The organism is Sphingomonas spermidinifaciens, from assembly GCF_002351485.1.
In the GTDB taxonomy this organism is placed as follows: domain Bacteria; phylum Pseudomonadota; class Alphaproteobacteria; order Sphingomonadales; family Sphingomonadaceae; genus Sphingomonas; species Sphingomonas spermidinifaciens.
The window spans coordinates 164627-390255 of sequence record NZ_NWMW01000002.1; the positions used below are offsets into that span (position 1 = coordinate 164627).

General features: G+C 68.0%; 217 protein-coding genes, 1 tRNA gene and 3 pseudogenes (2 of these 221 running past the window's edge). 122 read left to right on the plus strand and 99 right to left on the minus strand.

Annotation, left to right across the window (positions count from 1 at the left end; genetic code table 11):
* Positions 1-16, plus strand: partial view of a class I SAM-dependent methyltransferase gene (locus tag COC42_RS10900; RefSeq protein ID WP_245844050.1) — the 3' portion only. It extends 638 nt beyond the left edge of the window; the window shows 16 of its 654 coding nt (coding positions 639-654); its start codon lies off the left edge, out of view; the stop codon is at positions 14-16.
* Positions 17-22: 6 nt separating this feature from the next.
* Here the strand turns inward: COC42_RS10900 and COC42_RS10905 are convergent, their stop codons facing one another.
* The 3 genes from COC42_RS10905 to lipB all read right to left on the minus strand — a co-directional run bounded on the left by COC42_RS10905 (position 23) and on the right by lipB (position 2028).
* A complete protein-coding gene (locus COC42_RS10905) occupies positions 23-760 on the minus strand; it encodes a hypothetical protein (RefSeq protein ID WP_096343371.1) in 738 nt (245 codons plus the stop codon).
* Between the two features lie 215 nt (positions 761-975).
* Positions 976-1251, minus strand: coding sequence for a hypothetical protein (locus COC42_RS10910; RefSeq protein ID WP_096343372.1), 276 nt, complete (start codon positions 1249-1251; stop codon positions 976-978).
* A gap of 66 nt (positions 1252-1317) precedes the next feature.
* Positions 1318-2028 (minus strand): lipoyl(octanoyl) transferase LipB, encoded by a 711-nt coding sequence (gene lipB / locus COC42_RS10915; protein WP_096343373.1) that lies wholly within the window; start codon positions 2026-2028, stop codon positions 1318-1320.
* A 63-nt stretch (positions 2029-2091) separates the two neighbouring features.
* Here lipB and COC42_RS10920 point away from each other — a divergent pair, with 63 nt between their 5' ends.
* Positions 2092-2922 carry a hypothetical protein gene (locus tag COC42_RS10920; RefSeq protein WP_096343374.1) on the plus strand — a complete coding sequence of 277 codons (831 nt, stop codon included), beginning with the start codon at positions 2092-2094 and terminating at the stop codon, positions 2920-2922.
* Complete coding sequence (locus COC42_RS10925; protein ID WP_096343375.1) at positions 2919-3638, plus strand: hypothetical protein; 720 nt, start codon at positions 2919-2921, stop codon at positions 3636-3638. Before COC42_RS10920 ends, COC42_RS10925 begins: the two co-directional genes overlap by 4 nt.
* Here the strand turns inward: COC42_RS10925 and COC42_RS10930 are convergent.
* Genes COC42_RS10930 through COC42_RS10945 form a run of 4 tightly spaced genes read right to left on the minus strand, consistent with a single transcriptional unit; the run spans position 3611 to position 6382 of the window.
* On the minus strand, positions 3611-4201 hold the full coding sequence (locus COC42_RS10930; protein ID WP_096343376.1) for a GNAT family N-acetyltransferase: 591 nt from the start codon (positions 4199-4201) through the stop codon (positions 3611-3613). The two genes, COC42_RS10925 and COC42_RS10930, sit on opposite strands and share 28 nt — an antisense overlap.
* A gap of 1 nt (position 4202) precedes the next feature.
* A complete protein-coding gene (gene hemF, locus COC42_RS10935; RefSeq protein WP_096343377.1) occupies positions 4203-5048 on the minus strand; it encodes an oxygen-dependent coproporphyrinogen oxidase in 846 nt (281 codons plus the stop codon).
* A gap of 49 nt (positions 5049-5097) precedes the next feature.
* Positions 5098-5889 (minus strand): hypothetical protein, encoded by a 792-nt coding sequence (locus tag COC42_RS10940; RefSeq protein ID WP_096343378.1) that lies wholly within the window; start codon positions 5887-5889, stop codon positions 5098-5100.
* Between the two features lie 46 nt (positions 5890-5935).
* On the minus strand, positions 5936-6382 hold the full coding sequence (locus COC42_RS10945; RefSeq protein WP_096343379.1) for a tRNA (cytidine(34)-2'-O)-methyltransferase: 447 nt from the start codon (positions 6380-6382) through the stop codon (positions 5936-5938).
* A gap of 193 nt (positions 6383-6575) precedes the next feature.
* Here COC42_RS10945 and petA point away from each other — a divergent pair, with 193 nt between their 5' ends.
* The 5 genes from petA to COC42_RS17695 all read left to right on the plus strand — a co-directional run bounded on the left by petA (position 6576) and on the right by COC42_RS17695 (position 10693).
* Entirely contained in the window at positions 6576-7160 is a 585-nt protein-coding gene (gene petA, locus COC42_RS10950) for a ubiquinol-cytochrome c reductase iron-sulfur subunit (protein ID WP_096343380.1), read from the plus strand.
* An 11-nt stretch (positions 7161-7171) separates the two neighbouring features.
* Positions 7172-8482 carry a cytochrome b gene (locus COC42_RS10955; RefSeq protein ID WP_096343381.1) on the plus strand — a complete coding sequence of 437 codons (1311 nt, stop codon included), beginning with the start codon at positions 7172-7174 and terminating at the stop codon, positions 8480-8482.
* A gap of 15 nt (positions 8483-8497) precedes the next feature.
* Positions 8498-9331 carry a cytochrome c1 gene (locus COC42_RS10960; protein ID WP_096343382.1) on the plus strand — a complete coding sequence of 278 codons (834 nt, stop codon included), beginning with the start codon at positions 8498-8500 and terminating at the stop codon, positions 9329-9331.
* A gap of 75 nt (positions 9332-9406) precedes the next feature.
* Positions 9407-9949, plus strand: coding sequence for an adenine phosphoribosyltransferase (locus tag COC42_RS10965; protein WP_096343383.1), 543 nt, complete (start codon positions 9407-9409; stop codon positions 9947-9949).
* Between the two features lie 120 nt (positions 9950-10069).
* Positions 10070-10693, plus strand: coding sequence for a hypothetical protein (locus tag COC42_RS17695; protein ID WP_176484644.1), 624 nt, complete (start codon positions 10070-10072; stop codon positions 10691-10693).
* A gap of 5 nt (positions 10694-10698) precedes the next feature.
* On the opposite strand, the gene COC42_RS10975 is transcribed toward COC42_RS17695, so the two are convergent.
* The 5 genes from COC42_RS10975 to ychF all read right to left on the minus strand — a co-directional run bounded on the left by COC42_RS10975 (position 10699) and on the right by ychF (position 13966).
* Positions 10699-11169 carry a MaoC family dehydratase gene (locus tag COC42_RS10975; protein ID WP_096343384.1) on the minus strand — a complete coding sequence of 157 codons (471 nt, stop codon included), beginning with the start codon at positions 11167-11169 and terminating at the stop codon, positions 10699-10701.
* Positions 11170-11207: 38 nt separating this feature from the next.
* Positions 11208-12431, minus strand: a complete 1224-nt coding sequence (locus COC42_RS10980; protein WP_096343385.1) for an alkaline phosphatase family protein — start codon at positions 12429-12431, stop codon at positions 11208-11210.
* An 88-nt stretch (positions 12432-12519) separates the two neighbouring features.
* Positions 12520-12648 carry a hypothetical protein gene (locus tag COC42_RS18090; RefSeq protein ID WP_281253096.1) on the minus strand — a complete coding sequence of 43 codons (129 nt, stop codon included), beginning with the start codon at positions 12646-12648 and terminating at the stop codon, positions 12520-12522.
* Between the two features lie 11 nt (positions 12649-12659).
* Entirely contained in the window at positions 12660-12863 is a 204-nt protein-coding gene (locus COC42_RS10985) for a hypothetical protein (RefSeq protein WP_096343386.1), read from the minus strand.
* 2 nt (positions 12864-12865) lie between these two features.
* The gene (ychF, locus tag COC42_RS10990; protein WP_096343387.1) at positions 12866-13966 is read right to left on the minus strand and encodes a redox-regulated ATPase YchF; all 1101 of its coding nucleotides are present in this window, start codon (positions 13964-13966) and stop codon (positions 12866-12868) included.
* 88 nt (positions 13967-14054) lie between these two features.
* Here ychF and COC42_RS10995 point away from each other — a divergent pair, with 88 nt between their 5' ends.
* Complete coding sequence (locus tag COC42_RS10995; RefSeq protein ID WP_096343388.1) at positions 14055-14678, plus strand: phosphatase PAP2 family protein; 624 nt, start codon at positions 14055-14057, stop codon at positions 14676-14678.
* Here the strand turns inward: COC42_RS10995 and COC42_RS11000 are convergent.
* From COC42_RS11000 to COC42_RS11015, 4 genes are all read right to left on the minus strand, one after another.
* Positions 14662-15267 (minus strand): TIGR02466 family protein, encoded by a 606-nt coding sequence (locus tag COC42_RS11000; RefSeq protein ID WP_096343389.1) that lies wholly within the window; start codon positions 15265-15267, stop codon positions 14662-14664. The two genes, COC42_RS10995 and COC42_RS11000, sit on opposite strands and share 17 nt — an antisense overlap.
* A 77-nt stretch (positions 15268-15344) precedes the next feature.
* Complete coding sequence (gene pobA, locus COC42_RS11005) at positions 15345-16514, minus strand: 4-hydroxybenzoate 3-monooxygenase (protein ID WP_096344149.1); 1170 nt, start codon at positions 16512-16514, stop codon at positions 15345-15347.
* 8 nt (positions 16515-16522) lie between these two features.
* A complete protein-coding gene (locus COC42_RS11010) occupies positions 16523-17548 on the minus strand; it encodes an amidohydrolase family protein (protein ID WP_096343390.1) in 1026 nt (341 codons plus the stop codon).
* 75 nt (positions 17549-17623) lie between these two features.
* On the minus strand, positions 17624-18835 hold the full coding sequence (locus tag COC42_RS11015; protein ID WP_096343391.1) for a LysR family transcriptional regulator: 1212 nt from the start codon (positions 18833-18835) through the stop codon (positions 17624-17626).
* A gap of 105 nt (positions 18836-18940) precedes the next feature.
* Between COC42_RS11015 and ligK the strand changes: the two genes are divergently transcribed.
* The 3 genes from ligK to COC42_RS11030 all read left to right on the plus strand — a co-directional run bounded on the left by ligK (position 18941) and on the right by COC42_RS11030 (position 21592).
* Positions 18941-19612, plus strand: a complete 672-nt coding sequence (gene ligK / locus COC42_RS11020; RefSeq protein ID WP_096343392.1) for a 4-carboxy-4-hydroxy-2-oxoadipate aldolase/oxaloacetate decarboxylase — start codon at positions 18941-18943, stop codon at positions 19610-19612.
* Between the two features lie 73 nt (positions 19613-19685).
* Entirely contained in the window at positions 19686-20720 is a 1035-nt protein-coding gene (locus COC42_RS11025; RefSeq protein WP_096343393.1) for a 4-oxalomesaconate tautomerase, read from the plus strand.
* Complete coding sequence (locus COC42_RS11030; RefSeq protein ID WP_176484645.1) at positions 20717-21592, plus strand: amidohydrolase family protein; 876 nt, start codon at positions 20717-20719, stop codon at positions 21590-21592. The genes COC42_RS11025 and COC42_RS11030 overlap by 4 nt, the downstream gene beginning before the upstream one ends.
* A gap of 3 nt (positions 21593-21595) precedes the next feature.
* On the opposite strand, the gene COC42_RS11035 is transcribed toward COC42_RS11030, so the two are convergent.
* Positions 21596-22987 (minus strand): glycoside hydrolase family 27 protein, encoded by a 1392-nt coding sequence (locus COC42_RS11035; RefSeq protein WP_096343395.1) that lies wholly within the window; start codon positions 22985-22987, stop codon positions 21596-21598.
* A 98-nt stretch (positions 22988-23085) separates the two neighbouring features.
* Between COC42_RS11035 and COC42_RS11040 the strand changes: the two genes are divergently transcribed.
* The 8 genes and pseudogenes from COC42_RS11040 to COC42_RS11075 all read left to right on the plus strand — a co-directional run bounded on the left by COC42_RS11040 (position 23086) and on the right by COC42_RS11075 (position 31034).
* Positions 23086-23868 carry an IclR family transcriptional regulator gene (locus COC42_RS11040; RefSeq protein ID WP_245844051.1) on the plus strand — a complete coding sequence of 261 codons (783 nt, stop codon included), beginning with the start codon at positions 23086-23088 and terminating at the stop codon, positions 23866-23868.
* Positions 23869-23952: 84 nt separating this feature from the next.
* On the plus strand, positions 23953-24684 hold the full coding sequence (locus COC42_RS11045; protein ID WP_096343397.1) for an SDR family oxidoreductase: 732 nt from the start codon (positions 23953-23955) through the stop codon (positions 24682-24684).
* 18 nt (positions 24685-24702) lie between these two features.
* Positions 24703-25558 (plus strand): annotated as a pseudogene (locus tag COC42_RS11050) (fumarylacetoacetate hydrolase family protein).
* A gap of 4 nt (positions 25559-25562) precedes the next feature.
* On the plus strand, positions 25563-26447 hold the full coding sequence (locus COC42_RS11055) for an amidohydrolase family protein (protein WP_096344150.1): 885 nt from the start codon (positions 25563-25565) through the stop codon (positions 26445-26447).
* Positions 26444-27475 carry an aldo/keto reductase gene (locus COC42_RS11060; RefSeq protein WP_096343398.1) on the plus strand — a complete coding sequence of 344 codons (1032 nt, stop codon included), beginning with the start codon at positions 26444-26446 and terminating at the stop codon, positions 27473-27475. The genes COC42_RS11055 and COC42_RS11060 overlap by 4 nt, the downstream gene beginning before the upstream one ends.
* On the plus strand, positions 27472-27771 hold the full coding sequence (locus COC42_RS11065; RefSeq protein WP_096343399.1) for a UxaA family hydrolase: 300 nt from the start codon (positions 27472-27474) through the stop codon (positions 27769-27771). Before COC42_RS11060 ends, COC42_RS11065 begins: the two co-directional genes overlap by 4 nt.
* Entirely contained in the window at positions 27768-28970 is a 1203-nt protein-coding gene (locus COC42_RS11070; protein ID WP_096343400.1) for a UxaA family hydrolase, read from the plus strand. Before COC42_RS11065 ends, COC42_RS11070 begins: the two co-directional genes overlap by 4 nt.
* 87 nt (positions 28971-29057) lie before the next feature.
* The gene (locus tag COC42_RS11075) at positions 29058-31034 is read left to right on the plus strand and encodes a S9 family peptidase (RefSeq protein WP_245844052.1); all 1977 of its coding nucleotides are present in this window, start codon (positions 29058-29060) and stop codon (positions 31032-31034) included.
* Positions 31035-31178: 144 nt separating this feature from the next.
* Here COC42_RS11075 and rpsD read toward each other — a convergent pair whose 3' ends face one another.
* The gene (gene rpsD / locus COC42_RS11080; protein ID WP_096343401.1) at positions 31179-31793 is read right to left on the minus strand and encodes a 30S ribosomal protein S4; all 615 of its coding nucleotides are present in this window, start codon (positions 31791-31793) and stop codon (positions 31179-31181) included.
* 214 nt (positions 31794-32007) lie between these two features.
* Here rpsD and COC42_RS11085 point away from each other — a divergent pair, with 214 nt between their 5' ends.
* From COC42_RS11085 to COC42_RS11105, 4 genes are all read left to right on the plus strand, one after another.
* Positions 32008-32316 carry a chorismate mutase gene (locus tag COC42_RS11085; protein ID WP_096343402.1) on the plus strand — a complete coding sequence of 103 codons (309 nt, stop codon included), beginning with the start codon at positions 32008-32010 and terminating at the stop codon, positions 32314-32316.
* Positions 32316-32450, plus strand: a complete 135-nt coding sequence (locus COC42_RS11090; RefSeq protein WP_176484647.1) for a DUF2256 domain-containing protein — start codon at positions 32316-32318, stop codon at positions 32448-32450. The genes COC42_RS11085 and COC42_RS11090 overlap by 1 nt, the downstream gene beginning before the upstream one ends.
* Positions 32451-32675: 225 nt before the next feature.
* Positions 32676-33719 carry an eCIS core domain-containing protein gene (locus COC42_RS18095; RefSeq protein ID WP_141395834.1) on the plus strand — a complete coding sequence of 348 codons (1044 nt, stop codon included), beginning with the start codon at positions 32676-32678 and terminating at the stop codon, positions 33717-33719.
* Positions 33720-33804: 85 nt separating this feature from the next.
* Complete coding sequence (locus COC42_RS11105; RefSeq protein WP_141395835.1) at positions 33805-34089, plus strand: hypothetical protein; 285 nt, start codon at positions 33805-33807, stop codon at positions 34087-34089.
* Here the strand turns inward: COC42_RS11105 and COC42_RS11110 are convergent.
* Positions 34086-35618, minus strand: coding sequence for a TadA family conjugal transfer-associated ATPase (locus tag COC42_RS11110; protein ID WP_176484649.1), 1533 nt, complete (start codon positions 35616-35618; stop codon positions 34086-34088). The genes COC42_RS11105 and COC42_RS11110 overlap by 4 nt on opposite strands.
* Positions 35619-35710: 92 nt before the next feature.
* Here COC42_RS11110 and COC42_RS11115 point away from each other — a divergent pair, with 92 nt between their 5' ends.
* Positions 35711-36616: a DMT family transporter gene (locus COC42_RS11115; protein ID WP_245844054.1), complete on the plus strand. Its 906-nt coding sequence runs from the start codon at positions 35711-35713 to the stop codon at positions 36614-36616.
* Positions 36617-36667: 51 nt separating this feature from the next.
* Here COC42_RS11115 and COC42_RS11120 read toward each other — a convergent pair whose 3' ends face one another.
* From COC42_RS11120 to COC42_RS11145, 6 genes are all read right to left on the minus strand, one after another.
* Complete coding sequence (locus COC42_RS11120; RefSeq protein ID WP_096343408.1) at positions 36668-36922, minus strand: ATP synthase F1 subunit epsilon; 255 nt, start codon at positions 36920-36922, stop codon at positions 36668-36670.
* A 49-nt stretch (positions 36923-36971) separates the two neighbouring features.
* Positions 36972-38444, minus strand: a complete 1473-nt coding sequence (atpD, locus tag COC42_RS11125) for a F0F1 ATP synthase subunit beta (protein ID WP_096343409.1) — start codon at positions 38442-38444, stop codon at positions 36972-36974.
* Complete coding sequence (locus COC42_RS11130) at positions 38428-39033, minus strand: hypothetical protein (RefSeq protein WP_096343410.1); 606 nt, start codon at positions 39031-39033, stop codon at positions 38428-38430. The genes atpD and COC42_RS11130 overlap by 17 nt, the downstream gene beginning before the upstream one ends.
* Positions 39034-39038: 5 nt before the next feature.
* On the minus strand, positions 39039-39920 hold the full coding sequence (locus COC42_RS11135) for a F0F1 ATP synthase subunit gamma (RefSeq protein WP_096343411.1): 882 nt from the start codon (positions 39918-39920) through the stop codon (positions 39039-39041).
* Between the two features lie 96 nt (positions 39921-40016).
* On the minus strand, positions 40017-41546 hold the full coding sequence (atpA, locus tag COC42_RS11140; RefSeq protein WP_096343412.1) for a F0F1 ATP synthase subunit alpha: 1530 nt from the start codon (positions 41544-41546) through the stop codon (positions 40017-40019).
* Positions 41547-41548: 2 nt separating this feature from the next.
* Entirely contained in the window at positions 41549-42103 is a 555-nt protein-coding gene (locus COC42_RS11145; protein ID WP_096343413.1) for a F0F1 ATP synthase subunit delta, read from the minus strand.
* A gap of 195 nt (positions 42104-42298) precedes the next feature.
* Here COC42_RS11145 and COC42_RS11150 point away from each other — a divergent pair, with 195 nt between their 5' ends.
* Positions 42299-43207, plus strand: a complete 909-nt coding sequence (locus COC42_RS11150; protein ID WP_096343414.1) for a hypothetical protein — start codon at positions 42299-42301, stop codon at positions 43205-43207.
* Positions 43208-43252: 45 nt separating this feature from the next.
* On the opposite strand, the gene tldD is transcribed toward COC42_RS11150, so the two are convergent.
* The 6 genes from tldD to COC42_RS11175 all read right to left on the minus strand — a co-directional run bounded on the left by tldD (position 43253) and on the right by COC42_RS11175 (position 49883).
* Complete coding sequence (tldD, locus tag COC42_RS11155) at positions 43253-44683, minus strand: metalloprotease TldD (protein ID WP_096343415.1); 1431 nt, start codon at positions 44681-44683, stop codon at positions 43253-43255.
* Between the two features lie 264 nt (positions 44684-44947).
* Entirely contained in the window at positions 44948-45175 is a 228-nt protein-coding gene (locus COC42_RS11160; protein WP_096343416.1) for a zinc-finger domain-containing protein, read from the minus strand.
* Between the two features lie 191 nt (positions 45176-45366).
* The gene (gene typA, locus COC42_RS11165; protein ID WP_096343417.1) at positions 45367-47184 is read right to left on the minus strand and encodes a translational GTPase TypA; all 1818 of its coding nucleotides are present in this window, start codon (positions 47182-47184) and stop codon (positions 45367-45369) included.
* Between the two features lie 504 nt (positions 47185-47688).
* On the minus strand, positions 47689-47925 hold the full coding sequence (locus COC42_RS17455; protein ID WP_141395836.1) for a hypothetical protein: 237 nt from the start codon (positions 47923-47925) through the stop codon (positions 47689-47691).
* Between the two features lie 2 nt (positions 47926-47927).
* Positions 47928-48929: a hypothetical protein gene (locus COC42_RS11170; protein WP_096343418.1), complete on the minus strand. Its 1002-nt coding sequence runs from the start codon at positions 48927-48929 to the stop codon at positions 47928-47930.
* A 138-nt stretch (positions 48930-49067) separates the two neighbouring features.
* Positions 49068-49883 (minus strand): DUF72 domain-containing protein, encoded by an 816-nt coding sequence (locus COC42_RS11175; RefSeq protein WP_096343419.1) that lies wholly within the window; start codon positions 49881-49883, stop codon positions 49068-49070.
* Between the two features lie 67 nt (positions 49884-49950).
* On the opposite strand from COC42_RS11175, the gene COC42_RS11180 reads away from it, so the two are divergent.
* The 3 genes from COC42_RS11180 to COC42_RS11190 are packed head-to-tail and all read left to right on the plus strand — an operon-like array spanning position 49951 to position 54065.
* Positions 49951-51060: a DUF3616 domain-containing protein gene (locus COC42_RS11180; RefSeq protein WP_176484650.1), complete on the plus strand. Its 1110-nt coding sequence runs from the start codon at positions 49951-49953 to the stop codon at positions 51058-51060.
* Between the two features lie 51 nt (positions 51061-51111).
* Positions 51112-51948 (plus strand): p-hydroxycinnamoyl CoA hydratase/lyase, encoded by an 837-nt coding sequence (locus COC42_RS11185; RefSeq protein WP_096343421.1) that lies wholly within the window; start codon positions 51112-51114, stop codon positions 51946-51948.
* Positions 51949-51956: 8 nt separating this feature from the next.
* Positions 51957-54065, plus strand: a complete 2109-nt coding sequence (locus COC42_RS11190; RefSeq protein WP_096343422.1) for an acetate--CoA ligase family protein — start codon at positions 51957-51959, stop codon at positions 54063-54065.
* Between the two features lie 4 nt (positions 54066-54069).
* On the opposite strand, the gene COC42_RS11195 is transcribed toward COC42_RS11190, so the two are convergent.
* On the minus strand, positions 54070-54372 hold the full coding sequence (locus tag COC42_RS11195; RefSeq protein WP_096343423.1) for a hypothetical protein: 303 nt from the start codon (positions 54370-54372) through the stop codon (positions 54070-54072).
* Between the two features lie 135 nt (positions 54373-54507).
* On the opposite strand from COC42_RS11195, the gene COC42_RS11200 reads away from it, so the two are divergent.
* Positions 54508-55443 carry a 2-hydroxyacid dehydrogenase gene (locus tag COC42_RS11200; protein WP_096343424.1) on the plus strand — a complete coding sequence of 312 codons (936 nt, stop codon included), beginning with the start codon at positions 54508-54510 and terminating at the stop codon, positions 55441-55443.
* Here the strand turns inward: COC42_RS11200 and COC42_RS11205 are convergent.
* Positions 55427-56323: a LysR family transcriptional regulator gene (locus COC42_RS11205; protein WP_096343425.1), complete on the minus strand. Its 897-nt coding sequence runs from the start codon at positions 56321-56323 to the stop codon at positions 55427-55429. The two genes, COC42_RS11200 and COC42_RS11205, sit on opposite strands and share 17 nt — an antisense overlap.
* A gap of 107 nt (positions 56324-56430) precedes the next feature.
* On the opposite strand from COC42_RS11205, the gene COC42_RS11210 reads away from it, so the two are divergent.
* Genes COC42_RS11210 through COC42_RS11225 form a run of 4 tightly spaced genes read left to right on the plus strand, consistent with a single transcriptional unit; the run spans position 56431 to position 60214 of the window.
* Complete coding sequence (locus COC42_RS11210) at positions 56431-57333, plus strand: VOC family protein (protein WP_096343426.1); 903 nt, start codon at positions 56431-56433, stop codon at positions 57331-57333.
* 3 nt (positions 57334-57336) lie between these two features.
* The gene (locus COC42_RS11215; protein ID WP_096343427.1) at positions 57337-58494 is read left to right on the plus strand and encodes an alpha/beta hydrolase family protein; all 1158 of its coding nucleotides are present in this window, start codon (positions 57337-57339) and stop codon (positions 58492-58494) included.
* A complete protein-coding gene (locus COC42_RS11220) occupies positions 58491-59279 on the plus strand; it encodes a cyclase family protein (RefSeq protein ID WP_096343428.1) in 789 nt (262 codons plus the stop codon). Before COC42_RS11215 ends, COC42_RS11220 begins: the two co-directional genes overlap by 4 nt.
* Positions 59276-60214 carry a fumarylacetoacetate hydrolase family protein gene (locus COC42_RS11225; RefSeq protein WP_096343429.1) on the plus strand — a complete coding sequence of 313 codons (939 nt, stop codon included), beginning with the start codon at positions 59276-59278 and terminating at the stop codon, positions 60212-60214. Before COC42_RS11220 ends, COC42_RS11225 begins: the two co-directional genes overlap by 4 nt.
* Before the next feature lie 89 nt (positions 60215-60303).
* On the opposite strand, the gene COC42_RS11230 is transcribed toward COC42_RS11225, so the two are convergent.
* On the minus strand, positions 60304-61200 hold the full coding sequence (locus tag COC42_RS11230) for a LysR family transcriptional regulator (RefSeq protein ID WP_096343430.1): 897 nt from the start codon (positions 61198-61200) through the stop codon (positions 60304-60306).
* A gap of 121 nt (positions 61201-61321) precedes the next feature.
* On the opposite strand from COC42_RS11230, the gene COC42_RS11235 reads away from it, so the two are divergent.
* The 14 genes from COC42_RS11235 (at position 61322) to COC42_RS11300 (ending at position 76053) form a co-directional block, all read left to right on the plus strand.
* On the plus strand, positions 61322-63649 hold the full coding sequence (locus COC42_RS11235) for a TonB-dependent receptor (protein ID WP_096343431.1): 2328 nt from the start codon (positions 61322-61324) through the stop codon (positions 63647-63649).
* Complete coding sequence (locus tag COC42_RS11240; protein WP_096343432.1) at positions 63649-64581, plus strand: MBL fold metallo-hydrolase; 933 nt, start codon at positions 63649-63651, stop codon at positions 64579-64581. Before COC42_RS11235 ends, COC42_RS11240 begins: the two co-directional genes overlap by 1 nt.
* A gap of 9 nt (positions 64582-64590) precedes the next feature.
* Entirely contained in the window at positions 64591-65706 is a 1116-nt protein-coding gene (locus COC42_RS11245) for an FAD-dependent oxidoreductase (RefSeq protein WP_096343433.1), read from the plus strand.
* A complete protein-coding gene (locus COC42_RS11250; RefSeq protein ID WP_096343434.1) occupies positions 65706-66275 on the plus strand; it encodes a cupin domain-containing protein in 570 nt (189 codons plus the stop codon). The genes COC42_RS11245 and COC42_RS11250 overlap by 1 nt, the downstream gene beginning before the upstream one ends.
* Positions 66275-67156 (plus strand): NAD-dependent epimerase/dehydratase family protein, encoded by an 882-nt coding sequence (locus COC42_RS11255; protein WP_096343435.1) that lies wholly within the window; start codon positions 66275-66277, stop codon positions 67154-67156. The genes COC42_RS11250 and COC42_RS11255 overlap by 1 nt, the downstream gene beginning before the upstream one ends.
* Positions 67149-67895 carry an SDR family NAD(P)-dependent oxidoreductase gene (locus COC42_RS11260; protein ID WP_096343436.1) on the plus strand — a complete coding sequence of 249 codons (747 nt, stop codon included), beginning with the start codon at positions 67149-67151 and terminating at the stop codon, positions 67893-67895. The genes COC42_RS11255 and COC42_RS11260 overlap by 8 nt, the downstream gene beginning before the upstream one ends.
* 59 nt (positions 67896-67954) lie before the next feature.
* A complete protein-coding gene (locus COC42_RS11265) occupies positions 67955-70438 on the plus strand; it encodes a circularly permuted type 2 ATP-grasp protein (RefSeq protein WP_096343437.1) in 2484 nt (827 codons plus the stop codon).
* Complete coding sequence (locus tag COC42_RS11270; RefSeq protein WP_096344153.1) at positions 70438-71316, plus strand: transglutaminase family protein; 879 nt, start codon at positions 70438-70440, stop codon at positions 71314-71316. Before COC42_RS11265 ends, COC42_RS11270 begins: the two co-directional genes overlap by 1 nt.
* A gap of 61 nt (positions 71317-71377) precedes the next feature.
* On the plus strand, positions 71378-72307 hold the full coding sequence (locus COC42_RS11275) for a DnaJ C-terminal domain-containing protein (protein WP_176484651.1): 930 nt from the start codon (positions 71378-71380) through the stop codon (positions 72305-72307).
* A 6-nt stretch (positions 72308-72313) separates the two neighbouring features.
* Entirely contained in the window at positions 72314-73264 is a 951-nt protein-coding gene (locus tag COC42_RS11280; protein ID WP_096343438.1) for a YihY/virulence factor BrkB family protein, read from the plus strand.
* A complete protein-coding gene (gene fabI, locus COC42_RS11285) occupies positions 73261-74064 on the plus strand; it encodes an enoyl-ACP reductase FabI (protein ID WP_096343439.1) in 804 nt (267 codons plus the stop codon). Before COC42_RS11280 ends, fabI begins: the two co-directional genes overlap by 4 nt.
* A 13-nt stretch (positions 74065-74077) precedes the next feature.
* A complete protein-coding gene (locus COC42_RS11290; protein ID WP_096343440.1) occupies positions 74078-74587 on the plus strand; it encodes a GNAT family N-acetyltransferase in 510 nt (169 codons plus the stop codon).
* Positions 74584-75651, plus strand: coding sequence for a chorismate synthase (gene aroC / locus COC42_RS11295; protein WP_096343441.1), 1068 nt, complete (start codon positions 74584-74586; stop codon positions 75649-75651). The genes COC42_RS11290 and aroC overlap by 4 nt, the downstream gene beginning before the upstream one ends.
* 111 nt (positions 75652-75762) lie before the next feature.
* The gene (locus tag COC42_RS11300; RefSeq protein WP_096343442.1) at positions 75763-76053 is read left to right on the plus strand and encodes a hypothetical protein; all 291 of its coding nucleotides are present in this window, start codon (positions 75763-75765) and stop codon (positions 76051-76053) included.
* A gap of 173 nt (positions 76054-76226) precedes the next feature.
* Here COC42_RS11300 and COC42_RS11305 read toward each other — a convergent pair whose 3' ends face one another.
* Both COC42_RS11305 and COC42_RS11310 read right to left on the minus strand, forming a co-directional pair.
* Positions 76227-77516, minus strand: coding sequence for an adenylosuccinate synthase (locus COC42_RS11305; RefSeq protein ID WP_096343443.1), 1290 nt, complete (start codon positions 77514-77516; stop codon positions 76227-76229).
* A gap of 204 nt (positions 77517-77720) precedes the next feature.
* A complete protein-coding gene (locus tag COC42_RS11310) occupies positions 77721-81095 on the minus strand; it encodes a PAS domain-containing protein (protein WP_245844056.1) in 3375 nt (1124 codons plus the stop codon).
* A gap of 132 nt (positions 81096-81227) precedes the next feature.
* Here COC42_RS11310 and COC42_RS11315 point away from each other — a divergent pair, with 132 nt between their 5' ends.
* Positions 81228-82235, plus strand: a complete 1008-nt coding sequence (locus COC42_RS11315) for a fumarylacetoacetate hydrolase family protein (RefSeq protein ID WP_096343444.1) — start codon at positions 81228-81230, stop codon at positions 82233-82235.
* A 4-nt stretch (positions 82236-82239) separates the two neighbouring features.
* Here COC42_RS11315 and ygfZ read toward each other — a convergent pair whose 3' ends face one another.
* Positions 82240-82977, minus strand: a complete 738-nt coding sequence (ygfZ, locus tag COC42_RS11320) for a CAF17-like 4Fe-4S cluster assembly/insertion protein YgfZ (RefSeq protein WP_096343445.1) — start codon at positions 82975-82977, stop codon at positions 82240-82242.
* Between the two features lie 44 nt (positions 82978-83021).
* Here ygfZ and COC42_RS11325 point away from each other — a divergent pair, with 44 nt between their 5' ends.
* On the plus strand, positions 83022-84347 hold the full coding sequence (locus COC42_RS11325) for a dihydroorotase (RefSeq protein WP_096343446.1): 1326 nt from the start codon (positions 83022-83024) through the stop codon (positions 84345-84347).
* On the opposite strand, the gene COC42_RS11330 is transcribed toward COC42_RS11325, so the two are convergent.
* Positions 84344-84811: a nuclear transport factor 2 family protein gene (locus COC42_RS11330; RefSeq protein WP_096343447.1), complete on the minus strand. Its 468-nt coding sequence runs from the start codon at positions 84809-84811 to the stop codon at positions 84344-84346. The genes COC42_RS11325 and COC42_RS11330 overlap by 4 nt on opposite strands.
* A gap of 116 nt (positions 84812-84927) precedes the next feature.
* Here COC42_RS11330 and uvrB point away from each other — a divergent pair, with 116 nt between their 5' ends.
* On the plus strand, positions 84928-87114 hold the full coding sequence (gene uvrB / locus COC42_RS11335; RefSeq protein ID WP_096343448.1) for an excinuclease ABC subunit UvrB: 2187 nt from the start codon (positions 84928-84930) through the stop codon (positions 87112-87114).
* Between the two features lie 24 nt (positions 87115-87138).
* Here the strand turns inward: uvrB and COC42_RS17460 are convergent, their stop codons facing one another.
* The 3 genes from COC42_RS17460 to COC42_RS11345 form a co-directional block, all read right to left on the minus strand.
* Positions 87139-87603, minus strand: coding sequence for a hypothetical protein (locus COC42_RS17460; RefSeq protein WP_141395838.1), 465 nt, complete (start codon positions 87601-87603; stop codon positions 87139-87141).
* Positions 87600-88892: a spinster family MFS transporter gene (locus tag COC42_RS11340; RefSeq protein WP_096343449.1), complete on the minus strand. Its 1293-nt coding sequence runs from the start codon at positions 88890-88892 to the stop codon at positions 87600-87602. Before COC42_RS11340 ends, COC42_RS17460 begins: the two co-directional genes overlap by 4 nt.
* Positions 88893-88997: 105 nt before the next feature.
* Complete coding sequence (locus COC42_RS11345; protein ID WP_096343450.1) at positions 88998-91406, minus strand: TonB-dependent receptor; 2409 nt, start codon at positions 91404-91406, stop codon at positions 88998-89000.
* 112 nt (positions 91407-91518) lie between these two features.
* Between COC42_RS11345 and COC42_RS11350 the strand changes: the two genes are divergently transcribed.
* The 3 genes from COC42_RS11350 to COC42_RS11360 all read left to right on the plus strand — a co-directional run bounded on the left by COC42_RS11350 (position 91519) and on the right by COC42_RS11360 (position 94337).
* Complete coding sequence (locus tag COC42_RS11350; RefSeq protein WP_096343451.1) at positions 91519-92121, plus strand: TetR/AcrR family transcriptional regulator; 603 nt, start codon at positions 91519-91521, stop codon at positions 92119-92121.
* Positions 92122-92265: 144 nt separating this feature from the next.
* A complete protein-coding gene (locus tag COC42_RS11355; protein WP_096343452.1) occupies positions 92266-93498 on the plus strand; it encodes a polyhydroxyalkanoate depolymerase in 1233 nt (410 codons plus the stop codon).
* Positions 93495-94337: a formate/nitrite transporter family protein gene (locus COC42_RS11360; RefSeq protein WP_096344156.1), complete on the plus strand. Its 843-nt coding sequence runs from the start codon at positions 93495-93497 to the stop codon at positions 94335-94337. The genes COC42_RS11355 and COC42_RS11360 overlap by 4 nt, the downstream gene beginning before the upstream one ends.
* Positions 94338-94357: 20 nt before the next feature.
* Here the strand turns inward: COC42_RS11360 and COC42_RS11365 are convergent, their stop codons facing one another.
* The 7 genes from COC42_RS11365 to COC42_RS11395 all read right to left on the minus strand — a co-directional run bounded on the left by COC42_RS11365 (position 94358) and on the right by COC42_RS11395 (position 101238).
* Positions 94358-94840, minus strand: a complete 483-nt coding sequence (locus tag COC42_RS11365) for a pyridoxamine 5'-phosphate oxidase family protein (protein WP_096343453.1) — start codon at positions 94838-94840, stop codon at positions 94358-94360.
* A 56-nt stretch (positions 94841-94896) separates the two neighbouring features.
* Positions 94897-96219 (minus strand): MFS transporter, encoded by a 1323-nt coding sequence (locus COC42_RS11370; RefSeq protein ID WP_096343454.1) that lies wholly within the window; start codon positions 96217-96219, stop codon positions 94897-94899.
* 257 nt (positions 96220-96476) lie between these two features.
* Positions 96477-96971, minus strand: a complete 495-nt coding sequence (bfr, locus tag COC42_RS11375) for a bacterioferritin (RefSeq protein ID WP_096343455.1) — start codon at positions 96969-96971, stop codon at positions 96477-96479.
* A 109-nt stretch (positions 96972-97080) separates the two neighbouring features.
* Positions 97081-97251 (minus strand): (2Fe-2S)-binding protein, encoded by a 171-nt coding sequence (locus tag COC42_RS11380; protein ID WP_096343456.1) that lies wholly within the window; start codon positions 97249-97251, stop codon positions 97081-97083.
* A 55-nt stretch (positions 97252-97306) separates the two neighbouring features.
* Positions 97307-98473: a DUF418 domain-containing protein gene (locus tag COC42_RS11385; protein WP_096343457.1), complete on the minus strand. Its 1167-nt coding sequence runs from the start codon at positions 98471-98473 to the stop codon at positions 97307-97309.
* Positions 98474-98535: 62 nt separating this feature from the next.
* Positions 98536-100752 (minus strand): phosphoribosylformylglycinamidine synthase subunit PurL, encoded by a 2217-nt coding sequence (gene purL, locus COC42_RS11390; RefSeq protein WP_096343458.1) that lies wholly within the window; start codon positions 100750-100752, stop codon positions 98536-98538.
* Between the two features lie 33 nt (positions 100753-100785).
* On the minus strand, positions 100786-101238 hold the full coding sequence (locus COC42_RS11395) for a MarR family winged helix-turn-helix transcriptional regulator (protein ID WP_096343459.1): 453 nt from the start codon (positions 101236-101238) through the stop codon (positions 100786-100788).
* Positions 101239-101343: 105 nt separating this feature from the next.
* On the opposite strand from COC42_RS11395, the gene COC42_RS11400 reads away from it, so the two are divergent.
* Positions 101344-101769: an organic hydroperoxide resistance protein gene (locus tag COC42_RS11400; RefSeq protein WP_096343460.1), complete on the plus strand. Its 426-nt coding sequence runs from the start codon at positions 101344-101346 to the stop codon at positions 101767-101769.
* Positions 101770-101781: 12 nt separating this feature from the next.
* Here the strand turns inward: COC42_RS11400 and COC42_RS11405 are convergent, their stop codons facing one another.
* Positions 101782-103800 carry a tetratricopeptide repeat-containing sulfotransferase family protein gene (locus tag COC42_RS11405; RefSeq protein WP_096343461.1) on the minus strand — a complete coding sequence of 673 codons (2019 nt, stop codon included), beginning with the start codon at positions 103798-103800 and terminating at the stop codon, positions 101782-101784.
* 340 nt (positions 103801-104140) lie between these two features.
* On the opposite strand from COC42_RS11405, the gene COC42_RS11410 reads away from it, so the two are divergent.
* The 6 genes from COC42_RS11410 (at position 104141) to COC42_RS11435 (ending at position 110321) form a co-directional block, all read left to right on the plus strand.
* Positions 104141-106927 carry a TonB-dependent receptor gene (locus COC42_RS11410; protein WP_245844058.1) on the plus strand — a complete coding sequence of 929 codons (2787 nt, stop codon included), beginning with the start codon at positions 104141-104143 and terminating at the stop codon, positions 106925-106927.
* 65 nt (positions 106928-106992) lie between these two features.
* Positions 106993-108156 carry an amine dehydrogenase large subunit gene (locus COC42_RS11415; RefSeq protein ID WP_176484652.1) on the plus strand — a complete coding sequence of 388 codons (1164 nt, stop codon included), beginning with the start codon at positions 106993-106995 and terminating at the stop codon, positions 108154-108156.
* Positions 108153-108677, plus strand: coding sequence for a MauE/DoxX family redox-associated membrane protein (locus tag COC42_RS11420; protein WP_096343463.1), 525 nt, complete (start codon positions 108153-108155; stop codon positions 108675-108677). Before COC42_RS11415 ends, COC42_RS11420 begins: the two co-directional genes overlap by 4 nt.
* Positions 108674-109276: a thioredoxin domain-containing protein gene (locus tag COC42_RS11425; RefSeq protein ID WP_096343464.1), complete on the plus strand. Its 603-nt coding sequence runs from the start codon at positions 108674-108676 to the stop codon at positions 109274-109276. Before COC42_RS11420 ends, COC42_RS11425 begins: the two co-directional genes overlap by 4 nt.
* Positions 109277-109293: 17 nt before the next feature.
* Complete coding sequence (locus COC42_RS11430) at positions 109294-109836, plus strand: methylamine dehydrogenase light chain (protein ID WP_096343465.1); 543 nt, start codon at positions 109294-109296, stop codon at positions 109834-109836.
* Positions 109833-110321 (plus strand): cytochrome c family protein, encoded by a 489-nt coding sequence (locus COC42_RS11435; protein ID WP_096343466.1) that lies wholly within the window; start codon positions 109833-109835, stop codon positions 110319-110321. The genes COC42_RS11430 and COC42_RS11435 overlap by 4 nt, the downstream gene beginning before the upstream one ends.
* Before the next feature lie 7 nt (positions 110322-110328).
* Here the strand turns inward: COC42_RS11435 and COC42_RS11440 are convergent, their stop codons facing one another.
* From COC42_RS11440 to COC42_RS11485, 10 genes are all read right to left on the minus strand, one after another.
* Positions 110329-111249 (minus strand): response regulator transcription factor, encoded by a 921-nt coding sequence (locus tag COC42_RS11440; RefSeq protein WP_096343467.1) that lies wholly within the window; start codon positions 111247-111249, stop codon positions 110329-110331.
* Entirely contained in the window at positions 111246-114602 is a 3357-nt protein-coding gene (locus tag COC42_RS11445; protein WP_096343468.1) for a hybrid sensor histidine kinase/response regulator, read from the minus strand. Before COC42_RS11445 ends, COC42_RS11440 begins: the two co-directional genes overlap by 4 nt.
* Positions 114599-115231, minus strand: coding sequence for an urease accessory protein UreG (gene ureG / locus COC42_RS11450; RefSeq protein WP_096343469.1), 633 nt, complete (start codon positions 115229-115231; stop codon positions 114599-114601). The genes COC42_RS11445 and ureG overlap by 4 nt, the downstream gene beginning before the upstream one ends.
* The gene (locus tag COC42_RS11455; protein WP_096344158.1) at positions 115228-115908 is read right to left on the minus strand and encodes an urease accessory protein UreF; all 681 of its coding nucleotides are present in this window, start codon (positions 115906-115908) and stop codon (positions 115228-115230) included. Before COC42_RS11455 ends, ureG begins: the two co-directional genes overlap by 4 nt.
* Positions 115898-116389: an urease accessory protein UreE gene (gene ureE / locus COC42_RS11460; protein ID WP_096343470.1), complete on the minus strand. Its 492-nt coding sequence runs from the start codon at positions 116387-116389 to the stop codon at positions 115898-115900. Before ureE ends, COC42_RS11455 begins: the two co-directional genes overlap by 11 nt.
* An 11-nt stretch (positions 116390-116400) precedes the next feature.
* Complete coding sequence (gene ureC, locus COC42_RS11465) at positions 116401-118110, minus strand: urease subunit alpha (protein WP_096343471.1); 1710 nt, start codon at positions 118108-118110, stop codon at positions 116401-116403.
* A 1-nt stretch (position 118111) separates the two neighbouring features.
* Positions 118112-118417: an urease subunit beta gene (locus COC42_RS11470; protein ID WP_096343472.1), complete on the minus strand. Its 306-nt coding sequence runs from the start codon at positions 118415-118417 to the stop codon at positions 118112-118114.
* A gap of 106 nt (positions 118418-118523) precedes the next feature.
* The gene (locus COC42_RS11475) at positions 118524-118826 is read right to left on the minus strand and encodes an urease subunit gamma (RefSeq protein WP_096343473.1); all 303 of its coding nucleotides are present in this window, start codon (positions 118824-118826) and stop codon (positions 118524-118526) included.
* A gap of 6 nt (positions 118827-118832) precedes the next feature.
* The gene (locus COC42_RS11480; protein ID WP_096343474.1) at positions 118833-119681 is read right to left on the minus strand and encodes an urease accessory protein UreD; all 849 of its coding nucleotides are present in this window, start codon (positions 119679-119681) and stop codon (positions 118833-118835) included.
* A 148-nt stretch (positions 119682-119829) separates the two neighbouring features.
* Complete coding sequence (locus COC42_RS11485; protein WP_245844060.1) at positions 119830-121374, minus strand: agmatinase family protein; 1545 nt, start codon at positions 121372-121374, stop codon at positions 119830-119832.
* 146 nt (positions 121375-121520) lie between these two features.
* Here COC42_RS11485 and COC42_RS11490 point away from each other — a divergent pair, with 146 nt between their 5' ends.
* The 6 genes from COC42_RS11490 (at position 121521) to COC42_RS11515 (ending at position 128145) form a co-directional block, all read left to right on the plus strand.
* Positions 121521-122111 carry a thioredoxin domain-containing protein gene (locus COC42_RS11490; protein WP_096343476.1) on the plus strand — a complete coding sequence of 197 codons (591 nt, stop codon included), beginning with the start codon at positions 121521-121523 and terminating at the stop codon, positions 122109-122111.
* A gap of 24 nt (positions 122112-122135) precedes the next feature.
* Positions 122136-122588 carry a (2Fe-2S)-binding protein gene (locus COC42_RS11495; protein WP_096343477.1) on the plus strand — a complete coding sequence of 151 codons (453 nt, stop codon included), beginning with the start codon at positions 122136-122138 and terminating at the stop codon, positions 122586-122588.
* Positions 122585-124759 carry a xanthine dehydrogenase family protein molybdopterin-binding subunit gene (locus tag COC42_RS11500; RefSeq protein WP_096344159.1) on the plus strand — a complete coding sequence of 725 codons (2175 nt, stop codon included), beginning with the start codon at positions 122585-122587 and terminating at the stop codon, positions 124757-124759. The genes COC42_RS11495 and COC42_RS11500 overlap by 4 nt, the downstream gene beginning before the upstream one ends.
* Before the next feature lie 89 nt (positions 124760-124848).
* Positions 124849-125619, plus strand: a complete 771-nt coding sequence (locus COC42_RS11505; protein WP_245844226.1) for a peptidyl-prolyl cis-trans isomerase — start codon at positions 124849-124851, stop codon at positions 125617-125619.
* Positions 125609-126610: a HupE/UreJ family protein gene (locus tag COC42_RS11510; RefSeq protein ID WP_096343479.1), complete on the plus strand. Its 1002-nt coding sequence runs from the start codon at positions 125609-125611 to the stop codon at positions 126608-126610. Before COC42_RS11505 ends, COC42_RS11510 begins: the two co-directional genes overlap by 11 nt.
* Positions 126607-128145 (plus strand): tetratricopeptide repeat-containing sulfotransferase family protein, encoded by a 1539-nt coding sequence (locus tag COC42_RS11515; RefSeq protein ID WP_096343480.1) that lies wholly within the window; start codon positions 126607-126609, stop codon positions 128143-128145. Before COC42_RS11510 ends, COC42_RS11515 begins: the two co-directional genes overlap by 4 nt.
* A 138-nt stretch (positions 128146-128283) precedes the next feature.
* Here COC42_RS11515 and COC42_RS11520 read toward each other — a convergent pair whose 3' ends face one another.
* Positions 128284-130764 (minus strand): TonB-dependent receptor, encoded by a 2481-nt coding sequence (locus COC42_RS11520; protein ID WP_096343481.1) that lies wholly within the window; start codon positions 130762-130764, stop codon positions 128284-128286.
* Between the two features lie 316 nt (positions 130765-131080).
* On the opposite strand from COC42_RS11520, the gene COC42_RS11525 reads away from it, so the two are divergent.
* From COC42_RS11525 to qhpE, 10 genes are all read left to right on the plus strand, one after another.
* On the plus strand, positions 131081-132559 hold the full coding sequence (locus tag COC42_RS11525; protein WP_245844062.1) for an agmatinase family protein: 1479 nt from the start codon (positions 131081-131083) through the stop codon (positions 132557-132559).
* Positions 132556-133905 carry an agmatinase family protein gene (locus COC42_RS11530; RefSeq protein ID WP_096343483.1) on the plus strand — a complete coding sequence of 450 codons (1350 nt, stop codon included), beginning with the start codon at positions 132556-132558 and terminating at the stop codon, positions 133903-133905. The genes COC42_RS11525 and COC42_RS11530 overlap by 4 nt, the downstream gene beginning before the upstream one ends.
* On the plus strand, positions 133902-135392 hold the full coding sequence (locus tag COC42_RS11535; protein ID WP_176484654.1) for an agmatinase family protein: 1491 nt from the start codon (positions 133902-133904) through the stop codon (positions 135390-135392). Before COC42_RS11530 ends, COC42_RS11535 begins: the two co-directional genes overlap by 4 nt.
* 81 nt (positions 135393-135473) lie before the next feature.
* Positions 135474-137213: a quinohemoprotein amine dehydrogenase subunit alpha gene (peaA, locus tag COC42_RS11540; RefSeq protein ID WP_245844064.1), complete on the plus strand. Its 1740-nt coding sequence runs from the start codon at positions 135474-135476 to the stop codon at positions 137211-137213.
* Positions 137210-138661 carry a quinohemoprotein amine dehydrogenase maturation protein gene (peaB, locus tag COC42_RS11545; RefSeq protein ID WP_096343484.1) on the plus strand — a complete coding sequence of 484 codons (1452 nt, stop codon included), beginning with the start codon at positions 137210-137212 and terminating at the stop codon, positions 138659-138661. The genes peaA and peaB overlap by 4 nt, the downstream gene beginning before the upstream one ends.
* The gene (qhpC, locus tag COC42_RS11550) at positions 138658-138993 is read left to right on the plus strand and encodes a quinohemoprotein amine dehydrogenase subunit gamma (protein ID WP_096343485.1); all 336 of its coding nucleotides are present in this window, start codon (positions 138658-138660) and stop codon (positions 138991-138993) included. Before peaB ends, qhpC begins: the two co-directional genes overlap by 4 nt.
* Positions 138990-140069, plus strand: coding sequence for a YncE family protein (locus tag COC42_RS11555; RefSeq protein WP_096343486.1), 1080 nt, complete (start codon positions 138990-138992; stop codon positions 140067-140069). The genes qhpC and COC42_RS11555 overlap by 4 nt, the downstream gene beginning before the upstream one ends.
* Entirely contained in the window at positions 140066-141157 is a 1092-nt protein-coding gene (locus tag COC42_RS11560; protein ID WP_096343487.1) for a hypothetical protein, read from the plus strand. The genes COC42_RS11555 and COC42_RS11560 overlap by 4 nt, the downstream gene beginning before the upstream one ends.
* Positions 141154-142830: an ABC transporter ATP-binding protein gene (locus COC42_RS11565; RefSeq protein WP_096343488.1), complete on the plus strand. Its 1677-nt coding sequence runs from the start codon at positions 141154-141156 to the stop codon at positions 142828-142830. The genes COC42_RS11560 and COC42_RS11565 overlap by 4 nt, the downstream gene beginning before the upstream one ends.
* Entirely contained in the window at positions 142817-143482 is a 666-nt protein-coding gene (gene qhpE, locus COC42_RS11570) for a subtilisin-like serine protease QhpE (RefSeq protein ID WP_096343489.1), read from the plus strand. The genes COC42_RS11565 and qhpE overlap by 14 nt, the downstream gene beginning before the upstream one ends.
* On the opposite strand, the gene COC42_RS11575 is transcribed toward qhpE, so the two are convergent.
* A complete protein-coding gene (locus COC42_RS11575; RefSeq protein ID WP_245844066.1) occupies positions 143416-144393 on the minus strand; it encodes a HupE/UreJ family protein in 978 nt (325 codons plus the stop codon). The two genes, qhpE and COC42_RS11575, sit on opposite strands and share 67 nt — an antisense overlap.
* A 208-nt stretch (positions 144394-144601) precedes the next feature.
* Entirely contained in the window at positions 144602-145432 is an 831-nt protein-coding gene (locus COC42_RS11580; protein WP_096343491.1) for a peptidyl-prolyl cis-trans isomerase, read from the minus strand.
* Between the two features lie 124 nt (positions 145433-145556).
* Here COC42_RS11580 and urtA point away from each other — a divergent pair, with 124 nt between their 5' ends.
* The 5 genes from urtA to urtE all read left to right on the plus strand — a co-directional run bounded on the left by urtA (position 145557) and on the right by urtE (position 150232).
* On the plus strand, positions 145557-146771 hold the full coding sequence (urtA, locus tag COC42_RS11585) for an urea ABC transporter substrate-binding protein (protein ID WP_096343492.1): 1215 nt from the start codon (positions 145557-145559) through the stop codon (positions 146769-146771).
* Between the two features lie 102 nt (positions 146772-146873).
* Complete coding sequence (gene urtB, locus COC42_RS11590) at positions 146874-147758, plus strand: urea ABC transporter permease subunit UrtB (protein WP_096343493.1); 885 nt, start codon at positions 146874-146876, stop codon at positions 147756-147758.
* A complete protein-coding gene (gene urtC, locus COC42_RS11595) occupies positions 147751-148773 on the plus strand; it encodes an urea ABC transporter permease subunit UrtC (protein WP_176484655.1) in 1023 nt (340 codons plus the stop codon). The genes urtB and urtC overlap by 8 nt, the downstream gene beginning before the upstream one ends.
* Positions 148770-149525, plus strand: coding sequence for an ABC transporter ATP-binding protein (locus COC42_RS11600; RefSeq protein ID WP_096343494.1), 756 nt, complete (start codon positions 148770-148772; stop codon positions 149523-149525). Before urtC ends, COC42_RS11600 begins: the two co-directional genes overlap by 4 nt.
* On the plus strand, positions 149522-150232 hold the full coding sequence (gene urtE, locus COC42_RS11605; RefSeq protein WP_096343495.1) for an urea ABC transporter ATP-binding subunit UrtE: 711 nt from the start codon (positions 149522-149524) through the stop codon (positions 150230-150232). The genes COC42_RS11600 and urtE overlap by 4 nt, the downstream gene beginning before the upstream one ends.
* A 42-nt stretch (positions 150233-150274) precedes the next feature.
* On the opposite strand, the gene COC42_RS11610 is transcribed toward urtE, so the two are convergent.
* Entirely contained in the window at positions 150275-150850 is a 576-nt protein-coding gene (locus tag COC42_RS11610) for a TetR/AcrR family transcriptional regulator (protein WP_096343496.1), read from the minus strand.
* 44 nt (positions 150851-150894) lie between these two features.
* On the opposite strand from COC42_RS11610, the gene COC42_RS11615 reads away from it, so the two are divergent.
* Positions 150895-151737 (plus strand): metal-dependent hydrolase, encoded by an 843-nt coding sequence (locus COC42_RS11615; protein WP_096344163.1) that lies wholly within the window; start codon positions 150895-150897, stop codon positions 151735-151737.
* Positions 151738-151851: 114 nt separating this feature from the next.
* Here COC42_RS11615 and COC42_RS11620 read toward each other — a convergent pair whose 3' ends face one another.
* From COC42_RS11620 to hspQ, 4 genes are all read right to left on the minus strand, one after another.
* Positions 151852-152391 carry a GNAT family N-acetyltransferase gene (locus COC42_RS11620; protein WP_176484656.1) on the minus strand — a complete coding sequence of 180 codons (540 nt, stop codon included), beginning with the start codon at positions 152389-152391 and terminating at the stop codon, positions 151852-151854.
* A gap of 159 nt (positions 152392-152550) precedes the next feature.
* Positions 152551-152820 (minus strand): 50S ribosomal protein L27, encoded by a 270-nt coding sequence (gene rpmA, locus COC42_RS11625; protein WP_096343497.1) that lies wholly within the window; start codon positions 152818-152820, stop codon positions 152551-152553.
* Positions 152821-152844: 24 nt separating this feature from the next.
* Positions 152845-153150, minus strand: a complete 306-nt coding sequence (gene rplU, locus COC42_RS11630) for a 50S ribosomal protein L21 (protein WP_096343498.1) — start codon at positions 153148-153150, stop codon at positions 152845-152847.
* A 127-nt stretch (positions 153151-153277) separates the two neighbouring features.
* Positions 153278-153658: a heat shock protein HspQ gene (gene hspQ, locus COC42_RS11635; RefSeq protein ID WP_096343499.1), complete on the minus strand. Its 381-nt coding sequence runs from the start codon at positions 153656-153658 to the stop codon at positions 153278-153280.
* 121 nt (positions 153659-153779) lie between these two features.
* Between hspQ and COC42_RS11640 the strand changes: the two genes are divergently transcribed.
* Positions 153780-153870: transfer RNA gene (locus COC42_RS11640), tRNA-Ser, on the plus strand.
* A 424-nt stretch (positions 153871-154294) separates the two neighbouring features.
* Here the strand turns inward: COC42_RS11640 and COC42_RS11645 are convergent.
* The gene (locus tag COC42_RS11645) at positions 154295-155029 is read right to left on the minus strand and encodes an SDR family NAD(P)-dependent oxidoreductase (RefSeq protein ID WP_096343500.1); all 735 of its coding nucleotides are present in this window, start codon (positions 155027-155029) and stop codon (positions 154295-154297) included.
* Positions 155030-155159: 130 nt separating this feature from the next.
* Here COC42_RS11645 and COC42_RS11650 point away from each other — a divergent pair, with 130 nt between their 5' ends.
* The gene (locus COC42_RS11650; RefSeq protein WP_096343501.1) at positions 155160-155471 is read left to right on the plus strand and encodes an ArsR/SmtB family transcription factor; all 312 of its coding nucleotides are present in this window, start codon (positions 155160-155162) and stop codon (positions 155469-155471) included.
* A 49-nt stretch (positions 155472-155520) separates the two neighbouring features.
* Here COC42_RS11650 and COC42_RS11655 read toward each other — a convergent pair whose 3' ends face one another.
* A complete protein-coding gene (locus tag COC42_RS11655; RefSeq protein WP_096343502.1) occupies positions 155521-155937 on the minus strand; it encodes a secondary thiamine-phosphate synthase enzyme YjbQ in 417 nt (138 codons plus the stop codon).
* 112 nt (positions 155938-156049) lie between these two features.
* Complete coding sequence (locus tag COC42_RS11660; RefSeq protein ID WP_096343503.1) at positions 156050-156940, minus strand: LysR family transcriptional regulator; 891 nt, start codon at positions 156938-156940, stop codon at positions 156050-156052.
* Positions 156941-157035: 95 nt separating this feature from the next.
* On the opposite strand from COC42_RS11660, the gene COC42_RS11665 reads away from it, so the two are divergent.
* Positions 157036-157371: a nuclear transport factor 2 family protein gene (locus COC42_RS11665; RefSeq protein ID WP_096343504.1), complete on the plus strand. Its 336-nt coding sequence runs from the start codon at positions 157036-157038 to the stop codon at positions 157369-157371.
* Positions 157368-158156, plus strand: coding sequence for an SDR family oxidoreductase (locus COC42_RS11670; protein WP_096343505.1), 789 nt, complete (start codon positions 157368-157370; stop codon positions 158154-158156). The genes COC42_RS11665 and COC42_RS11670 overlap by 4 nt, the downstream gene beginning before the upstream one ends.
* Positions 158157-158378: 222 nt before the next feature.
* Here the strand turns inward: COC42_RS11670 and COC42_RS11675 are convergent, their stop codons facing one another.
* Genes COC42_RS11675 through COC42_RS11695 form a run of 5 tightly spaced genes read right to left on the minus strand, consistent with a single transcriptional unit; the run spans position 158379 to position 164537 of the window.
* A complete protein-coding gene (locus tag COC42_RS11675; RefSeq protein ID WP_096343506.1) occupies positions 158379-160781 on the minus strand; it encodes a TonB-dependent receptor in 2403 nt (800 codons plus the stop codon).
* Between the two features lie 25 nt (positions 160782-160806).
* The gene (locus COC42_RS11680; RefSeq protein ID WP_096343507.1) at positions 160807-161991 is read right to left on the minus strand and encodes an MFS transporter; all 1185 of its coding nucleotides are present in this window, start codon (positions 161989-161991) and stop codon (positions 160807-160809) included.
* The gene (locus tag COC42_RS11685) at positions 161991-162392 is read right to left on the minus strand and encodes a C-glycoside deglycosidase beta subunit domain-containing protein (RefSeq protein WP_096343508.1); all 402 of its coding nucleotides are present in this window, start codon (positions 162390-162392) and stop codon (positions 161991-161993) included. The genes COC42_RS11680 and COC42_RS11685 overlap by 1 nt, the downstream gene beginning before the upstream one ends.
* Positions 162385-163311, minus strand: a complete 927-nt coding sequence (locus tag COC42_RS11690; RefSeq protein WP_096343509.1) for a sugar phosphate isomerase/epimerase family protein — start codon at positions 163309-163311, stop codon at positions 162385-162387. The genes COC42_RS11685 and COC42_RS11690 overlap by 8 nt, the downstream gene beginning before the upstream one ends.
* A complete protein-coding gene (locus COC42_RS11695; protein WP_245844070.1) occupies positions 163308-164537 on the minus strand; it encodes an FAD-dependent oxidoreductase in 1230 nt (409 codons plus the stop codon). Before COC42_RS11695 ends, COC42_RS11690 begins: the two co-directional genes overlap by 4 nt.
* A gap of 122 nt (positions 164538-164659) precedes the next feature.
* Between COC42_RS11695 and COC42_RS11700 the strand changes: the two genes are divergently transcribed.
* The 8 genes from COC42_RS11700 to COC42_RS11735 all read left to right on the plus strand — a co-directional run bounded on the left by COC42_RS11700 (position 164660) and on the right by COC42_RS11735 (position 174062).
* Positions 164660-165271, plus strand: coding sequence for a TetR/AcrR family transcriptional regulator (locus COC42_RS11700; RefSeq protein WP_096343510.1), 612 nt, complete (start codon positions 164660-164662; stop codon positions 165269-165271).
* A gap of 619 nt (positions 165272-165890) precedes the next feature.
* Complete coding sequence (locus tag COC42_RS11705) at positions 165891-166427, plus strand: DUF4142 domain-containing protein (RefSeq protein WP_096343511.1); 537 nt, start codon at positions 165891-165893, stop codon at positions 166425-166427.
* Positions 166428-166440: 13 nt separating this feature from the next.
* Positions 166441-167292: an MBL fold metallo-hydrolase gene (locus COC42_RS11710; RefSeq protein ID WP_096343512.1), complete on the plus strand. Its 852-nt coding sequence runs from the start codon at positions 166441-166443 to the stop codon at positions 167290-167292.
* Positions 167293-167307: 15 nt separating this feature from the next.
* The gene (locus COC42_RS11715) at positions 167308-168798 is read left to right on the plus strand and encodes an MFS transporter (RefSeq protein WP_096343513.1); all 1491 of its coding nucleotides are present in this window, start codon (positions 167308-167310) and stop codon (positions 168796-168798) included.
* Positions 168799-168817: 19 nt separating this feature from the next.
* A complete protein-coding gene (locus COC42_RS11720; protein ID WP_245844072.1) occupies positions 168818-171070 on the plus strand; it encodes a hypothetical protein in 2253 nt (750 codons plus the stop codon).
* Positions 171067-171780 carry an SDR family oxidoreductase gene (locus COC42_RS11725; RefSeq protein WP_096343514.1) on the plus strand — a complete coding sequence of 238 codons (714 nt, stop codon included), beginning with the start codon at positions 171067-171069 and terminating at the stop codon, positions 171778-171780. The genes COC42_RS11720 and COC42_RS11725 overlap by 4 nt, the downstream gene beginning before the upstream one ends.
* Positions 171777-172826, plus strand: a complete 1050-nt coding sequence (locus COC42_RS11730; RefSeq protein WP_096343515.1) for a zinc-dependent alcohol dehydrogenase — start codon at positions 171777-171779, stop codon at positions 172824-172826. The genes COC42_RS11725 and COC42_RS11730 overlap by 4 nt, the downstream gene beginning before the upstream one ends.
* A 204-nt stretch (positions 172827-173030) precedes the next feature.
* Entirely contained in the window at positions 173031-174062 is a 1032-nt protein-coding gene (locus COC42_RS11735; protein WP_425442847.1) for an NAD(P)H-dependent flavin oxidoreductase, read from the plus strand.
* A gap of 49 nt (positions 174063-174111) precedes the next feature.
* Here the strand turns inward: COC42_RS11735 and pth are convergent, their stop codons facing one another.
* From pth to COC42_RS11760, 5 genes are all read right to left on the minus strand, one after another.
* The gene (gene pth / locus COC42_RS11740; RefSeq protein WP_096343516.1) at positions 174112-174681 is read right to left on the minus strand and encodes an aminoacyl-tRNA hydrolase; all 570 of its coding nucleotides are present in this window, start codon (positions 174679-174681) and stop codon (positions 174112-174114) included.
* Positions 174682-174866: 185 nt separating this feature from the next.
* Positions 174867-175577, minus strand: a complete 711-nt coding sequence (locus tag COC42_RS11745; RefSeq protein ID WP_096343517.1) for a 50S ribosomal protein L25/general stress protein Ctc — start codon at positions 175575-175577, stop codon at positions 174867-174869.
* 225 nt (positions 175578-175802) lie between these two features.
* A complete protein-coding gene (locus COC42_RS11750; RefSeq protein WP_096343518.1) occupies positions 175803-176597 on the minus strand; it encodes a DUF2189 domain-containing protein in 795 nt (264 codons plus the stop codon).
* Between the two features lie 136 nt (positions 176598-176733).
* Positions 176734-179073: a penicillin acylase family protein gene (locus COC42_RS11755; protein ID WP_096343519.1), complete on the minus strand. Its 2340-nt coding sequence runs from the start codon at positions 179071-179073 to the stop codon at positions 176734-176736.
* A 264-nt stretch (positions 179074-179337) separates the two neighbouring features.
* A complete protein-coding gene (locus tag COC42_RS11760) occupies positions 179338-179793 on the minus strand; it encodes a MarR family winged helix-turn-helix transcriptional regulator (RefSeq protein ID WP_096343520.1) in 456 nt (151 codons plus the stop codon).
* A gap of 92 nt (positions 179794-179885) precedes the next feature.
* Between COC42_RS11760 and COC42_RS11765 the strand changes: the two genes are divergently transcribed.
* From COC42_RS11765 to COC42_RS11785, 5 genes are all read left to right on the plus strand, one after another.
* Positions 179886-181049, plus strand: a complete 1164-nt coding sequence (locus COC42_RS11765; protein WP_425442848.1) for an HlyD family secretion protein — start codon at positions 179886-179888, stop codon at positions 181047-181049.
* Positions 181046-182605 carry an MDR family MFS transporter gene (locus tag COC42_RS11770; protein WP_096343521.1) on the plus strand — a complete coding sequence of 520 codons (1560 nt, stop codon included), beginning with the start codon at positions 181046-181048 and terminating at the stop codon, positions 182603-182605. Before COC42_RS11765 ends, COC42_RS11770 begins: the two co-directional genes overlap by 4 nt.
* Positions 182606-182612: 7 nt before the next feature.
* Positions 182613-184025, plus strand: a complete 1413-nt coding sequence (locus tag COC42_RS11775) for an efflux transporter outer membrane subunit (protein WP_096343522.1) — start codon at positions 182613-182615, stop codon at positions 184023-184025.
* Positions 184026-184120: 95 nt separating this feature from the next.
* Positions 184121-184690, plus strand: coding sequence for a hypothetical protein (locus COC42_RS11780; protein WP_245844073.1), 570 nt, complete (start codon positions 184121-184123; stop codon positions 184688-184690).
* An 81-nt stretch (positions 184691-184771) separates the two neighbouring features.
* Positions 184772-185602 (plus strand): hypothetical protein, encoded by an 831-nt coding sequence (locus COC42_RS11785; protein ID WP_096343523.1) that lies wholly within the window; start codon positions 184772-184774, stop codon positions 185600-185602.
* A gap of 4 nt (positions 185603-185606) precedes the next feature.
* Here COC42_RS11785 and ruvC read toward each other — a convergent pair whose 3' ends face one another.
* The 3 genes from ruvC to COC42_RS11800 form a co-directional block, all read right to left on the minus strand.
* The gene (gene ruvC / locus COC42_RS11790) at positions 185607-186092 is read right to left on the minus strand and encodes a crossover junction endodeoxyribonuclease RuvC (RefSeq protein ID WP_096343524.1); all 486 of its coding nucleotides are present in this window, start codon (positions 186090-186092) and stop codon (positions 185607-185609) included.
* Between the two features lie 164 nt (positions 186093-186256).
* Positions 186257-187000: a YebC/PmpR family DNA-binding transcriptional regulator gene (locus tag COC42_RS11795; RefSeq protein ID WP_096343525.1), complete on the minus strand. Its 744-nt coding sequence runs from the start codon at positions 186998-187000 to the stop codon at positions 186257-186259.
* 100 nt (positions 187001-187100) lie between these two features.
* On the minus strand, positions 187101-187340 hold the full coding sequence (locus COC42_RS11800) for a DUF2312 domain-containing protein (RefSeq protein ID WP_096343526.1): 240 nt from the start codon (positions 187338-187340) through the stop codon (positions 187101-187103).
* Between the two features lie 1254 nt (positions 187341-188594).
* Between COC42_RS11800 and COC42_RS11805 the strand changes: the two genes are divergently transcribed.
* Together COC42_RS11805 and COC42_RS11810 are read left to right on the plus strand one after the other, a co-directional pair.
* Positions 188595-190157 (plus strand): tyrosine-type recombinase/integrase, encoded by a 1563-nt coding sequence (locus tag COC42_RS11805; RefSeq protein WP_141395839.1) that lies wholly within the window; start codon positions 188595-188597, stop codon positions 190155-190157.
* 251 nt (positions 190158-190408) lie between these two features.
* Complete coding sequence (locus tag COC42_RS11810; RefSeq protein WP_096343528.1) at positions 190409-191212, plus strand: universal stress protein; 804 nt, start codon at positions 190409-190411, stop codon at positions 191210-191212.
* 81 nt (positions 191213-191293) lie between these two features.
* On the opposite strand, the gene COC42_RS18160 is transcribed toward COC42_RS11810, so the two are convergent.
* The gene (locus COC42_RS18160) at positions 191294-191533 is read right to left on the minus strand and encodes a hypothetical protein (protein ID WP_342747309.1); all 240 of its coding nucleotides are present in this window, start codon (positions 191531-191533) and stop codon (positions 191294-191296) included.
* A gap of 7 nt (positions 191534-191540) precedes the next feature.
* Here COC42_RS18160 and COC42_RS18165 point away from each other — a divergent pair, with 7 nt between their 5' ends.
* The 5 genes from COC42_RS18165 (at position 191541) to COC42_RS11835 (ending at position 196045) form a co-directional block, all read left to right on the plus strand.
* Positions 191541-191789, plus strand: coding sequence for a hypothetical protein (locus COC42_RS18165; protein WP_342747310.1), 249 nt, complete (start codon positions 191541-191543; stop codon positions 191787-191789).
* A gap of 80 nt (positions 191790-191869) precedes the next feature.
* Positions 191870-192892, plus strand: a complete 1023-nt coding sequence (gene adhP / locus COC42_RS11820; RefSeq protein ID WP_096343529.1) for an alcohol dehydrogenase AdhP — start codon at positions 191870-191872, stop codon at positions 192890-192892.
* 25 nt (positions 192893-192917) lie between these two features.
* The gene (locus COC42_RS11825; protein WP_245844075.1) at positions 192918-193361 is read left to right on the plus strand and encodes a response regulator; all 444 of its coding nucleotides are present in this window, start codon (positions 192918-192920) and stop codon (positions 193359-193361) included.
* Between the two features lie 192 nt (positions 193362-193553).
* Positions 193554-195425 carry a PAS domain S-box protein gene (locus COC42_RS11830; RefSeq protein WP_096343531.1) on the plus strand — a complete coding sequence of 624 codons (1872 nt, stop codon included), beginning with the start codon at positions 193554-193556 and terminating at the stop codon, positions 195423-195425.
* Positions 195422-196045, plus strand: a complete 624-nt coding sequence (locus COC42_RS11835) for a response regulator transcription factor (RefSeq protein WP_096343532.1) — start codon at positions 195422-195424, stop codon at positions 196043-196045. The genes COC42_RS11830 and COC42_RS11835 overlap by 4 nt, the downstream gene beginning before the upstream one ends.
* 3 nt (positions 196046-196048) lie before the next feature.
* Here the strand turns inward: COC42_RS11835 and COC42_RS11840 are convergent, their stop codons facing one another.
* Both COC42_RS11840 and COC42_RS17955 read right to left on the minus strand, forming a co-directional pair.
* Entirely contained in the window at positions 196049-197926 is a 1878-nt protein-coding gene (locus COC42_RS11840) for a bifunctional acetate--CoA ligase family protein/GNAT family N-acetyltransferase (RefSeq protein ID WP_096343533.1), read from the minus strand.
* Positions 197856-198869, minus strand: a pseudogene (locus tag COC42_RS17955) (CoA-binding protein); the annotation flags it as partial. The gene COC42_RS11840 and the pseudogene COC42_RS17955, both read right to left, overlap by 71 nt.
* Before the next feature lie 23 nt (positions 198870-198892).
* Between COC42_RS17955 and COC42_RS11850 the strand changes: the two are divergent.
* Positions 198893-199552: an NAD(P)H-dependent oxidoreductase gene (locus COC42_RS11850; protein ID WP_245844076.1), complete on the plus strand. Its 660-nt coding sequence runs from the start codon at positions 198893-198895 to the stop codon at positions 199550-199552.
* A gap of 64 nt (positions 199553-199616) precedes the next feature.
* Here the strand turns inward: COC42_RS11850 and COC42_RS11855 are convergent, their stop codons facing one another.
* Positions 199617-200093 (minus strand): ATP-binding protein, encoded by a 477-nt coding sequence (locus COC42_RS11855; protein WP_176484659.1) that lies wholly within the window; start codon positions 200091-200093, stop codon positions 199617-199619.
* A gap of 61 nt (positions 200094-200154) precedes the next feature.
* On the opposite strand from COC42_RS11855, the gene COC42_RS11860 reads away from it, so the two are divergent.
* Positions 200155-200724: a BON domain-containing protein gene (locus COC42_RS11860; RefSeq protein WP_096344171.1), complete on the plus strand. Its 570-nt coding sequence runs from the start codon at positions 200155-200157 to the stop codon at positions 200722-200724.
* A gap of 158 nt (positions 200725-200882) precedes the next feature.
* Here COC42_RS11860 and COC42_RS11865 read toward each other — a convergent pair whose 3' ends face one another.
* Positions 200883-201707, minus strand: coding sequence for a universal stress protein (locus tag COC42_RS11865; RefSeq protein WP_176484660.1), 825 nt, complete (start codon positions 201705-201707; stop codon positions 200883-200885).
* A gap of 187 nt (positions 201708-201894) precedes the next feature.
* Here COC42_RS11865 and COC42_RS11870 point away from each other — a divergent pair, with 187 nt between their 5' ends.
* Together COC42_RS11870 and COC42_RS11875 are read left to right on the plus strand one after the other, a co-directional pair.
* Complete coding sequence (locus tag COC42_RS11870) at positions 201895-202260, plus strand: baeRF12 domain-containing protein (protein ID WP_141395840.1); 366 nt, start codon at positions 201895-201897, stop codon at positions 202258-202260.
* 3 nt (positions 202261-202263) lie between these two features.
* Complete coding sequence (locus COC42_RS11875) at positions 202264-203211, plus strand: L,D-transpeptidase family protein (protein WP_096343538.1); 948 nt, start codon at positions 202264-202266, stop codon at positions 203209-203211.
* A gap of 100 nt (positions 203212-203311) precedes the next feature.
* Here the strand turns inward: COC42_RS11875 and COC42_RS18215 are convergent.
* Positions 203312-203758 (minus strand): annotated as a pseudogene (locus COC42_RS18215) (PfkB family carbohydrate kinase); the annotation flags it as partial.
* A 231-nt stretch (positions 203759-203989) separates the two neighbouring features.
* Here COC42_RS18215 and COC42_RS11885 point away from each other — a divergent pair.
* Positions 203990-205285 (plus strand): glycosyltransferase, encoded by a 1296-nt coding sequence (locus COC42_RS11885; RefSeq protein ID WP_217991285.1) that lies wholly within the window; start codon positions 203990-203992, stop codon positions 205283-205285.
* Positions 205286-205409: 124 nt separating this feature from the next.
* Here the strand turns inward: COC42_RS11885 and COC42_RS11890 are convergent, their stop codons facing one another.
* Together COC42_RS11890 and COC42_RS11895 are read right to left on the minus strand one after the other, a co-directional pair.
* On the minus strand, positions 205410-206969 hold the full coding sequence (locus COC42_RS11890) for an MBL fold metallo-hydrolase (RefSeq protein WP_096343541.1): 1560 nt from the start codon (positions 206967-206969) through the stop codon (positions 205410-205412).
* Positions 206970-207149: 180 nt separating this feature from the next.
* Positions 207150-207608 carry an NUDIX hydrolase gene (locus tag COC42_RS11895; RefSeq protein ID WP_096343542.1) on the minus strand — a complete coding sequence of 153 codons (459 nt, stop codon included), beginning with the start codon at positions 207606-207608 and terminating at the stop codon, positions 207150-207152.
* 455 nt (positions 207609-208063) lie between these two features.
* Between COC42_RS11895 and COC42_RS18100 the strand changes: the two genes are divergently transcribed.
* From COC42_RS18100 to COC42_RS11920, 6 genes are all read left to right on the plus strand, one after another.
* Complete coding sequence (locus COC42_RS18100; protein ID WP_281253097.1) at positions 208064-208192, plus strand: hypothetical protein; 129 nt, start codon at positions 208064-208066, stop codon at positions 208190-208192.
* A complete protein-coding gene (locus COC42_RS11900) occupies positions 208173-209483 on the plus strand; it encodes a glycoside hydrolase family 130 protein (protein WP_096343543.1) in 1311 nt (436 codons plus the stop codon). The genes COC42_RS18100 and COC42_RS11900 overlap by 20 nt, the downstream gene beginning before the upstream one ends.
* 154 nt (positions 209484-209637) lie before the next feature.
* Positions 209638-210201, plus strand: a complete 564-nt coding sequence (locus tag COC42_RS11905; protein ID WP_245844077.1) for a DUF308 domain-containing protein — start codon at positions 209638-209640, stop codon at positions 210199-210201.
* On the plus strand, positions 210201-211409 hold the full coding sequence (locus COC42_RS11910) for an alpha/beta fold hydrolase (RefSeq protein WP_096343544.1): 1209 nt from the start codon (positions 210201-210203) through the stop codon (positions 211407-211409). Before COC42_RS11905 ends, COC42_RS11910 begins: the two co-directional genes overlap by 1 nt.
* On the plus strand, positions 211406-212656 hold the full coding sequence (locus tag COC42_RS11915) for an MgtC/SapB family protein (RefSeq protein WP_096343545.1): 1251 nt from the start codon (positions 211406-211408) through the stop codon (positions 212654-212656). Before COC42_RS11910 ends, COC42_RS11915 begins: the two co-directional genes overlap by 4 nt.
* A gap of 112 nt (positions 212657-212768) precedes the next feature.
* Positions 212769-213389 carry a DDE-type integrase/transposase/recombinase gene (locus COC42_RS11920; RefSeq protein WP_096343546.1) on the plus strand — a complete coding sequence of 207 codons (621 nt, stop codon included), beginning with the start codon at positions 212769-212771 and terminating at the stop codon, positions 213387-213389.
* Positions 213390-213478: 89 nt separating this feature from the next.
* On the opposite strand, the gene COC42_RS11925 is transcribed toward COC42_RS11920, so the two are convergent.
* Both COC42_RS11925 and COC42_RS11930 read right to left on the minus strand, forming a co-directional pair.
* Positions 213479-215767, minus strand: coding sequence for a putative bifunctional diguanylate cyclase/phosphodiesterase (locus COC42_RS11925; protein WP_245844078.1), 2289 nt, complete (start codon positions 215765-215767; stop codon positions 213479-213481).
* 13 nt (positions 215768-215780) lie between these two features.
* A complete protein-coding gene (locus COC42_RS11930; protein ID WP_096343548.1) occupies positions 215781-216383 on the minus strand; it encodes a cupredoxin domain-containing protein in 603 nt (200 codons plus the stop codon).
* 104 nt (positions 216384-216487) lie between these two features.
* Between COC42_RS11930 and COC42_RS11935 the strand changes: the two genes are divergently transcribed.
* Together COC42_RS11935 and COC42_RS11940 are read left to right on the plus strand one after the other, a co-directional pair.
* The gene (locus COC42_RS11935; RefSeq protein ID WP_096343549.1) at positions 216488-217366 is read left to right on the plus strand and encodes a DUF3034 family protein; all 879 of its coding nucleotides are present in this window, start codon (positions 216488-216490) and stop codon (positions 217364-217366) included.
* Positions 217366-217836 (plus strand): group I truncated hemoglobin, encoded by a 471-nt coding sequence (locus COC42_RS11940; RefSeq protein WP_096343550.1) that lies wholly within the window; start codon positions 217366-217368, stop codon positions 217834-217836. The genes COC42_RS11935 and COC42_RS11940 overlap by 1 nt, the downstream gene beginning before the upstream one ends.
* Before the next feature lie 678 nt (positions 217837-218514).
* Here the strand turns inward: COC42_RS11940 and COC42_RS11945 are convergent.
* Entirely contained in the window at positions 218515-219498 is a 984-nt protein-coding gene (locus tag COC42_RS11945) for a response regulator (RefSeq protein WP_096343551.1), read from the minus strand.
* A gap of 46 nt (positions 219499-219544) precedes the next feature.
* The gene (locus COC42_RS11950) at positions 219545-221119 is read right to left on the minus strand and encodes an ATP-binding protein (RefSeq protein WP_096343552.1); all 1575 of its coding nucleotides are present in this window, start codon (positions 221117-221119) and stop codon (positions 219545-219547) included.
* Between the two features lie 129 nt (positions 221120-221248).
* On the opposite strand from COC42_RS11950, the gene COC42_RS11955 reads away from it, so the two are divergent.
* Positions 221249-221863, plus strand: coding sequence for a response regulator transcription factor (locus tag COC42_RS11955; protein WP_281253111.1), 615 nt, complete (start codon positions 221249-221251; stop codon positions 221861-221863).
* A gap of 1017 nt (positions 221864-222880) precedes the next feature.
* Here the strand turns inward: COC42_RS11955 and COC42_RS11965 are convergent.
* The 4 genes from COC42_RS11965 to COC42_RS18220 all read right to left on the minus strand — a co-directional run bounded on the left by COC42_RS11965 (position 222881) and on the right by COC42_RS18220 (position 225192).
* Entirely contained in the window at positions 222881-224197 is a 1317-nt protein-coding gene (locus tag COC42_RS11965) for an MFS transporter (protein ID WP_096343555.1), read from the minus strand.
* A 229-nt stretch (positions 224198-224426) separates the two neighbouring features.
* Positions 224427-224525, minus strand: coding sequence for an AraC family transcriptional regulator (locus COC42_RS18250; RefSeq protein WP_141395842.1), 99 nt, complete (start codon positions 224523-224525; stop codon positions 224427-224429).
* Positions 224526-224723, minus strand: a complete 198-nt coding sequence (locus COC42_RS11970) for a hypothetical protein (RefSeq protein WP_096343556.1) — start codon at positions 224721-224723, stop codon at positions 224526-224528.
* A gap of 61 nt (positions 224724-224784) precedes the next feature.
* On the minus strand, positions 224785-225192 hold the full coding sequence (locus COC42_RS18220; protein WP_096343557.1) for an AraC family transcriptional regulator N-terminal domain-containing protein: 408 nt from the start codon (positions 225190-225192) through the stop codon (positions 224785-224787).
* On the opposite strand from COC42_RS18220, the gene COC42_RS11980 reads away from it, so the two are divergent.
* Positions 225162-225629, plus strand: partial view of an aldo/keto reductase gene (locus COC42_RS11980; RefSeq protein ID WP_245844080.1) — the start only. Its footprint extends 750 nt past the window's final position; 468 of the gene's 1218 nt are visible here — the first part of the coding sequence; it begins with the start codon at positions 225162-225164; the stop codon falls past the right edge of the window. The genes COC42_RS18220 and COC42_RS11980 overlap by 31 nt on opposite strands.

The following is a 225629-nucleotide window of genomic DNA, read 5'->3' on the forward strand; positions in this document are numbered from 1 at the left end:
GCGTCGGCCCGCCTGAGGCCGGTCAGTTGCGCGCGAGCGCGGCGGGATCGGGCGCGCCGGGGGTGCGCAGGATCCCCTCGCCCAGCATGCCGCAGCGGCGCTCCTGCCAGATATCCTTGCGCCAGCATTGCAGGTTGGCAAAGTCCGGCAGCCGCGGCTGGAAGGTGGTCAGCGTATAGCCATATCCGCCATGCGCGAACTGCTGCTCACCCCAGGCGGTCAGCGACCCGCGCAGTTCGCGAAGGCGGGTGGCCGCGACATCGGCCAACTGGCCGCGCGGCGTATGCACCACGTCCTCGCCGACCACGCCCGCGGTCTGGCAGAAGATGCGCTGCGCCGACACCGTCGAGAATCCCGAATAGACCTTGGTCCCGAACTGGTCGAACGCGGTCTGACCTTCCTTGGGCGTCTTGTTGACGCGGCGGAAATATTTGCCGAGCGTGGCAAAGCTGGCAGCCAGCTCCGCCTCGTGGTCCTTGAGCATGCCGTTATAGTTGCGCAGCGTGAGCAGCGTCGGCTCGAACTGGCACTGAAGCGCCGCGACGTTGAGCGCCGCGCGCAGGTTCCAGACCATCGCCGCGTCGAGCTCCTCGCGCGTCGCGCCGGGCATTGCCGCGCCCAGCATCCCCGGCTCCTCGCCGGTGATGCGGCCGGTCGGCAATTCCTTCGGCTTGAAATAGAATTGCGCGGTGGCGGGCGTTGCCGTCACGCTGAACATCGCCGTGGCCACGGCACCCCCGATAACCGCCAACCGCTTCATCTCATCCCCTCGGCACTGCACACGCCCTGACGGGCAAGGTTAAGCGTTAAGACTTTTTTCCGCGGGGAAGAAGGACTTTTTCGGCGCAACGGGCACCATGCTGCGCAGCATCGCGGATCGCCGCGCCGGATGCGAAAAAGGGGCCGCGGCGCGGAGTGCGCAGCGGCCCCTTTCCGATAGTCGCGGCGCGCGCGAATGCGCGGCCGAACGCCGAATTACATCGCGTTCGTGGTCGCCATATCGTTCGACATCATCATGTCGTTCGACATCATGGTGTCGTTCATCATCATCGCGTCGTTGCCCATCGTGCCACCGTCGACGGCCGTCATGTTGTCGGTCATCGTGCCGTCCATCATCGGATCGGTGGTGTTCAGGTCGGTGACGACCGTGTTCTCGGTGGTGTTCTCGGTGTTGCCGCCGCAGGCCGACACGAGAAGCGCCGCGCTGGCGATCATCGAACCGGTAACGACCTTGGAGATGAGTGCACGCATTTAGAGCTCCCTAGATAAAGGATTAGGCTGGCTTTTCGGCCGTTAATACCCAAACCGAGATGGACATTAATCGCTATGCGGACGCCCCTCAAGCCTGCAAATGGGGCCATCTCCGCCAAGCGTCCGCAAGAACGCCGGGAACGATAACGCCAGCGCCGCGTCAAAGGTTGCCGGATTTACCTTCTTTCCAACGAGCTGCGCGCTGGTGACGGGAAATTCGGGCAAGCCGCAGGGCACGATTCCCCCAAAGTGGGCAAGGTCGGGGGCAAGGTTGACCGAGAAGCCGTGGAGCGTCACCCACTGCTTCACCCGCACGCCGATCGCCCCGATCTTGGCCTCCGGTCCGCCATCGCGGGTCCAGATGCCGACGCGGCCATCGACGGCGAAGCCCGTGATCCCCACCTCGCGCAGCGCCGCGATCACCCATTGTTCAAGCGCGTGGACATAGCAGCGCACATCGCGCCCGCGCCGGGTGAGGTCGAGCAGGACATAGCCGATGCGCTGGCCCGGCCCATGATAGGTATAGCGTCCGCCCCGCCCGCTTCTGAACACGGGGAAACGCGGGTCGATCAGCTCGGCGGGATCGGCGCTGGTGCCCGCGGTGTAAAGCGGCGGATGTTCGAGAAGCCAGACGAGCTCGCGCGCGGTGCCCGCGCGGATCGCCGCGGCGCGCGCGTCCATCGCCGCCACGGCCTCCGGATAGGGGACGAGGCCGCGCTCGACGCGCCATTCGATGTCGTCGGGCAGGCCGGCGGGTCGGGATTGTGGTAACGCCATGCGGGTTGGGCTAGGGCTCTTGAGCGGTGCGGGGATCGCATCGTTCAAGTGAGGGGGCGTGGCTTGACGGTCAAGATGACGCGCGTCTGGGACGCGACGAGCGAGTTTCTGAACGAACGCGGCGGCGCGGTGCTCGCGCTCGCGGCGGGGATGATCTTCGCGCCCGAACTGGTGTCAGGCGTTCTCGAACAGCTCGCGGCGCCGCGCACGCCGACTGCGGTGGCCCTCCAGTTCGTGGGCATGATCCTGTCGCTGGTGGGCGCGGCGGGCGGCTTGGCCGTCAGCGCGCTCGCGATCCGGCCGATGGCGGCGAGCGAGGCGGCGCGGCTCGGCCTGCGCCGGCTGCTGCCGCTGGTCGGCGTATCGGTCGTCCTGCTGGTGGCGGCAATGATCGTGGCACTCCCCTTTGTCGGCATCCTGATCGCCAGCGGCGTCGATCTGACGGCCTTTTCGACCGACGGGGGCGCGGTGCCGGACCTGGGCGGCGGGGTAGCGCTCGGACTGGTCGCCTATGGCCTCCTCTACTTCGGCGTCTTCCTCTGGGCCTTTGCGCGGCTGGCAGTGCTGGGGCCGGTGATCGTCGCCGAGCGGCGGGGTTTCAGCGCGATCGGGCGCGCCTGGACCCTCACGCGCGGCCATGCGCTGCGAATCATCGGGGTGTTCATCCTGTTCGGGATCGTCGCGCTGATCCTGATCGGCGGCATCGGTTTCGCCGCGGGGGTGATCGGCGCGATCGGCGGGGCGGGGCAGCCGGGCTTCAGCATCGGCGGGCTGTTCGTCGCGGCCGTGACCGCCGTCGTCGCGACGCTGCTCAGCGTCGTCCAGAGTGCATTCACCGCCAAGCTCTATACCGCGCTGGCACCCGCCACCGACCTTGAGGACATCTTCGCTTGAAACTCAATCTCGGCCGCGTTTTTGCCGCCGCCGGTGCGCTGTGGCGGGCGGAGCGGGGCTTGATCGTGCCGCTCGCCGGCCTCTTCTATTTCGTGCCGACGCTCGCGCTGCTCCTGTTCCTGCCCGCGGCCGAGCCGGTTGCGGGCGGCGGCGACGAGGCAGCGCTCGATGCGCTGCTCGCCTATGCCCGCGACAATGCCGGCGCGATCCTGAGCGTCAATTTCCTCCAGCTCGCGGCGAGCGCGCTTCTCCTGTCGTTGTTCCTCGCACCCGGCCGGCCGACGCTGGCCGAGGCGGCGCGGCTTGCCGCGGGCCGCCTGATCCTGTTCGTCGCCGCGGGCCTGCTGATGTGGGGCGCGCTGATGCTCGGCGCGTTCCTTATCTTGCCAGCGCTCTACCTGATCGGCCGCTTCTTCCTCGTCACCGCGGTCCTTGCCGCCGAGCCGCGGACGGGGCCGGTCCAGGCGATTGCCCGTTCCTTCGCACTCACCGCCGGGCGCGGCTGGTGGTGTTTCGTCGCGACCGCGATCCCCTTTTTCGCCGGTCAGGCCGCGACGACGATCGCCAGCGGCATGGGTCAGGCTATTGGCAGTGCAGGGGGCGTTGCGCTGGCGCTGCCGTTCGACGCGCTCGCCGCGGCGGCGACGACGGCGGGCTGGGTGCTGACGATGCTCGTCAAGATCGTGGTCTATCGCGCACTCACCAAGGGGACGTGAGGCGCGGCATCGGCGGGCAGCGTGCCGGTCAGGCGGGGGTCGGCGAAGGTCTCGACCGATCGCGACACCGCCTCGAACCCCTGCGCGCGGTAGAAGCCGAGGGCGCGCGGATGGTCAAGCGAGCAGGTGTTGACGCGGACGAACTCGACCCCGGGCTTCCAGGCGAGCGCCATCGCCATCGCCATCAGCCAGCGGCCGTGCCCCGCGCCGGTCAGCGCGGGTACCAGCCCGAAATAATCGATCGCGCACCAGTCGGGCTCGGGATGCGTCAACTCGAGCATCCCCACCTCCAGCCCCGCGCGATCGACGACGGCATGGACCTGCGTCTCGGCACGGTGCGTCGCCGCGATCAGCCGCGCGTCGTCCATGACGAGCCGCGAGTACCAGAGCCACGGCCCGCCCACCCGCTCGAACAGCGCGCGGTACTTGTCCGGCTGAGGCTCGGGCCAGCGGACGAGGCGGAGCGGCGAGGGCGGCATCGGGCGCGGCCGTGGCCGCTCGCGCATTTCGAGCGTCGTGACGACCGCCGCGACGTGACCCGGCGGGACCGGGATCAGGCCCATCTCACGACCACGTGGCGAGCGGCGGCAGGCTCATCAGGATCGCGTCAATATTGCCCCCGGTCTTGAGGCCGAACAGCGTGCCGCGGTCGTAGACGAGGTTGAACTCGGCATAGCGCCCCCGCCATTCGAGCTGGCGCGCGCGGTCGGCCTCGTCGAAGGGCATATCCATCCGCCGGCGAACGAGCGAGGGATAGATGTCGAGGAACGCCTCGCCCACGTCGCGGGTCAGCGCGAAGGCGGGCTCGAACTCGCCCTCCAGATGGTCGTAGAAGATGCCGCCCACGCCGCGATGGACCTGGCGGTGGGGCAGCCAGAAATAATCGTCAGCCCATTTCTTGAACCGCGGATAGTCGCCGACGCCGGGATGCGCGTCGCACGCCGCCTTCATCGCCGCGTGGAAGTCGGCGGTGTCCTCGGCATAGGGGATGGGCGGGTTGAGGTCCGCGCCGCCGCCGAACCAGCGCTTCGTCGTGACGAGGAAACGCGTGTTCATATGGACCGCAGGGACGTGCGGGTTCGCCATGTGTGCGACGAGGCTGATGCCGGTTGCGAAAAAGCGCGGATCCTCGCTCGCGCCATTGATCGACTTGGCGAACTCGCCCTCGAAGGTACCGCCGACGGTCGAGACGTTGACGCCGACCTTCTCGAACACGCGGCCCTTCATCACGCCCCGCACGCCGCCGCCGCCCGGCTCGCCCGAGGGATCGGTCCGGTCCCAAGGCGTATAGGCAAACGCGGCATCGGACCCCGCCTCCCGCTCGATCGCCTCGAACGCGGCGCAGATGCGGTCGCGCAGCGATTCGAACCAGTGGCGGGCGGCGGATTGCTGTTCGTCGAGCGGTGGCATGGCGACGGTTTGGCCAAGCCGGGGCGTGCGCGCAAGCGGCTCGACCGCGTCAGTCGGTCCCGGCGGGGGTCAGGCGGATGCGCGGACCGGTGACGGCCCAGATGCGCTTGTCCGGCGCGATCACCAGCACCGGCAGGCGCGCGGCAAGGCTGCTGAACACATGAAGCTCGGTTGGCACCGGATCGAGCAGGTGGCTGACCACGATCGCCGACGGCTTGCCGTTCTTGCCTGGCTGCGGTCGCACCTCAAGACAGGCTTTGGTAAAGGCGCGTGCGGCGGCGATGCTGCCGTCGGCTGCCACATCGACCCGGTAATGGCCGCCCATCGGCACGCTGTCGGCGGCGCTCTGCGGCGTCAGCAGATAGACGCGCACCGGCGCGCCCGCGCTGCGCGGTGCCAGCGCGGCGGCGTTGAAGGACGCGGTGCCGCAGGGGCGCCAGCCGCGTCGCACCGCCTCCGCGCCCGCCGCGTTGATCGCGTCGGCCAGTCGCAACTGCGCGGGCGTAAGGGCGACGCCGGGATCGACGCGGCGTGCCGTCTGCACCCGCCCTTCCGAGACCGTCGCCGTGAAGATCGCCGTGCGCGCCGCGCCGGTGCCCGCGAAGAAGGTGACGACAGACGCCTCGCCCGCGCGCTCGACGACGAAGCCGCCGGTCTTTGGCATCCGATCACGCCCGATCGAGGCGATCGCCGCGTCGCTCGCGACCCAGGCAGCGCGATCGGCGGCATAGAGTTCGGCACCAGCCGCCCCCGCCTCGGCGATGCTGCGCGTTTCCTCCGGCGTCTGCGCAGGGAGCGGTGCCGCCGCTCCGAGCGCAAGAGCGATCCAGACTGACGGCATCGAACCTTCCCTTCTATCTGATATGATGCCTAACCCTTGCAACGGCTTACGGCCAGCCCCGCGTCTGGCGTAATGCCTCGGCCGCGACGATCCCCGCGCTGACCGCGACGTTGAGCGAGCGCATGCCTGCCGTCATCGGGATGCAGACGCGCAGATTTGCGCGGTTGTGGACATGGCCCGGCACCCCTGCGCCCTCGCTGCCGAAGAGGAGCACGTCGCCCGCCTCGAACCGCGCCGCGTCGAGCCGCACGGCGCCTTTCGTCGACGCCAGCACGATCCGGCCCGCCGTCGCCGCCAGGAACGCTTCCCAGTCGGCGTGACGCCGCACCTCGGCCGCCGCGGCATAGTCCATGCCCGACCGTGCCAGCGCCCGCGCGCCAAAGGGAAAGCCCATCGGTTCGATCAGGTCGACGCCGAGCCCCAGGCAGGCGGCGGTGCGCAGGATCGTGCCGACATTGCCGGCGATGTCGGGCTGGTAGAGGGCGATGCGCAAGCGGCGGCCGCTTTCGGGTAAGGGGCTAGGACGAAAAGGGGTGTTGGCAAACCGCGCCTGCCATGTCTATCAGGCCACGGCGCCCGGTTTCGGAGCCGAACCGAGCGTGCGCCTGTTTGCCGTCGGGCTTTCGATGAGCCCCTGATCGTGCGGCAGATGGGACGCGATGACAGACGATTTCAAGGGCTGAGGCATGGCTAGCGCTGAGAACACGGTTTCGCCGGGCGAATCGCCCCGCGTGCATGACGACACGGTCGCCGATCCGCGCCGCCGCGATTATCTGGCGATCGGCGCCGTCGCATGGGCCGGGGTGGGTGCGGGCGTGATCGCGCTGCCGCTCATCAACTCGATGAACCCCTCGGCCGACGTGCTGGCGCTGTCGACGACAGAGGTCGACGTGTCGGCGATCCAGCCGGGCCAGGCGATCAAGGCGAGCTTCCGCAAGCAGCCGCTGTTCGTGCGCAACCTGACGCCCGAGGAGATCAACCAGGCCAATTCGGTCGATGCCGCCAGCCTGCGCGACCCGCAGACGCTCGCCGAGCGGACCAAGGAAGGCAAGACCAACTGGCTGGTGACGCTCGGCGTCTGCACGCACCTCGGCTGCGTGCCGCTGGGCGCTGGAGAGGGTGAGAACAAGGGGCCGTTCGGCGGCTATTTCTGCCCGTGCCACGGCTCGGCCTATGACACCGCGGGGCGGATCCGCTCCGGTCCGGCGCCGACCAATCTGGCGGTGCCCGACTATGAATTCTCCAACGACACCACGATTGTGGTCGGCTGAGGACTGGCAAGATGAGCTTCCCCTGGGCCAAGCAGTATGAGCCGAAGGCGCCGGTCATGAAGTGGCTGGACGACCGCCTGCCGCTCCCGCGCCTCGTCTACAATGCGGTCGGTGCCGGCTATCCGGTGCCGCGCAACCTCAACTATTTCTGGAACTTCGGCGTGCTCGCCGGGGCGGCGCTCGCGATCCAGATCATCACCGGCATCGTGCTGGCGATGCATTATTCGACCGACGCGGCGACCGCGTTCAACTCGGTCGAGGCGATCATGCGCGACGTCAATGCCGGCTGGTTCCTGCGCTATGCGCACGCCAACGGCGCGTCGATGTTCTTCATCGTCGTCTACATCCATATCTGCCGCGGCCTCTATTACGGCTCGTACAAGGCGCCGCGCGAGATGGTGTGGCTGCTGGGCGTCGTCATCTTCCTCCTGATGATGGCGACGGCGTTCATGGGCTATGTGCTCCCCTGGGGGCAGATGAGCTTCTGGGGCGCGCAGGTCATCACCGGCTTCTTCTCGGCCATTCCGCTGGTCGGCGAGACGATCCGCATCTGGCTGCTCGGCGGCTATGCCCCCGATGCCGCGGCGCTCAACCGCTTCTTCTCCCTCCACTATCTGCTGCCGTTCGTGATCGCGGGGGTCATCATCCTCCACATCTGGGCGCTGCACATTCCGGGCTCGTCGAACCCGGCGGGCGTCGAGGTGAAGGGCGAGCAGGACACCGTGCCCTTCCACCCCTATTACACCGCCAAGGACGGCGTGGGCGTGGGTGTGTTCCTGCTGGTGTTCGCGATCTTCCTGTTCTTCCAGCCGAACCTGCTCGGGCACCCGGACAATTACATCCCGGCTAACCCGCTTTCGACGCCGGCGCACATCGTGCCCGAATGGTACTTCCTGCCCTTCTACGCGATCCTGAAGTCGTTCACCGTCGACTTCATCCTGCCGGCGAAGCTGTGGGGCGTGCTGGCGATGTTCGGCTCGATCCTGCTGCTGTTCTTCCTGCCCTGGCTCGACACCAGCCCGGCGCGGACCGCCAATCATCGCCCGCGTTACCGCGCGTTCCTGATGGTTCTGCTCGTCGACGTGCTCGTCCTCGGCTATGTCGGCGGCGCCGAGCCCACCAAGATCAACGTGCTGATCGGCCAGATCACCACCGCCTATTACTTCCTCCACTTCCTCGTCATCCTGCCGATCGTCTCGGCCACCGAGCGGCCGAAGCCCGTCGCCAATTCGATCACCGAGGCGGTGCTGAAGGGCAAGGGCGGCACCGCCCCGGCCAAGAGCGCGATCGAGGGCCAACCCAACCCGATGCCGGCCGAATAAGGACGCGATCACGACATGACCCGCATCATCGCACCGCTTATCGGGCTGGGCTTCGCCTTCGTCCTCGTGCTCGGCCTGTTCGGCACGATCACTACCGCGTCGGAGCCGGCGACCGCCGAGCATGAGTTCCACCTGAAGCCCAAGCCCGTCGCGCTCGCGTCGAACGGCATTTTCGGCAAGTTCGACCGCCAGCAGCTTCAGCGCGGCTTCCAGGTCTACAAGGAGGTCTGCGCCGCCTGTCACTCGATCAGCCTCGTCGCGTTCCGCGACCTCGCAGCGCTCGGCTATTCAGAGGCCGAGGTAAAGGCGATCGCCAACCAGTGGACCACCGAGCAGCCGAGCGTGAACCCCGAGACGGGCGAGGCAGCGACGCGAAAGAACCTGCCCTCCGACAAGTTCCCGCACGTCTATCCCAACGAGGTCGCCGCGCGCGCCGCGAACAACAACGCGATCCCGCCCGACCTGTCGCTGATGACCAAGGCGCGCCCCGACGGCGCCGCCTATGTCCATTCGCTGCTCACCGGCTATCAGCAGCCTTCGGCCGAGCTGATGAAGGAGTTCCCCAACTTCGCAACGCCCGAGGGCCTCTACTTCAACCCCTATTTCCCGACGCTCAACCTTGCCATGCCGCAGCCCTTGGTCAGCGACGGGCAGGTGACCTATGCCGACGGGACCAACGCGACCGTCGATCAGATGGCGAAGGACGTCACCGCGTTCCTCGTCTGGACCGCCGAGCCCAAGCTCGAGGCGCGCCATACCGCGGGTCTCGCCTCGGTCGTGTTCCTGATCATCTTCATCGCCCTGACGATCGGCGCCTATAAGAGCGTCTGGCGCAACGTGAAGCATTGATCGACCATCGCCGTGTCTGATCCGGCCCCGGAGTCGCTTGCCGACTCCGGGGCCTTTTCGTTTGCCGGGGATTCCATGACCGACGACACCGCCGCGCGCCTCGCTGCGCTCATCCGCACTATTCCCGACTTTCCCAAGCCCGGCATCCAGTTCCGCGACATCACGACGCTGCTGCTCGATCCCGACGGGCTGCGCCTCGCTGTCGAGACGATGGCCGCGAAGATCGCCGGGCCGATCGACCTCGTCGCGGGGATCGAGGCGCGGGGCTTCGTCTTCGCGCCGGCGCTGGCGCTGCGACTGGGCGCGGGCGTGCTCCTGATCCGCAAGGACGGCAAGTTGCCCGGCGCGACGATCGCGGAGGATTATGCGCTCGAATACGGCACCGACCGCATCGCGATGCATGCCGATGCTTGCGCGCCGGGCGCCCGCGTGCTGCTGGTCGACGACCTGATCGCCACCGGCGGCACCGCCCGCGCCGCCGTCCGCCTGATCCGCAAGGCCGGCGCAGTGGTCAGCGAGGCCGCGTTCGTCATCGATCTGCCGGACCTGGGCGGCGCGGCGGCGCTAGCGGGCGACGGCATCGCTGTTCATGCGCTCGTGGCGTTCGAGGGGCATTAACTGCCCGCGGAACCAACGCCTCCGCGCCGCGCTTCGAGTCCCGAGAGCGACGGTTCACGCGCCGTTCAAGACGAAACGCGCCTGATGAGTTGTCACTCCTGCGTATCGAGGAGGCTCAGGATGTTTGCAAGGCAAGTGAAGATCGCCGGTATCGCGATCGCGGCAGCGCTCGGACTGTCGGCATGTTCGGATTACGGCTATGGTTATGGCGGGCTCAACGTCGGCTATGGCGCGACTTATTACGACGACCCCTATTTTGCCGGCTACGGCGTCGGAGGGTTCGGCAATCCCTATTGGGGCTGGAACGACGGCTTCTTCTACCCCGGCACCGGCTACTACGTCTATGACCGCTATCGCCGCCCCTTCCGCTGGAACGGTGCGCAGCAGCGTTACTGGGAGGGCCGCCGCTACGCGTGGCGCGGCGGCAATCGCGACGTTCGGCAGAACTGGCGCGACTTCCGGCAGGATCGCCGCGTCGACAACCGCGCCTTTCGCCAGGATCGCCGTGCCGACCGTCGGGCGTTCCGCAACGGTCAGGTGACGCGGCCCGAGTTCCGTGCCGAGCGGCGGGCCGACCGACGCGCCTATCGCCAGGAGTATCGCAGCGACTTGCGCAATGTGCGGCGCGAGAACCGGATCGATCGCGGCAACTTTGGCGGCCGGCGCGAGGGCTTCGGCAACCGCGGCGGTGGCGGGCGTCAGGGCTTCCGCGGCAATCGCGGCGGCTTCAACCGGCCGCGCTGAGCGCGTCAGGCGGCGGGGGCGGTGCCCTCGCCGCTCGCGCGTCGGCGGATCAGTGCGTTGGCGATGAAGCTCATCACCGGTTCGTCGCGCTGGTTGAACATCGTCAGCCGCTGTCGCATGAAACCGACATCGGGCTTCGACGCCGAGGCGCGCTTGTCGATCAGCTCGGTCTGACATCGCAAGGTGTCGCCCGGATGCACGGGCTTTAACCAGCGCAGCTCGTCGACGCCGCCCGCGCCCAGGCTGGCGGTCGGCGTCGCCTTCATCTGTTCGACCAGCATCGCCATCGCCATTGCGCAGCTGTGCCAGCCACTCGCCGCGAGCCGGCCAAAATGCGTCGCGGCCGCACCCTCGTCGGACAAATGAAAGGGCTGGGGGTCGTAGCGGCGTGCGAAGTCGAGCACTTCCTCGCGCGTCACCTCGTACCGCCCGAACGATGCGGTCTCGCCGACCGCCAGATCCTCGAAATAGCGCATGGGATGAGTTTCAATCCGAAACCGGTTGGATGCAAGCGCTATTTGAGGATCCGCTCGAACGGTGCGATCGAACCGTCGATGCCGGGGGCGGGCGGCAGGCCGATCAGGCGGCGGATCAGCGGATAGAGATCGACATTGCGCCCCTCGACGGTGCCGCGACCGAACGCCGGCCCGCTGGCGACGAAGCCCGCACGCATCAGCGGATCGGTATTGTCGTAACCGTGCGCGCCGCCCTTGACCGGCGCCTTGGGCGGCTTGGACAGGATCATCCATCCGCTCTCGGCGATGCAGATGAAGCGCGGCACACGGCGGTTGCGGCCATAGGCGAGGCGTGTGGGCAGGTCGGCCTTGTCGCTGCAGCGCATGTGCGGCGTCGGCCGCGCGATCGCCGCACGTACGGCGGCTTCCTGCCCCGGCATCGCCTCGAACGCGGCATAGGGACCGTCCTCGATCACGCGCGTGCTGCCGGCGGGGAAGACGGCGTTGAAGTCGATCGTGCGGGCGGCATCGACGGGCGCCATCCCATGGTCGGCACCGACGATCAGGTTGACGGGCTGGCCCATCGCGCCGAGCTCGGCCAGCAGGTCGCCGAGCCGCGCATCGACGCCGCGCATCGCCGCACGCACCTCTGGCGAGTCCGGGCCGAACCTGTGCCCGGCGGTATCGACGCTGTCGAAATAGAGCGTCAGCAGCCGGGGGCGCGTCGCCAGCGGGCGGCGCAACCAGTCCACAATCGCCGCGACGCGGTTGCCCTCGGGCAGCGCTTGCGCGAACTGCTGCCAGTCGCTCGGAAAGGTCCCGTGGATGGGCACGTTGGACCCCGGCCAGAACATCGTTGCGGTGCGGATGCCCGCCTTCTCCGCGCTGACCCAGATCGGCTCGGCCTCGTCCCACCAGAAGGCGTCGGTGGTCGCCATCGTGAACAGCTCGCCCGGCCGGCTCGCATCCTCCATCTTGTTGGCGACGATGCCGTTGCGGTCGGGATGCAGGCCGGTGACGATCGCATAATGGTTGGGGAAGGTCTTGGTCGGGAAGGACGGCTGCATCGAGCCGCGTACCCCTTCGGCGGCGAGGCGCGAGAGGACGGGCGTGTCGCCGCGGTCGAGATAATCGGGCCTGAACCCGTCGATCGAGACGAGCAGCGTGATCGGCGCGCGGGCTTCGACGACGGCACGGGTCGCGGGAGCATCGACCGGCGGCGTCATGCATGCCTGGAGCGCGGCGAAGCCGGCGAGCGCAAGGAGGCGGGAAAGGAGCTTCATGGCTGTCGCCTGTGCTGGTTTAGCATGGCCGATTGATGACAGCGGGTCTGCATCCGGGAGCGGGCCATCGCGACAACTCGAACGCGCGTTATCGCGTTTCGCGCCAGAGCATCGGCGCGCTGCCGAGGACGAACCCCAGAAACGCCGCCTGCCAGACGACGTGCGTCGACAGCAAGGACGCGCCCGCGGCCCATGCCGGACGAGTGTTGACCGCCACGTCCGCAATCATCACCGCAGTCGCGGCCAGAATGCCCGCCCGCTGCCGCAGCAGCAACAGGACGACAACCGCCGCATCAGCGCATTCCAGAACGCATTCTGCCAGTCGGTGCCGTGGGTGTACGGCGCACGTCCGGTCACGAAATCGGCGGCGTGGGTGAACGTCCCCCAGCCGAACCCGCCCAGCAGCACGGCAAGCGACAGGCGCGCCGACAATCTCACACGTTGAAGCGGAACAGCATCACGTCGCCGTCCTGGACGACATATTCCTTGCCCTCCTGCCTGAGCTTGCCCGCCTCGCGCGCGCCCGCTTCTCCGTTCAGGCGGACATAGTCGTCATAGGCGATCGTCTCCGCCCGGATGAAGCCGCGCTCGAAATCGGAGTGGATCTCGCCTGCCGCCTGCGGCGCCTTGGCACCCACTTCGACCGTCCAGGCGCGCGCTTCCTTCGGCCCCACCGTGAAGAAGGTCTGGAGCTTGAGGAGCTTGTACCCGGCGCGGATCACGCGGGCGAGGCCGGTTTCGGTGAGACCGAGCTCGGCAAGGAACTCGGCGCGGTCCTCCGCCGGCATCGTCGCGATCTCCGCCTCGATCGCGGCGGAGACGACGACCGCCTCGGCGCCCTCGGCCTTGGCCTTCTCGAACACCCGCGCCGAATAGGCATTGCCCTCGGCCGCATCCTCCTCGTTGACGTTGCAGACGTAGAGGACGGGCTTGCCGGTCAGAAGTTGCGCCTGTTCGAGGTGGCGCGCCTCGTCGGGATCGTTCGGTACCGCCAGCCGTGCGGGCTTACCGTCGCGCAAGAGGTCGAGCGCGCGGCCGAGGATCACGGCGGCGGCCTTGGCCTCCTTGTCGCCCTGCTGCCCCTTTTTGACGAGGTTGGGGACGCGCTTTTCCAGGCTGTCGAGGTCGGCGAGCATCAGTTCGGTCTCTACCGTCTCGGCATCGGCGATCGGATCGACGCGGTTGTCGACATGCTGGATGTCGTCATTCTCGAAGCAGCGCAGCACATGGACGATCGCATCCACCTCCCGGATGTTGCCGAGGAACTGGTTGCCGAGACCCTCGCCCTTCGACGCGCCGCGGACCAGGCCGGCGATATCGACGAAGCCCAGCTGCGTCTCGATCACCTTGGCCGACTTCGCGATGTCGGCGAGTTTCTGGAGCCGCTCGTCGGGGACCGCGACGTTGCCGACATTGGGCTCGATCGTGCAGAAGGGATAATTGGCCGCCTGCGCCGCCGCCGTTTCGGTGAGCGCGTTGAAAAGCGTCGACTTGCCGACGTTCGGAAGCCCGACGATGCCGCAGCGAAAACCCATGATGCCGTCTCGATAAAGGAAGGGAGTGGCGGCCCCGTTAGCGGCAAGCGGCGTGCAACGCCAGCGCCCGGCGGCGCGTTGAACTGGCATGAAGATGCCCAAGGCGATGCGCGAAAAGGTGGCGGCGGTCGAGCGCCTGGACCTGCGCGTCACCCGCGCGCTGGCGCACCATCGCCATAAGCCCGAGGTCAAGGCGGCGGGCGCGGTCAGCGAAGCCGCCGACCAGCCGCCGCTCATTGCGCTGTCGGCGGCGGTGCTGGTCGTCGGGCTGTCGGCGCGGCAACCGGCGGTCGCGCGCACGGGGCTGCGGATGCTGGCCGGGCATACGCTGGCGACGGGGATCAAGACGATCGTGAAGCGCTCGATCGACCGCACGCGGCCCGATCAAGCGCTCGACCACGGTTATCGCGCCGAGCCGGGCGACAGCTCGCGGCATGAGCTGTCTTCCTTCCCCTCGGGCCACACGGCGGGCGCGGTGGCGGTGGCCGAGGCGATCGCGCGCGAGGTGCCCGCGGCGGCGACCCCGCTCCGCCTGCTGGCGCTGTCGGTCGCGCTGGTGCAGCTGCCGCGCGCGAAGCATTTCGTCAGCGACGTGGTCGCAGGCGCGGCGATCGGCTGGGCGGGGGAGCGCGCGGCGTCGGCGATGATCGACCGCCTTGTGGACGCCGGTGTGTCCGCTTTCGCGGGAGACGGGATCACATCCGATAGTTGAAGCTCACGCTGATCCGGTCGCTTTTCGCCTGATTCGGCATCACCTCATGCCGCAGCCAGCTTTCCCAGAGGAACACGCTGCCGACCGCAGGCTCGGCATAGACGAATGGCCGCAACGCCTCGACCGCATCGGGCGTACGGCCGGGAGCGGCCATCAGCATCGGCAGACGCGGGTCCTCCAGCTTGAGCGCGCCCGATCCCGGCGGGACGGCGATATAGGCGGTGCCCGATACCACGCTGTGCGGGTGGATATGTCCAGAATGGGTGCCGCCGGGCTTCAGGACATTTACCCAGAGGCTGTCGAGCTTGAGCTTACGGCCCCCTAGATCAAATGCGCAATCGCGGGCGAACACCATCACATGCCGGTCGAGCGCACGCTTGAGGTCGGCGAACACCGGATCGCGCACCGGCAGGTCGTCGAGCGAGGCATAACTCGTATAGCCGCGATAGCCGTTCGCCTTCGACCAGCCGCGCCCGGCCCGGTCGTCCTCGGCGAGTGCGCGGACGCTCGCCTCGACCTCGGCGATCAGGGCGGCATCGTCGATGCGGCCTTCGTAGAACTGCGTGGCGAAGAGCGATCGGCTGGGCATAGCTGGCCGTTTAGGAGATCGCCGACCACCCGCAAACCCTGCCGTCGCCCCGGAACGCGATCGGGTTGACGGGCAGGCTAGAGCGGCAGACCGATATAGTTCTCCGCGATCGCCGTCCGCGCCGCCTCCGACCGGGCGATATAGTCGAGCTCGGCCACCTGGATGCGGCGGTCGAAGGCGGTCTGGCCGGGGAAGCGGTGCATCAGCGTCGTCAGCTGCCAGCTGAACCGCTCTGCCTTCCACACGCGGGCGAGTGCCCGGTCGGAATAGCCGGCGATTCCGTCATTGTCGGCGCGGTTGAAATAGCCGGTCAGCGCCTCCGCCAGATAGACGACATCGGACGCGGCGAGGTTGAGGCCCTTGGCACCCGTCGGCGGCACGATGTGCGCGCTGTCGCCGGCGAGGAACAGCGAGCCGTGGCGCATCGGCTCGAACACGAAGGAGCGGAGCGGCGCGATCGACTTCTCGATCGACGGTCCGCGCGTCACCCGCCCGCCCGCCTCCGGCCCGAGGCGAACCACCAGTTCGTCCCAGAAGCGCTCGTCGGACCAGTCCTCGACCTTCTCGTCGAGAGCGACCTGGACGTAATAGCGGCTGCGCGTCTCCGACCGCATCGAGGCGAGCGCGAAGCCGCGGTCGTGATTGGCGTAGATCAGTTCGTGATCGCACGGCGGCACGTCGGCGAGGATGCCGAGCCAGCCGAACGGATAGACCTTTTCGTACGTCCGCGCGACGCTCGCCGGGATCGCCCTGCGCGAGGGGCCGTGGAAGCCGTCGCAGCCCACGATGAACCGCGCGTCGAGCCGCTGCGCCGAGCCGTCCTTGGTGAAGGTCAGATAGGGCGCGTCACCCTCGATGTCGTGCAGCGCGACGTCGCCTGCCTCGTAGATCACCTCCAGCCCGCGTTCGGGCGCAGCGGCCATCAGGTCGCGTGTCACCTCGGTCTGGCCATAGACGGTGACGTTGCGCCCGGTCAGCGCCTTCACGTCGATGCGGATCAGCCGCTCGCCATCGGCCAGCGCAAAACCGTCGTGCGGCAACCCCTCGGCATTCAGCCGCGCGTCGATGCCGAGGCGGTGGAGCAGGTCCGTCGTCGTCCGCTCGAGCACGCCCGCGCGGATGCGGCCCAGGACGTAATCGGGGCTTGCCCGCTCGATGATCGTCACCCCGATCCCTTCGGCGCGGAGCAGGTGGCCGAGGAGCAGGCCCGCCGGGCCGGCACCGACGATCGCGACCTCGGTCTTCATGGGGATCTTCACAGTCCGCGGGCCTTCAGGATCGCATCGAGCCGCGGGAAGACACGGCGGGCATTCCCCTCGAAGATCGCATGGCGCTGCTCGTCACTTACGTCGAGCGCGTCGACATAGCGCTTGGTATCGTCGAAATACTGGCCCGTTTCCGGGTCGATCCCGCGCACCGCGCCGACCATCTCCGACCCGAACAGGATGTTCTTCGAATCGATCACCTTGGCGAGCAGGTCGATGCCCGGCTGGTGATAGACGCAGGTGTCGAAGAACACGTTGTGCATGACGTGATCGGCGAGCGCCGGCTTCTTGAGCATGTCAGCGAGCCCGCGATAGCGGCCCCAGTGATAGGGCACCGCGCCGCCGCCATGCGGGATGATGAAGCGGAGCGTCGGGAAATCCTTGAACAGATCGCCCTCGATCAACTGCATGAAGGCGATCGTGTCGGCGGCGATGTAGAAGGCGCCGGTCGCATGCATCGCCGGATTGCAGCTGCCCGATACGTGGATCATCGCCGGCACGTCGAGCTCGACCATCGCCTCGTAAAAGGGATACCAGAAGCGGTCGGTGAGCGGCGGGTGGCGGAAGTGGCCGCCGCCCGGATCGGGATTGAGGTTGCAGCCGATGAATCCGAGCTCGTTCACGCAGCGGCGAAGCTCGGCGATCGAGCCCTCGAGCCCCGCCTGCGGCGATTGCGGCAGCATGCAGACGCCCGCGAAAACCTCCGGATAGAGGTCGACGACACGCGCGATCAGGTCGTTGCACGCGCGCGCCCAGGCGACCGACACGCCCTCGTCGCCGACATGGTGCGCCATCGCCGAGGCGCGCGGGCTGAAGATCGTCATGTCCGCCCCGCGCTCGCGGATCAGGCGGAGCTGGTTCTTCTCGATCGTCTCGCGGATCTCGTCGTCGCTGATCATGGGGTACGGGGGCGCCGCCTCGCCCGCCTTGAACGCGGCCTTCTGCGCCTCGCGCCACTGGTTATGCGACTCGGGTGCCGTGGTGTAGTGACCGTGGCAATCGATGACGAGCGTCACGCGAACCTCTCCCTTCTCGGACGGTCCGCTGGTGCCGGGGCGGCGGCCATCGCGCCAATCGGTAGCGGCGTTCCTTTATTGATTTGCCGAAAGTGTCCGCGTTGCGGCCAGCTCGCGCAGCATCGCGATGAATCGCGCCTGCGCCTGGGTCGGGTGCCAGGCGGCGCGGGTGGTGATGCCGATGACGCGGGTACTGCCCGCCACGTCGGCGATGCGAGTGAGGATGCCCGCCTCGATCTCCACCCACAACTGCTCGGGCGACAGGAGGGTGAGGTAATCGCCCTCCAGCATCAGGTTGCGTAGCATCATCACCGACCCGCACTCGATCGCGACGGGGGGCAGGGGAAGGCCGGTGAACAATCCTTCCCACAGCGTGCGCAGCGGGGTGCCGCGACGGGGAACGAGCCAGGGCTGTCGCGCAAGCGTCGCGGCGTCGGGCGCCGTGCCCGCGAGCGGATGCCCGCTGCGCCCGAAGATGGCGAGACGATCGACCAGTAGCGCCGCCTGCGCAATGTCAGGCCCCGGCGATGGATCGCGGATCGCACCGACGAGCAGGTCGAATTCGCCGTCGCGCAAGGGTTCGAGCAGTTCGGCATGCGACCCCTCCGCCACGTCGAAGGCGACGCCGGGCTCGGCAGCGTGGAACCGCGCGATCGCGGTGGGAAGCAGCCAGGCGCGCGCAAGCGGCATCGCGCCGATCGCGATCCGCCCCTCGTCACGCCCGTCGATCGCGGCGATCTCCTCGACCGCGGCGCGCAACTCGCCCAGCGCAAGGCGGCAGGCGCGGGCGAGGCGTGTGCCCGCAGCAGTCAGCGCAACGCCGCGCCCGCGCCGCTCGACCAGGGTCACGCCGCAGATCCGCTCGACATCGCGGATCGCGCGGTGGATCGCCGGCTGCGACACGCCGGTCGCGGCAGCGGCAGCGACATAGCTCCCCCCACGCGCAACCGCGACGAGTGCGCGCAACTGCGCCATGGTGAGGAGAAGGTCGGCACGCGCGAAGCCCCGCGTGCCCTTGCGCAGTCCCTTCATCGCATCGGCCAGCAGCCGCTGCACCGCCTCGACCCGCCGTGCCAGGGCAAGGCCGGCGGGGGTCGGCGTCATCCCGTCGGGGCGGCGGGTGAAGAGCGAGGTCCGGAGCGCTGCCTCCAGCCGCGCGAGCCCCTGCGTCAACGCCGGCTGCGACAGGTTGATCGCATCGGCGGCGGCGATGACGGTACCCGTCTCCACCACCGCCAGCGCGGCGCGCAGGTGGCGCAGGTTCAGGTCGTGGACGGGTGTGGTCATCGCCGGACATAAGCGAAACTTATGTCCCGATGGCAATTCAGAATTGTGGCGTCCGGGGGCCAGAGGCAGGACGGATGCACGAAACTTGGGACAGGAGCGGATCGGATGGGCATCGTCGTGCAGAACATCGAGCGCGCAGATCTGTCGGTGATCGACGGCCTCGCCGCCGCGGGCGTGGCGACAGTGCACGAGGCGCAGGGCCGCACCGGGCTGATGGCGCCGCACATGCGCCCGATCTATCCGGGTGCGCGGATCGCCGGGTCGGCGGTGACGATATCGGCTCCGCCGGGCGACAACTGGATGGTGCACGTCGCGATCGAGCAATTGCGCGAGGGCGACATCCTCGTGCTCGCGCCCACCAGCCCCTGCACCGACGGCTATTTCGGCGACCTCCTCGCCACTTCGGCGATGGCGCGCGGGTGCCGGGGCCTCGTCATCGACGCGGGCGTACGCGACGTGCGCGACCTCGCAGCGATGGGCTTCCCCGTCTGGTCGAAGGCGGTGCATGCGCAGGGGACGGTCAAGGCCACGCTCGGTTCGGTCAACGTGTCGGTCGTCGCGGCGAACGCGCTGGTGAACCCCGGCGATGTCATCGTTGCCGACGACGACGGCGTGTGCGTGGTGCCGCGCGTCGATGCGGCCACGGTGCTTGAGAAGGCGCAGGCGCGCGAGGCGGCGGAAGAGGCCAAGCGGGTCAGGCTGGCGGCGGGCGAACTCGGCCTCGACATCTACGACATGCGCGGGAAGCTCGAGGCGATGGGCCTGAAGTATGTCTGACGCCGCCCCTTCAGGAAAAGCGGGAACCGGTTTTCCGCCCGAAGGGGGCGGCCAACCAGAGGCGATCCGCTGCATGTGGATGCGCGGGGGCACGTCGAAGGGGGGCTATTTCCTCAAGGACGACCTGCCCGCCGACACCGCCACGCGCGACGCCTTTCTCCTCCGCATCATGGGCTCGCCCGATCCGCGCCAAATCGACGGGATGGGCGGCGCCGATCCGCTGACCTCGAAGGTCGCGGTGGTGTCGAGGTCCGAGCGCGAGGGCGTGGATGTCGACTACCTGTTCCTCCAGGTCTTCGTCGACAAGGCGGTCGTCACCGACCAGCAGAATTGCGGCAACATCCTTGCCGGCATCGGTCCTTTTGCGATCGAGCGCGGGTTGGTCGAGGCCGAGGAGGGCGAAACGCGCGTCGGCATCTTCATGGAGAATACCGGCCAGATCGCCGTCGCCACGGTGCAGACGCCGGGCTGCCGCGTCACCTATGCCGGGGACGCGGCGATCGACGGCGTGCCGGGGACCGCCGCGCCCGTGCCGCTCGAGTTCCGCGACACCGCCGGCTCGACCTGCGGTGCGCTCCTCCCGAGCGGGAATGCGGTGGACGAGGTCGAGGGCGTGCGCGTGACCCTGATCGACAATGGCATGCCGTGCGTCGTCATGAAGGCCGAGGATGTCGGCGTCACCGGTTATGAGGACCGCGACACGCTCGACGCCGACGAGCCGCTCAAGGCGCGGATCGAGGCGATCCGGCTGGCGGTGGGCGAGGCGATGAACCTCGGCGACGTGACCGACAAGTCGATACCCAAGATGATGCTCGTCGCCCCGCCCCGGCACGGCGGCGCGGTGACAGTGAGGAGCTTCATCCCGCACCGCGCGCACGCGACGATCGGCGTGCTGGGCGCGGTCAGCGTGGCGACGGCCTGCCTGTTGCCCGGCACGCCCGCCGCCGAGGTGGCTCAGGTCGGTGAGGGGCGGCGCCGCACGCTCTCGGTCGAGCATCCGACCGGCGAGATGAGCGTCGTCATCGAACTCGACGGGGAGGGGCAGGTGGCAACCGCGGCACTGCTTCGCACCGCGCGCAAGCTGATGGATGGAGAGATATTCGCGTGAGCACGGATCGCATCGTCAGCTGGCATCCGGACCCTTCCGCCCCGCGCTATGCCCCGCCGCCCGGCGCGGTCGATGCGCATTGCCACGTCTTCGGCCCCGCCGACCGTTTCCCCTTCTCGCCCAAGGCCAAATATCTGCCCGCCGACGCCGGGCCGGAGATGCTGTTCGGCCTGCGCGACCATCTGGGCTTCGCGCGCAACGTCATCGTCCAGGCGAGCTGCCACGGGACCGACAATGCCGCGACGCTGAATGCCATCGCCGTCTCGAACGGGCGTGCGCGGGGCGTGGCGGTGGTCGATCCCGCGATCACCGATGCCGAGCTAGAGGCGCTGCATGCGGGCGGCATTCGCGGCGTTCGCTTCAATTTCCTCAAGCGGCTGGTCGACGACGCGCCCAAGGACAAGTTCCTCGAGGTCGCGCGCCGCATCCAGCCGCTCGGCTGGCATGTCGTCATCTATTTCGAGGCCGACATCCTCGACGAGCTGCGCCCCTTCCTCGATGCGATCCCGACACTGATCGTCGTCGATCACATGGGTCGCCCCGACGTGACCCAGGGGCCGGACGGCGCCGACATGCGGGCCTTTCGCGCGCTGCTCGATACGCGCGAGGATATCTGGTTTAAGGCGACGTGCCCCGACCGGCTCGACCCCGCTGGGCCGCCCTGGGAGGCGTTCGCCGCGGCGGTCGCGCCGCTCGTCGCCGATTACCCGGACCGCGTGCTGTGGGGCACCGACTGGCCGCACCCCAATATGCAGGATCGGGTGCCCGACGACGGCGCGTTGGTCGATATTATTCCGCGCATCGCCCCGACGCCCGAACTGCAGCAGGCGATGCTCGTCGACAACCCGATGCGGCTCTATTGGGCCGACTGAGCCTTATGCCTTGAGGTGGTAAAGGCCCGCCCCGTGCGGCGGCAGCGTCTCCACCAGCCGACCCTCCACTCGGCCGAGGCTGCGCCCCGACCACAGGTCGGTGGCTCGGACCGCGCCGCTGAGCCCCAGTGCCGACAGCGCGAGGCCGACCGACTTTGGCTTGTCGCCGACGTTGAACAGCGCGAGGTAGCGCTCGTTCGGCGCGCCCTCGGGCCGGGCCGACCAGATATGCGTGTCGTCCTCGACGAAATGCGGGCGGTTGTCGGTCGAGGCCTGATTGACCGCCAGCACCGCGCGGTTGGTGAGCAGCGCCAGCGTCTTCGCGTCGAGGTGGCGAAGGTCGCCGCCCATGATGAGCGGCGAGCGCGCGATCGACCAGAGTGTCATCACCGTGCGCTGCTCGTCGGGGGTGAAGCGCGTGTCGCGCGCGCCGAGCGCCAGCCGGCCGAGCGGCAGCATGTCGGCATCGGGCCACGCGCCCGGCCGCCGCCACGGGTTCCAGTTCTCCAGCCGGACGAACTGGGCCTTCAGCATCGGCCATTCGTCCCAGAAATCGTCGCTGATCCGCCACATCTGTGCATATTCGCGGACATGGTCGCCGCGGATCACCGGCGTCTCGCCGGGCGACAGGCTGAGGACCATCGGCCGGCCGCTGTTCTGTATGGCGCGGTGCGCCGCCTCGATCTCGGGCGCGTGCGCGTCATAGGGGCGGCTCATATCGTCCATCTTGACGAAATCGACGCCCCAGCCGGCGTAGAGGCGGAAGACGCTGTCATAATAAGCCTGCGCGCCCGGTCGGGTCATGTCGACGCCGTACATGTCGGGGTTCCACGGGCAGATGCTCGACGTGTCGGCGATGTCCTGCGCTCGATAGCGGGTGCCGAGGATCGGCAGGTTGCGCCTGACTGCAAGGCGCGGGATGCCGCGCATCAGGTGGATGCCGAAGCGCATCCCCATGCCGTGGACCTCGGCGGCGAGGCGGGTGAAACCCGATCCGTCGGCGCTCGACGGAAAGCGGTTGGGCGCGGGGATCAGCCGGCCATGGCCATCCATCGCCGGGATCGGATCCTTGTTGTAGGTATAGCTCGACGCGGCGGGTTCATACCACTGGATGTCGATGGTGAAGACGTCGTAGCCGAAGGGCAGCAGCTTGTCGCGCATGATGGTCGCGGTCTCGCGTGCCTGCGCCTCGGTGATCGTCGTCGCGAAGCTGTTCCAGCTGTTCCAGCCCATCGGCGGGCGCGGCGCGAGCAGCGCCCCCGACCTTCGGGCGGGCCGGCGCGACTGGCCGGCGGCTTCGGCAGGGAGCGCGATCGAACCGGCCATCGCCGCGCCTGCCGCCGCTGCCCCCGTGAGCGCGGCGCGTCGGCTGATCCTCGTGCGATCCATCATCATCCCCTTCGATCTTGTTTTCGCTGGCAGGACTATTCTCGTATGTGCAAATTGCAAGCCGGCGACGGCGTCGTGGCGCCGCGATGACGGGGGAGGGCCGCTTGGCCGGCGACGACAGCAAACAGGCGAAATCAACGACCTATCGCGCGCCCGCGCTCGAGAAGGGGCTGGAGATCCTGACCTTCCTCGCGCAGCAGGAGGACCCGCTGACGCTGACCGCGATCGTCCAGCAGATGGGCAAATCGAGCGGCGAGCTGTTCCGGCTGCTCCAGGTGCTGCAGACCCACGGCTTCGTCGCGCAGAGCCGAGAGGGCTATGTGCTGACGCCCAAGCTGCTCCAGATCGGCATGGAGCGCCCACCGCTGCGCAACCTGGTCGAGGTGGCGCTGCCCGCGATGCGGCGCCTCGCCAACGACACCGAGCAGTCGTGCCATCTCGGCCTTATCTCAGGCAGCGAGATGGTGGTGATCGCCCGGATGGAATCGCGCCAGCGGCTCGGCTTCTCGGTGCGGCTCGGCTATCGCCAGCCGCTCCACCTGACCGGATCGGGCATGGTCCTCTATGCCTTTCAGCCACCGGCGATCCAGGCCGAGTGGGAAGCCAGCTTCAGCCCGCGCCTGTCGGGAAGCGGGCTCGCCGATTTCCGCCGCCGCGCGAGCGAAGTCCATGCGGCCGGCCATGCGGCGCTGCCCAGTGCCTTCACCAACGGCATCACCGACCTGTCCGCGCCGGTGATGCGCGGCGACCGTGCCGCCGCGGCGCTGACCATTCCGTTCGTCGAGATGCGGACGCAAAGCGTTTCGATGGCGGCGGCCGCGACGCGGCTGGTCGAGGCGGCGCAGGCAATCTCCGAAAGCCTGACGGGCAGTGACAGCCGGGTATGAATTTTCTTGGATGAATAAGATTTGACGAGCGAGAAGAATTCGGCCTAGTCCGGTCGTGCCGGGCACGGCGGGGACGAGGATGGGATGGCGAGGCTGAGCGGCAGGCGAGCATTGGTGACGGGTGCCGGCCAGGGCATCGGCCGCGCCGCCGCCGAGCTGTTCGTGCGCGAGGGCGCGGCGGTGATCGCCGTCGATCGCAACGCCGCGACGCTCGCGACCCTCGCCGGCTGTACGACAGAGATCGTCGATTTGACCGATCCCGCGGCGATCGCGGCGCTCGGCGCGCGCGTCGGGGCGGTGGACGTGCTGTTCAACTGCGCCGGCTATGTCGACACCGGGGCGCTGCTGGGCACCAGCGACGTCGGCTATCGCCTGTCCTTCGACCTCAACGTCCACGCGATCACCCATCTGGTGACGGCGCTGCTGCCCGCGATGATCGCCGGCGGCGGCGGGTCGATCGTCAACATGGCGTCGGTCGCCGGGCCGGTGATCGGCGTTCCCAACCGCTTCGCCTATTGCGCCAGCAAGGCGGCAGTCGCAGGGATCACCCGCTCGATCGCGGTCGACTATGTGGCGCAGGGCATCCGCTGCAACGCGATCTGCCCCGGCACGGTGCAGTCGCCCAGCCTCGACGAGCGGCTGGCCGCGACCGGGGACGCCGAGGCAGCGCGGCAGGCGTTCGTCGCGCGCCAGCCGATGGGCCGGATCGGCACCGCCGAGGAGATCGCGCAGCTCGCGCTCTATCTGGCGAGCGACGAGAGCGCCTACACCACCGGGCAGCTGCACGTCATCGACGGCGGCTGGTGCGCGGCCTGAATCCATGAGGACGAGACGATGAAACTGTGCCGTTACGGCCCCCCCCGGCGCCGAGAAGCCGGGCCTGATCGACGCCGCCGGCCGCATCCGCGACCTGTCGGATCATGTCGCCGAGATCGACGGTATGCTGCTCGCCACGGGCCTGTCGGCGCTCGGCACGCTCGATCCCGAGCGCCTGCCGCTGGTCGAGGGCGAGCCGCGCTACGGCGTGCCCGTCGCGGGGACGCGCAAGTTCATCGCGATCGGCCTCAACTATGCCGACCATGCGGCCGAATCGAACCTGCCGGTGCCCGTCGAGCCGGTGGTCTTCAATAAATGGGTCAGCTGTCTTCAGGGGCCGAACGATCCCGTCGTCATCCCCGCGGGATCGACCAAGACCGACTGGGAAGTCGAGCTCGGCGTGGTGATCGGCCGCGGCGGGCATGGGATTGCCGAGGCGGACGCGCTCGATCACGTCGCCGGCTACGTCACCGTCAACGACGTGTCGGAGCGCCACTGGCAGCTCGAACGCGGCATGACGTGGGACAAGGGCAAGGGCTTTCCGACCTTCGGCCCGGTGGGGCCGTGGCTCGTCACGCCCGACGAGGTGGGCGACGCGCAGGCGCTGTCGATGTGGCTCGACGTCAACGGGCGGCGGGTGCAGGACGGCAGCACGCGGACGATGATCTTCGGCGTGGCGGCGATCGTCGCCTATTGCTCGCGCATCATGCTGCTCGAGCCGGGCGACATCATCACCACAGGCACGCCGCCGGGCGTCGGCATGGGTCAGAAGCCCGAGCCCTGGTACCTGAAGCCCGGCGACGTCGTAACGCTCGGCATCGAGAAGCTTGGCGAGCAGCGCCAGACCTTCGTCGCCGCCGGGGATGCGGCCTGAAGCGATGCCGGTGCGGCCGCCCTTCGTCGATGCGCATTTCCATCTCTGGGATCGCGAGCGGCTGCGCTATCCGTGGCTCGAGGACCCGGCCAACGCTTCGATTGCCGCGACCTATCGCATCGACGATTACCGGCGCGAGACGGCGGCGTGGAACTTGGTCGGCGCGGTCCATGTCGATGCGGGCGCGCATCCCGATGACGGCCGGGCAGAGACCGAGTGGCTCGAAGCGGTGGCGGCGTGCGACGGCCTGCCGAACGCGATCGTCGCGCGCGTCGCGCTGGAGCGGCCCGAGGCGGAGGCCGATCTCGAATGGCAGGCGTCCAACCCGCTCGTTCGCGGGGTGCGTCACCTGGTCAACTGGCACCCGGCCGATGCGGGCCGCCGCGCCTATGACCGCGACCTGACCGTCGATCCGGCGTGGCGGCGCGGCTTCGCGCTGCTGGCGCGGCACGGCCTCAGCTACGACTTTCACGGCTTCCCGCCGCAGCTCGCGGGCCTTGTCGAGATCGCCGCGCGCCATCCCGACGTGCCGGTCGCGGTCAACCACCTCGCGCTGCCGATCCCCGCCGACGGGCTCGAGGGGTGGCGCGCGGGCGTCACCGCGCTTGCGGCGATGCGGCAGGTGCAGATCAAGCTGTCGGGCGCGGGCTTCGTCGCCAGCCCCTTCGACCCTCAGGCCTTCCGCGACATCGTGCTCGAGGTGATCGACTGCTTCGGCACCGACCGCGTCATGGTCGCCACCAACTTCCCCACCGACCGCCTGTTCGCCGGCCTCGACACGACCCTCGGCGCCTATGAGCGCCTCCTCGCCGGTTTTTCGGACGACGAGCGGGCGGCGATGTGGGGCGGCAACGCCAATCGCTTCTACCGACTGGGACTGACCCTATGACCATCCGCAGCCGCCCCATCGGATCGACGGGGCTCGTGGTGCCCGAGCTCGGGATGGGCGCCGCGTCGATCGGCAATCTCTATCGTCCGGTCGATGACGAACATGCCCGCGCGACGCTCGCCGCGGGACTGGCGGCCGGGCTCCGATATGTCGATACGGCGCCGCATTACGGGCGCGGGCTCAGCGAGCGGCGCGTCGGCGATGCGTTGCGTCAGCAGCCGGACGTCGTCCTCTCGACCAAGGTCGGGCGGCTGATGGACCCCGATCCCGCCATCACCGACGATGCCGAGCGCGACGGCTTCCGCTCGCCGATGCCGTTCCGGATGCGCTACGACTACAGCGCCGACGGCATCTTCCGCAGCGTCGAGCACAGCCTCCAGCGGCTGGGGCTGGCGACGATCGACCTGCTCTACGTCCACGATATCGGCCGCTACACGCATGGCGATGCCAACGACGGCTATTGGCAGCAACTGACTGCGGGCGGCGGATTTCGCGCGCTCGAGCGGCTTCGCGACGAAGGGGCGATCCGGGGTTTCGGCCTCGGCGTCAACGAAATCGACGTCTGCCTCGATGCGATGGGCGAGGCGCGGCTCGACGCGATCCTGCTCGCCGGTCGCTACACGCTGCTCGAACAGGACGCGCTCGACGCGCTGCTGCCGCGATGCGCGGCGGCGGGCACCTCGATCGTCATCGGCGGCCCCTATAACAGCGGCATCCTCGCGACCGGCACGCGCGCGGGCGGGACGCTCCATTACGACTATGGCCCCGCCCCGGCCGAGGTGGTGGAAAAGGTCCGCGCGATCGAGGTGCTGGCCGAGCGCCACGGCGTCACGTTGGCCGCCGCCGCGCTTCAGTTCGTCCTCGCGCATTCCCAGGTAGCGAGCGTCATTCCCGGCATCGGCAGCCCTGCGCGTGTCGCGCAGACCGTCGCGCTCTATGACGAAGCGATCTCGCCCGGCTTCTGGGCCGACCTGCGCGAAGGGCATCTGATCCGCCCCGACGCGCCGGTGCCGGGGGATGCGCGATGAGCGCGATCGCCATTCGCCTGTCGCCCGCGGACAATGTCGTCGTCTGCTGCCGCACCGTCGAACCGGGCGAGCGCTTCACCGTCGACGGCCACACGCTTGCCGTGACCGAGCGCGTCGAGCTTGGCCATAAGCTCGCCCTCACCCCGCTGGCGGCGGGGGACAAGGTGCTGAAGTACGGCATGCCGATCGGCTCAATGACAGAGGCCGCCGATGCCGGCGCGTGGATCCACCTTCACAATATGAAGAGCGATTATATGCCCGCCCATCTGCGCGACGCCGCCGGAGATCATGCATGAGCTGGCAGGGCTGGCTGCGCCCTGACGGGCGCAAGGGCATTCGCGACGCGATCCTCGTCGTCTACCTCGTCGAGTGCGCGCATCACGTCGCGCGGCGGATCGTCGATCGGATGGACGATCCGCGCGTCCAGCTGATCGGCTTTCCCGGCTGTTATCCCAACGATTATGCGCTGGCGATGATGAAGGCGCTGACGACGCATCCCAATGTCGGCGGCGTGGTCCTGATGTCGCTCGGCTGCGAGAGCTTCAACCGCGAGGCGCTGGCGGCGAGCGCGCGCGAGGCGGGGCGGCCGGTCGAGACGGTCGTGATCCAGCAGGCGGGCGGCACCCGCGCCTCGATCGAGGCGGGCCTAGCGGCGGTCGCCCGCGTGCAGGACGAGGCGGATCGGCGCGCGGTGCGCGTGCCGATGCTCCGGTCGGAGCTGGTGATCGGCACGATCTGCGGCGGGTCGGACGGGACGAGCGGCATCACCGGCAATCCCGCGGTCGGCCGCGCCTTCGACACGTTGGTCGATGCGGGCGCGGTCTGTCTGTTCGAGGAAACGGGCGAGATGATCGGGTGCGAGGGCCATATGGCCGAACGCGCCGCCAGTCCCGAGGTCGCCGACGCGCTGGTCGCCTCGGTCCAGCAGGCCGAGCGCTATTATCGCGCGATGGGCTATGGCAGCTTCTCGCCTGGCAATGCCGAGGGCGGGCTGACCAGCCAGGAGGAGAAGTCCGCCGGCGCCTATGCCAAGTCGGGCAGCCGCGCGATCGCCGGGGTCATCCGCCCGGCCGAGCAGGCGCCCGGACCCGGCCTCTACCTGCTCGACGTGGTGCCGCTGGGCGCCCCCAAGTTCGGCTTTCCCAACATCGTCGACAATGCCGAGATCGGCGAGCTGATCGCGTGCGGCGCGCACATCAACCTGTTCGTGACGGGGCGGGGCTCGGTGGTCGGCTCGGCCATCTCGCCGGTCATCAAGGTGTGCGCCAACCCCGATACCTACGCGCGCATGGCCGACGACATGGACGTGAATGCCGGCCGCATCCTGACGGGCGAGGCGACGCTCGACGAGGTGGGGGCGGAGATCGTCGCGCTGATCGAGGGTGTCGCGGCGGGCGCGCAGACCAAGTCGGAGGCGCTTGGTCATCAGGAGTTCGTCCTGACCTACAAGGCGTCGATGCCCGCCGGCCCCGCCTGCCTGCCACGCGTCGCCTGAGCGGGCGGCTGCCGCGCCGCTTGGCAGCCGCACCCGACGTGTGAAATACTGATCGAGGTGGGGAATTGAAAGGCGGGGCAGGGGGTTATGCTTTCGACGGAATGGATGCGCGCGGCCGCGGCGGCCGCGCTCGTCATGGGCGCGGGTGCGGCCGATGCGCAGGTCGATCCGCTCGCCGCCGCCTTCGGCGCGCGCGAGGATGTCGAGCAGGCGAGCCTGTCGCCGGACGGTACCAAGCTCGCCTTCCTGCGGCCCAATGGCGGACAGGGATCGGCGATCATGACGCTCGATCTCACGCAGCCCGATGCCAAGCCCGTCGGGATCGCGGCCGCTGACGGCAAGCCCGAACGACTGTCGAACTGTCGATGGGTGGGCAACACGCGGCTGATGTGCACGATCTACGGCATCGTGCGGGTGGACAACGAGATCGCGTACAGCTCGCGGATCGTCGCGCTCGATGCCGACGGCAAGCGGGTGAAGGGGATGCCGATGCCGCGCGGCTTCGGCGTGGCGCTGTCGAGCGGCGCCGTCATCGACTGGAACCCCGGGATCGAGAACAGCGTGCTGATGATGCGTCAGCAGCTCGAGACGATCGAGAGCGGATCGATGATCGGCGAGCGCACCGGCGGCTATCGCATCGATCGGGTCGATACCGTCAGCCTGAAGGCCTCGCCGGTCGAGCGCGTCGATCCGGCCGCGCGGGAATATTATAGCGACGGTCAGGGTCGCATCCGCGTGATCGGCCGCGCGGTGGTCGACAATGCCAGCGGATATGACCGGCCGGGGCGCCAGTATTTCTATCGCAAGCCCGGCGAGAATGGCTGGCTGCCGCTCAGCGAGACCACGCCGGATGGTGCGGGCTTCGATCCCTACGGCGTCGATGGCGCGGCGAACCTGGCCTATGGCCTCAGGCGGAATGACGGGCGGATCGCGGCGTATACGATGGCGCTCGACGGTTCGGGCAAGGAGACGTTGGTCTTCGCGCATCCCGAAGTCGATGTGTCGGGCTTTGAACGGATCGGCCGGCGCGGGCGGATCGTCGGCGTCAGCTACGTCACCGACCGCCGGCAGGTGAAATATTTTGACCCCGCGCTTGAAAAGCTGGCGGCGAGCCTCGCCAAGGCGCTGCCCGCGACCCCGCTGATCCGCTTCATCGATTCGAGCGAGGACGAGAATCTGATGCTCCTCTGGGCGGGGGCGGACGCCAGTCCGGGCCGCTACTTTCTGTTCGATCGCAGGGCACGCAAGCTGGAGGCGTTGCTCGACGATCGCCCGCAGTTGGGGGAGGTGAAGCTCGCGGCGATGAAGCCCGTCACCTATCCCGCCGCCGATGGGACCAGGATTCCCGGCTATCTGACGCTGCCGCCGGGCAAGGACAGCGTCCGCGGCCTGCCCGCGCTGGTGATGCCGCATGGCGGGCCGGGCGCGCGCGACGAATGGGGCTTCGACTGGCTGGCGCAGTTCTTCGCCGCCAAGGGCTATGCCGTGCTCCAGCCCAATTTCCGCGGCTCGACCGGCTATGGCGATGCCTGGTTCCAGAAGAACGGCTTCAAGGGTTGGAGGACCGCGATCGGCGACGTCAACGATGCGGGCAAGTGGCTGGTCGCCGAAGGGGCAGATGCCGGCCGGCTGGGCGTGTTCGGTTGGTCCTATGGCGGCTATGCCGCGCTCCAGTCGGCGGTGGTCGATCCCGACCTGTTCAAGGCGATCGTCGCCGTCGCCCCCGTCACCGACCTGTCGCGGCTGCGCGGGGAGGGCGAGATGTTCTCTAACTACAGGATCATGCGCGATTTCATCGGCAGCGGTCCGCACCTGATCGAGGGTTCGCCCGCACGCTATCCCGACCGGTTCAAGGCGCCCGTGCTGATGTTCCACGGCGATCTCGACCGCAACGTCAGCGTCGCCCATGCCAAAGCGATGCAGTCGAAGCTTGCCGGCGCGGGCAAGCGGAGCGAGCTCGTCGTGTACGAGGGGCTCGACCATTATCTGGAGGACGGCAGCGCGCGCACGGCGATGCTGGGCAAGGCGAGCGCGTTCCTCGCCGCGTCAATGCCCGGCAAGTGACGCGAAAAGAGGCGGCGTCCCGGAGGATGCCGCCCCTTTTTTCGTGAGCGCCGCGGCGGAGCCGCGTCGTCGGTCCTCGCTTGAGCGAGGCCGGCCGCTCGCATTGATGGTTCGCTTGGGCTCAGCCGCGCTGAGCCCATCGCATCAACGCGAGTAGAACTCGACCACCAGGTTCGGCTCCATCTTCACCGGATAGGGCACTTCGTCGAGCGTGGGGACGCGCGTGAAGGTCACCGCGGCGTTGCCGTCGGGTGCCACGTAATCGGGAATGTCGCGCTCCGACAGGCTCTGCGCCTCGAGCACCAGCGCCATTTCCTTGGCCTTGTCGCCCAGCGAGATCACGTCGCCCGGCTTCACCCGGCGCGAGGCAATGTTGCACTTCACGCCGTTGACGCGGATGTGGCCGTGGTTGACGATCTGGCGTGCCGACCAGATGGTGGGCGCGAACTTGGCGCGATAGACGACCGCGTCCAGACGCTGCTCGAGCAGGCCGATCAGGTTCTGGCTGGTGTCGCCCTTCATGCGCGACGCTTCTTCATAGGCCTTCTTGAACTGCTTCTCGGTGACGTCGCCGTAATAGCCCTTGAGCTTCTGCTTGGCGCGCAGCTGGATGCCGAAGTCCGACATCTTGCCCTTGCGGCGCTGGCCGTGCTGGCCGGGGCCGTATTCGCGCTTGTTCACCGGGCTCTTGGGACGACCCCAGATATTCTCGCCGAGACGACGGTCGAGCTTGTACTTGGCGCTGGAGCGCTTCGACATGGTATTTCCTTGCAATTGCCAACGACGTTGACCCTGGGCGGAAGGCCGGAGCGGCAAACCGAACATGATCGCGATCCCGGTCATCGCCCGACGCAGATACGTCGCGGCCGCCGCTTCACCGGGGTGCGGGGCCTGTTGCGAAGGCGCGCGGCTAGCGCGGCGGGGCGGCGGAGTCAAGCGTGACGGCGGCTTCTCCGGCGGCTAAGCCGGGGCCATGTCACCGCTTCGCGACCCCGATAATTGCTCGACCATGGCAGAGGTGCGCACTGCCGTCGACGCGCTCGATGCCGAGCTGGTGGCGCTCATCGCGCGCCGCTTCGCCTATATGCGCGCCGCCGCACGCATCAAGCCCGAGCGCGGCCACGTCCGCGACGAGGCGCGCAAGGCCGAGGTCATCGGCAATGCCGTCGCCGCGGCGCGCGCGGCGCGCATCCCGGCGGACGCGGTCGGTGCGATGTGGGAGACGCTGGTCGAGGCTTCGATCGCCTACGAACTCGCCGAATGGGAGCGGCGGCGCGCCTGATGGTGCACAAGAAGCCCCATCTGCCCACCAAGATCTGCGAGGCATGCGGCCGGCCGTTCGCGTGGCGCAAGAAATGGGCGCGCGACTGGGAGCAGGTGAAGTTCTGCTCCGACCGCTGCCGGCAGAAGCGATAGTCACGCGTCGCGCGTGGCATATCCGTTTGCCCTGACTAGTCGTCGAGCCTGTCGAGACGGTGTATCGAGGGGTCGCCGCCCTCTCTCGATACGGGCTCTCGACTTCGCTCGGCACCTACTCGAGACCGCGGATCGGGTTGACTTCGATCGCACCTAGTCGATCCGACTATCGAAGCGTCGCCGCCGCCGTCCTATCCTCTTGGCCTGTTTGGTGAGGAGGCTTGCGTGCTGGCATCGGAGATCAACCGGACGACGCCGACGGCGGTGAACGCGCTCGACCGGGCCGCGCCGCCGCCCGAGCTGCCGAGCCTCGGCCAAGCCTTGCAGGCGCAGGCGATGATCGATCCCGCGGGGGCGGCGTCAGCCTATCGCAGCGCGGCGGCGACGCTCTCGCCCGTCGAGCAGGGCGTGCTCGCGCGGACTGCGCCCGCCGCGGCATCGTTCGCGGCGTTCGATTTCGACATTCCGGGTATTCCGGGGCTCCCCGATCTGCCGGATCTGCCCTCGCTGCCCGGCGTGCCCTTCGATTTTCCGGGGCTGCCCTCGGTGCCCAGCTTGCCGTCGCTGCCCGATCTCCCCGACCTGCCGTCGCTGCCCGGCCTGCCCTCGTTTCCGGGCTTGCCGTCGCTCCCCGATCTGCCCTTCCTGCCCGACATCCCAAATCCGCTCGACCTGCTCCAGCGCGGCGCCGATGCGGTGCGCGAGAGGCTTGCCGAGCTGCCACACGAGGTCGCCGACCGCCTCGCCGACTCGATGCGCGGCGACAAGGCGCGCGAACTCACCCCCGCCGAGCAGGCGTTCGTCGAGCAGGCGTTCGGCGATCGGATCGACCTGAGCGAGGTTCGCTTCGTCGATGGCCCCGGCAACTCGCCGATCGCCCGCGCGGCGTTCGCCAACGGCAACCCGGCGATCACCGTCGGCGACACCGTCTATTTCAAGCCCGGCCATTTCTCGACCGACTTCACTGCGAGCGCGGAGGACCGCAAGCTGCTCAACCACGAGCTGACGCACGTCCTGCAGTATGAGACGCTCGGCTATGGCAGCTTCACCGCGCGCTATGCCCGCGAGTTCGCCGAGGCGGGCGGCGATGCCGACAAGATGTACGACTATGCCTCGCGCGACACGGTGTTCGATACCGAGACGCTGGAAGGGCAGGCGCAGATGGTTGGCGATTATGCTCAAATCCGCCACTCGACCAATCCTGCCCGTCAGGCCAAGATTGCCGATCTGGAGCGGCGACTGGAGGGTACTGGTATATATGGCCTGTAAGCGAGCGGCGTCAGGACCGTGTCAGAGGGTCGCGCTCGCGTTATTCTTCGCGCTCGCGGGGTGTACTCAGGGGGTGGAGGTCGAGGTGCGTCGGGGCGCGGCGGGAACGGTGTTTGCGGCGATTCCCATCAATGGCGGGTTCGATGCGTGCATCCAAGACGTCTACCTCTATGCCGAGGCGGAGAAACCCAAGCAGCTGTGGGACGCGACGCGGGGGATGGAAGCGACGCCGTGCGTGCGTGAGGTGTGGCTGATGGCGAACCCCACAGGGTTCAGTGCGGAAGCGCCGCCGGCGTTGAAGGCAGGTCAGCGCTACCGCGTCGAGCTGATGGGTAATGGCTTCACGGCGAGCAAGGTGTTCACGGCTTAAAGACACGCCTCCAACAGCGCCTGGTCGAAGCCGAACTGCTTGGCCTTGTCGAGCGTGTAGGGGCGAAGGCCCATCGAGCGGTACTCGCCGATGATCTTGCCGTCGGCGCTCTCGTCCAGATACTCGAACTTGAACAGTTCCTGCGTGACGATCACCGGGCCTTCCATGCCGATCACCTCGGTGATGTTGGTGACGCGGCGCGAGCCGTCGCGCAGGCGCTTGACCTGGACGATCAGGTCGACCGAGTCGGCGATCTGGCGGCTGATCGCTTCCTTCGGCACCTTGATGTCCGACATCATCACCATGTTCTCCATACGCGCGAGGCATTCGCGCGGGGAGTTGGAGTGAAGCGTTGCCATCGAGCCGTCGTGACCCGTGTTCATGGCGGCGAGCAGGTCGAAACACTCCGACCCGCGGATTTCGCCCAGGATGATGCGGTCGGGGCGCATACGCAGTGCGTTCTTGACGAGGTCGCGAATCGTGATCTCGCCGACGCCCTCGAGGTTCGGAGGGCGGGTTTCGAGCGGGAGCCAGTGCGGCTGCTGAAGCCGCAGTTCGGCCGCGTCCTCGATCGTCAGCACGCGCTCGCCCGGATCGATCATCTTCGAAAGGGCATTGAGCATCGTCGTCTTGCCCGAGCCGGTGCCGCCCGAAATGACGATATTGAACCGGCACGCGCCGGCGACCTTGAGCGCGGTCGCCATCTTCTGGCTCATCGACCCGAAGCCCGCCATCATGTCGAGCGTGATTGGTTTCGCCGAGAACTTACGGATCGAGATGGCGGTGCCACGAAGGCTGAGCGGCGGCACGATGACGTTGACGCGGCTGCCGTCCTTGAGGCGCGCGTCGGCGAGCGGTGTCGTCTGGTCGACGCGGCGGCCGACGGAATTGCAGATGCGCTGAGCGATCTGGAACAGATGCTCCTCGTCGCGGAACTGGATGTTGGCGAGCTCGAGCTTGCCCTTGCGTTCGACGAAGGTCTGTTCGGGGCCGTTGACCATGATGTCGCTGACCGCGGGATCCGACAGCAGTTCCTCGAGCGGACCAAGGCCGAGCAGCTCGTCGACCAGGACCTTTTCCAGCGCGAACTGCTCGCGGCGGTTGAGCGTCAGCTTGAGCTCGGCGAGCACCTCGCCGATGATCGGACGGAATTCCTCGGCGAGCTCGTCCTTGCTCAGCGTCGCCGCCGCTTCGGGATCGACACGCTCGAGGAGGCGCGGAAGCACCTGCTCCTTGATCCGGTGGATCGAGCTTTCGAAGCCCTCGGTGCGGCTCTGCGCCGCGTCGCCCGAGGATGCCTGACGGTCGGCAAGCCGCTGCATCGCATCGACTGCGATCGACGAGTTGGCGAGGTCGGGTTCCGGCGCGGCAGCCATCCCTGCGCCGGGCAGCGGGATCGATTCGATCGGCGGGAACTGTTCGGCATGATCGGGCTCGGTCCGGCCCGGCCCGTGCATCGGCCGCGCGACGCCGAACGACGGTCGCCCACCGCCGCCCCCCACTCCGCTCCGCCGCCCGAATGCGCTCATGCCAAAGCCCTTGTCTGCCCGCTTTTTCTAGAGGCTGGGGTCTAGCCGCGAAGGTTTGACAATTGACTAACCACATCCGAAGCGGATCTATGGTGAGAGACGGGGGCGGGGCCGCGCAGGGGTTGTTGTTCGGCGTGGCGGGCTTCGCGCTGCTGTCGTGCGGTGACGCGGTCATCAAGACGACGGTGGACGAATGGCCCGCGAGCGCGATCGCGGCGCTGCGCTATCTGTTCGGCGCGATCGGCCTCGGCATCGCCGTGTTCGCGACCGAGGGGGTGGGGGCGCTTCGGGTGCCGCGTCCCGGGCTTCAGGTGGCACGCGCGCTGGCCGTCTCCGTGGCCAGCTTCGGCTTCTTCATGGCGCTTCGTTCGATGCCGCTCGCGAATGCGACGGCAGTCCAGTTCACCAGTCCTGCGCTGACGGCGATGCTGTCTGCGCTGTTCCTCGGCGAGCGCGCGCCGAGGGCGGCCTGGGGAGCGACCGCGCTGGCGTTCATGGGCGTGCTGATTGTCCTGCGCCCCGATGTCGCGCGGATGGGCTGGGCGGTCGGCTGGCCGCTTCTGGCCGCGCTGGGGCTGGCGAGCATGATGATCCTGAATCGTCGCGCCGCCGGAACCGGATCGGCACTCGCCATGCAGTATTCGGTCGCCTTGTTCGCCACGCCGATCCTGGTCGCGGCGGCAGTAGCGGGGCACGTCAGCGGCTGGCCACCAATGCAGGCAGGAATGCCGGGCTGGAGCGTGATCGTTCGCTGTGCGCTGGTCGGGGTAAGCGCGAGCGCTGCGCATCTGCTGGTCTACCTCGCGACGGTGCGCAGTTCGGCCGCCGTGGTCGCGCCAACGATGTACGTGCAACTTCTGACCGCGCTCGCGCTGGGGGCGGCGGTGTTCGGCGACCGGCCCGATCCTGTGGCGCTGCTCGGTGCGGGACTGGTCGTCACAAGCGGCCTGTGGCTGTGGCATAGCCAGCGCCCACGAACGGTGCCGGAAACCGAATGAGCCGGGCATCGCTGCCCGGCTCATTCTGAAGTCGATCGAGGGTCCCGGGGGTCAGCCGGCCTTTTCGGCGAGCACCGTCAGGCCCCTGGTCGTGACCTCGGCCAGCCCGCCCTCGACGCGGATCGCCTCGGGCGCGCCGCCGGCGGTCTTGTGGACCATGATCTCGCCGTCGCGGATCGTCGACATGAAGGGGGCGTGCCCCTCGAGCACGCCGAAATCGCCCTCGCTGCCGGGGACGACGACCATGTGGACTTCCTCCGAGCGAAGGAGCTTTTCGGGGGTCACCAGTTCGAAATGGAGCGGCATTGGTCAGTCCTAGACCCCCTCCCCGCTGGGCGGGGAGGGGTGGAGGGGATCAGGCGTTCTCGGCCAGCTTCTTGGCCTTCTCGACCGCCTGGTCGATGCCGCCGACCATGTAGAAGGCGGCCTCGGGCAGGTGGTCGTACTCGCCGTTCACCACCGCCTTGAAGCTGCGGATCGTGTCCTCGATCTGAACGAACGCGCCGGGGATGCCGGTGAACACCTCGGCCACGTGGAAGGGCTGGCTGAGGAAGCGCTGGATCTTGCGCGCGCGGCTGACGGTCAGCTTATCCTCTTCCGACAGTTCGTCCATGCCGAGGATGGCGATGATGTCCTGAAGGCTCTTGTACTTCTGGAGGATCGACTGGACGGCGCGGGCGGTTTCGTAATGCTCCTGGCCGACAACCCGCGGCTCGAGCACGCGGCTGGTCGAATCGAGCGGATCGACCGCCGGATAGATGCCGAGTTCCGAGATCGCGCGGTTGAGCACGGTCGTCGCGTCCAGGTGCGCGAACGAGGTCGCCGGTGCCGGGTCGGTCAAGTCGTCGGCGGGCACGTACACAGCCTGAACCGAGGTGATCGAACCCTTGTTGGTCGACGTGATGCGCTCCTGCAGCGCGCCCATGTCGGTCGACAGCGTCGGCTGATAGCCCACGGCCGAGGGGATGCGGCCGAGCAGCGCCGACACCTCTGCACCCGCCTGGGTGAAGCGGAAGATGTTGTCGACGAAGAAGAGCACGTCCTGGCCTTCCTGGTCGCGGAAATACTCGGCGATCGTCAGGCCCGAAAGAGCGACGCGCGCACGCGCGCCCGGCGGCTCGTTCATCTGGCCATAGACCAGCGCGACCTTCGAGCCCTCGCTGATCGCGTTGCCCGCCTCGTCCTTGGCGATGACGCCGGCGTCGAGGAACTCGTGATAGAGGTCGTTGCCCTCACGGGTCCGCTCACCGACGCCCGCGAACACCGACGTGCCGCCATGACCCTTGGCGATGTTGTTGATGAGCTCCTGGATCAGCACGGTCTTGCCGACGCCGGCGCCGCCGAACAGGCCGATCTTGCCGCCCTTCGCATAGGGGGCGAGCAGGTCGATGACCTTGATGCCGGTGACGAGGATCGAGCTTTCGGTCGACTGCTCGATGAACTCGGGCGCCTTGGCGTGGATCGGCGCCTTGAGGTCGGTGGCGACGGGGCCGCGCTCGTCGATCGGCTCGCCGATGACGTTGAGGATGCGGCCGAGCGTCGCGGGGCCGACGGGCACCTGGATCTGGTTGCCGGTGTCGGTCACGGTCTGGCCGCGGGTCAGACCCTCGGTCGAGTCCATCGCGATCGTGCGGACGGTGTTCTCGCCGAGATGCTGAGCGACCTCGAGCACCAGGCGGGTGCCGTTATTGTCGGTCTCGAGCGCCGAGAGGATCGCGGGCAGCGTGTCGTCGAACGCGACGTCGACGACGGCGCCGATCACCTGCGAGATGCGGCCGACATTGTTGGTACCGCCGGCGGGGCGAATGAGTTCAGGCGCGGTTGCCATCAGCTTGTCCTTGGTCTGGGAATACCGGCGTCGTACCGGTCGGGCGATTGAAAGTCACGGTGATGATGGGGCGGCCATCGGCGCCCTTGGTCACATCGATCGAGCTCGGCACGCCGCCGATGGGCCCGTCGGCTGACTGCTCGGACGTGATCGCGTCGAAGCCGCCCTCGTCGTCGATGCCATACTGCGACAGGAAGCCGCGCAGCACCTCGACAAAACGCTTCTTGGCGGTCTCGGCATTCGCGGCATCGGTCAGCGACAGCGTGAAGACGAGGCGATCGATCTTGCCCGCGGTCGCGCCCGCGGCCTCGAACGTACCGGTGTTCGGCGCCTTGGCATCCGACTGCGACAGCGTGATCGGGCCGCCTCTCGACAGGAAGGTCGGGCCGTCGGCGGCATAGTCGGTCGCGCGATAGCCGAACTGGTTGACCCGCCCGATCGTCTCGCGCGGGGCGCCGAACGCGCGATCCCAACCCTGCATCGTGGCGGCAGTCTGCGCTTCCTTCGCCTCGTTCTCGAGCACGGTCGGCCCGCTCTCGCCGCAGGCGGCGAGCAGGACGAGTGCGGCGAAGGCGAGGGCGCTGCGCATCGGCCTCAGAGTGCCTCGGCGCCCGAGATGATCTCGACCAACTCGGTCGTGATCGCCGCCTGGCGGCTGCGGTTATACTCGATCTGGAGCCGCTTGATGAGGTCGCCGGCGTTGCGCGTGGCGTTGTCCATCGCGGTCATCTTCGACCCCTGTTCCGACGCGGCATTCTCGCGCAGCGCACGGAAGATCTGGATCGCGATCGCGCGGGGCAGCAGGTCGGCGAGGATCGACTCCTCGTCGGGCTCATACTCCATCACCGCACCACCGTCGGTGTCGTTGGTCGCGGCCGCGGGCACCTTGACGGGCAGGATCTGCTGCTCGGTCGGCTCCTGCGTCAGCACCGACTTGAATGTGGCGTAGAACAGGTGCGCGACGTCGAACTCGCCCGCCTGGAAGCGCGCGATGAGGTCGTCGGCATAGCCGCGCGCGCTGTCAAAGGTCAGCTTGCCGAGGTCGCCGGGCTCGTCCGAATGGACGATCTGGTCGCGATAAAGGCGCGACAGCACACCGCGGCCCTTGCGGCCGATCGTGTAGAACTTGACCGTCTTGCCCTGCGCAATGAGCTCATCGGCGCGGCGGCGGGCAAGGCGCGCGATGTTGGTGTTGAATGCGCCGGCCAGGCCCTTGTCGCTGGTCGCGACGACGAACAGATGGACCTGATCGCGGCCGGTGCCCGACAGCAGCAGCGGCGCGTTGTCCGCCCCGCCCACCTTGGCGGCGAGGCGCGCGACGACGCCCTCCAGCCGCTCGGCATAGGGACGCCCGGCCTCCGCCGCCTCCTGCGCACGGCGCAGCTTGGCGGCGGCGACCATCTTCATCGCCTTGGTGATCTTCTGGGTCGACTTGACCGACCCGATCCGGATTTTGAGCGCCTTGAGGCTAGCCATTCAATTCATCCCGTCATCCCAGCGAAGGCTGGGATCGCGTGCCACAGACCGCGCGCTTGCGGCCGGAGACCCCAGCTTTCGCTGGGGTGACGCCGGTTACGCGAAGGTCTTGGCGAAGCCGTCGAGCGCGCCCTTGAGCTTGCCCTTGGTGTCGTCCGACAGATCCTTGGTGTCGCGGATGGCCGCGAGAACGTCAAAATGCTTCGAGCGCATCTCGGCAAGCATCGCCGCCTCGTAGCGCACCACGTCGCTGGTCGGCACCGTGTCGAGATACCCTTGCGTGCCGGCGAAGATCGACACAACCTGCTCCTCGAACGGCATCGGGGAGAACTGTGCCTGCTTCAGCAGCTCGGTCAGGCGCGCGCCGCGGTTCAGGAGCTTCTGCGTCGAGGCGTCGAGGTCCGAGCCGAACTGCGCGAACGCCGCCATCTCGCGATACTGGGCGAGCTCGAGCTTGATCGAACCGGCGACCTTCTTCATCGCCTTGGTCTGTGCGGCCGAGCCGACGCGGCTGACCGACAGGCCGACGTTGATCGCCGGGCGGACGCCCGCGAAGAACAGGTCGGTCTCAAGGAAAATCTGGCCGTCGGTGATCGAAATCACGTTGGTCGGAATGTAGGCCGACACGTCGCCCGCCTGCGTTTCGATGATCGGCAGCGCGGTGAGCGAGCCGGCGCCCATCTCGTCCGACATCTTCGCCGCGCGCTCCAGCAGGCGGCTGTGGAGATAGAACACGTCGCCCGGATAGGCCTCGCGGCCCGGCGGACGGCGAAGGAGGAGCGACATCTGGCGATAGGCGACCGCCTGCTTGGAGAGGTCGTCATGGACGATCACGGCATGCATGCCGTTGTCGCGGAAATACTCGCCCATGGCGGTGCCGGTATAGGGCGCGAGGAACTGAAGCGGCGCGGGCTCCGACGCTGTCGCGGCGACCACGATCGAATATTCCATCGCGCCGTTTTCCTCGAGCGCGCGGACGATCTGCGCGACGGTCGAGCGCTTCTGCCCCACCGCGACATAGATGCAGTAGAGCTTCTTCGACTCGTCGTCGCCCTGATTGACTTCCTTCTGGTTGATGAAGGTGTCGATCGCGACGGCGGTCTTGCCGGTCTGGCGGTCGCCGATGATCAGCTCGCGCTGGCCGCGCCCGACGGGGACGAGCGCGTCGAGCGCCTTGAGGCCGGTCTGCATCGGCTCGTGCACCGACTTGCGCGGGATGATGCCGGGCGCCTTCACCTCGACGCGGCTGCGCTTCTCGGAGACGATCGGGCCCTTGCCGTCGATCGGGTTGCCGAGCGCGTCAACGACCCGGCCGAGCAGGCCCTTGCCCACGGGAACGTCGACGATCGTGCCGGTGCGCTTGACGGTGTCGCCTTCCTTGATCTCGGCGTCCGAGCCGAAGATCACGACGCCGACATTGTCGGCCTCGAGGTTGAGGGCCATACCCTGTGCGCCATTGGCGAACTCGACCATCTCGCCCGCCTGGACGTTGTCGAGGCCGTGGACGCGGGCGATGCCGTCGCCGACCGACAGCACCTGGCCGGTCTCCGACACCTGCGCTTCGGTGCCGAAATTGGCGATCTGGTCCTTGATGACCTTCGAGATTTCTGCGGCGCGGATGTCCATTTTCAGCCCTTCATGGCATGTGCGAGGGAGTTGAGGCGGGTCTTGATCGAGCTGTCGATCATCTGGCTGCCGATGCGGACGACCAGCCCGCCGAGCAGGCTGGGATCGACCGACAGCTCTACATTGACGTCGCGGCCGACGCGCGCGCGCAGCTGCTGGCGGAGCGCATCGACCTGGTCGTCAGCAAGCGGATGGGCGGAGACGATCTCGGCCGTCGTCTCGCCGCGGTGACGCGCCGCGAGCGCGCGGAACGTGGTGATGATGGCGTTCAGGTCGCGCAGGCGGCCGTTCGCGGCGAGGACGCCGAGGAACTTGGTCGTCACCGGATCGAGCGCCAGCGTCCCCGCGACCGCGGCGACGGCGCGACCGGCATCGGCGCGGCCGATCAGCGGGCTCACCGTCAACGCCTTGAAGTCGGTCGATTCGGCCAGCGCCCGGCGCACCGTGGCGAGGCTCGCCTCGACCGCGGCGAGCGACTGCTGCTCGCGCGCCAGGTCGAACAGCGCGGTCGCGTAGCGTCCGCTGAGGCTGGCCTGAATACCGCCGGAAGTCTCCACGCGCGTTCCTTTTCGCGAACCTTGGGTATCCCATCGCGCCGGGTGCGCGAACAGGACCGCAGCCTGTGCGGTCCGGTCGGGACAGGCGCGCGGCTAGCACCCTTGCCGCGCGGGTGCAAGTCGCGCACCGGAGCCGCTTGCCTCGCGGCGTGCCGCGATTATTCTCCCGGACGGGGCAGAATGACGGGGGGTGTCATGACAAAACGGGGGCGAATCGCGCTGGCGGCGGCGCTTGTCTGCATGGGCGGCGCGGCGAGCGCGGAGGCGGTGAGGATCGCGGCGCTGACGCCGCCGGCCGCGCGCGGCGTGGCGATGGCACGCAGCATTGCGGTCGGGCGAATCGGCGGGCGCGACGGGATGCGGCTCAGCCTCTCGCTTGAACGCGCACTAGCGGGGCGGTCGCTGGGCGGGCGGGCCTGGTTCGACGTGCTCGCGGGCCGCAGCGGCGAGGATCGCGCCGACATGATCCTCGACGGCGTCGCCGAGACCGACGTGGTCGAGGGCCGCGTCCGATTGAAGCGCAATCGCTGTATCGAGGGCACCGAGCAGAAATGCGCCAAGCGCGGCGAGGTCGAGCTCGACTGCACGCGCCGCCGGATCGACACCGCCGCCGACCTGCGCGTCGTCAGCGGCGAGGAAGGCCGCGTGCTGTGGAGCGGGCGCAAGACGCGCAGCGACGAGGTGAGCTGGTGCCCCGGCGACACCCGCCCGCGCGGGACCGAGGATGCCGTGGCCGCGATGCTCGAGGACGTGGCCGGCGACGTCGCGAACGACCTCGCGCCCGGCGAATGGGTCGGCAATGTCCGCTTCCGCGAGGGGCGCAAGGGCATGGACAAGGCGACCGGCGACCGGTTCAAGGCAGCGATCCGCCAGACCCAGCGCGACCTGCCCGCCGCCTGTGCCGAGTTCGCCGCGCTGCCAGACCATCCCTCGACGCTGTTCAACCGCGCGCTCTGTGCCGAGGCGTCGGACGATTATGCGGCGGCCGAGCGGGGCTATGCCGATCTCGCCCGCACCGAGCGCGACAGCGACGTCCGCGACGCGCTGGCGCGGGTGCGGGGGACGATCGACGTGCGTGGGCTGATCGCCGACCGGGGACGCTAACCCGAACCGTTACCCCGAATCGGATCCGGGTTGACGGGATCCGGGTTAGCTGAGCGCGGTGCCGCCGACGGTCAGCGCGCCGATCAGCACGCTCGGCTGGCCGACGCCGGCGGGCACCGACTGGCCCGCCTTGCCGCACATGCCGACGCCCTCGTCGAGGGCGAAGTCGTTGCCGATCCCCTCGACCTTGGTGAGTGCGGTCGGGCCGTCGCCGATCAGCATCGCGCCCTTTATCGGCGCGCCGACGCGGCCGTTCTCGACCATATACGCCTCGGTGCAGGAGAAGACGAACTTGCCCGACACGATGTCCACCTGCCCGCCGCCAAAGCTGGTGGCATAGATGCCGCGCTTGATCCGCGAGAGGAGCTCGGCGGGATCATCCTTGCCGGCGCGCATGAAGGTGTTGGTCATGCGCGGCATCGGCGCGTGCTGGAAGCTCTCACGGCGGCCGTTGCCCGTCGGCGCGACGCCGGTCAGGCGGGCGTTCAGGCGATCGTGGATGTAGCCCTTGAGGACGCCGTCCTCGATCAGCACGTTCTCCTGGGTGGGCGTTCCCTCGTCGTCGATCGACAGCGAGCCGCGGCGGCCGACGATCGAGCCGTCATCGACGACGGTCACGCCCTTCGCCGCGACCTGCTCGCCGATCCGGCCCGAATAGACCGAACTCCCCTTACGGTTGAAATCACCCTCGAGGCCGTGGCCCACCGCCTCGTGCAGCATGACGCCGCACCAGCCGGGGCCGAGCAGCACGGGCATTTCGCCCGCGGGCGCGGCAACCGCCTCGAGGTTGACCAGCGCCTGGCGCAGCGCCTCGTCCACCGCGCGGTTCCACGTCTCGGGCGCCATGATCCGGTCGTAAAGCTCGCGCCCGCCGATGCCGAAGCTGCCCGTCTCGCGCCGCCCGTTCGCCTCGACCACGATCGAGACGTTGAGGCGGACCAGCGGGCGCACGTCGGTCGCGACGAAGCCGTCGGGGCGGACGATCTCGACCACGTTCCAAGAGCCGAGCAGCCCGACGCTCACTTGCGCGACGCGCGGGTCGCGGGCGCGGGCGGCGGCGTCGATCGTCTGGCATAGCGCCACCTTGTCGGCGAAGGGGACGAGGTCGAGCGGATCGGCCGCGGTATAGAGGTGTCGGTTGTTGCCGCGCGGCGGCGGCGCTTTCGCCTGCCGTGCGGGGTCGATCAGCGCCATCGTCAAGGCGGCGCGCGCGATCGCGTCGGCGGACAGTGCGTTCCCCTGCGCGAATGCGGTCTGTTCGCCCGACACCGCGCGCAGGCCGAAGCCCGAATGATTGTTGTACGACGCCGTCTTCAGCCGCCCGTCGTCGAACCCGAACGCCTCGCTGTGCGAATATTGGAGGTAAAGCTCGCCATCCTCCGCGCGGGCCAGCGCGTCGCGGGTGAGGCGGAGGGCGGCGTCTGGATCGAGCGCGTCGCCATAGAGGAAGGCGCGGGGGTCGGTGAGGGTGGTCATCCGCCCGATATAGGCGTGCGATCGGCGATGTCTAAGGGAGGACAGGTACCGCCCGCGGTACCCGGCAGAGCCCGTGGCCAGTTGCGCGACCCCGCTTGTCGCTCGCCGCCTCCGGCGTGCCTCTGCTGGTCGGCGGCCTTCGCCGGGGTATGAAGCGAGGAAGGACAATGCTCCCGCGAAACCGGGTGGCTAGGGCGATAAAGCGCAAAATCTGTCGCTACGGGCTCCCGCTTTGGCGAAAGAACGAAGCGCTCAGGTCGGCGTCTAACGCCCCGCGCCGTCGCCGTGATCGGGCAGCTGCGAGTGGTCCGCACCGTCTGCCGGCCCGCCGATCAGCACGAAGCGGCGGTCGCAGTAGCCGCAATCGACATAGCCGGTCTCGTCGATCTGCAGCCACACGCGCGGATGGCCGAGCGCAGGCTCGATATCGCCCGCTCCGTCACAGGCGACGCGGGCATTGGCGGTGCGGATGAGTTCGGGCGGCGCGATCATGGCGCGCCGATTAGCAGCGGTTTGGAGGGGCGGCAACGGGGGCTCGTGTCCCGTTCCTCCTCGTCGCCCCGGACTTGTTCCGGCATCCACCGCCCGCGTGCCCAGCGGCCGCGGTGCCTGGGGCAAGGTGGACCCCGGAACAAGTTCGGGGCGACGAAGACGAAGAGGCGTCCGCTAGCCGAGCGGAACGCTTACGCCGCCTTCGCCCGGCTCTGGCGCTTGCGCTCGTGCGGGTCGAGGAAGCGCTTGCGCAGGCGGATGGTCTTGGGCGTGACCTCGACCATCTCGTCGTCGTCGATATAGGCGATCGCCTGCTCCAGCGTCATCTTCCACGGCGGGGTCAGGCGGATCGAATCGTCCTTGCCCGACGCGCGGAAGTTGGTGAGCTGCTTGGACTTCATCGGGTTGACCTCGAGGTCCTCGGGCTTGGCGTTCTCGCCGATGATCATGCCCTCGTAGAGCGCCTCGCCGACGCCGACCATCAGCACGCCCCGCTCCTCAAGCGGGCCGAGCGCATAGGCATTGGCCTCGCCCGCGCCGTTCGAGATGAGGACGCCGTTCTTGCGGCCCTCGATCGGGCCCTTGTACGGGCCGTACTTCTCGAACAGCCGGTTCATGATGCCGGTGCCGCGCGTGTCCGACAGGAACTCGCCGTGATAGCCGATCATGCCGCGGCTGGGCGCGGAGAAGGTGATGCGCGTCTTGCCGCCGCCCGAGGGACGCATGTCGGTCATCTCGGCCTTGCGGATGTTCATCTTCTCGACGACCGAGCCCGAATATTCCTCGTCCACGTCGATGATGACGGTCTCGTAAGGCTCGGTGCGGCCGCCATTCTCGTCGGTGCCGAACAGCACGCGTGGGCGGCTGATGCCGAGCTCGAAGCCCTCGCGGCGCATCGTCTCGATGAGGACGCCGAGCTGAAGCTCGCCGCGGCCGGCAACCTCGAAGCTGTCCTTGTCGGCGCTCTCGGTCACCTTGATCGCGACGTTCGACTCGGCCTCGCGCATCAGGCGGTCACGAATCATGCGGCTCGTCACCTTGGTGCCCTCGCGCCCCGCCATCGGCGAATCGTTGACGGCAAAGCGCATCGACAGCGTCGGCGGGTCGATCGGCTGCGCCTGGATCGGCACGGTGACGCTGGTGTCGGCGATGGTGTTCGACACGGTCGCCACGGTCAGGCCGGCCAGCGAAATGATGTCGCCCGCCTGCGCCTCATCGGTGGGCACGCGCTCGAGGCCGCGGAAGGTCATGATCTTCGACGCGCGGCCCGTCTCGATGACGTTGCCGTCCATGTCGAGCGCGTGGATCGCCTGGTTGACCTTGACCTTGCCGCTGGTCACGCGGCCGGTCAGCACGCGGCCGAGGAAATTGTCGCGGTCGAGCAGCGTGACGAGGAAGGTGAACGGCGCATCGACATCGAGCGCCGGCGGCGGGACGTGATCGACGATCTTCTGGAACAGCGGGGTCAGCGTGCCCTCGCGCCGATCCGGGTCTTCGCTGGCATAGCCGTTGCGGCCCGAGGCGTAGAGCACGGGAAAGTCGAGCTGCTCGTCATTGGCATCGAGGCTGACGAACAGGTCGAACACCTCGTCCAGCACTTCCTGGATGCGCTGGTCGGGGCGGTCGACCTTGTTGACGACGACGATGGGCTTGAGGCCGAGCGCCAGCGCCTTGCCCGTCACGAACTTCGTCTGCGGCATTGCGCCCTCGGACGAATCGACGAGGAGGACGACGCCGTCGACCATCGACAGGATGCGCTCGACCTCGCCGCCGAAATCGGCGTGGCCCGGCGTGTCGACGATATTGATGCGGGTGCCTTCCCACTCGATCGAGGTCGGCTTGGCGAGGATGGTGATCCCGCGCTCTTTCTCGAGGTCGTTCGAATCCATCGCGCGCTCTTCGACGCGCTGGTTGTCGCGGAAGGTGCCCGACTGGCGGAAGAGCTGGTCGACGAGCGTGGTCTTGCCATGGTCGACGTGGGCGATGATCGCCACGTTGCGGAGGTTCATAGGTGTTCCGTTGGGTTTGGCCGCGCCCGTTACGCAGGCATCGGGCGCGCGCTTAGCCTATTTGCCGCGATTGCGAAAGGGGTGGGGTGGCGGGCGCCGGCGTCAATCTCGCCCGTCGATGCACCTCGTTGTCAGTGAACTCATCGCTCGCCCAGACTCTTGGCCAAATCTGCTTTCGTCATTCTAATTGGCTTAGGATCGCCGGGGTTGAGGGTCGGCAACTCGTCGTCGCTCAAAATCGAAAGTAGAAAGTCGCGATCAATTGCAAGGCCATCGCCCTAGAAGCCGCTGCCTTTGACCTGTCGATCGAACGCCGCCTTGTCAGAGGAAATCGGTACAAACGACTCTCCGTCGACGACGAAGTTTATAGCCGCAGTGAACGAGAAGCAGTGTCGTCTCATCCGCCGATCACGATAACTCGGCCTTGCATGATGTTCGCCTAGCGGTGGGTCGAATGATAGGCGCGCAGATTGCTTCATGATCTTCCGGACTTGGCGATCAAAATTAATGATCCCTCAAATATTTAGCCGTTTCGGCCAATCTCTGTCTGATTTCGGCTGTATCAAAAAGAAAATCTCCACCTATCGGACTATACATAGCGAGCATTTCTACAGTTTGCTGAACATAGTCGTCTTCGGGAAACGCGTCATCTAACGCAAACTCTATCGCGTTTGCGGCTTCAATCGAGGTTTCTGCGCCCGATACGAAGCGTTCGATCAAATCGTCAATTTCAGAGGTCATGACTATTTTTTCTTTGGGTTGATCACGGTTATCACGCGCTGACCGGTTGCTTCATCAACGATCACCCGCGGCCTTCCGGGCATCTTGGCATTCTCGATTGTAAGTGTGCCGCCCTCGGGATGATAGCTGCGTTTCACAACGCTTGTGGCACCGTCTAGCACAGCATCTACCTCGGATAGCGACATCGAAACTCGACCACTCGGAGGGTTTACCATCCTGAAGGCGGCATGAAACATCACCTGCCGGCCGCTTGGCGTTGTTGTCGTGCCGAGAAGCTGTTTCGTCGCGAACTCGCCGTCAAGAACGACAGGAAGGGAAATGCCGCCCTTCTCCACCGCGGCCACCCCCCGCTTGCCAACGACACCCGCAACCCCACCTAGCGCCGCGCCGCCGATCGTCAGGCCGTTCTCCAGCGTGTATTCGCCGTTCACGCCGACCCGGTACAACGCTGCGGCCGTGTCGAGCGGCGGGATCACGGCTTTCACGACGTCGGTCACCCCCCGGTCGGCCACCGCGTTCGCCACCCGCTCGCGCCCCTCAACGTCGGCACGATAGGCATCGAAGCGCGACTGGATCTCCGCGTCATTGGCCTTGGGGCCCGTCAGCGTCTGCTGGGCGTGGAAATAACCCTCCGCGACGTCGAGTTGCCGCGTGTCCGCGAACGAAACGGCCTCGGTACGGCGTTCCTCGTTCGCCCGGTCATAGGCGGCGATTTCGGCGTCGCTGACGGGCCGCCGCTCTGCCGTCACGACGATGTCGGCCTCGGCGGCGAGCTGGCCCTGTTCGACCGGGGTCAGCCGGGCACTGACGTCCGAGAGGACCGAGCCGGCGAGCGCGCTGTCGTGCCCGCCGAGGCTCGAAAGGGCGGCATTGACGGCGCCGAGATCGACGGAGCCGAAGCTCTGGCTCTCGGCCATGATCCGGCTTGCCAGATCGCCGTCGATCAGGCTGCCGGACGCGCCGGCCGCGAAGTCGGTGTGCAGGTTCGGCACGGGATCGGCCATTGCAACCATGGGCTATACCTCCGGCAGCAAAGCTCGGCTTTTCGGGGTACGAGGACCATAATCGGATCGACTAGACGCGCCCTTCAGGTCGCGGGATCGGCTCGGTTCGCCGCTCGTCAGCCCGACTTTACGAGCGGATCAACTGCCCGACGCGGGCCGCCCCACCCGTTCGATCAGCGCCCGTGCCGCGACGGGCGCGCGTTCCTTGGCGCCGTTGATCATGAAGGCGTAGACGTCGCGCGGGCGTTCCTCTGCCGGCTCGCCCGCGGTCGGCAGGTCGCCCGCCGCTCTGCCCGCCGCCCAGTCGCACGCCCAGCCGGCGAAGTGGTCGAGCGTAGCGGCGGGGAACCCCTGTGGTTCGTCGGCTACTGCGTTCTCGAACCGCGCGTACACGAAGTCGCCGCTCACATCGCCGAGGCCCGGATAGTCGTCGGACCAGGCGTTGACGATTCCCACCCCCGCCGCTCGCGCCATCGCGACGAAGGCGGGGTCGCGGAAGCTTTCGTGCCGGACATGCACCGCGTGGCGTAGCCACACGCCCTCATGGGCGGCGGGCAGCAGCTTCAGGAACGCGCCGAAATCGTCAGCGTCGAACTTCTTGGTCGCCATGAACTGCCACAGGATCGGGCCGAGCCGGTCGCCCAGCGCAACGATCCCCTGGCCGACGAAGCGCTCGATCGATTCGCCGGCCTCCGCCAGCACCTTTCGATTGGTGACATAGCGCGAGGCCTTGGCAGTGAAGACGAAGCCGTCGGGCACCGCCTTTGCCCAGTTTTCGAAGCTCTGCGGCTTGAAGCTCGAATAATAGGTGCCGTTGATCTCGATCGCGGTCATCACTCGCGCGGCATGTTCGAGCTCGCGCTTGTGCGGCAGGCCCTCGGGATAGAAAACGCCGCCGCGCCAGGGCTCAAACGTCCAGCCGCCGATGCCGACGCGAATCGTGCCGCTTGTCATGAAGGCCCTCTAGCAGCGCGCGCGCCGCCGTGCGACGGTGCCGGCACGATCACAGAGGAGGTGCCCGTTGCTTCCCCGCCAGAGCTTCAACGCCGCCCGTCTGCCCGCCCCGCGTGCCGCGATCGGCCATCTCCGCCTCGAGTTCGCAGGGGCGCCCGACGAGGAGGATCATCCGATCAACGACCTGTCGGGCGCGGCGTTCGTCGGCACGACGCTGTTCGTGGCGGGGGACGAGGGCGCGCGGATCGAGCGGCTGGTGCCGACCGCGCCCGGCGTCTGGGGCGAGCATCGCGCCTTCGACCTCGCGGCGCTACTGGGTCTCGAGGGGGAGGGCGAGATCGATGTCGAGGGCCTCGCCTATGCCGAGGACGACTGGCTGTGGGTGACGGGCAGCCATGCGCGCACGCGGCCCAAGCCCAAGCGGCGCGAGGGTGAGGACGGCGCGGCGCGCATCGACGTCGCCAGGATGGCGGACCTCAAGGACACGCAGGCGCGCTGCCTGCTCGCGCGGCTGCCGCTGGCGGTCGGCGCCGATGGTCGGGTGGCGCCGGTGGCGCGCGACGGCAAAAGGCGGGCGGGGCATGTCAAGCTTACGAAGGGGCATGGCAGCAAGCTCGCCCGCCTGTTCGCCGAGCATCCGCTGACCGGCCCTTTCACGCGCATCGCGGCGAAGGAGGGCGGTCTCGATATCGAGGGGATCGCGGTTGCGGGCGGGCGCGTCGCACTGGGACTGCGCGGACCGGTCGTTGCCGATTTCGCGCTGATCGCCGAACCCGTGATCGTGCCGCGCAAGCGCGGGCGGCTGACCGTCGGCCCCGATCTTGCGCTAAGGCTCGTCGATCTGGATGGCATGGGCATTCGCGACCTGAAGCTCGACGGCGACGATCTGGTCATCCTTGCCGGCCCCACCCAGGCGATCGACGGGCGCTGCGCGGTGTTCCGGTGGGAGGGCTGGCGCCACGACCTGCCCACCAACGCGACGGAGGCGGCGGTACATCGGCCGCGCCATCTGTTCGACCTGCCCGTCCGCATGGGCTTCGACCGGCCCGAGGCGATCGAGTGGCTGCCGGGCGGTGCCGGGCGACGGCTGGTGGTGCTCCATGACGGCCCCTGTCCCGATCGCGTCGACCCGACGCGCTGCGCCGTCACCGGGGACGTGATCGCGCTGGCCGGTTGACCGCTGCTCCGGTCTTGCTATGTGACATAGCAATCAGGAGAGGAACTGGTCATGGCCGAACGTGCGCCCGAGGACACCGTAGCTGTCGCGATCGAGGATCGCATCGCCTGTGTTCGCTTCAACCGCCCCGAAAAGCGCAACTGCATGTCGCCCGATCTCAACCGGCGGATGCTCGAGGTGCTCGTCGATCTCGAGTTCCGCGACGATGTCGGCGTCGTCGTGCTGGGCGGGGAGGGGACGGCCTGGTCGGCGGGCATGGATCTGAAGGAGTATTTCCGCGAGAACGAGGAAAAGGGCCTTTGGGCGACGAGGCGGGCGCAGCGCGAGGCCTATAGCTGGTGGGAGCGGCTGCGCTGGTACGAGAAGCCGACCATCGCGATGGTCAACGGCTGGTGCTTCGGCGGCGCCTATGGACCGCTGTTCGCCTGCGACCTCGCCGTCGCGGCGGAGGATGCGCAGTTCGGCCTGTCCGAGATCAACTGGGGCATCCTGCCCGGCGGCGGCGCGAGTAAGGTCATCGCCGAGCTCACCGGCTTTCGCAACGCCATGTACCACGCGATGATGGGCGAGAACGTAGACGGGCGGAAGGCCGCCGAATGGGGTCTGGTCAACGAGGCGGTGCCCGCCGACCGGCTGGAGGCGCGGGTGCGCGAGATCGCCGGCGTGCTGCTCGGCAAGAACCCGCACGCGCTGCGTGCCACCAAATGGGCGGTGCGCCGCGTCCGCGAGATGACGTACGACAATGCCGAGGACTATCTGATCCGCGCGCAGGAGGCAGCGAACTCCTTCGATGCCGAGGGGCGCAAGGAAGCGACCCGCCAGTTCATCGACGACAAGACGTTCAAGCCGGGCCTCGGCGCCTATGACCTGAACAAGACGCGCGACTGAGGTCCGCCATGAGCCGGATCGATCCCGCGCGTCTGGAGCGCCTGTTGCGGCCCCGGTCCATCGCGGTGGTGGGCGCGAGCGACAAGCCCGGCGCGCTCGGCGCGTCGGTGCTCGGCAACCTCGACCGCCACGGCTTTGCCGGCCCGGTCTATCCGATCAACCCCAAGCGCAAGGCAATCGGCGCGCGGCCCTGCCTGCCGAGCGTCGAGGCGCTGCCGGAGGGGGTGGACGTTGCCGTCCTCGCCATCCCGCAGGGCGCCGTGCTCGACACGGTCCGCGGCCTCGCCGCGCGCGGGGCCGGGGCGGCGATCATCTTCTCGGCGGGGTTCGCCGAGGGCGGGGCCGAGGGGCTGGCCGAGCAGGCCGAGATCGCGAGGATCGCCGCGGCGAGCGGGATGGTGATCGAGGGGCCGAATTGCCTCGGCCTCGTCAACTATGTGGACGGCGTGCCGCTGACCTTCGTCGAGACGCCGGTGCGGCCGACGGGGGGTGCCCGCGCGGTCGGCATCGTCTCGCAATCGGGGGCGATCGCGGCGGTGCTTTCGACGGTGCTCCTCGCCCGCGAGGTCGCCGTCAGCTATTCGGTCTCTACGGGCAATGAGGCGGCGAGCGGGGTCGAGGATTATGTCGACTGGCTGGTCGGCGATCCCGACACCCATGTCATCGCGATGGTGGTCGAGCAGTTCCGCGATCCCGCCCGCTTCCTCGCCGCCGCCGCGCGAGCGCGCGCCGCGGGCAAGCCGATCGTCCTCCTCCATCCCGGCCGGTCGAGCGCCGCGCGTGAGTCCGCCGCCACGCATACCGGCGCGATGGCCGGCGACTACCAATTGATGCGCGCCAAGGTCGAACGCGCGGGCGTGGTCATGGTCGAAATGCTGGAGGCGCTGGGCGACGCGGCCGAGATCGTGCTGCGCTGTCCGCCGATCGCCACGCCCAGCATTGCGGTTCTCGGCGAATCGGGGGCGTTCAAGGCGCTGACGCTCGACCTTGCCGAGGCGATCGGCCTGCCGCTCGCCGCGCTCCACGACGCCGACTCGCCGGCGCTGCGCGCGTCGCTGCCGCCCTTCGTCCCGGTCAGCAACCCGCTCGACATCACTGCGCAGGGCCTGTCGCAGCCGTCCATCTATACCGATGTGCTGACCGCGCTCGCTGCCGACGATCGCGTGGGCGCGGTGGTGGCGGGGATCATCCAGGGCGATCCGGTGACCGCGGGGATCAAGCTGCCCGCGATCCTCGCCGCGGTCGAGGGGGGCAGCGACAAGCCGCTGATCTTCGCGGGCCTCGACGACGGGGCCGAGATGCCGGCACCCTTCATCGCTGCGCTACGCGCGGGCGGCGTACCGTACCTCCCCACCCCCGAGCGCGCCTTCCGGGCGCTCGCTGCGCTGACCGATGCGGCGGCACGCGACCTGACCGATGCGGCGCCGGCGCCGACCGCGGTGGCGGGGCTAGCAGGGCTGTCGGGGGTGGTGCCCGAATATCGCGCCAAGGCGCTGCTCGCCCCGCTCGGCCTGCCCTTTCCGAACGGCCGCTTCGCCGCGAGCGTCGAGGAAGCGGTCGCGGCGGCCGAGGCGATCGGCTGGCCGGTCGCCATGAAGGCGCAGGCGGCGGCGCTCGGCCACAAGAGCGACGCGGGCGGCGTCGCGCTGGGCCTTGCCGATGGCGATGCGGTGCGCGCGGCATGGACGGCGATGTTCGACAGCGTCGCCGCCTATGACGCGACGATCGCGCTCGACGGCGTGCTGATCGAGGCGATGGGCGCGCGCGGGACCGAGATGATCGTCGGCGCGCGCCACGATCCCGACTGGGGGCCGGTGGTGCTCGCGGGGTTCGGCGGTGTGACTGCGGAGATCCTGCAGGACGTGCGGCTGCTGACCCCCGACCTGTCGGAGGACGCGATCGTCGCCGAGCTGTTGCAGCTCAAGCAGGCGGCGCTCTTCGCCGGCTGGCGGGGGTCGCCGCCGCTCGACATGCCCGCGCTCGCCCGGCTGATCCGGCAGGTGGCGGCGATCCTGCTCGCCGAACCGCGGATCGCCGAGCTCGATCTCAACCCGGTGATCCTCTACCCGGAGGGCCAGGGCGTCGTCGCGCTCGACGCGCTGATGCTGCTGCGCTGAGAGCTCAGGGCAGGCTGCGCACGGCGCCGCGATCCTCGACGAGGCTGGGCGAGGGGCCGGTCGCGGGGCGCAGCGCCTCGCGATCCTCGGGCGGGATGGCGGCGGTGGGGTCGGGCCGGAAATGCTCGGGCGCGCGGTCGTTCGCGGAGGGGCGCGGGGTGTCGCGGGCAAGGTCGGGTGCGGGGTGGCCGTCGGCCGGCGCGCGCCGGGCGGCCAGCGTCCAGGCGGCGATGCCGGCCGCGCCGGCAAGCACCCCGACTGCGGCGGCGATCAGGGGGAGGTTGGCGTTGCGGCGGGTGGTGGCCATGTCGTTCCTTTCCAAGCGGTTTTCGCCTCAACCGGCACGGACGGCAGGGGTTCCTGTTCGAGAGCGTCGTTTCGCGCGAGGGCATAAGATGCGAGGCCCGGATCAAGTCCGGGGTGACGACGGTTTCTCACGGTCATGACCCGCCCGATCCTGCTCCAGCTCTCGCCCATGTCCGCCGACCTCGAAGCCGCGCTCGACGCGCGCGGCGAGCGGGTGCGGCTCGATACGCCCGATGCCGGCTGGCTGGCCGGGCATGGTGCGCGCGTGCGGATCGTCGTGACCGGCGGTCAGACCGGCGCGCCGCGCGAGCTGGTCGAGGCGCTGCCGAACCTCGGCCTCATCGCGATCAATGGCGTCGGATTTGACAAGGTCGATATCGGCCACGCCGCCGCACGCGGCGTCGCCGTCACCAATACGCCGGGCGTGCTGACCGACGACGTGGCCGACCTCGCGATCGGCCTCGTCATCGGGCTGCTGCGCGACCTGCCGCGCGCGGATGCGCATGTGCGCAGCGGTGCCTGGACGCGGGGCGAGCTGCCGCTCGCGCGCAAGGTAACGGGGCGGCGGTTCGGGATCGTCGGGCTGGGGCGAATCGGCTCGGCCATCGCCGAGCGGCTGAAGCCGTTCGGGCCGGTCGCCTATACCGGACGGTCGCGCAAACCCGTCGAGCTCGCCTTTCACCCCGATGCCGCGGCGCTGGCGGTGGCGAGCGACGTGCTGATCGTCGCGGCGGCGGCGTCGGCCGAGACGCGGCACCTGATCGACGCGAAGGTACTCGCGGCGCTGGGGCCGGGCGGCGTGCTCGTCAATGTCGCGCGCGGGTCCGTCGTAGATGAAGCCGCGCTGGTCGCCGCGATCGAGGGCGGACGCATCGCCGGCGCCGCGCTCGACGTGTTCGAAGGCGAGCCCCATGTCCCGCCCGAGATCACCGCCAGCGACCGCACGATGCTGACCCCGCACATCGCGAGCGCAACGGTGGAGACGCGCGCGGCCATGGCGGCGCTGGTGCTCGAGAATATCGACGCCTTCCTCGCCGGTCGGCCGCTCGCGACGCCTATCCCGCCGCCCTGATCCGCTCGATCAGCCATCGGAGGCCCGGATCGCTCCGCCGGGTCAGGTGGTACTGCGCCATCTCGGCGAGCGGCGGGATCGCGACCGGCGGCGCGGCGATGGAAAGGTCGAAGCGCGCGGCGAGCAGCGTCGCCAGCCGCTTCTGGAATAAAGTGAGCCAGTCGGTCTCGATCAGCAGCCAGGGGAGCGGCGTGAACGAGGGCGCGACAGCGGCCACGCGGCGGCTGAGCCCCAGCCGCTCGAGATAGGCATCGCCGAAGCTCGGCAGCCGCCCCTCCCCGATCGCGACAAGGACGTGCGGATAGGCGAGCATCGCCTCGGTCGATAGCGGCTGCCCGAGCGCCGGGTGCCCCGCGCGCCCGACGACGACATATTCGTCCTCCAGCAGCGCGTCCGAGGGCATTTCGGGAGTGAGATAGGGCTCGAGCGTGATGAGCAGGTCGATGCCGCCGCTCTCGATCAGCTCGAACCGCCGCTCGCTGGGGAGCAGCAGGTCGATCCGCACATTGGGCGCCTCCACCGCCAGCCTTGCGATCAGCGGGAACAGGACGGCAGTGGCGATATAGTCCGACGCCATGATCCGGAAACTGCGCGCCGAGGTCGCGGGGTCGAAATGACGGGAGGCGGCGATCAGCCCCTCCATCGTACCGAGCGCGGCGCGCACCTGCGGCGCCAGCGCCTCGGCCAGCGGGGTCGGGTACATGCGCTTGCCGCTCGCGACGAGCAGATCGTCGGCGAAGAAACGCCTCAGCCGTGTCAGCGCATTGCTCATCGCCGGCTGACTGAGGTTCACACGATCCGCGGCACGCGACACGCTCCGCTCGGCGAGCAGCGCGTCGAACGCGACGAGCAGGTTGAGGTCGAGACCCTTGAAGCGCATTGCGGCTATCCATTCACGTCATGGATGGTTTTGCATCGAAACAAAGATTTTCTCAATCGCTGCCGCTCCGGTTATCCCGCCGCCAACAACCGCATGGGAGAGCGAGCTTGAGCCGCGTCACCGAAATCCGCTATGTCGGCTATGGCGTCACCGACCTTGATGCCGAGCGCAATTTCTACCGCGACGTCTGGGGCCTCAAGGAGGTCGGCGAGAAGGACGGCATGTGGCACTTCGCCGCCGAGGGGAATGACGAACTCTACGTCGTCCGCCTGCGCGCCGCGGAGGAGAAGCGCATCGACGTGATCGCGCTCGCAGCCGACAGCGATGCCGATGTCGAAGCGCTGCATGACAAGGTCGTGGCGGCCGGCTGCAAGGTCGTGTTCGCACCGCGCGCGCTGACGACGCTGGGCGGCGGCTATGGCTTCCGCTTCTTCTCGCCCGATGGCCTGCCGTTCGAGATTTCGGCGGGCGTCGAGCGCGGGACCGCGCGTGAGATGCAGCGCTGGGACGCAGTGCCGCAGAAGATCAGCCACATCGTCCTCCACTCGCCCGACCACAAGGCGGCGGTGCAGTTCTTCCAGGATGTGCTGGGCTTCCGCCTGTCCGACTGGCTCGGCGACTTCATGGCGTTCCTGCGCTGCAACTCGGCGCATCACCGCTTCGCCTTCCTGCCGGGGCCGCCGTGCCTCAACCACGTCGCCTATGACATGCTGACGGTCGACGACATGATGCGCGGCATCAACCGGCTGAAGAAGAAGGGCACCGACCTTCGCTGGGGGCCGGGCCGGCACACCGCGGGCAACAACACCTTCAGCTATTTCACGACACCCAACGGCTTCGCGGTCGAATATACGTCGGAGCTGGAGCATGTCGATTTCGAGACGCACCAGCATCAGGTTCACGTGCCCGGCCCGCAGGTGATGGACCAGTGGGGCATCGGCGTCGGCGGTCCGCAGACGATGCCGCATCCGGAGGCCGACAAGGGCCTGTTCGTGCCCGTGGAGGCCTGATCCATGGCCCTGTTCGAGATGTTCCCGAACTATATCTGGAACCTGTCGGTCGCGATCGCGATGGAGAGCGGCGGGCGCATCGGCGAGATCGTCGATATGTGCCAGCCGATCAAGGATGCCGCGGCCGGCGGCGGCGACGCCGGTACGCCCGCCTTCATGAAGCAATGGGCGGCGATGGGCGACAAGCTGATCGAGCTCGCCGCCGAGGACGAGGCGAAGGGCCGCGCCTTCTCCGCGTCGGAGAAGCTTGAGCGTGCCTCGCTCTATCTCTTTACGGCCGAGCGGATGCAGGGCCACGGCCATCCCGGCCGGAAGGAGACGTACCGCAAGGCGCGCGAGACCTTCGACAAGTCGACCGCGCTCGGCAGGATCAACCGCGAGCGCGTCGAGGTGCCGCTTGGCACCGGCACCATGCCCGCGCTCTACACCCGTGCCGAAGGGCCGGGACCGCATCCGGTGGTCGTCTATTGCAACGGCCTCGATAGTTGCAAGGAACTGCTCTACTGGTCGCGCTTGCCGCAAGCGCTGGCGCGGCGCGGCGTCTCGACGCTGTGCGTCGACCAGCCGGGCTCGGGCGAGGCGCTCCGCCTCCAGAACCTGCCCGTCGATCCGCACAGCGAAAGCTGGGCGTCGAAGGCGGTCGACTGGCTGGAGCGCCAGCCCGACGTCGATCCCGACCGCATCGGCATGACCGGCATTTCGCTGGGCGGCCATTTCGCGCCGCGCGCGGTCGCCTACGAACCGCGATTCGCCAGCGGCGCGGTCTGGGGCGCCAATCACAATTGGGCCGAGGTGCAGCAGAAGCGGCTGAAGCGCGAGGGCGAGAATCCCGTGCCGCACTACTGGGCGCACGTCATGTGGGCGTTCGGCGCCAGCGACATGGACGACTTCCTCGCCAAGGCGGAGGGCATGAACCTCAACGGCCATATGGGCGGGGTGAAGGTCCCCTTCCTCGTCACCCACGGGGCCGAGGACCGGCAGATCAGCGTCCAGTACGCGCATGAATGCTACGAGCAGCTCGTCAACTCGCCGCGTCGCGAGCTCAAGCTCTTCACCGCGCGCGAGGGCGGGGTGGAGCATGTCGGGGCCGACAATATGAGCTATGGCCGCGATTATATCGCCGACTGGTTCGCCGAGACGCTGGGCGGACGGACGGCATGACGCGCCGAATCCTCGACCTGTCGATCACGCTCGACCCCGATGTCATCACCGATCCGCCCTTCATGCGGCCGACGATCCACTATCAGACGCATGCCGAAACCGTGGCGGAGGTGCAGAACTTCTTCCCCGGCCTGACCGCCGAGCAGATGGTCGGCGGCAAGGGATTCGCCGCGTCGGAGACGCTGACGCTGACAACGCACAACGGCACGCATCTCGACGCGCCGTGGCACTATCACCCGACGCAGGACGGCGGAAAGCCGGCGATGACGATCGACGAGGTGCCGCTCGACTGGTGCTTCCAGCCGGGCGTGAAGCTCGACTTCCGCCATCTGCCCGACGGCCATGTCGTGACCGCCGCCGAGGTCGAGGCCGAACTTGCGCGGATCGGCCATGAGCTGAAGCCGCTCGAGATCGTCCTCGTCAACACCGCCGCGGGGGCGGCGCTGGGTGGCCCGGACTTCCTCGCCAAGGGCGTCGGCATGGGTCGCGAGGCGACGCTCTACCTGACTTCGCGCGGCGTGCGGGTGACGGGCACCGACGCCTGGAGCTGGGACGCGCCGTTCGGGGCGACGGCGAAGCGCGTGGCCGAGACCGGCGACACCTCGCTGATCTGGGAGGGGCACAAGGCGGGGCTCGAGATCGGCTATTGCCACATGGAGAAGCTGACCAACCTCGATCAGCTGCCGCCGTTCGGCTTCATGGTCAGCTGCTTCCCGGCCAAGGTGAAGCGCGGGTCGGCGGGCTGGACGCGCGCGGTCGCGATCTTCGAGGGGGAAGGCGCATGAGGCTAGCGACGCTGAAGCGCGGCGGCCGCGACGGGACGCTGGTCGCGGTCAGCCGCGACAGCAGCCGCGTGGCCGAGGTCGCGGGCTATGCGACGCTGCAATCCGCGCTCGACGACTGGGGCGCGGCACAATCCTCGCTCAAGGCAGCGGTCGAGGCCGCGGAGGCCGGGGGGGCGGCGGCGTTGGGGGACTTCGCCGCGCCTTTGCCGCGCGCGTGGCAATGGCTCGACGGGTCGGCGTTCCCGACCCACGGCGACCTCATGCAGACCGCGTTCAATCTGCCGCCGATCGAGACGGCCAAGCCGCTCATGTACCAGGGGATGAGCCACCGCTTCATCGCGCCGGCCGACGACGTGCCGCTACCGAGCGAAGCCGACGGCATCGATTTCGAGGGCGAGTTCGGGGTGGTGACGGGCGACGTGCCGATGGGCGTGTCGGCGGCGGAGGCGCTCGGCCACATCCGGCTGGTGATGCTCATCAACGACTGGTCGCTGCGCACGCTGGCGCCGGCCGAGATGAAGACCGGCTTCGGGTGGGTGCAGGCCAAGCCCGCGTGCAGCGCCGCGCCATTCGCGGTGACGCCCGACGAGCTGGGCGAGGCATGGGCGGACGGCCGCGTCTGCCTGCCGCTGACGGTCGAGGTCGATGGCGAATGGTTCGGGCATCCGAACGGCCGCGCGATGGCGTATGGCTTTCACGAACTGGTTGCCCACGCTGCGGCGACGCGCGACCTGCCGGCGGGGACGATCATCGGCTCGGGCACCGTCTCCAATGCCGAGCATGCCGAGGTCGGCTCGACCTGCATCTCCGAGCGCCGCGCCATCGAGATGATCGCCGGGGGCAAGCCGGAAACCGGCTTCCTGCGCTTCGGCACGCGCGTGCGGATGCAGGCAGGGCCGTTCGGGGCGATCGATCAGCGGGTGGTGAAGCGTTAAGGAGCACCGTGTTGCCACAGGAGCGGGACCCTGGAGTCGCGCGGGCCGCTTGGCTCTTGCCGTCCGCCTGCGCGGGCGTACGCGCTAAGCTACCCCGCCACCCGCTCCACCAACCGCTGCCGCAACCACGCCAGCCCGCGATCGGTGCTCCGCGCGCGGTGGTGCTGCATCATCTCGCGCATCACCGGCAGGTCGAACGGCGCCTCCGCGATCGCAAGGCCCAGCCCCGGCGCCATCACTCGCGCCAGCCGCTCGTGCATCAGTGCCAGCCGCCGCGTTCCTGGCAGCATCCACGGCGCCTGGATGAAGGACGCGCAGGTCACCTCGATTCGCCGCCGGTCGCCATGCTGGCGCAGCCAGTTGTCGATGAAGGTGCCGTCGCGCGACACGCTGACCGCGACATGCCCGCAGGCATAGAAGGCTTCCTCTGTCATCGGCGCGGCGAAGATCGGATTGGATGCGCAGCCGACGACGACGTGCCGTTCCTCGAACACCAGCTCGCGCGGATGCTCGGCCTCGAGAAACGTTTCGGGCGAAATGATGAGGTCGATCTCCCCATCCTGGAGCATCGCGCCGATCGAACTCCTCGGCAGGGTGATGTCGAGCCGGACATGCGGCGCTTCTGCCTCCAGCCGGGGGAGCAGCGGCGAGATGAGGACGGTGGCGATATAATCCGACGCGACGAGGCGGAAGACGCGCCGCGCCTCGGCCGGGTCGAACGCCATGCCGGTCGAGAGGATGCTGCGCAGCTCGACGATCGCCGCCGCCACCTGCGGCGCGAGCGCCAGCGCGTTCGACGTGGGCAGCATCCGCCGGCCGTGCTGGACCAGGATCTCGTCGGCGAACGCCTCGCGCAGGCGCTTTAACGCCGCGCTCATTGCCGATTGCGTGACATTCATGCGCGCTGCGGCGCGGGTCACGTTGCGCTCCTCGACCAGAACATTGAACGCGACCAACAGGTTGAGGTCGAACTGGTCGAGCCGCACGATCCATCACTCCCGTTTGTGGCAGACGATCATAACAATGCGTTAGACCGATTGCTGGGCCTACGCCATCCTCCTGCTCGAAGCTGCCCGGCAACGCATCGGGCACACAGGGGAGGATGGGATGCGAAAGACGCTGGGTCTGGGGACCGCGATGGTACTTGCGCTGGCCGCGCAGGCGGCGATGGCACAGGAGACCACCAACTCGGCACCCGCCGACGCCGAAGCGGCGCAGACGCCGCCTGACGAGGCGGAGGGGCTTCAGGACATCGTCGTCACTGCGCAGCGCCGCTCGGAGTCGCTTCAGCGCGCCGCCGTCGCCGTGACCGCCGTGACCGGCGACTCGCTCGCCAACGCGGGCATCACCGAAACCGCGAACCTCGGCAAGCTCGTCCCCGCGCTCGTCGTCCAGCCGACCGGCGGCACGACCAGCTTCTTCCTGCGCGGCGTCGGGACCAATTCGCAGAACTCCTTTTCGGAGAACGCCGTCGCGTTCAACTTCAACGGCATCTATGTCGGCCGCCCGACCGCGCCCGCGGGCGTCTTTTACGATCTCGAACGGGTCGAGGTGGTGAAGGGGCCGCAGGGCACGCTCTATGGCCGCAACGCCACCGGCGGCGCGATCAACGTGCTGCCGCGCAAGCCCGTGCTCAATGACTTTGGCGTCGAGGGGCTGCTCGAATACGGCAACTACGATGCCAAGAAGGCGTCGGGGGCGATCAACCTGCCGATCGGCAGCACCGTCGCGCTGCGCGTCGCGGGGCAGGTGGTCGATCGCGACGGCTATATCAGCGACGGCTATGACGACGAGCGGGGCGAGGCGGTGCGCGCGTCGCTTTTGATCCAGCCGTCCGACCTGTGGTCGATGACGATCGTCGGCGACTACTACAACCAGCACGGCAAGGGCGCGGGGGCGGTGCTGCTCCCTTATGCCGGTCTCAACGCGCCGGCGCTCGAGGACCGGGTCAGCGTTTCCGATCCGCGTGCGCAAGGAGCGATTGCGCAGTTCGCCGCGGGCATCTTCGCGCCGCCCTTCTGCGGCGGTGCCGGCGGCTTCGTCCGCTCGGGCTGCATCGCGCAGGCGGGCACTGACGGCTTCCTCGACAACAAGTTCTACGGCCTGTCGGCGACGGTCGAGGGCGATCTCGGCTTCGGCAAGCTGACGGTGATCCCGGCATGGCGCCGGTCGGACACCAATTTCCGCACCTATCTGCCGGGCTTTCAGGGCGACGTGACCGACCTTGCCGAGCAGATCTCGGTCGAGGCGCGCATTTCGTCGAACGACGACCAGCGGCTGCGTTACGTCGTCGGCGCCTTCTTCTTCGACGAGAAGCAGCAGGCGGTGAACTTCTTCCGCCAGGGTAACCTGTCGACGACGCGCTTCACACCCAATCTGCGGACCGAAAGCGTCGCGGGCTTCGGTCAGTTGACCTTCGACGTGACCGACGCCTTCCGCCTCGTCGCGGGCGGTCGCTACACGCGCGAGGACAAGCGCCAGCGGACGCGCACCGCGGCGGGCGGCCTGCCCGGCCCGATCGAGCCGCCGCTCGGCGCGCCGTTCACGGGCGAACTGACGTTCGAGAAGTTCACGTGGAAGGCGGGGGTCGAGTTCGACGCCGGCCCCGCCTCGCTCCTCTATGCCAATGTCGCGACGGGCTTCAAATCGGGCGGCTTCTTCGTCGCGCAGCCGCCCAACAACACCTTCGCGCCCGAAACGCTGACGGCTTACACCGCAGGCGCCAAGAACCGCTTTTTCAACAACAAGCTGCAACTCAATGTCGAGGCCTTCTACTGGGACTATACGGACCAGCAGATCACCTTCGTCGGCGGCGTGCCGACGGGTAGCGGATTGATCGCGCAGGGTTCGATCACCGTCAATGCGGGCAAGTCGCGCATCTATGGCGGCGAGGTCGAGATGCGCTTCGCCCCCAGCCGCAACGACCTGTTCACCGCGGTCGCCCAATATCTGAACGGCCGCTATGACGAACTGACGACGGCAAACTTCTCGCCCACCGGCGCGCCGGTCGCGACCGGCTGCACCATCACCGGCAGCCGCCTCGCCAACCCGGGCATCAACGGCGCCCGCTTCTACGACATCGACTGTTCGGGCAAGCCGACGATCCAGGCCCCCGAATGGTCGTTCAACCTGGGGTACGAGCGGACAATCCCGCTCGGGTCCGATCTCGACCTCGTGCTCGGCGCGCGCACCAATATCGAGACGAGCCGCTTCCTCGACGCCAATTACCGGCCCGAAACCCGCCAGGACGGCTTCATGATGTCCGACGCCTATCTGACGCTCCGGGCAGAGGGATGGAGCCTGACCGGCTTCGTCAACAATATCGAGGATGCAGAAGTGCTGGCGCGCGCCGGCACGCGGCCGATCCTCGATTTCCCCGTCGGCACGCTGCGCCCGCCGCGCACGTACGGCGTGCGCGTCGGCTTCGACTTCTGATGCTGGCCCTCGCCCTTGCGCTGCTCGCGGTAGTCCAGGCGCCTGCCGACAGCTGGATCACGCTCGGCACGATGGGCGGGCCGGTCGCCGCGCCGGAGCGAGCGCAGCCCGCCAACGCGCTGTTGCGCGGGGGCGAAGTCTATCTGGTCGATGCCGGGGATGGTGCCGCGCAGCAACTGGCCAAGGCGGGGCTCCGCCTGCCGCAAGTGAAGGCGGTGTTCCTCAGCCACCTGCACATCGACCACACCGGCGGCCTCGCCGCGCTGATTGGCCTGCGCGACCAGACTGACGTGCGCGAGGTTCTGACGATCTACGGCCCGCCAGGAACCCGCGCCCTGGTCGACGGGATCGTCGCCTCGCTGAAGCCCGCGGCCGCGGCAGGCTATGGCATCCCCGGGCAGCGCTGGCCAGCGCCCGAAAGCATCGTGCGCGTTGTCGAGCTGGCGGGCGGGGCTAGCGTGCGCGTCGGCGACATGACGGTGCGGACCGCGCAGAACACGCATTACGACTTCGCCCCTGGCGGCGCCGACGACCGGGCCTACAAATCGCTCTCCTATCGCTTCGACACGCCCCGCCGGTCGATCGCCTATACCGGCGATACGGGGCCAAGTCCGGCCGTCGCGGCGCTGGCGAAAGGCGCCGATCTGCTCGTCAGCGAGATGATCGACCTCGACCTGACGCTCGCTCGGGTCGCGCAGAACTCGCCGGGCATGCCCGCGCCCGCGCGCGCAAAGCTCGTCCAGCATCTCTCGACGCATCACCTGACGCCCGACGCGGTTGGCGCGCTTGCGGGTTCCGCGGGGGTGAAGGCAGTGGCGGTCACCCACTTCGCCGGCGGCAGCGATCCGGCGCGTACCGCAGACTATCGCGCCCGCATCGCCAAGGGCTTCGGGGGCACGATCGCCCTCGCCAACGACCTCGACCGGTTCTGAAGGATCGACATGCGTAACCTTGACATCCTCGTCATCGGCGGCGGCATCGGCGGCCTGACCTCTGCGATCGCGCTCAGGGCAAAGGGCTTTGCCGTCACCGTGATCGAGCGCGATCCCGACTGGTCGGTCTACGGCGTCGGTATCATCCAGCAGTCGAACGTCATCCGCGCGATGGCCGAACTGGGCCTGATCGACGAGTATCTGGCCGCCGGCGTCGGCTTCGACGCGGTCGAGATCTATACCCCCGCGGGCGACCGGGTGGCGCGGGTGCCGGTGCCCAAGCTGGTCGAGGGCTATCCCGCCAGCATGGGCGTGCCGCGCCCGGCGCTGCACAAGGTGCTGGGCGACCGCACGATCGCGAGCGGGGCTGAGGTGCGCCTCGGCATCACCGCCACCTCGATCGAGGACGACGGGGACGGGGTGGACGTCGCCTTCTCCGACGGCAGCAGCGGCCGCTACGACCTCGTCATCGGCGCCGATGGCGTCTATTCGCAGACGCGGGCGAGTGTGCTGCCCGACGCGCCCGGGCCGGTCTTCACCGGTCAGGCGGTGTGGCGCTACAACCTGCCGCGGCCCGCCGATCTCGATGCGATGCACGCCTATAACGGGCCGATCGGGGTGGGGCTGGTGCCGATCTCGCAGAGCCTGATGTACATGTACGTGACCACGCCCGAGCCGGACAATCCGCGCTACCCGCGCGAGGGGCTGGCGGCGGTGATGCGCGGCAAGCTTGCGAATTGCGCCCCGGCAATCCGGGCGCTGGCCGAGCACATCACCGACGACGATGCGGTGGTCTATCGCCCGCTCGAGGGGCATCTGGTCGAGGGGGCGTGGCACAAGGGGCGCGTCGTGCTGCTGGGTGACGCGGTTCACGCGACGACGCCGCATCTGGGGCAGGGCGCGGGCATGGCGATCGAGGACAGCCTCGTCCTCGCCGACGAACTCGCCAGGGTCGAGGATGTGGAGACGGCCTTCGCCGCGTTCCGCGACCGCCGCTTCGACCGCTGCGCCTATATCGTGCGCGAGAGCCTGGCGATTTGCATGGGCCAGCTGGGCAAGGGACCGCCGGTCGACAATGCCAAGGCGACGCACGCGATGTTCAAGGTCGTGGCCGAGCCGATCTGATGGCCGATGCGCACCACCCCGTCCGCCGCATCGTCACCGGTCATGATGCCGAAGGTCGTGCGATCATCCAGTCCGACGCGCCCGTCGCCTTCGTCCAGCGTGTCGGCGGCGCGATCGGGCCGCTGTTCCACGAGGTCTGGGCGACCCACGACACCCCTGCGCCGATCGACGCGGCGAGCGAGCCGGAAGAGGGGTCGCTGGTGCTCGCCCCGCCCAAGCGCGGCACGCGCCTGCGCGTCCTCGACATCCCGCCCGAGGGCGACGAGATCCGCACCATGTCGCCCGAAGCGGCGCGCGCGCACTTCGCCGAGATCGGCGCCGTCGAGGCGGCGGGGCACGGAGACGGGAAGCCGCGCCACGCGCTGATGCACCGGACCGAGACGATCGACTATGGCATCGTCCTCGAAGGCGAGCTGACGCTCGTCATGGACGTGGGCGAGACGGTGGTGCGCGCGGGCGATATCGTGATCCAGCGCGGTACCAATCATGGCTGGTCGAACCGCTCTCAGGCGAACTGCCGCGTGGCCTTCGTGCTTGTCGACGGCGAGTACGCGCCCGAGCTGCGCTGATGCGCATTGCCGTCACCGGCGCCGGCGGCTTCGTCGGGCGTGCGGTGGTGCGCGAGCTGGCGGCGCGGGGAGTGAGCGACGTGCTGCTCGTCGATCGCGCCTTTGCTGCGCGCCCCTCGTTCGAGGCGCTGGCGGGCGACCTCGCCGACCCGACGGTGTTCGCGCGGGTCGGGCAGGCCGATGCCGTCCTCCACCTTGCCGCGCTGCCCGGTGCGGCGGCGGAGGTCGATCCGGCGGCGTCGCGCGCGATCAACCTCGACCTGCCGCTCTCGCTGATCGAGGCGATGGCGGGGCGCCGGCTGGTGCTGGCGAGTTCGATTGCGGTATTCGGCGGCGTGCTGCCGCGTCACGTCAATGACGAAACGGTGCCGGTGCCCGCCAGCGTCTACGGCACTCACAAGCGCATGGTGGAGCTGGCGTTCGCCGATGCGGTGCGGCGCGGAACGGTGTCTGGCATGGCGCTGCGGCTGCCCGGCATCGTCGCGCGGCCGCGCGGGGCGGGGGGCTTCGGCTCGGCGTTCCTCAGCGACATCTTCCACGCCGCGCGTGCAGGCGAGCCCTATGTCGTGCCAGTCGCGCCCGAGGCGACGAGCTGGCTGCTCTCCGCCCGCGCGGTCGCGCGCATCCTCGTCGACGCGCTGCTGTCAGACGCGACCGACGGCGAGGCGATCACGCTGCCGGCGCTCAATATTCGGATCGGCACGCTGGTCGAGGCGCTGGGCGAAGTCGGCGACACGAGCGGTTTCACCTACGCCGAGGATGCGCGGCGACGCGCCGTCTTCGGCAGCTATCCGCCACTTTCGACCTCGCGCGCCGAGGCGCTGGGGTTCCGCGCCGATGCCGATCTCGACGCGCTGATCGCGGCGGCGTTCGATGGCTGATCCGCTCGCCGCCTTTCGCCTCGACGGGCGGACGGCGCTCGTCACTGGCGCGGCGAGCGGGATCGGCCTCGCCATCGCCCGGCTGTTCGCGGGGGCGGGCGCCAGCGTGATCCTCGCCGACCGCGATCCGGCGGTCGAGGGGATCGCTGCCGACCTCGGCGGCCGGGGCGTCATCGCCGACCTCGCCGACCCGGCGCAGGTCGATGCGCTGGGTGACGAACCGACCGACATCCTCGCCTGCAACGCTGGGATCGCCGGCCCCGCCGGGCCGATGCATGCGATGGATGACGCCGCGAGAGCCGCACTCTATGCGATCAATCTTGAGCATCCGATCCGCCTGACCGCACGCACCGCGCCGGCGATGGCGGCGCGGGGGCGGGGAAGCATCGTCCTCCTCTCCAGCATCGCCGGGCTGCGCGGCAATGCGGGTCTCGGCCACTACGGGATCACCAAGGCGGCGCTGGCGCAGCTCGCCCGCAACCTTGCCGTCGAGTTCGGGCCGCAGGGCGTGCGAGCCAACGCGATCGCGCCCGGCCTGATCGCGACCGACTGGGCAAGCGCAATCCTGTCGAACCCCGAGCGGACCGAGCGGCGGCTGGGTGCCACCCCGCTCCGCCGCGTCGGCACGCCCGGGCAAGTGGCGAACGCCGCGCTGTTCCTCGCCAGCGACGCGGGCGGCTTCGTCACGGGTCAGACGCTGGTGGTCGATGGCGGGACGCTGATCTCCGACGGGAACTGACGCGGCCATTGCGCGGCGCCCCGCTTTGGGGAATGGGGGGACGGTGACGGGGGCTTGAGATGGCGACGCGCACGGCCAGCTTGTTCGACGCGGGGGTCATCGCCGACCGCTGGATCGCCGATTACGGCGCCGAGCGCACGCGCGGCGACGCCATGGTCGACGCTGCCGACCCCCATGGCTGGCGCGTCATGTTCGAGGAGCTGGCGGCAAGCGCGGGCGAGTCGCTGACCGACGCGCGCGAGCGGGCGCAGCGGCAGGCCGACGATATCGGCACCGGCTTTCGCGTGGCGGGCGACAGCGACGAGCGCCCCTGGCCGCTCTCTCCCATCCCGCTGATGCTGGAAAGCGCCGAATGGGCGGGCATCCGCCGCGGCGTGATCCAGCGAGCCGACCTGCTCGAGACGATCGTCGCCGATCTCTACGGCCCCGGCCGGCTGGTGGCGCAGGGGCTGCTGCCCGCCGCGGTGGTGACGGGCAGCCCCTATTTCCTTCGCCCGATGCAGGGGCTCGTCCCCCCCGGCGGCCATCACCTCAACATCGTCGCCGTTGACCTTTGCCGCGGCCCGACGGGCGAGTGGCGGGTGATCGCCGATCATGTGCGCGGGCCGGTCGGCGCCGGCTATGCGCTCGAGAACCGGCTGGCCATTGCGCGGACGCTCGGCGGGTTGCAGGCGCGGCTGAATGTGGAGCGGCATGCCCCTTTCTTCGCCAGCCTGCGCGAGGGGCTGTGCGCCGCCTGCGAGCGTGCCGAGCCGCGCCTCGGCCTGCTGACGCCCGGCCGCCTCAACCAGAGCTATGCCGAGCAGGCGCATCTCGCGCGCTATCTCGGCTTCCTGCTGGTCGAGGGCGCCGACCTCGCGGTCATCGAGGATCGGCTCTACGTCCGTACGATCGCCGGACTGAAGCGCGTGGACGGGCTGTGGCGGCGGACCGACCCGACGCTGCTCGATCCGCTTGCCTTCGATTCGACCTCGACGATCGGTATCCCCGGCCTGATCGACGCAATGGCGGCGGGCAATGTCGTCGTCGCCAATGCGCCGGGCGCGGCGGTGGTCGAGGCGCCGGCCTTCTCCGCCTTTCTACCTGCCTTGTCGGCGCGGTTGACGGGCGAGGGACTGCACCTGCCGAACATCGCCACCTGGTGGTGCGGCCAGCCCGCCGAAGCCGCGCAGGTGGTGGACGAGCTGCCCAGCATGATCGTCGCGCCCGCCTTTGGCGCGCCCACCCGCGCGCTGCCCGATGGCCAGCCGGTGGTCGGCGCCGAGCTTTCCAATGCGCAGCGCGCCGCACTCCTCGCCGATCTGGAGGCGCGACCGCAGGATTATGTGGGGCAGGAGGTGGTTCACCTCTCCACCCTGCCCGTCGTGGTCGAGGGCGCGCTGGTGCCGCGGCCCTTCACCCTTCGCGTCTTCGCCGCGCGCGACGGGGCAGGGGCATGGCGGGTGCTGCCCGGCGGTTTCGCGCGGATCGGCGAGCATGCCGACCCCCGCATCACCGCGATCGGCGAGGGTGAATGGTCCGCCGACGTCATCGTCCACGGCCCCGTGGCCGTCGAGCCCGTCTCGCTGCTCCCCGCGGTCGATTCGCTCCACCTTCGCCGCAATCCCGGCACGCTGCCGAGCCGCGCTGCCGACAATCTCTTCTGGCTCGGCCGCTATCTGGAGCGCGGCGAGGCGCTGCTCGGTCTGATTCGCGTGCTGCTCGGCCATTCGATCAGCGCCGATGCGGGGGCCGCGCTCGACCGGGCGACGGTCGCGCGGATCGCCGACGCGCTGGTGCAGGTGGGGGCTGCGCCGCCGCTCGCGGGGCACCGCCGCGCCGAGCTGGTCGGCATGGCGCGCACCGCGATGGAGAGCGTCGAGAATGGCTGGTATTCGGTCCGCGCGATCAATCGCCAGGCGCGTGGCCTTGGCGCGGTCAGCCGCGATCGGTTGTCGGCCGACATGATCCGGCTACTCGACGCGCCGCACCCGACGCGCGGCGGCGTGCTCGACCGGGCAGGCTCGCTCCAGCGCCGCTATGCCGCGCTCGCGGGGCTATCGGCGGAACATATGGGCCGCACCGACGGCTGGCGCTTCCACGATCTGGGGCGGCGGATCGAGCGCGCGCTCAAGACCGTGCGCGCGATCCTGTCCTTCGGGATCGAAGCGTCGAGCGCCGACGACCTCTCGGTCCTGCTCGACCTTGCCGACAGCCAGATCAGCTATCGGCAGCGCTATCTGACGGGCATCGCGCGGATCGCCGTCCTCGATCTCGTCGCGCTCGACCCCGGCAACCCGCGCGCGCTCGCCTTTCAGGTCGCGCGCATCGCCGAGCATCTGGCGGCGCTTCCCGTCCTGAAGGACGACGGTCTCGCCGAACCGCAGCAACGCGTGGCGGCCGAATTGTCGGCGATGGTCGCCACCGCCGATGCGGGGACATTGGGGGCCGAGGCGCTGCTCGCGATCGAGGCGCGGCTGATGACCCTCGCTGAGGCGGTGGCGCGGCGTTACTTCCTGCAGGGGGCCGAGCCGCTGCGCGCTGCCGGGCTGACGCTGGCATGATGCGCTACGCCATCCGCCACGTGACGCGCTTCGACTATGCCGAGACGGTCGATTTCGCGCGCTGCAATCTCAGGCTCCAGCCGATCGACTGGCCGGGGCAGCGGGTCGAGGACTATACCCTAAACGTCACGCCGGGCGGCCGCACCGCGCCGGCGCGGGCACAGGCGGGGCTGGCGCACGTCACTCGCCTTGTCCTCGACCGGCCAACGCGCGAGCTGACGATCGAGAGCGTCGCGCACATGACCGTCGAGCGGCCGATCCCGATCCCTGCGGCGGACGATCCGACGATCGCCGCGGTCGGCGCGCTCGCACGGGCGAGCCGTGACCTGTCGCCGCTATCGCCCGCCGCCTATTTGTACGCGAGCCCGCGCATTCCGGTGAACGAGGACATCGGCGCCTGGTGCGCGCCCGACCTGTCGTCCGAGCGCGGCGTGCTCGATGCGGCGATCGAGCTCGCGCGGCGCATCCAGCGCGAGTTTGATTTCGATCCCACCGCCACCCTGGTCGACACGCCCCCGGCGGAGGCGTTCGCCAAGAAAGGCGGCGTGTGTCAGGACTTCGCACAGATCATGCTCTGCGGGCTGCGCGCCGCGGGTATCCCCGCCGCCTATGCCTCGGGCTATCTGCGCACCCTGCCGCCGCCGGGCGAGCCGCGGCTGGTGGGTGCCGACGCGACCCATGCCTGGGTGCTGGTTTGGGCGGGCGAGGCGCGCGGCTGGGTCGGCGTCGATCCAACCAATGGCATCTGGATGGCGGAGGATCACGTCATCGTCGCGATCGGCCGCGACTATGGCGACATCGCGCCGATCGACGGCATCGTCCTCGGCTCCGGCGCGCAGGACATGCATGTCTCAGTCGATGTGGCGCCGCAGGACTGACGAATTGCCATTGAGGGCATCGCGGCCCATCTAGGTGCAAAGTACTTCAACGGGGAAACAAGTGGCCGATCCTTACGCAATCCTGGGCGTCGCGCGCGGTGCAAGCGAGGACGAGATCAAGAAGGCGTATCGCAAGCTCGCCAAAGAGCTGCACCCCGACCGCAACCGCGACAATCCGAAGGCCGCCGAGCGCTTCGGCCAGGTCACCAATGCCTATGACCTCCTGAGCGACAAGGACAAGCGCGCGCGCTTCGACCGGGGCGAGATCGACGGCGACGGCAATCCCACTGCGCCCTTCGGTTTCGGCCGCGGCGGGCCGGGCGCGGGCGGGCAGCCGGGCGGTTTCCGCCCCGATTTCGGCAGCGATGGCGGCGATTTCAGCGACATCTTCGAGGGGCTGTTCGGCGGCGGCGCGGCGAAGGGCGGCGGCTTCGCAAGCGGCTTCGGCCGGCGGTCGGCGCCCAAGGGCGCGAATGTCGCCTATCGCGTGGCAGTGCCCTTCGTCGATGCGGTGACGCTCGCACCGCAGCGGCTGACTTTGCCCGACGGTTCGACGATCGAGGTCAAGCTGCCCGCCGGGGTCGAAAGCGGCACGCAGATGCGCCTCGCCGGCAAGGGCCAGCCCGGCCCCGGCGGCAGTGGCGACGCGATCGTGACGATCGAGGTGCAGCCGCACGCCTTCTACACCCGCGACGGCGACGATGTCCGCCTCGACCTCCCCGTCAGCCTGGCCGAGGCGGTGCTGGGGGCGGAGGTGCGGGTGCCCACCCCCGACGGCGCGGTGATGCTGAAGGTGCCCAAGGGCTCTTCCTCGGGCAAGACGCTGCGCGTGCGCGGGCGCGGCTTTCACAAGAAGGGCGGCGGCGGGCGCGGCGACCTCTATGTCACCCTGATGGTCGACCTGCCGACCCCCGACGACGCGCTGGTCGAGTTCGTCGAGCGCTGGGACGGCGGACGCAAGGGGAACCCTCGCGGGCGGCTCGGCGTCTGACCGGCGATGCCGGCCGATCCGCACGACCTGACGCCCGAGGGGCGCGCACGCCAGGGCGTCGTGCGTCGCCGCCTCGCCAGCCTCGGCATCGGCGAGCGCGCGATCGAGGTGATGAAGCGCGTCGCGGTCGGCACCTATAGCAGCGGCTTCACCAACGCCGGCAATCTAGCCTATCTCTCGATCCTCACGCTCTTTCCCTTCTTCATCGTCGCCGCATCGATCGCCCGCATCTTCGGCCGCACGGGTGACGGCCTGCGCGCGCTCGAGGGATTCCTCCAGACGGTGCCGCCCGATGTGGCCGAGGTGTTGCAGCAGCCGATCACCGACGTGCTCGCCGCACGCGCGGGCAACCTCGTATGGTTCGGCGTCATCGTCGGGCTGTGGACGACGGCGAGCTTCATCGAAACGGTGCGCGGCGTGCTGCGCCAGGCATATGGCGTGACCATGTCGCGGCCCTTCTGGGAATATCGGCTGGGGTCGATCGGCCTCATCATCGCCTCGGTCATCCTCGTCCTCATCGCCTTCAGCTTTCAGGTGGTGCTGACCGGCGTCGAGGCATTCATCGTCCGGCTGCTGCCGTTCGCCGGCGACCTTGCGCAGATCGTGTCGTTGACCCGGATCGCCCCGGCGCTCGCGCTGTTCGGCGCGCTCTACATGCTCTTCTATTCGCTGACGCCGTCGCGCTGGCGCTTTTCCAAATGCCCGAAATGGCCGGGCGCGGCGGTGGTCACGATCTGGTGGATGGCGACGACCGCGCTGCTGCCCGCGATCCTTGCCAGCCTCGGCAACTATGACCTCACCTATGGCAGCCTCGCGGGCGTGATGATCGCGCTCATTTTCTTCTTTGTCATCGGCCTCGGTCTTGTCGTCGGGGCCGAATTGAATGCCGCACTGGCGGAAGTGCCCGAAAACGGTCTAGAGCCCGCCGACGTCGACAAGGAGGAACAGGCGTCGTGACCGGATTGATGCAGGGCAAGCGCGGGCTCATCATGGGGCTGGCCAACGACCGATCGCTCGCCTGGGGCATTGCCAAGCAGCTTGCCGACCACGGTGCCGAGCTCGCCTTCAGCTATCAGGGGGAGGCGCTGGGCAAGCGCGTCAAGCCGCTGGCCGAGCAGCTGGGCTCGGACTTCATCTTCGACTGCGATGTGTCGGACATGGCCTCGCTCGACGCGGGGTTCGCGGCGCTCAAGGCGCGGTGGGAGACGATCGACTTCGTCGTTCACGCAATCGGCTTTTCGGACAAGAACGAGCTGCGCGGCCGCTATTACGACACCAGCCTCGACAATTTCCTGATGACGATGAACATCAGCGTCTATTCGTTCACCGCAGTGGCACAGCGCGCGCGGGCGATGATGCCAAATGGCGGCTCGTTGCTAACGCTGACCTATTACGGTTCGGAAAAGGTCGTGCCGCACTACAACGTGATGGGCGTCGCCAAGTCGGCGCTCGACACCTCGGTCAAGTATCTGGCGACCGACCTGGGGCCCGAGAATATCCGCGTCAACGCGATCTCCGCCGGGCCGATCCGGACGCTGGCGGCAAGTGGGATCGGCGACTTCCGCTATATCCTCAAGTGGAACGAGCTGAACGCCCCGCTCCGCCGCAACGTGACGATCGAGGATGTCGGCGGCGCTGGCCTCTATCTCCTCTCCGATCTGTCGTCCGGCGTGACGGGTGAGATCCACCATGTCGACGCTGGTTACAACGTCATCGGCATGAAGGCCGAGGACGCGCCCGACATCGCGCTGAGCTGACGGTCCGGCGCGAATGGACATCCGCCCCGCCCGGCCCGAGGACGTGCCCGCGCTCGACGGGTTCCTGCGCCAGAGCTTCGGCGCGAGCGAGGCCGAACTGGTGCGGCGTCTGTGCATCGATGGCGACATGGTGCTGACGATGGTCGCGCGCGATCCCGATCTGGTCGGGGCGGCGGTGTTCAGCCGGATGGCGGTCGAGGTGAATGGCGGCGAAGTGCCCGCCGTCGCGCTCGCGCCGCTCGCGGTGGCCGGGCCGTGGCGGCGCCAGGGGGTGGGCGAGGCGCTGGTCGCCGCGGGGCATGACGCGCTGGCAAAGGCCGGCTGGGTGCTGAGCTTCGTGCTCGGCGATCCCGCTTATTATGGCCGCTTCGGCTATGCCGCCGATCTGGCGCAGGGGTTCGACAGCCCCTATGCGGGCGAGCATCTGATGGCGCTGCCGCTCCAGACCGCAGGGATGCCGTGCGGGGTGCGCGGCATCGCCGCCCATGCGCCGGCCTTTGCCGCGCTGTCGGAGGACGCATGAGCTTCAACACCTTTGGCCGCGTGTTCCGTTTCTCCACCTGGGGGGAGAGCCACGGGCCGGCGATCGGCGCGGTCGTCGACGGCTGCCCGCCGGGACTGGCGCTCGGCGAGGCCGATATCCAGCCCTTCCTCGACGCGCGGCGCCCGGGCACCAGCCGCTTCACCACCCAGCGGCGCGAGCCGGACGAAGTGCGCATCCTGTCCGGCGTGTTCGAGGGGCGGACGACGGGCACGCCGATCAGCCTGATGATCGAGAATGTCGATCAGCGCTCGAAAGACTATTCGGACGTCGCCAAGGCCTATCGCCCCGGCCATGCCGACTATGCCTATGACGCGAAGTACGGGTTTCGCGATTATCGCGGCGGTGGGCGCTCGTCCGCACGCGAGACTGCGAGCCGGGTGGCGGCGGGGGCAGTGGCGCGCAAGGTCATCCCCGAAGTGACGATCACCGCCTGGGTCGAGGCAGTCGGCGGCGACGCCATCGACCCTGCCCGGTTCGACGCCGCGGAGATCGGCCGCAATCCCTTTTTCTGCCCCGATGCCGAGGCGGCGGTGCGTTGGGGGCGGTTGGTCGACGAGGCACGCAAGGCTGGCTCGTCGCTGGGCGCAATCGTGGCGGCAGAGGCGACGGGCGTACCGCCAGGCTGGGGAGCGCCGCTTTATGCAAAGCTCGACAGCGAGTTGGCGGCGGCGATCATGTCGATCAATGCGGTCAAGGGCGTCGAGATCGGCGACGGATTCGCGGCGGCGCGACTGACCGGCGAGCAGAATGCCGATCCGATGCGGCCGGGTGACGGTGGACCCACTTTCCTTGCCAATCATGCCGGCGGGATCGCGGGCGGCATCTCGACGGGGCAGCCGATCCGCCTGCGCTGCGCGTTCAAGCCGACCAGTTCGATCCTGAAGCCGGTGGAGACGATCGACCGCGACGGCGCGGCGGCAGAGATCATGACCAAGGGGCGCCACGACCCTTGTGTCGGCATCCGCGGCGTGCCGGTGGTCGAGGCGATGCTGGCGCTCGTGCTCGCCGACCAGAAGCTGTTGCACCGCGCGCAGTGCGGCTGAGCGGCCAATAAGGCGAAAATCGGGCAGGTGGAGTGACGGCGGCGTTCAGCCGAGGCTCTTTCTGCCGCATCGGCGGTTCTCTCCTCGACAACATGATAGAGAGGTAACGCCATGAAAACGCACGCTCTTGCCGGCCTTCTGATCCTGTGCGGCTCGACCGCCGCGCTCGCGCAGACGACGATGCCGCAGACCCAGACGCCGCAGACGCAACCCATGCCGGGCCAGCCCACGCCAACCGCGCCGCCCACTGACGAGACCCAGCCGGGCGACTCGACGACGACCGAGCCCACCGATCCCACGGCGCCGGAAACGACGCCGGCCCCCGATGCTGGCACGCCGCCGGCGGGCACGATGGGCACCGGTACGACTCCGCCGGCCGGCACGACCCCGCCGCAGGGCTGACCCGCCCCTCGGTTCACTACGGCGAGAGCCCCGCGCCATCCGGCGCGGGGTTTCTTGTGTCCGGGCGCTTCGACCAACCCTCATTCTAGCGAGGGTGGGAGGCTCGCTTGACGCCGGCACCAGCGCCTAACGGTAGCAGCCCCGACCGTCGTCGGGGCGACATCGTTGCGGTCTCAGTCCGCGAACGGATCCCGCACCAGAATCGTATCCTCGCGCTCGGGACTGGTCGAGACGAGCGTGACCGGGCAGCGGATCAGTTCCTCGACGCGGCGAATGTACTTGATCGCCTGGGCGGGCAATTCGGCCCAGCTGCGCGCGCCCGCGGTCGTCTGCGACCAGCCTTCCATCGTCTCGTAAATCGGCACGACGCGCGCCTGCTCGGCGGCGTGGGCAGGGTAGTGGTCGAGCGTCTCGTCGCCCAGCCGATAGCCGGTGCAGATACGGATCTCCTCGAAACCGTCGAGCACGTCGAGCTTGGTCAGCGCGATGCCCGTGATGCCGCTGACCGCCGCCGACTGGCGCACCAGCACTGCGTCGAACCAGCCGCAGCGCCGCTTGCGGCCCGTCACTGTCCCGAACTCATGCCCGCGCACGCCGAGGCGCTCGCCCGTCTCGTCGGCAAGCTCGGTGGGGAAGGGGCCCGAGCCGACGCGCGTCGTATAGGCCTTGGCGATGCCGAGGACGAAGCCGACCGCGCCCGGCCCGACGCCCGACCCGCCCGCCGCGGTGCCGGCGATCGTGTTCGAGGAGGTGACGAACGGATAGGTACCATGGTCGATGTCGAGCAGCACGCCCTGCGCGCCCTCGAACAGGATGCGCTTGCCGGCGGCGCGCGCCTCATTGAGCGTCCGCCAGACGGGCGCGGCGAACGGGAGGACGAAGCCGGCAATCTCGCGCAACTCGGCGACCAGCGCCTCGCGGTCGATCGGCGGCTCGCCAAAGCCGGCGCGCAGCGCATCGTGATGCGCGGTCAGGCGGTCTAGCTGCGGCCCCAGGTCATCGAGGTGCGCCAGGTCGCAGACGCGGATCGCGCGGCGACCGACCTTGTCCTCATAGGCCGGACCGATGCCGCGGCGAGTGGTGCCGATCTTGCCGGCACCGCTCGCATCCTCGCGAAGGCCGTCTAGATCGCGGTGGAAGGGGAGGATCAGCGCGCAGGTGTCGGCGATCATCAGCGTGTCGGGGGTGGCGACGACGCCCTGCTCGCGCAGCCGCTCGACCTCGGCCTTCAAGGCCCAGGGGTCGAGGACGACGCCATTGCCGATGACGCTCGGCGTGCCGCGAACGATGCCCGACGGGAGGAGGGACAGCTTGTAGGTCTTGTCGCCGACGACCAGCGTATGGCCGGCATTGTGACCGCCCTGGAAGCGGACGACGATGTCGGCGCGCTCGGCCAGCCAGTCGACGATCTTGCCCTTGCCCTCGTCGCCCCATTGGGCGCCGATCACCGCCACGTTCGCCAAGTCGCCGATCCCGATGCTTTTGAAGAGAAGGCGCCGCCCTATCGCGAGGGGGCGGCTTCGTCCACCCGCGGATGCGTGGAGCGGCGAAGCTCCATCGTCCCGCATACGCCGCAGAAGGCCGGGGTCCCGGAGCGTGCGCGCTCGATGGCGCCGCCGCAACGTCCTCCGACTCGGCCCCGGCCCTTGCCGGGGCGGGAGTTGTCCCTACCCGTCCAGCGCCCCGCGCACCCGTTCGGCGAGCTGGCGCAGGTTGAACGGCTTTGGCAACAGCGCCGGCCCGCCGGTGGCGGCGTTGCCCTGTTCGCGCGTATAGCCGCTGGTAAAGAGCACGCGCAGGCCCGGCACGCGCGCTTCGACCGCATCGGCCAGCTCGCGACCGGTCATGTCGGGCATCACCATGTCGGTGAAGAGCAGGTCGGGCTTGAGGCCAGCGCCGATCGCCGCCAGCGCCTCCGGCCCGCTCGCCGCGGCATCGACGGCATAGCCGAGGTCGCGCAGCGCCTCGACCGAGAAGCTGCGTACGCGCTCCTCGTCCTCGACCACCAGCACGCGCTCGCCGGGGCGCGCCTGCGGCAGGTGGGTATTCGGCGGGGCGCGTTCGCCGGGGGTCGACGTCTCCGCGTCGGCCGCGGGCAGGTAGAGATGCACCGCCGTGCCCTCGCCCGGCGTCGATTCGATGCGGACATGGCCGCCCGACTGGCGCACGAAGCCGAACACCTGGCTGAGGCCGAGGCCGGTGCCCTTGCCCACCGCCTTGGTGGTGAAGAAGGGCTCGAACGCGCGGCGCACCACATCTGGGGCCATGCCCGCGCCCGTATCGGCGACGCACAGGCGCAGGAAATGGCCGGGCGCGACGCCGAAGCGTTCGGCCTCCTCGCCATCGACGACATGCTGGCTGGTGGCGATCGACAGCGTGCCGCCGCCGGGCATGGCATCGCGGGCATTGACGGCCAGGTTGAGGACGACGTTCTCGAGCTGGCTGGGATCGACGACCGCCGGGCGAAGGTCGCCGGCTAGGTTGGTCTCGACGCGGATATCGTCGCCGATCGTGCGGACGAGCAGGTCGAGCATCCCCGTCACCATGGCGTCGATGTCGATCGGCCGCGGAGCGAGCGGGGTCTGGCGGGCGAAGGCGAGCAGCCGCTGCGTCAGCCCCGCTGCGCGCGTTGCCCCGTCGCGCGCCGCGGTCAGATAGCGGCCGATATCGGTCGATCCCTGCGCTACGCGCCGTTCCATCAGGTCGAGCGCGCCGATGACGACCGCGAGCATGTTGTTGAAGTCGTGCGCGATGCCGCCGGTCAGCTGGCCCACCGCCTCCATCTTCTGCGCCTGGCGCAATTGTTCCTCGGTCGCCATCAGCTGGCGCGTCCGCTCCTCGACCGCGCGCTCCAGATCCTCGCGCGAGCGGGCGAGCACCTCGCGCGCCTCGACCACGGTCTGGATGTCGGTGGTGGTGCCGAACCAGCGGGTGATCCGGCCTTCGCTGTCGCGCACCGCGGTTCCGCGGCCCAGCGCCCAGCGATAGGTCGCGCTCGGTGCATGCCAGATGCGATACTCGATCTGATATTCGTCGCCGGTCGCGATGCTCGCAGCCCAGGCGGCAACCGCGGCGTCCCGATCATCGGGATGCAGCACCCGGTCCCACGCATCGCCATCGGTGCTGCCGATCGCACTGCCGGTATAGTCGTACCAGCGGGCGTTGTAGTAATCGACCAGTCCGTCGGGCGAGGCCGCCCAGACCATGTGGTCGATCGAATCGGTGATCGCGCGGAACTGCGCCTCGCTGTGCCGAAGCGCCGCGACTGCGTTGGCGCGCTCGACCGCATCCCAGGAGATTTCGGCCACCGCCTCGACAAAGGCGACGTCCTCGGCCGACCAGTCGCGCGGCTCGGCCTGGTTGACGTAGAAGGTGGCGAGCCAGCGGCCCTGGCGCAGCAGCGGCACGCCGATCGCGGCCGGCGCGAGGCGGCTGACCGCGCTGCCCGTCAGCCCCTTGTCGTCGGCGCAGTCGCCACTGACCAGCGTGCGCCCTGCACGATATTGGCTGGTCATCGACTCGCCGAGTTCCTCGGCGCTCAGCGTCCCGCGCATCAGCGGCAGCCGGCCGCTGGTCCAGCCCGGTCCGAAGGTCGCGGTGCCGGTGTCGGGCGCCACGCGGTAGAAGCCGACGCGATCGAGCTTCATGCGCCGCCCCAGCGCTGCTGCGGTCAGCCGCATGATCGCCTCGGGAGTGTCGAGCCCGCGCTGCCGCTCGGCGAGCGAATAGATGAACGCCTGTGCCTCGGTCGCCTGGCGCAGTTCCTCGGTCGTCGCGCGCGCGGCTTCCTCGGCGGCCTTGCGGCGGGTGATGTCGAAGGTGATGCCGGGGAAGCGTACCATCGCGCCGCCCTCGCCGCGAAGCGCGCGGCCTTCGGCCATCACCCAGCGCACCGAACCATCGGGCTGTACGAGGCGATATTCCTCAGAGAAGGAGGTGCCGTGCAGCAGCGTTGCATCGATCGCCGCGCGCACCCGGTCGGCGTCGTCGGGGTGGATCGCGGCGAAGAAATCGTTCAGCGGTGCGCCGACTGCGGCCTCTTCCGTGTCGGCGCCGTACAGGCGCGCGAAGCCGCTGTCGGCCGTGACGCGGTCGTTGACGACGTCCCAGTCCCAGATGCCGACGCCCTGTGCCGCCTGCAGCGCGAGATCGAGGCGCGCCTGGCTTTCCTCCAGCGCCCGTTCGGCCGCCGCGCGCTCGGTGACGTCGGTCGCCTCGATGAAGATGCGCGTCACCTCGCCGCCGCCGTCGCGGATCGGCTGATAGACGAAGTCGATCACCCGTTCCTCGAGCGGCGCGGCGCCGCCGCGCGCCAGCATCACCCTTGCCCCCCAGGCGCGATAGGTCTTGCCCGTCGCGCGGACATTGTCGAGCAGATCGGCGAAACCCTGCTCGACGACCTCGGGCACCGCCTCGCGCACCGTGCGGCCAAGGATGTCGCGCCGGCCGATCAGCTCGAGATAGGTGTCGTTCGCCATCTCGAACCGGTGTTCCGGCCCGGCGACCAGCGCGACCGCGCCCGGCGACTGCTGGAACAGCTCGGTCAGCCGCTCGATCTCGGCGCGGCTGCGGCGCTCGGCCAGGACGAAGCGAGTCGTCTCGTTGCCCTGGTTGAGGATGCCGGCGATCCGGCCGAACTCGTCGCGGATCGGGGTGCCCGAATAATTCCAGTAGGTTTCGGTCGGCACCCCGCCGCGGTTCATCATCAAGAGCTGGTCGAAGCTGGCGAAGGGCGTGCCCTCGCGCATCGCCGTCTCGAACTGCGGCGCGACCACGTCCCAGATGTCGGCCCAGACCTCCGCGCCCCGACGCCCGAGCGCCCAGGGGTGCCGCTCGGCGGGGATCGCCGACCAGGCATCGTTATAGAGGAGGTAGAAGTCCGGACCCCAGTAGATGGCCATCGGGAAGGAGGAAGCGAGACAGAGGTTGAGACTGAAACGCAGCGCCTGCGGCCATGTGTCGGGAGTGCCGAGCGGATGGCCGCGCCAATCCTTCTCGCGGATGCGCGCCGCCATCTCGCCCGGATGGTCCAGAAAGCGCATTCCTGAATGCATGCTCATGCGATGGCGGGGATGCCGGGGACTTGTCAATCACCCAGGTCGGGCGGAGGTCCGCGTCGCTCGACATGCGTCGGCAAGCGGCTAAGGAAGGGGCAGAGGATGCGGAGAAAATAGATGAAACTGGCTAGCCTGAAAGCGGGGCGCGACGGGCGTCTGGTCGTCGTGTCGAGCGACCTTGCCTGGTATGCCGATGCGGGGCACATCGCGCCCACGCTGCAGGCGGCGCTCGACGACTGGGACCGGCTCGCGCCCGATCTCGAGAACCTCGCCACCGACCTCGACCACGAAGTGATCCCGCGCGAGCGGTTCCACGAGCGCGAGGCGGCGTCCCCGCTGCCGCGCGCCTATCAATGGGCCGACGGCTCTGCATATGTGAACCATGTCGCGCTGGTGCGCCAGGCGCGCGGTGCCGAGATGCCCGAGAGCTTCTGGCACGATCCCTTGATGTATCAGGGCGGCTCGGACGGGTTCCTGGGGCCGCGCGATCCGATCCCGCTCAAGGACGAGAGCTGGGGCTGCGACCTCGAGGCCGAGGTGGTGGTCGTGACCGGCGACGTGGGTGCGGGCGCGAGCCGCGAGGAGGCGCTGGCGGCGGTGCGGCTGGTCGGGCTGACCAACGACGTGTCGCTGCGCGGGCTGATCCCCGGCGAACTCGCCAAGGGGTTCGGCTTTTTCCAGTCGAAGCCGGCTAGTGCCTTTTCGCCGGTGTTCGCGACGCCCGCGTCGCTCGGCGACTGGTGGCGGGACGGCAAGCTCCACCGGCGCGTCAACGTCGATCTCAACGGCCAGCCCTTCGGCCGGGCCGAGGCGGGGGAGGACATGACCTTCGACTTCGGCACGCTGATCGCCCATGCGGCGAAGACGCGCGCACTGGGGGCGGGGACGATCATCGGCTCGGGCACCGTCTCGAACCGCGACGCCGACGGCGGGCCGGGCAAGCCGATCGCAGAGGGCGGCGTCGGCTATTCGTGCATCGCCGAAATCCGCACGGTCGAGACGATCAAGGACGGCGCGGCGAAGACTCCGTTCCTGAAGGCCGGCGATACGGTGCGCATCTGGGCCGAGGACGACAAGCACCATTCGATCTTCGGCGCGATCGAGCAGTCGGTAGTGGCCGGCTGACCGATCAGGCGGCACTGTCCTCGCGCAGCGCCGCCGCCAGCCAATCGGGGATCAGGGCGTCGCCCAGGTCCTCGACGCGGCGATGCTCGACCATCAGGCCGAGGTCGGGATAGGCAATCCGTGTTCGTTTCCCCGGCTCGCCGAGCGGTGCGACGACCAGCCGGCGGTTGACCTTGGCGCGGTGGTGCATTCGCGCGGTATTCTCCTGCCCGACATAGCAGCCTTTGGCGAAACTGACCCCGTTCAGCTCGCGCGCATTGCATTCGAGCCACAGCGTTTCGCCATCGCCGAGCTCGCTCACCCCCTCGGTCACGCCGAGCGCCAGGCGGTGCGCGCGCCACGCATCGCTGGCATTCGCGCCCGCCTCATCCGCCAGCCAGCGATGCCCGAGCGCGGCCAGCCGCGGGTCGGCGGGCTGGTCGAAGCTCGCGGGTGACCAGTGAACGAAACGCGCCGGCTCCGCCGCGATCGTGATCGCTCGGCGCAGGCGATAGAGCGTCAGTCGCTTCGCCAGCGCCTCCGCCCGCGCCGCCTCGCAATCGACAAGCATGTCGTCGCCCTCGGCCCAGAGGAGAAAGTCGAACAGTGCCTTGCCCTGCGGGCTGAGGATTGCGGTCCAGAGCGGCTGCGCCTCGCCGAGCTCGCGCACGTCATGGGTGACGAGGCCCTGGAGGAAGCCACGCACATCCTCCCCCGACAGGCGGATCAGGCTTCGGTCGGCAAGGTGGGTGGCATCGCTCATGGTCCGGACGTAAGAGGTCGGCGACGACAGCGAAAGAGGCGGCCATGACCTACGACCTGAAGCTTACCGGCGGCACCGTGCATCTGCCCGGTGGGCCAGCCAAGGTCGACGTTTTCGTGTCCGGCGGCCGGATCGCGGCGATCGGCGGGTCGGGCGATGCGGGCGAGACGATCGACGTCACCGGCCTCGACGTGCTGCCCGGCGTCATCGACAGCCAGGTCCATTTCCGCGAGCCCGGCCTCGAGCACAAGGAGGACCTCGAAAGCGGCAGCGTCGCCGCGGTGATGGGCGGCGTGACCGCGGTGTTCGAGATGCCGAACACCAACCCCAATACCGACAATGAGGGCGCGATCCTCGACAAGCTGGCGCGCGCGCATCACCGCATGTGGTGCGACCACGCCTTCTACGTCGGGGCAACCGGCCAGAATGCCGAGGAATTGCGCGCGCTGGAGCGGATGCCCGGCACCGCGGGGGTCAAGATCTTCATGGGCTCCTCGACCGGCAACCTGCTGGTGGCGGAGGACGAGGCGCTGTCGCGCGTCCTCGCCTCCGGCACCCGCCGCGTCGCGATTCATGCCGAGGACGAGGCGCGGATGAACGAGCGCGCTGCCGAATACCGGATCAACGGTGACCCGTCCTCACACCCCGTCTGGCGCGACGACGAGAGCGCGATGCTGGCGACGCGCCGCATCCTGCGGCTGGCGCGGGAAGCCAAGCGGCGCATTCACGTCCTGCACATCTCGACCCCGGCCGAGCTCGAACTGCTCGCGCAGCACAAGGACATCGCCACGTGCGAGGTGACGCCGCAACACCTGACGCTGGCGGGCGAGGAAGCTTATGCCAAGATCGGCACCTACGCACAGATGAACCCGCCGATCCGCTCGGGCGCGCATCGCGACGGGCTGTGGCACTGGATGGGGCAGGGGGTGCCCGACGTGATCGGCTCCGACCACGCGCCGCACACGATTCCGGAGAAGGAGCGCGCCTATCCCGCCAGCCCCAGCGGGATGCCCGGCGTGCAGACGCTGCTGCCCTTGATGCTGAACCATGTCGCCGAGGGGCGGCTGACGCTCCAGCGGCTGATCGACCTGACCAGCGCGGGGCCGCAGCGTATCTTCGGCTTGGTGAGGAAGGGGCGGATCGCGATCGGCTACGACGCTGATTTCACCGTCGTCGACCTGAAGCGCCGTTGGACGGTGAGCGCCGACTGGCTGGCGTCGCGCTGCGGCTGGTCGCCGTTCGAGGGCTGGGACCTGACCGGCAAGCCGATCGGCACGATCATCCGCGGCCGGACGGCGATGTGGGAGGATGCGCTGGTGGGGACGGCGCAGGGCGAGCCGCTGAAATTCGAAGGGACGGAGTTTATTTAAGGGGCGGACGCCCCGCCCGTTTCGCGAACGGCCTCGAAGGCGGCAAGGTCCAGGAACGCCGTCACCGCGACGATCCGTCCGCCGCGCATCGTGAGGAACCATGCATAGGCGTTGCGATACGTGCCGCCACGCTTCAGCGGCGCGGTGGCGGTGAAACGGACGATGACCTGATTGCCGGTGGCCGTCACCGATTGCAGCGTCGGAGCAAGCGGCGCGGCGAGCGCGGCATTGAAGGGCGCGAGCAGCGCCTCCAGCGCTTGCCGGTCATAGCTGCCCGCCGACGGCCTGCTGCCTTCGATCGTCCAGCGAACATTGGGCGAGAGCAGGTCGAACACCGTGCCCGTGCCTTGCCGCCATCGCGTAAACGCTTCGCGAACGATCGCGGCGTTCCGCGTTTCGTCGGTCTGGGCGGCAACGGATGCGACGATGGCGGTGGGGGCGGGGGCGGGAAGCGCATGGATCATGTCGGCATTCTCGCACGCATCCTATGCGGCGGTTAGCTTGATGCTACGCCAGTTTTGCCCGATCGTCCGGCTGTCCAGCCATTGCCCCGTCCCCCTTTCGTTCGCATATTCGCGGCATGGCGATCCAGATCCGCACCAGCCTGGCCGAGCCCGAGACCGGGCAGAGCTTCGTCCCCCATCGCCCGCAGCGCCCACCCAAGGCGGAAGGGGGCAAGCGGTTCAAGCTCGTCAGCGATTACCAACCCTCGGGCGACCAGCCGACCGCGATCAAGGAACTGGTCGAGGCGGCCGAAGCCGGGGAGCGGGACCAGGTGCTGCTGGGCGTCACCGGCTCGGGCAAGACCTTCACCATGGCCAAGGTGATCGAGGCGGTGCAGCGCCCGGCGCTGATCCTTGCCCCCAACAAGATCCTCGCCGCGCAGCTCTATGGCGAATTCAAGTCGTTCTTTCCCGAGAACGCGGTCGAGTATTTCGTCAGCTATTACGACTATTACCAGCCAGAGGCCTATGTGCCGCGGTCGGACACGTACATCGAGAAGGAAAGCTCGATCAACGAGGCGATCGACCGGATGCGCCACTCGGCCACCCGGTCGCTGCTCGAACGCGACGACGTGCTGATCGTCGCGTCGGTCAGCTGCCTCTACGGCATCGGTTCGGTCGAAACCTATTCGGCGATGATCTTTGATCTCAAAAAGGGCGAGACGCACGACCAGCGCGAGATCATCAGAAAGCTCGTCGCGCTTCAATACAAGCGCAACGACGCCGCGTTCCAGCGCGGCGCGTTCCGCGTGCGGGGCGACAGCCTCGAACTCTTCCCCTCGCACTATGAGGACAGCGCCTGGCGGATCAGCTTCTTCGGCGACGAGATCGAGGAGATCACCGAGTTCGATCCGCTGACCGGACAGAAGGTCGCCAATCTCAACTCGATCCGCATCTACGCCAACAGCCACTATGTGACGCCCGGCCCGACGATGAAGCAGGCCACGCACGCGATCCGGCACGAGCTGGAGGAGCGGCTGAAGGAATTGCAGGCGGAAGGGCGGCTGCTCGAGGCGCAGCGGCTGGAGCAGCGGACCAACTTCGACCTCGAGATGATCGCGGCTACCGGCTCTTGCGCAGGGATCGAGAATTACAGCCGCTTCCTGACCGGCCGGCTACCGGGCGAGCCGCCGCCGACCTTGTTCGAATATCTCCCCGAGAATGCGCTGCTGTTCGTCGACGAGAGCCACCAGACGATCGGCCAGATCAGCGCGATGGCGCGCGGCGACCACCGGCGAAAGATCACGCTTGCCGAATACGGCTTTCGCCTGCCGTCGTGCATCGATAACCGGCCGCTGCGCTTCAACGAATGGGACGCGATGCGGCCGCAGACCGTCTGCGTCTCGGCGACGCCGGGCGGGTGGGAGATGGAGCAGACCGGCGGCGTCTTCGTCGAGCAGGTGATCCGCCCGACCGGCCTGATCGACCCCCCGGTCGAGATCAAGCCCGTCGAGGAGCAGGTGCAGGATCTGATCGTCGAGGCGCGCAAGACGACCGAGGCCGGATACCGCACGCTCGTCACCACGCTCACCAAGCGGATGGCCGAGGACCTGACCGAATATATGCACGAGGCGGGCATCAAGGTCCGCTACATGCACTCCGACGTCGAGACGCTGGAGCGCATCGAGCTGATCCGCGACCTGCGCATGGGCGTGTACGACGTGCTGATCGGCATCAACCTGCTGCGCGAGGGGCTCGACATTCCCGAATGCGGGCTGGTCGCGATCCTCGATGCCGACAAGGAGGGGTTCCTGCGGTCGGAGACGTCGCTCATCCAGACGATCGGCCGCGCGGCGCGCAACGTCGACGGGCGCGTGATCCTCTATGCCGACCGCATCACGGGCTCGATGGAGCGCGCGCTCAACGAAACCGGCCGCCGCCGCGAGAAGCAGCAGGCGTATAACGCCGAGCACGGCATCACCCCGCAGACGATCAAGCGCAACATCGGCGATATCATCGCGCACGTGTCGCAGAAGGATCAGGTCACGGTCGAGATCGGCGACGATCGCCCGCACATGGTCGGCCACAATCTGCGCGCGTACATCGAGGAGCTCGAGAAGAAGATGCGCAAGGCCGCTGCCGACCTCGAGTTCGAGGAAGCCGGCCGGCTGCGCGACGAGATCCGCTCGCTGGAAGCCGAGGAGCTCGGGCTACCCGACCATGAGAAGAAGGCGCCGATCATGGGGCGCTCGAACGAGGGCAAGCCGGGCACGCGCAAGGACCGGTTCGGGAAGACGCAGCGGCGGTGGACGGGGAAGCGGTGATTACCGGCTGAGGTCAAACTTCGGCTATTGAGCTGGCACAATCGGCTGCCGCTCGAGCCGCTGCATGCCAAATTCCATCTCCGGCTGGCGATCTGTCAGATGGCGCATCCACAACGTGTTGGTCGCTCGATGTCGCCAAATCTTGCGGCAGAAGCGCTCTGGCCGCGACGGCAGTTTTCGGTGAACCGAAGCGGCAAGGAGGCACAGCTGGCTGTTCTCGACGAACCATCGCCCACTGTAGATTACGGTTCCGACCGATGCGACGGAGCCGCGCCATGTTCCGTCTGGCCGATATGCCTCACCGGCAAGCAGGTCGGCCCAGCCGGGAGGATCATAGCTGACATGCATACCGCTCAGTTCCTGGCGGATTTGATCACCCGTTAGCTGCACGAAGCGTGGATCTTGAGCGTTGGCGCTGTGGGTGACGAACAAGGCCGCGACCGCGACAGCAACGGCTATCGAGAACTTTGATGCGGCTTCCAGGCTCATGCCGCCCACCAATCCCGCCGCAGCGGCTTGATCGCCAGCGCCATCAGCCCCGCTGCGACCAAATAGAACCCCAAAGCCGCGATTGCCGCCCAGCGCAGGGCATCGTCGCCAAGGCTGGCCTTCATCGAATCAGCCATCGCGCCCATGATCCAGGAGCCGAGCCCCAGCCCGACAAGGTTGTTGATGAGCAGGAACGACGCGCTCGCCGTTGCGCGCATCGGCGGCGGGACGAGGCCCTGCACTGCGGTCGTCACCGGCCCCAGCCACAGGATGTTGAACCCGTTGGGAATGAGGAACAGGAGCCAGGCCAGTACCGGCGATCCACTGGCCAGCAGCCCGCCGGCGAACAGCGGCACGGTGATGAGCCAGGCGATCATCGGCAGCTTGGCATAAGCGCCCTTGTCACGCCCGCCGAGCTTGTCGGCGAGCACGCCGCCGAGCAGCACCCCCGCGCTGCCGCCCACCAGCAGCACCGACCCCATATAGAGCGCGGCATCGAACAACTCGAACCCGAAGCTTCGGATCAGGACCGAGGGCATCCAGTAGGCGAGGCCATAGCCACACATCGAGCTGAACCCGGCGGCGAAGCCCATCAACCAGAAGCTGGGCTTGCTCGCGAGGATCGCGAAGACGCGGGCGATGGGTACGCGCTCAGCCGGAGGCGGCACCGGGTCGCTCATTCCGCGCGCGGGCTCGCGGACGATCAGGCGGAAGATCGGCGCGAGGACCACGCCGGCCACGCCGACGGCGATGAACGCCGTCCGCCAGTCGACCGTCGCGGCGATGAAGCCGCCCAGGATCGACCCGCCCGCCAGCCCGATCGGGATGCCGAGCGAATAGATGGCGAGCGCCTTGGCCCGCTGGTTCTGCGGGAAATAGTCCGAGATCATCGCGTAGGAGGGCGCCACGCCCCCCGCCTCGCCGACGCCGACGCCGATGCGGAAGGCGAACAGCTGCCAGAAACTGGTGGCGAGGCCGCACAAGGCGGTGAACGCGCTCCACACGCCGAGGGAGATGGTGATAACCCAGCTGCGGCTCGTCCGGTCGGCGATCAGCGCGAGCGGGATGGCGAGGGTCGAGTAGAGCATCGCAAAGGCGATGCCGCCGAGTGCGCCCAGTTGCGTGTCGGTAAGGCCGAGCTCGGCCTTGATCGGTTGGACGAGGATGCCGAGGATCTGGCGGTCGAGGAAATTGAAGGTGTAGACGACGAGCAGCATCGCCAGGACGAGCGCGCGATAGCGAGGCGTCACTTCGGTCAACCGGCCACGTGCATCCGCGCTGCTTGCCATACCCGATCCTCGAATGTTTGCCCGAGCTTACGCGATCGGCGCGCGATGCCAAGCGTCTTGAGACAAGATGGGCGGGAAGCTGAGGCCACCCGCCCATTCCCCCTTTTAGAACTTGAGGCCGAGCGTCACGTAGAACTGGCGCGGATTGCCGTAGAAGGCGGTTGCCACGCCCTCGCGCCCCAGCGACGGGGTGATGCCGCCCGCGGGCGTGATGATCGGCAGGCCCGTCTGCGGGTTCGACACCGCGAACAGATAGCCCGAGGTGATGTAGCGCTCGTCAGTCAGATTCTTGCCGTGCAGGCCGATCGAGTAGCGCTGGTCGGGGCCGAAGCGATAGTTGATGCTGGCGTCCCAAAGGGCATAGCCCGGCTGGTCGAGGAAGGGATTGGGGACCTCGAACTGGGTCGTGTCGCTGCGATAGCTGACCGTGGTCGAGGCGTTGAGCTCGCCCGGCCCCAGCGGCAGGATCGTGCCCAGTGTCCCCGAGAGCGTCCAATCGGGCGTGTTCTGGATGCGGCGGAAGTTGGCGACCTCGTTCCCCGCCGGGCCGATGAAGCTGTCATACCTGGCGTCGATATAGCCGAGCGTGCCCGACAGCGTGACCTGGCTGCCCGCACCGGCGAAATCGCGCAGCAGGCGAGCGAACAGCTCGGCCTCGACGCCCTTCAGCGTCGCCGCGGCGGCGTTGGTGGTGACACCGGCGAACCCTTCGAACACGCCGTCGCCATTGGCATCGACGCCGACCGAGCCGGGCACCTGCACGTCCTTGTAGTCGGCCCAGAAGCCCGTCACCGCATAGGTAAAGGCGCGGTCGAACAGCGAACCCTTGACGCCCACTTCATAGCTGTCGACCTCTTCGGGATCGAACAGGAAAAAGTCGTAGATGTCGTCATACTGGATGCCCGGCACCCCGTTGTTGTTGGGCGCGATATTGGCCGAGCCGCGCGGGTCGAAGCCGCCGCCCTTGAAACCCCTGGAATAGGAGGCGTACGCAAGGAAGTCGTCGCTCGGCGTGATCGTCACCACGGCGCGCGGCGTCCATCGGTCGAACGTCGCCTCCCCGGTAAAATTGGTGATCGGCGCGCCGAGATTGACGCCGTTGCCGCCGAACTGCGGGTCGGCGCCGCCGAGGCGGTTGGCCTTGAAGATCGTCGATCTGCGGGTGTCGCTGGTATATCGGATGCCGCCGGTCAGCGCGAGCCAGTCGGTCACGTCGAAGGTGAAGTCGGCGAAGCCCGACCAGGTGTCGGTTCGCACGTCGCCCGCCGTCTGCTGGCCGAAGCCCGCCGACACCGGCAGGCCGAGCGCGGGGCCGGTGGTGGCGAGGATCACGTCGAATCGGGTCGAGGCGCGCGCATCGAGATAGTAGAAGCCGACCAGTCCCTTCAGCCGGTCGCTTTCGTAAGCGAGCTGGAATTCCTGGCTCAGCTGCTCGTTGCGATAGACTGCGGGCACGTCGACATCGGCCGCAGGCAGCGCGTCGAAGTCGATCGGTGTCAGGCTGCGGTCCTTGCGCCACGCGCTGATGCTGCGGAGGGTGAGGCCGGTCGTGATTTCGGCGCTGATGTTCATCGCCAGACCGCCCGCCTCGATATCGTTGGCGGGAAAGGCGAGGCCGGCGCGCGTGTCGAACACGTCGTCGAGCACCGGCGCGCCCGACTGGAGGCCGGGCAGCAGCCGGTGTCCGTTGCGGGCGTTCGACTTGTCGTGGGTATAGTCGCCCGAGATGCGGACGAACAACCGACTGTCGGGCGTCTCGAACTCGATCGTGCCGCGGGCTGCCCATACGTCCTTGTTGTAGTTCTCGATCCCGAGCGTCCGGTTCTCGCCGAACCCGCCGCGCGACAGGCGCGCGCCCGCGACGCCCACGCGGATGCCGTCGGTCAGTGGCGCCGAGATGCTGAGCACGCCGTCGGCCTGGTCATAGCTGCCATAGGTGGCGCGCGCATTGACCGAGAAGTCGTCCGGCAGGCGGCGGGTCACGTACTTGATCGCGCCGCCGATCGTGTTGCGGCCGTAGAGGGTGCCCTGTGGCCCGCGCAGCACCTCGATCCGCTCGACGTCGTAGATGTCGAGCAGCGCTGCCTGCGGCCGGTTGAGATACACGTCGTCGAGGTACAGGCCGACGCCGCTTTCAAAGCCGGGCACCGGGTCCTGCTGCCCCACGCCGCGGATGAAGGCGGTGAGCGTCGAGTTGGTGCCGCGCGACGGCTCGAGCGTCACGTTGGGCGTCGTGTCGCCGATGTCGGACAGGTCGATCGCGCCCTGGGCCTCAAGCGCCTCGCCCGAATATGCGGTCACGGAGATCGGCACGCGCAGCAGCGATTCGGAGCGGCGCTGCGCGGTGACGACGATATCCTGGTCGCCCAGCGCAGCCGAAGCGGGGTCGGCCCCGGCGGCTTGCGCCTCGGGTTCGGCGGGCACGTCCTGCGCATGGGCGGGCAGTGCGAGAAGCGCGGCGGGGGCCGCGGTAAGCGTCAGAAACCGGACGAAGCGCGTGTTCAGGCGAGCCATTGGGCCTATCCCCTCCCGTGATGCACCCCGCTTTCATGCAGGTTGTGCGTGATTGGCTTTCGCTATACTGAAACCTGAACCGGGTTTCAACTTGGGAATATGGGGAGCCGAAATGGAGGTCGCCAGCGAAGGCAAGGCGCCGCGGACCGAACGGGGGCGGCGGACGCTGCGCGCGATCCTCGACGCCGCCGCGGCCGAGTTCGGTGAAAAGGGATTTCACGAGGGGTCGATCAGCGGGATCACGCGGCGCGCGGGCGTCGCGCTCGGCAGTTTTTATACCTATTTCGATTCGAAGGACGCGGTGTTCCGCGCGCTGGTGCGCGACATGTCGGCGCAGGTGCGCGACCATGTGGCGCCCGCGATCCGCGCGGCGCCCGACGGCATCGCTGCCGAGCAGGCAGGGCTCAGCCACTTCATCGACTTCGTACGCGCGCACAAGGAGATCTACCGCATCATCGACGAGGCCGAGTTCGTCGATGCCGAGAGCTTTCGCGCGCATTATGCGACCACCGCCGAACGCATTGAGGCGCGCCTGCGCGCTGCCGCCGCCCGCGGCGAGGTGCGCGCGGACGTGGGCGCGGCCCATGCCTGGGCGATCATGGGGATGAACGTGTTCCTCGGCCTGCGCTTCGGCGTGTGGGAAGAGGACCGCCCGGCAGAGGCGATCGCGGCGGAGATGGCCGACTTCCTGCGTCACGGTCTCGCCCCGCGCTGAACGAATTGGCGCGCCGGGAGTCGTGCAACCCGAACCAAAGGGTCACGGGCTTATTGTCGTCGCGGCGTTGCGGTATGACCCTGCCGAACGCTATATCGACCAACCCTTTCCGCCGCGTGCGGCAGGGGTGAGGAAGGAAACCGAATGCTCTACGACGCCTATGAGATGCAGCGCTCCATGCTGGCCGGGGCCAGTGCGCTCGCCAATTTCGGCGCGGGGCTGCTCAACAATCCGGCAAACCCCTTTTCCTATTTCGGCGGCGGCCCGGTGCTCGCCTCGGCGCTCGAGGTGTTCGCCCATGCCGCCGCGCCGCGCGGCAAGCCAGCCTTCGGCCTTACCGCCACCACGGTGAACGGCCGGGAGGTGGCGGTGCGCGAGGAGATCGTCGGGCGCAAGCCGTTCGGCCAGCTCAAGCATTTCGTGCGCGAGGGCGTCGAGGGCGGGCCGAAGCTGCTGATCGTCGCGCCGATGTCGGGCCATTATGCCACGCTGCTGCGCGGCACGGTCGAGCGGATGCTGCCGGTCGCCGACGTCTACATCACCGACTGGCACGATGCGAAGCTGGTGCCGCTGAGCGACGGTCGCTTCGACCTCGACGACTATATTGATTATGTGATCGACTGGTGTGCGCTGATCGGCGAGACGGGCGAGGCGCGCGCGCACATGCTCGCGGTCTGCCAGCCCTCGGTCCCCTGTTATGCCGCAGTCGCGCTGATGAGCGCGGACAGGCACCCCAATCGCCCGCGCACGCTCACCATGATGGGCGGGCCGATCGACACGCGCGAGGCGCCGACCGCGGTCAACACGCTCGCGACCGAGCGGCCGCATGCCTGGTTCGCCCAGAACGTCATCGCGACGGTGCCGATGCTCTATCCGGGCGCCGGCCGCCGCGTCTATCCGGGCTTCCTTCAGCTCGCCGGGTTCATGACGATGAACCTCGGCAGCCATCTTGTCTCGCACTGGGAGCTGTTCAAGCATCTGGTACAGGGCGATGACGAGAGCGCCGACGCGACGATGCGCTTCTACGAGGAGTATCGCTCGGTCTGCGACATGACGGCGGAGTTCTACCTTCAGACGATCGACGTCGTGTTTCAGCGCCACGCGCTGCCGACCGGCACGCTGACGCACCGCGGGCGAGTCGTGGATGCCGGCGCGATCACCGATGTCGGCATTTTGGCGATCGAGGGGGAGCGCGACGACATCTCGGGCATCGGTCAGACCAAGGCGGCGCTGACGATCGCGACCAACCTGCCCGAGGCCCACAAGCGCTATCTGCTGGCCGAGGGCGTCGGCCATTACGGCATCTTCAACGGGTCCAAGTGGCGCACGCGCATCGCCCCCGTCGTCGAGGAATGGATGGCGGCCCACGCCGCATGAGCGGCGACGAGCTCGCGCCGGCCCATCTCGAAGCGGACGAACGCGAGGCCGTCGCCGAGCGCAAGGTCGGCTCGGCGATCGTCGTCTATGAAGTCATTCGAAAGGCGGGTGCCGATGAACTGGCGCGCCCGGCGAGCGGGCTGTTCTTTTCGGCCCTTGCAGCCGGCATCGGCGTCTGCGCGTCGCTGATCGCGGTGGCGACGCTGCGGGCGGGGCTCCCCGACGCGCGCTGGACCGAACTGGTCGCGGCGCTCGGCTATACCATCGGCTTCGTCATCGTCGTCCTCGGCAACCTCCAGCTCTTCACAGAGGCAACGATGACGGCGGTGCTGCCCGTCATCGCCGAGCCGCGGCTCATCAACGTCCGGCGGCTGGTGCGGCTGTGGGGCATCGTCCTTGCCGGGAACCTCGCTGGCACGCTGATCGTCGCGGCGATGATCGCGCAAGGGTGGATCGTCGATGCCGAGACGCTGGACGGCGCGCTCGAATTCTCGTCGCACCTGATGGAGAACAGCTTTGGCCGCACTTTGGTGCTCGGTATCCCGGCGGGGTTCCTGATCGCCAGCCTCGCCTGGGTGTTGCCCAATGCGCGCGAGAGCAGCCTGTGGGTGGTGGTTGCGATCACCTGGCTCGTGTCGGCGGGCGGGTTCGCGCATGTCGTGGTCGGGTCGGCCGAGGCGTGGCTGCTGTGGCTGTCGGGCCGCGCGGGTCTAGACTGGGTGGCCTTCGGCTTCCTGCTGCCCGCCTTTCTCGGCAACGTGATCGGCGGCAGCGGCCTGTTTGCGCTGATCGCGCATGGCCAGGTCAAGGAGGAGATGGAGGGCGGCGGCAGGGGCTGAACCGCCGCCGCCGCGCCTTGTCAAAGCGCCACTTCGGCGTGGCTGCCCGCTTCACTGGGCTTGATCGTCTGGCCGGTCAGCATCTTGAACTTGCCCGACAGCGACTGGTCGCCCTCCCAGATTTCGGCGTCCTTGAGGTCGAAGCGCAGCATCATGACGTTGGGGTCGTTCTTGCCGCCCTCGAACCACGCCTCGACCTGGTTCGACCAGTATTTGTCGAAGATCTCGGGCCGCGTCTCCTCGGTCAGGGTGCCGTGGATGCAGGCGAACAGGTCGTGGCCCTTGGAGACGAACTGCGCCATCGCCTCGCCGCCCTTGGCGATGCGGTTGTCCTTGTTGCAGTAGAACCAGAACTCGCTGTTGGCGTCGGGATCGAGCTGCGCGGTCATCGGCTCCGAATGGTCGTGGCTGCCGACCAGGCCGATCATGACGAACGGGCTCTTGGCCATCGCCTTCCACATGTCTTCGCGAATCTCGGTATCGTGCTGCTGATCGACCTGCATCGGGCTCACTCCATGTTGGGTTGCCCGGATAACGGCCGGCCGGCCGGTGGGTTGCGTCACACGGCCTTTAGCCGCAGTGCGCTGCACAGGAGCGCGAGAGCCGAAAAGCATGCCGCGACGATCAGCGGCACCGGCCCGAGGCCGAGGCCGAGTGCCAGCATCACGCCGACGGTCGAGGCGCCCAGCGTCTGTCCGAGCAGCCGGCCGGTCGAGAGCAGGCCGCCCGCCGCCGCCGCCCGGTCGCGCGGCGCGCTGCCGATGATGAGCCGCGAATTGGGCGCGAAGAACAGGCCGAAGCCACAGGCGGTGAGCGACAGCCGCCAGGCGATGTGCGGCCAGCTAAGGTCCGCGGGCATCGTCGCGATCAGCGCGAAGCCGGTGATCGAGACGAGGCAGCCGGCGATGCCGAGCAGCGACGGCTTGACCCGATCCGACAGCCAGCCTGCCAGCGGCGCGACGACCAGCAGCGTCAGCGGGACGGGCAGGATCAGCAACCCGACCTCCTCGGGCGGATAGCCCATGCCCTGTTCGAAGCGGAAGGGAAGGAGCACGATCAGCGAGGCCGAGGCGAGAAAGCCGCTGATCGCGCCGAGCACCGACAGGCCGATGATCGGCCGGCCGAGCAGGTCCACGGGCAGCACCGGCCGTGTCCGCGCTCGCTCGCGCCGGACAAGCAGTACGGCCGAGCCGATGCCGCCCAGGATCAGCGCCGCGCCGGGGATGCGCAGGCCCGCGCCGTGCGCCGCCAGCTCGATCCCGCCGATGATCGCGCCGATCGTGGCCGCGCTCCACAGGCCGCCTGCCCAGTCGAAATGGCCGGGCACGGGCTTCGGCTCGGGCAGCGCGCGGCCGAGCAGGATCGAGAGGAGTGCGAAGGGCGCGGCGGCGCAGAACACCCAGCGCCAGTCGGCATGGCCGACGATGAACCCCCCGAGCGTCGGGGCGAGTGCATTGGCGGACGCCACGATCACGCTGTTGATGCCGAGGCCCGAGCCCAGGCTTTTCGACGGATAGATGGACCGCAGCATCGCCGCCGACACGCTGAGCGCCATCCCCGCTCCCAGCGCCTGCCCCACGCGCACCAGCAGCAGCGAGGCGAAGCCGGTGACGAGCAGGCTGGCGGCCGAGGCGATCAGGAAGATCACCTGTCCGATCTGGTAGAGCCGGCGATGGCCCAACCGGTCGCCGAGATTGGCAAAGGGGAGCAGGCCCATCACCAGCACCAGTTGATAGAGCGTCACCACCGCCACCACCGATCCTTCACCCACGCCGGTGTCGCGCGCGATCGTCGGCAGCGCGACATTGGCGATGGCGCCGTCGATGACGAAGAGTGCGGTCCCGAACGAGATCGCGGCGATCGCCACGGCGCGGCGCGGCATGGGGAGGCCGTCGGACGCGGCGTCGGTCGGGCGCGTGTCGGGGTTTGCGCTATCGATGGGCTGAAGGATGGCGGCGGACCTTGAACGTTGATGGCGTGCGAACGCGCTTAGCGCACGCGATGTTCAATGGGCCTTTGGAACGGGCGTGGCGCTATTCGAAGGCGGCCGGCCTGCCTTGAGCGCTGCGACGGATCGGAGCGCTTGAAGCATCGTCACCCCGGATCAGGTCCGGGGTGACGAAAGGAGGTTATCCCCCCTCAATCCTCGCGCTTGGCGTCGGCCTCCGACTGCGAGTTGAGCTGGACGTAGTTCTGGATGCCCATCCGCGCGATCATGTCGAACTGGCGCTCGAGCGTGTCGAGGTGCTCCTCCTCGCTGTCGAGAATGCGGCGGAAAAGGTCGCGGCTGACATAGTCTCGCACCTTCTCGCAATGCTCGATCGCGTCGCGCAGCAGAGGGATCGCCTCTTCCTCGAGCGCGAGGTCGCCCTTCAGCACCTCTTCCACCGTCTCGCCGATGCGCAGGCGGCCGAGCAGCTGGAAATTGGGCAGGCCGTCGAGGAACAGGATGCGCTCCGCCAGCCAGTCGGCGTGCTCCATCTCCTCGATCGATTCCTTCCGCTCGAACTGGGCGAGCTTGTACACGCCCCAATGGTCGAGCAGGCGATAGTGCAGCCAATACTGGTTGATCGCGGTCAGCTCGTTCTTGAGCGCCGTGTTAAGGAACTCGATGACCTTGGGGTCGCCCTTCATGCGCGCGGCTTTCTCACCTGATGGAAACAGGTCGCCAGACTACGCGCAATCGGGCCGAAACGATACCCGGAAAATGGCCGAAAACTGCGGTTTTCCGCAGTTGCGAATGTCAGGCAGCAGCGCGTTCGGCATCGATAATGGCTCGCGCGAACGGAACGCACTGGCCGCATTTCGCCTGACAGCCGAGCGCGCGATAGGCCTGGCACGCGCTCATGGCACCGCCACGTGCGGCTTCGCGGACTTCACGCTCACGCAGGGCATTGCAGACGCAGACGACCATCGGCTTCCTCGCTATTGCGAGTCGTTCTAACTACCGGCCCCGCCCCGCGCAAGCCCTATTGCGTCGCGTTCGCAATTCTTCCGCTCAGCGCCCGCCACAGCCGCTCGAGCGGACCGGTGCCGTAGCGCGCCAGCCACCAGGGTGAGGCGATCAGCATCGCCGCCCACATCGCCGCGACGAAGAAATAGAGCTCGGCGCGCCCGATCCGCCCGAACAGCGCGCCGCCATAGCCGTAGAAGAGGGTGGTCATGACGAGGCTGGTCGCCAGATAGTTGGTGAATGCCATTCGCCCTACCGAGGCGATACGCTGTACGATCGTCGAAGCGGCAAACCGCCGGGCGAGCCACAGGACCAGCGCCAGATGGGCCAGCGCGGTGGCGACGCGGAAGGGGATCGACCAGGCGAGGAAATTGCCCATTAGCACAATCGGGTCGAACCGCGTGGCGGCGGCCCATGCGGTCAGCCCCGCCAGTGCAGGCAAGCCGATGCCGTAACCCCAGGCCATCATCCGCCCGAGCGCACGCCCTGACACCTGGCCGGTCAGCATGCCGCTCCGGGCAAGCCCCATGCCGAGCAGCATATAGCCCAGCGTCTCGCCGCCCGCAAACTGGAGCAGCCGAAGCGGCGCGTCGCCGCGGACATTCCAGTGATAGTCGAGGATGTCGGGCCACTCGCCGCGATAGGCGGCAAGGTCCGCCGCGACGGTCGCGCTCCCCGGCTGCGGAAAGCTGGCGATCATCGCGCGATAGCCGGCGACGAGGCTTTCGGACGCACCGGGCGCTTCGGCGGCGGCGCGAAAGACGAAGGCGGCGCCGAACTGCAAGCTCAGCAGCAGCGTCTGGAGCGTCAGAACGACGATCGCCGCACGGACCAGCCGCCCCGCCGACCAGTCCCATGCCACCGGCAGGAGACAGCCGAGGATTGCGTAGTGGAGGAGGATATCGCCGTTCCAGAGAAGATAGCCGTGGCCCAGCCCGAACAGCGCCAGCACCGCCATCCGCGCATAATGCCACCGCAGCCGCCGCTCGGCCCGCGCCGCGCCGAGCAGCACGCCCGCCCCGAACAGAAGCGCGAGAAGGCCGCGCATCCGCCCTTCGAACAGCAGCTGGTTGACACCCCACGCGGCGAGGTCGACCGGACGGCCCGATCCCCACGCCAGCGGGTTGATATAGGCATCGCCCGGCATCGCGAACGACACGATGTTGAGCAACAGGATGCCCATCACCGCGCCCCCGCGCGCGACGTCGAGGCCGAGGAAGCGCGCGGATGCAGCGGGCGCGGTCGTCAGGCGGCGACCTCGCCCTGCATCAGCTTCGGGAAGAAGCCCTCGTGCGCGGCGCGGAGGTCGGCAAGCGAGACGGTGAAATCGCCCTGCTCGGTCTCGAACACCAGCCGGTCCTTGATCGTGCGGCCGAGCAGGTCGGCGGGAACGTCGGCGCGTTCGGCATCGGCCATGAAGTCGGCGAGGCACTGGTCGCAGACGGTGACGACGTAGAGGCCCTGATCCTCGCCGAAGAAGCTTTCGGCAAGGCCGAACGGCTGCACCGAATCGACCAGCGCGCCGATGCCGCTCGCCAGCGCCATCTCGGCAACCGCGACCGCCATGCCGCCGTCGGCGACGTCGTGACAGGCGCGGATCGCGCCCTTCTGGATCTGGTCGCGGATGAAGTCGCCGGTGCGGCGCTCGGCCGTGAGGTCGACAGGCGGGGGCGGACCGTCCTCGCGTCCGTGCAGCTCGCGCAGCCACAGCGACTGACCGAGATGGCCGCCGCGCTCGCCCACCAGCATGATCGCGTCGCCGGTGCGGCGGAAGCCGATTCCGACCGACTTCTGCCAGTCGGGCATCAGCCCGACCCCGCCGATCGCGGGGGTGGGGAGGATGGCGGAGCCGCCGCCGGTCGCCTTCGATTCGTTATAGAGGGAGACGTTGCCGCTGACGATCGGGAAGTCCAATGCGTGGCACGCCTCGCCCATCCCCTCGAGACAGCCGACGATCTGGCCCATGATCTCAGGCCGCTGCGGGTTGGCGAAGTTGAGGCAGTTGGTGATGGCGAGCGGCGTGGCGCCCACGCAGGTGAGGTTGCGCCACGCCTCGGCCACCGCCTGTTTCCCGCCCTCTACGGGATCGGCAAAGCAATAGCGGGGCGTGCAGTCGGTGGTGATCGCCAGCGCCTTCTCGGTTCCGTGGACGCGCACCACTGCGGCATCGCCGCCGGGGCGCTGTACCGTGTCGGCGCCGACCATGTGGTCGTACTGCTCCCAGATCCACCGCCGGCTGGCGAGGTCGGGGGTGCCCATCAACTTAAGGAGGTCGGCGGCCACGTCCGCGCTTTCGGGCGCATCCGTCAGTTCGGCGGGGGGCGGGGTAGGGACGTGCGGGCGGTCGTAGAGCGGCGCTTCGTCGGCGAGCGGGGCGAGCGGAATGTCCGCGACGGTCTCGCCCTGCCACTTGAGCACCATGCGGCCGGTATCGGTGACGGTGCCGATGACGGCAAAGTCGAGTTCCCACTTGCGGAAGATCGCCTCCGCCTCGGCCTCGCGGCCGGGCTTGAGGACCATCAGCATCCGCTCCTGGCTTTCGGACAGCATCATCTCGTACGGGGTCATCCCCGTCTCGCGCTGCGGCACGTTGTCCATGACAAGCTCGATGCCGACGCCGCCCTTCGACGCCATCTCGACCGACGAGCTGGTCAGGCCCGCGGCGCCCATGTCCTGGATCGCGACGATCGCGTCGGAGGCCATGAGTTCGAGGCACGCCTCGATCAGCAGCTTCTCGGTAAAGGGGTCGCCGACCTGCACGGTCGGGCGCTTCTCGTCCGACTTCTCGTCGAAGTCGGCGCTCGCCATCGTCGCGCCGTGGATGCCGTCGCGGCCGGTCTTCGAGCCGACATAGACCACCGGATTGCCGATGCCCGCGGCGGCCGAATAGAAGATCTTGTCCTGCTGCGCGACGCCCACTGTCATCGCGTTGACGAGGATGTTGCCGTCATAGGCGGGGTGGAAATTGACCTCGCCCCCCACCGTCGGCACGCCGACGCAATTGCCATAGCCGCCGATGCCGTGGACGACGCCGGCGATCAGGTGGCGCATCTTCGGATGCTCGGGCCGGCCGAAGCGCAGCGCATTCATGTTCGCGACCGGGCGCGCGCCCATCGTGAACACGTCGCGCAGGATGCCGCCCACGCCCGTCGCCGCGCCCTGATAGGGCTCGATGTACGAAGGGTGGTTGTGCGACTCCATCTTGAAGATCGCCGCCTGATTGTCTCCGATGTCGATGACGCCGGCATTCTCGCCGGGACCGCAGATGACCCAGGGCGCCTCGGTCGGCAGCTTCTTCAGATGGATGCGGCTCGATTTGTAGCTGCAATGCTCGGACCACATGACCGAGAAGATGCCGAGTTCGGTCAGGTTGGGCTCGCGGCCGAGCGCCTTCAGGACGCGCTCATATTCCTCGGGGGAAAGGCCGTGCTCGGCGACGGTTTCGGGCGTGATCGCGGTCATATGCGCAGCCTCTAGCGACGCGCACGCGCCTCGTCATCCCCGCACGCTGTGGTGATGATCGACTCCTAGCGCGTCGCGCAACTGCCGGACCTCGCGGTTGAGCGCCGCCAGCGTCTCCGGCGGCATCCCCGCACGCGCGACCAGCGCCTCGGCAAGGCAGCCGCACGCCTCGCGCATGTCGCGGCCGCGCGGGGTGAGCCGCACCTCGACGCGCCGCTCGTCCGCGGCGCTGCGCTCGCGCACGACGAATCCCGCCGCCTCCAGCCGCTTCACGAGCGGCGTGATCGTGCTCGATTCGAGCGCCAGCCGCTCGGCGATCGCACCGATCGTGCGCCCGTCCGCCTCCCAAAGCGCATGCAGGACCAGATATTGCGGATAGGTGAGCCCGAGTTCGTCGAGCATCGGCTTGTACGCGCGGCTCACGGCCATCGATGCCGAGTAGAGCGCGAAGCAGAGCTGGTCGTCGAGAGGGAGTGCGGCTGCCATTGCCAGGGCTTAGCAGAAAATATGATATCGCGATAATGATTTTGCTGGACGTGTCCGGCGTAGTTCATTATCGCGATAACGAGTTTAGCGAGAAGGAGCACGATCATGACCGTCGATGTCAAATACACTACCCAGGCCACCGCGACCGGCGGTCGTGACGGCAATGCCAGGTCCGACGACGGCAAGCTCGCCGTCGCACTGTCAACGCCCAGGGAACTCGGCGGTGCGGGCGGCGAGGGGACCAATCCCGAGCAGCTGTTCGCCGCGGGCTATTCGGCCTGCTTCATCGGAGCGCTCAAGGTCGCGGGGCAGCAGCTCAAGCTCAAGGTGCCCGCCGACGTCAGCGTGACGGCGACGGTCGGCATCGGTCCGCGGTCCGAAGGGGGCTTCGGCATCACTGCCGACCTACGCGTCGACCTGCCCGGCCTTGACCGCCAGGATGCCGAGCGGCTGGTGGCGCTCGCGCACCAGACCTGCCCCTATTCGAACGCCACGCGCGGCAATGTCGAGGTGGGGCTGACCATCGCCTGACGGCGCGCGCGGTCAGGGGGCGTCGGGATAGGCGGGAAGGACGGGGCCGAGCGCCTCGACCAGCGGGCCGAGCCACGGTTCGAACCGCCGCCAGTGATCGACGCCCCCGGCAAAGATCGGCCGGCGCACCTGTTCCGAACTGGCGGTGCGCACTGCGCGGTCATTCTGCCAGAAGGACAGGCACGCCGCCTCGAACGGCAGGTCGAGCGCGGCGAGCAGGCGGGCGACCTCGCCCTCGGTATCGGCGACCATCCGCTCATAGATGACGCGGTGGACCGCGCCCGGTGCGGCGGCGTCGAAGTCCGCCATCAGCGTCACATAGTCGCGGTAGTAGCGCCCGACCTCGGCGAGGTCATAGGAGAAGGTCTGGCCGCGCGCGAAATGCTGCTTCCAGGCCGAGAAGCAGCAACCGAGCGGATGGCGGCGCGCATCGACGATCCCGGCATTTGGCAGGATCAGCCGGATGAGGCCGACATGCTGCCAGTTGTTCGGCATCTTGTCGACGAAGCGCGGTTTGTCGCTCTTGCGGTAGATGCGGGTGCGATCGAGATATTCCTCGCCCAGCCGCCGCCGATCGGCGAGGGTAAGCGAGGCGGCCATCGCGGCGAAGTCCGGGAACTCGCCCTCGTCCACCCGCGACTGTAGCCGCGCGGCGATCATCATCAGCTCGGGCAACTCCATCGTCCCTTCGACGCGGCTGTGGCTCGACAGGATCTGCTCGATAAGGGTCGAGCCCGCGCGCGGCATGCCGACGATGAAGATGGGGTCGGCCGCCGGGCAGCCGCCCTCGCCCGCGTTCGCGAGGAAGGGGGCAGTAAAGGTCGCCGCGGCCGCCGCCGCGTCCGCGGAAAAACCTTGGGCATCATGGACGATCATCGTCCGCCGCAGCCGGTTGCCCGCGTCATAGTGGCGAAAGGCGGCGGCATCGTCGCCGATATCCTCATGCGCCTTGCCCAGCGCGAAATGGAGGTGGAACACGTCCTCCCGGCGGTCGTCGGAAGAGGCCTCGAGCGCGGCCAGCGCCTCTCTCATCGCGGCGATGTCGGCGGCGTCGAGGCGGACGGTCTTGAGGTTGGCGAGGCTCCACCACGCTTCGCCCAGCGTCGGCTGGCGCGACACCGCCTCGCGATAGGCACCGATCGCGCGCGCCTGCTGCCCTGTGGTCTTCAGGACGTGGCCGAGATTCTGCCAGACCTGCGGCTGATCGGGCGCTTGCGCGAGCAGCCGTTCGTAGATCTCACCCGCCGCTTCCTGCTCGCCCAGCCGGACGAGCACCGACGCCTTGAGCAGCGCATAGCCCGGGTTGGCGATCGGCGATCGGCCGAGCGTCTCGGCATGGTCCAGCGCCTCGGCCGGGCGGTTCGCCTGGAGGAGAAGGCGGATCAGGAACTCGCGCGCCAGGTCGAAGCCGGGGGCGAGCGCCACGGCGCGCGCGACCCGGTCGAGCGCTGTGGCCATGTCGCCCTGCCGCCACGCGATCTCGCCGCGCAGCCGTAATGCGACAGGATCCTCCTCGGATCGCGCCGCGACGGCCTGAGCGGCGTCGTCCAGCCGACCCTCGTTCATCGCCAGCGCCGCATCGAGAAGCTCGGGGTCGTGCGACGCGGCGTGGACGCCCGACAGGTCGGCGCGCCATGCCGCATCCGCGCGACCGGCATCGCGCAGATGGCGGGCGAGCAGGAACCAGCCGTCGGCGACCTCGGGCTGTTGCCGCGTGAGGCGTTCGAGCGCCTCGATCGCCGCCGCGCGATCGCCCGTTTCGCCCGCCGCCTGCGCGAGTTCCCACCAAATGGCGGGCACGACCGCGCGCGAACGTGCGAGTGACGAGAGCCGCCGCGCGGCGTCGGAAGCTCGCCCGACTCGCCGCAGCGCCCGGCAGGCGAGCAGTTCGGCGGCGGGGAGGCCGGGCAACTGCGCTGCGATCGCTTCGGCGCGCGCCAGCGCGAGCGCGGGGTCGTGATCGAGCAGCGCAGCGACCCGCGCGAGCGCGTCGTCGAGCGAAATGCGAGTCGTCGGGGCTGCTGCGTCCATCCTGACCCTTCGAAAAGGGGCGCGGGTGCGCCGTCGGACGCCCGTCGACCCTCCCATCTTCGGTGCGATGCACCCGCGGGCGCGGCACTACGTCATTTGACGTACTTGACCGCCCGAGCCAGCGAGCCGCTTATCTGGGCCTCGCAGTCGGGTGAACGGGGCAAGCCGAGCGCGGCGTCCCACCCGAGCCGGGTATCTGTTCGTACCATGATCATGCCGACGCGGCCATGTCGCCGCGCGACGGGCTGTGTCCTGCCGAACCGACTGGCAACCAACGACAGGCGCCGCGCGCGATGCGGCGGAGATGGGAGAGGACGGGGAGACAAAGGGGGGAAAGCGCATGGATCGTGCCGTGGGAGCGCGCCGGGTCGGCCGCATGGTGATGCTGGGGGCCACCACTTTTCTGACGCCGGTCGCGGCGGCGGGCACCGCCCGCGCCCAGGACACACCGCCCGCGATCCAGCTTGCCGCCACCGGGCCTGCGGATACGGCCGAGGCGACGCCCGCACCGCCGCAGGAGGAGGACGCCGGCCTCGGCGAGATCGTCGTCACCGCCGCCCGTCGCTCCGAATCGGTGCAGAAGGTGCCGATCTCGATGCAGGCGCTCGGCGCCGAGAAGCTCGAGCAGCGCCAGGTCAGCAGCCTGACCGACTTCGCCGCGCTCCTTCCCTCGGTTTCGTTCGCGGGCATCGGGCCGGGGCGCAACACCGCCTTCTTCCGCGGCATCGTGCCGGCGGGCGGTGCCTATGCCTCGGTCGGCTATTATCTCGACGACATTCCGATCACCGGCACCGAGGTGCCCGACATACATGTCTACGACTTCGAACGGATCGAGGCGCTGTCGGGGCCGCAGGGGACGCTCTACGGCGCCGGATCGCTTGCCGGCACGATCCGCTTCATCACCAACGCGCCCAAGCTCGGCGTGCTCGAGGGCAGCGTCGATGCCGAGGTCAACAAATACGGCAAGGGCGGGTTCGGCAGCCAGATCGAAGGCTATCTCAACCTGCCGCTGACGAGCACGATGGCGATGCGCGTCATGGCCTATAATCTGCGTGACGGCGGCTACATCGACAATGTCGACAACAGGGGACTGTTCACCAACGGCCGGAACGGCCTGTTCAGCGATCCGCGACCCGCGGTCTACAACCTCGGCGACAACAATCCGGCGACGTCGTTCGCGGTCAGCAACGCGGCCATCGCGCGCGACGACTATAACTCGATCGACGAATATGGCGGCCGGCTACAGGTGCTGTGGGAGCCGGTCGAGGGCTGGGAGATCAAGCCCGCGGTCACCGCGCAGCGCCAGATCGCCCGCGGCTATTTCGGCTACGACCCGCGTGTCGGCGACCTTGAGGTCCACGATTACGACCAGACGCGCAACGACGATCGCTGGCTGCAGGCGCAGCTGAGCATCCACGGCCATATCGGCGACTGGGACATCGTGTCGGCCACCGGCTATTTCACCCGGCGCACCAAGACGCTCAACGACTATAGCTACTACACCGTCACCTATGACGGCTTCGGCGCGGGGTATGAAAGCTATCTCCAGTTCTTCGACAATTGCCGTGGCAGCGGGGCGAACCAGCAATGCTCGCTCATCAACCCGACGCAATATTACCACGCCGACAATCGCGAGCGGAAGTTCACCCAGGAACTGCGCCTCTCGACGCCAAAGGACTGGCCGTTCGATGTGACGCTGGGCGGTTTCTACCAGCGCCAGATGAACGAGAACAACGCCTATTACGCGATCCGCGGCCTCGACCGGATCACCGGTTACACCCAGACCGGCGGCGGTGACGTGCCCGGCGGCCTGATCGGCGTGCCCGCGCTCTACGGCATCGGCTATGACGAGGAGGGCAATCCCTTCTTCGATACCGAGAACGTCATCAATCCGAACGGCAATCCGCTCGGCACGATGATCCTCGGCACCCAGGCGGTGAAGGACGACGGCTTCTACGTCGTCGAGAACAACCAGACCTACAACGACACCGCGATCTTCGCCGAGGGGCATTACAACATCACCCCGACGCTCAAGATCACCGGCGGCATCCGCTATTTCTGGACCGACTATGCGGTGGTGGGCTTTGCGGGCGTGGCGGCGTCGGCGGCCAACACCGTCACCTCGCTCTACGTGCCGACCGGCACCTTCGGCTGCCCGACGCCGCTGCCCGCCGAACGGCTGCAATGCCTCAACACCAACTTTCGCGCCGCCGACCAGACCGGCCGCTATTCGGAAGAGGGAGAGACGCACAAGATCGCGCTCGACTGGCAGTTCGGCGCCAACAAGATGGTCTATGCCAATTACTCGACGGGCTTTCGTCCCGGCGGGTTCAACCGGCCGCTGCGTATCCGCAATTTCGGCGAGGTCGACGTGGCGCCGTTCGAGTCGGAGACGCTGACCAACTACGAAGTCGGGATCAAGACGACTTGGGGCGGCATCTTCCGCCTCAACGCCGCCGTCTATCTCGAGAAGTGGAACAACATCCAGTACGGCGTCGTGGTATCGGGCGCACAGGGCGCGGGCATGACCGGCAATGCCGGCAATGCCGAGGTGCGCGGCTTCGAGTATGACGCCGACCTGAGGCTGGGGAAGGTCACCTTCTCGACCTCGGGCGCGTACAACGACGGCAAGCTCAAGGGCAATTTCTGCAACTTCGCGCTCGACCGCGCGACCTCGACGATCTCGCAGCTTCCGAGCTGCACGCTGGGCGAGGACGTGCCCGGCTCGTCGCCGCCGACGCCGCAGGTCGCCGCCGCCGACGGCACCCGGCTGCCGCGACAGCCGCGCTTCAAGGGAACGACCTCGGTCCGGTACGAGACGCGGATGGGCGGCTGGGACGCCTTCCTTCAGGGCGCGGCCCTTTATCAAACCGGCGCGACGCAGGATCTGAACGTCGACAACAATGCGCTGCTCGGCAACACCTCGGGCTTCGTCAGCTTCGACTTTTCGGCCGGGATCAGGGACGATCGCTGGAGCGCGACCTTGTTCATCCAGAACGCCTTCGACCGGCGCGGCGAGCTGACGCGCAACACTTTCTGCTCGATCGATTTCTGCTCGGGATCGTCGCGCACCTTCGTCATCAAGCCGCAGTTCTTCGGCATCCGCATGTCTCGCAAGTTCGGATAGCGGGTGACGGGCGCGCGGCGATGCGACAGATTGGGAGAGCGTTCGGCATGGGGGGAATCGGTCGAATGAGGCAGCGTATATCGGTCATCGCGGCGTTGCTGTCGGCGGCGGGCGTTCAGGCCCAGGCGCAAACGCCGCCGCGTCCGCCCGAATTGCCGGTCGAGGAGAGCGACGTCGCCGCGCTCCCGGTGCTCGGCCCGCGGGTCGTCATGGTCAATACCAACTGGGGGTCCACCGGCGCGCGCCTGTTCGACGGCGACACGGGCAAGATGCTGGGCCTGATCCACGAGGCGCAGCTCTCGAACGTCGCGCTCGACCCGGCGGGGCGCTATTTCTACGTCGCCGAAAGCATCTGGACCAAGGGCAATCGCGGCACCCGCCAGGACATGCTGACGGTGCGCGACGCGCGGACGCTGAAGGTGGTGCGCGAGATCGCACTGCCGGGCCGGCTCCTGGTCGGTACACGCAAGCACGACCTCGGGATCAGCGCCGACGGGCGCTATGCCTATGTCTACGACTTTGATCCGGCGAGCTCGATCATCGTCGTCGATCTGGTGCGCTCGCGAGTCCTCGGCCGTACCGAGGTGCCGGGTTGCGGCCTGTCGGCGGCGATCGGCGCCGCCGCCTCGCTGTCGCTGTGCGCCGACGGGGCGCTGGCGGTCACCACGCTCGACGCGCGCGGGCGCGGCTCGGTTTCGCGCAGTGAAAGCTTCTTCTCGGCCGAGAACGACCCGATCTTCGACAATTTCGCCGTCGATACCGCGAGCGGCGCGGCGATGATGCTGTCCTATACCGGCCTCGTCTATCCGGTCGACGCGAGCGGCGAGCCCAAGGCGCCGACGCCCTGGTCGGTGCAGGAAGCGGCGGGCCTGCCGCGGGCGAGCACCGCGCCGCTCGCCGTCAACTGGCTGCCGGGCGGGCGCCAGCCGATGGCGTGGCACAAGCCCAGCGGGCGGCTGTTCGTCCTGATGCACATGGGCGAATACTGGTCGCAGAAGGAGCCCGGCACCGAGCTGTGGGTGATCGACAGCGCGACCCGCCGGGTGCTGACGCGCAAGAAGCTCAAGCACAAGGCGAGCTTTGTCGAGGTGAGCCAGGACGCGCAGCCGCTCCTCTTCCTCAACGAGGAGGAGACGCTCTGGGTGCTCGACGCCGCGACGCTCGAGCAGAAGCACGAGATTGCCAATGCCGGGGGCGGCACGCTGACGACGTTCGGGCCGGTGCGATGAGCGTCGTGATGCTCCTCTTCGACACCGGCGCGGCGGCGGTGCGCGTCTACGCGGCGCTGATGTTCGTCGCGGCGGGCCTGACCAAGTTCCACGACCGTGACGGCTTCGCCGCGACGGTCGCCGCCTATCGCCTGCTGCCGGCCGGCGCCGCCGCGGTGATCGCGGCAATGCTGCCGCCCATCGAGCTGGCGATCGGTGCGGCGCTGGTCGTGCCCGACCTCAGGATTGCCGCACCGGCCGCCGCGATGCTGCTGGCGCTGTTCGCGCTGGCGGCGGCGATCAACCTGATGCGCGGGCGCCGCGACCTCGATTGCGGGTGCGGCACCGGCGCGCGGATCGGCTGGGGGCTGGTTGCCGGCAATCTCGCGCTGTCGATCCTGCTCGTCGCGACGCTCGGCGCGGGCCAGCCGCCCCTCGGCCTGATGGCGGCTGCGGCAGCGCTTTCATTCGGCCTGTGGCTCTGCGCGCGGGTCCGGGCCACGCTCGCGGCGCTGCCGCCGCTTCGGAGACAAATGGCATGATCGTGCTGCTCGCCATCACCCAGGGAATCACGCTGATCCTGCTCGTCGCCGTGGCGGCGGCGTTGCTCGCCGTCGCGCGGCAGGTGGGCGTGCTGCACGAGCGGGTCGCCCCCGCGGGCGCGCTGACCCCGCGTCAGGGGCCGGCGGTCGGCACCCCGGCGCCGCGCATCCAGACGACCACGCTCGACGGTGACGCGATCGAGATCGGCGGCGCGCTGCGCCCCGGCGCGCGGCGGCTCCTGTTCTTCGTCTCGGCGCAATGCCCGATCTGCAAGAAGCTCATCCCCTTCGCGCGCAGCTTCGCCAAGGCGGAGGGGATCGAGCTCGTCTTCGCGGGCGACGACGATGCCGCACGGCAGGCGCGGCTGGTCGCGGACCACGGCCTGTTGGGCTATGCCTTTGTCAACGACGGGTCGCTCGGCCGCGCCTTTGCCGTCGACAAGTTGCCGCATGCGGTGCTGCTCGGCGACGACGGCACGCTGCTCGCCCGCGGCCTCGTCAACAGCCGCGAGCATCTGGAGAGCATGGTCGTCTCGCACGAGAGCGGGATGGCCTCGGTCCAGGACTATCTTAAAGCCCGCCTCGCCAAACCCGCCTGAACCGGGAGCCTTTATCCATGCCCGACCATTCCTCCGATGCGCGTTTCGAGCGGCTGCTGCGCCGCCTGGCGGGGCACAGCTCGCGCCGCGGCATTCTCGCCCGGCTGGGCGCGACGATCGTCGCGGCGCCCGTCTTCCCGCTGCTGCCCGTCAGCCATGCGCAATCGGGCAAGGACCGCAGCGTGCGGGGCAAGACCGGCTTCGCCCGCACTGCCCAGACCAAGGACGATACCCAGTGCGATTACTGGCGCTACTGTGCGATCGACGGGTCGCTCTGCACCTGTTGCGGCGGCGGGGTGCATACCTGCCCGCCGGGGACCGAGCCATCGCCCACGAGCTGGGTCGGCACCTGTATCAATCCCGATGACGGCCGCGCCTATCTGATCGCCTATCGCGACTGTTGCGGCAGTTCGGCGTGCAACCGCTGCAACTGCGACAACACCGACCGCGCGACCGAGATTTATCGCCCGTCGACCAACAACGACATCATCTGGTGCTTCGGCGTGTCGAGCATGGAGTACCACTGCTCCACCGCGGTGGTGGTCGGCACCGCCGAATGAGGCAGGGCGCGGCCTGGTTCGCGCTCGCCGCGGCGGTGCCGCTCTCGGCCGCCGCGCTGCCGTCATGGGAGGCGCCGCCGGCGGTGCAGGCGGCGGCGCGCTCGGACTATATCGAACATTGCGGCGGCTGCCACGGAGTCGCTGGCAGCTCGGCGCCCGCCAGGGTGCCTGAACTGCGTGGCCGGGTTGGCTGGTTCCTCTGTACGACCGAGGGGCGCGACTATCTGATCCGCCTGCCCAACGTCGCGCATGCGCCAATCGACGACCCCGAGGCGCTGGCGGCGCTCGTCAACTATGTCGTCTTCCGCCTGGGCGGCGAGAGTGCGCCGGCGGGCGCGCGCGCGTTCGACGGGGCGGAGGTCGCGGTGCTGCGCCGCTCGCCGATCGTGCGCGCCTCGCTGCTGCGCGAACGGGCGCGGCTGGTCGCCGACATCCGCCGCCGCTGTCCGGCGGCACCGGCAAGCCTCGCGGACTATAGCGGCTGAGCAGGCGCTACTGCGCGATCACTCGCACCGCGAACGCCGCCGCCGCGGCGCGCGTTTCGACCCCCAGCTTCTCGAAGATCTGCTCCAGGTGCTTGTTCACCGTGCGCGGGCTGATCGTCAGGATTTCGCTGATCACGCGGTTAGGCTTGCCGTAACTGATCCAAAGCAAAACCTCCGCCTCCCGGCTGGTGAGGCCGAACGCCTGGGAGAGGCGGGCGATATCGGCCTGCGGGTCGAGATGGTTGAGCCGGACGAGCAGCTCGTCGCGGCGGCGGCGACCGACCACGATCAGCTCGATCGCCTCGCCCCCGCCGGTCTCCACCCGAAGCGTCTGGCCCGCCGCGGCATTGTCGGCGATCAGCCTGGCAGTCGGCGCGGCGAGAAGGGCGGGCAGCGTGCCGCCGGCGCGCGACCAGCCGGGCTCGAGCATCTGCAGCAGCCGTTCCGCCGCCGGCGTCGACCAGGCGACGCGGCCCGCGCCGTCCAGCGCCACGAGATTGCGGCCCGTCGCGTCGAGTGCGAATGCGCTGCCCGCGGCGCGGCGCGCATTCGCCATATGGACATGGACGCGCGCCAGCAGCTCCTCGACGACGATGGGCTTGCGCACATAGTCGATGCCGCCCGCCTCCAGCGCGCGCACGACATGCTCGCTTTCGGTCAGGCCGGTCATGAAGATGATCGGCACGCCCGCCCCCTGCGGCGCTGCCTTGATCGCGCGCGTCGTCTCGAACCCGTCGAGGCCGGGCATCAGCGCGTCCATCAGAATGAGGTCGGGGACGACGTGCGCCATCAGCTCGATCGCGGCGTCGCCGCTGGTCGCGATCAGCACCGAGATGCCCGCCGCCTCGAGCGTGTCGGTCAGGAAGCGCAGCGATTCGGGTGTGTCGTCGACGACAAGGACGGTGTCGGGCTGCATCGGCGCACTCATTTCGCGGTCCTCACTGCCGCGATCAGCCCCTTGAGGTCGAAGCGGTCGAGATAGCCGAGCAGCGCGGTGGCGAGCGGCGCGGCGGCCGGTACCGTTTGTTCGAGCGTGCGGATGCTCGCCTCGATCCCCCGGACGTGACCGATTACCGCCTTGTCCTCGATTTCCGCAAGGATCGGCAGCGCGCCCGCCGGCAGGACGATGCGCGGCGCCGCCTCGACCGGGGGCATGGCAGGTTCGGCGGGCTCGCCGGTCCAGCGGATGTCCAGCTGGTCGGCCAGTACCTCAAGCAACGCATCCAGATCGACGGGCTTCATCAGGAAGCGATCGTGCGCGGCATAGCCGTCGCCGCCGCGATTGAACTCGTGCGCGTTGGCCGAGACCATGACGATTCGCACCGCCTTGCCCAATCGCTCGCGAAGGCGCGCGGCAACGTCCCAGCCCGATTCGCCCGGCATCGAGATGTCGAGGAGAACGATGTCGGGCAGCTCGGCCGCGGCGAGCTCGAGCCCGGCCGCGCCGCTCGTCGCCTCGTCCACGGTGAAGTCGAGCGGTTCGAGAAGGCCGCGCAGCACCGCGATCTGATGCTCGTCGTCGTCGATCAGCAGCACGCGCCGGCGGCGCCCTTCATAGCCCGACAGGCGGGCGGGCGAGGGCGCATCGGCGGCCGAGCCCGCCACCTGTCCCATCATCAGCCGGACCGTGAAGCAGGTGCCGGTGCCCGCCTCGCTCCGCACCGCGATGTCGCCGCCCATGATCCGCACCAGCGCCTGGGTGATCGACAGGCCCAGGCCCACGCCCTTCTGCCGCTGCGCATGTTCGTTGCCGCCGCGCTCGAACGGCTCGAAGATGCGCTCGACATCCTCCGGCGCGATGCCGATGCCGGTGTCGAGGATCTCGAACGTCGCCAGCTGGCTGCGATAGGTGACGCGCAGCGTGACCGATCCCGCTCGCGTGAACTTCACCGCGTTGGACAGAAGGTTGATGAGGATCTGGCGCAGCCGTTTCTGGTCGGTGCGGACCATGTCGGGCAGGCTGGCGGGGCGCTCATAGCGAAACTCGATCCCCTTGGCCTGCGCCTGCGGCCGGAACATGTTGGCGATCTGATCGAGAAAGGCGGGCAGGCGCACCGTCTCGCTGGCAATGCGCAGCACGCCGCTTTCCACCTGGCTGATGTCGAGCAGCCCCTCGACCAGGTTGGTGAGGTGCTCGGCCGAGCGCCGGATGACCTTGGCCGCCTCGCCGGGTGCGACGTCATGACCGCGCTCCATCAATTGCGCGTAGCCGTAGATCGAGTTGAGCGGCGAGCGGATCTCGTGGCTGACGCTGACCAGATAGCGGCTCTTGGCGGCATTGGCGCTCTCGGCGACCTCCTTGGCGCGCTGAAGCTCGGCATCGGTGCGGACATGCGCGTCGATCTCGCGCATCAGTTCCTGCACGTGATGCTCGCTTTCCTGCATCGCCGCGCGGCGGCTCTGGTGGGCGAGGACGACGATCCAGGCGATGACCCCGCCCGCAAGGGTGAGCAGGATGAAGATTGCCAGGAACAGGTCGCCGACCGCCGACCCCGACAGCGTCCGCGCCGCGAAATGCCAGTAGAGCGTGCCGAAAAGGCCGGCATTCGCGAGCGTGATGACCGACATCACCACCACGAACTGCCCGGTCGGCGTATGGACGTGGCGCGCGGCGAGGCCGGGCAGCGCGCGCTCGATCCAGCGGGCGAGCTGCTGCGTCGCGCGGCTGTCGCGCTTGCACCGGTCGTGGCAGCGCGCCTCGAGCGTGCAGCAGAGCGAGCAGATCGGCGCCGCATACATCGGGCAATGCGCCATGTCGGCAAGCTGGAAGCTGTTCTCGCAGATGATGCAGGTCCGCTCGCCGCCATCGCCCTGCCAATGGGTGCGCCGGGCGATGTACCAACGGCCATGGGTGAGGAGCGCGAGGACGGGGGCGGTGGTGAAGGCGACGCCCAGGCCGATGACCGGCGCGAACGCGCGCGCCAACGGCCCGAAGACGCCGACATGCGCAAGGCTCGACACCGCTATCGCCAGCAGCATCGCGCCGATCCCGACGGGATTGAGGTCGTAGAGATGCGCGCGCTTGAATTCGATCCCCGCGGGCGAGAGCTTCAAGGGCTTGGAGATCATGAGGTCGGCGGCGAGCGCGCCGATCCAGCCGGCGGCAAGCGTCGCATAGAGGATCAACACCGCCTCGATCGTGTCGAAGATGCCGATCTCCATCAGGAGCAGCGCGAGGAGGACGTTGAAGACGAGCCAGACGACGCGGCCCGGATGCTGGTGCGTCAGCCGCGAGAAGAAGTTCGACCAGGCGATCGACCCGGCATAGGCGTTGGTCACGTTGATCTTGAGCTGGCAGACGATGACGAACAGCCCGGTGACGATCAGCGCCGCGCCGGGCTGGCCCGACATGGCGGTGAACACCCAGTGGAACATCGCCGCGGGACTCGACGCATCGGCGGCGTTTGCGCCGCTTTCGATCAGCCGGTGGGCGAGCCACGAGCCGAGGAGGAGCTTGATCCCGCCGATCAGCGTCCAGCCCGGTCCACCCGCCAGCACCGCCGCCCACCAGCGCGTCCGGCCGACGGTCGCGCGGGCGGGCAGGAAGCGGAGATAGTCGGCCTGCTCGCCGATCTGCGGCAGGAGCGACAAGAGCGTCGAGAAGGCGAAGCCGAAATAGACGAGATCCACCCCGCCGCCGGGCGCGCCGAACGCGCCGGTGAAGCGCGCCCAGTCGCTGAGCTCGGCCGGCCCCAGCCACAGGATATAGGCGATCGGCAGCAGCTGGAGGATCAGCCAGCCCGCCTGCGTCGCGCCCTGGAAGCGGGTGATCGCGCTCATGCCGTACATCGCGATCGGGATGACCGCGAGCGCGCTCAGGAGATAGGCGAGCCAGAGCGGCATCCCCGTCATCGCGGTCAGCGCGCCGGCCATGATCATCCCCTCGACCGAGAAGAGGAGGAAGGTGAACGAGGCGTAGATCAGGCTAGTGACGGTGGAGCCCAGATAGCCGAAGCCCGCGCCGCGCGTGAGGAGGTCGATGTCGAGGCCCTGCCGCGCCGCCTGCACCGCGATCGGGAAGCCGATGACGAACATCAGGATGACCGCCGCGCCGATCGCCGCGACGCTGTTGGCGAAGCCATAGGTCAGCGTGATCGCCGCGCCGATCGCCTCGCACGCGAGGAAGGCGGTGGCGCCGATCGCGGTGTTGGCGACCGCCCGCGCCGACCAGCGCCGCCCGCGATCGGCGGTGTAGCGCAGCGCATAGTCCTCCATCGTCTGGCTCGCGGCCCATTTGTTGTAGAGCCGCTTTTCGCGAAGGACGTAATCGGTTGCGCTCATGCCGGGGCCGCACGCTCCGGCAGGCCGCCCGTCGCCACGATGAAGTCGATAATCTCGGAAAGGCCCAGATTCTCCTTGAGATTGGTGAACAGGAACGGCCGCTGCCCCCGCATCTTCCTCGCGTCGCGGTCCATGACGCCCAGGTCCGCGCCGACCAGCGGGGCGAGGTCGATCTTGTTGATGACAAGCAGGTCCGATCGGGTGATGCCCGGCCCGCCCTTGCGCGGGATCTTGTCGCCGGCCGACACGTCGATGACGTAGATGGTGATGTCGGCGAGTTCGGGGCTGAAGGTGGCGGCGAGGTTGTCGCCGCCGCTTTCGATGAAGACGAGTTCGAGCGCGGGAAAGCGGCGGGTCATCGTGTCGACCGCCGCGAGGTTCATGCTCGCATCCTCGCGGATCGCGGTATGCGGGCAGCCGCCGGTCTCGACCCCCATGATCCGTTCGGGGACGAGCGCGCCCGAGCGCGTCAGGAACTCGGCATCCTCGCGCGTGTAGATGTCGTTGGTGATCGCGGCCACGTCCCAGCGGTCGCGCATCGCCTTGCACAGGCGATCGGTCAGCGCCGTCTTGCCAGAGCCGACGGGGCCACCGATGCCGACGCGAAGAGGTCCATGAGTCGAGGTCACGATCGGAACAACCTTGTGTAGAGCGTCTCATGCGCGATGGAGGCGAGTTCGAGCAAGGGCGCGCCGGTGCCGAGCGAGTCGAGCGGGGTCGCCATCGCCGCCTCGGCGATCGCCGGCAGCCGCGCCGACAGGCGGGTGAGCGCGCGCTGCCCGTCGGTCTGCCCGAGGGGAACGAGGCGGACGCCGGCCGAGACGAGGTTGGCGGCGGTGGCGTGGAGCCAGCCGTGCAGCGCGGGTTCGAGGGGGAGGCCGTGCGCCGCGCTCGCCAGCGCCATCGCCGCCGAATGCGCGACCGGCCGATCGCCCCAGCGCGCGGCGAAGGCGTCGAGCGCGGGGTGCGGCCAGGCGGCGCGGGTGATTGACAGGAAGGCGGCACCCTGCTGCCGGCTTTCGAGTGCGGTCTCGCTAGACCCGCGGAATGCGGCGGCGAGTTCGGCGACCCCGTCGAACGCCGCCTCGTCGCCCGCCGCGCGCCAGCCATGGACGAACAGCACCGCATCGACCCAGCCGCCGCCGCGCGTCAGCACCGCCTCGATATAGTCGGCCATGTCGTCAGCGGTCTTGACGCGCCCGTCCTCGACCGCGGTTTCCAACCCGTGGCTATAGGCGAAGCTGCCCACTGGATAGCTGGGCGATGTCCACGCGAGCAGGCGATGGAGCGCACCGTCAGTGAGCATGGTCGTGCTCGTGATGGCGGTGATGGTGGCCGTGGGCGTGACCGCCGCCGCCGGCATAGGCGCCCTGTTCCGGGGTGAAGGGCGCCTCGACATCGACCACTTCGGCGCCGAGCCCCTCCAGCATGTCGCGGATGACATGGTCGCGGCGCAGGCGGATGACGTCGAAGCCGAGCTGCGCGGGTAGATGCCGGTTGCCGATATGCCAGGCGAGCCGCATCATCGCACCTGGCGTCGGTGCGCGCGCCTCCATCAGCGGCTCTGGCGCCGCCTCGACGGCGATCACGCGGCCGTCGTCGAGTGCGAGCCCGTCGCCCTCCGCCAGCACCGCGGCGCGCGGCAGGTCGAGGAGGAAGGCGGTGCCGCCCGCCGCGACATAGTGGAAGCGGCGGCGATGGCGCGCGTCATGATCGAGCGCGATCCGATCACACGCGCTCGCCCGGTCCCAGCTTCCGGCGGGCAGCAATCGGGCGGCGACGGGCATGGGCTGGCCTTTCAGAACAGGAAATAGCGCTGGGCAAACGGGAGCACGTCCGCCGGCTCGCAGGTGAGGAGTTCGCCGTCGGCACGCACCTCATAGGTTTCGGGATCGACCTCGAGATGCGGGAGGGCATCGTTGAGGATCATGTCGCCTTTGCCGATCCCCCGGGTGCCGCGCACCGCCTCGACCGGGCGGACGAGCGACAGCCGCTCGGCGACGCCCTCCTCGATGCTGGCCGCCGAGACGAAGTGGAGCGCCGACAGCGCGCCCGCGCGGCCGAGCGCGCCGAACATCGGGCGGTAATGGACCGGCTGCGGCGTCGGGATGCTGGCATTGGGGTCGCCCATCGGCGCGGCGGCGATGCTGCCCCCTTTGATGACGAGGTCGGGCTTCACTGCGAAGAAGGCGGGGGACCAGAGCACGAGGTCGGCGAGCTTGCCCACCTCGACCGACCCGACGATGTGGCTGATGCCGTGGGCGATCGCGGGGTTGATCGTGTATTTGGCGACATAGCGGCGCGCGCGAAGGTTGTCCGCCTCGCCATCGTCGCCGGGGAGGGCGCCGCGCTGGCGCTTCATCTTGTCGGCGGTCTGCCAGCAGCGGATGATCGTCTCGCCCACCCGGCCCATCGCCTGGCTGTCCGACGACATCATCGAAAAGGCGCCGAGGTCGTGGAGGATGTCCTCCGCGGCGATCGTCTCCTTGCGGATCCGGCTGTCGGCAAAGGCCACGTCCTCCGCGATGCGGGGGTCGAGGTGGTGGCACACCATCAGCATGTCGAGATGCTCGTCGATGGTGTTGACGGTGTAGGGCCGCGTCGGGTTGGTCGAGGAGGGGAGGACGTTGGCGAGGCCGGCGAGCTTGATGATGTCGGGCGCGTGGCCGCCGCCCGCGCCCTCGGTATGGAAGCTGTGGATCGTCCGGCCGGCAAAGGCGGCGATGGTGCTCTCGACAAACCCCGCTTCGTTGAGCGTGTCGGTGTGGATCGTCACCTGCACGTCCATCGCGTCGGCGACCGACAGCGCACAGTCGATGCTGGCGGGGGTGGTCCCCCAATCCTCGTGCAGCTTGAGGCCGCAGGCGCCGGCGCGCACCATCTCGACCAGTGCGTCGGGGCGGCTGGCATTGCCCTTGCCGAACAGGCCGAAGTTCATCGGCATCGTCTCGAGCGCCTGGAGCATCCGGCCGATGTGCCACGCACCGGGCGTGCAGGTTGTGGCGAGCGTGCCGTGCGCCGGGCCGGTGCCGCCGCCCAGCATCGTCGTGACGCCGGCGTTCAGCGCCTCATCGACCTGTTGCGGGCAGATGAAGTGGATGTGCGCGTCGATCGCCCCGGCGGTGAGGATTCGGCCCTCGCCCGCGATGATCTCTGTTCCCGGGCCGATGGGGATGGTGACGCCGGGCTGGACGTCGCGATTGCCCGCCTTGCCGATCGCCGAGATCCGGCCGTCACGGATGGCAAGATCGGCCTTGTAGATGCCACTGTGGTCGAGGATCAGCGCGTTGGTGACGACGGTGTCGGGCGCGCCTTCGGCGCGAGTCACCTGGCTCTGCCCCATGCCGTCGCGGATCACCTTGCCGCCGCCGAACTTCACTTCCTCGCCATAGACGGTGAGGTCGCGCTCGACGCGGATCAACAGGTTGGAGTCGCCCAGCCGCACGCGGTCGCCGGTGGTCGGGCCGTACATCGAGGCGTAGACCGATCGGGGAATGGCGACTGGCATCCTAGAGCGGCCCCATCACGTCGCCCCGAAAGCCGATGACGACGCGGTCGCCGGCATAGGGGATCAGCCGCACCGTCCGCGACTGGCCAGGTTCGAACCGCACCGCCGTGCCCGCGGCGATGTCGAGCCGGCGGCCGCGCGCCGCCGCGCGGTCGAAGGCGAGGGCCGGATTGACCTCGGCGAAGTGATAATGGCTGCCGACCTGGACCGGGCGGTCGCCGGTATTGGCGACCTCGACCTCGATCGGTTCGCGGCCTTCGTTGAGGCGGATGTCGCCGGGAAGCGGGAGGATCTCACCGGGGGTCATGGCGCAGCCTCGTATTCCCGCGAGGGCGGGGATCCGGGACCGTCAAGCGCAACGCTTGATGACTCTAGGCTCCCGATCTCGTGGAAGCACGTGGTGCGGTGCCCCATCATCGGATCGGTCGGTGGACGGTGACGAGCTTGGTGCCGTCGGGGAAGGTCGCCTCGACCTGGATATCGTGGATCATCTCGGCGACGCCCTCCATCACCTGGTCGCGAGTGAGGACGTGGCCGCCCGAGGCCATCAGCTCGGCGACCGGCCGCCCGTCACGCGCGCCCTCGACCACATGGTCGGCAATCAATGCGACCGCCTCCGGGTGGTTGAGCCGCACGCCGCGCTCCAGCCGGCGGCGCGCGACGATCGCCGCCATCGCGACGAGCAGCTTGTCCTTTTCGCGCGGGGTCAGCTGCATCGCACGTCAGCAATGACAGATAGCGGGCATCGACGGCGACAGGCCGAAGATCGCCGCGCGCAGCACGCCCGCGATGCGCATCACCTCGCGCCGCAGCCGGGTGGCGTCGGGGCCGAGCATGCGGATGACGAGCAGGCCGTCGAAGGCGGTCGCGCCGCCCAGCGCCGGCTCGGCCAGTCCGCGTGCGAGATCGAGCTGCGCCTCCGCCTCCGGTCCCGCATAGACGAGCGTTGCGAGCGCGCCCGCATCGCCCAGGCCATAGGGCTGCGTGCGGTCCAATGCCCCCTCTATCCGCAGCGCATCGGCCCAGACCAGCGCGCCGCCACGGCGGATGCGCCAGCCGTCGTGGATGAGCCCCCCCGAATAGGCTTCCCCCATGGCGGCGCGGCCGAGGACGAGCATCTCCATCGCCAGCACCTGCGCGTCGGGCGCCATGTCGATGTCGAGCGTTCGGTGCATCCGGCTGCCGTCGAACAGGATCGCCTCCTGTGCCAGCCATTCGCAGCGCGCGGCCGCGCCGAGCGCGATGGTCGTCTCGATCCGCGTCGGCTGGTCGTCGGGCAGCACGCGATAGAGCTTCTCGGCCGATTGCGGGACGATCGTCGCGCAGCCACCCGGCTCGACGACGATGTCGAGGCGGAGGCGATCGCCGCCGGTCAAGCCGCCGCTGGTCGTGACGGTGACGACCAGCGGGAAGTCGCCGCCGCGCGCGTGCGGGAACATGAGGCGGGCGGGCGCCACCTGCTCGAGGTCGCGAATGCCGTCGGTGCCAAACACGACACGCGCGCGCCCGTCGACGCGCTGGTGGCGCGACCGCGGCGGGGAAGGAACGGCGACGGCGCCGGTTGCGAGCATCACGGGACTGTGCGGAGGGGGTGCTGCGCGTCACATGGGGCGTTTGACGTATGGCTCACGAGCAAAATCCTTCCCGGCACGGGGAGGAGCTTGGGCGTCGGCAGCTACGCCGCTACCCGGTTTCTACCCGGCACGGACAGACGGAGGCTCAGGTTGTCCGCCCGCGCCGGTCGGGTGCCGCCGCCGGCGCCCGCTCCTCTCGCCCGCCGCCGCCGCGCCTGCTGGGCGTCGGATAGTTCGGGTCGATCTTCTCGGCCTTGCCGCGCTTCGTCCCGCTTTCGCCCGCGCCGGGCTGGCCGTGCTCGGTCGTGAGGTCCGAGAGGAAATTGACCTGGCGGATGCCCTTTTTGCGCATTGCGACGCCGGTCAGGCACGCGTGCATGATGAAGTTGGCGTTGAGCGCGCTGCGATAGGTGGGGTCGAGGATCGGCGCGAGCTCGACGATCTCGAAGCCGACCAGCTCGTTCTCGGCGCAGAGGCGGCGGACGATCGGAATCGCCTCGCGCATCGTCAGGCCGCCGGGGACGGGCGTGCCGGTGCCGGGGACGAAGGCGGGGTCGAGCACGTCGACGTCGAAGCTGATGAAGAGCTTCTTGCCGCTCTCGCGCGCCTCCTTGAGCGCGCGCTCCATCGTCGCGGCCCAGCCCGCTTTCTCGATCTCGGGCATCGCGTGATAGCGCACGCCATTGTCGCGCATCCATTCGAAGCCCTCGCGCTCGGGCCAGGGGCCGCGCAGCCCGACCTGGATATAGTTCCTGCCCTGGACGTGCCCCTCCTTCACGGCACGATAGACGGGGGCGCCGTGGGTGATGAAATGCACCCCTTCCTTGCCGGCGTCATAGTGCGAATCGAAATGGACCACGCCGAAGCTGCCCTTGCCGTGCACATCGGCGAGCCCCGCGACGTCCGAATATTCGAGGCTGTGGTCGCCGCCAACGATGAAGGGGATGGCGCCCGTCCGGGCGATTTCTGCCACGCGCTCGCGGACATGGTGGACGGTGCGCTCGGTCGACATGTTGTCCACGGCGATGTCGCCATAGTCGACGATGTTCAGTTCTTTCGACGGGTCGACCATCGTGTACATATCGATCCCGCCCGCGCCATACTGGTTGCGCATCGCCGCCGGGCCGCCCTTCGCCCCGCGATAGCCCGACCCCATGTCGAGCGGCGCGCCAACGATCGCCACGTCGACCTTTCCCGCGACCAGATCCTCGGGGAATATCGCAACGGGCGCGCCGGCGAAGGTGGCGATGCCGCCGCCATAGACGCCGCCGCCGCGGCCGTGGAGATAGTAGCTGAGTTCGATCGGCCCCGGCTCGCGCTTGGGATCGAGCCCGGCGGGGCGGCGGACCTTCCAGCCGTTGAAGCTGTCCTTGCCGGTGTTGAGCGGGATCGCCGCCATGTCGGTCGCGGCATTGAACTTCGACGCCTGAAGCGCCGCCTGCGCGCCGTCGATATAGGCCTCGATCTCGGCCGGGCTCTTGGTCGAGAGGCGCTCGTAGAGCTTGGGATAGGAGCCCGCGAACATCTCTGCCTCGTCGGAGGTTAGGAAGTCGCGCTTGGCCTTGGGCAGCGCGGCGACCTTGGCGGCGAGCGCCGGGGGCAGCACGGGCTTTTCGTTCTGTGCGGTGCCGATGCCGGCGGCGGCGAGCCCCGCCGCGCCGATCGCCCAACCCGCCAGCCTGCGCTTCATGCCCATCGTCCTGCCCCCAGATCGTCCGATCCGGACCGATCTGCACGCGGACAAGGCGGGGTAGCCATGGGGCGAACGACGTAGGCTGGCGCCTCTACGTCGTTCGCCCCATGCTGCCCCGCAGACGCGGGCGTTAGGCCGGCGAGATGCTCATCGCCTCGCACTTTCTCCTGTGGATCGCCATCGTCCTGCTGGGGGTCGCATGGTTCGCGCTCGACCGACGCGTGCGCGCGCTCGCCGCCGACCGCCCCGTCGAGGCGGCGGCCCCGCGCGTGCCCGTCGTCAGCGCGGCGACACTCACCGGCGAGACGCTGACGATCGGCCGGGCGAGCCGTGACGGGCGTGCGCTGCTCCTCCTGTTCGCCGCGCCCGACTGCACCCGCTCGGCGGCGGCGCTGCGCGAAGCAATCGCGCTCGGCGATCCGGCGCGCCTCCGGCTGGTACTGGTGGGCGAGGGCGACCCTGCGGGCTATCAGGCGCTGGCGCGACTACATCAGATCGGCGAGCGCGACATCGTGATCGGCGGCGCGGTCGCCGAGGATCTGGGAATCGCGGTACGGCCTGCGGCGATGCTGGTCGCCGCCGACGGGACGACGCTGGCGAGCGGTGCGGTCGAGACGCGCGAGCAGCTCGTCGCGCTGATCGCGGCGCTCCCGCGCGAGGCGGCGCCGGCCCGCTCGGCGCGGATCGTGCGGCTGCGGCCGGGGCTTGCGGGGACCGCCGCAAGCGGGGGATAAGGCCGACGAAGGGGAGAGGGCGAGATGGCGATCAGCCTGCAGGTCAATGGACGCGCGCATCGGGTCGAGGCCGACCCCGACAAGCCGCTGCTCTGGGTGCTGCGCGAGGAGCTGGGGCTGCTCGGCACCAAGTTCGGCTGCGGCGCAGGGCTGTGCGGGGCGTGCACCGTCCACCTCGACGGGGTGGCCGCGCGATCGTGCCAGACGCCGGTGGGCGAGGTCGGCCGCGCCGCGGTGACGACGATCGAGGGCGTCGCGGCGACTGCGCTCGGCCAGCGCGTCGGTGCGGCATGGATCGACGCCGACGTGCCGCAATGCGGATATTGCCAGGCGGGCCAGATCATGAGCGCGGTGGCCTTGCTGCGCGAAACGCCAAAGCCCGATGATGCGGCGATCGACGCGGGGATGGCGGGCAATCTTTGCCGCTGCGCGACCTATACGCGCATCCGTGCGGCGATCCGGGCGGCGGCGGCGTGAGCGCGCCGGTCCTTTCGCGCCGCGGCTTCATCGCGGCGACTGCGCTGGCTGGCGGCGGGCTGATGTTCGACCTTCGCATCGCCAGTGCGCAGGCGGCGGGCGGCGTCCTCAATGCCTTCGTCCGGATCGCTCCCGACAACCGCGTGACGATCGGTGCCAAGAACGCGGAGGTGGGGCAGGGCGCCAAGACGATGCTGCCGATGCTGATCGCCGAGGAGCTCGACATCGACTGGGCGCAGGTTACGATCGAGCAGACGCATGCCGATGCCGCGATCTTCGGTCCGCAATCGGCGGGCGGCAGCCGCACGACGCCCCGCGAATGGCTGCCCTCACGCCGGGCGGGGGCGGCGGCGCGGGCGATGCTGGTCGCGGCTGCCGCAAAGCGCTGGGGCGTTGAGCCGGCCACGCTGACGACGCGGAGCGGCCGGGTGCTGGGGCCGGGCGGGCGGAGCCTCACCTATGCCGCGCTCGCCGCCGATGCGGCGGCAATGCCGGCGCCCGAGCTGGAGAAGGTCGCGCTCAAGGATTCCGCGACCTTTCGCATTATCGGTCAGTCGATCCGCGGCGTCGACACGCCGGCGATCGTCGCGGGCAAGCCGCTCTACGGCATCGACGTTTCGCTGCCGGACATGCTGCACGCGGTGTTCGTCACCTGTCCGGCGTTCGGCGGGACAATGAAGTCGGCGAACCTCGACGCCGTGCGCGCGCTGCCGGGCGTTGCGCATGTCGTGCCGATCAAGGGCGACGGCGCGCCCGAGTCGCTGGTCGACGGCGTCGCGATCCTGTCGAAGAGCTGGTGGACCGCCAACAAGGCGCGTGACGCGCTCGAGATCGAATGGGACGATGCCGCCGCCCGCGCTTTTTCGTCCGAAACGCTGGCCGAGGGTGCGAAGGCCAAGCTCGCAGGAAAGGGCGAGGCCGAGGTGCTGCGGTCGGGCGACCCCGACGCTGCCTTCGCTGCGGCGGCGAAGACGGTCGAGGCCCAATATCATTACCCGTTCCTCGCCCATGCGACGCTCGAGCCGCAGAACTGCACCGCGCGCTTCGCGGACGGCAAGGTCGAGATCTGGGCGCCGACCCAGAACCCCGAGGCGGGGCGGACGGCAGTCGCCAAGGCGCTGGGGATCGAGCCCGCTGCGATCCGCATCAACCTGACCCGGATCGGCGGCGGCTTCGGCCGGCGGCTAATGAACGATTACATGGTGCAGGCCGCGGCGATCGCGAAGGCGGTGCCGGGGACGCCGGTCAAGCTGATCTATACGCGAGAGGACGATACGCGCCGCGACTTCTACCGCCCCGCGGGCTGGCACCGGTTCCGCGCGGCAATCGACGGGCAGGGTCGCCTGACCGCGCTCCACGATCATTTCGTGACGCCGGGCACCGGGGGCAAGGCGGTGCGCGCGGGCGATGCCTCCGCCAGCGAGTTTCCGGCGGGGCTTGGGCCGGCGATCCTCTACGAACAGAGCCTGATCCCCACCAACATGCCGACCGGCTGGCTGCGCGCACCGGGGTCGAACGGCGTCGCCTATGCCTTTCAGGGGTTTCTCGACGAGGTGGCGCTGGCGGGCGGGCGCGACCTGCCTACGCTGATGCTCGAGTTGCTGGACGGCGCGACCGAGCTGGCGCGCGGGCCGAACCAGCCGCCGTTCAAGACTGCGCGGGCGAGGGGCGTGATCGAGAAGGCCGTGGCCATGTCCAGCTGGGCCGACCGCGCGCGACTGCCCAAGGGCGAGGGCAAGGGCTTTGCCTTCTACTACAGCCATATGGGCTATTTCGCCGAAGTGGTGCATGTCGCCATGGCAGAGGGCATGCCCGTCGTCCGCGCCGTCTGGGCGGCGGGCGATGTCGGCAGCCACATCATCAACCCGCTCAATGCCGTGCATCAGGTGCAGGGGTCGATCATCGACGGGCTGGGCCAGGCGCTGGTGGGGCAGGCGATCACCCAGGTCGACGGTGCGGTCGAGCAGGCGAGCTTCGACACCCATCCGCTGCCGCGCATCACCGATGCGCCACCCAGGATCGAGGTGGCGTTCGTGACCAGCGAAGACCCGCCCACGGGCATGGGCGAGCCGGCGCTGCCGCCGCTGATCCCGGCGCTCGCCAATGCGATCTTCGCCGCCACGGGCAGGCGGGTACGCAGCCTGCCGATTCGGCCGGAGATGTTCGCCTGACCGGGCCATGCGTCATTTGACGTAGATGGCGGTGAAAAGGCGCGCTTCATAACTGCGGGATGCGCCGCTGGCCCGCATCCTTGACCCGAATGACGCCGCGCGATCCCTTCGCGGTGTTCCTGATCGTCGCGGCGGCGATCTTCGCGCTCTACTGGGCGACGAGCGGCCATCGCGAAACGATCGAGGTGTCGGCGTCGGTGCAGAAGAGCCTGTCCGACGACTATGCGATGATGACGGGCAAGGCGCCCGATCCGGCGGCACGCGCGCGGCTGATCCACGATTATGTCGCCAACGAGCTCCTCTTCCGCGAGGCGGTGGCGCGCGGCATGCACATGACCGACAAGGCGACCAAGCAGCGGCTGATCGACCGCGTGCGCTTCATGATCGCGGGGGCCCCGCCCGAGCCGAGCGAGGACGTGCTGATCGGCTATTACGCCGCGCATCCCGAGCTCTATCGCGCCGAGCCACGCCTTTCGGTCGAGCATGTGTTCTTCGAGAAGCCGCCCGCCGATGCGCCGGCGATCCTCGCGCGGCTGCGCGCCGGCGAGAAGGTGCGAGGCGACGATTTCTGGATGGGGCACGACCTTGCCGATTATGGCGTGTCGATGTTGCGCGGCATGTTCGGCCCGACCTTCCTTGCCGCGATCGAGCGGGCGCCGGCGGGCGAGTGGGTGGGGCCGCTGCGATCGACCCGCGGCTGGCATTTCGCGCGGGTGAAGGGGCGGGGGGCGGCACGGACGCTTCCCTATCCCGAGGCGCGCGACCAGGTGCGGCAGGACTATATCGCGCAGGCGACGGGAACCGCGGTCGAGAAGGAAGTCGACCGGCTGAAGGCAGGGGTGGACGTGCATGTGGAATAGGCTGTCGCTGACGCTCGCGGCGCTGATCGGGCTGGCGAGCCCCGCTGCCGCCGACGTGTTCCGCGTCGGCGAGTTCGCCTTCCAGCCGGGCAATGCGCCGGGCCTGTACGAATTGAGCGCGACGATGCCAGAGTTGCTCGCGAGCGGCGATGCACTCGGCCTGCCCGACGGCTGCCGCGAGGTCGGGCGCGACAAGACGGTTCAGGCGACGCTCGCACGGCTGACGGTCGAGATCGCCTGTGCCGGCCCGATCGCCGAGGGGGCGCGGATCGTCACCCCCTGGGCGGTCGATGGCGCGACCTTCGTGTCCACCGTGTCGGGCGCGGCAGTGCGGCAGGCGCTCCAGCCCGAGGGCGATGCGATCGTGTTGCCGGTCGGCGCGCTGCAGGCGGGGACGCGCACACTGCCCGAGGTGGCGATGGAATATACATGGCAGGGGATCGTCCACATCCTGGGAGGTTGGGACCATCTCGCCTTCGTCCTGTGCCTCTGCCTGCTCGCGCGTGGGCGGTTCCTCCTGGCGCTCGTCACCACCTTCACGCTGGGGCACTCGGTCAGCCTCGCGCTCGCCTTCTTCGATCTCGTCAAGCTGCCGGTGCCGCCGGTCGAAGCGGTGATCGCGCTGTCGATCGCCTTCATGGCGCGCGAGGCGATCCGCGCGGGGCAGGGGCAGGCCACCGGCGCGCGCGAGCGGCGGCGGCAGCTGGGCGTCGTCGGCGGCTTCGGTCTGCTCCACGGCCTCGGCTTCGCGACGGTGCTACGCGAGCTCGGCGTGCCCGCCAGCGAGCGGGTGAGCGGGCTCCTGTTCTTCAATGCCGGGGTCGAGCTTGGCCAGCTGATCTTCGTCGGCGGGGTGCTGGGCGTGATGGCGCTCGCGGCGCTCGCCGGGCAGCAGCAGCGGGTGCGGCTGGCGGCGCTCTATGGCGCGGGCGTGATCGGCTGCTTCTGGATGATCGAGCGCGTCGCGGGCTTCGCCGCAGCGACGGCGTGACCGCGCGCGCGGCGCTCGCCCGCGGCGATCTCGACACCGCCGAGCGCACGGCACTCGCCGCCACGCGCGACCGGCCGGAGGAGGCCGAGGGCTGGTTCGTCGCCGGCATCGTCGCCGCTGAACGCGGCCAGATCGGCCGCGCGTTGCCCTTGATCGAGGCGGCGCTGGCAAGGCAGGCGACCGCCGAATATCACGCCCAGCACGCCCGCCTGCTGATCCTCGCCCGCCGCGACGGTGAGGCGGCGGCGGCCGTGCGTGCGGCGATGGCGCTGTCCGGCGGCGATGCACGGACCCATGACACGATCGGCTGCGTCCTCGCGCGGCTCGGCGATCACGAGGGCTCGATCGCGCCGTTTGAGGCGGCGGTCGCGGCCGAGCCCAATAACCTCTCCTACCGCTACAACCTTGCCGCCGCGTGCGGCTTCACCGGGCGGGTCGAGGCGGCGCGCGATCATTACGAGGCGGTGCTCGCCGCCGACCCGGGCAATGCGCGCGTCCATTATGCGCTGTCGATCCTGTCGAAGCAGACCGCCGCGCCAATCCCGCGGCTGGAGGCGGCACTTGCGGCAGCGCGGACGGCGCCCGACCGGCTTCGGCTACGCTATGCGCTCGCCAAGACGCACGAGGATGTGGGCGACGCGGCGGCGACCTTCGCCTGGCTGAGCGCCGCCAATGACGAGCATCGCCGCAGCCTCGCCTACGACTTCTCGAGCGACGCGGCGTTGTTCGACGCGATCGAGGCGGCGTTCGACCGCGAGCTGCCGGCGGCGGCGGGCGACGCCGATCCCGCCCCGATCTTCGTGGTGGGAATGCCGCGGACGGGCACGACCCTGGTCGATCGCATCCTTTCCTCGCATGCTGAGGTGGGCTCGGCGGGCGAGCTTCAGGCGATGCCGCTCGCGGTCAAGGCGGCGGCGGGGACGCGTTCGCGCCAGATCGTCGATGCCGAGACGATGCTGGCGAGCCTGTCGGCCGATCCGGCGGCGATCGGCGGCGCTTATCTCGCCCGCGCCGCGCACCACCGTCCGCCGGGCAAGTCGCGCTTCGTGGACAAGTTGCCCGCCAATTTCCTCTACGTCGGGCACATCGCCCGCGCGCTGCCGAACGCGCGCATCGTATGCCTGCGGCGGCATCCGATGGACACTGTCTGGAGCAACTACAAGAACCTGTTCGCCGGTCAGTCGGCCTATTACGCCTATAGCTACGATCTGATCGACACCGCGCGCTATTATGTGCGCTTCGACCGGTTGATGCGGCTCTGGGCGCGGCGCTTTCCGGGGCGGGTGTTGGAGCTATCCTACGAGGGGTTGGTGGCCGACCAGGCGGGGCAGACGCGCGCGCTGCTCGCGCATTGCGGGCTCGATTGGGACGAGTGCTGCCTCTCCTTCCACGAGAACCGCGCCGCAGTGGCGACCCCCAGTGCCGCACAGGTCCGCCGCCCGATCAACGCCGACGCGGTTGCGCGGTGGCGCCGCTACGAGGCGCAGCTGGCGCCGGTCGCCGAGTTTTTCGTGCGCGAGGGGATCCCGATCTAGCGCGTGCTCGCGCGCAGGCGCGGGCACGTATCCAATGGACGCCGCGCTCGCTGCTTGAGGCTCCCCCTTTCGTGGGAGCAGGTCGCGCAAAAAAGGGGCGGCCTTTCGGCCGCCCCAGGCTTCGCAGGCTCGTAAAGGTCAGAAGGTAAAGCGGCCCTCCAGCCCGATGACGCGCGGCTGGGCAATCGACTGCGCGTAATAGCGGCCGATGATGCCGTCGTTGATCTGGCGGAAGCGCGTCAGGTCGTTGCTGACACCGGTGATCGCATACTTGTCGAAGATATTGTTCGCGAAAAGGCTGAGTTCCCACAGTCCCGTGTCATAGGTCACAGATGCGCGGTGCATCATGTAATCGGGCAGCTTCTCGCCGCCCGCGCGCGCGCCCGGCCGAGTCAGGATGTCGCCGGTATAGGTCGCGGTCCAGTTGAGCCTCAGCGTGTTCTCGCCCAGCGGCACATTGTAGATCGCCGATGCGGCACCCGAGTGGCGCGCCGAGCCGGGCAGCCGGTCGCCCGCTTCGGCATCGACGAAGCCGTCGGCAGTGCCGAGCAAGTCGGGCGCGGTCTCGGTCAGCTTGGCGTCGAGGTAGGAATAGTTGCCGCGCAGCGTGAATTGCGGCGTGACGCGCGCGTTGAACGAGAAATCGACGCCGCGCGAGCGTGCCGAGCCGGCATTGGCGGTGATGCCGATCGCGCCGTTGACCGTCTGGCTGGCGAGCTGGATCCCTTCCCAGTCGATGTTGAAGACCGCGAGGTTTAGGCTCAGCCGCCGGTCGAACAGCTGGGCGCGCACGCCGACCTCGATATTCTTGGTCTCGTCGGGATCATAGGCGAGCTCGTTGGGCAGTGCGCACAGATTCTGTCCCGGCGGCAAGGGCAGGATGCACGGCGCGACGCGGTTGACGCCGCCGACCCGGTACCCTGTCGAATATGTGGCATAGCCGAGCACATCGTCGGTGAAGTCGAACGAGGTGTTGACCTTCCACACCATCCCGCTGGCACTGGTGTCGCCGCTCCGGACGCGCGATGGCGCGATCTCGAGGCTGGGATAGGGCATGCGCCGCCGCCCGCCGGGGAGGAGCGGCGTATCGGTGCCGCCGGTAATTGCGGTGTCGTAGCTGTAGAAGCGCAGGCCGCCGGTCACCTGCCACCGGTCGATCGGGCGGAAGGTCAGTTCGCCATAGACGGCCATTTCCTCGGTCTTCGACCGGGTGAAGCTCACATATTCGGCGCCGTCGGGGCGAACCAGCCCATCATAGAAGCCGCCATAGATCTCGCTGCCCTCGGGCGAGGCGGCGAATTCGGGGAAGCCGGGCAGCCGCTCGACCCCTGTCGCGGTCACGCGCTGCTTGTTGTAGAAACCACCGACAACCCAGTTGAACGGCCCGCCATGCGTCGAGATGAGGCGGATTTCCTGGTTGAACTGGTTCCGCTCGGTGATCCCCGTCGTGAAGCCGGCAAAGGACGGAAACAGCTCGTAATCATAGTCGAGGTCGAGCAGAAGGTCGGTCACGTCGGTGACGGCGTTGGTGCGCGTGTTGGTGAAGGCCGAGACCCAGACGCCCTTGAAGATGTCGCCGATTTCCGCCTCGAGCTCGAGGCTGACGAGATGGGCATAGCGCTTTGACGGTTCGGCAAAGCGCCACGGCCCCTCATACTTGCCCTCGCCGAACGCGCCGCCGCCGGTCGCCTGGCGGCCGTTCGAGCGGGTCTCCTGAAAGACATAGGTCAGATAGGCGTTGAAGTCGGGAACGGTGATGCCGAACTGGTTGCGCGTCGTGAAGGTGCGCTCCCAGTTGAGGTCATTCTGCGGCGCGAAATTGGCGTCGCGCTGGGCTTGGGTGCCGGCCGGATTGTCGAGCGTGCCGGGCTGCGGGATCGAGACGCCCGGCGTCTTGACGATGAACGGATAGTCGATGAAGCCGGGGTCGTAATAATAGCCCGTCGCGCTGCGGAACGCCATGACGCCGGGGATGATCGGCAGGTTGATCGCGGCGTCGACGACATAGCCGACCCCGCTCGAATGCGCGACGTCATAGGCGCGGGCGTGGCCGTAGCCTTCGACCCGGTCTGGGTTCGGGCGGTTGGGGATGTAGCGGATCGCGCCCGCCAGCGTGCCGAGGCCGTAGAGCGTGCCCTGCGGCCCGAGCAGCGTTTCGACCCGCTGCAGGTCGATCAGCTTGAAGTCGAGATAGAGCGGCACTTCGCCCAGATAGGTGCCGAAGGCGTCGTCATTGTTATTGCCGCCCGCCGCGGTGTCGTCGGCCGACAGGCCGCGCATGACGATCGTACCGGCCCCGCGCGGGCCGGTGTCGGTGACGGTGATGCCGGGGGTGAAGGCACCGAGGTCGCGCACGTCGTCGAGCCGCTCGGCCGCGAGTTCGGCGGCGCCGATCGCCGAGATGTTGATTGGCGTGTCCTGGATCGTCGTCGCGCGGCGGGTGGCGGTGACGACGATCTCGTTTCCGCTCTCCTGCGTGGGATCGCCGCTGCCGGGCGCGGTGTCGTCGGCGACGGCCTGAGACTCGGCGACCTGCGCCGCGGCCGGTGCGGCGGCGGCGAGCCCGGCCAGCATCGTCGCCGACATCAGCCCCGCCCGCCACGTTTTCGAATACGACATAGCTGCCCCCCTTCAAGGTGGTGTTTTAGATCCCTGGCTCTCAGCACTTCCCCTCGCCGCGACCCGGCCATGTCCCTGGCGGCCGGCGCGCCTTCCCCCGGGGCGGGCGTCGCCGATCTCGGCTCTCGACAGCGTTGCAGGCTATGGAATCGCTATGGCGGCAAACATGGGGCGTTTGACGTAGGTTCGTCCCCGGCCCTGCGGCTACGTCATTTGACCCATTGGGCATGGCCCCCGCCGCCCGCCAGAAGCAGGGCCAGCGCTGGGGGGCGATGGTCACCCGGCAAGCCGCTCAGCCGCGAAGCCGGAGACCTTGATGCCATCGACGAGTGCCGTTGCAGGGTGGAGCATGGCGGGCCTTGCCGCACTGTCGGCGCTGGCGGGTGGCGGGGCACAGGTCGTGCCCAACGCCGCGACGCCCGCGCCGCAGCTTCCCAAGGACGACAATGTCGAGAAGATCGAGCCGCTGAAGATCCCCAAGGATGTCGAGGCGAAGCTGGCCGCGCTCGACAAGCCGCGGCTCGATTTCCTGAAAAGCGGGGTCGCCGCGCGTTATGTCGACAAGGAGGCGATGTTCGACCGCTTCCGCACCGCGCCCGCGGCGGAGATCGTCGCCTATGTCGACGCCCTTCGCCAGGTCTATGAAGCAGCCGAATTCAAGGCCGGGCGCGATCGCGCGTCGATTGCGCTCGACACGCGCTCGCCGATGTTCAACGCCTGGAAGCTCAAGCGCCCCGCGGCGCTCGACCCGGCGCGTGCGGCTGGGCCGCTCGACCTTCGGCGCTATCTGGGCGGCTATGGGGGCGGCTTCTCGACCTTTGCCAATGCGCCCGTCGCCTTCACGCCCGCCGACCTGAAGGCGGGCAAGGTCGAGGTCGCGATCGTCGGCGCCCCGCTCGACATGGGTTCGGGCTGGCGCAACGCCATCGACGGGCCGCGGGCGATGCGCATGACCGGCGGCGCCGGCGGCAACGACATGTATTCGATGATCAACCCCAATGGGGCGCTCAAGATTGTCGATTATGGCGACATCGCCATCGACCAGAACTCGACCGAACGCAGCGTCGATCATGTCCGCGAGATGGTGCGCGAGATCGCCGCGACCGGCGCCATCCCGATCGTCATCGGCGGTGACCACAGCCTCGAATACCCGAACCTGGCCGGGGCGGCGGACGTGCACGGCAAGGGGACGATCGGCGTCGTCCATTTCGATTCCCATTATGACGCCGCGCGGAATCGCGTGCACCAGCTCGATCACGGCCAGCCCGTTTACCGGGTCATCAGCGAAGGCCATGTGAAGGGCAGCAACTATATTCAGGTCGGCCTGCGCGCGCGCGGCCCCGACCTCGAGACCTTCGGCTGGATGCGCAACAAGGGCATGCGCTACCACACGATGGTCGAGGTCGAGAAATGGGGCTGGGAGCGCGTGATGCAGCGCGCGCTGGCCGAGGCGCGGCAGAATGCGAAGAAGCTGTGGGTCAGCTTCGACATCGACGTGCTCGACCCTGCCTTCATGCCCGGCACCGGCACGCCCGTCCCCGGCGGGCTGACGATGCGCGAGGCGCAGCCGATCATGCGCCGGCTATGTGCGGAGAACGACATCGCCGGCATCGATATCGTCGAGGTCGCCCCGTATCTCGACACCAGTTACAAGACCGCGCTCAACAGCAACTATCTGCTCAACGCCTGCCTCGCCGGCATCGCCATGCGCAAGAAGGGGCTGAAACCCGGATACTTCAATCCCGTCTCGGTCGAGCATGGCCGCGACAATTATTACGGGAACCGCAAGTCATGACCCGGACGACGCTTTTCGGGCGGGTGGCGGCTGCGCTGCTCGTGTCCGCCATTCCATGTGCGGGTCTGCACGCGCAGGCGGCCGATCCGCTGGCGTCGCTGTCGCCCGACAAGCGTGCCTTCCTGTCCGACGCCGCGACGCTCGAGAAGCTGGGGCTGACCCCCGAGAAGGTGCAGATCGCGCTCGCCGGGCGGACTCCGCAACAGGTCGATGCCTATGCCGCGGCGCTGATGCAGCTTCTCGAGGACGCGAAGTTCAAGCCCGGCCGGGACGCGGGCGAGATCGCGCTCAACCCGCAGGCGCGCGGCTTCAATTCGGGGACGATCGTTCGGCCCAAAATCCTCGACAAGGTGAAGCGCGACGACGGGCCGTTCAGTCTCAAGCGCTATATGTACCAGAAGGCGGGCGTGCCGACCTTTGCCGACGCGCCGGTTGCGATCCGGCTGGAGGACCTGACCGCGGGCAAGGTCGATGTCGCGTTCGTCGGCGTGCCGCTCGACTTCTCGTCGGGCTGGCGCGACGCCAAGCATGCGCCCGAGGCGCTGCGCGGGATGGACGGGCTGGTCGGCGCCGATGCCGATGGCGGCGTCGATCCGGGGCTGGTCCTCAATCTCGCCGACTATGGCAACCTGACGATCGACCCGATGGCGCCCGACCGGGGCCTCGACCATGTGCGGTCGATGCTCGCCGACGTGGCAAAGGCGGGGGTGGTGCCCTTCGTCGTCGGCGGCGACCACACGCTCATGTACCCAGACGTCGCGGCGATGGTGGACGCCTATGGCGCGGGTAACGTCGCCGTCGTTCAATTCGACGCGCATGCCGATGCCGAGGAGAATGGAGACCACCTGATCTCCGACAATCAGACGCTGACGCGGCTGCTCGCCGAGAACATCGTCCGCCCCGCCAACGTCACGCATGTGGGCCTTCGCGGACGCGGCGCGACGGGTGCGGTCAAGGCGCGGCTGGCGGCGGCGGGGGTGAAGCTTGTCCCGATGCAGGCGATCAGCGAGAAGGGCGCGGTCGCGGCGACCGATGCGATCGTCGCGGGGCTGCGCGGCGGGCCGGCCAATGTCTTCGTCAGCTTCGACATGAGCGTCCTCGATCCCGGCGACGCCCCCGCCTCGGGCAGGCCGGTGCCCGGCGGCATCACGATGCGCGAGGCGATCCCGATGGTGCGGCGCATCTGTTCGGAGACGAAGGTCGTCGGCTTCGACCTGCTCGATACCGCGCCGATCCTCGACCCCACCTATCTCACCCGGCTGAGCGCCAACTACATTCTCCACGCCTGCCTGTCCGGCATCGCGCTGCGCAAGGCGGCGGCGACGCAGACGGCGGCGGCCCGATGACCTCCGCCAGCGCGCTCACCGGCTGGAGCCTTGCCGCGGTCGCCGCGCTGACCGCCAGCCTCGGCGGCGACATGCAGCAGACGCCCAACCCGCCGCCGCCGATCCCGGCGGAGGACATCATGGGCGAGCCCAAGCCGGTCGACCTCCCGGCCGACGTGGCGGCGAAACTGGCCGGTATCGCGCCTGAGAAGGTCGCGCTCATCAAGGCGGGGCGGACCGGCCGCTATGTCGAGAAGGACACGCTGTTCGAGCGCATCCGCACGCTGCCGCCCGCCGAACTCGCCACCTATATCGACGCGATCTGGTCGCTCCACGAACAGGCCGAGTTCAAGGCGGGGCGCGACCGGATCACGATCCCGCTCGACACCGCCTCGCCGATGTTCAACGCCTGGAAGACCAAGCGGCCGCTGCTGCTCGATCCGAAGCGCGATCCCGGGCCGGTCGATCTCGGCCGCTATATCGGTGGGCGCGGCGGCGGCTTCGCGACCTTCGCCAACGCGCCCGTCGCCTTCACGCCCGAGGATCTGAAGGCTGGGAAGGTCGAGGTGGCGATCGTCGGCGCGCCGCTCGACATGGGTTCGGGCTGGCGCAACGCCATCGACGGGCCGCGGGCCCTGCGCATGACCGGCGGCGCGGGCGGCAACGACATGTATTCGATGATCAACCCCAACGGGGCGCTCAAGATCGTCGATTATGGCGACATCGCCATCGACCAGAACTCGACCGAGCGCAGCGTCGATCATGTGCGCGAGATGGTGCGCGAGATCGCCCGGACCGGCGCCATCCCGATCGTCATCGGCGGCGACCACAGCCTCGAATATCCCAATGTCGCCGCCGCCGCCGATGTCCATGGCAAGGGCAAGGTGGGCGTGGTCCACTTCGATTCGCACTATGACGTGGGGCGCAACGGCGTCCACTGGATCACCCACGGCTCGCCCGTCTATCGCGTGCTGCATGAGGGGCATGTCCGGCCGCAGGACTATATCCAGGTCGGCCTGCGCGCGCGCGGCCCCGACCTCGAGACCTTCGGCTGGATGCGCAACAAGGGCATGCGCTACCACACGATGGTCGAGGTCGAGAAATGGGGCTGGGAGCGGGTGATGGCCCGCGCCCTGGCCGAGGCGCGGCAGAACACCAAGAAGCTCTGGATCAGCTTCGACGTCGACGTTCTCGATCCAGCCTTCATGCCCGGCACCGGCACGCCCGTCCCCGGCGGGCTGACGATGCGCGAGGCGCAGCCGATCATGCGCCGGCTGTGTGCGGAGAACGACATCGCCGGCATCGATATCGTCGAGGTCGCCCCGTATCTCGACACCAGCTACAAGACCGCGCTCAACAGCAATTACCTGCTCAATGCCTGCCTCGCGGGCATCGCGATGCGCAAGAAGGGACTGAATCCCGGCTATTTCAACCCGGTCTCGGTCGAGCACGGCATCGACGATTATTACGCGCCGAAAGCGCGCCGGCCCGCCCGAAAGCGGCGCTGAGCGGCGATATACGTCATCTGCCCGATACCCGGCGCGGACGGCGCCGATAGGGTCGGCATCGAACCAGGGGGACCACCGGGCATGCGTGCCACGCGCCTTCGTACTCTGTCGCTGTTGAGCCTGAGCGCCGCGATGCTGCTCGCCGGCGCGACCGCCAGCCTGGCGGGCGCGCAGGGCGAGGATGCGTCGCCCGAGAAGGAGGCGGGCATCCCCGTCACCGATCCACTCGTCGTCGAGAAATGCGGCAGCTGCCACGCCGCCGATTCCAAGGGCAACCTCTCCCGCATCAGCTGGTCGCGCACCACACCGGAAGGCTGGGCACAGGCGATCAAGCGGATGGTGCGCCTGAACGGCCTCGACATCTCCCCCGATCAGTCGCGTGCGATCGTCGCCTCGCTCTCGACCAGCCACGGCCTGTCGCCCGAGGAGGCGAAGGCGGTGATGTACATTCCCGAAAAGCGGATGATCGACGAGACCAACATCCCCAACGACGATGTCCGCGGCGCGTGCGCGGCGTGCCACGCGATGGGCCAGCCCCTGTCATGGCGCCGGTCGCGGCACGAGTGGAAGCTGCTCCAGGACCTGCACGTCGCGCTCTATTCGCAGGCGGATGCGCAGTATCGCCGCCCCGCCGCCGTGCCACCGGGCGCCGCCCCCGCCGAGGGCGAAGCGCCGGCGAAGAAAAGGACGCGCGGCGAGGTAGCGCTCGAATGGATCCGCAAGGCGGCCCCCCTCCACACCCCCGAATGGGCGGCGTGGAGCGCGCGGGTGCGCAGCCCGAAGCTGGCGGGCGAGTGGCTCGTCACCGCGTCGGTGCCGGGCAAGGGCCGCTATGTCGGCACGATGACGCTGGCGGCGGGCGGGGCGGATCGCTTCACGACCCGGACTGTGCTGCGCCCGATCGACGGCGAGGGGCCGGCGATCACGCGGACGGGCAGCGGCCTCGTCTATGCCGGCTATGGCTGGCGCGGCATGTCGCAGGGCGGCGGCGCGGGCGCACCCGATGCGCTGGGCAATGCCGCGCGCGAGGCGATGTGGTTCGACCCTGACCAGAAAAGCGGCGACGGCCGCTGGTACTGGGGCGAGTATCACGAGTTCGGCTATGACGTGAAACTGACCCGCGCGAGCGCCGAGCCGGCGGTGCTGGCGGTCGTCCCCGGCCGTCTGAAGGTGGGGACGAAGGGCGCTCGGCTGCGTATCCTCGGCCACAATCTGCCGGCGCAGCCCGGCGACGTCGACCTCGGCAGCGGCGTCACGGTCCGGCGCGTGGTCTCGGTGAGCCCGGGCGAATGGGTGGTCGAGGCCGACGTGGCCCCCGCCGCCCCCTCCGGCCCCCGCGACGTGGTGCTGGCGGGCGCGGTGCTCGAAAAGGCGTTCCCCGTCTATCGCAGCGTCGATTTCATGAAGGTCGTGCCCGAGACCGGCCTCGCCCGGCTCGGCGGCGCGCGGCATCCCAAGGGCTATCAGCAGTTCGAGGCGCTGGGCTTCGAGAACGGCCCCGATGGCAAACAGGGGACCGCCGATGACGTTGCGCTCGGCCCGATCGACGTGGCCTGGTCGATCGCCGAGTTTCCGACCGTCTGGTACGATGACGACGTGAAGTTCGTCGGCAAGCTGTCGCCCGCCGCGCTGTTCACGCCCAATGTCGATGGTCCCAATCCCGAGCGCCGCTTCGGCCGCAACAATTATGGCGAGGTGTGGGCGACCGCGACCGCGCGGGCCGAGAAGGACAAGTTCGGGCGACCGCTGACCGCGCGCGGCTTCCTCGTCGTGACCGTGCCCTCGTTCCAGCGCTGGGACCAGCCGGAGGTGTCGAAATGACCGCGCTCAAGGACGTGCGTTACCGGGCGGGCGAGGCGCATCGCTTCGAGGCGGCCGGACAGGGCTTCGCCTACCTCCCCGGCGCGGGCGCGATCTTCGCGCTGGACGGCGCGGTCGAGGGCGTGCTGGCGGCGATCGGCAAGGATGGTGCGACGCACGGCGGGCTGGTCGATGCGCTCGTTGCCGACGGCACCACGCCCGCCGATGCCGAGGGGCTGCTTCGCGAGCTTCGCCAGGTGCGGCTGATCGAGCATGGCGATGCCGTCGCCTTCGCCGCGCCCGAGATGCCGCCGGCCGACTTCCCGCTTCAGGCGCTGGTGCTCAACATCACCAACCAGTGCAATCTCGCCTGCACCTATTGCTACGAGTTCGGCGCGGACAAGATCGCGACGCCGGCGGGCAAGCCCAAATACATGACGATCGAGACCGCCCGCGCCTCGATCGACCTGCTGATTGCAGAGGCGCGGGGGCGGCCCGCAGTCCACGTCACGTTCTTCGGCGGCGAGACGCTGATGAACTTCCGGCTGCTCAAGGACGTGGTCGAGTACGCCGATGCGGCGACCGCGGCGGCGGGCAAGGCGATCACCTACAGCCTCACCACCAACGCGACATTGCTGACGCCCGCCATCATCGACTTCCTGTCCGATCACCGCATCGGCGTGACCGTCAGCATGGACGGTCCGCCCGAGATCCAGGACAAGCACCGCGTCTACAAGAACGGCAAGGGCAGCTATGCCGTCATCGAACCGCGACTGCGCGCGCTGATCGCGGGGCACAAGACGCGGGCGGTGACGGCGCGGGTGACGCTGACCGAGGGTGTGACCGACGTCATCGCCATCTATCGCCACCTCAAGGACGAACTCGGCTTCCACGAAGTCGGCTTCGCCCCGGTGACCGAGAGCGGCAATCGCACCTATGCGCTGGGCGAGGGCGGCATGGACACGGTGCTCGCGCAGTTCCGCGCGCTCGCCGACGAATGGCTGGCGGAGGCGCTGCAGGGGCGCAGCCACGGCTTCACCAATGTCAGCGAGACGATCGGCGAGCTGATCTCGGGCGTCAACAAGTCGCATCCGTGCGGCGCCGCCCTCGGGCTGATGGGGGTGGGGCCGTCGGGCGACCTGTCGCCCTGCCACCGCTTCACCGATGCCGACAGCCATTCGATGGGGCATGTCTCGACGGGCATCGACCGGGCGGCGCAGACCGACTTCCTGTCGCGCGGGCATGTCGCAGCGAAGTACGACTGCCAGTCGTGCTGGGCGCGGCCGCTTTGCGCCGGCGGCTGCCATCACGAGGCGTTCGTCCGCTACGGCGACACCGGCCACGCCAACCTGCACTATTGCGACTGGATCCGCGAGTGGACCGACGTCTGCCTTGAGATCTACGGCACGCTGGCTGCGCGCAATCCCGATTTCCTCGTCCGCTTCGCCGACCGGAAGGGCCTGTCATGAAGCATCTGAAGCCGCTCAACCAGAAGGCCGAGCGCATCGCCGCCGCGCCCGTGCCCGAGATCGAGGAGGCGGACGACGTCGTCGCGCTCCAGGACCCGCGGCCGCACGTGCCCATGGGGTGCAGCCTCTCCTTCTCACCCGGTTGGGAAGTCGATGCCGGCGGCGGCACCGCGGGCCTCTGCCAGCCGGTCGAGCGCGACATCTACGACTGCTACGTCACCTGTTTCTGGCCGGTGCAGATGCCAGACCATGTTAATTACTCGCCCGACTGGGCCTCGAACTGCGCGGCGGCGACCAAGGATTGGCGCAGCCTCGACCTGGTATTCCCATGAGGCGGTTTCTCGCATTCGCCGCTGCGACGCTGGGGCTGGCGGGGGCGGCGCCGGCGAAGGAGCTGTTCCTCGGCTCCTATCCCGACCAGCTCCTGATCTTCGACGAGGGGGCGGGCGCCGTCACCGGCCGCATCAAGCTGGCAAGCGGCCTGCCCACCTCGATGCAACTGTCGCCGGACGGCAAGCGCATCTATGTCACGACGATCACGACGAGCGGGATCGAGGTGATCGACACCGCGACCAAGCGCGTGATCAACCAGTTCAGCCTCAATGACGGTCCCACGCGCTGGCGCTTCTGGGGCGGCGTGCCCGACCCGACCGGCCGCTTCTTCTACACCGTGGGGACGAAGTTCGAGAAGGGCATCGACCGCTACACGGTCAGCAAGCCGCTCTACATCGTCATCGACCTGCAGGCGAAGAAAGTAGCGCGGACGGCCGAGGTCGAGGAGCAGGACGACCGGACGAGCGGGCGCGGCGGGTTCAAGATCTCGCCTGACGGCCGCTTCCTCTACAATTTCGGCGAGAAGGTGGTGATCGTCGACACCGCGACGCTGAAGGCGGTCGAACGGATCGAGCTCGCCAAGCCGGAGGGGCTTGGCCTCGAGGAAGTGGGTTTCGGCACGCAGCTCGAGAACCAGCGCGATCCGCGCCGGCTGGTCGCGCTGTTCAACGCCGCCGACCCCTATATTCACAACAAGATCTTCGGCGTCGCGCGGTTCGACCTGACGACGCGCGCCTTCGACTTCACCCCGATCGGCCCGGCGCCCGACGCGATGGCCGGGCTCCAGCTCTCGCCCGACGGCAACATCGCCTATACCGTCGTCACCAACGGCAAGCTTGGCAACAAGCGCTGCGAGTTCTGGCGCTTCGACATGAAGACCAACGCGGTGCAGGGCAAGGCCGAGTTCCAGTGCCGCTCGCGCTTCCGCTTCGGCCTGTCGGGCGATGGGTCCAAGCTCTACATCTATGGCGCGAGCTATGACGTCGAGGTCTATGACGCGGCGACGCTGAAGCGCGAGAAGGTGTGGGACCTGGGCGCCGACACGACCGGCGCGGGCATGGTGATCGCGGGATGAGCCGGCCCCGCGTCGCGGTACGCGGCGGCGGGGTCGCCGCGGCGGTCGCGGCGCGGTTGCTGCGCGCAGGGGCGGGCAACGTGGTGGTCGAGGGCGCCGCGCGGGCGGGGGTGCCCGCGGTGCTGCTGAGCGATCCGGCGCGCGCCTTGCTGCGCGATGCGATGGATGCGCCAGCACTGTTCGAGGGGCTGCCGCGGGTCGAGCGGCGGGTGGTCAACTGGGGCGGGGCCAGCCGGACGATGCCGCATGCTGCGACCTTGGTGCCGGGGGCGGTGCTCGATATGCTCGGCATGCCCGATGAGCCGGGCGCCGAGGCCGCGGGCGCAGCCGACTTCACCATCCTTGCCGAGAAGCCTTCCGATCCGCCGATTTGCTTCGGCGAGCGTTCCGCGACGGCGGTGCCGGTACGGCTGATCGGCATCGCCGCATGCGCGGAATGCCGGATCGAGGCGGTGGCGTCGGGCTGGCTGTTCCTGATGCCGGCGGCTCCACCATGGTCTCGCGAAGGCGGGCGCCCGGGGCCATGCGCGCCGACGGTCGGAGGCCCGCTTGACCCTGGATCCCCGCCCTCGCGGGAGCGCGATGAGCATCCAGGCTGGCTGCTCGCCATCGGCGCTGCGCCCGAGCTACTGTTGGCCGAGAGCCGCTCGATCGCGCCGCGTGTCTCGATCGCTGGCTTCGCGACCCGCTTCGATGCCGCACCGCGCATGGCCGCGCGGCTGGCGGGTAACGACTGGCTCACCTGCGGCAGTGCCGCGCTCGCCTTCGATCCGGTTTGCGGCGACGGGGTGGCGCAGTCGGCGCGCGAAGGCATACTTGCCGCCGCAGTGGTCGCCGCGATCGCCGAGGGCGGCGACCGGGCGGCGCTGATCGGCCATTACGAGGCGATGCTGATCGCCGCGATGCGACGGCACCTCCAGCTTTCGATGCCCTTCTATGCGAGCGGTGGCACCTCCGACTGGTGGCGCACGCAGTACGAAGCGCTTGTCGAGGGGCATGCGCATTGCACCCGCCTGCTCGCGCGGCGGCCCGAGCCGCGGTTCATGCTCGACGGCTTCCGCCTCGTGCCGCGCGCGATCGCGGCGTGACCGGCTGGCGCGAATGGGGGCGGCTGGCGCCGTTCCTGCGCCCCTATCGCGGGCGGCTGGCAGTGGTGTTCGCGATCAGCCTGGTCTCCACCGCGCTTGGCCTTGTCCAGCCCTATCTCTCCGCGCTGCTCGTCGACCGCGCGCTGATCGGGCGCGACATGGAGGCGCTGTGGCAGATCGCCGGGGCGATGATCGCCGCGACGGTGATCGGCTACGCGGTCAACATCGCCGCGAGCTGGCGCTATGTCCGGCTGTCGGCGGCGATGCTGTTCGATATCCGCGCGGCGCTGCTCGCGCATCTCCAGACGCTGAGCCCCCGCTTCCATGGCGGCTTCCGCCTTGGCGACCTCGTCTCGCGGCTCAATACCGATGTGGGGGAGGTGCAGCGGGTGGCGGCCGACACGCTGCTCGCGGCGATCGGTAACGTCTTCTTCCTGATCGGCTGCGCCGGCATGATGGCGTGGCTCGACTGGCGGCTCTTCCTTGTCGGCACGCTCTTGGTGCCGGTCAGCACGCTTCTGTTCCTGCGGCTCCAGTCGCGCCTTACCGCCGCGACGCGGGCGATGCGCGAGCGGAGCGCCGACCTCTCCAGCCTTGTCGTCGATCAGGTGATGGGGATGCGCACGATCGTCGCGCTGGGCGGCGAGGGGGAGGCGCGGGCGCGCTTCGGCCGCGCGAATGACGGCTTCGTCGCGGCGATGCTCAGGATGCAGATCGCCTCGTTCCTGTCGGGCGCGCTGCCGGGCACGGTGATGGCGGCGGCGACGGCGGCGGTGGTGCTCTATGGCGGTGCGCGGATCATCGGCGGCGAGATCAGCGTCGGCACGCTCGTCGCGTTCATGGCCTATCACGCGCGGCTGATGTCGCCGGTGCAGACGCTGGCCGGACTGGTGGGCAGCGTCGTCACGGCGCGCGTTTCGCTCGGCCGGCTGTTCGAGCTGTTCGACACGCCGCCCGAGGTGGCGGAGCGCGCCGATGCCGCGGCGATGGGGCCGGTGGCGCGCGGCATCGAGTTGTCGGGCGTCGCCGTCGCGCACGGGCGCGGGCCGGTGCTGTCCGACCTCGACCTGTTTATCCCTGCGGGCGGGATGACCGCGATCCTCGGGCCGAGCGGTGCGGGCAAGTCGACGCTCGCCGACCTGATCGCGCGTAACCTCGATCCCGATGCCGGCACGGTGCGGGTCGACGGGCGCGATGTGCGCGATCTGCGGCTTGCCGACCTGCGGCGCGAGGTGCTGCTCGTCGATCAGACGCCCTGGCTGTTCCACGACAGCGTCGCCGCGAACATCGTCTTCGGGCTCGATGCGGTGGACGACGCGGCGATGACCGCCGCGATCCACGCCGCTGGGCTGAACACGCTGATCGCGCGGCTGCCCGAGGGGCTGGCGACGCGCGTCGGCGAGCGGGGCCTCGCCCTCTCGGCGGGCGAGCGGCAGCGGGTGGCGCTCGCCCGCGCGATGCTCCGCCGGCCGAGCGTCCTCATCCTCGACGAGCCGAGCTCGGCGCTCGACAGCGCGACCGAGGCGCTGGTGGCGCAGCGGCTGCGCGCCGTGCTGCCCGCCGCGACACTGATCGTCATCACCCACAAGCCCGCACTCGCCGCGCTCGCCGATCGCGTGGTGACGATCGAGGGCGGGCGGGCACGGCTCGCGGCGCTTGATGCCGCCGCCTGAAACCGTCCGCATCGCGGTGATCGACAGCGGCGTTCATCCCGCGCACCCGCATGTCGACGCGCGGCGGCTGCTGCCGGGGGTCGCAGTACATCGAAACGGCGCGATCGCGGCGGACGATACGCTCGACCGGCTCGGCCACGGCACGGCGGTGACGGCGGCGATCCAGGAAAAGGCGCCGGGTGCGTGGATCGTCCCCGTGCGCGTGTTCGACGACAAGCTCACCACAACCGCGACCGCGCTGGTCGCGGCGATCGACTGGTGCGCCGGGGCGGGGGTGGACTTCATCAACCTGAGCCTCGGCACCGCCAACCGGGCACATGCCGAGGCGCTCGCCGAGGCCGTCATGCGCGCGGGCATCCCCGTCGTCGCCGCGCGCGAGGCGGGCGGCGTGCCCTGCTGGCCCGGCGCAGGTGACGGCGCGATCGGCGTCGTCGTCGATCCCGACTGCCCGCGAGGTGCCTTTCGTCGCCTTGGCCACGGGAGCTACGCGGCCTCGGGCGAGCCCCGGCCAATCCCCGGCGTGCCGGCGCGCGGCAACCTTGCCGGCATCAGCTTCGCCGTCGCCAACGTGACGGGCCTGCTGGCTCAGGCGCTGGCGAACCCCGCCAGCCGCTCGATCATCCAGAAACAGCCGATCGCGCCGACGGCATAGAGCGCGGCGACGCGCGCCGGCACCTCCCAGCGAATGACGCGCAGTCCCGCCAGCGTGGCGAGGATCGCGCCGACGAACACGACCTGCCCAACCTCGACGCCGAGATTGAAGAAGACGAGGCTGGCCACCTGCTCGCCCGGCCGGACGCCGAGTTCCTCGAGCGCCGTGGCGAAGCCGAGGCCGTGGAGCAGGCCGAACAGCGTCACCACCGTCAGCTGCCGCCCCCAGGCAAAGGGCTGCGCGCCGCGCCCGACGAGCAGCGCCTCGCGCGCCATGAACGCGATCGACAGCGCGATCGCCGCCTCGACCGGCGGGATCGGCAGCCGGACGAGCTCGAAGAAGGCGAGCGCGAGACTCACCGAATGGCCGATAGTGAAGGCGCTGACTAGCCAGAGCAGCTCCCGCCCGCGCGCGAGGAGCGCAAGGCAGAGGACGAAGGCGAGATGGTCCCAGCCCAGCCAGATGTGCCGGACGCCCTGCGCCAGATATTCGCGCGCGAGCTGGATCAACGTCCGCGCTTCGCCGCCCGCCTCGCCGATCGGCACTGCGATGCCATTCGCATCGGCGGCAAGGCTCCGGTCGGTGGCGATGCCGCCCACGCTCGCGGCGAAGCGGCCGCCATCGACCTTCCATGGCGTCTGCACCACGTCGCCGGGCGCCAGCGCGCGGTCGCAGGCGAAGGCATAGGCGAAGTGCGCGCGCCCCGCTGCCGACTGCCGCGTCATGCCCGTCTGGCGGCAACCCTCGGGCCAGGCGAGCGCCGCGTCCTGCGCCAGCGTCTCGGGCACCGCGGCGGTCAGTTCGTAGCTGCCGGAGTCCTCGCCCGCGATCAGGGTGAAATCGGCGGCCATGAAGATGTCGGCGCGAGCGGGGGCGGCGAGGCAGACGAGCATGAGGAGGGCGGTAAGCAACGTGGTGAAGCTGGCGCCTGCCCTTTTCCCATCCTCCTGAAAACAAGGCGCTGAGGTCGGGGACGCCTTTGAGGGGGGCGCCGGTTGCCCCGAACGGGCCGACCCGACCGGTTGCAGTGAAGCGGCTTCCCGCTGCCTCAGCTCATCCGGCGAACGAAAGGCCGCAAAGGCCCTCCCTTCCGGGAAGGGGCGATAAGCGGCAGTCCGTCTACTCCCCCACATCGTACTTCTCTCGAAGCCGCCCCAGCGCCGCGTCGATCGCCCGCGCCGTCTCAGCCATCACCAGGTCCTGCCGCACCTGGTCGCGGATCTGGTCGTAGGGGATCAGCGCCGCGGGCAGCGCCTCGCGCTTCTTGACGAAGTGCCAGCCGCGCGGGCTCCGGATCGGACCCACCCAGCGCCCCGGGGGCGCGGCGTGCAGCGCCTTGACAAAGGGCTGGCCGAAGATGCCGCGCACCATGCTGTCGCCGTAGCGCGGAAAGTCGCGGCCCAGCCAGAAATCGTCACCCGCAACCGCGCTGCCAACATTCAGGCGTTGCAGCAGCGCGGCGGCGTCGGCCGGCCGCTCGGCGCGGAAGACCTGCTCGAAACTTGTTCGCGGCTCGCCGCGATAGCGGGAAAGGTTGCTGCTATAATAGTCGACCAGCGCCGCCTCGTCGGGTTCGGCCGGCGCGCCCGCGATCAGATAGCGGACCTTGTCGACCAGCCGCTTGCGCGTGTCGGCGTCGGTCAGGTGGAGGTTGCGGTCGATCGCCTCGCGGAACAGCAGTTCCTCCGTCAGCCAGTCTCGCTTCATCCGCGCGCGATCGGCAGGGCGGGCGTCGCGGCCGGCGAGCGCCTCGAACTCCTCGACCAGCGCGCGTTCGATCTCGGGCGTATAGGCGACCGGCGGGGTGCGGCGCGCCTCGATCGCGGCATAGGCCACGAACATCGCGATTCCGGCGATCAGGAAAGCGAACAGCGGGTCGCGCAGCAGCCGGCGGGGCGGCGGCAGCGCCGGCGACCTCCAGCCTTGTCCGGTCATCGTCGCTGCGCGCATATCCGCCCCCTTCCGGGCGCGAAGTTAGCAGCGCCGCGACCCCGGCAACGCTACGTCAAATGACGCATACGGGCGCCGCCTGCCCTCCCATAGCGTCCCGCCGATGATGGGGAGACCGACCGCGATGATCCGTAACAAGCTGCTTCTGCTCGCCACTTCGGTTGCCGCGGCGGCGCTTTCCGCCTGCTCGGGCGAGGGCGGCGGCGGGGCGGCAGGGTCGGGCGACACGGTGGCGGTCGGCGTGCTCCAGTCGCTGACCGGCACGATGGCGATCAGCGAGATCACGGTGAAGAATGCCGAGATGCTGGCGATCGAGGAGATCAACGCGGCCGGCGGCGTGCTCGGCAAGAAGCTCAATGCCGTCGTCGAGGACGGTGCCAGCGACCCCTCGACCTTCGCGCAAAAGGCCTCGAAGCTGATCGAGAGCGACAAGGTGGCGACGGTGTTCGGCGGCTGGACCTCCGCCAGCCGCAAGGCGATGCTGCCGGTGTTCGAGCGGACCAAGAACCTCCTCTGGTACCCGGTCCAGTTCGAGGGCAACGAATGTTCGCCCAACATTATGTATTCGGGCGCACAGCCCAACCAGCAGGCGCTGCCCGCGCTCGAATGGGCGGCCGCCCAAGGCTACAAGACCTATTTCCTGATCGGCTCCGACTACGTCTATCCGCGCACCGCCAATCTCATCCTCAAGAAGCATATCGAAAAGGGCGGGATGCAGGTGCTGGGCGAGAGCTATGTCCCGCTCGGCGGCACCGATTTCTCGGGCGTGATCGCCAAGCTGAGGCAGGCCAAGCCCGCGATCGTCATTAACACGCTCAACGGCGACAGCAACGTCGCCTTCTTCAAGCAGCTCGCCGCGGCGGGGCTGGGGCCGAAGGTCCTGCCCGTCATGTCCTTCTCGATCGGCGAGCAGGAAGCGCAGGCGATGGGCGCGCAGCTGGTCGAGGGGAGCTATGCCGCTTGGAACTATTTCCAGAGCCTGCCCGGCGACGCCAACGCCAAGTTCATCGCGGCCTATCGCAAGAAGTTCGGCGCCGACGCCGCGATCACCGACCCGATGGTTCACGGCTATCTCGACGTCTATGCCTGGAAGGCGGCGGTCGAGAAGGCCAAGAGCTTCGAGCCCGACGCGGTTCGCAAGGCCGCGGCATCGCTCGGCGGCTTTCCCACGCCGATGGGAACGGTCAGCTTCGCGGCGAACCAGAGCCTGGTGCAGAAGGCCTATATCGGCCGGCTGAAGGCCGACGGCCAGTTCGAGATCGTGTCGGACAGCGGCGCCGACATCCCGCCCCAGCCCTATGACGCGCTCGCCTTCCCCGGCAAAACCTGCACGCTTTGAGGCGGGCTCGCGCCGTGACCACCAACTCGTTCGTGTTGAGCAGGGCTGAACCTGTCGAAGCCCGTATCGAAGTGCCTGGCTCCGCGCGGACCTAGACCCATCATGGACCTGTTCCTCAACCAGCTGTTCAACGGCGTCTCGCTCGCCTCGCTCTACCTGCTCGCCTCGCTCGGGCTCGCCCTGTCGTTCGGGCTGATGCGCGTCATCAACATGGCGCATGGCGAGATGCTGATGCTCGGCGGCTATCTCGCTTGGGCGACGCTGCTCGTGGTGCCGGGCGCGGCGGGCATCCTGATCGCGATGCCGGTCGCCTTTGTCGGCGCGGCGGCGATGGGCGGGGTGATCCAGACGGTGCTGATCCGCCGCCTGTCGGCGCGGCCGCTCGACACGCTGCTCGCGACCTGGGGTGTCAGCCTTGTCCTGCAGCAGGCGGCGCGCGACCTGTTCGGGGCGGTGGGGGTGGAGGTGCGCGCACCCGCCTGGCTCGAGGGAAGCGTCGAGCTTGCCGGCGTCGTCATTCCGACCGCGCGGCTGTTCATCATCGGCGTCGCGGTGGCGGTGCTCGGCGGGCTCGCGCTCATCCTTCTCAAGACGCGGATCGGGCTGCTCGTGCGTGCGGTCAATCAGGACCGGATGATGGCGTCGGCCACCGGCATCGCGGTCGGCCGCGTCGATCTCGCCGTCTTCTGCCTTGGCTCGGGCGTGGCGGGGCTGGCGGGCGTGATGCTCGCGCTGCTTGGGCCGGTGACGCCGAGCGTGGGGCAGGCTTACATCATCCCTGCCTTCCTCGTCGTGGTGATGGGCGGCCTCGGCAGCATCACTGGTACGACCGCGGCGGCGGTGATCCTGGGCGTCTTTGCCGCGCTCGCGCAGCTGTTCGTCGACGTCAGCGTGTCGCAGATGCTGCTGCTGGTCTTCGTCGTCCTGTTCATCCAGTTCCGCCCGCAGGGCGTCGTCGCGGTCCGGACGCGCCAGCTCGATGCCTGAGGTGCCCGCGATCCTTCGCCGGGGACTGCCCTGGCTGCTTCTCGCCCTTGCCGCCGCTGCGCCGGCGGCGTTGTCCGGCTACGACCTCAACCTCCTCGCGCGGTTCATGGCGATGGCGATCCTCGCGCTCGGGCTCGTGCTCGTTTGGGGGCATGGCGGCATCCTGAGCCTGGGGCAGGGGGTGTTCTTCGGGCTCGGCGGCTATGCGATCGCGATGCACATGAAGCTCGCCGATCTGCCAGCGGGCGAGATGCCCGATTTCATGGTGTGGAGCGGCCGCGAGGCGCTGCCGCTCTGGTGGGCGCCATTCGGCAGCGCGACGTTCGCGATCGCCGCGGCGATCCTCGTGCCGACGCTGGTCGCGGCGCTGTTCGCCTGGGCGGTGTTCCACCGGCGCGTCGGCGGCACCTATTTCGCGCTCATCACCCAGGCGCTGGCGCTCGCCTTCGCGACGCTCATCATCAGCCAGCAGGACGCGACCGGCGGGTTTAACGGGCTGACCGACTTTTATTCGATCCTCGGCTTCGGCCTTGCCAGCCCGAGAACGGGTGTCGGCCTCTACTGGCTGACGCTGGCGATCCTGTGCGCGGCCTTTGTTGGCCTGCGCTGGCTCACCGCCTCCCGCTTCGGCATGCTGCTGCGCGCCGCGCGCGACGGCGAGAACCGGGTGCGCTTCCTCGGCTATAGCCCGGTGCCGTTCAAGGTCGTCGCCTTCGCGATCGGCGCGCTGCTCGCCGGCATCGCGGGCGCCTTGTTCACGCTTCATGCCGGCGTCGTCTCGCCCGCGCTGATCGGCGTGGTGCCGTCGATCGAGATGGTGATCTGGGTCGCGGTCGGCGGGCGCTACAGTCTCGCCGGCGCGATCGTCGGCGCGCTCGCGGTCAACCTTGCGCGCGACGCGGTTTCGAGCGCCTTTCCCGAGCTCTGGCTCTATTGCATGGGCGCGCTCTTCATCCTCGTCGTCACGCTGATGCCGAACGGCCTTGCCGGCCTCCTCAAGGGGCGGGCGGCGTGAGCGAGGCGGTTGCCGACCTCCTCCTCGCGGTCGATGGCGTGACCGTCGACTATAGCGGATTCAAGGCGCTCGACGGCTTCAGCCTGACGCTCAACCGCGGCGACCGGCGCGTGGTGATCGGCCCCAACGGCGCGGGCAAGTCGACGCTGTGCGACACGATCATCGGCCGTGTCCGACCCAGCGAAGGCCGCGTGATCTTTCGCGGGGAGGAGATACAGGCGCTGCCCGAACAGGCGATCGTCGCGCGCGGCATCTGTCGCAAGTTCCAGGCGCCGGGCGTGCTGCCGACGTTGAGCGTCCGCGACAACCTCGCGCTCGCCGCGCGTCGCGACCGGCGGTGGTGGAAGGCGCTCGGCACCGGCATCCCCCCTGCCGAGCGCGCGGCCGTGGACGAGGCGCTGGAAACCGTCGGCCTGACCGCGCGCGCCGACGTGCCCGCCGGCACGCTCGCGCATGGCGAGAAGCAGTGGCTGGAGATCGCGATGGTGCTGGCGACGCGCGCCGAGCTGATCCTGCTCGACGAGCCCACCGCCGGCATGGGACCCGCCGAGACGAGCCGCACCGCCGACCTCATCCATTCGCTCGGCCCCCATCGCACCGTGCTGGTGATCGACCACGACATGAGCTTCGTCGAACAGCTCGGCGCGCCGGTCACGGTGATGCATCAGGGCCGCTTCCTGAAACAGGGCAGCATCGCCGAGGTGCGCGCCGATGCCCAGGTCGCCGCGGTCTATCTGGGCCATGCGGCATGACCGATGCGCTGCTCGAGATCGCCGGGCTGAGCGCCGGCTATGGCGGCAGCCGCGTGCTGTGGGACGTCGACCTCAACCTGATGCGGGGGCGGGCAACCGCACTGATCGGCCGCAACGGCGTCGGCAAGACGACGCTCCTTCACGCGATAATGGGCACGCGGCTGGCGAGCGCGGGGTCGCTCCGCTTCGACGGTACGGACCTGTCGCCGCTGCCGCCCGAGCGGCGCGCGCGCGCTGGCATCGGGTTCGTGCCGCAGGGGCGGCACATCTTCCCGCAGCTGACGGTGATGGAGAATCTGGAGACCGGGTTGTCGGCGCGCGGCGGGCGCGGCACGGGCGGGGTGCCGGCCCATATCTTCGACCTGTTCCCCAAGCTTTACGACATTCGCGGCCGCGCCGGCGGCTTCCTGTCAGGCGGCGAGCAGCAGCAGCTGGCGATCGGCCGCGCGCTCGCTGGCGAGCCGAGCCTCCTCCTCCTCGACGAGCCGACCGAGGGTATCCAGCCCAATGTGGTGCAGCAGATCGAGGCCGCGCTCGCCCATGTGCGCGACACGCTCGGCATGACGATTCTTGTTGTCGAACAGTATCTCGATTTCGTCTGGCGCTTCGCCGACGATTATGTCGCGATGCAGGGCGGCCGGATCGTCCGCGCGGGCAAGGTCGCCGAGGATCCGGCGGCTGAGGTCGCGAAGCTGGTCCAGATCTGACGGGGCCGCGCGCCGGTTCGCAACCGACAGCGCGGCACTAGGTCAACCCTGCGAACGCACCAGCGCCTCCAGCGCCAGCCGGCGCGCGGTGTCGCGCGGCAGGCCGAGCGCGCGGGTCATCGATCCGCCCAGCAGCGCGTCACCCAGCGCCAGCAGGACGAGGTGCAGCGTGTCGGCGTGGATCGGCTTGCCGGGGCTCGCCACGTCGGCCAGCTCGTCGACCAGCCGGTGGATCGCCTCGAGGATCGGGTCCAGCGCGTCCTCGTTGCCGGTCAGGATCATCCAGCTGGCGAGTGCGCCCGCCCCCTCGGTATCGAACGCATCGAAGGTAAGGTCGACGACCTCGCGCGGTTCCTGTTCGCCCGCGCGTGCGCGAAGCGCCGCGGCGCCGATCTTGGCGGTGATCGCTTCGGCCATGCTGCCGGCCAGCGCCTTTTGCAGGCCCGAGGCCGAGCCGAAATGATGGAGCAGATTAGCGTGGGTCCGCCCGATCCGCGTCGCCACAGCCTTCAGCGTCACCGCCTGCGGCCCCGCCTCGATCAACAAGTCGCGGGCGGCCTGCAGCGCGGTATCGCGCGAGGCTTCGGGAGAAAGACGGCGGCGAGCAACTATTGACATTGGTGTAAGTAACATCCAGATTTCGGGCAATCTGGAGGATTATGATGGCGAACGCAAAGACTCCTGCCGACCTCACCATCACCCCGCGCGATCGCCGCTTCGGCCGTGCGCGTCGGCCCGACCGCTGGTGGCTGAACGGCGATCCGATCGCCACCGCCTTCTACAACGCGCTGTCGGTGACGTTTCCGAAGGGCGAGGCCTTCTTCATCGACAGCGTGCGCCACTTCCGCGAGGGCGCCCCGCCGCGCCTCGCCGCCGAGATCCAGGCCTTCATCAAGCAGGAAGTGATCCACACGCGCGAGCATGTCGCCTTCAACCGGCACGTGACCGACCAGGGCTACGACACCTCGCGGCTCGAGAAGCGTGTGGATGACGAGATCGCGCTGACCAAGGACAAGCCGCCGATCGGTTCGCTCGCCGCGACGATGTGCCTCGAGCATTTCACCGCGATTCTCGCGCATGAGCTGGTCGCCGATCCGCGCCACCTGGCCGGCGGCGACGGCGAGGCGGCGGACCTGTGGCGCTGGCACGCGATCGAGGAGATCGAGCACAAGGGTGTCGCCTATGACACGTGGCTTCACGCGACGCGCGACTGGCCGCGGTTCCGGCGTTGGTGGATCAAGACGCTGGTGATGCTGACCGTCACGCGCAAGTTCCTGGTCGGACGCTGGATCGGGATCCTCGACCTGCTTGAACAGGACGGGTTGACCGGCTGGCGGGTGAAGGCGCGGGTGCTCGGCTATGCGTTCGGGCGGCCGGGCATGGCGCGCAAGGTGATGGGCGCGTGGGCGACCTTCTTCCTGCCGGGTTTCCACCCCTGGAACCACGACGACCGCGCGCTGATCGGCCGGGTCGACAGCGAGTTCGCGATGGCGCGGGTGGCTTGACCCATTGAGTAGACGTCACCCCGGGCTCGACCCGGGGTCTCGCTTCTTCCGTCTTCGCGCGATTAGGGAAGAAGAAGCGGGACCCCGGATCAAGTCCGGGGTGACGAAGCAAGGTTAGGCCGCGAGCGCTGCCTCGGTCGTCGGCGCCCGCCATTCCATCACGACGCAGCCCACCTCGGCCCCGCGCGCGATCGACTGCCGCACGCGAACCTCACCGGTCGCCACGAAGCCGAGCTTGGCCAGCACCCGGCCCGAGGCCGGATTGTCGAGATAATGGCCCGAGACGAGGCGGGTGAGGCGCAGGCTCTGCGACAGCGTGGCCACCACCGCGCCCGCGGCCTCGGTCATCAGCCCGCGGCCCCAGGCGGGGGGCGTCAGCCAATAGCCGAGCTCGCGCTCGCCCGCTTCGTCGCGGTGGACGCCGATGCCGCCGACCAGTGCCGCCTCGCCGCCGACATGTTCGAAGATGAGGAAGCTCGGCTCGTCGATGCGGCTGGGGAGCGCCAGGAACGCCTCGGCATCGTCCAGCCGGTACGGCCAGGGCGCGCGCGCGAGCATCCGCACGACGGCCTCGTGCGCGATGGCGGCGGCGAGGGCGGGGGCATCCTCGCGCCAGCCGGGGCGGAGCGTCAGGCGCCGGGTACGAATGAACATCGCGAGCTCTCCTCGTTGCGCGCACGCCGTCGCGGCGCGGGCGGGGGCGAGGGGAGCAAGAAAAAAGGGAGCCGGGGCGGACCCGTCTCCCTTCCTCTGGCTGGTTCCGAAACCGGAACCCGGGTCTGCCCGCGTTGGGCAACCCATCCGGTTACCCGATTATTCGGCGGCTTCCGCCATCGGCTGGACCGCACAGAAGGTGCGCCCCAGGCGACCCTTCGAAAACGCGACCTGACCCTCGGTCAGCGCGAACAGCGTGTGATCCTTGCCGATGCCGACGTTGGCGCCCGGATAGAATTTCGTGCCGCGCTGGCGGATGATGATGTTGCCCGGAATGACGTGCTCGCCACCGAACTTCTTCACGCCAAGGCGCTTGCTCTCCGAATCGCGACCGTTGCGCGACGAGCCGCCAGCTTTCTTATGTGCCATTGTCTGGGTCTCCTTGCCGCTAAATCAGGCCGCGTCGCCGATCGACACGATCTTCAGGATCGTGTGGTTCTGGCGGTGGCCGTTCTTGCGGCGATAATTGTGGCGGCGACGCTTCTTGAAGACGATGACCTTCTCGCCCTTCGCCTGCGCCACGATCTCGGCGGCGACGGTCAGGCCGGCCACCGACTTGAGGTCGGCGCCCTCGCCGGCGAGCAGCACGTCGCTCAGCGTAACCGAATCACCGGCCTCGCCGCCGAGCTTCTCGACGACGATCTTGTCTCCCGCGGCAACGCGATACTGCTTGCCGCCCGTGCGCACGACTGCGAACATGGCCCTAAATCTCTTCCAGCAATACGATATCCCGCCCCGGCCACATGGCCGTGCGAGAGGGAAGGCGTCCGTTATGCCCCGATGCCGATTCTGTCAACCGCCGATCGGGCGAAAGTACCGCCTTCGATCAGTGGCGATGAACGGACTTCAGCCGATAGCGATTCCCTGCGACCCGGTCGAACAGGCCGCCGATCGCGGGGTGCTCCACCGGCTCCTCGCTCTCGTCCTCGATCAGGTTCTGCTGGCTGACATAGGCGACGTAGCTTGATTCGCCGTTTTCCGCGAGCAGGTGGTAGAAGGGCTGATCCTTTCGCGGGCGCACCGCTTCGGGAATCGCGTCGTACCACTCTTCACTGTTGGCGAAGACGGGATCGATGTCGAACACCACGCCGCGAAAGTCGAACAGCCGGTGCCTCACCACATCGCCGACGTTGAAGCGCGCATGCGCGATCGGGGGCAGGGCGATGTCCGGGTCGAGAGGCAGCGTATTGGTTTCAAGGCGATCCATAGCAATCGATTTAGTGTCGTTTCGCGCTCGCACAAGCAGGGGCTTGCGTACACCGGACGCCTGCGCTAACGGCCCCGCTCCGACCGACGGGCCGTCATGTGCGGCCACACGGAACCTCTGCGGAGAGGTGGCAGAGTTGGTCGATTGTACCGCACTCGAAATGCGGCGTACCCGCGAGGGTACCGTGGGTTCGAATCCCACCCTCTCCGCCAACTTTTCATCTCACCCATCTTGCATTGTCTCGCAAGCCGCAGCTTCGCGTGCTCTTTCCCCTTCAGCTCGCCTCGTCTTGCCCAGCCTCACGCAAGGCGGGTGCGGATTGCGCGCGAATGCACGTCGATCCTGCGGGCCGTCGACTTGGTCGGTTGACCACGCCACCCTCGGAACTGACAGCCCGCTCTCGCGGCGATCGCAGCCTCGGTTGCAAAAAGGGGAGCGACGGCACCGCTCCGAGGTCGGGCGCTTTCGCTGCGAAGTCGGCTGCCCGGAAGCCGGCGAGTCTTACGATGAACGAACGTCGGGCTTCGGGCGAAAGGCGGGTCTGCCGCGTATCCGCGTTCTGATCTCCGGAGCTGGCGGCCGCTAATCCTTCAAAGCGACGCCTCCCGAAAGCCGGGAGGCGCCAGTCTTCGATCCTCAGGCGGCTGTGCCACCATCGATGTTTAGCGTCGTGCCGGTGATGTAGCTCGCATCCGGTCCGGCGAGGAAGGCGACCGCGCCGGCAATCTCCTCGACCCTTCCGTACCGGCCGAGCGGGATCGCCTGCAGCAACTGACCCGCAAATTCGCTGTCGGCGGGGTTCATATCGGTGTCGATCGGCCCCGGCTGCACCGTGTTGACGAGGATGCCGCGCGGCGCGAGATCCTTGGCCCATCCCCGCGCCAGCGCGGCCACCGCCGCTTTGGTCGCGCTGTAGACCGCGGTCGCGGGGAACGCCATCTCGCCGGAGATGCTGCCGATCAGGATGATCCGGCCGCCGTCGTTAAGATGCGGCAACGCCGCGCGTGTGCCGACGTGCAGGCCCTTCACGTTGACGCCGAACTGGCGCTCGTACGTCTCGTCGGTATCCTCGGACACGGTCGAAAATTCGGCGACGCCGGCATTGTGGACCAGGATGTCGATGGCGCCGAGTGCCGCGGCGGCCTGATCGACGCCGGCGCGTTGCGATGCCGGATCGGCCGCGTCTGCCTGAAAGGCAAAGGCAGTGCCGCCTGCTGCCTCGATCGCCGCGACCGTCGCGTCGGCGGCCGCCTTGTTCCCGGCAAAGGTGATCGCGACGGTCGCGCCCTCGGCGGCCAGTCGCCTGGCGATCGCGGCGCCAATTCCGCGCGATCCGCCGGTGACGAGCGCCTTCTTGCCCTGAAGTGACATGGTTTATCTCCTAATTGTTGCCCGCGATCACGGCGTCGTTCGCTGTCGGCCGGCCAGGAGATGGCACGTCGGTTCAACAGTTCAATATTCCCGAACTATTAAATTTTGCGGCGTTGCCTATATCTGCGGCATGCCGCGCTTTACCCATCCCCGGTTAGAGGACGTGCCGCTCGACCTGGCGCTGCACGCGCTGGCCGATCCCAACCGGCTGGGCATGGTCGCGCGCCTCGCGTCAACCGAAGGGCTGAGCTGCAGCGACGCGGCGCCGTGCGAGGCGATCCCCAAGAGCACGCTGTCGAACCACCTCAAGCTGCTGCGCGCGGCCGGCCTGATTGAAACCGCGCAGGCCGGGCGCGAGATGATCAACACCCTGCGCCGCGACGAGTTCGACCGGCGATTCCCGGGTCTGCTCGATGCGGTGCTGGCCAACACCTCATCTTGATCGACGACCGTCAAAGCCGCTCGTTCACTGGGCGCTGCCAGAACATCGACTATTCACCGAAAAGATGCAGCGCCAATTGGCGGCGATGGGGTCGGCGGCGGTGTTCGAAGAGATAGATGCCCTGCCACGTTCCCAGCGCCAGCTCGCCCTGCATCACCGGGATCGTCAGCTGGACCTGCGTCAGCGCCGTGCGCAGATGCGCGGGCATGTCATCCGGCCCCTCATCGTCATGCGCATAGGCGTCGCTCTCCGGCGCGATCTGCGCGAAGTAGCGCTCGATGTCGCCGCGAACCTCGGGGGCGGCGTTCTCCTGTATCAGCAGTGACGCCGAGGTATGTCGGCAAAAGACCGTCAGCAGGCCCGTGTCGATGCCCTGTATACGCTGCCATGCCGACACGCGATCGGTGACCTCGAAAAGGCCTTGCCCGCGCGTGTCGATGGTGAGGATCGTGGATGATTGGCGCATCGGAGCTCCGAAAGTGGTTGCTGAAGTTCGGGGGGACGCCGCCATGCACTTCAGGCGTTCGTCGTTGTCGCCGCTTGTGCGACCCGCTGCGTCGCGCGTTAGCGACGATTGCTCAGACGACCTCCCGTGCCATTTCTATCAATGCCTTGAAAGCGGCAGAAGGATTGCGCCTGCTGGGATAGTAAAGGCTCAGCGGCGCGAGCGGCGGCGTCCATTCCTGAAGAACCCGGACGAGCCGGCCCGCGTCGAGGTCGTCGTGCACGTCGGACTCCATGAAATAGCCGATCCCCATGTCCTCCAGTACCGCGATCCGCGCGAGACTGGCTTCGTCGAGGGTCATCGGGCCTTCGACATCGATCTGAACCGGCTCGCCGTCCTTCTGGAACTGCCAACGGTGCAGCGCGCCGTTCGGCAACCGGATGCGCAGGCAGGCGTGCCGCAGAAGATCGGGGGGTACTCGGGGCTCGCCATGGGCCTCCAAATAGGTCGGTGACGCCACCACCGCGAAGCTCCGGGGCGGCCCGACCGGGATGGCGATCATGTCGCTCGGCACGAGGTCCGCGCGTCTAAGGCCCAGATCGAAGCCCGCCGCGACGATATCGACGATCCGCCCCTCGGTGACCAGATCCACGTGGACCTGCGGATAGCGCTTCAGGAACCGGATAAGCAGCGGGCGCAGCACTTCGCGGGCGCCCGCGGCGAAGGCGTTGATGCGCAGCGTGCCCGATGGCGTCTCTACCTGCGACCGCGCGGTGCTCATCGCGTCGTGCAGTGCCCTGACCGCGGGCCTGATCTGCTCGACAAAGGTCAGCCCCGCGTCGGTCAGCGAGACGCTGCGGGTCGTGCGATTGAACAGCCGGACGCCGACGCGTCGCTCGAGCTTGGCGATCAGGTTGCTCAATGCCGTTGTCGATAGGCCGAGTTCCAGTGCTGCCGCACGGAAGGATCCCCGCCGCGCGATGGCGAGGACCGCATCGAACTCGCTCAGGCCATCTACAGCCATTATCCTGCTTTTCGCAATGTCAGGTTCCGGTTTGTCACGATTATCACCAGGAATTCTATCGCTAGATTGATCGTGTCCCGTCAAGGAGCCGAGCAATGACGATCGAACTTCCCAAACCCATCGCCGAGTATATCGCCGCAAACGCCCGTCTGGACGTGGACGGCATGGTACGCCCCTTTGCTCCAGACGCTGTCGTCCGCGACGTCGGGATCGGCAAAGAGTTCAAGGGCCACGCCGAACTGCGCACCCTGTTCGAGGTAGAGGTCGTTCCGGTGAGGGCGATCTTCACGCCGGACACGGCTCGGCACGAGAACGGCAAGGTGGTCGTCGAGGGCCCGGCGCACGGCGACTTTCCGGGCAGCCCACTGCGCTTTGCCTACAGCTTTACGCTGCGCAACGATGCGGTCGCGGCGCTGGAGATCACGCAGTGACCGCCGCAATCGATGCCGCCGAGTTCCTCGGCAAGCGGGTGCTCGTCAGCGGCGGCACGAAGGGCCTGGGCCGCGCGACCGTGGAGCGCTTCGTGGCCGGGGGAGCCCAGGTCATCACCGGCGCCCGCGGCGAGGCGACGCCGCTGGACGGTGCGATCTTCGTCCAGGCGGACCTCACGACCGCGGAAGGCACGCAAGCGCTCGCCGACGCGGCGCTCGACCGCATGGGCGGGATCGACATCCTCGCGCATGTGGTGGGCGGATCGTCGTCGCCCGGCGGCGGTTTCGCCGCGCTCACCGACGCGCACTGGCTGGCCGAGTTGAACCTCAATCTGCTGGCCGCCGTCAGGCTCGACCGGTTGCTGGTCCCGCAGATGATCGACCGGGGGATCGGCACCATCGTCCACGTCACCTCGATCCAGTCGATCCTGCCGCTGCCTGAATCGACGACCGCCTATGCCGCCGCGAAGGCGGCGCTCAGGACCTATAGCAAGTCGCTGTCAAAGGAGATCGGTCCGAAAGGCGTGAGGGTCAACGCCGTCTCCCCCGGCTGGATCATGACCGAGGCGGCCGGCGAGTTCCTCGAGCGACTTCGCAGCGCGACCGGCGGCACGATCGAGGACGCGCGGCAGCAGGTCCTCGATGGTCTCGGCGGCATTCCAATCGGACGCGCTGCCGAGCCTCACGAGGTCGCCGATCTCATCGCCTATCTGGCCTCGGATCGCGCAGCGGCGATCCACGGTGCCGAGTTCATCATCGACGGTGGAACGGTTCGAACCGTTTGAACGTCCTGCCGGAAAAGCTGCCCGGTCGCTACGCACCCTGCGCCGTGACTGGGCAGCTCCGCTGCGGAAATTTGGCAAGGGCGAACTGCTCCGCAGACCCGCACTTTTGTTCATTTCGCGACGGTGCGGGTGACGATCGTGTCGCCGCTCGCAGCCATCACGAAGGCTCGAGAATCTTGGGCGTCCCGACGAGGCCGGGCGTGAACGCCCGGCCCCTTCCGCCTAGATTTGAAGCCCCAGCCGCAGCCCGATGGTGCGCACCGAGTCGTAGCTCCATCGCTGGATATAGGTGAGCGCGCCGGCGTTGATGCCGTCGCCCGCCTCGACCTCGATCGACACGGGGCGCACCTCGTTGAAGCAGTTCTTGCAGAACAACGAGAGGTTCCACTGATCGCCCCGCACGCCGATGTTGCCGTCGAACGTGTTCCAGCTGGGAATCGTCGCGCCCGGCGCATATTCGCTGAGCAGGGGCGAGCGGTGATAGAAGTTGCCGCCCATCGTACCGCGAAGATCGCTCGTCAGCGGAACCTCGTAATCGGCCGAAAGGACGCCGGTGAAGCGCGCCGATTGCGGCACCTGCCGGCCCGACACGTCGAAGGTGCCGTTGATCGCGCAGCTCGGCGTCGTCTGCCCCGGATAGCATTGGCGGCCGGGGTAGCTGTCGTACTTGGCATCGAGCAGCGTGCCGCTCGCCGAGAGCGTGAGCCCCTTGGCGACCCGCGCCTGTGCGCTGAAGTCGATGCCCTTGGTCGTTGCCTGCGCCGCGTTCTGAAGGACGATCGTCTGGAGCGCGGCGTCGAACGCCTGCACCTGCAGATTCTCGAACCTCGTGTAGAAGGCCGAGACGCTGAGGTTGACGCGGCGATCGAACAGCGCCTGTTTCAAACCGACCTCGCCACCTTTCGAAATCTCGGGCGAGACGCCCAGGTCGGCGCCGGGCGCGGGCGATGCGTTGGAAAAGCCCGGGCCCTTATAGCCGTGCCCGTAAAAGCCGTAGACCAACGTCGTCGGCGTCGGCTGCCAGTCGAGGCCGAGCTTCCAGCTGAAATTGGTATTGCTGTCGCTGCCAGAGAACCGGTTGCCCGGCACCCCCAGCGTCACGAAATACGGATTGACGTTCTCGATCAAGTCGAGCGTCACCTTGTCGCGCGTCACGCGGCCGCCGGCGATGACCTTGAGCGTGTCGGAGAGCGCATAGGTGAACTGGCCGAAGCCGGCGAAGCTCTCGTTTGTGTTCCGCCCGGCACTGTCCTGCCCGAGAAACGCGCGATTGCTGACGTTGCAGGCGGGCGGCGGGCCGGCAGCGGGCGTCGCGCCGACGCAGAAGGGGAAACCGCCGGTGACGAAGCCCGGCAGGCCACTGCTGCCGGCGCGCTCGTTGGTGAAATTGTTCCTCGAGTAGAAGTAGTAGAGCCCGAACTGACCGGTCAGGCGGTTTTCCGCCGGCAGGGTCACGCGCAGCTCGTTCGAGAACTGGTCGTAGCTGCTGGTGCTGCGATTGACGTTGAAGAAATCGACCGGCGTGAAGTCCGAGTCGAAGTTCTGGCCGAGCGAGTAGGTCTTCCACGCGGCGATGTTGCTGACCTCGACCCCCGAATCGAAGGCATAGGCGACCTTGCCCTGGATACCGCCGGTTTCGAGGTCGCGATAATATTCGGAATCGACGACGGAGCTGAGGTTGCGCGCGCTGGGCGTGACGCCGGCGCCAGCGAGGATCGCGGGGTACTGGCTGGTTCCGCCGAGCGAGCGATAAGTGAAGTCGAACGTGCCTGAAATGCCGGTGAACTTGCCGTAATCGCCGATCAGGTAGATCGACAGGTTGTCGGTCGGCTTGGTCAGGAACTTGGCGCGGAAGGCGCGCTGGCCGACGTCGTTCTCGGCGCGGCCGGTGCCGGTCGAGCGCAGCTGCGTGATCGCGTCCTGGCTGCTGTAGATCGCGTTGATGCGCAGCGCGCTGTCGTCACCGACGGGCAGGTTGGCGGTGCCGCGCACGAGAATGCCGAGTCCGTCGCTGCCGTCGCGCGCGCGGCTCGTCCCCTCCAGGTCGACCGACAGGCTCGCCTCGCCGATCCTGGGCGCGGCGGTGGTGATGTTGACGACGCCGGCCGAGGCGTTCTTGCCGAACAGCAGGCCTTGCGGCCCGTTGAGCACCTCGACCCGCTCGATGTCGTAGAAGCCGGCGCTTGCGAAGTAGCGGCTGCCGAGCGCCACGTCGTCGATGACCTGCGTTACGCTCGCCTCGACGGTGTCGGCGAAGGTGGCGGTGCCGATGCCCCGGATCGAGAACTGGTTGTCCTGTCCCGGCTGGAGACTGGGCGCGAGCTTCGACACGGCGCGCAGGTCGTTGATGCCGTTCTTCGTCAAGGTTTCGGCACCGACGACGGTGACGCTGACGGGCACCTTCATCACGCTCTCGCTGCGGCGCTGCGCGGTGACGATGATGTCGCCGGGGTCCTCGGTCACCGCCTGCTGGCTGGTGACGGGACTGGTGGTCGAGGGATCGGCTGTCGGGGTCGTGGCGACGGCCGACTGCCCTGCCGCCGCCTGGGCGAGGGCGGCGGGCGCGCACGCGATCGTCAACGCCAGTGTCGCGCTCGACACCAGCCACTTGGTCGTCCGGTTCATGTCTTATCCCCTCCAGGTCGTTGTTTTATCGAATGGTTTTTGCCATCAGCCGGGTCGACAGCGCCCCCGCGACCGACACCGCGCCAAGGATCACGAAGGCGCCGCGGATCGAGCCCGACGTGCTTTCGGCCGCGGTCATGATCAGCGGGCTGACGAACTGGCCGAGGAAGAAGCAGCCGCTCCAGATCCCCATGCCGCGCCCGCGATGCTCGGGCCTGAGCTGCGCCATCGTCCAGAGCGCGAGCGCCGGGATGAGGATGCCGGCCCCCAGTTGCTGGACGAAGGCGAAGCGCGTCATCATCTGCGCCCCGTCGCTGAGACCGATGCCGATCAGGCCAATCCCGAGCAGACCGAGAAAGACGAGCAGCTGGTTGTCGGAAGCGAGCCGGCTCGAGATCCACTGGAACAGCACCGCGCCGATGACGACGCCGATGCTGGCGATCGAGATCAGCATGCCGATCTGCCCGGCATCGACCACCCCGACCTCGGTAAAGGCGCGGCCGACCTGGACGATGTAGACATAGTAGAGCGCCGCCGCGAACAGCGTGAAGCCGCAGCAGATCGCCAGGCGGCCCCATGGAAACGCGCTCGCCGGCGCCGCCGCTGCCGCCACCTCGCCCGCGACATCGGGCTCGTAGAGGAAGAACAGCATCAACAGCGAGATTGGGAAGGCGACGGCGTAGATCGCGAACGGCAGCTGCCACGACTGCGCGGCCATGAACCCCGCCAGGAAGACCGTGCCGGTGCCGAAGATGGGGCCGATCACGCCCTGGAACGTCAGCCAGCCGCGGCGCTGGTCATGCGTGAAATAGTCGGCGATCAGCGTGTTGGTGACGGTCAGGATCGCCGCCTCGCAGATGCCGAGGAGCAGGCGCGAGCCGATCAGCGCCTCGATCGAGCCGACGAAGAAGGGGACGAGACCGAATACGCCGTAGACGATCGTTGCCGCCAGCAGCAGCTTGCGCCGGCCGTAGCGGTCGGCCAGCCAGCCCATCAGCGGCGAGAACAGCGCGATCATCAGCCCCGGCGCGGTGACGGCGAGCGGCACCAATGTCGCCGCGCCCGGCACGTCGGCGAAGGCGGCGATGATGTTCGGCACCGCGGGCGCGAGCCCGACGATCGCGAGGATCGGCAGGAAGGCGGCGAACATCACCGTCACGCCCTGCGCGACGCCGGCCTGCCGCCGTACCGTGCTGCCGCGCGGCGTCATCACAGGATGATCGTCGCGTGCCGGCCGTCGCGGACCGGGATCGGCCGGAACTGCGGCGGGAAATAGGGATGGTGATACCAGACGACCGTCTCGACATGATGGACGCCGGGGGTCAGGCCGCCGGGGCGCGGCACCATCACGTCGATCGTCGTGCCGACCGGCCAGCGTAGGTCGAGTAAGCCTTCGAGCTCGCCATGGGCATAGTCGCCGCCGCCGATACGATAGCGGTTGCGTGCCGCCGGAAAGGCTTCGCCATCGACGGTGACGTCGATCCCCTCGACCAGCGACACGCGCGTACCGCGGTAGTTGGGCTGGCGCAGGCGGACGCGAAAACCGGTGACGGCGCCCCCTTCGGACACGTTGTCAAAGCCGCTGCTCTGAATATGGCTGCGCTCAAGCATCGGCCTGCTCCCCCTGGCCGGCGTGAGCGGCGTCGTATTCGCGCTCGAGCTTGCGGATCAGCGCATGCTGGCGGCGGACCTGCTCGACCGCGACCCAAGGGTCGCGCACGCCCTCATATTCGCTCGACAGATAGCCCGAGTAGCCGAGCGACTTGAGCATCGGCACGATCCGCTCCCACGGGATGTTGTGGTCGTGCAGCGTCTCGTCGATGTGGTGGAACTTGGCCTGGATGAAGGGGACATGGTCGATCACCTCGGCCAGCTGCTCGACGGGCACCTTTATACCGTTGAGAAAGCTCATCGCCCCTTCGCGCATCTCGGGCGTCTCGTGCTGCCAGAAGGGCAGCGGGCGATCCTGGAAGATGCCCGTGTCGATCAGCAGGCCGAAATGCTTCGTCCCCGTGCGCTGGATGAAGTCGACATAGGCCTCCACCACCGGATGGCGGATCGGCGTCGGCGCGTGGATTTCCGGGATGATGACGATGTCGTGTTTGGCCGCAAGGTCGAGCGAACGTTCGACCGCCTCCTCCCAGACCGGGTGCGGGGTTAGTTCGTCGTCGATCACGCCGAACTTGGGCCGCACGAAGCGGAAGCCCAGCCGCTTGGCGAGGTCGAGGTCGAGGCAGAGCTGCGCCGCCGCCTCCTCGACCGTCAGCTCGCGCGATCGCGACGCCTCGGTATCGATCCAGCAGGCGAAGCTGGTGGGCTCCAGCCTGTGCCCGTCGAGCAGGCCGTACCAGCGGTCGAGCCACGCGGTCGAAAGCTCGGGATAGTCGGGCAGGTTCGCCTCGCCGAGCAGCTCGATCCCCGTCGCGTGTGCGTCGGCGATGTGGCCGAACGCATCCTCCAGCGTCATCACAGTGCCGAGGTCGTCGGTGTAGCTGTAGAGCGACACGCCATATTTGAACGCGCCGCTCATTCGGCCGCTTCCTTCATGCGCTTGTGGACGGGGACAAAGGGCTCGGCATCCTCGATCTCGGCCAGCTGCGAGAGGATGTGGACGGGCATGTCGTCGCCGACCATTTTCTGGAGGAAGGGCGTGTGGTCGAAGACGAAGTCGCGCAGCGGCCGGAGCGGCGCCGGCAGGTGGTGGAACATGCGTCCGGTGAAGTAGGCGCCCTGCGTCACCTTGAACGTGTGCGGCTTGCGCCGATCCTCGTACCGCTGGAGCGCGCCGGCGACCGCTGCGGCATCGCGCACGTCGATCGCGTCAAGTTCGCGCGCGAGGAAATAGCCGTCCTCGATCGACATGCCCGCGCCATAGGCGGCGTAGGGCGAGGTCGGGTGCGCGGCGTCGCCGACCAGCGTCACGCGCCCCTTTGACCATTGCTTCAGCGGCGGGCGGTCGCGGATCTCCCAGCGCTGCATATGCTCGGGAGGCGTCGCCTCGATCAGATCGCGCACCCGCTGGGGAAAGCCGCGCGCGCGAACGCGGCAGAACTCGACCAGGTCGGTGGGCAGCGGGTCGTCGGGCCTGAACGCCTCGAGCACCCACCATTCATATCCCCATTTCCCCTCGTGGCGGATCGGCGTGTAGCTGACCTGAGTCGTGCGGTCGTGCGACAGGATGCCGACGCCCTCGGGCGCCTCGTCGAGGAAGAGATAGCCACCGACGAGGTGAAGGAACTGGCGCCGGATCGGCTCCTCGCCCCACAATTGCCGGCGTACGAACGAGTTGATGCCGTCGGCGCCGATCACGACGTCGGCCTCCTCGACCGCCCCGTCGCTGAAGGTCAGGCGAACGCCGTCGCCATGATCGTCGATGCGCGCGACGTCGCGGCCGAGCCGCAGCACGCCCGGCGGCACCGCGTCGAGCATCCGGTTGTAGAGCCCCGACCGCAGCAGGCCGATGAACCCGCCGCCGTACTCGGCCACGACCTCATCCGGCAGGCGCACATCGGCGCGCAGGCGGCCCTTGGCGTTGTGGAAATACGCATGGCACGGCGCGCCCAGATCGTCGGTATCGACGCCGATCAGCTTCAGCACCTTTTGCGGCGGCGGCCAGAGATTGAGGATGTTGCCGGCAGCCCGAACCTCGGGCGCGCGCTCGAACAGCTGGACACCGAAGCCGACCCGAAGCGCCGCGAGCGCTGCGGCCATGCCCCCCGGTCCCGCGCCGATGATCGCAATCCGCCCCTTGGCCATCCGGATCCTCGCCTCTGCCTGCACACCATGTAATCCGTGCTTACATTGCTTGTAAGCGGCGATTACATTGTTGGCAAGGGCATTGTTGCGGGCTAGGCAGGAGCTCGACAGGGAGAAGCCGATTGGCGAGCAAGGCGGAAAAATCCTATCATCGCGAGGATTTGCGCGGCGACCTGGTTCGTGCGGGCCGTGACTATGTCGAGGCGCACGGCTATCACTCGCTGTCGGTGCGTACGCTCGCCCAGTCGGTCGGCGTTTCGGCGGGGGCGCCCTATCGCCACTTCGCCGACCGCCGCGCGCTTCTGCTGGCGATCGCGATTGACGGTTACACCGACCTGTTTTCGACGGCGCGCGCGATCAACGCATCCGCGCACGATCCCGAGGAGGCGTTGATCGGCGCGGGCCTCGGCTATCTCGACTTCGTGACCACCCACCCGCGGCTGGCCGAGCTGATGTACGAAAGCGAGCTCACCAGCCCGTCGATCGATCCCGCCCTCCTCGACTACCAGCATATCGGCCAGGCCGCGCTGACCGAGCCGCTGCGCGCCGCGCTGCCCGATTGTGACGAGGCGGAACTCGCCATCCGCGTGCTCGCCTTATGGTCTTCGATCTACGGCTTTGCCACGCTGCGCAAGCGGCAGATGGTGTCCGAGTTCGTGCCCGACACGCTCGCAAGCGACGACGTTGCACGCCGCGTAATCACGGTGGCCGTGCACGCAGCGATCAATGGATAGATGTGGAGCTTCGACAGGCGCATTCGCGATGAGGCGCTAAACGAGACGCTGTTCCTCAGGCTCGCCCCTGCACGCGAGACCGTCCACGACAACAGCACGAAGCGACCGGCGCGTCGCTCCGCGACGCTACCCCGACGACCGACGTCGCCAAGATCGCAAAGCGACGTCTCGGGCTGACCTCCGACGGCACATTGCGTCAGAATACTCGTCGGTCTCTGGTCCCGGCTGTTTGAAATTCAGTGGGGCAGGCGACCGCGATTGCATCTTTGCACCGTTCTTCGCGGGCCATCGGGACCACGGTCGTCCTGGCTCGGACTGCCGATTGCCCGCTCGTGACCGTCGTCGATTGCAGGCTCTGTCGAGATGCCGGACGGCTTACAAATAGCGCGCTTCCGCCGAGACGCATGCACGGCGCAAACGGATCGCTCGCGCAACGGCAAACTATAGCTGCCGGGCTGGCTCCCGCTCGACCGGGCGGCTGTCCATATCTACGTAACCTATGTTGATGAAATAAAAGCGGAAAAACCTCGATCCTTTGCCGGGCTCGCGGGTTTGTGGAGGGCTTGCTGCGGCGTGGGCCGTTCCGCGCCGCTGGATCCGCAACCCAGGAGCCTCAACGATGAAGACACTGGCTTTCCTCTCCGCCGCCTGTCTGTTCGCCGGTGCCGTCGCCGCGCCCGCGCAGACGCCGCCGCCTCCGCCCCCCGCCGCCGCCAAGAGCCAGGCGCCCGCCTATGTCGCGGCCGCGGGCCAGAGCGACTTGTTCGAGATCAACTCGAGCCGCATCGCGGTGCGCAAGGCGCAGAACCCGGCAGTGCGCCAGTTCGCGCAGATGCTGATCGATCATCACCAGAAGACGACTGCCGCGACACTTGCCGCGGCGCGCGCGGCAAAGGTCAAGACCCCGCCGCCGCCGCGTCTCGAGGCTGGCGCCACCGCGTCGATCCGCGAGCTCGAGCGCGCGTCGGGTGCCGATTTCGACCGCATCTATCTGGGGCAACAGGTGCCCGCGCACCGCGCCGCGCTCGACCTCCATACCGCCTATTCGCAGGGCGGCGACAAGGCCGAGCTGAAGGCGTCGGCTGCCTCGGCCGTGCCGATCGTCCAGCAACACCTCGATCAGGCGCAGCGGCTCGCCAGCGGCGGCGGCGCCTGAACGCGGCCGGGCCATGCGCATCCACCACCTTAATTGCGGGACCGACTGTCCGGTCGGCGGCGCGCTGTTCGACGGGCGGAGCCTCGGCCCGTTCGGGCAGCTCGTCTGCCACTGCCTGCTGATCGAGACCGATGCGCATGGCCTGGTGCTGATCGATACCGGCTTCGGCCTCCACGACGTCGCGCACCCGCACGATCCGGCCGAGCCGCGCATCTCGCCCGCCTGGCGCGCGATGCTCAACATCCAGCTGCGCGAGGCCGAAACGGCGCGGCGGCAGGTCGAGGCGCTGGGCCTCGACCCAGCCGATGTGCGGCACATCGTGCTGACGCACCTCGATTTCGACCATGCGGGCGGACTTCAAGACTTTCCGAACGCCACGATCCACGTAATGGCGCGCGAATATGCCGATGCGACCGGCCCACGCGACGGCATCGTCGCCGACGCGCGCTGGCGGCCGCCGCAGTTCGCCAACCTCACCCAGTGGCGACGCTATTCGGCGCGCGGCGAGGACTGGTTCGGGTTCGAGGCGGTGCGCGACCTCGACGGCCTGCCGCCCGAGATCCTGATGGTGCCGCTGCCCGGCCACACCTGGGGCCATGCCGGCGTCGCGATCCGGGGGGAAGCCGGCTGGCTGCTCCATGCGGGCGACGCCTATTTCTATCGCGGCGAGATGCGGAGCGCACGGCGGCGCTGCACCCCGGGGCTGCGCGGTTATCAGCGGCTGATGCAGGTCGATGCCGATGCACGGATGGCCAATCAGGCGCGGCTGCGCGACCTGTCAATCGCCCGCGCGGGCGAGGTGACGATCACCTGTGCCCACGACCCCGTCGAATATGAGCGATGCCGTGCCGGACACCCGCTATGAATCGGTCGGGCGGCGATGAAGCGCTTCGCGCCGCTCGCCGAGATCGATTCCGCGACGCGCGAGCGCGGCCTGCGCATCCTCGTCATGGAGGCGGCGTTCTCGGGCGGCACGGCAGCGCTGACCAGCGGCGTCGTTCTCAATGCCTTTGCCCTGCACCTCGGCGCATCGGCGGCGATGATCGGGCTGCTCGCCAGCATACCCTTCCTTGCGCAGCTGTTGCAGCTGCCCGCGATCGGCGTGGTCGAGCGGTGGCGATCGCGAAAGCAGATCGCGGTCGTGACCAGCCTGATCGGCCGGGCAATGCTCGCGCTAATGGCGCTCACCGCCTTCTGGGGCGGCGCGATCGGCCTTTGGACCTTCGTCGCGGCGCAGGTCGTGCTGGCGGGGTTCGGCGCGGTCGGAAGCTGCGCGTGGAACTCGTGGATCCGCGACCTCGCGCCCGACGACCGGCTGGGATCGGTGTTCGCGCGGCGAACGCTGTGGCTGAGCGGGATCAGCCTTGTCCTCGGGCTTGTCGCGGCGCTGGCGCTCGAATGGACCGAACCGGGCACCGATGCGCGCAATCTCGTCTTCGCGGTGATGTTCGCGGCGGGCTGCGCGACGGGCCTCGTCAGCGCCGCCGTCGTGGCGATAATGCCAGAGCCGGCGATGCCGCCCTCGGCAGGGCCGGTCAGCCTGATCGCCCTCCTGCGCCTGCCGCTCGCCGACGCCAATTTCCGGCGGCTCCTGCGCTTCATCGCCAGCTGGCAGTTCGCGATCAATTTCGCGACGCCGTTTTTCACGGTCTTCATCGTCCGTCAGCTTGGCTTCGACCTCAGCTTCGTGATGCTGCTCGGCGTCGCCAGCCAGGTCGCCAATCTGGCGGCGCTGCGCACCTGGGGCACGCTCAGCGACCGGTTCGCGAACAAGTCGGTGCTGGCGGTGTGTGCCCCCGTCTACATCCTTGCCATCGTCGCGATGATCGGCGCGTCGCAGATCGGCGACCGCGAGTGGGTGCGGATCTGGCTGGTCGCGCTGCATGCGATCATGGGTGCAGCGATCGCCGGGGCGACGCTGGCCAGCACCAACATCGCGCTCAAGCTGTCGCCGCGCGGCGCCGCCACCGCCTATGTCGCGGCGAGCGCCACGGTGACGGCGATCGCCGCGGGCACCGCGCCGCTCCTTGGCGGGCTGCTCGCCCAGTTCTTCGTCGAACGACGGCTGGAGCTGGTGCTGCGCTGGAGCGGGCCGAACGGCGTCTTTTCGCTGCCGCTGATCCTCACGCGCTGGGACTTCTACTTTCTGATTGCCGGGCTGATCGGCCTCTACGCCATGCATCGCCTGTCGCTGGTCGAGGAGCATGGCGAGATCGACCGGCGCGCCATGGCCTATCAGGTGCTGGCCGAGGCGCGGCGATCGATCCGCAACATCTCGACCGTGGCGGGCCTGCGAGGCGCGACCGACCTGCCGGGCACGCTGCTGCGCGACGCGCGCCTTCGCGCCCGCCTGCGCCAGTCGCAACAGTGAACAAGCCGGAGGGACAGGCATGGCCGCAGTGAACGAAGCCAAGGAGCGCGAACAGGCGAAGGTCGGGGGCGAGCGAACGCCCGGCGCCAGCGCCTATGTCCTGGCGCTGCGCGAGGAACTGGCGCGCGGACTGAAAAGGGTGGGCGCTTTCACCATCGGCGATTTCGAGGTCGAGGTCGGTGCGGGCGGAGACTCGCTCTGGGCGATCATCCGGCGCCCGGGACGCGGCGGCATGGCGATCCGCGCGGGCCATGCCACCGGCGGCTTTCGAACGCTGAGCAAGCACAAGGCCGAGGGCACGAAGCTCCACCTTACCGCCGAAAGCGCGATCGGCGAGCATCGCTTCTGCTTCGAGGCGAGCGGCGACGATCTCCACCTGTTGCGGGTTCGCGCCTGGGTAACGCCCCAGCAGCCGCTCCTCGTCCCCTTCCTGCCGCGCGACCTCTATCCGCTCGATGACGGGGACGATCCGCTCGGGGCCAAGGGCCGGGTCGAGGCGGCGCAGCGCGGGCCGAACACCGGCCTCATCTACCTCGCGATCGACGAGCCGGCATTCGGGCATGTCCTCTATATGCAGGACTTCAGCGGCCTCAACGGCTGGTACCGCGCGACGGGCACGACGCCGGTCGGTTCGGTCGGCGGCGAGTGGCCCGAGCTCGGCTATCTGCCTCCCGCGCCGCCGCAAAGCCACACGCCGCCGATCAACCCCCTGCCTGCGGGCGAGGAGACCGCGGTGTCCGACGCGGTGATCGTCCTGCGCGACCTCGCCGCCGCCACCGAGAGCGAGAAGGCACGCCAGTTCATCCAGATGCTGGGCGAAGCGTATGGCGTCCTCTATCGCCCGCCCTTCACCTATCACGAGTGGGTCGAGCGCGCCGAGCGGACGCTGAAGGACCTCGACAAGGCGCCCACTGCGACGATCACCCATTACGGTCATCGTTACATCCGCCCCTATAACGACGCCGAATATCCGGACTCTATGGTGCAGATGACGGTGCTGGCCGCGATGCACGATTACGGCCGGTGGAAGGGCGAGCGGATCCAGTTGGCCGACGCCTTTGCCGGGGGCATGGGCAAGTTCTTCGATCCCGATCTCCAGACGCTACGCCGCTATCTGCCCAATGTCGGCGATGACAAGGACGCGAACGCCGTCGACAGCTGGTATCTGTACCACCCCTTGCGCAATCTCGGCTGGTTGGCGCTCAACGGCGAGGACTGGGCGCGCGAACTGTTCCTGAAGTCGGTCGACTTCGGCATCCGTGCTGCGCAGCATTTCGATTATGTCTGGCCGATCCAGTACGACGTGCGCGACTTCGCGGTCATCACGGCCAAGCGCGGCGACGAGACACACGGCCAGACCGACGTTGGCGGCTTCTATGCCTATGTCATGCTGCTCGGCTTCGAGCTCACCGGCGAGATGCGCTTCCTCGATGAAGCGCGCGCGGCGATCGACGCGGCGATGGGCATGCGGTTCGAGCTCGAATATCAGGCCAACCTGACCGCCTGGGGCGCGGCGGCGTGCCTTCGCCTGTGGCGGATCACCAACGAGGATGCCTATCGCGAGCAGGCCTATGTCTATCTCGCCAGCTTCCTGCACAATTGCGAGATCTGGAAGTCGGACATCGGCGTCGCCGAGCATTATTCCAACTTTTTCGGCGCGACTGCGCTGCACGACGCGCCGTATATGGCGATGTACGAATGCTTCGACAGCTTCATGGCGTTCGAGAAGCTGCTGCTAGAGGCCGGCCCCGAATTCGATCCCGCCGCCCGGATGCTCGTCGGTGAGTATTGCAAATACGTTCTCGACCGCGCCTGGTACTACTATCCCGATGCGGTGCCCGAGAAGATCCTGGCCACCGAGTGGCGCAACGGCCATATCGACCGCAAGCTCTCCTTCCCGGTCGAGGACCTCTATGCCGACGGTCAGGCGCCGGGGCAGGTGGGGCAGGAGATCTACGGCGCCGGTGCCGCCTTTGCGCTGGCGGCGCGCGCCTATCACCGCATCGAGGGTGCCGACTTCCACCTCTTCGTCAACCATCTGGTGGCTGCGACCGATCGCACGGGCGACCGCGCACTCAGTCTGCAGCTTGCGGGGGGCGCGGCTTGCGAGGCGATGGTCGCGGTTCTGCGCACCGGACGAAAGAAGCTGCCCGCGTGCCGCATCACGCTGGCGGGGGGCGATGCGGTCCGGCCCACGCTCGAGGCCGACGACCGCATCGAATTCACCGTGCCCGCCGACGCTCGGCTGGTGCTGACCTGGAGCGACCAATGACCCTTCATGGCAAGCGCGTGCTGCTGACCGGCGGCACCACCGGCATCGGCCGCGCCCTCCTCATCAAGCTGGCCGCGGAGGGCGCGCGCGTCCTGACCTTCGGCCGCGACGCCGATGCGCTGGACGAAGCGCTGGCGGCGGCGGGCGGCGAGACGAGCGGCATCGTCGCTGATATAGGCCGCGCGAACGAGGTCGAGCGGATCTTCCGCGAGGTCGATCACCGGTTGGGCGGAATCGACGTGCTCGTTTCCAACGCTGCGCTCGGCGCCGAGCCGATCGACGAGATGGCGGACGCGGACTGGCGATACGTCCTCGACGTCAACCTCGCCGGCGCGATGGGGTGCGCGCGCGCGGCGCTCGAGCGGTTCGACGGGGGCGGGCAGATCGTCATCGTCGGCTCGATCAGCTCGGTCATCCATGCGCCGGGCGAGAGCGTCTATTCGGCAACCAAGGCGGGGCTGGCCGCCTTTGCAGAGACGCTGCGCAAGGAAACCGCCGAACGCGGCGTGCGCGTCAGCCTGATCGAGCCGGGCACGACGGGCAGCGACATGCAGGCCGCCGAGGCCGACGAACAGCGCGAGCAGATCGCCGCACACGAGATGCTGGACGCCGACGACATTGCCGAGGCGATCCACTTCGTCCTTACCCGGCCCGAACGCGTCGATGTCGTCACGTTGCGCATCGAGCCGCGCATCCAGGCCCTCTCATGAAAGCCGCGCTCAAGACCGCCGAGGGTACCTTCTCGATCGAGGAAGTAGAGGAGCCGTCGCTTCCCGCCGACGACTGGGTCAAGGCGCGCATCCGCGCCGCGGGCATCTGCGGCACCGACCTGCGCCACTGGCGCAAGGCCGAAGAAGAGCTTCGCTGCTGCATCATGGGGCATGAGATGGCCGGCGAGGTGGTGGAAGTCGGCCCCGCCGTCACCCGCGTAAAGCCGGGCGACCGCGTGCTGATCGAATCGGTGCTCGGCTGCGGGCATTGCGAATGGTGCCGCGCGCGCCAGTACAATCGCTGCCCCGATCTCTATCCCACCCGCCGCGCCAGCGTTTCGCGTGCCTATGCCGAGTTCGTGGTCGGCCCGCAGCAGAAGTTCTACGTCCTGCCCGACCATGTCGGCTTCGACGACGCAGCCCTGCTAGATACCTTTGCCGTGTGCCTCCACGCGCAGCACCTCTCCGGCCTGACGATCAACGACAAGGTGGCGATCATCGGGGCAGGGCCGATCGGCCTTGGCCAGCTGATGCTCGCCAAGGCGAGCGGCGCCGACGTCCTCATCATCGATCCCGTCGCCCATTCTCGCGAACTGGCGCGCGAGCTGGGCGCCGACATCGCGCTCGGTCCCGACGACGATTCGGAGGCGGCGATCGCCAAGTTCACCGGCGGGCGCGGCGCGGATGTAGTATTCGAGTGCGCGGGTGGGCCATCGATGCCCGACACGCTGCCGCTGGCGACCAGGCTGGTGCGGCGCGGCGGCAAGCTGGTGCTGGTCGGCGGCTTCGACGAGGGGGCGACGGTGATCGGCCTCGAATGGCAACGCATCCAGATGTCGGAGATCACGCTGATCCCAAGCGCCAGCTTTGCCTTTCACGACCTCTATCCCGAACAGGCGCAGGTGCTCGAACTCGTCGCCAAAGGTAAGCTGAAGACGCGTGAGCTCATCACTCACCGCTTTCCCCTGGACGAGATCAACCAGGCGTTCGACACTGCGCAGGCGAAGCAGGAAACCGGCGCGATCTTCATATGTCTGTTGATGTAGCTTGGTCGTATCGGCGCGGAACGAACGGCAGCTCGCGAGCTTGGCTGGTCGCCCGGTAAGGGGCTGAGGTGAAGCGCGCGTCAGCCGACCCGCGGGTAAAACGACCGACCGCTCAAGCTACCCGCGCGGCCAATCGCGGGGGTGCCGCTTTCCGCCACCCGGCGCCGACTGGTATTCCGATCGCGGCCGCACTAACGGACCTTCATGATCGAGACGATTTCGGCAGGCGCGGCGCGCCTTGAGCGGCGCATGGCGCGTGGATGTGCGTTCCTCGGGTCGGAGGTCGCCATCCTGTGCGGGGCGATGTCATGGGTGAGCGAGCGCAATCTCGTCGCCGCCATTTCTAACGCCGGCGGATTTGGCGTGATCGCCTGCGGGGCGATGAGCCCCGAGCTGCTCGATGCCGAAATCGCCGCGACCCACGCGCTGACCGACAAGCCGTTCGGCGTCAACCTCATCACCATGCACCCGCAGCTGTTCGACCTCATCGAGGTGTGCGGGCGCCATCGCGTCGGCCATGTCGTGCTGGCCGGCGGCCTGCCGCCCAAGGGCGCGCTCGAGGCGATCAAGGCGACCGGGGCGAAGGTGATCGCCTTCGCCCCGGCGCTCAGCCTCGCCAAGAAGCTCGTGCGCTCTGGCGTCGATGCGCTGGTGATCGAGGGAATGGAGGCGGGGGGCCATATCGGCCCTGTCTCGACCAGCGTCCTCGCGCAGGAGATTCTGCCCGAAGTGGCGAATGACGTGCCCGTCTTCGTCGCCGGCGGAATCGGTCGGGGCGAGGCGATCGCCGGCTATCTCGACATGGGTGCGGCCGGGGTCCAGCTCGGCACTCGTTTCGTCTGCGCGACCGAGTCGATCGCGCACCCCAATTTCAAGCGCGCGTTCCTGCGCGCCTCGGCCCGCGATGCGGTGGCGAGCGTGCAGGTCGATGCGCGCCTGCCCGTCATACCCGTGCGTGCGCTCAAGAATGCGGGGACCGAACTGTTCACCGCGAAGCAGCGCGAGGTCGCCGCCAGCCTCGACTCGGGCGCGGTCGAGATGGCCGAGGCGCAGCTTCAGATCGAGCATTACTGGGCCGGCGCGCTTCGCCGTGCGGTTATCGACGGCGATGTCGAGCATGGGAGCCTGATGGCGGGCCAGTCGGTCGGCATGGTGACGAAGGAGGAACCCGTCGCCGACATCATCGCGACCCTGATGGCGGAGGCGGCGGCGGCGCTGGAAAAGCGGGCGGCGTAGGGCATAGCGACCCCAACTCAAGGCCGGGGTCGCTATGTCGACGCGAGCATCAACCCTGCAACCTCAGCGTGATGTCGTTCATGAAGCGCGTGTCGTCGCCCGCCGCCAGCCACGGCGCCTCCGCCGCGACCGCGCCGAGCAGGTCGCTCAGATCCTCGATTTCGGCCTTGGCGAAGTTGCCGAGGACATGGCCCGTTACCCGGTCCTTGTGCCCCGGATGGCCGATGCCCAACCGCACGCGGCGGAAGTCCGGGCCGACATGCGCGATCGCCGAGCGGATGCCGTTGTGCCCCGCCGCGCCGCCGCCGGTGCGCACCTTGACCTTGAAGGGCGCAAGGTCGAGCTCGTCGTAGAAGACCGTCACGTCGCCGACCTCGAGCTTGTAGAAGTCGAGTGCCGAGCGGATCGAGCGGCCGCTGTCGTTCATGAAGGTCGCAGGCTTGAGCAGCAGCAGTTTCTCCTGGCCGATCCGCCCCTCCTGCAACCAGCCCTGAAACTTCTTCTGCGGCGCCGAGAAGCCATGGACCTCGGCGATGGCGTCGACCGCCATGAAGCCGATATTGTGCCGGTGCATCGCATACTGCGGCCCCGGATTGCCAAGGCCTACCCAGAGTTGCATCGCGTGGTTCCTTATATCGCAGCCCAGAAGATGCGCCGTCCGAGCTCGATCTTGCGTCATCCCATTATTCGCTGGGGCGACCAAGTCATGGGCGAGCGGCAGCCTTCAACCCACCGCGGCCGGACACGAAAACGGCGGCCGGATCTTGGACCCGGCCGCCGCATCTCGTTCCGGACGAAAGGCGATTACTCGCCCTTGTCCTCCGCCTCTGCGTCGCCCTCGGTCGATTCGGCGTCGGCATCGAGCTCGGCCGGCTCGCCCTGCTCGGCGGCAGCGGCTTCGGCGAGCGCGTCGGCCTCGGCCAGCGACTCCTGGACGTCGGCCTTCATCGCCGACGGGGCGATGATCGTTGCGATCGTGAACTCGCCGTCCTGCGTCGCCTCGGCCGCCGACGGCAGCTTGATCGCCGACAGGTGGATCGTGTCGCCGACCTCAAGGCCCTTTAGCGAAACCTCGATCGAGTCGGGGATCTTGTCGGCGTCGACAGTGACTTCGAGCTCGTGCGCAACGATGTTGAGCACGCCGCCCTTCTTGATGCCGGGGGCCTCGTCCTCATCGGTGAAGGCGAAGGGCACCGCGACAGTGACGGTCGCGTTCTTGGCGATGCGCAGGAAGTCGACATGCACCGGGCGATCGGTGACGGGGTCGAAGGTCACGTCCTTGGGCAGGGTGCGGATCGCGGCCTTGCCGGCGCCCTCGACCATCACGATCGAGTTCATGAAGTGGCCGGTGCCGAGAAGCTTGTTCAGCGCCCGCTCCTCGACATGGATCGAGAGGGGTTCCTGCTTGTTGCCGTAGATCACGGCGGGGACGCGGCCTTCACGACGAAGCGCGCGGGAGGCTCCCTTGCCAACCCGCTCGCGCGTCTCGGCCGACAGGGTAAGCGTATCGCTCATGTCGGTGCTCCGAAATGCTGATGATTAGTCCAATTATCCGGCCGAGCCTCCAGGGATGACCCCGGCACGGAAGCCGCGGGCGTTAGCCGAAGGCGTGCGCTTTGACAAGCGCAGCGGCGCCAGCCCAATCCGTCACCCGGCCACCCATTTGAATACTCAATGGGCGGCCGGGTGGGGAGCGGGCCGGTGCCGCCTTCCGGCGTCAGCCGGAGCAAATGCCTCTGCTCACCGCTTCACGATGCGCGTATAGAGATGCCAGGTGGCATAGCCGAGCCACGGCAGCACCACCGCCAGCCCCACCGCGAACGGGATCGTGCCGAGCGCGAGCAGGGCGACCACGCGTAGGCCCCAGCCCGCCGTTTCGCCCGGGTTGGCGCGCGCCGCGGCGATCGAGGTGGCGATCGCGGTGCCCGCATCGACCGGCTTGTCGACGACCATCGGGAAGCTGACGAAGGACACGACCAGCGCGACCACGGCGAAGGCGAGGCCGGCGAGGTTGCCGACGACCATCATCTCCCACCCCGCGCTCGTCGTGAACAGTCGGCCGAACAGGTCGGCGGCGCGCATCTGGTTTTCCGCGCCAAAGGTGAATGCGTAGATCGCATAGGCCGCCGCGAGCCAGACGAGGAACAGGCCGAACAGCACCGCGGTGAGTGTCAGGATCGGCGTGCGGCTGCGCCCCTTGAGGGGATCGAGGAAGTGTGACCAGTCCGATTCGAGCCCTTCCTCGCGCCGCCGTGCCAGCTCGTAGAAGCCCGCCGCGACTGCTGGGCCGGCGATCGACAGGCCCGCGATGGCGGGGAAAAGCAGGGGAAGTAGCGCGTCGTTCATCGCGACGATCACCGCCATCAGGCAGACGGCGGGATAGATCAGGCCCAGGAACATGAGGTCGCCGCGGCGTTCCCGAAAGTCGCGCCAGCCCTCTGCCAGAGCCCAGTCGAGATCGGCTTTGCCGATCCGCCTCACCTCGATCCGTTCGACGCCGCGGGTATGCGTGGCGGAGTCCATCGTGATGGCCATGTCCTGATCCTCTTCCTAAAGCGTCCGCAATTCCTTCTCTTCGCTTCCGCGCCGTGATCGCGCGTTCGGGCTCGGGGCCGACAGGATACGCCTTTCGCCGTGCCGCCGCCAGCGACGCGGCGCTACCGGCTTTGGGTCAGGCGGGATCGAGAAAGAGGCGGCCCGCCGCCGCCGCCTCGACCCGGTCGCGGCTGAAGACGAGGGGCAGCATCCGCCCCTCGATCCAGGGCTGCGCCATGTCGGCATAGTGCGGGCTTTTGGGATCGCCCGACTGGCCGGGGAGGTTGAGGAACAGGCTGTCGTCCCACCCTCCCACGTCGATCGCCTGAAGGTAGCTCGCCCCGCCCGCGACGCCGAGGGCGCCCGCCACCCAGCGCGCATTGACGGTGGCGCCGTCACCGCCCGAGCCGCCGACCTCGATCTGCGGGAACGCCTCGGCGATCGTCGGGAAACGGCGGGCGAGGGGGTGGCGGATCGTCACGTCGTGGAGCGTGCCCCAGCGCCATAGCGCCGGCTCCGGCCCCATTCGCCGCTCGGCCGCTTCCCACCCCGCCGCCAGCGCCATCGCCACGATGAGGTCGCGCGACCCTTTCGGGTTGGGGCCGAGCCGCTTGTCAGAGGCCTCGAGCAGCGACAGGATCGCGCCCGTCTCGAACAGCGGCACCCAGCCGCGCAGGGCAGGCGGAACGACGATGTTGTAGATCCGCTGCTCGAGATCTGCCCAGGCGAGCTCATAGACCGCCGCCGCGGCGCTGCCCGCCGCGAGCACCCCGTCCCAGTCGCGCAGCAGCGCCGCCGCCGCGACGGCCGCCTCGGGCACCGTCTCCGGGATCAGCGCGACGAAACGGCGCGCGGGGGCGGAGGCGACGTCCTGCATCAGCGCGACCGAGTCGGCCAGGCTGTGGCGCGGCTGCCCCTCCAGCACCTCGACCACGCGCTCGTACCGCCATGGTTCGCGGAAACTGTAGGCGAGGATGGGTTTGTAGTCTTTGGGCAGATTGTCCTGGTTGGCGCTCGCCAGCCAGCCCGGCTTGGGATCGACGATGCTCGGTAGTTGCTCGATCGGCAGCAGCCCCTCCCAGTCGTAGCGGCCATCGCCCGGCGCGGGGGTCATCCCGTCGTGCCCGCCCATCCGTCGCGGCGCGAAGCCGAGGATGCGCCACGCGATATGTCCGTCGACATCGGCATAATGAAAGTTGGTGGGCGAGGGGTGAAGGCGGAAGGCGGCCTGCAATCCCTGCCAGTCGCGCGCGAGGTTGATCGCCGCCATCGCGAACACCCCGCTCGCGCCCGGTCGCTGTGAGACATGGGCGAGCGCGGTGGCGCGGCGGCGTGCAGGATCGTGGGCGATCACCGACCCCTGCACCGACCAGCGCAGGACCACGGTGCGCGGTGCGGCCCCCTTCGGCGACAAGGTGACCGTGCGCCGCTCGAACGTCTTCCATCGGCCGCGATGCCAGTAGCGCTCGGCATCGACGGGGTTGAGTTCAAGGAGATAGAGGTCCGACTGGTCGATATGGCTGTTGGTGCGGCCGAAGGCGAAGCGGTCGGTATGCCCCTGCATGATGCCCGCCAGTCCGGGCGATCCGCCACCGATGACGTCGAGCCCCGGCGCCGATAGATGCGCGACATGGCGCGGTGGGAAGCCGCCGATCGACAGATGCGGATCGTTGGCGAGGATCGGGCGGCCGGTCGAGGTGCGCGAGGGCGCGATCGTCCAGGCGTTGCTCCCCGCCGCATCGGGGGCGGGCGGGGGCGCGCTGCCGAACAGGCCGAGATCGGCCTCGCTTATGTCGGCGACCTTCAGCCCGTCGCGGAAGGTGACCGGCCGCGCCGGGCGGGGCGGGGCGACCAGCGCCTCGAGCCACATTGCGTCGGCCGCGGCGAGACGCGCGCGGCGCACCTCGTCGTCGATATTGCCCGGCGTCAGATCGCGCGCGGCGACGAGGTCGGACAGACGCCATTCGAGCGGTTGATAGCCGAGGATCGCGAACTCGGGGGGCAGCAGCGCGGGGTCGGCAACGACCGCGGCGATGCGGGCGTTGATGCCCGCCACATAGCCCTCGACCGCGGCGCGCACCTCGGCCGGCACCGCGGCGATCTCTGCCGCGACGTCGCCGCGAAAGCGGCCGAGTAGCGCGAGCGTGTCGCTGCGGGCATAGTCGGGGCCGAGCACCTCGGCGAGGCGCCCCTGTTGGCGGCGATATTCGTAATCGATCTGGAAAAGCCGGTCGCGCGCCACGACCCAGCCCTGACCGAAAAAGGCGTCGGGCACGTTCGCGGCGCGGATGTGCGGCACCCCCCATTGATCGTCGACGATCTCGACCGGCGCACGCAGGCCCTTGGCGGCCAGGCGCAGCGGCGGGGCGGGGGGCGTGTCCACGGGCGGCAGCACCTCCTGCGCCAAAAGGCGGACGGGCCCGAGCGCGGCGAGCGCGGCGCTGCCCATCAGGAGCCTGCGGCGAGTAATCGTCATGCGGGCGGCGCGCCTCCTGTCAGCCGGCCCCTTACGGCCCGCTCGCGCAGCGCGTGTCAACCGTCGCCGTCGCGGCGGTCAGCGCCCCGGCCGGGATCGTGCGATCAGGTGAGGAGGACGAACGCCGCGCCGAAAATGGCCAGCGCCGCGCCGCTCATCCCGCAAAGCATCCCGAACCGGCATTGTGACAATTCAGCGCCCACGCGCTCCATGACACCTCTCCGTCCCGTCGCGGTTCGCCCGCGATCTGGATGTTGGAGGGTATCACGACCGGAACGCGCTGCAAGAGGGGTCCTCGTCGAGCGCGTCGATCAACTTTGCGAGCGTCGCGCCCAGCGCCTCGCATTCGGCGGCGGACAGCGGCGCGAACAGCTCGCCGGTCAGCCGCTGGCGCAGCGGCTCGGTGGCGGCGATCGCGCGGCGCCCCTCGTCGGTGATGGCGAGCCGCTTGACCCGCCGGTCGGCCGGGTCGGCGGTGCGCGCGATCAGCCCGTCGCGCTCGAGCCCGTCGAGCGCCTCGGTCACGGTGCGCGGCGCCTGGCCGAGATAGGCGGCGAGGTCGGCGGCGCGTGCGGCGCCCGCGCCCTTTTCGATCAGCAACAGCATCTTGGTCCGCGCCAGCGACGCGCCCTCCGCCGCCATCGCCGCGTCAATGCGGCGGTGAACCCGCATGTAGGTGCCCGCGAGCAGTCGGGCGATGTCGTCGGAGCGATATTTCATGAGGGTCCTCAATATATGGTCTTGCGCAATGCTGCAAGTGCGAGCACATGAGGCGCCGACGACTCGACTCCCATTTTTCGAAGGCATCTGCCGTGGCCGATATCGCTGCCGAAGCAACCACCCCCGACGACGCCGGTTCCGCCCCGGCCAGCCCTGCCAGGAAGCGGCGCGCGCGGCTCATCATCCTGCTGCTCCTGGCCGCCGTGATCGTCGGCGGGCTCGTCTGGTTCATGCGCTATCAGAGCTACGGCAAGTTCCAGCAATCGACGACCGACGCCTATGTCCAGGCCGATTCGGTGACGGTCGCGCCGAAGATCTCGGGCTATGTCGAAGAGGTCATGGTCGCCGAGAATCAGAGCGTGAAGGCGGGCGATCCGCTCGTCCGCATCGACGCGCGCGACTATGACGCGCAGGCACGGCAGAGCGAGGCGCAGATCGCCGTGGCGCAGGCCAATGCGCGCGGCGTCGAGGCGCAGATCGCCGAGCAGCAGGCGGCGATCACGCGCGCCCGCGCCGACCTTGCCGCCGCCGAGACCGACGCCGCCTTCGCGCGGAGTGAAGTCGCGCGCTATGCCCCGCTCGCCGAGACGGGCGCCGAGACGCGCGAGCGGGTGTCGACCCTTCGCAACCAGGCACAGCAGGCCAGCGCCCGCGTCGTCGCCGCCCGCGCCGCGCTCGCCGCAGCCGAGCGCCGCGTCGGCACGCTCCGCGCGCAGGTTGCCCAGGCGCTGGCGCAGGGCGAGGGTGCGCGCGCGCAGCTCGCCGCTGCCCAGACAAATGTCGGCGCGACGCTGATCCGCGCGTCGATCGCCGGTCGGATCGGCGACAAGACCGTTCGCGTCGGCCAGTTCGTGCAGGGCGGCACGCGCCTGATGTCAGTCGTGCCGACCACCGACCTCTATATCGAGGCCAATTTCAAGGAGACGCAGCTCGGCCTGATGCGCGTCGGCCAGCCGGTCAAGATCGAGGTCGACGCGCTGCCGGGCGTCGAGATTCCCGGCCGCGTCGCCAGCATCGCGCCCGGCACCGGCGCGCAATTCTCGGTCCTGCCGCCGCAGAACGCGACCGGCAACTTCACCAAGATCGTCCAGCGCATTCCGGTTCGCATTGCGCTCAACCCCGGCCCCGCGACGCGCGCGCTGCTCGTCCCCGGCATGTCGGTCGAGGTGAGCGTCGACACCCGCTCCGCCCGCGACGCCGCCGACCGCATCGCCAAGGAGCAGGAAGCGCATAACGAGCGGATCGGCCGCAAGTGAGCGCCGCCGCCGTGGCCGCGCCCGCCGAGCAGCGTGAGGCGAATGCCGACGCGACCGCATGGCTGGCGGTCGCGGCGGGTAGCCTGGGCGCGATGATGGCGACGCTCGACATCTCGATCGTCAATTCCGCGCTGCCGACCATTCAGGGCGAGATCGGCGCAAGCGGGACCGAGGGCACGTGGATCGCGACCAGCTATCTGGTCGCCGAGATCGTCATCATCCCGCTCGCCGCCTGGCTGTCGCGCGTCTTCGGCCTGCGCACCTTCCTGCTCGTCGCGGCGAGCCTGTTCACGATCTTCTCTATGCTGTGCGGCATCGCAACCGACCTCACGACGATGATCATCGGTCGCGCCGGGCAGGGGATCACCGGCGGTGCGCTGATCCCGACCGCGATGACGATCATCGCGACGCGCCTGCCGCGTCACCAGCAGCCGGTCGGCAACGCGCTGTTCGGCGTCGTCGTCATCCTCGGCCCATTGCTTGGGCCCCTGATCGGCGGCTGGCTGACTGAGAATGTGAGCTGGCATTACGCCTTCTTCCTCAACCTGCCGGTCGGCGTGATCCTCGTCACGCTGCTGCTCGTCGGCCTGCCGCACCAGAAGGCGCATCTGGAGGAGCTGGCCAATGCCGACTGGTTCGGCATTATCGGCCTGGCGCTCGGCCTCGGCGGCCTCACCGTCGTCCTTGAGGAGGGGCAGCGCGAGCAATGGTTCGAAAGCCGAGAGATTATCGAGCTCACGATCCTTTCGGTGCTCGGCTTCGCCAGTCTTTTCGTCGGCCAGTTCGTCGCCAAGCGGCCGGTCATCAAGCTGAAGCTGCTGCTCGACCGCCAGTTCGGCGCGGTCGCGCTGATGGGCGTGGTGCTGGGCATGATGCTCTACGGCACCGCCTATGTCATTCCGCAATTCCTCGCCGCGATCGCCGACTATAACGCGCTGCAGGCGGGGCAGATCGTGCTCCTGTCGGGCATCCCCAGCATCCTGCTGATGCCGTTCACGCCGATCCTGATCCGCAAGATCGACATCCGCATCGCCGTCGGCTTCGGCTTCCTCGTCATGGCCTATAGCTGCTGGATCGACACGACGCTGACGAGCGAGGCGGTGGGCGCCGACTTCGTCGAATCGCAGCTCTTGCGCGGCGTCGGCACGATCTTCGGCTTCCTGTTCCTCAACCAGGCGGCGATCGCCTCGGTCCCGCGCGAGGATGCGGGGGATGCCGCGGGGCTCTTCAACGCCGTCCGCAACCTGGGCGGCAGCCTGGCGCTTGCCGGCATCGCCACGGTGCAGGACCAGCGCTTCTACTTCCATTCGCGCCGGATCGAGGAGACGCTGCCCGCCAATTCGGAGGCGGTGCAGGGTTATCTCGGCGGGCTGACGCAAGCGCTTGGCAATACCGAGGCGGCGCTGAGGACGCTCGGCGGCACGATCCAGCGCGAGGCGCTGGTCATGACCTACAACGACATCTTCGTCGTCCTCGCGGTGCTGATCGCCGTCGCCGCGCCGCTCGTTCTGTTCCTGCGACCGCTGCCCAAGGGGCCGATGGCCGCGATGCATTGAGGCAGTCATGCGTAATCTGATCCCGCTCCTCCCGCTCGCCGCGCTCGCGGCCTGCACCGTCGGCCCGAATTACGAGGGGCCGAAAAGCGCCGGCGCGGTCGCCGCGCCCGCCGCCTTCGTGCGCGCCGGCGACAGCTCGGTCGCGGCGCCCGCCGTCGCCGACTGGTGGCGGGGGCTGAACGACGCCGAGCTCGACAGCCTCGTCGAGCGCGCGCTCAAGGACAATCCGAGCATCGCCGTGGCCGAGGCGCGGTTGCGTCAGGCCCGCTCGGCGCTGCGCCTCGACCGTGCGAACGGCCTGCCCAATGCCAACGTGCAGGGCACCTATCTGCGCGCCGAACTGCCAAATGGCGGCCTGACAGGGGGCGAGGCGGACGGCGGCACCACCGGTATCGACTTCTACAATGTCGGTTTCGATGCGAGCTGGGAGATCGACCTGTTCGGTGGCCAGAAGCGCCGGGTCGAAGCGGCGCGCGCGGGTGTCGGCGCGGCCGAAGCGCAGGTCGCCGACGCGCAGGTCAGCCTGACCGCCGAGGTCGCCAGTGCCTATGTCAACCTGCGGGACCGCCAGCGGCGGCTGGAACTCGGCCGCGCGACGGCGGAGACGCGCCGCCGTATCCTTGGCTTAACCGAGCAGCGCTTCCGCGCGGGCACCGCGAGCCAGCTCGACGTCGAGCGCATCCGTGGCCTCGTCGTCGAGAGCGATGCCGCAATCGTGCCGATCGATGCCGAGCGTGACGCCTATCTCAACGCGCTCGCGGTGCTGGTGGGCGAGGCGCCGGGCACGCTCGATGCCGAGCTGTCCGCGCCCCGCCCGGTGCCACTCCCGCCCGCGCGCGTCGATGTCGGCGACCCCGCCCAGCTGCTCGAGCGCCGCCCCGACGTGCGCGCTGCCGAGCGCGTGCTCGCGCAGCGGACGGCGCAGATTGGCCTCACCAAGGCGGCCGCGATGCCGCGGATCAGCTTTCTCGGGCTGATCGGCATCGGCGGGACCGATCCGGGCGACCTGTTCGACCTCGGCAACCTGGTCGGCATCGCCGCGCCGCGGCTTCAGTGGAACGCGCTTGACTTCGGCCGCAACGCCGCGCGGCTGGGGCAGGCCGAGGGGCAGCGTGACGAAGCGGCGGCGCAGTATCGGGCGGCGGTGCTGACGGCGCTACGCGATGCCGAGGATGCGCTCTCCCGCTATGCTGCGCGCCGCGCGACGGTGGCGGCGGCCGCCCGGTCGAAGGCGACCGCCGACCGCGCCGCCGCGCTGATGCAGCAGCGCTACTCGGCCGGCGTCGCGACGCTGATCGACACGCTCGATGCCGAGCGCCAGCGCACCGCCGCCGAGCAGTCGCTGGTACAGGCGACGGCGGCAATGACCGCCGACTATGTCGCGCTGCAAAAGGCGCTGGGACTCGGCTGGCGCGCCTGACCGTTCGCATGGCGCTCTTTTCGAAAGGGCCGGACCGGCTATAGTCTCCTCCGTCGACCGACCGGCATCCAAGCCGGCAGCGACGGGGGGATGACATGAAAGCGATCTTCGCACTTTTGCTCGCCGCAGCACCGATCGGCCTGATCGCCGCGCAGGCGCCGCAGCAGCCGAGCATCTTCGACAAGGCGATCAACAATCCCGGCCTCGGCTGGGAAGTGTACGGCCCCAACCAGAAGGCAAAGGAAGTGCCAGCGGCCGAGGTGCCGGGCGGCAATGCCGTACGCGTGCAGGTGGCCAAGGCGGGGGCCAATCCGTGGGACGCGGGTGCCAACTATCCGGCGGTCAAGCCGGTCGCGGCGGGCGACACGCTCCTCGTCATGGTGTTCCTCCGCGCGCCCGACGTGCCCGCCGGATCGACGGTGCCGATCCCGATCAGCGCCGGCGCGACGGAGCCGCCCTATACCGCCGTCGCGACCGAAACGGTGCAGGTCGGCCCGACCTGGAAACGCTACTACGCCTCGGGCGTCGCCAAGGAGGCCCATGCCGCAGGCAAGGCGCGCATGTCGGTCCAGCTGGCGGGGGCCAAGCAGGTGATCGAGATGGGGCCGGCGTTCCTCCTGAACCTGGGGCAGGGGGTGGACCCGGCGACGCTGCCGAAGAATTGAGGGGCGAGGCCGCAGTTTCAAACGGCGGTTGCCGTCCGACCTTCCCCCTGTCAAACAACGGAAAAGCCAAGGGGAAGGCGGATGATCTCGATGCTGTTCGCGGTCGTGATACAGGGATCAGTGCCGCCGCCGCCGCCGCTACACGGTGGACCGGCGCCGATGACCTGCCCGGTCGGCGGCGAAACCTTCGCGCCGTATCAGGCGACGCATTACTCGACCTATGGCGAACGGCCCGATGGGCGGCCGTACAGCTATATGCCCATGCCGTTGCCCGTTCCCGAATGTCCGACGAACAAGCTCGTCGTGTTCGATGACTTCACACCGGCAGAGGTCGAGACGCTGGCGAAGCTGATCGCTGCGCCCGACTACGCGGCGCTCCTCACGACCGACAATGCGTTTTACCGGGGCTACTGGTTGGCCACCCGATTGCAGCGGCCAAGCGACCTTTCGCTGGGTCTGTTGAACGCGGCGATCTGGCGCGAGACACCCGGACATGGTCAACGCGAGAAGGGTGATGCGGTTCGCGCGGCGCGCTATCGCGAGACATTGGTACGCGAGGTCGAGCGACTGCCGGCGGGCGTGGCGGCGAAGGACCGGCTCTGGTTGCAGGCGCGCGCCGCCAATGCGCTGCGCGAACTTGGCCGTTTCGAGGAAGCCGAGGCGATGCGCATGCAAGCCCTGACGCTTGCCGGATCGGTCCCGGAAACGTCGTGGCAGGACTATCTCGAGCGCCTCGCACCGGTGATCGCGCGGCGGGATGCCAGCGCGGAGCCGCTCGACATGATCCCGCAAGAGGAAGCGGGGCGGATCTGCATGGACGAGACGGATCTCAGCGATTTCGCCCGCTCGGTCTGCGCGCGTCCGGACGTCGCGAGTGAAACGGAGACCTATCGCAAGATACTCGCCAACTAACCGGCTAGGTCTGCCGCCCGGCACTCGCCAGATGGTGCGCGTGGCAGATCGCGACCGCCAGCGCGTCGGCGGCGTCGGGGCCGTAGATCGTGGTGCCGGGCATCAGCCGGGTGACCATCGCATGGACCTGTGCCTTGTCGGCGCGGCCGGTGCCGACCACCGCCTGCTTAACGAGGCTCGGCGCATATTCGCCGACGATCAGCCCCGCGCGCGCCGCGTTCGCCAGCACGACACCCCGCGCCTGGGCGAGCTTCAGCGTCGATTGGGCGTTGGCGTTGACGAACACCTCCTCGCACGCCGCCGCGGTGGGGCAATGCTCGGCCACGAGCGCGGTGAGGAGCGCGTCGAGCTCGGCAAGCCGGGTGGCGAGCGGGGCGGCGGTGTTGGTGCGCAGCCGGCCGTTGGCGCGGTGCGAGAGCCGGTTGCCCGCCGCTTCGATCAGTCCCCAACCGGTGGTGCCGAGGCCAGGGTCGAGGCCGAGAATCAGCATATGGTCGAGCCTTCCAGCAACCCAGTTCGGGGCGAGCTTGTCGAAGCCCTGCCTGCTTCGGGGATCAAGACGAACAGCAGCGCTTCGACAGGCTCAGCGCGAACGGGGGCGGCCGATCGCGTCCCGCCCCGACCCCTCATCTAAAGGGGAGGGGTCGCCGCCTATCAGCCCAGCTTCTCCATCACCTCGTCTGAGACCTCATAATTGCCCCATACGGTCTGAACGTCGTCGTCGTCGTCAAGCGCGTCGATCAGCTTGAAGAGCTGGCCCGCCTCGTCCTCGCTGACCGCGACCATCGTCTGCGGGCGCCAGGCGAGCTTGGCGCCGTCGGGTTCGCCGAGCACCGGGGTGATCGCCTTCGCAACCTCGTGCAGCGCGTCCTGCGCGGTCCAGATCTCGTGGCCGTCCTCGCCCGAGGTGACGTCCTCGGCGCCAGCCTCCAGCGCCGCCTCGAACACCTTTTCTGCATCGCCGGCGCTCGCCGGATAGCTGATCAGGCCCATCCGGTCGAAGCCGTGGCTGACCGATCCCGACGCGCCCAGATTGCCGCCGTTCTTCGACACCGCCGTCCGCACATTGGTGGCGGTGCGGTTGCGGTTGTCGGTCAGCGCTTCGATGATGAGGCTGACACCGCCGGGGCCGAACCCCTCGTAGCGGATTTCCTCGTAATTGTCGGTGTCGCCGCCCGCCGCCTTGTCGATCGCGCGCTGGATATTGTCCTTCGGCATCGACTGCGCCTTGGCCGCGTTGACCGCGGCGCGCAGGCGCGGGTTCATGTCGGGATCGGGCGTGCCCATCTTCGCCGCGACGGTAATTTCGCGGGAAAGCTTGGAAAAGAGCGAGGAGCGCTTCTTATCCTGCGCACCCTTGCGGTGCATGATGTTCTTGAACTTGCTATGGCCTGCCATGTCGCGCCTTTGGGTTCCATCGTCGGGGGCGCCGGCCGGGCGGCAGCGCCGATAGGGCAGGCGCTCTAGCCGCTCCCGCCCCATCGGCTCAAGAGGGGGGTCAGACGAGGCCCAGCGCCTGCTTATAGGTTTCGAGCAGCATCTCGGCCTCATCGCGATGATGCTTTTCCATCTTCCTCAGGCGGACGATCGTCTTCATCGTCTTGACGTCGAAGCCGGTCGACTTGGCTTCGGCATAGACGTCCTTGATGTCGTCGCTGATGCCCTTCTTCTCTTCCTCGAGCCGCTCGACCCGCTCGATCAGGAGGCGCAGCTGCTCGGCGGAGATGTTGTCGGTCATGATGTCCCTGGTGGCTTATGGTGAATCAGGGAGCGGCGAATAGCGCATCGCGGGCGCCGCGCAACCGGGCTGCTGTGGAAGTTGGGTGGCGATCGGGGGAGGGGTTTACGCGGAGGAAGAAGGAAGTGGTTTCGGGACGGCGAAAAGCCTCGAAGGGAGCAGTCTCGATTAACGCACTTACCCCGAGTCCTTACCTCATCGAAGGCTGAAGTCGCTGACTTGGCTGGGATCAAAACGACATTCGCCGCGTCCCGAAGTGCTCTGCTCCAAGGCACCAACATCAAAAACGGGGGGCCGAAGCGCTCGGCCCGGCCGTGGGATCGGGTGTTCGATGTCAGTGACCGCGGAGCACGCCGAATATTCCTGAACGAGGTCGCCGATCTTTCCGTGCTCGGGGAGATGCGTTCCGCACGGCAAAGGATGACGTGCGCCCGGACTTTCGTCCGACCGGGGCGAGAGACCAACGGGTGTTGCGACGCCAAGCGACGTAGCCGGTCAGCCCGGGACGTCGCTTTTCAATTTTAGGCGGCGTAGGTCTCAAAGCACCGCGTCCTGCGGGCGACCGCGAGATCCGGAGGAGCCATACCGAGCAGGTGCGCTGACGCAAATGTCGCGCGACGTGCACTCTACCGGCCAGGTCACTCACTATCGCGCCAGCTGCGCTGACGAGCACGCTGCCGTCGCTGATCGCGAGACCTGGGACACCTTGCAGGCGATCCTCCACTGCAGCGAGCCTTGGCCACGCATCGCGCAATTGGTTTTGCCAGCGAGTACGGCGATGTGGCGGCGCGCTGCTAGCACCAGCACGAGCGGGATGGGCCGGCCGTCTGCCGCTGCCTGCTGGCATCCGAGCCGGCCACTCTAATCTACGTCTATGATGTGCGCCGTTCGCCCGATCAAACGATCGAATAGTGCGAGGAAACCAGCGTTCCTATCCTCAGTCGGCGGAGCATAGGCCGCGAGAAGGCAAAGGGCCGAGCGTTCTTGCGCTCCGCTCGCGACTTTGCCTCTGAAGACCAGTCGCAGCGGACTGTGTGGTGCTGCCGGTGAGGATTGAACTCACGACCTCAGCCTTACCAATCTTATTTTCTACTTGCACTAATCTATCCAAATCTACGATCTTTGCAGTTTTTTATTGACTCACTTCCTCCGTAACCCGACAATCCAACCCATGATATTCCGCATCTTGCTTCCGATCTGCTTCCAAATTTCGGACGCTATGGAAAGGATGAGGTCGCGTTGGAGTATTATAGCATGTCCACCGAGCGCCTTAGAATTACGAAGAGGGTCATCGACGGCCTCTCGGCCGATGGGACCGACCGCTTCCTGTGGGACAGCGATGTCCTTGGTTTCGGGCTGAGAATCTCGCCCGCGGGCAAGCTGGTTTATGTACTTCAGTACCGCATCGAGGGGCGCCAGCGGCGCTTCAAGATTGGGCCGCATGGCTCGCCCTGGACGCCCGAAAGCGCGCGCAGCGAGGCGCAGAGCCTTTTGGGAAAGGTCGTAGACGGAATTGACCCGCAGCAAGAAAAGTTCGCAAAGCGCAAAGAACTCTCGCTCGCCGATTTGAGCGAGATCTATCTGAACGAAACGCTGTTCACCGCGAAGGAGAGCTCGGTCCGACAGGCACGCAACAATATTGAGAACCATATCCTGCCGCTCCTCGGAAAGCGACGGGTGTCGAAGATCGAACGAAGTGACATCGAACAGATGCTGCGCGACATCGCCGCTGGGAAGACCGCGCGGACGTTGAAGAAGGGGCACCGCAGGCTGTCGCGCGTCCGCGGCGGCAAGGGGGCGGCCAACCAGTGCGTGACGACCGTGAGCGCGATGCTGGGCGTTGCGGTCGAGCGCAAGCTACGGCCAGACAATCCTGCGATCGGCGTGCGCAAGTTTCCGGGCAAGAAGATGGAGCGGTTCCTGTCGCCCGCCGAGCTGGCGCGGCTGGGAGAGGCGCTGGCCGCCGCCGCGTCGCTTGGGGTGGAGAGCCAATATGCGATCGCCGCGCTGCGATTGCTGGTGCTAACCGGCTGCCGCAAGAACGAGATCCTCAAGCTCAAGCACAGCTATATCGACCGATATCACCGTTGTTTGCGCCTGCCGGATTCGAAAACCGGCGCGAAGGTGGTGCACCTGGGCGGCCCGCCGATGCGGATCATCGCGATGGTGCCGCCGGTCGAAGGCAACCCCTATCTGCTGCCGGGCAGGAAGAACGGCACCCACGTCACTGACCTGCAGGCAGTCTGGGTCCGCATCCGCAGGACCGCCGGTCTGGACGATGTGCGCATTCATGATCTGCGGCATAGCTTCGCGTCGATCGGTGCCGCGACCGGCGACAGCATGCTGATTGTGGGCGCGCTGCTCGGTCACCGCAGCGCGAAGACGACCGAGCGCTACACGCACCTTTCCGATCATCCGCTAAAGAGCGCAGCAGAACGGATATCGGACGAGATCTCCCGATGCCTAGGCGAAGGCCTCGATGTGTTCGCTGTGAACGATGCAACGAACCAAAACCCCTTCGCAGCCTGCTGGGATCAGGACGCGGACCCTTCCATCCCGCCAGCGGACCCCGTGCTCGGAGCAGTCGTCCGCACGAAGTGGCTAGACACGCGCGCTGCAGCGGCGCTCCTCGGGTTCACCATCGGCACGATGCAGACCTATCGCTGGATGGGCACCGGCCCGGCCTTCCGCAAGATCGGGAGGCGTGTCGTTTATTCGGCTGACGCCTTGACTGCCTGGCAGAAGGCACAAGAGGGGCTCAATGTGTCCAGTGCCGCTTGCAACGAGGCGATCCCGATCCGGCAAATAGACAGCTAGGGTCGATGATCGATGTCCGGGGCCAACGACCCTTCTGGCCCATAAGCGTATCATCCGCGGGCGCAACGCGTTACTGATCAAGCTCACAGAAGAGAGCGCCATCGCCAGTGGTTGCGAACCCCGTGATCCGGCCGCCGCCGACAGCATAGGCATGGTAAGGGCTGTTCGGTTCAGAGTCCGTAACATCCCTGATGTCGCCCTGGTCTGGCGAGCCATAGCCTCCTCCACGATCCTAAGCTGAGGAGGCGATCATGAAGAACGTACTCGTATTGATGCACGACGACACCGGCCAGGAAGCGCGCTTCCAAGCTGCGCTTGACCTCGACCGCGCGCTCGATGGACACCTGACCTGCATCGACGTGTCGATCGCGCCCACGTTCGTCGGCGACTATGCGATGACTGGCGGAGAGGCGTTGCTGATGGCAGACGAGCAGCAGCGCGAAAAAGCCAACAAAAGCCGCATATTGGAGCGCCTAAAGGCCGAGGACGTCACCTATGACTGGTTGGACGAGACCGGCTTCCTGTGCCCTGCCATACGCGATAATATCGGCCTCGCCGACTTGGTGGTGCTCAACCGCAAGCTCGATAGCATCGACTATCCCGATATGCGCCAGGCAGTTGGCGAGCTGGTGCTCAAGTCCGGCAAACCGATTGTGGCAGTGCCGGAGACCGCGCGTGGCTTCGACGCGTTCGGCCCGGCGCTGGTCGCCTGGGACGGGTCGCGCGAGGCGGTGGCAGCGCTACAGGCAGCCACGCCTTTGCTCGCCAAGGCAAGCAGCGTAACGATCCTCGAAGCGGATGACGGTTCAATCAAGACTCCTGCCGAAGACGCCGCCGAATATCTGTCGCGGCACGGCATCAAGCCAGTGATCCGCCGTGAGCGCGACGCGATCGACCTGCCGAGCACGATCATTCTAAACACGATCCGGGACGCCAACGCCGCCTATCTGGTGATGGGCGGCTTCGGCCACAGCCGCTTCTTCGAGGCAACGTTCGGCGGGGTCACACGGCGGATGCTGCAGGAATGTCCGGTGCCGCTGTTCCTCGCCCATTGAGGACCGCGTCGCAATCATGGCAAGTGGGGACGCCGAACGATCGGCGTCCCGTCTTCTTTTGTGAATGACCCGACCGAGCGCTCAGGTGCCGTGTGCGCCGAGTTCGGTCAACTTATCGAGCCAGCCCGTCCGCTCGCCGGGCGCGCGTTCGACATTGCCGATCAGCGTGCTGTGGACCGGCTTGATCCCCGCGAGCTTGAGGATGTTGCGCTCGAAGCTCTTTGCGCTGTGCGCGCCATAGTAGAAGTGATAAAAGAAGGCTGGCATTTTCATCGTTACGACCAGCCGGGCGGACCGCCCGCCGAGCAGCGGCTTGGGCACTCGTCCCTTGGCGAGCGCAAAACCCGGGCGCGCGTTCTGCTCCAAAAATCCATTGAGAAGAACGCAGCAGCGGGAAGTCGAGCGTTGCCAGCTCGATGCGCCGCACGCTGTGGCCGGCACTGGTGGCACCGGACGCATAGGCGTCGTTAAGCGCGTGGATGAAATGGCCGCGATCCGCGTCGGGATGGCCGTCGATCAGAGCGATGTGTGTCATGTCTCGACGCTGCCGCGGCTATTGCCGGACAGCGATACGTAAGACTCCCAATCGCCGCCCCATTCATGCCCTCGTACCCAGATCGTCACCCTTTGGCAGGATGCCGCAGTAGGAGACGGACGATGGAGAAGATGCGGGCAGCGGTGGTGCGAAGCTTCGGCGCGCCGCTGGAGATCGAGGAGCGGCCGGTGCCGACGCCTGGCCCGGGCGAACTCCTGATTCGAGTCCAGGCAAGCGGCGTGTGCCACACCGACCTCCATGCCGCCCATGGCGATTGGCCGATCAAGCCCGTCCTGCCGTTCGTTCCTGGTCACGAAGCCGTCGGGCGCGTCGCGGCGATCGGCCCGGGGGTGAAGGGCTTCCGCGAAAGCGACGCCGTGGGCGTGCCCTGGCTCCACGACGCCTGCGGCTGCTGCGAGCATTGCGAGACCGGCTGGGAGACGCTTTGCGAGGCGCAGCACAACACGGGCTACGGTGTCGATGGCGGCTATGCGGACTATGTGATCGCGAACGCCGCCTATGTCGGTCGCCTTCCTGATCAAGTCGACTTTGCCCAGATGGCCCCGATCCTCTGCGCGGGCGTCACCACCTACAAGGGTCTGAAGGAAACCGAGGCGCGCCCCGGCCAATGGGTCGTTATCTCGGGCGTCGGCGGTCTTGGCCATGTCGCGGTCCAATATGCCAAGGCGATGGGCCTGCATGTGGCTGCGATCGACGTCTCTGACGACAAGCTCTCGCTCGCCCGCGCGCTCGGCGCTGACGTAGCGATGAGCGCCAACGATCCGGAGCTCGTCGCCAAGCTGCGCCGCGAGACCGAGGGCGGCGCACACGGCGTGCTGGTGACCGCGCCCTCGGTACCGGCCTTCCGCCAGGCGATCGATGTCGCTCGACGCCGAGGCACGGTCAGCCTGGTCGGCCTGCCGTCAGGCGATTTCCTGACGCCGATCTTCGACGTGGTTCTGAAGCGCATCACCATCCGCGGATCTATCGTCGGTACGCGCGCCGACCTCGCCGAAGCGATCGCCTTCGCCGTCGAAGGCAAGGTGCGCACGCGCGTCGAGACTGTGCCGCTCGAAACCATCAACGGCGTGTTCCAGCGGCTCGAAGCGGGCAGGATCGACGGCCGCGTGGTCCTGACCTTTTGAACGCCAGCAGCCCCGGATCCGCAAAGTGGCAGACACCGAGGGTCCCGGCCGAACGATCTTTCGAACCGAAAAGGGCGCTTTATCTCGTATGACAGATACGCTGCCTGCGCTCGCTCCCGCGCGGCCCATCTTGCTTCTTGTCGAAGATGACGATGGCGTGCGACGGGGACTTCAGCTCCTGCTCTCAGGCCAAGGGTTCGATGTTCATTCCTTTGCCCTCGCGCGCAATGCGCTGGCCGATACCGGGTGCCAGAATGCGCGCTATCTCATAGCGGACTATGCACTCGCCGACAGCAACGGTCTTGAACTGATCACCGCGTTGCGCGCGCGCGGGTGGAACGGAAGAGCGGTGCTGATCACTGCCTTTGCGTCGCCCGAGCTTCGCGCCGCCGCGCCGGCGGCGGGGTTCGACGCCATGCTGGACAAGCCGTTTCGCGATGACGACGTGCTGCGAACGCTACGTGGCTGATCGCGGCAACAGCCTCCAGTGACGAGGGAGAGACTCGCGACCGGTGACCCGCCTGCCAAGTTCATAACGCATCCGGAATTAACCCTCGTATCGGGCTGCGGTAAAACGTGGCAAGGTCCGCGCCTCGCACCGGAGATGAGACTCGAAGACGAAGCCAGATCCGGCTCAAAGTGCGCGATTGATGGAGCTGCCATGCCGAACGGGCGCGGCGTTGACCTTTGGGGCCGTTTAGCCGGCTATGGCGTCGCCATTGCCGCGGTGCTGGTTGCTGCCGTTGTGCGGCTCGGCCTCGAACCTTGGTTGATCGGGCGCGCGCATTATTTGTTGTTCACTGCTGCGGTGCTGGTCGCTGCCATCTATGGCGGGGCTCGGCCCGCAGTCTTTGCGGCCCTGCTCGCGGCGGGCTTCGTATTCGCAACACACTGGACCTCGGGCGGTGACAGTCTTGTGGAACTGTTCGCCTTTGCAACAACCGCTGCGATCATCATCTGGGCGGCCGGGCATGTGACCAGTCTTCGTCGCCGCTCGGTCGAGAACGCTGATCGGGCCGAGCGCCGCGCGATCCGGGCGGATGAGCTTGCCGACGAGCTGAACCTGCTGATCGACGGCACCGAAGGCTATGCGATCTACATGCTCGACCCCGAGGGTCGGGTCACGCTCTGGAACAAGGGCGCGGAGCGCCTGAAGGGTTGGACTGAAGACGAGGTCGTCGGCCAGCCTTCCTCGATTTTCTATCCAGAACCTGCCCAGGCGGCAGGTAAGCCCGCTGCGGATCTTGCGCGCGCCCGTGCCGAAGGCCGCCTCGAAGAAGAGGATTGGCGGCTGCGCAAGAACGGCTCCGAGTTTCTCGCCCATGTGACCCTGAGCGCGCTCTATGACGGCAGGGGTGCATTGCGAGGCTTTGGCAAGGTGATCCGCGACGTAACCGAACAGCGGGCCGCCGACCGGAAGCTTAGCGCGGGCGCCATGCAGTTCCGCTCGATCCTCGCAACGGTTCCCGACGCGATGGTTGTCATCAACGATTCCGGCGAGATGCTGTCCTTCTCGGCCGCCGCCGAGCGGCTCTTCGGCTATGTCGAGGAGGAGGTGGTGGGCTGCAATGTCAAGATGCTGATGCCGTTGCCCGACCGTGAGCAGCATGACGGCTATCTCAGCCGCTATCTGACGACCGGCGAGAAACGAGTGATTGGCCGCGGGCGCACGGTCACGGGGCTTAAGCGCGACGGCACTACCTTTCCGATGGAGCTTTCGGTCGGCGACGCCAGCACCGAAGGCGCGCGGGTCTTTACCGGCTTCATCCGCGACCTGACCGACAGGGTTGCCGCCGAAGAGCGGATCGAGGAACTGCGCTCCGGGCTGGTCCATGCCGCACGGGTGAGCGCGATGGGGACGATGGCCTCGACGCTCGCGCATGAGCTCAACCAACCGATCACGGCGGTCGTCACGTTCGTTCGCGGTGTGCGCAATCTGATCCAGGAGGGCAATCCGGACGATGCGGCGATGATTGAGGAGGGGCTCGACGAAGCCTTCAACGAAGCGCTGCGTGCCGGCAGTATCGTGCGGCGGCTGCGCGAGTTTGTCGCGCGCGGCGATGTCGAAAAGTCGGTCGAGGATTTGGGCGTTCTCATCGACGACGCGGCCAAGCTCGCGCTGATTGGCGCGCGCGAGCGCGGGGTCGAGACGCGCTTCCAGTTCGATGCGGCCGTGCGTTCGGTGCTCGTCGACAAGGTGCAGACCCAGCAGGTGCTGATCAACCTGATGCGTAATGCCATCGAGGCGATGGCCGAGGCGCAGCAGCGCATCCTTACGGTCTCCACCTCGCCAGAGGAGGGCGGGCTCGCCCGCGTCACCGTCGCGGACACAGGCCCCGGCGTCGCGCCGGAAATTGCCGAAGATCTCTTCCGCGCTTTCAACAGCACGAAGGCCGGTGGCATGGGCCTTGGCCTCTCGATCTGTCGCACCATCGTCGAGGCGAATGGCGGGCGGATCTGGCTGGAGTCAGGGCCCGAGGGCGCCCGCTTCCATTTTACTTTGGTTCGAGCTGATACGGAGACGCTGGAATGAGCGACAGGCCGCTGGTGCATGTGATCGACGACGAGGAGAGTGTCCGCCGCGGCGCCAGCTTCTTCCTCAAGACGTCCGGCTATGCCGTGCGCACCTGGGAATCGGGCATCGCCTTCCTCAAGGAGGTCCGGCACGCCGAGATCGGCTGCATCCTGCTCGATGTGCGCATGCCCGAGATGGACGGGCTCGAAGTGCAGGCGCAGCTCAATGAGCGCGGCATCACCATGCCTGTGATCGTGCTCACCGGCCACGGGGATGTTGGAACGGCGGTCAAGGCGATGCGCCTGGGCGCGGTCGATTTCCTCGAAAAGCCGTTCGACACCGACGCATTGAAGGATGCGATCGAGCGCGCGCTCGAGCGGATCGTATCGGAGAAGGACGTGATGGTTCGGGCCGGCGAGGCCGAAGTCCTGCTGGGAGCGCTCAGCGCGCGCGAACGCGAGGTGCTCGAAGGCTTGGCGCAGGGCTACCCGAACAAGACGATCGCCTATGATCTCGGCATCAGCCCGCGCACCGTCGAGGTGCACCGCGCCAACATCATGTCGAAGCTGCGCGCGCGCAGCCTGTCGGAAGCACTGCGCGTTGCGTTCGCTGCCGGAATGGGTGAGAACCGCCCGTAAGGCTCAGGCGGCGACGCGCCGGCGCACGAGGACCTCGCAGCCGCAGTCTCCGTGCGGCGCAATCTCAAACCCGGCCTCGCGCTCCAGCGCAATCGCCGCATGGTTGTCGAGGCTCTCGACCGATTCGATCGTTTCGATCTTCTTGGCGCGCGCGTAGCGCATCACGTGATCGACCAGGGTCCAGCTCACGCCCTTGCCCTTGAAATCGGAGCGCACCGCCAGCGCAAGCTCGGCGCGCTCGCCGTCCGGGTCGCTCGCAAGCGTGGCGCTCGCGACCAGCTGCTCGCCCGCAAACGCGAGGAAGTTGATCGTCCGGCGATAATCCACCTGGGTCATCGGGACGAGCCGGTCATGGCCCACTCTCGAGACGCCGCTTAGGAAACGGAACCGCAGATCCTCCGCCGAGACCGCGGCGAACATCGCAGCGAGAACTGCCTCGTCGTCGGGACGGACTGGGCGGATATGAAGAGCCACGTCGCTGCGAGTGGTGACATCGTCTTCCCATTCGGCCGGATAAGGCTCGATCGCCAGGCCGGTGCGGTGCGCCGGATCCGCGATCCGCGCGCGTGCGTCGAGTGCGACCACCCCGCCCGACGTCGGGACGAGCGGGTTGATGTCGAGCTCGGCGATCTCGGGTTGATCGATCGCGATCTGCGACAGCGCGTTAAGCACTCGCACGATCGCCTTGAGGTTCACCGCCGGCACGTCGCGATATCCGGTGAGCAGCTTCGCGATCCGGGTGTCCGCAATCATGCCCGTTGCCAGCCCGTCGTCGAGCGGCGGCAGGCCGAGCGCTCGGTCATGCAGCAGCTCGACTGCCTTTCCTCCCGTTCCGAATGCGAGCATCGGCCCGAAAGTCGGATCTTCGCCGAAGCCCGCGAACATCTCCCTCCCGCTCTGGCACGGGACCATTTGCTGGACTTCGAACCCATCGATATGCGCCTCGGGATGCTCGCGCGCGATCCGCTCGGCCATCGACGTGGCAGCTGCGGCGGTCGCTTCCCGGCTCGGCAAGCCGAACGCGATGCCGCCCGCGTCGGACTTGTGCGTGAGGTCGGGTGAAACGATCTTGAGCACGAACGGTGACCACAGGTCGTCGCACTGGCGCGCCAGCGCATCCACCGTCGCGGCGAAGCGGGCATTAACCACTGGCACGCCATAGGCCGCGAGAATGGACCGCGCCTCGATCGCGTTCAGCACTGTCCGCCCGGCGGCGCGCGCATCCGCGATGACCGCAGCGGCGCTTGCGCGATCGGCCTCGTCCAGCGTCGACGGCGATGGCGCCCGCATGCGCGCTGCACGGACCTGCCCGGCCCGCAGCAGATAGCAGAAGCCGCGGACCGCATCGTCGAGATTGTCGAATAGCGCGATGCCGGCCGCGTCAAAGGCTGCGCGCGCTGCCTCGGCATTCGCGGGGCCCATCCAGCATGCGATCACCGGCTTTGCTGCACTTCTGCGGCGCTTGGCGAGCGCTTCCGTCAGGTCCTTGGCGATTTCCTCACCGGTCGCCACCGCCGTCGGGCAATGGAGGACGAGGACGGCATCGACGCCCGGATCATCGAGCGCCGCAATCGTCGCATCGATGAAGCGCATGGCGCGGGCGTCGCCTACCACATCGATCGGATTGGCGCGCGACCAGCCTTGCGGAGGCGCGCCATCCAGCCCCGAGATCGTTTTTTCGGACAAGGTGGCGAGCATGCCGCCCGCCGCGGCGAGCGCGTCGGCCGCGAGGACACCGGCACCGCCGCCATTGCTGACGATTGCCAGGCGATCGCCCGTCGTCGGCTTGCAGCGGCACAGCAGCTGCGGTGTCGAACAATTCGCTGAGGCTGTCGACCGTAACGATGCCGGCGCGGTCGAACGCCGCACGGTGCGCGTCATAGGCGCCGATCAGCGCGCCGGTGTGCGACAGCGCCGCCTTGCTCGACTTCGCCGAGCGGCCGGCCTTGATCGCGATGACCGGCTTGACCGCGGAGGCGGCACGCGCGGCCGACAGGAATTTGGGGGCGTCGGTGATGCCCTCGATATAGAGGAGGATGGCATCCGTGGCGGGATCGGCGGCAAGCTTGTCGATCAGATCGCCGAGATCGACATCGGCCATGTCACCCACCGAGACGACGCTGGAGAAGCCGATATGGCGTTCGGCCGCCCAGTCGAGCATCGCCGTCACCAGCGCGCCGCTTTGCGAGACGAATGCGAGCCGGCCGGGCATGGCGCCGCGTGGGCCGAAGGAGGCATTGAGCTTGGCATGCGGCATCAGCACGCCCAGGCAGTTGGGCCCGATGATGCGCAGCAGATGGGGCTTCGCCGCCGCCAGGATGGCGTCATGGATCTTGGGTTCGTGAAATCCCGCGGAGATCACCACCGCCGTTCGCGTGCCCTTGCTCCCAAGTGCCTCGATGATCTCCGGAACGGACCTGGCGGGCGTCACGATCACCGCGAGCTCCGGCGCTTCGGGCAGGTCCGCGATGCTCTCGACCCACCAGGCGTGCTTGATTTCAACGCGGCGTGGGTTGACCGCGAAGATCGTGCCTTCGAACCCGCCATCGATCAGGTTGGTGAGGACTCGCTCGCCCAGCGTGCCGGCGCGGCTGGAGCCTCCGATCACGGCGACCGAGTGCGGGCGGAAGAGCGGATCGAGGTTGCGAACAGACATGAGCGGCGTCCCAGCTGGCGCGAGGCGCAAGCCCCGCCGGATCGCATGAACCAGCGCCAATCCGGGGCGGGGAGCCATAAGTATAGAACCGTATGTCGGCAGCGGAGGATGGGAATAGGCTGTGCGGCACCGGCCATGGACCGGAGCGGCCTGTCGCAGTTCCTCCATTTCGCCGAGTGCAGGAGCTTGCGATGGCCAGCCGCGAAACGCCGATCCGCCACCTCCTCGTCCTCGGGCACCCCGGTCCCGATGGTTTCAACCACGCGATTGCCGCCGCTTACGGGGATGCCGTGCGCACATGCGGCCAGGAGGCGGTGCTGCGCGATCTCTATTCACTCGATTTCGATCCGCGCCTAACCGCAGAAGAGCGCTCGTCATCGGGCGCAGGCACGCCCGGCGCCGAGGTCCAGGTCGAGCTGAACCTGATCCGCGACTGCGAAGTCGTCGCGCTTGTCTATCCGATCTGGTTCGGCATGCCCCCCGCGATCATCAAGGGCTATGTCGACCGGGTATTCGGCGCGGGATTTGCTGCCGCCAATCTCAAGACCGGGATACCGAGCGCACTGCTCCACGGCAAGCGCCTGATCATCTTCAGCTCATCGGCATCGACACGTCCCTGGCTTGAGGAGCAGGGACAATGGCAGGGATTGCGCCAGGCATTCGATCTCTATCTGCAGACCATTTTCGGGTTCCGCGAGGTCCAGCACGTCCATTTCGATGCAGTCGTCGAAAACGGCAAGGCCCATTATGTCGACGAGTGCCTGGCAAGCGTAGCGGATGCTGCGCGCAGGCTTTGCGCGACGCTCCTCCATGAGCGCTGCCACGCAAGATTCGAGCAGCACGACGCTTAGCGTGCTGGCGTCCGTGGTCTTTTTTGCAGTGCCCAACGCTGGGAGTTAGCCGGAGGCTAACGCTTCAGTCGCGATAGTTTCGGCAGCTGATGGAGACGAGCGTGCCCTTTCCCGGGCGGCTGCGCAGCCGCAGCTTCCCGAGGATCTCCCCGACGAAGCGGCGCATCTGCTGGAAGCCGGTGCCGTGGGCACCCGGTGTTGGCGCGCGGGTGAGCAGCTCTTGGCGGGCATGGCCGGTCATTCCGCAGCCGCTATCAAGCACCATGAGCCGGCTGCGCCCGCGTCGATTGCGTAGCCGTATCCGGACCGCACCTGGACAAGCGAGCGCCGTCCGGGCGTTGGCGATCAACTCGATCAGCACATGATCGAAGCGGTCGGGGGCATTCCGGATGGGAGCATCTTCGCTCTCAAGGTCCAGCGTGAGAAGATTGCCTGAGCTCGCGATCGTGCGGAGCAACGGCTCGAGCCCGGCAAGACGGGCGCGAAGATAGAGTCGCTCCCGGCGCCGTTTGGCGGTCGACTGCAGCAGGCTCGTCGTCAAGGCGCCACTGGTCTCCGATACCGGGTGATGACGCCCGGAATTCGTTAGTTGGAGACTGATGATGAAGACCGACAGCCAATTGCAGAAGGACGTCGTGGACGAGCTCAGCTGGGCGCCCGACGTCGAGCACGGCCATATCGGTGTGGCCGCCCATAGCGGGGTGATCACGCTGACCGGGCACGTTCCCAATCACGCGATGAAGATGGCCGCCGAGCGTGCCGCGCGCCGCGTGCGCGGCGTCAAGGCCGTCGCGCAGGACATCGAGGTGCGCTTCGCCAGCGACCCCAAGAACTCCGACGACGAGATCGCGCAGCGCATCCTCAGCCTGTTCGCCTGGGACGTCTCGATCCCTGACGAGAAGATCCAGGTGAAGGTCGGGAAGGGCTATGTGATGCTCACCGGCGAGGTCGAGTGGAACTTCCAGAAGTCGGCCGCCTTGAAGGCCGCCGGCCGGATCAACGGCGTGCGCGGCGTGATGAGCTACCTGACCGTCCGCTCGCGTCCCACCGTGTTCGACGTCCGCGAGCGCATCGTCGCCGCGCTCAAGCGCTCGGCCGAAGTCGACGCCAAGGGCATTGATGTCCATGTCGAGGGTTCGACTGTCCGGCTGGGCGGCTCGGTCAACGCCTAGAATGAGCGCCGCATTGCCGAAGCCGCCTGGGCTGCGCCGGGCGCGCTCGAGGTCGAGGACAAAATCGTCCTTGCCTGAACGGCGAATCTCTGGGTGCGGCACCGCGCACCCGGGGGTTGCCTCGTGCGGGGGCGCCGCCGGCGCCGGACCGCTCGAACTCAATGCGACAGCAGCACTGGCAGGCGGACCTCGCCGAGAAGCGTACGCGTCACGCCGCCCAGCAACACTTCCCGCACCCGCGAATGCGCATAGCCGCCAATCACGAGCAGATCCGCGTTCTGCTTGATGGCATGATGCACGAGCATCTCGCCCGTGCTCGACCAGTCGCCGGTCGGGGATACGTGCAACAAGGTCTTGAAGCCGTGGCGGACGAGATGGCGCTCCACCTCCGCGGCATGGGCCCGCACGGCGGCTTCCGGGTCGTCGTCGACGATGACGAGCTCGATGGTCGCACCAGGTTCGGCGAATGAGACAAGGTCATGGACAGCGCGGTTGACCTCGCGAGAGGGTTTCCAGCCCAGCACCGCGTGGCGGACCGGATCGAGCCGCCGCTCCTCCGGCAGCACCAGCAAAGGCGTTCCTGTGGACAGCAGCAGCGTTTCAAGGACTCGCTGACGGAGCCACGGCACTTCCCAGCTTTCGGGTCCGCCTACCACGATGAGGTCGGCGAGGGGATGAGCGAGCCTCAGGTCGTGCGCGATCCAGGCGACATCGTCGTGCAGCCCGTAGACTTCGACGGGGCAGGTGAACTCGGCGGTCGAGCCGCGCACCACCGCCATCCTGGCCCTTTCCTCCTCGACCAGTACGTCCTCCGGCACGTACAGGGAGCCCAACGGGGCGAGCTTCGCCGATGCGAGCGGTCCGGGCGACAGCATCGCCACTTCGGCATGTGCGCCGACTCGCTCCGCAAGGCTCAGCGCGGTCTGCAGGAACCGGTCCGAGTTGATGCTGTTGTCGATGACGACAAGTAGATCCTTGATCATGATGCGCTCCTCACGTCCGAAGCGCTGATCCAATCGCAGCCTGCACGTCTTGGCGCTTGGGAAAGTCCCGTAGCGCGGTCGCCTGACCGACGCCGGGTACGGGAAATCCCGCATTCAAGGCCCGGCCGCGATCGCGCATCCATAGCCGGCGAACCCTTGGCGCTCCCATGACGTGCAGGAGGAATGGATGCTCGTTCCAGATGGTGCTCTGGTGCTGCTGCTCGACGGCGTGAATGTGCAGCTGCTGCGCAACCGCGGCAGCGACGTGGGTCCCGATCTCGAGGCGGTCCGGAACGATACGCTTCGGCAATGCGGCACGCGCGCGGATCGCGGCGATACGCCCTCCCGGGTTCGCGAGGTGGTCGACGCACTCGATCCGCTGTTCGCAGGGGGCATGCCGCTCATCCTAGTCGCGCCGCCTGACTCGCTGGGCGCTCTCACGTCAGAGCTGCCGCTCGCCGCACGACGGCACGTCATCGCGGAAATCGTGAAGAACCTTGCACACTGCCCGCCGCACGAGCTCGCCGAGCGGCTTCACCGCGCCGCGGCTTGAGCCATGTTTCCGCGCGCGCCACTTGCCTGGCTGGCTGCTGCCCTGCTCCTGCTGCCGGGCATCGCAGCGGCCCAGGATGGCTTTCCCGGCGGCTCGGTGGTCGCAGCGGTCGAGCGGCTGAAGCCCGGCGAGTTCCTCTGGGTGCCTGAGATAGCGCCCGATGGGCCATTGCTCCTGATCGTCAGCATCGCTCGGCAGCGGGCAGTGCTCTATCGCAATGGCGTCCCGATCGCCGTGACCACGGTTTCGACCGGGCGCGACAGCCATCGCACGCCGACGGGCGTGTTCACTATCCTGCAGAAGGAGGAGCGACACTTCTCCAGCATCTACGACAATGCGCCCATGCCGTTCATGCAGCGGCTGACCTGGGCAGGCGTCGCGCTGCACGGCGGCCAGCTGCCCGGCTACCGCGCCTCGCACGGCTGCATCCGGCTGCCCCATGCCTTTGCGCGACTTTTGTTCGGCGTGACCACGCTGGGAATGACCGTGATCGTGAGCGACGCGCCTGCGCTTCCCCGGCTGGCGCCGACACGCGATCCGCTGCCGCGCGCCGACGCAGGGCTGGGTGGCGCCGAGTGGCGGCCCGATCTTGCGCCGAGCGGGCCGGTGACGATCGTCATCAGCGCCGCCGACCGCCGGATGGTCGTGCTGCGCAACGGCCGCGAGATCGGCTCGGCCCCGGTGACGCTGCCCGGCCCCCAATCTGGCACCCGGGCCTTCGTCCTCAAGGCCGGCGGCGACGGCAAGCTCGTCTGGCTGAACATCCCTCTGCCGGGCGGAGAGAAGACGCGAAACGAGGCGAGCGGATGGACCGACTTCCGGGCCGATACGGGCTTCCGAGCCCGGCTTGCCCAAGTTGCAGGCGCCGGAACGACTGTGGTGGTGACCGCGGACTCGCTGATGGCCGGCGCGCCGACGGGCGACCTTCTCGACTCGGTTCTATCGCGTTGAGCCCAGGCGATTGCGCTGCTGTCGCGAGCAGTCGCAGAGGCGCTGCGATCGGCGCACCGTGGAGGCGCTCGACGTCTTCACGCCGCGCGAGCGAAGTGCCGGGCGCCGCGAGCGCCGCGGCGCCGGCTGCAATACCTAGGCGAACGGCTTCCTCCCACGTCCAGCCCAGCGAAAGCGCGAGTGTGACTGCAGCGAGTATCGCATCGCCCGCGCCCACGGTGCTGCGTACCGGGACGGAAATTTCTGGGAAGCGTATGGCATGGTTGGTCGTCACCAGCAGCGCGCCGCGGCTCCCAAGCGACACCAGGATCGCGCGCGCGAAGCCGCGTGCGATCAGCCCGCGCGCCGCGGCCTCTTCCGCCGCTTCGTCGGCCAGCTTGCGACCGGTCAGCGCCTCGAGCTCGCTGAGGCTAGGCTTGAGCAGCAATGCGTCCAGGTTGTCGCAATGGGCAAGCGCGGGACCCGAGCTGTCCAGGATCAACTCGACCCCGAGCGATCGGCTCAGGCCGCCCAGCATCAGGTGGAAGCTGTCGGGAGCGCCGGGCATTGCCGATCCCGAGCTCGTCGAGGGGCAGTACCGGCGGGGCCTGGAGGCTGCGCGTTCCTGAGCGTTGCATGTCCATTCAGCGAAGATGCGGCCGCGACGGCAGCCCTGCCGATACGCAATTGCCCGGACGGCAAGGGCGCTACGGGACAATCCTTATCGGGCCGGCCGCAGCGGATGGTTACCCCGATGGCATCGCCGATCTGAATGAGGAAGGACCGTCCGATGGAGTCGATGCAGACCCTGATCTCTTCCGCCATGCTGCCGCCCGTTCTGTTCGGGATCGGCGGCGGAGCCACGCCGCTTCGCTCCCCAAGCCGACTTCGCCGCATCGCCCTGATCGGTAACGCGCTGCCCCGCCTGTGCGGTCTCGCCACTTATACGAGCCACGTCTTTGATGCGCTGCGCAAAGCAGTGCCCGAGATCGCCATCGACCATTATGCGATGATCGATCCGGGCGGGCGCTATGCCTTTCCCCCGAGCGTGTGCGCGACGATCGCGCAGGAGGAACCCGCCGCCTATCGCGCCGCGGCCGCGCGCATTGCGCGGAGCGGCGCCGAAATCATCTGGGTCCAGCACGAGTTCGGCATCTATGGCGGCGCGGCTGGCGAATATCTGTTCGACCTGATCGATGCGGTCGACCTGCCCGTCGCGGTCACGCTCCACACGGTGCTCGACCGGCCCAATGAGGATCAGCGCCGCGTGATGAAGCGGCTTTCCGACTGCGCGTCGCTCCTGATCGTCATGGCCGAGCGCGCGCGCGACATCCTGATTGACACATATGGCGTGCAGGCGAGGCGAATCGCGGTCATCCCGCACGGTGCCCCCGACCGCCCCCAGATCGCGCCGGCGGCGATGCGGCACCTGCTTGGGCAGGAGGACCGCAAGACGATCCTGACCTTCGGCCTGTTGTCTCCCGGCAAGGGCCTCGAGACGATGATCGAGGCGATGCCTGCGATCCTCGAGCGCTGCCCCGAGGCGCTCTACCGGATCGTCGGCGCCACGCACCCTCATCTCGTCGCGCACCAGGGCGAAGCCTATCGCGAGTCGCTTCTGGCCCTGGCGGAACGGCTCGGCGTTGCACCCCATCTGCGATGGGAGCCAAGGTTTCTCGAAGAGGACGCCTTGCTCGACCGGATTGCGGCCGCTGACGTCTATGTGACGCCCTATGGCAACCCTGCGCAGATCACCTCGGGTACGCTCGCTTACGCCTTCGCGCTCGGTAAGCCGATCGTCTCGACGCCCTATGTCCATGCCGCCGAATTGCTCGGCTCGGGACTGGGCCGGCTCGTCGACTTCGGCAATATCGAGGCAACGGCCGAGGCGGTCGGCTCATGGCTCGCCGACGATGGCGAGCGCGAGGCCTTCGCCGCACGTGCCTGGCACGCCGCCCGGCCGACGATCTGGCCGCGCATGTCCGCGCGCAGCGTTGCACGCCTCGAGGACTTGCTGCCTTCCAGCGCCATGCGCCGGCCTGAGCGCCGCGCGGGGAGTTATATTGTGCACGAGCGGATAGCGCTGCACCCCTGAGTACGGCCGCCGTGAAGAGGGACATGGCTGCGCCCGCCTTGCCGGACGGCTTCCTCTAGCGATCGCTTTTGGGGTCAGTGTGGCCGGGGCCCGCCGCGCCGTATTGCGCTACGGACCCCTTCACTCAGCCGCCCAGCGTCTCGACGGCGCGCTCCAGCGTGGCGAGCGCGGCGTCGTGTGCCTGATCTGAGGGGAGCGCGGCCAGCCGTGCCTCGAGCATCGCGCGCAGCGCCGCATGCCGGCTGTGCCAATCCTTGCCTTCGACCAGCTTCTCGGCGTCCGTCCGAGCGGGCTGGGCGGGCTTGGCGACCGCCTGGGGCTCAAGGATGTAGGATTGACCGAGGGCGGGAACCACCGGTTGCCCAATGCCGGTAAGCAACGCGGAATCTCTCGCCAGCTGGGCGAGCGCCGGCGGCTCGCCATGGTCGAGGAAGAGATTGCCGGCGATCGGGCCTCGCGCCGCGATCCAGCGCAGCAGCCCGGCACGGTCAGCATGTCCCGAATAGCCTTCGAGCTTCTCGATCCGTGCCCGTGCCGGCACATCGTGGCCTGATAACCGCACTTGCTGGGCGCCATCCTCGAGCACCGCGCCAAGCGTGCCCCGCGCCTGGTAGCCGACGAAAAGCACAGTCGAATCCCCGCGGGGCAGGTTGCGCAGGAGATGATAGCGTATGCGTCCGCCCGTGCACATGCCGGACCCGGCCAGGATCACGGCGCCGGAGATGTGGTTCAGCATTCTCGATTCGTCGACGCTCCGCGCGAAATGGACCTTGGGATGGTCGAATGGCGAGGGTCCATGACGCGGAATGTCGAAACGGCGATAGGCCCGCGTGATCTTGTCGGCGAGCGGCGCGTCGACGAACACCGGGACCGGCTTGAGCGCGCCGCTGTCGAACAGCGCGACCAGATCTTCGATCAGCAGCTGGGTCCGCTCCAGCGCGAACGCCGGGATCACCAGATTCCCGCCGCGCTCCAACGCCGCCTGGACCAGCTTGGCGAGCATCGCCCGCCGTTCCTCGGCGGACGGGATCACTCGGTCGCGATCGCCATAGGTGGATTCGCAGATGACATGGTCGCAGCCCCCGGGAGGCGCCGCCGGATCGCTGCCGTGCGTCGCACCGTCCCCAATGTCGCCGGAGAAGAGCAGCTTCTGGCCGTCGAGCTGGATCTCGACCGAGGCGGCACCGAGAATATGGTGGGCATCCCATAGCCGGACTCCGATCCCGGGCACCGGCTCGCTGAGCTTGCCTTCCCGAACCGTCTTTAGCTGTGCAATCAGATTCTCCACGTCCTTGAGATCGTAGAGCGGGTCGAACGGTGTCGTGCCGACCCGGTCGGGCCGCTCGTTCCGCCGATCGGCGTCGGCCGCCTGGATCTTGGCCGCGTCGGTCAGCAACGGTCCCAGCAACTGGCGATTGGGGGGCAGGCAGATCACAGGCGCGCGCAGGCCCTCGCGGGCAAGGAGCGGTAGCCGGCCCGTGTGATCGAGATGAGCGTGGGTCAGCACGACCAGGTCTAGATCGCGTGGGTCGAAAGGAAGCGCCTCGAAATTAAGTGCCTCCGGCGACCGCGACCCCTGAAACAGGCCGCAGTCGATCAGCACGTGGTGCGGGCTTCCGCGCAGTTCCATGCAAGATCCGGTGACCGTGCCTGCTGCGCCGTGGAAGATGAGCTCAAGCGACATTGCATGTCACCAGCCTGCGGACTTGCCGGCCCCCCCCCCCCGCGACGATCCTGGTCGTGTGGGTCGCGCACCTCGCGGATCGGCTGTTCGTCGCTTGTGTTCACCCCTGTGCATCCGGCTGTTGACGCCAGAGGTTTCGCCATCCGGGGGCGTGGTCTGAATCCGTAATCTGCCGGATCGCTATCCGAGCAGCATTTCGAGTGCGTCGATGAGTGGGCGCTGGCTCGCCAGCATCGCATCGCGCGCCGCATCGCATGCGAACCAGCGCGCTTCCGCCACTTCCGGAAAGCTCTGGCGCCGCCCGCTGCCTCGCGGCCATTCCATCTCGAAGCTATTGCTGCGCACGGCAGCGACGTCGATCGATTGCTCGAGCGCGAAAGCCTCGACCCATTTGCCGCCTGCCTGTCGGATCGTCGCCAGCGGCACCGGTTCGCCGGCAAGGGTCACGCCGAGTTCCTCTTTCGTCTCGCGCCGCGCCGCCTGCGTGCCATCCTCCCCCGGCTCGATCAAACCCTTGGGCAACTGCCAGGCGCCGGTGCGGCGATGCTCCCACAAAGGGCCGCCGGGGCGGACGAGCAGCACTTCGAGCGTGCCGCCGCTGCGGCGGTACAGCAGCACACCTGCGCTTCGCTTTGGCACGCCTCAGTTCCTCCTCGCGGTCGATTGCCGGTAGCCGGAGCGGCGCAGTTAGTCATCCTCCGGGCATGGCCGTTCCTGCGGCGCGGTGTTGGGCGTGCCTTCGTCCGGCGGCGGCGGCGCGCATTCCGGACCGCAAGGCGCGCTTCGCTCGTCGGGCCGATCCGGGAGCGGAACCTCGGGCGGCGCGTGGGGATCGATCGTATCGGGGGGCGGTATCAGCGGCGGACGGGCCATGGTTCTGCTCCTTGGTGGAAGCTCCGAGCCTGCCGCGGCCCGACCCTGCGAGGCGATGCGCAATAATACGTGCCATGCACGGCGCTGCGATCCGGGCAACTACGAATTGGGTTCGGCCCCTGGAAAAGGTCTGATCCGGCACTTCGTTGGAGGAGCGCCATGAAGCCTTCGGTCAATCCTTGCCGCGCTGATGCGCCCCGATCAGGAAGGCGCGTCAGATGGTGACACAGCGTGTCCGGACCTTCGGCGCCACCGCTGCACTGGCGCTGATCCTCGCTGCGTGCGGCTGGCTGGGATGGGCGGTTTTCCGTGACTTCTGGGTGCTCGCAAATGCCCTCCTCCAGCCCTGAGCCGCTGGTCCGTCCGCTCAATCTTCTGCTGCGCCCGCAACCGGCACGCGTGGTGCTGCGCCCCTATGTCCCCGCCGACAATGGCGGGGTGCCCGGCACGCCCAGCCCACCGCGGGTTCGCCGCATCCTCGACCGGGTGCTGGTGCTCGACGCAGACACGCTCGCCGCCGAGACGGCGCGGGTGCTCACCAACCTATTAAGCCGTCACCGCGACGTCGAATGCGTCCTGCAGCGGCGCTTCTACGATCTGGTCGAGCAGCAGGCGGCAGGATGCGCACTTACGCCCGACCAGGCGTTGCTCGCGGGCGCCTATTTCGTCGAGGAATATTCGTTCGAGGCTGCAGCCCTGTTCAACCCGAGCATCGTCGCCCACCCAGACCAGAGCGGGATCGACCCGGGCACGGTCCGCATCGTCCTGTCGCTGCGCGGCGTCGGCGAGGGCCATATCTCCTCCATCATCTTTCGGACGGGGAAGTTCAGCACTGCGGGCGGCCTCGTCCTGGACCCGCCCAGCCGTCTCGCGGCATCGCCTCAGATCGAATTCATCCCCGGCGGCGCGCCAGACGATCCCGGCGTGCGCCTCTATTTCGGCGAGCATGAGGATCTGTCCGAGCTCGTCATCTTCCCGGTCACGCTTCGCCAGCGGCACGGCATCGAGGACCTGCGGCTCGTCCGCTTCACCGAGGATGACGGGCACGTCACCTGGTTCGGGACCTATACCGCGTTCAGCGGCGAGGCGATCCGCCAGGAACTGCTCCGCACCCGCGACTTTGTCGGCTTCGAGTTGAACGCGCTGCGCGGCGCCATCACCCGCACGAAGGGGATGGCATTGTTCCCGCGCCGGGTCGGCGGGCGTTATGCGATGCTCGGCCGGCAGGATCATGAGAATATCTGGTTGCTGCGCTCGAACGATCTCTACCAATGGGACACGGGCGAGATCGTCATATCGCCGCGCTGGCCCTGGGAGTTCATCCAAATCGGCAATTCCAGCCCGCCCATTGAGATCGACGAAGGGTGGCTGGTGATCACGCACGGCGTCGGAGCGGTGCGCAACTATTGCCTTGGGGCCTGCCTGCTCGACAAAAAGGACCCCTCCAGGCTGCTGGCACGCACTGCGAGACCCTTGATCCGCCCGAGCGAGGAAAGCCGCGACGGCTACGTCCCGAACGTCGCCTATAGCTGCGGGGCGCTCGCGCTGGGCCGCACCTTGCTCCTGCCCTACGGGGTCGCGGACTCCTTCACCGCCTTCGCCACGGTATCGATCAACACATTGGTCGCCGGGATGACCTGATCTTTTCGTAGAATCCCGCATGGCCGCCGCCGCGCCAACGGCCCAGCTTCGAGCTGATCACGCACCACAGGAATGACAGCTTATGGCCATGTCCGCTGCAGCCGCCGACTCAGAATGTGGCGTCCGCTCGCTCGACCACGCAAGTGATGCGGCCTTGCTCCAGCGCAACTGGGCATGGATCCTTGCACGAGGTGTGCTCGCAATCCTGCTCGGCTGCGTTGCATTCCTGTTTCCGATCGACGCGCTCTACGCCTTCACCCTGGTGTTCGCAGTCTTTGCAGGCGCCGATGGCATCGTCGCTTTGATCGCCGGGGTCGCGGGCGCCGCCGCTCATGAAGAACGCTGGGGCTTGCTCGTGCTTCGCGGCCTGCCGGGAGTTGGCTTCGCGATCGTTTTTGCGCTCAGCCCGGATATCGCGGCGCTGGGCTATGCACTCAGTGGCTTGACGCTGTTCGCGGGCTGGGCGTTCGCCGCGGGCGCACTCGAGATCCTGATCGCGGTGCGGCTGCGCAAATCGATCGCCAACGCGTGGCTGCAGAGCCTTGCGGGCTTGCTAACGGTCCTGCTCGGGCTGCTGGTCTGGATGACCTTCTGGACCTTCCCGCTTCTCACCCTGCTGACGGTCGGCTGGATGATTGCTGTCTGGGCCATGGTGTCGGGCACGATCCTGGTCGCGCTGGCGCTGCGCTTGCGCGGGCTGCGGGGCTCCGCGATCTGATGAGCTGTCCACTGTCGATCCTGGGCTGGAGCCGCGGGAATCCAGAGCGTTGCTGGCGGTTTCATCCCTTTGGCGACACCTCTTCACGCCTGGTGCACGCCCAGGGATGCCGGACCGCGACCGGCCTTAAGGGGAGCAACTGGTCTTGGACCATCATTCCTTTCCCTTCGCCCCGACGGTCAGCCATGCCGAATCTCACTGATCCCGAACCGCAGGCTTTAGCGCTCGGCATTATTGGCCGGTATCTGACCCGCCGCCGCGTGCTGGTGGGCGTTGCCGCCATTGGCGCGGTGGGTGGCGGGGCCGGCCGGTTGGCCTTCGATCGCGCGCTTCACCGCGCCCAAAGGCGACTGACTGGCAAGAGTGATGTCGGCCAGACACGCTTTGGCCAGCTCGAATATGCTATTCGGGGCTCGAATCCCGACATTCTGATGATCCATGGCACCGGCCGCGGCTTCGACCAGGGCCTCGACATGTCGGCACCGCTGATCGCCAACGGCTACCGCGTGATCGCGCCGTCGCGCTTCGGTTATTTGTGCAGCGACTTTCCCGAGGATCCCTCCTTGGAAAACCAGGCCGACGCGCTGGCTGAGCTGCTCGACAGGCTCGGCATCGCCCGGATCGCCGTCGCCGGCGGCTCGGCGGGAGCGCTCTCCGCGGTTCAGTTCGCGCTCCGGCATCCCGATCGCTGCTCCGCGCTGGTCCTGCTGATCCCCGCCGCCAACGTCCAGGGACGCGATCCCGTCGAGATGACCCCGGCCCACAAGTTCCTGGTGGAGCTCGAGCTGGGCTCGGACGCCTTGTTCTGGGGAATGCGCGAGCTCACGCCCCGCAGGCTCGTCGAAACCCTGCTCGCAACCGATCCGGCGCTCCTCGACCATGTTCGCGAAAGCGAGCGCGAACGGGCCTTCCGCATCCTCGACGGCATGCTCCCGGTCAGCCGCAGGCGACGCGAATTGCTCAACGACGCGCATCTCGCCGGTGCGGCGCATTCGGTCGATTACGGCGCGATCCAGGCGCCGACTTTTCTGCTGTCGCTGGAGGATGACCGGTTCGGGACCGCAGCGACTGCGCGGCACCTCGCCACCCGTGTACCCGAGGCCCAGCTCGTGATCCTGCCGCAGGGGGGGCATGTCTGGCTTGGTGCAGAGGATCAGGTGTTCGGCCGGATCGACGCGTTTCTCAAGCGCGCTGCGATCAGGCGATGAGCCCGATATTGCCGGCGTTCCTACCTGGCCTGACGCTCGCAGTCGCGATCGGACTGCTGGTCGGGTTTGAGCGCGGATGGCAGCTGCGCGACGAGCCTCCGGGACAGCGCGTCGCCGGCATCCGGACCTTTGCCGTGCTCGGCCTGTTCGGCGGTCTGCTCGGTATCGTTGGAGACCGGCCGGTCGCATTGTTGAGCGCAGCGGGCGCGGTTATCGCTCTTCTCGTCGGGCACGCCTTCGACATGCGCCAGACCAGAGTCGTGAGCGCCACAGGCGCGATCGCGGCGATGCTTACGCTGCTCCTGGGGACAGCCGCGACCAGCGGGAAAATGGTGCTCGCGTCGATCGGCGCTGCGCTGCTGGTCGCGCTGCTTGCAGGCCGCAAGTCGTTGCACGCGCTCATTCGCGCCAGCAACGAGGACGAGGTCCACACGCTGGTGCGGCTGGTGCTCATGGCGCTACTCGTCCTCCCGCTGCTCCCCGATGCCGGCCTCGGGCCGTACGCCAGCCTCAACCCGCGACGGCTGTGGTTCGTCGTCGTGATCGTCGGGGCTCTCAGCTTTGCGGGCTATGTGCTTCAGCGCTGGCTCGGCCGTGCTCGCGGCGGTCTGCTCACTGCAGCGGTCGGCGCGACCATTTCTTCGACTGCCGTCACAGTCGCCTGCGCGCGGCAGCTGCGCGACGCCCCCGGAATCACCAGCCAAGCCGGGATCGCCCTCGGTTCCACCATCATGGTCGCCCGAACGCTGGCGCTCGTAGCCGTGCTCGCTCCCTTCGTGCTTCGTGACATCGTCTGGCTGATCGTTCCGGCCCTTATCTTCTCCGCGGCTGCAACGGCGGCGCTTCTGTTCGCCGCCCGCCGTGAGGCGAGCACGCTCGAGGCGCAGCCGACGCGACTTCCGGGCTTCAAGCTCGCTTTTCTGTTTGCCGGTTTGGTGGCGTTGCTCTCGCTGGCCGCCGCCGCCGCATCGCACGCGCTCGGCCACCACGCCGGCAGCGCGACGATTGCGCTTGGTGGCATGGTAGACGTGGACTCAGCGATCGCCGCGATCGGCGCACTGCCGCCGGGCATGCTTCCAAGCCCTCTCGCCGCGATGGCCATCGCTGTGCCGGTCGCGTTCAACTCCTTGCTGAAGCTCGCACTAACGCTTTCGATCGCGGGGAAGCGCCGCGGCGACTGGGCGGCAGCGAGCCTCGCCGGGACCGCGGCGTTTGTCCTCGCGGCGCTGGCAACCCGCCTGCTCTAACGCGAGCGAAGAACCTGATCAGGCTCCCATGATTAAAGGCGGCCGGACTGAACCGGCTGCCGCGTGAAGGCAGGACCTTTTCGGGGTCTATCTCTGGGTCGACTCGGCTTCGATGCCCACACTCTATGTCCGGGTGAAGGCGAACCCGATGGTAGCCGGCGTGTCGACGCGGACCGAGATGCTGCAAACGATGAACGAAACGATCGAGCACAACTTTGCAATCCAGACGTTGTTGTATGTCAGCCTTGTAATACTCGTGGTGATCGGCGTCTTCGCTCGGCTGCATCTCTTTTCCCTCCGACACGAGCACCCAACGAAGCTACAAACACTAGCTTTCGCGCTCTGCTATTTTCGGAATTTGTGCGACGCAGCAAGGTGGACTCGGCTTATTTTTACCCGCGCTCGCGACAAGAAGGCGGCGCTCGCCTTTATAAAGAAGGCGCTGAAGCGTGACGGTTCGCCAGAGACGATCACGACCGACGGGCTGCGCTTCTACGGCTCAGCGATGGACGAGCTTGGCGACCGCGAGAAAAAGGAGATGGGTCGCTGGGCCAAAGACCGCGCCGAGAACAGCCACCTGCCGTTCCGACGACGGGAGCGAGCGATGCTGCGGTTCCGGCAAATGAAGTCGCTACAGAAGTTCGCCAGCATCAACAACGACTTCAGCCTGGAACGCCCCCGCGTCGATCGAGACACTTACCAGGCCCAGCGCGCCGCCGCGCTGCCGGGGTGACAGGAGCTGTAGAGCTAGGTACGGCCCTCAGGACCGAGCCGCACCATTGTCATGCTGTTTGCTTTGAATTGACAGCCCCCTTGAGGTATTCAACTTGCAAGGCGCGCTAGTCCCTCTCCCTCATAAAGAAGTTGGAACACGCTTTTCTCTGGAATGGGCTTGCTGAAATAATATCCCTGGATTTGGCTGCAGCCCTGTTCGCGCAGAATGTCGAGCTGTCCCGCGCTTTCGACGCCCTCAGCCGTCGTTTCCATTCCCAGCGCTTCGGCAAGCGTCGTGATCGATCTAATGATGGCAGTCGCACCGTCAGATTTGAGCAGGTCGATGATGAAGCTGCGGTCTATCTTTATCTTGTCGAAGGGGAAGCTGCGGAGGTAGCTCAGCGAAGAGTAGCCCGTGCCAAAGTCGTCGAGAGCCACGCGTACGCCGAGCCCGCGGAGGCTGTGGAGCGAAGCCAGCGTTGCCTCCGGATTCTCGATGAAAAGGCTTTCGGTGATTTCGAGCTCGAGGCGGTTGGGTGCCAAGCCTGTTTCGCCGAGTGCCTGAAGGATCACGCTCTTCAGGCCAGCATGGCTGAACTGAACGGGCGAGACGTTGACGGCAATCCGCACATGCTTGGGCCAAGCGCTCGCGACGCGGCAAGCCTCGCGGATCACCCATTCGCCGATCGGGACGATGAGCCCCGTGTCTTCGGCGAGCGGAATGAAGTCGACCGGGGAGATCAGGCCGCGCACGGGATGGTGCCAGCGAAGGAGCGCCTCAAATGCCGAGATGCGGCTCTCCGACAAGTTGAAAAGCGGCTGGAACATTAGCGACAGTTGGCCGAGCCGGATTGCGTCGTGGAGGTCGAGCTCCATCTGCCGCCTTTTCTGCGCCTCGGCATCCATGCGAGGCTCGAAGAAGCGGAAGCCGCCGCGCCCCTCCTGCTTGGCGCGATAGAGCGCTAGGTCGGCATTCTTCGAGAGCTCAATCGGATCGGCGCCGTCGGCGCCGAGGATCGCAATGCCTACGCTCGTCCCCGGCACAATGCGGTGGCCGTCGACCGTGCAGGGCTTGGCGATTAGCTGGACGAGTTCGGCGGCGCTGCGGTCGAACGAGCGATGAATGTCGTCGACCAGCATCGCGAACTCGTCGCCGCCCAGCCGCGCGACGAGACCGTCGCCGGCAAAGGTTCGCAGCCGGTCGGCAATGACGCAAAGCAGTCCGTCGCCGGTTGGATGGCCGAGCGTGTCGTTGACCGCCTTGAAATTATCGAGATCGAGACAGAACAGCGCTTGGCGGCGGTCGCCGGTCTGTAAGAGCGCACGCGCGAGATGGTCGTCGAGAAGTGTGCGGTTAGCGAGACCGGTGAGTGCGTCGTGAAGCGCCATGTGCGTGATCTGGCGCTCGCGTTCGCCGATCTCGTCGACCATGCGGTTGAAGGTGGCGGCAAGGTTGCCGAGCTCGTCGCGCGTCTCGACGGGGACCTGCGCGTAATTGCCCTCGGCGACCTTGCGCGCCGCGGCATCGAGCGCTCGAATCGGCAGCGTCAGGCGGCGGGCCAGTAACCAGCTGCCGGCTGCCGCTACCGCGACGCCTGCGATCCCGCAGCCGAGAAGTAGCCAGAGCATCGGCGCATAAGCGGCCAGCGCCCGCGTCATGCTGTAGGTGAGGACCAGCGTCTGCGGATCGTTCTGGCGGAACGAGGCGATGGGAACGGCGCGCGTCAGCATCCGCTGGCCGGCGACGAACGTTTCGCCGCGGTTGCCGGTGATTGGCACCACCGAACCCGCATCGACGATCCGCGGGGCGAGGTCGATCGCCGACAGTTTCGACAACGCCGCCAACTCACGGTGATCGACGCGGTTGCCAAGGACCAGCCAGCCGATTGTCATCGGCGTGTCGACGCTAGCCGCCGCTGCGTTGAAGCGAGCGTGGCCCAGGCGGAGCACGCCGGCGCTCGCGCCGCGGTCGAGCGCGCTGCGTAACGCTTCGGCATCGTCAGGCGGCAGATCGCCGGCAAAGCCGGTGACGCTGCCGTCGGTTCCGACGAGAAAGGCCTGATCGAGCCGCAGCCGCCCCTTCAGCGACTCGAGCGCTGAGGCGATCGTCGGAGCGTCATTGGTCGCCGCGGCTTCGCGAAAGCCGAAATCGGCGGCGAGCACGCGGCCCGCGTCGCGCAACTGCGCATAGCGCATCGTCGCAACGCGGTCGAAGACCTGCGCGCCGGCGTCCATCTCGCTCGCCACCATTCGCTCGGCATAGGCGGTGATGCCGACCTTGGCACCGAGCAGGATCAGCGCCGCCGCGAGCGCAAACAGCGCGGCATAGAAGAGCGTCAGCTTGGTCGAAAGCGACCCGCGAAGCGCGGCGTCGCCGCGGCGCAGAAGGGCGATCATCCGACGCATCGGATCAGCGCAGGGCGACTTGGATGCGGCGCGTCAGATCGCCGCTCGCCGGCACGTCGATGTCGAAGGTGACCTCGTTGTCGCGGGCGCGCATGCGGGGATGCCAGACGGTCAGCCGCGCCCGCCCCCCCGTCACTGATCGGATGATCGACATTCCGTCCGCGTCTGTCTTCATCGCGAACGGCGTGTCGACCACCTTGATGAAGCCCGCCATGCGATCGTGGATGTTGCAGCCGAGCGCAACCGCGCCGGGGCTTTTAAAGGTATAGCTGCGAGTCTCGTCGCGGCCGAACAGCTTGATCTCGAACCGCGCGGGCTTAGAGAAGCTGTATACGTGGTGACGCACCTTGTCCTCGTTGGGGAACGGCACGGTCGCGCCTGCCGGGACGATCAGCGTCGAGGGTTCGAAGCTGATGTTCCTCTGCACCATCGCCAGCTTCCAGGGGAAGCGGATCGGCCCGCTGAAGACGCCCGCTGCCGGGTGGATTGTCACGACGGCATCAGCGAGCGGCGCGCCGCTGGCGTCGACGACGCGGATGCCGACATCGCCGGCATGGGCGGGAGCGGCGACGAGGAGCGATAGGCCAAGGGCCGTGATTCGGATCATCGGCTCCGTATCGGACAAAGTTACCAAATGTCAGTAAACGCCATAATGCTGCCTTCGCGGCCCACGCTGACGGCTTGTAAACCATTATAGGCTAGTGTTGAGCCATGATTGTACCACTCTGGACCAAGGTTGCCGTGGCCGCCGGCGCGCTCGGCATCGCCGCCGCTGCCGACGCCCAGCAGATCGCCGAACCAGGCAAGTTGCTGCTGACGAACGGCATCGGGACGATCGAGGGGGCTTCGGGCGGGGGGCTGACGCCATGGGCGGTAATCGCGGGTAACGCGACTCGCGACGGCATCGGCGTCCAGGCCAGCGCCACCGCCGCCGAGCTAAAGGACTATGATTTTCAGGTTGCAGGGGTCGCGATCGGCGCCTTGGACCGGGTCGAGCTCTCTTATGCTCGCCAGCGGTTCGACACCAACTGGGTCGGCGGCGCGCTCGGCCTCGGCAACGACTACAAGTTTGACCAGGATGTCTGGGGCGCCAAGGTCAAGCTCGCCGGCGACATGGTCTATGGCAGCGAATGGATGCCCTCGATCGCGGCGGGTGTATATTACAAGCGGAGCCTCGATGCGCCGATCGTCCGCGCCGTGGGCGCGCGGAAGGCCGAGGGGACCGACCTCTATGTCTCCGCCACGAAGCTGTTCCTGCGCTGGTCGCTGCTCGCCAACGTGACGCTACGCGCGACCAACGCGAATCAGAACGGCCTGCTGGGGTTCGGCGGCGACAAGCGCAACGCGCGGACGATCCACCCCGAGGGATCGCTTGCCTATCAGGTATCGCGGCGCTTTGTGGTTGGCGGGGAATTTCGGTCGAAGCCAGACAATCTCGGCATCGCGCGCGAGGATGACTGGTTCGACGCGTTCGCCGCCTATGCGCTCAACCGCAACCTGACCGCGACGGTTGCCTTTGCCGATCTGGGCTCGGTCGCGACGGTTGAGGGGCAGCGAGGCGTTCTGTTCCAAATTCAGGGAAGTTTCTGATGTTCGCTTTCGTCGCATTCGCCGCGCTGATGACCCCGCAGGCTGCCGCTCAGGAGCAGCCGGTCGAACCCTATAAGATCGATCCCACTAATGCAGGGGCGGCCCCGTTTGCCGGCGACGGCATGGCGCGAGCCTTTGGCGGGCAGGACGGCATCAGCCGCATCGTCGACCGCTTCGTCACCGCCAATTTCGCCGATCGGCGGATCGGCGAGATCTTTATGAACCAGGACGAGGTACGCCTGCGCCGCGTACTGTTCGAGCAGTTTTGCTACATCCTCAATGCCGGCTGCACCTATACCGGGCGCGACATGCGCGCCGCGCACAAGGACATGGGCGTCCAACAGGGCGACATGAACCGTCTGGTCGAGAACCTTCAGGCGGCGATGCAGGCTGAACGCGTACCGTTTGCTGCGCAGAACCGCTTCCTTGCCAAGCTGGCGCCGATGCGCCGCGACGTGGTCGAGCGCTGAAGCGTTCAGCTCGGCGCTGTCGAACGAACTGGATCTAGCGGCCGAGAGGGCGGTAGGTTGCGGTCATGCCACGTCCTCCAAGACCGAGAGGCCGCTGCGCCACTTCAACTCGTCACCCGAAATGATACGGTTGGTGGCGCTGATGTACGTGCGCTTCCCGGTGTAGCTGGGGAACCTCGAGGACCTGCTATTCGAGCCATCTCGCGTGCATGAGCGACCGCCTTCTGGGCATCGCTCCGGAAGGAATAGTTATCTTTCTTATCAATGAAGGCTCGCACCAGAACGGCCAATTTGCGGTTCTAGCCGACATAGCTGGACTTCGACGAATCAAACGCCTTAAAATGGCAAAATGCCGTTATGCAGCACTTTCGTCATGCAGTTAAGCGGAACGGCCGTGTCGAGTGATCGTGACGCGTGTGACTGCGGCGGTAATTTGGTTAGATTGGCCGGCTTACACTTTTAAGTGGTCAACTATCGTAGTGCGATGTTGGATCTTAAGAATATTTCCATACAAGCGCTGTATCTTTGAGAACGCGACGTTTAAGGCTTGTCGCTAAAACTGACTTGGCTATTCCCGGGTGGCGGACGCATCGGGGCACGGATGCGGCCGCCATGGGAGATCGGAACTACGCTTACACTTGCCCCAAAACGAAATCTTAAGTTGCGCCAATAACTGCATCAAGCAGCCTGTGCAGTAGGGCTACTACGAAGCTTGATAATCTCGCTCGCAATTTCGCACATCGATCGAAGGCTCGATACGATTTGTGGCGTCACGATCCTAGGCCTGTTGTCGATCAGGCACATGACGCCGATCCTGACGCCGCCGGCGAATTCAATGGGATGGCCGACATAGGTCCGGATGCGTGGCTCGCCGGTCACGAGCGGACTGCCTGAAAAGCGCGCATCGTCAGCAGCGTTGGGCACCACGAAGGTATCCGGTGCGCAAAGACTGTAGTTGCAGAACGCGAATTCACGCGGGATCGAGCCACGTGCGAAGCCGTGCGCCGACTTCACCCATTGCTGACGCTCGTCGATAAAGGTGACTAGCGATGTGGGGAAACCAGTCGCCGCCGCGAGATGCGCGGTAAGGAGATCCAGCTGGCGGTCGGGCGTATCGTTTGCAATCCCCAAGCGACGAAGCGCCGCTAGGCGTAGCCGCTCGTCCATTGGTACCGGGAACGAAGCCGCCGAAGCCCCGACCGTCTTTGCGACGTGGGCCGGCGCCCGGCGGCAGGATCGCATCGGATTGGCGGGCCGCCGACGGAAAAGAGCCCTGATGGTCGCACAGAACTTGTCGGGATTACGCGAGAGATCGCGTTTGTCGATGCAGGCGTCGGCACCCGCAGCCTCGAGCTGTGACACGATTGCGATATTGGCGATGCCGTGTCCGGAGATGACGACCTTGCGCACTTCTTCCACGTCCGAGATCGACATGAGCAGCCGCTTGCCGTCGATATAGGGCATGCAAAGGTCAATGGTCACCAAATCGGGCTTCAGCGTCCGTACAAGGGCCGCGCCCGACGCAGCGTCGGCAGCGAGGCCAACGACGTCGAACCCTAGCCTGACCGTGAAAAGGTGATCGAGCGCAGCCTGCATGGTTCGTGAGTCGTCGATGACGACTACCCGTTTGCGCCCGCCAAATACCTGCCCCGTCCGAGTCATGTTGCCCCTCCGTGTACTGCTTATCGCGCACAGGGAGGCAGCCAGCCTAGCTACGGTTTCTACGGTATGTCAGTGCCTCGCCGGCTGTACGAGCGGGTCTGCAGTGGCGTTCCGCCTCGCTCAGCAACTCTTCGATACGAAAGGGCTTTCGAAGGACCGAGATGCCGTCGATCCGGTCCGACTCAATCCCCAACTCTTCCGCAAAACCAGTCATCAGCAAAATGGGCATTCGGCTGCTTTCGCTGGCCAATCGCCGAGCGAGTTCGATGCCGGTCATGCCGTCACGCAGGCGAATATCCGAAATAAGAAGCGCCGGTTCGAAGCCGCTCGTCAAGAGGTCGATCGCTTCCTCTGCCGATCCCACTTCGGCCACGCTGTACCCGGCCTTGTCAAGATGGAGCGCTAGCACCTTGCGGATCTTGGGATCGTCTTCGACCAGCAGGATGCTCTCCCGCGCGTCGTGGGGAGGGGCGGCGCGAACTGAAGGCTCCTCAACGGGCAGCAACATCGCGACGGTAGTACCCTGACCAACGACGCTGTCGATGCTGACGTCTCCGCCGGATTGCTTGACGAAGTTGTAGACCATCGCGAGGCCCAGCCCATTGCCGCGTCCGCCGATCTTAGTCGTGAAGAAGGGCTCAAACGCTCGCTCGATCGTTTCTGCGTCCATGCCTGTGCCGCTGTCGCTGACCGAGACGAGCGCGGCAGTGCCAAGCTTCGGTCCGGCATTGACCCGCCGCCGAGTCGTGATCTTGACCGTGCCGCCGGCCGGCATCGCGTCGCGCGCGTTTAGGACAAGATTCATGAGCGCGGTCTCGAACAGCGTCCGGTCGAGCCGGACCCTCCCGACCGCGGGGCTGAGGTCGGTCTGCACATGGATGCGGTCGCTGATCGTGCGCGCCAGGAGCGTGACGACGTCCTCGATCACCGCATTGACCGGCACTTCGTCCAGCTCACCGTTTTCGCCACGGGCATATTGAAGCATGCGCGTGACGAGCTTGGAGCCGCCGTCAGCCGCTTCCATGATGTCTGCCGCCGCTTCCCTCGTCAGCGAGCCATGGACTGCCTCGCTGGCGATGATCTCCGCATTGCCCAGAATAAGCGCGAGGATGTTGTTGAAATCGTGCGCGATACCGCCGGACAGCTTACCGATAGCCTCCATCCGCTGCGATTCTCGTAGCCGCGCCTCAAGGTCGCGCCGCTCGGTGACATCAGTCTGGGTGCCCATCCAAAAGGACCCACTTTGCCCGTCGTCGAGCAGCACGAGCGAAATCTCGTTCCAGAACGCGCTGCCGTCCTTGCGATAGTTGAGCAAGAGGCCGGTAAATGGTGCGCGCGCGTCGAGCGCATCCCTCATCTCGGTTCGTTTCTCGGGATTTGTTTCAGGCCCTGCAAGAAAATCGCAAGATCGACCAATCGCTTCGACAGAGGTGTAGCCAGTAAGGTCAGAGAAGGCCCGGTTCACAAAGACGATCGGACGACCATCTTGATTGGCGTCCGCGATAATCACGCTTTGCTGAATGGCGTCGAGCGCGAGTTCGCGAAGGCGGGAGATATCATAATCCTTGCTGCGGGCTGGGCGAACCTGGGTTCCGCAGCCCGGTTGATTGGCAGATGTCACGGTAGATTGGTCCGCATGTCCTCTGACTCGTCCTTATGCCGACCCGCAGCACTTAATGATCTCACCCGATAGGGTGTAACTGGATATTAAGATGTCATGATTGATGACCCCTTCTGGGGAAAGCCGACAATGCACATTTACCTTGTTGACGATGATCCGTTAGCACGTCGAATGGCCCGACGTATGCTGATCGGGACCGATGCGGAGTGCATCGAATTTGACTCGGGCGCTTCGTTTCTTGACCGTCTGGAGGCGCTAGAAACCGGCTGCGTGCTGCTCGATATCGATATGCCCGGCCGCAATGGGCTTGAGGTGCTGCATGAGGTCGCTATGCGCAAGGCGTGGCCGGTCGTCATCGTTTCAGGCTCCAATCGGGTTGATGATGCGATTCGAGCCTTCAGGCAGGGAGCAGTTCACTTCCTTCGCAAGCCGTTCCGGCGCGCGGATTTGGTGCAGACGCTCGGTGAGGCCGTAGCGCGCGAAGCCGAGCGCCAGCGTGCGGTAGCGAAGCAAGCGGAAGCTGCGCGTATTCGTCTCAGTAAGCGTGAAACTGAAGTACTGCACGCGATGAGCGCTGGGCATCAGACGAAGGCCATAGCCTGGGCGCTGGGCCTCAGCCTCCGGACGGTGGAAATGCACCGTTCGAACCTAATGAAGAAAATGAAGGCGAGAAATTCGACGCAGGCAATCTCGATCGCTCGAACCTACGCGCTTATACCGGACTCGCCAGCTGGTACCGTATAGCTGGCTTCAACACATTTTCTTGGCGATCAGCCTTTGATGAATGGTTCTAAATTACCCAATCGTCTGGCAATTCCTGAGCCGCTTCATTTTCGACTACCGACTTAATAGCGAAGCTGCGTCCACTTCGTCCAGCCAGGTGGCGCGATTATTCCGTTGGACACCTTCACCTCTTTACCGGCCCGGCGCGGCCGGAGAATCGGTGTTGGCAGAGGCGAAGCTCGACCGCGACCGCGCCAGTGGCATCGCGTGAGGAAGTTCCTGGTTGGCCTGCTCGTCGCCATCGGCGTTTTGCTGGCGGGGACGACAGGCCTTTGCATTGGCCGTTATCCTGTTTCCCTACCCAGTCTGATCAACCAGCCTCGACCGATGCTCTTGGTGTCGCCGTTTCTGCTCGTTGGCATCATCCCGTGTGCGCTCGGCGTCATCATCTCTAAAGCAGGCCTCTGTATGAAGCGTTCCTCGGACCGAGATGATGCGTAACGGAGCCAGCTGTCAGGAGGCGGCTTCAGCCCCTCGATGGCTAAAGGGGCTCAGTAACTCACCGGCCGGCGGTTCACGCTCGAACCGCAGAGACCCAGGACCGGTCGTCGGGGTCGGCCTGCCGCATTCCAAAACCCGAGACCTGTTCATCTATGCCAAGGGCAAATCGCCTCAATATCAAACATTCAGGCACGTCACCCGCACTATCGAAAGCTGCCATCCAACCCGGGAGCGCCGGAATGGGGAGAATTGGCCGGGAGGCTTCTAGGTTTGGCAAGACGGCCGCGCAGACAGCATATTTGATCACCTCTTACCCAGCAGTATTCGCACCTAGCGCAGACGTCCCGTGCTGTTGCTCAGACACACTACTGTCGCAGAGATCGCGACCTCGTCACCGAAAACCGAGAAAGGATCAACAAAGACGCAACAGCATCATGGGGTTAAGATGAGTCCTGGATCAGACTATCGTTTCACCTTCGGCTAAATGTCCATAGTGGTTGCTGAAATTGGGCGGGTCGAAACCCAAAAAGAGGCTACTCAAATCTGGCGCTCAGTCGGGCAGCTCACGACCAAGCGGCCAATGTGCTCGTCGGCAACATGGCAAGCGATTGCAGTGAGAAGCGCCGCCAGCGGCGCGATCATCATTGCTAGCGACAACCCGTTCGGCATGTCGGCTGCGGTGGCCCAGTCGCTGATCGCGCCGACGAGTAGCGGGCCAATCGCCGGCCCAATCAGGCCGGTGCCAATCAGGGCGAGACTTGATCCCATGGCCTCTCGGCCTTCTCCAGCCACCCGGTGCGCGCTGCCAAAGGCGTGCGGCAGCAGGAATGTGAAGGCGAACATCGCCGGCGTGCAGAACAGGATCGCCAACCAGCTGACCTTAACGAGCAATGCCGCGACCAGACTGGCACTGGCGAGCAGCAGCAGTGCGGCGGGCAGGCGGAGGGCGGGGCGTCCGATCCGCACTGCGCGATCGAACGCCCGCCCGCCGGTCAGCGTGCCTGCGATGCCCAGCAGTCCTTGCAGGGCACCGAAGGCCAGCCCGGCATCGGTGGCGCTGAACCCGTGGACGCGGATCAGGAACATGCCTGCAAAGGCGAACAGCGGGGCCGCCGCAAAGCCGAAGGTGACCGCAGCGATGAAAAGCCAGCGAAAGGCGGGCGATGCCAACAGGGCAAGGCTTTGACGCAGATAGGGGGTGGCATCGCTGGTTTGCGGCCGTCGCAGAGGCGGAGTGGGACCAGCCGCGAAATAGGCGATCAGCGCGATCACGCCACTCAGCGCACCTGCGCCAATCAGCGCCGCCTGCCAGCCATAAGCGTCGTTGACGGCGCCGCCAACGGCAAAGCCGGTCATGCCGCCGACCGGAATGCCCATGGTGAAGATGCCGATCGCGGTGCCGCGCCGATCGGGTCGGATGCGGCGGGCGATCAGTGTGTGGGCCGAGGGGATCGCACCGGCCTCGCCCACCGCGACCCCCAGGCGGGTGAGCGCCAGAAAGACAAAGCTCGTCGCCAGACCGCCCAGTGCGGTCATGGCGCTCCACATCAGCGCGCAGCCGACCAGTACCAGCCGCGGCGACCCGCGATCAGCGAGACTTGCGAGCGGGAGGGAAAGCAAGGTGTAGCATAGCGCGAAGGCCGCGCCGGTCATCAGGCCGATCTGGGTGTCGCTGAGGGAGAACTCAGTCTTGATCGATTCCGCCAGGATGAAGGGCAGGATGCGGTCGACCTGCGCGACGATGCTGACCAGGAAGAGGGCGACGAGCAGCTGGGCGGCCCGGCAACCGGTCAGGTAGTTCGCTTCCCCGGCGCTTTGCTCGGGCGACCCCTCGCCCTGCTGATTCAGTGGCATTCCGTCTAAACTCCGTTACAGGGCGACAACACCTTTTCGGCAAACCAAGCATATACGGCACGGAAAGAGGTTCGCGCGCAGCAGGGCAGCAGGGCAGCAGGGAAGCAGGGCAGCATTGGTTGCGCGTCGGGGGGGGCGACCACCCGGGCATAGTCGTCGCTAAACTGCGATCGGCAGCCATAGCCAACCAAGGATCCGGCGCTCGCGGCGTCGCGCGCCTCGCCGACCATCAGCCGCCGCGCTTCTGCAGCCGAAGCTGTGTGCGGAACTCAAGCGGGCTCATGTCGGCGACGGCCTTGAAATGCTGGTGGAAGGACGAAAGGCTCATTTAGGTGACTGCCGCCGCCTCCTCGATTCGATAGGTTTCGCGATTTTGTTCGCAGATCCAAAGGATCGCGCGGGCGATCTGGTTGCGTCTGCTTTCCGTCTGAGTCATCCTGCGGATGATCGCGATCGAGACCGGTGCGCAGGCGATACTGAAGTTCGCGGTGACGAGCGGTGCCAATGCGGCAATATCGTGCGGCATGCCGAGCAGTTGTAAAAGCGCGCCGCGCGATCAAGCAAGACCGGGGTGGTCGTACCCAGGGTCAACCCGACCTCCCGCGCCGGCTCGGTAGCATCGCAAAGCGGATGAGTAGCGGCGGTTTTGCCCAGTTCGGCTCGGTCCGGTTCGCGCGCGAAGGAGAGATAGGGCGGCCTCGCTCGCCTCGAACACCGATCCCATGACGGCAGGTCGATGTATGCGAGCAGATTGGAGGCCGCATCATAGACATAGGCCGGTCGCCCAGCATCACGCGCTTACGGCCTTGGGCTACGAAGCATATGGTCGGTTCATAGATGACGGGCATGGGCACGGTCGGTTGCGACGCGCGGATATCAGCCGGACCCCCGGAATGGCGGACCCCAGGAGCCGTCGCGCGGTGCGTATCGGGCGACAATCGCGGCGAACTGATCCAGGGTCGGCATGGGCGCAATGCTTTCAGAAGGCGGTCCATGGGACAAGCAGCAACTGACAAGCCCGGAGGATCGTGCAAGGATCGCGGCTGATCGTTCTAACGTAAAGCGGGGTGGAGGGATCATCTTGGGGGCAATCCAATCACCGATGGAGCCCATGATGCCCCCCCATGCCCTTGACCGTTACCGATTGCTCGGCCGATCTGGCCTGCGCGTCTCGCCTCTTGCGCTCGGCACCATGACCTTTGGCGAAGCCTGGGGATGGGGTGCCGATGCGGGCGAAGCGCAGCGCATCTTCGACCTTTATGTCGATCGCGGCGGCAACATGATCGATACGGCGGTGAATTACACCGGCGGTGAATCCGAACGGCTGCTCGGCAGCTTCATAAAGGACAAGCGCGACCGGCTGGTAATCGGTACGAAATTCACCATGGCGCGCGATCCGGCCAACATCAATTCGGGCGGCAACCACCGCTAC

Bases quoted from the DNA above. Each gene is read 5' to 3' on its own strand.
- COC42_RS10905 (WP_096343371.1), bottom strand. From the start codon at position 760: ATGAAGCGGTTGGCGGTTATCGGGGGTGCCGTGGCCACGGCGATGTTC.
- COC42_RS10910 (WP_096343372.1), bottom strand. From the start codon at position 1,251: ATGCGTGCACTCATCTCCAAGGTCGTTACCGGTTCGATGATCGCCAGC.
- lipB (WP_096343373.1), bottom strand. From the start codon at position 2,028: ATGGCGTTACCACAATCCCGACCCGCCGGCCTGCCCGACGACATCGAA.
- COC42_RS10930 (WP_096343376.1), bottom strand. From the start codon at position 4,201: ATGGGCCTGATCCCGGTCCCGCCGGGTCACGTCGCGGCGGTCGTCACG.
- hemF (WP_096343377.1), bottom strand. From the start codon at position 5,048: ATGCCACCGCTCGACGAACAGCAATCCGCCGCCCGCCACTGGTTCGAA.
- COC42_RS10940 (WP_096343378.1), bottom strand. From the start codon at position 5,889: ATGCCGTCAGTCTGGATCGCTCTTGCGCTCGGAGCGGCGGCACCGCTC.
- petA (WP_096343380.1), top strand. From the start codon at position 6,576: ATGGCTAGCGCTGAGAACACGGTTTCGCCGGGCGAATCGCCCCGCGTG.
- COC42_RS10955 (WP_096343381.1), top strand. From the start codon at position 7,172: ATGAGCTTCCCCTGGGCCAAGCAGTATGAGCCGAAGGCGCCGGTCATG.
- COC42_RS10960 (WP_096343382.1), top strand. From the start codon at position 8,498: ATGACCCGCATCATCGCACCGCTTATCGGGCTGGGCTTCGCCTTCGTC.
- COC42_RS10965 (WP_096343383.1), top strand. From the start codon at position 9,407: ATGACCGACGACACCGCCGCGCGCCTCGCTGCGCTCATCCGCACTATT.
- COC42_RS17695 (WP_176484644.1), top strand. From the start codon at position 10,070: ATGTTTGCAAGGCAAGTGAAGATCGCCGGTATCGCGATCGCGGCAGCG.
- COC42_RS10975 (WP_096343384.1), bottom strand. From the start codon at position 11,169: ATGCGCTATTTCGAGGATCTGGCGGTCGGCGAGACCGCATCGTTCGGG.
- COC42_RS10980 (WP_096343385.1), bottom strand. From the start codon at position 12,431: ATGAAGCTCCTTTCCCGCCTCCTTGCGCTCGCCGGCTTCGCCGCGCTC.
- ychF (WP_096343387.1), bottom strand. From the start codon at position 13,966: ATGGGTTTTCGCTGCGGCATCGTCGGGCTTCCGAACGTCGGCAAGTCG.
- COC42_RS10995 (WP_096343388.1), top strand. From the start codon at position 14,055: ATGAAGATGCCCAAGGCGATGCGCGAAAAGGTGGCGGCGGTCGAGCGC.
- COC42_RS11000 (WP_096343389.1), bottom strand. From the start codon at position 15,267: ATGCCCAGCCGATCGCTCTTCGCCACGCAGTTCTACGAAGGCCGCATC.
- pobA (WP_096344149.1), bottom strand. From the start codon at position 16,514: ATGAAGACCGAGGTCGCGATCGTCGGTGCCGGCCCGGCGGGCCTGCTC.
- COC42_RS11015 (WP_096343391.1), bottom strand. From the start codon at position 18,835: ATGACCACACCCGTCCACGACCTGAACCTGCGCCACCTGCGCGCCGCG.
- ligK (WP_096343392.1), top strand. From the start codon at position 18,941: ATGGGCATCGTCGTGCAGAACATCGAGCGCGCAGATCTGTCGGTGATC.
- COC42_RS11025 (WP_096343393.1), top strand. From the start codon at position 19,686: ATGTGGATGCGCGGGGGCACGTCGAAGGGGGGCTATTTCCTCAAGGAC.
- COC42_RS11035 (WP_096343395.1), bottom strand. From the start codon at position 22,987: ATGATGATGGATCGCACGAGGATCAGCCGACGCGCCGCGCTCACGGGG.
- COC42_RS11045 (WP_096343397.1), top strand. From the start codon at position 23,953: ATGGCGAGGCTGAGCGGCAGGCGAGCATTGGTGACGGGTGCCGGCCAG.
- COC42_RS11055 (WP_096344150.1), top strand. From the start codon at position 25,563: ATGCCGGTGCGGCCGCCCTTCGTCGATGCGCATTTCCATCTCTGGGAT.
- COC42_RS11060 (WP_096343398.1), top strand. From the start codon at position 26,444: ATGACCATCCGCAGCCGCCCCATCGGATCGACGGGGCTCGTGGTGCCC.
- COC42_RS11065 (WP_096343399.1), top strand. From the start codon at position 27,472: ATGAGCGCGATCGCCATTCGCCTGTCGCCCGCGGACAATGTCGTCGTC.
- COC42_RS11070 (WP_096343400.1), top strand. From the start codon at position 27,768: ATGAGCTGGCAGGGCTGGCTGCGCCCTGACGGGCGCAAGGGCATTCGC.
- COC42_RS11075 (WP_245844052.1), top strand. From the start codon at position 29,058: ATGCTTTCGACGGAATGGATGCGCGCGGCCGCGGCGGCCGCGCTCGTC.
- rpsD (WP_096343401.1), bottom strand. From the start codon at position 31,793: ATGTCGAAGCGCTCCAGCGCCAAGTACAAGCTCGACCGTCGTCTCGGC.
- COC42_RS11085 (WP_096343402.1), top strand. From the start codon at position 32,008: ATGTCACCGCTTCGCGACCCCGATAATTGCTCGACCATGGCAGAGGTG.
- COC42_RS11090 (WP_176484647.1), top strand. From the start codon at position 32,316: ATGGTGCACAAGAAGCCCCATCTGCCCACCAAGATCTGCGAGGCATGC.
- COC42_RS11110 (WP_176484649.1), bottom strand. From the start codon at position 35,618: ATGAGCGCATTCGGGCGGCGGAGCGGAGTGGGGGGCGGCGGTGGGCGA.
- COC42_RS11120 (WP_096343408.1), bottom strand. From the start codon at position 36,922: ATGCCGCTCCATTTCGAACTGGTGACCCCCGAAAAGCTCCTTCGCTCG.
- atpD (WP_096343409.1), bottom strand. From the start codon at position 38,444: ATGGCAACCGCGCCTGAACTCATTCGCCCCGCCGGCGGTACCAACAAT.
- COC42_RS11130 (WP_096343410.1), bottom strand. From the start codon at position 39,033: ATGCGCAGCGCCCTCGCCTTCGCCGCACTCGTCCTGCTCGCCGCCTGC.
- COC42_RS11135 (WP_096343411.1), bottom strand. From the start codon at position 39,920: ATGGCTAGCCTCAAGGCGCTCAAAATCCGGATCGGGTCGGTCAAGTCG.
- atpA (WP_096343412.1), bottom strand. From the start codon at position 41,546: ATGGACATCCGCGCCGCAGAAATCTCGAAGGTCATCAAGGACCAGATC.
- COC42_RS11150 (WP_096343414.1), top strand. From the start codon at position 42,299: ATGACAAAACGGGGGCGAATCGCGCTGGCGGCGGCGCTTGTCTGCATG.
- tldD (WP_096343415.1), bottom strand. From the start codon at position 44,683: ATGACCACCCTCACCGACCCCCGCGCCTTCCTCTATGGCGACGCGCTC.
- COC42_RS11160 (WP_096343416.1), bottom strand. From the start codon at position 45,175: ATGATCGCGCCGCCCGAACTCATCCGCACCGCCAATGCCCGCGTCGCC.
- typA (WP_096343417.1), bottom strand. From the start codon at position 47,184: ATGAACCTCCGCAACGTGGCGATCATCGCCCACGTCGACCATGGCAAG.
- COC42_RS17455 (WP_141395836.1), bottom strand. From the start codon at position 47,925: ATGACCTCTGAAATTGACGATTTGATCGAACGCTTCGTATCGGGCGCA.
- COC42_RS11170 (WP_096343418.1), bottom strand. From the start codon at position 48,929: ATGGCCGATCCCGTGCCGAACCTGCACACCGACTTCGCGGCCGGCGCG.
- COC42_RS11175 (WP_096343419.1), bottom strand. From the start codon at position 49,883: ATGACAAGCGGCACGATTCGCGTCGGCATCGGCGGCTGGACGTTTGAG.
- COC42_RS11185 (WP_096343421.1), top strand. From the start codon at position 51,112: ATGGCCGAACGTGCGCCCGAGGACACCGTAGCTGTCGCGATCGAGGAT.
- COC42_RS11190 (WP_096343422.1), top strand. From the start codon at position 51,957: ATGAGCCGGATCGATCCCGCGCGTCTGGAGCGCCTGTTGCGGCCCCGG.
- COC42_RS11195 (WP_096343423.1), bottom strand. From the start codon at position 54,372: ATGGCCACCACCCGCCGCAACGCCAACCTCCCCCTGATCGCCGCCGCA.
- COC42_RS11200 (WP_096343424.1), top strand. From the start codon at position 54,508: ATGACCCGCCCGATCCTGCTCCAGCTCTCGCCCATGTCCGCCGACCTC.
- COC42_RS11205 (WP_096343425.1), bottom strand. From the start codon at position 56,323: ATGCGCTTCAAGGGTCTCGACCTCAACCTGCTCGTCGCGTTCGACGCG.
- COC42_RS11215 (WP_096343427.1), top strand. From the start codon at position 57,337: ATGGCCCTGTTCGAGATGTTCCCGAACTATATCTGGAACCTGTCGGTC.
- COC42_RS11220 (WP_096343428.1), top strand. From the start codon at position 58,491: ATGACGCGCCGAATCCTCGACCTGTCGATCACGCTCGACCCCGATGTC.
- COC42_RS11225 (WP_096343429.1), top strand. From the start codon at position 59,276: ATGAGGCTAGCGACGCTGAAGCGCGGCGGCCGCGACGGGACGCTGGTC.
- COC42_RS11235 (WP_096343431.1), top strand. From the start codon at position 61,322: ATGCGAAAGACGCTGGGTCTGGGGACCGCGATGGTACTTGCGCTGGCC.
- COC42_RS11240 (WP_096343432.1), top strand. From the start codon at position 63,649: ATGCTGGCCCTCGCCCTTGCGCTGCTCGCGGTAGTCCAGGCGCCTGCC.
- COC42_RS11245 (WP_096343433.1), top strand. From the start codon at position 64,591: ATGCGTAACCTTGACATCCTCGTCATCGGCGGCGGCATCGGCGGCCTG.
- COC42_RS11250 (WP_096343434.1), top strand. From the start codon at position 65,706: ATGGCCGATGCGCACCACCCCGTCCGCCGCATCGTCACCGGTCATGAT.
- COC42_RS11255 (WP_096343435.1), top strand. From the start codon at position 66,275: ATGCGCATTGCCGTCACCGGCGCCGGCGGCTTCGTCGGGCGTGCGGTG.
- COC42_RS11260 (WP_096343436.1), top strand. From the start codon at position 67,149: ATGGCTGATCCGCTCGCCGCCTTTCGCCTCGACGGGCGGACGGCGCTC.
- COC42_RS11265 (WP_096343437.1), top strand. From the start codon at position 67,955: ATGGCGACGCGCACGGCCAGCTTGTTCGACGCGGGGGTCATCGCCGAC.
- COC42_RS11270 (WP_096344153.1), top strand. From the start codon at position 70,438: ATGCGCTACGCCATCCGCCACGTGACGCGCTTCGACTATGCCGAGACG.
- COC42_RS11280 (WP_096343438.1), top strand. From the start codon at position 72,314: ATGCCGGCCGATCCGCACGACCTGACGCCCGAGGGGCGCGCACGCCAG.
- COC42_RS11290 (WP_096343440.1), top strand. From the start codon at position 74,078: ATGGACATCCGCCCCGCCCGGCCCGAGGACGTGCCCGCGCTCGACGGG.
- aroC (WP_096343441.1), top strand. From the start codon at position 74,584: ATGAGCTTCAACACCTTTGGCCGCGTGTTCCGTTTCTCCACCTGGGGG.
- COC42_RS11300 (WP_096343442.1), top strand. From the start codon at position 75,763: ATGAAAACGCACGCTCTTGCCGGCCTTCTGATCCTGTGCGGCTCGACC.
- COC42_RS11310 (WP_245844056.1), bottom strand. From the start codon at position 81,095: ATGCGCTTTCTGGACCATCCGGGCGAGATGGCGGCGCGCATCCGCGAG.
- COC42_RS11315 (WP_096343444.1), top strand. From the start codon at position 81,228: ATGAAACTGGCTAGCCTGAAAGCGGGGCGCGACGGGCGTCTGGTCGTC.
- ygfZ (WP_096343445.1), bottom strand. From the start codon at position 82,977: ATGAGCGATGCCACCCACCTTGCCGACCGAAGCCTGATCCGCCTGTCG.
- COC42_RS11325 (WP_096343446.1), top strand. From the start codon at position 83,022: ATGACCTACGACCTGAAGCTTACCGGCGGCACCGTGCATCTGCCCGGT.
- COC42_RS11330 (WP_096343447.1), bottom strand. From the start codon at position 84,811: ATGATCCATGCGCTTCCCGCCCCCGCCCCCACCGCCATCGTCGCATCC.
- uvrB (WP_096343448.1), top strand. From the start codon at position 84,928: ATGGCGATCCAGATCCGCACCAGCCTGGCCGAGCCCGAGACCGGGCAG.
- COC42_RS17460 (WP_141395838.1), bottom strand. From the start codon at position 87,603: ATGAGCCTGGAAGCCGCATCAAAGTTCTCGATAGCCGTTGCTGTCGCG.
- COC42_RS11340 (WP_096343449.1), bottom strand. From the start codon at position 88,892: ATGGCAAGCAGCGCGGATGCACGTGGCCGGTTGACCGAAGTGACGCCT.
- COC42_RS11345 (WP_096343450.1), bottom strand. From the start codon at position 91,406: ATGGCTCGCCTGAACACGCGCTTCGTCCGGTTTCTGACGCTTACCGCG.
- COC42_RS11350 (WP_096343451.1), top strand. From the start codon at position 91,519: ATGGAGGTCGCCAGCGAAGGCAAGGCGCCGCGGACCGAACGGGGGCGG.
- COC42_RS11355 (WP_096343452.1), top strand. From the start codon at position 92,266: ATGCTCTACGACGCCTATGAGATGCAGCGCTCCATGCTGGCCGGGGCC.
- COC42_RS11360 (WP_096344156.1), top strand. From the start codon at position 93,495: ATGAGCGGCGACGAGCTCGCGCCGGCCCATCTCGAAGCGGACGAACGC.
- COC42_RS11365 (WP_096343453.1), bottom strand. From the start codon at position 94,840: ATGCAGGTCGATCAGCAGCACGATACCGAGATTCGCGAAGACATGTGG.
- COC42_RS11370 (WP_096343454.1), bottom strand. From the start codon at position 96,219: ATGCCGCGCCGCGCCGTGGCGATCGCCGCGATCTCGTTCGGGACCGCA.
- bfr (WP_096343455.1), bottom strand. From the start codon at position 96,971: ATGAAGGGCGACCCCAAGGTCATCGAGTTCCTTAACACGGCGCTCAAG.
- COC42_RS11380 (WP_096343456.1), bottom strand. From the start codon at position 97,251: ATGGTCGTCTGCGTCTGCAATGCCCTGCGTGAGCGTGAAGTCCGCGAA.
- COC42_RS11385 (WP_096343457.1), bottom strand. From the start codon at position 98,473: ATGGGCATCCTGTTGCTCAACATCGTGTCGTTCGCGATGCCGGGCGAT.
- purL (WP_096343458.1), bottom strand. From the start codon at position 100,752: ATGACCGCGATCACGCCCGAAACCGTCGCCGAGCACGGCCTTTCCCCC.
- COC42_RS11395 (WP_096343459.1), bottom strand. From the start codon at position 101,238: ATGGCAGCCGCACTCCCTCTCGACGACCAGCTCTGCTTCGCGCTCTAC.
- COC42_RS11400 (WP_096343460.1), top strand. From the start codon at position 101,344: ATGACCGTCGATGTCAAATACACTACCCAGGCCACCGCGACCGGCGGT.
- COC42_RS11405 (WP_096343461.1), bottom strand. From the start codon at position 103,800: ATGGACGCAGCAGCCCCGACGACTCGCATTTCGCTCGACGACGCGCTC.
- COC42_RS11410 (WP_245844058.1), top strand. From the start codon at position 104,141: ATGGATCGTGCCGTGGGAGCGCGCCGGGTCGGCCGCATGGTGATGCTG.
- COC42_RS11415 (WP_176484652.1), top strand. From the start codon at position 106,993: ATGAGGCAGCGTATATCGGTCATCGCGGCGTTGCTGTCGGCGGCGGGC.
- COC42_RS11420 (WP_096343463.1), top strand. From the start codon at position 108,153: ATGAGCGTCGTGATGCTCCTCTTCGACACCGGCGCGGCGGCGGTGCGC.
- COC42_RS11425 (WP_096343464.1), top strand. From the start codon at position 108,674: ATGATCGTGCTGCTCGCCATCACCCAGGGAATCACGCTGATCCTGCTC.
- COC42_RS11430 (WP_096343465.1), top strand. From the start codon at position 109,294: ATGCCCGACCATTCCTCCGATGCGCGTTTCGAGCGGCTGCTGCGCCGC.
- COC42_RS11435 (WP_096343466.1), top strand. From the start codon at position 109,833: ATGAGGCAGGGCGCGGCCTGGTTCGCGCTCGCCGCGGCGGTGCCGCTC.
- COC42_RS11440 (WP_096343467.1), bottom strand. From the start codon at position 111,249: ATGAGTGCGCCGATGCAGCCCGACACCGTCCTTGTCGTCGACGACACA.
- COC42_RS11445 (WP_096343468.1), bottom strand. From the start codon at position 114,602: ATGAGCGCAACCGATTACGTCCTTCGCGAAAAGCGGCTCTACAACAAA.
- COC42_RS11455 (WP_096344158.1), bottom strand. From the start codon at position 115,908: ATGCTCACTGACGGTGCGCTCCATCGCCTGCTCGCGTGGACATCGCCC.
- ureE (WP_096343470.1), bottom strand. From the start codon at position 116,389: ATGCCCGTCGCCGCCCGATTGCTGCCCGCCGGAAGCTGGGACCGGGCG.
- ureC (WP_096343471.1), bottom strand. From the start codon at position 118,110: ATGCCAGTCGCCATTCCCCGATCGGTCTACGCCTCGATGTACGGCCCG.
- COC42_RS11470 (WP_096343472.1), bottom strand. From the start codon at position 118,417: ATGACCCCCGGTGAGATCCTCCCGCTTCCCGGCGACATCCGCCTCAAC.
- COC42_RS11475 (WP_096343473.1), bottom strand. From the start codon at position 118,826: ATGCAGCTGACCCCGCGCGAAAAGGACAAGCTGCTCGTCGCGATGGCG.
- COC42_RS11480 (WP_096343474.1), bottom strand. From the start codon at position 119,681: ATGCTCGCAACCGGCGCCGTCGCCGTTCCTTCCCCGCCGCGGTCGCGC.
- COC42_RS11485 (WP_245844060.1), bottom strand. From the start codon at position 121,374: ATGAAGCGCAGGCTGGCGGGTTGGGCGATCGGCGCGGCGGGGCTCGCC.
- COC42_RS11490 (WP_096343476.1), top strand. From the start codon at position 121,521: ATGCTCATCGCCTCGCACTTTCTCCTGTGGATCGCCATCGTCCTGCTG.
- COC42_RS11495 (WP_096343477.1), top strand. From the start codon at position 122,136: ATGGCGATCAGCCTGCAGGTCAATGGACGCGCGCATCGGGTCGAGGCC.
- COC42_RS11505 (WP_245844226.1), top strand. From the start codon at position 124,849: ATGACGCCGCGCGATCCCTTCGCGGTGTTCCTGATCGTCGCGGCGGCG.
- COC42_RS11510 (WP_096343479.1), top strand. From the start codon at position 125,609: ATGTGGAATAGGCTGTCGCTGACGCTCGCGGCGCTGATCGGGCTGGCG.
- COC42_RS11520 (WP_096343481.1), bottom strand. From the start codon at position 130,764: ATGTCGTATTCGAAAACGTGGCGGGCGGGGCTGATGTCGGCGACGATG.
- COC42_RS11525 (WP_245844062.1), top strand. From the start codon at position 131,081: ATGCCATCGACGAGTGCCGTTGCAGGGTGGAGCATGGCGGGCCTTGCC.
- COC42_RS11530 (WP_096343483.1), top strand. From the start codon at position 132,556: ATGACCCGGACGACGCTTTTCGGGCGGGTGGCGGCTGCGCTGCTCGTG.
- COC42_RS11535 (WP_176484654.1), top strand. From the start codon at position 133,902: ATGACCTCCGCCAGCGCGCTCACCGGCTGGAGCCTTGCCGCGGTCGCC.
- peaA (WP_245844064.1), top strand. From the start codon at position 135,474: ATGCGTGCCACGCGCCTTCGTACTCTGTCGCTGTTGAGCCTGAGCGCC.
- peaB (WP_096343484.1), top strand. From the start codon at position 137,210: ATGACCGCGCTCAAGGACGTGCGTTACCGGGCGGGCGAGGCGCATCGC.
- qhpC (WP_096343485.1), top strand. From the start codon at position 138,658: ATGAAGCATCTGAAGCCGCTCAACCAGAAGGCCGAGCGCATCGCCGCC.
- COC42_RS11555 (WP_096343486.1), top strand. From the start codon at position 138,990: ATGAGGCGGTTTCTCGCATTCGCCGCTGCGACGCTGGGGCTGGCGGGG.
- COC42_RS11560 (WP_096343487.1), top strand. From the start codon at position 140,066: ATGAGCCGGCCCCGCGTCGCGGTACGCGGCGGCGGGGTCGCCGCGGCG.
- qhpE (WP_096343489.1), top strand. From the start codon at position 142,817: ATGCCGCCGCCTGAAACCGTCCGCATCGCGGTGATCGACAGCGGCGTT.
- COC42_RS11580 (WP_096343491.1), bottom strand. From the start codon at position 145,432: ATGCGCGCAGCGACGATGACCGGACAAGGCTGGAGGTCGCCGGCGCTG.
- urtA (WP_096343492.1), top strand. From the start codon at position 145,557: ATGATCCGTAACAAGCTGCTTCTGCTCGCCACTTCGGTTGCCGCGGCG.
- urtB (WP_096343493.1), top strand. From the start codon at position 146,874: ATGGACCTGTTCCTCAACCAGCTGTTCAACGGCGTCTCGCTCGCCTCG.
- urtC (WP_176484655.1), top strand. From the start codon at position 147,751: ATGCCTGAGGTGCCCGCGATCCTTCGCCGGGGACTGCCCTGGCTGCTT.
- urtE (WP_096343495.1), top strand. From the start codon at position 149,522: ATGACCGATGCGCTGCTCGAGATCGCCGGGCTGAGCGCCGGCTATGGC.
- COC42_RS11610 (WP_096343496.1), bottom strand. From the start codon at position 150,850: ATGTCAATAGTTGCTCGCCGCCGTCTTTCTCCCGAAGCCTCGCGCGAT.
- COC42_RS11615 (WP_096344163.1), top strand. From the start codon at position 150,895: ATGGCGAACGCAAAGACTCCTGCCGACCTCACCATCACCCCGCGCGAT.
- COC42_RS11620 (WP_176484656.1), bottom strand. From the start codon at position 152,391: ATGTTCATTCGTACCCGGCGCCTGACGCTCCGCCCCGGCTGGCGCGAG.
- rpmA (WP_096343497.1), bottom strand. From the start codon at position 152,820: ATGGCACATAAGAAAGCTGGCGGCTCGTCGCGCAACGGTCGCGATTCG.
- rplU (WP_096343498.1), bottom strand. From the start codon at position 153,150: ATGTTCGCAGTCGTGCGCACGGGCGGCAAGCAGTATCGCGTTGCCGCG.
- hspQ (WP_096343499.1), bottom strand. From the start codon at position 153,658: ATGGATCGCCTTGAAACCAATACGCTGCCTCTCGACCCGGACATCGCC.
- COC42_RS11645 (WP_096343500.1), bottom strand. From the start codon at position 155,029: ATGTCACTTCAGGGCAAGAAGGCGCTCGTCACCGGCGGATCGCGCGGA.
- COC42_RS11650 (WP_096343501.1), top strand. From the start codon at position 155,160: ATGCCGCGCTTTACCCATCCCCGGTTAGAGGACGTGCCGCTCGACCTG.
- COC42_RS11655 (WP_096343502.1), bottom strand. From the start codon at position 155,937: ATGCGCCAATCATCCACGATCCTCACCATCGACACGCGCGGGCAAGGC.
- COC42_RS11660 (WP_096343503.1), bottom strand. From the start codon at position 156,940: ATGGCTGTAGATGGCCTGAGCGAGTTCGATGCGGTCCTCGCCATCGCG.
- COC42_RS11665 (WP_096343504.1), top strand. From the start codon at position 157,036: ATGACGATCGAACTTCCCAAACCCATCGCCGAGTATATCGCCGCAAAC.
- COC42_RS11675 (WP_096343506.1), bottom strand. From the start codon at position 160,781: ATGAACCGGACGACCAAGTGGCTGGTGTCGAGCGCGACACTGGCGTTG.
- COC42_RS11680 (WP_096343507.1), bottom strand. From the start codon at position 161,991: ATGACGCCGCGCGGCAGCACGGTACGGCGGCAGGCCGGCGTCGCGCAG.
- COC42_RS11685 (WP_096343508.1), bottom strand. From the start codon at position 162,392: ATGCTTGAGCGCAGCCATATTCAGAGCAGCGGCTTTGACAACGTGTCC.
- COC42_RS11690 (WP_096343509.1), bottom strand. From the start codon at position 163,311: ATGAGCGGCGCGTTCAAATATGGCGTGTCGCTCTACAGCTACACCGAC.
- COC42_RS11695 (WP_245844070.1), bottom strand. From the start codon at position 164,537: ATGGCCAAGGGGCGGATTGCGATCATCGGCGCGGGACCGGGGGGCATG.
- COC42_RS11705 (WP_096343511.1), top strand. From the start codon at position 165,891: ATGAAGACACTGGCTTTCCTCTCCGCCGCCTGTCTGTTCGCCGGTGCC.
- COC42_RS11710 (WP_096343512.1), top strand. From the start codon at position 166,441: ATGCGCATCCACCACCTTAATTGCGGGACCGACTGTCCGGTCGGCGGC.
- COC42_RS11715 (WP_096343513.1), top strand. From the start codon at position 167,308: ATGAAGCGCTTCGCGCCGCTCGCCGAGATCGATTCCGCGACGCGCGAG.
- COC42_RS11720 (WP_245844072.1), top strand. From the start codon at position 168,818: ATGGCCGCAGTGAACGAAGCCAAGGAGCGCGAACAGGCGAAGGTCGGG.
- COC42_RS11725 (WP_096343514.1), top strand. From the start codon at position 171,067: ATGACCCTTCATGGCAAGCGCGTGCTGCTGACCGGCGGCACCACCGGC.
- COC42_RS11730 (WP_096343515.1), top strand. From the start codon at position 171,777: ATGAAAGCCGCGCTCAAGACCGCCGAGGGTACCTTCTCGATCGAGGAA.
- COC42_RS11735 (WP_425442847.1), top strand. From the start codon at position 173,031: ATGATCGAGACGATTTCGGCAGGCGCGGCGCGCCTTGAGCGGCGCATG.
- pth (WP_096343516.1), bottom strand. From the start codon at position 174,681: ATGCAACTCTGGGTAGGCCTTGGCAATCCGGGGCCGCAGTATGCGATG.
- COC42_RS11745 (WP_096343517.1), bottom strand. From the start codon at position 175,577: ATGAGCGATACGCTTACCCTGTCGGCCGAGACGCGCGAGCGGGTTGGC.
- COC42_RS11750 (WP_096343518.1), bottom strand. From the start codon at position 176,597: ATGGCCATCACGATGGACTCCGCCACGCATACCCGCGGCGTCGAACGG.
- COC42_RS11755 (WP_096343519.1), bottom strand. From the start codon at position 179,073: ATGACGATTACTCGCCGCAGGCTCCTGATGGGCAGCGCCGCGCTCGCC.
- COC42_RS11760 (WP_096343520.1), bottom strand. From the start codon at position 179,793: ATGAAATATCGCTCCGACGACATCGCCCGACTGCTCGCGGGCACCTAC.
- COC42_RS11775 (WP_096343522.1), top strand. From the start codon at position 182,613: ATGCGTAATCTGATCCCGCTCCTCCCGCTCGCCGCGCTCGCGGCCTGC.
- COC42_RS11780 (WP_245844073.1), top strand. From the start codon at position 184,121: ATGAAAGCGATCTTCGCACTTTTGCTCGCCGCAGCACCGATCGGCCTG.
- COC42_RS11785 (WP_096343523.1), top strand. From the start codon at position 184,772: ATGATCTCGATGCTGTTCGCGGTCGTGATACAGGGATCAGTGCCGCCG.
- ruvC (WP_096343524.1), bottom strand. From the start codon at position 186,092: ATGCTGATTCTCGGCCTCGACCCTGGCCTCGGCACCACCGGTTGGGGA.
- COC42_RS11795 (WP_096343525.1), bottom strand. From the start codon at position 187,000: ATGGCAGGCCATAGCAAGTTCAAGAACATCATGCACCGCAAGGGTGCG.
- COC42_RS11800 (WP_096343526.1), bottom strand. From the start codon at position 187,340: ATGACCGACAACATCTCCGCCGAGCAGCTGCGCCTCCTGATCGAGCGG.
- COC42_RS11805 (WP_141395839.1), top strand. From the start codon at position 188,595: ATGTCCACCGAGCGCCTTAGAATTACGAAGAGGGTCATCGACGGCCTC.
- COC42_RS11810 (WP_096343528.1), top strand. From the start codon at position 190,409: ATGAAGAACGTACTCGTATTGATGCACGACGACACCGGCCAGGAAGCG.
- adhP (WP_096343529.1), top strand. From the start codon at position 191,870: ATGGAGAAGATGCGGGCAGCGGTGGTGCGAAGCTTCGGCGCGCCGCTG.
- COC42_RS11830 (WP_096343531.1), top strand. From the start codon at position 193,554: ATGCCGAACGGGCGCGGCGTTGACCTTTGGGGCCGTTTAGCCGGCTAT.
- COC42_RS11835 (WP_096343532.1), top strand. From the start codon at position 195,422: ATGAGCGACAGGCCGCTGGTGCATGTGATCGACGACGAGGAGAGTGTC.
- COC42_RS11840 (WP_096343533.1), bottom strand. From the start codon at position 197,926: ATGACGCGCACCGTGCGGCGTTCGACCGCGCCGGCATCGTTACGGTCG.
- COC42_RS11850 (WP_245844076.1), top strand. From the start codon at position 198,893: ATGGCCAGCCGCGAAACGCCGATCCGCCACCTCCTCGTCCTCGGGCAC.
- COC42_RS11860 (WP_096344171.1), top strand. From the start codon at position 200,155: ATGAAGACCGACAGCCAATTGCAGAAGGACGTCGTGGACGAGCTCAGC.
- COC42_RS11865 (WP_176484660.1), bottom strand. From the start codon at position 201,707: ATGATCAAGGATCTACTTGTCGTCATCGACAACAGCATCAACTCGGAC.
- COC42_RS11870 (WP_141395840.1), top strand. From the start codon at position 201,895: ATGCTCGTTCCAGATGGTGCTCTGGTGCTGCTGCTCGACGGCGTGAAT.
- COC42_RS11875 (WP_096343538.1), top strand. From the start codon at position 202,264: ATGTTTCCGCGCGCGCCACTTGCCTGGCTGGCTGCTGCCCTGCTCCTG.
- COC42_RS11885 (WP_217991285.1), top strand. From the start codon at position 203,990: ATGCAGACCCTGATCTCTTCCGCCATGCTGCCGCCCGTTCTGTTCGGG.
- COC42_RS11890 (WP_096343541.1), bottom strand. From the start codon at position 206,969: ATGTCGCTTGAGCTCATCTTCCACGGCGCAGCAGGCACGGTCACCGGA.
- COC42_RS11900 (WP_096343543.1), top strand. From the start codon at position 208,173: ATGCCCTCCTCCAGCCCTGAGCCGCTGGTCCGTCCGCTCAATCTTCTG.
- COC42_RS11910 (WP_096343544.1), top strand. From the start codon at position 210,201: ATGAGCTGTCCACTGTCGATCCTGGGCTGGAGCCGCGGGAATCCAGAG.
- COC42_RS11915 (WP_096343545.1), top strand. From the start codon at position 211,406: ATGAGCCCGATATTGCCGGCGTTCCTACCTGGCCTGACGCTCGCAGTC.
- COC42_RS11920 (WP_096343546.1), top strand. From the start codon at position 212,769: ATGCCCACACTCTATGTCCGGGTGAAGGCGAACCCGATGGTAGCCGGC.
- COC42_RS11925 (WP_245844078.1), bottom strand. From the start codon at position 215,767: ATGATCGCCCTTCTGCGCCGCGGCGACGCCGCGCTTCGCGGGTCGCTT.
- COC42_RS11930 (WP_096343548.1), bottom strand. From the start codon at position 216,383: ATGATCCGAATCACGGCCCTTGGCCTATCGCTCCTCGTCGCCGCTCCC.
- COC42_RS11935 (WP_096343549.1), top strand. From the start codon at position 216,488: ATGATTGTACCACTCTGGACCAAGGTTGCCGTGGCCGCCGGCGCGCTC.
- COC42_RS11940 (WP_096343550.1), top strand. From the start codon at position 217,366: ATGTTCGCTTTCGTCGCATTCGCCGCGCTGATGACCCCGCAGGCTGCC.
- COC42_RS11945 (WP_096343551.1), bottom strand. From the start codon at position 219,498: ATGACTCGGACGGGGCAGGTATTTGGCGGGCGCAAACGGGTAGTCGTC.
- COC42_RS11955 (WP_281253111.1), top strand. From the start codon at position 221,249: ATGCACATTTACCTTGTTGACGATGATCCGTTAGCACGTCGAATGGCC.
- COC42_RS11965 (WP_096343555.1), bottom strand. From the start codon at position 224,197: ATGCCACTGAATCAGCAGGGCGAGGGGTCGCCCGAGCAAAGCGCCGGG.
- COC42_RS18250 (WP_141395842.1), bottom strand. From the start codon at position 224,525: ATGAGCCTTTCGTCCTTCCACCAGCATTTCAAGGCCGTCGCCGACATG.
- COC42_RS11970 (WP_096343556.1), bottom strand. From the start codon at position 224,723: ATGCCGCACGATATTGCCGCATTGGCACCGCTCGTCACCGCGAACTTC.
- COC42_RS18220 (WP_096343557.1), bottom strand. From the start codon at position 225,192: ATGGACCGCCTTCTGAAAGCATTGCGCCCATGCCGACCCTGGATCAGT.